Source organism: Bacillus paramycoides (assembly GCF_038971285.1).
Taxonomy (GTDB): domain Bacteria; phylum Bacillota; class Bacilli; order Bacillales; family Bacillaceae_G; genus Bacillus_A.
Genome location: NZ_CP152427.1, coordinates 4,707,501 through 4,938,186, shown reverse-complemented (window position 1 = coordinate 4,938,186; position 230,686 = coordinate 4,707,501). Strand labels below are relative to the sequence as shown.

Annotated in this window: 243 protein-coding genes, 1 tRNA gene, 1 other RNA gene, 1 pseudogene, 2 riboswitches and 3 other annotated features (2 of these 251 only partly in view); of the genes and pseudogenes, 172 read left to right on the top strand and 74 right to left on the bottom strand. The window is 36.3% G+C overall.

All coding sequences use genetic code 11. The features are described from left to right. The 17 genes from AAG068_RS25785 to AAG068_RS25705 all read left to right on the top strand — a co-directional run. Positions 1-75: the final stretch of a DUF4362 domain-containing protein gene (locus tag AAG068_RS25785; protein ID WP_342716321.1), read on the top strand. 357 nt of this gene lie to the left of the window's left edge; the window shows 75 of its 432 coding nt (coding positions 358-432); its start codon lies off the left edge, out of view; it ends in the stop codon at positions 73-75. A gap of 151 nt (positions 76-226) precedes the next feature. Next, entirely contained in the window at positions 227-2,203 is a 1,977-nt protein-coding gene (gene uvrB / locus AAG068_RS25780) for an excinuclease ABC subunit B (RefSeq protein WP_342716320.1), read from the top strand. Between the two features lie 11 nt (positions 2,204-2,214). Further along, a complete protein-coding gene (gene uvrA / locus AAG068_RS25775; protein ID WP_342719818.1) occupies positions 2,215-5,085 on the top strand; it encodes an excinuclease ABC subunit UvrA in 2,871 nt (956 codons plus the stop codon). 92 nt (positions 5,086-5,177) lie between these two features. Continuing rightward, entirely contained in the window at positions 5,178-5,594 is a 417-nt protein-coding gene (locus tag AAG068_RS25770; protein WP_342716319.1) for a DUF4275 family protein, read from the top strand. A gap of 114 nt (positions 5,595-5,708) precedes the next feature. Continuing rightward, positions 5,709-6,089: a phage holin family protein gene (locus tag AAG068_RS25765; protein ID WP_001267308.1), complete on the top strand. Its 381-nt coding sequence runs from the start codon at positions 5,709-5,711 to the stop codon at positions 6,087-6,089. A 156-nt stretch (positions 6,090-6,245) separates the two neighbouring features. Next, positions 6,246-7,175, top strand: a complete 930-nt coding sequence (gene hprK, locus AAG068_RS25760; protein ID WP_048528164.1) for an HPr(Ser) kinase/phosphatase — start codon at positions 6,246-6,248, stop codon at positions 7,173-7,175. Between the two features lie 24 nt (positions 7,176-7,199). Beyond that, entirely contained in the window at positions 7,200-8,012 is an 813-nt protein-coding gene (lgt, locus tag AAG068_RS25755) for a prolipoprotein diacylglyceryl transferase (protein ID WP_000924238.1), read from the top strand. A 67-nt stretch (positions 8,013-8,079) separates the two neighbouring features. Then, positions 8,080-8,730, top strand: coding sequence for a pyrophosphatase PpaX (ppaX, locus tag AAG068_RS25750; RefSeq protein ID WP_342716317.1), 651 nt, complete (start codon positions 8,080-8,082; stop codon positions 8,728-8,730). Between the two features lie 76 nt (positions 8,731-8,806). Continuing rightward, positions 8,807-9,313: an acyltransferase gene (locus AAG068_RS25745; protein ID WP_342716316.1), complete on the top strand. Its 507-nt coding sequence runs from the start codon at positions 8,807-8,809 to the stop codon at positions 9,311-9,313. Between the two features lie 145 nt (positions 9,314-9,458). Continuing rightward, entirely contained in the window at positions 9,459-10,970 is a 1,512-nt protein-coding gene (locus AAG068_RS25740) for a tetratricopeptide repeat protein (protein WP_342716315.1), read from the top strand. An 85-nt stretch (positions 10,971-11,055) separates the two neighbouring features. Continuing rightward, on the top strand, positions 11,056-12,012 hold the full coding sequence (trxB, locus tag AAG068_RS25735; protein WP_342716314.1) for a thioredoxin-disulfide reductase: 957 nt from the start codon (positions 11,056-11,058) through the stop codon (positions 12,010-12,012). A 164-nt stretch (positions 12,013-12,176) separates the two neighbouring features. Continuing rightward, positions 12,177-12,983 carry a DUF368 domain-containing protein gene (locus AAG068_RS25730; protein WP_342716313.1) on the top strand — a complete coding sequence of 269 codons (807 nt, stop codon included), beginning with the start codon at positions 12,177-12,179 and terminating at the stop codon, positions 12,981-12,983. A 228-nt stretch (positions 12,984-13,211) separates the two neighbouring features. Next, complete coding sequence (locus tag AAG068_RS25725) at positions 13,212-13,670, top strand: NUDIX hydrolase (protein WP_001190080.1); 459 nt, start codon at positions 13,212-13,214, stop codon at positions 13,668-13,670. Positions 13,671-13,690: 20 nt separating this feature from the next. Beyond that, positions 13,691-14,572 (top strand): RNase adapter RapZ, encoded by an 882-nt coding sequence (gene rapZ, locus AAG068_RS25720; protein ID WP_342716312.1) that lies wholly within the window; start codon positions 13,691-13,693, stop codon positions 14,570-14,572. Positions 14,573-14,575: 3 nt separating this feature from the next. Continuing rightward, positions 14,576-15,529: a gluconeogenesis factor YvcK family protein gene (locus AAG068_RS25715; RefSeq protein WP_342716311.1), complete on the top strand. Its 954-nt coding sequence runs from the start codon at positions 14,576-14,578 to the stop codon at positions 15,527-15,529. Between the two features lie 89 nt (positions 15,530-15,618). Further along, positions 15,619-16,569, top strand: coding sequence for a DNA-binding protein WhiA (whiA, locus tag AAG068_RS25710; protein ID WP_097840930.1), 951 nt, complete (start codon positions 15,619-15,621; stop codon positions 16,567-16,569). A gap of 23 nt (positions 16,570-16,592) precedes the next feature. Next, complete coding sequence (locus AAG068_RS25705) at positions 16,593-16,841, top strand: HPr family phosphocarrier protein (protein WP_000250307.1); 249 nt, start codon at positions 16,593-16,595, stop codon at positions 16,839-16,841. Positions 16,842-17,245: 404 nt separating this feature from the next. On the opposite strand, the gene clpP is transcribed toward AAG068_RS25705, so the two are convergent. The 8 genes from clpP to AAG068_RS25665 all read right to left on the bottom strand — a co-directional run bounded on the left by clpP (position 17,246) and on the right by AAG068_RS25665 (position 21,833). Beyond that, complete coding sequence (gene clpP / locus AAG068_RS25700) at positions 17,246-17,827, bottom strand: ATP-dependent Clp endopeptidase proteolytic subunit ClpP (RefSeq protein WP_001049162.1); 582 nt, start codon at positions 17,825-17,827, stop codon at positions 17,246-17,248. A 242-nt stretch (positions 17,828-18,069) separates the two neighbouring features. Then, positions 18,070-18,939, bottom strand: coding sequence for a DUF421 domain-containing protein (locus AAG068_RS25695; RefSeq protein WP_000018935.1), 870 nt, complete (start codon positions 18,937-18,939; stop codon positions 18,070-18,072). Between the two features lie 20 nt (positions 18,940-18,959). Continuing rightward, positions 18,960-19,166: a DUF1657 domain-containing protein gene (locus AAG068_RS25690; protein ID WP_000215916.1), complete on the bottom strand. Its 207-nt coding sequence runs from the start codon at positions 19,164-19,166 to the stop codon at positions 18,960-18,962. Positions 19,167-19,177: 11 nt separating this feature from the next. Next, positions 19,178-19,528: a stage V sporulation protein AE gene (gene spoVAE, locus AAG068_RS25685; protein WP_000575922.1), complete on the bottom strand. Its 351-nt coding sequence runs from the start codon at positions 19,526-19,528 to the stop codon at positions 19,178-19,180. Then, the gene (gene spoVAD, locus AAG068_RS25680; protein WP_342716308.1) at positions 19,525-20,541 is read right to left on the bottom strand and encodes a stage V sporulation protein AD; all 1,017 of its coding nucleotides are present in this window, start codon (positions 20,539-20,541) and stop codon (positions 19,525-19,527) included. Before spoVAD ends, spoVAE begins: the two co-directional genes overlap by 4 nt. Then, a complete protein-coding gene (spoVAC, locus tag AAG068_RS25675) occupies positions 20,542-21,018 on the bottom strand; it encodes a stage V sporulation protein AC (protein ID WP_000095399.1) in 477 nt (158 codons plus the stop codon). 29 nt (positions 21,019-21,047) lie between these two features. Next, a complete protein-coding gene (locus tag AAG068_RS25670) occupies positions 21,048-21,533 on the bottom strand; it encodes a YhcN/YlaJ family sporulation lipoprotein (protein ID WP_342716307.1) in 486 nt (161 codons plus the stop codon). A gap of 93 nt (positions 21,534-21,626) precedes the next feature. Next, positions 21,627-21,833 carry a DUF1657 domain-containing protein gene (locus AAG068_RS25665; RefSeq protein WP_000216166.1) on the bottom strand — a complete coding sequence of 69 codons (207 nt, stop codon included), beginning with the start codon at positions 21,831-21,833 and terminating at the stop codon, positions 21,627-21,629. A 205-nt stretch (positions 21,834-22,038) separates the two neighbouring features. On the opposite strand from AAG068_RS25665, the gene AAG068_RS25660 reads away from it, so the two are divergent. From AAG068_RS25660 to eno, 10 genes are all read left to right on the top strand, one after another. Next, the gene (locus tag AAG068_RS25660) at positions 22,039-22,392 is read left to right on the top strand and encodes a YxeA family protein (RefSeq protein WP_342716304.1); all 354 of its coding nucleotides are present in this window, start codon (positions 22,039-22,041) and stop codon (positions 22,390-22,392) included. Between the two features lie 155 nt (positions 22,393-22,547). Then, positions 22,548-22,623, top strand: a tRNA-Arg gene (locus AAG068_RS25655). 259 nt (positions 22,624-22,882) lie between these two features. Then, on the top strand, positions 22,883-24,190 hold the full coding sequence (gene rpoN, locus AAG068_RS25650; protein WP_342716303.1) for an RNA polymerase factor sigma-54: 1,308 nt from the start codon (positions 22,883-22,885) through the stop codon (positions 24,188-24,190). A gap of 9 nt (positions 24,191-24,199) precedes the next feature. After that, positions 24,200-24,445 (top strand): glutaredoxin family protein, encoded by a 246-nt coding sequence (locus AAG068_RS25645; RefSeq protein WP_000869729.1) that lies wholly within the window; start codon positions 24,200-24,202, stop codon positions 24,443-24,445. A 135-nt stretch (positions 24,446-24,580) separates the two neighbouring features. Beyond that, positions 24,581-25,609 (top strand): gapA transcriptional regulator CggR, encoded by a 1,029-nt coding sequence (gene cggR / locus AAG068_RS25640; RefSeq protein WP_342716302.1) that lies wholly within the window; start codon positions 24,581-24,583, stop codon positions 25,607-25,609. Between the two features lie 26 nt (positions 25,610-25,635). After that, entirely contained in the window at positions 25,636-26,640 is a 1,005-nt protein-coding gene (gap, locus tag AAG068_RS25635; RefSeq protein ID WP_000161236.1) for a type I glyceraldehyde-3-phosphate dehydrogenase, read from the top strand. A gap of 139 nt (positions 26,641-26,779) precedes the next feature. After that, entirely contained in the window at positions 26,780-27,964 is a 1,185-nt protein-coding gene (locus AAG068_RS25630; RefSeq protein ID WP_078417346.1) for a phosphoglycerate kinase, read from the top strand. A gap of 32 nt (positions 27,965-27,996) precedes the next feature. Then, the gene (gene tpiA / locus AAG068_RS25625; protein WP_001231037.1) at positions 27,997-28,752 is read left to right on the top strand and encodes a triose-phosphate isomerase; all 756 of its coding nucleotides are present in this window, start codon (positions 27,997-27,999) and stop codon (positions 28,750-28,752) included. Further along, positions 28,749-30,278: a 2,3-bisphosphoglycerate-independent phosphoglycerate mutase gene (gpmI, locus tag AAG068_RS25620; protein ID WP_342716298.1), complete on the top strand. Its 1,530-nt coding sequence runs from the start codon at positions 28,749-28,751 to the stop codon at positions 30,276-30,278. The genes tpiA and gpmI overlap by 4 nt, the downstream gene beginning before the upstream one ends. Positions 30,279-30,308: 30 nt before the next feature. Beyond that, positions 30,309-31,604: a phosphopyruvate hydratase gene (eno, locus tag AAG068_RS25615; RefSeq protein ID WP_000103949.1), complete on the top strand. Its 1,296-nt coding sequence runs from the start codon at positions 30,309-30,311 to the stop codon at positions 31,602-31,604. Positions 31,605-31,654: 50 nt separating this feature from the next. On the opposite strand, the gene AAG068_RS25610 is transcribed toward eno, so the two are convergent. Continuing rightward, complete coding sequence (locus AAG068_RS25610; protein WP_342716295.1) at positions 31,655-32,605, bottom strand: nucleoside hydrolase; 951 nt, start codon at positions 32,603-32,605, stop codon at positions 31,655-31,657. Between the two features lie 275 nt (positions 32,606-32,880). Between AAG068_RS25610 and AAG068_RS25605 the strand changes: the two genes are divergently transcribed. The 10 genes from AAG068_RS25605 to AAG068_RS25560 all read left to right on the top strand — a co-directional run bounded on the left by AAG068_RS25605 (position 32,881) and on the right by AAG068_RS25560 (position 41,676). Further along, positions 32,881-33,249: a CidA/LrgA family holin-like protein gene (locus AAG068_RS25605; protein WP_000673220.1), complete on the top strand. Its 369-nt coding sequence runs from the start codon at positions 32,881-32,883 to the stop codon at positions 33,247-33,249. Beyond that, positions 33,246-33,938, top strand: a complete 693-nt coding sequence (locus AAG068_RS25600; protein ID WP_342716294.1) for an LrgB family protein — start codon at positions 33,246-33,248, stop codon at positions 33,936-33,938. The genes AAG068_RS25605 and AAG068_RS25600 overlap by 4 nt, the downstream gene beginning before the upstream one ends. Positions 33,939-34,032: 94 nt before the next feature. Beyond that, positions 34,033-34,266, top strand: coding sequence for a preprotein translocase subunit SecG (gene secG / locus AAG068_RS25595; RefSeq protein ID WP_000557263.1), 234 nt, complete (start codon positions 34,033-34,035; stop codon positions 34,264-34,266). A gap of 161 nt (positions 34,267-34,427) precedes the next feature. Beyond that, positions 34,428-35,168: a carboxylesterase gene (gene estA / locus AAG068_RS25590; RefSeq protein WP_342716293.1), complete on the top strand. Its 741-nt coding sequence runs from the start codon at positions 34,428-34,430 to the stop codon at positions 35,166-35,168. A gap of 142 nt (positions 35,169-35,310) precedes the next feature. Then, the gene (rnr, locus tag AAG068_RS25585) at positions 35,311-37,755 is read left to right on the top strand and encodes a ribonuclease R (RefSeq protein WP_342716292.1); all 2,445 of its coding nucleotides are present in this window, start codon (positions 35,311-35,313) and stop codon (positions 37,753-37,755) included. Between the two features lie 400 nt (positions 37,756-38,155). Then, positions 38,156-38,623, top strand: coding sequence for an SsrA-binding protein (gene smpB, locus AAG068_RS25580; RefSeq protein ID WP_048528182.1), 468 nt, complete (start codon positions 38,156-38,158; stop codon positions 38,621-38,623). A 126-nt stretch (positions 38,624-38,749) separates the two neighbouring features. Continuing rightward, positions 38,750-39,104, top strand: a transfer-messenger RNA (tmRNA) gene (ssrA, locus tag AAG068_RS25575). A gap of 241 nt (positions 39,105-39,345) precedes the next feature. After that, on the top strand, positions 39,346-39,918 hold the full coding sequence (locus tag AAG068_RS25570) for a hypothetical protein (protein WP_342716291.1): 573 nt from the start codon (positions 39,346-39,348) through the stop codon (positions 39,916-39,918). Then, positions 39,911-40,636, top strand: coding sequence for a hypothetical protein (locus tag AAG068_RS25565; RefSeq protein ID WP_342716290.1), 726 nt, complete (start codon positions 39,911-39,913; stop codon positions 40,634-40,636). The genes AAG068_RS25570 and AAG068_RS25565 overlap by 8 nt, the downstream gene beginning before the upstream one ends. Positions 40,637-40,653: 17 nt before the next feature. Continuing rightward, entirely contained in the window at positions 40,654-41,676 is a 1,023-nt protein-coding gene (locus AAG068_RS25560; RefSeq protein ID WP_342716289.1) for a hypothetical protein, read from the top strand. Between the two features lie 77 nt (positions 41,677-41,753). Here AAG068_RS25560 and AAG068_RS25555 read toward each other — a convergent pair whose 3' ends face one another. The 3 genes from AAG068_RS25555 to AAG068_RS25545 are packed head-to-tail and all read right to left on the bottom strand — an operon-like array spanning position 41,754 to position 47,534. Continuing rightward, positions 41,754-44,804, bottom strand: a complete 3,051-nt coding sequence (locus AAG068_RS25555; RefSeq protein WP_342716288.1) for a type I restriction endonuclease subunit R — start codon at positions 44,802-44,804, stop codon at positions 41,754-41,756. Further along, positions 44,797-45,963 carry a restriction endonuclease subunit S gene (locus tag AAG068_RS25550; RefSeq protein WP_342716287.1) on the bottom strand — a complete coding sequence of 389 codons (1,167 nt, stop codon included), beginning with the start codon at positions 45,961-45,963 and terminating at the stop codon, positions 44,797-44,799. Before AAG068_RS25550 ends, AAG068_RS25555 begins: the two co-directional genes overlap by 8 nt. Next, positions 45,960-47,534: a type I restriction-modification system subunit M gene (locus tag AAG068_RS25545; protein ID WP_342716286.1), complete on the bottom strand. Its 1,575-nt coding sequence runs from the start codon at positions 47,532-47,534 to the stop codon at positions 45,960-45,962. Before AAG068_RS25545 ends, AAG068_RS25550 begins: the two co-directional genes overlap by 4 nt. 210 nt (positions 47,535-47,744) lie before the next feature. Here AAG068_RS25545 and AAG068_RS25540 point away from each other — a divergent pair, with 210 nt between their 5' ends. From AAG068_RS25540 to AAG068_RS25465, 16 genes are all read left to right on the top strand, one after another. Further along, positions 47,745-49,025, top strand: a complete 1,281-nt coding sequence (locus AAG068_RS25540; protein WP_342716285.1) for a TniQ family protein — start codon at positions 47,745-47,747, stop codon at positions 49,023-49,025. 3 nt (positions 49,026-49,028) lie between these two features. Beyond that, on the top strand, positions 49,029-51,692 hold the full coding sequence (locus AAG068_RS25535; protein ID WP_342716283.1) for a TnsA endonuclease N-terminal domain-containing protein: 2,664 nt from the start codon (positions 49,029-49,031) through the stop codon (positions 51,690-51,692). Positions 51,693-51,699: 7 nt separating this feature from the next. Then, positions 51,700-52,845 carry an AAA family ATPase gene (locus AAG068_RS25530; protein WP_342716281.1) on the top strand — a complete coding sequence of 382 codons (1,146 nt, stop codon included), beginning with the start codon at positions 51,700-51,702 and terminating at the stop codon, positions 52,843-52,845. Positions 52,846-52,849: 4 nt separating this feature from the next. Then, the gene (locus tag AAG068_RS25525; protein ID WP_342716280.1) at positions 52,850-53,755 is read left to right on the top strand and encodes a TniQ family protein; all 906 of its coding nucleotides are present in this window, start codon (positions 52,850-52,852) and stop codon (positions 53,753-53,755) included. A gap of 557 nt (positions 53,756-54,312) precedes the next feature. Continuing rightward, positions 54,313-54,990 (top strand): response regulator transcription factor, encoded by a 678-nt coding sequence (locus AAG068_RS25520; RefSeq protein WP_342716279.1) that lies wholly within the window; start codon positions 54,313-54,315, stop codon positions 54,988-54,990. 449 nt (positions 54,991-55,439) lie between these two features. Next, complete coding sequence (locus tag AAG068_RS25515) at positions 55,440-56,453, top strand: siderophore ABC transporter substrate-binding protein (protein WP_342716278.1); 1,014 nt, start codon at positions 55,440-55,442, stop codon at positions 56,451-56,453. Positions 56,454-56,472: 19 nt separating this feature from the next. Further along, positions 56,473-57,489 (top strand): ABC transporter permease, encoded by a 1,017-nt coding sequence (locus tag AAG068_RS25510; protein ID WP_042514534.1) that lies wholly within the window; start codon positions 56,473-56,475, stop codon positions 57,487-57,489. After that, positions 57,486-58,550 (top strand): iron chelate uptake ABC transporter family permease subunit, encoded by a 1,065-nt coding sequence (locus AAG068_RS25505; RefSeq protein WP_342716276.1) that lies wholly within the window; start codon positions 57,486-57,488, stop codon positions 58,548-58,550. The genes AAG068_RS25510 and AAG068_RS25505 overlap by 4 nt, the downstream gene beginning before the upstream one ends. Continuing rightward, on the top strand, positions 58,547-59,299 hold the full coding sequence (locus tag AAG068_RS25500; RefSeq protein ID WP_342716275.1) for an ABC transporter ATP-binding protein: 753 nt from the start codon (positions 58,547-58,549) through the stop codon (positions 59,297-59,299). The genes AAG068_RS25505 and AAG068_RS25500 overlap by 4 nt, the downstream gene beginning before the upstream one ends. 347 nt (positions 59,300-59,646) lie before the next feature. Further along, a complete protein-coding gene (locus AAG068_RS25495) occupies positions 59,647-60,606 on the top strand; it encodes a nuclease-related domain-containing protein (RefSeq protein WP_342716274.1) in 960 nt (319 codons plus the stop codon). A gap of 43 nt (positions 60,607-60,649) precedes the next feature. Then, positions 60,650-61,051, top strand: coding sequence for a phosphate-starvation-inducible protein PsiE (gene psiE, locus AAG068_RS25490; RefSeq protein ID WP_000671178.1), 402 nt, complete (start codon positions 60,650-60,652; stop codon positions 61,049-61,051). 142 nt (positions 61,052-61,193) lie between these two features. Next, the gene (gene speG, locus AAG068_RS25485; RefSeq protein ID WP_001071087.1) at positions 61,194-61,709 is read left to right on the top strand and encodes a spermidine N1-acetyltransferase; all 516 of its coding nucleotides are present in this window, start codon (positions 61,194-61,196) and stop codon (positions 61,707-61,709) included. A 437-nt stretch (positions 61,710-62,146) separates the two neighbouring features. Next, complete coding sequence (locus AAG068_RS25480) at positions 62,147-63,694, top strand: ABC-F family ATP-binding cassette domain-containing protein (RefSeq protein WP_342716273.1); 1,548 nt, start codon at positions 62,147-62,149, stop codon at positions 63,692-63,694. A 5-nt stretch (positions 63,695-63,699) separates the two neighbouring features. Then, positions 63,700-64,893 (top strand): MFS transporter, encoded by a 1,194-nt coding sequence (locus AAG068_RS25475; protein ID WP_342716272.1) that lies wholly within the window; start codon positions 63,700-63,702, stop codon positions 64,891-64,893. 157 nt (positions 64,894-65,050) lie between these two features. Next, a complete protein-coding gene (locus AAG068_RS25470; protein ID WP_342716271.1) occupies positions 65,051-65,284 on the top strand; it encodes a DUF3955 domain-containing protein in 234 nt (77 codons plus the stop codon). Between the two features lie 100 nt (positions 65,285-65,384). Then, positions 65,385-65,624: a DUF3947 family protein gene (locus AAG068_RS25465; protein WP_342716270.1), complete on the top strand. Its 240-nt coding sequence runs from the start codon at positions 65,385-65,387 to the stop codon at positions 65,622-65,624. 33 nt (positions 65,625-65,657) lie between these two features. On the opposite strand, the gene crcB (AAG068_RS25460) is transcribed toward AAG068_RS25465, so the two are convergent. Continuing rightward, on the bottom strand, positions 65,658-66,014 hold the full coding sequence (gene crcB / locus AAG068_RS25460) for a fluoride efflux transporter CrcB (protein ID WP_342716269.1): 357 nt from the start codon (positions 66,012-66,014) through the stop codon (positions 65,658-65,660). Next, entirely contained in the window at positions 66,011-66,415 is a 405-nt protein-coding gene (gene crcB / locus AAG068_RS25455) for a fluoride efflux transporter CrcB (RefSeq protein WP_342719817.1), read from the bottom strand. Before crcB (AAG068_RS25455) ends, crcB (AAG068_RS25460) begins: the two co-directional genes overlap by 4 nt. A 54-nt stretch (positions 66,416-66,469) precedes the next feature. Next, positions 66,470-66,529: riboswitch (Fluoride riboswitch) on the bottom strand. Between the two features lie 218 nt (positions 66,530-66,747). On the opposite strand from crcB (AAG068_RS25455), the gene AAG068_RS25450 reads away from it, so the two are divergent. The 5 genes from AAG068_RS25450 (at position 66,748) to tyrS (ending at position 72,833) form a co-directional block, all read left to right on the top strand. Then, the gene (locus tag AAG068_RS25450) at positions 66,748-67,806 is read left to right on the top strand and encodes an endonuclease/exonuclease/phosphatase family protein (RefSeq protein WP_342716268.1); all 1,059 of its coding nucleotides are present in this window, start codon (positions 66,748-66,750) and stop codon (positions 67,804-67,806) included. A gap of 27 nt (positions 67,807-67,833) precedes the next feature. Then, positions 67,834-69,336 carry a DUF4077 domain-containing protein gene (locus tag AAG068_RS25445; protein WP_342716267.1) on the top strand — a complete coding sequence of 501 codons (1,503 nt, stop codon included), beginning with the start codon at positions 67,834-67,836 and terminating at the stop codon, positions 69,334-69,336. 166 nt (positions 69,337-69,502) lie between these two features. Beyond that, complete coding sequence (locus AAG068_RS25440) at positions 69,503-69,898, top strand: SET domain-containing protein (protein WP_142337544.1); 396 nt, start codon at positions 69,503-69,505, stop codon at positions 69,896-69,898. A 390-nt stretch (positions 69,899-70,288) separates the two neighbouring features. Further along, positions 70,289-71,206 (top strand): UDP-N-acetylmuramate dehydrogenase, encoded by a 918-nt coding sequence (gene murB / locus AAG068_RS25435; protein WP_062921880.1) that lies wholly within the window; start codon positions 70,289-70,291, stop codon positions 71,204-71,206. A gap of 96 nt (positions 71,207-71,302) precedes the next feature. After that, positions 71,303-71,518 (top strand) — a binding site (T-box leader). A 52-nt stretch (positions 71,519-71,570) separates the two neighbouring features. Beyond that, positions 71,571-72,833, top strand: coding sequence for a tyrosine--tRNA ligase (gene tyrS / locus AAG068_RS25430; RefSeq protein ID WP_342716266.1), 1,263 nt, complete (start codon positions 71,571-71,573; stop codon positions 72,831-72,833). A 190-nt stretch (positions 72,834-73,023) separates the two neighbouring features. Here the strand turns inward: tyrS and AAG068_RS25425 are convergent, their stop codons facing one another. The 3 genes from AAG068_RS25425 to AAG068_RS25415 form a co-directional block, all read right to left on the bottom strand. After that, on the bottom strand, positions 73,024-74,202 hold the full coding sequence (locus AAG068_RS25425) for an NAD(P)/FAD-dependent oxidoreductase (RefSeq protein WP_342716265.1): 1,179 nt from the start codon (positions 74,200-74,202) through the stop codon (positions 73,024-73,026). Between the two features lie 44 nt (positions 74,203-74,246). Then, complete coding sequence (locus AAG068_RS25420) at positions 74,247-74,687, bottom strand: DUF1641 domain-containing protein (RefSeq protein WP_001115309.1); 441 nt, start codon at positions 74,685-74,687, stop codon at positions 74,247-74,249. A 428-nt stretch (positions 74,688-75,115) separates the two neighbouring features. Then, a complete protein-coding gene (locus tag AAG068_RS25415; protein WP_000760478.1) occupies positions 75,116-75,463 on the bottom strand; it encodes a winged helix-turn-helix transcriptional regulator in 348 nt (115 codons plus the stop codon). Positions 75,464-75,855: 392 nt separating this feature from the next. On the opposite strand from AAG068_RS25415, the gene AAG068_RS25410 reads away from it, so the two are divergent. The 4 genes and pseudogenes from AAG068_RS25410 to AAG068_RS25395 form a co-directional block, all read left to right on the top strand. Next, positions 75,856-77,019, top strand: coding sequence for an MFS transporter (locus AAG068_RS25410; protein ID WP_342719816.1), 1,164 nt, complete (start codon positions 75,856-75,858; stop codon positions 77,017-77,019). A 15-nt stretch (positions 77,020-77,034) separates the two neighbouring features. Then, complete coding sequence (locus tag AAG068_RS25405; protein WP_428845978.1) at positions 77,035-77,874, top strand: aldo/keto reductase; 840 nt, start codon at positions 77,035-77,037, stop codon at positions 77,872-77,874. 124 nt (positions 77,875-77,998) lie between these two features. Continuing rightward, positions 77,999-78,916, top strand: a complete 918-nt coding sequence (locus AAG068_RS25400; RefSeq protein ID WP_342716258.1) for a thioester domain-containing protein — start codon at positions 77,999-78,001, stop codon at positions 78,914-78,916. A gap of 725 nt (positions 78,917-79,641) precedes the next feature. Continuing rightward, positions 79,642-82,224: pseudogene (locus AAG068_RS25395) on the top strand (M60 family metallopeptidase); the annotation flags it as partial. A 55-nt stretch (positions 82,225-82,279) separates the two neighbouring features. Here AAG068_RS25395 and AAG068_RS25390 read toward each other — a convergent pair. Continuing rightward, positions 82,280-82,918: an NAD(P)-dependent oxidoreductase gene (locus AAG068_RS25390; protein ID WP_342716257.1), complete on the bottom strand. Its 639-nt coding sequence runs from the start codon at positions 82,916-82,918 to the stop codon at positions 82,280-82,282. Between the two features lie 300 nt (positions 82,919-83,218). Here AAG068_RS25390 and AAG068_RS25385 point away from each other — a divergent pair, with 300 nt between their 5' ends. The 4 genes from AAG068_RS25385 (at position 83,219) to AAG068_RS25370 (ending at position 89,576) form a co-directional block, all read left to right on the top strand. Then, complete coding sequence (locus AAG068_RS25385) at positions 83,219-84,649, top strand: alanine/glycine:cation symporter family protein (protein WP_342716256.1); 1,431 nt, start codon at positions 83,219-83,221, stop codon at positions 84,647-84,649. Between the two features lie 333 nt (positions 84,650-84,982). Then, on the top strand, positions 84,983-86,422 hold the full coding sequence (locus AAG068_RS25380; RefSeq protein WP_342716255.1) for an alanine/glycine:cation symporter family protein: 1,440 nt from the start codon (positions 84,983-84,985) through the stop codon (positions 86,420-86,422). 296 nt (positions 86,423-86,718) lie between these two features. Then, positions 86,719-87,900 (top strand): NupC/NupG family nucleoside CNT transporter, encoded by a 1,182-nt coding sequence (locus tag AAG068_RS25375; RefSeq protein WP_342716254.1) that lies wholly within the window; start codon positions 86,719-86,721, stop codon positions 87,898-87,900. Positions 87,901-88,394: 494 nt separating this feature from the next. Next, on the top strand, positions 88,395-89,576 hold the full coding sequence (locus AAG068_RS25370; RefSeq protein WP_000706846.1) for a NupC/NupG family nucleoside CNT transporter: 1,182 nt from the start codon (positions 88,395-88,397) through the stop codon (positions 89,574-89,576). Positions 89,577-89,619: 43 nt separating this feature from the next. Here the strand turns inward: AAG068_RS25370 and AAG068_RS25365 are convergent, their stop codons facing one another. From AAG068_RS25365 to AAG068_RS25355, 3 genes are all read right to left on the bottom strand, one after another. Further along, positions 89,620-90,789, bottom strand: a complete 1,170-nt coding sequence (locus AAG068_RS25365) for a DUF418 domain-containing protein (RefSeq protein WP_342716253.1) — start codon at positions 90,787-90,789, stop codon at positions 89,620-89,622. 148 nt (positions 90,790-90,937) lie between these two features. Beyond that, positions 90,938-91,444: a ferritin gene (locus AAG068_RS25360; RefSeq protein WP_342716252.1), complete on the bottom strand. Its 507-nt coding sequence runs from the start codon at positions 91,442-91,444 to the stop codon at positions 90,938-90,940. Positions 91,445-91,497: 53 nt separating this feature from the next. Further along, the gene (locus AAG068_RS25355) at positions 91,498-91,821 is read right to left on the bottom strand and encodes a MazG nucleotide pyrophosphohydrolase domain-containing protein (protein ID WP_000355762.1); all 324 of its coding nucleotides are present in this window, start codon (positions 91,819-91,821) and stop codon (positions 91,498-91,500) included. An 88-nt stretch (positions 91,822-91,909) separates the two neighbouring features. On the opposite strand from AAG068_RS25355, the gene AAG068_RS25350 reads away from it, so the two are divergent. Beyond that, on the top strand, positions 91,910-92,473 hold the full coding sequence (locus tag AAG068_RS25350) for a TIGR00730 family Rossman fold protein (protein ID WP_342719813.1): 564 nt from the start codon (positions 91,910-91,912) through the stop codon (positions 92,471-92,473). A 118-nt stretch (positions 92,474-92,591) separates the two neighbouring features. Further along, the gene (locus AAG068_RS25345) at positions 92,592-92,873 is read left to right on the top strand and encodes a hypothetical protein (RefSeq protein WP_306186697.1); all 282 of its coding nucleotides are present in this window, start codon (positions 92,592-92,594) and stop codon (positions 92,871-92,873) included. A gap of 17 nt (positions 92,874-92,890) precedes the next feature. On the opposite strand, the gene AAG068_RS25340 is transcribed toward AAG068_RS25345, so the two are convergent. The 3 genes from AAG068_RS25340 to AAG068_RS25330 all read right to left on the bottom strand — a co-directional run bounded on the left by AAG068_RS25340 (position 92,891) and on the right by AAG068_RS25330 (position 95,506). Beyond that, the gene (locus AAG068_RS25340; RefSeq protein ID WP_342719812.1) at positions 92,891-93,088 is read right to left on the bottom strand and encodes a hypothetical protein; all 198 of its coding nucleotides are present in this window, start codon (positions 93,086-93,088) and stop codon (positions 92,891-92,893) included. Positions 93,089-93,418: 330 nt separating this feature from the next. Next, positions 93,419-93,859, bottom strand: a complete 441-nt coding sequence (locus tag AAG068_RS25335) for a Dps family protein (RefSeq protein WP_048528223.1) — start codon at positions 93,857-93,859, stop codon at positions 93,419-93,421. Positions 93,860-94,072: 213 nt separating this feature from the next. Then, entirely contained in the window at positions 94,073-95,506 is a 1,434-nt protein-coding gene (locus AAG068_RS25330) for an alanine/glycine:cation symporter family protein (protein ID WP_342716251.1), read from the bottom strand. Between the two features lie 409 nt (positions 95,507-95,915). On the opposite strand from AAG068_RS25330, the gene AAG068_RS25325 reads away from it, so the two are divergent. From AAG068_RS25325 to nprB, 6 genes are all read left to right on the top strand, one after another. Beyond that, the gene (locus AAG068_RS25325; RefSeq protein ID WP_342716250.1) at positions 95,916-96,413 is read left to right on the top strand and encodes a cation:proton antiporter regulatory subunit; all 498 of its coding nucleotides are present in this window, start codon (positions 95,916-95,918) and stop codon (positions 96,411-96,413) included. Beyond that, the gene (locus tag AAG068_RS25320; protein WP_000380217.1) at positions 96,414-97,613 is read left to right on the top strand and encodes a cation:proton antiporter; all 1,200 of its coding nucleotides are present in this window, start codon (positions 96,414-96,416) and stop codon (positions 97,611-97,613) included. A 162-nt stretch (positions 97,614-97,775) separates the two neighbouring features. Next, positions 97,776-98,210: a DUF3920 family protein gene (locus tag AAG068_RS25315; protein ID WP_098671174.1), complete on the top strand. Its 435-nt coding sequence runs from the start codon at positions 97,776-97,778 to the stop codon at positions 98,208-98,210. A gap of 112 nt (positions 98,211-98,322) precedes the next feature. Further along, a complete protein-coding gene (locus AAG068_RS25310; RefSeq protein WP_342716249.1) occupies positions 98,323-98,733 on the top strand; it encodes a MarR family winged helix-turn-helix transcriptional regulator in 411 nt (136 codons plus the stop codon). Between the two features lie 51 nt (positions 98,734-98,784). Continuing rightward, complete coding sequence (locus AAG068_RS25305) at positions 98,785-99,483, top strand: pirin family protein (protein WP_342716248.1); 699 nt, start codon at positions 98,785-98,787, stop codon at positions 99,481-99,483. A gap of 156 nt (positions 99,484-99,639) precedes the next feature. Next, entirely contained in the window at positions 99,640-101,280 is a 1,641-nt protein-coding gene (nprB, locus tag AAG068_RS25300; RefSeq protein WP_342716247.1) for a neutral protease NprB, read from the top strand. 197 nt (positions 101,281-101,477) lie between these two features. On the opposite strand, the gene AAG068_RS25295 is transcribed toward nprB, so the two are convergent. The 4 genes from AAG068_RS25295 to AAG068_RS25280 form a co-directional block, all read right to left on the bottom strand. Continuing rightward, positions 101,478-101,795: a metal-sulfur cluster assembly factor gene (locus AAG068_RS25295; RefSeq protein ID WP_000082521.1), complete on the bottom strand. Its 318-nt coding sequence runs from the start codon at positions 101,793-101,795 to the stop codon at positions 101,478-101,480. A 119-nt stretch (positions 101,796-101,914) separates the two neighbouring features. Continuing rightward, positions 101,915-103,606, bottom strand: a complete 1,692-nt coding sequence (locus AAG068_RS25290; protein WP_342716246.1) for a methyl-accepting chemotaxis protein — start codon at positions 103,604-103,606, stop codon at positions 101,915-101,917. Positions 103,607-103,795: 189 nt separating this feature from the next. Then, positions 103,796-105,490 carry a methyl-accepting chemotaxis protein gene (locus tag AAG068_RS25285; protein WP_342716245.1) on the bottom strand — a complete coding sequence of 565 codons (1,695 nt, stop codon included), beginning with the start codon at positions 105,488-105,490 and terminating at the stop codon, positions 103,796-103,798. 413 nt (positions 105,491-105,903) lie between these two features. Further along, a complete protein-coding gene (locus AAG068_RS25280) occupies positions 105,904-106,722 on the bottom strand; it encodes a class I SAM-dependent methyltransferase (protein ID WP_342716244.1) in 819 nt (272 codons plus the stop codon). Positions 106,723-106,836: 114 nt separating this feature from the next. Then, positions 106,837-107,107, top strand: a binding site (T-box leader). Between the two features lie 50 nt (positions 107,108-107,157). Between AAG068_RS25280 and metG the strand changes: the two genes are divergently transcribed. Further along, the gene (gene metG / locus AAG068_RS25275) at positions 107,158-108,792 is read left to right on the top strand and encodes a methionine--tRNA ligase (RefSeq protein WP_342716243.1); all 1,635 of its coding nucleotides are present in this window, start codon (positions 107,158-107,160) and stop codon (positions 108,790-108,792) included. A 40-nt stretch (positions 108,793-108,832) separates the two neighbouring features. Here metG and AAG068_RS25270 read toward each other — a convergent pair whose 3' ends face one another. From AAG068_RS25270 to AAG068_RS25250, 5 genes are all read right to left on the bottom strand, one after another. Beyond that, entirely contained in the window at positions 108,833-109,735 is a 903-nt protein-coding gene (locus AAG068_RS25270) for an EamA family transporter (RefSeq protein WP_342716242.1), read from the bottom strand. Positions 109,736-109,874: 139 nt separating this feature from the next. Further along, the gene (locus tag AAG068_RS25265; RefSeq protein ID WP_342716241.1) at positions 109,875-111,317 is read right to left on the bottom strand and encodes a sensor histidine kinase; all 1,443 of its coding nucleotides are present in this window, start codon (positions 111,315-111,317) and stop codon (positions 109,875-109,877) included. After that, positions 111,295-111,960 carry a response regulator transcription factor gene (locus AAG068_RS25260; RefSeq protein ID WP_048528250.1) on the bottom strand — a complete coding sequence of 222 codons (666 nt, stop codon included), beginning with the start codon at positions 111,958-111,960 and terminating at the stop codon, positions 111,295-111,297. Before AAG068_RS25260 ends, AAG068_RS25265 begins: the two co-directional genes overlap by 23 nt. A 364-nt stretch (positions 111,961-112,324) precedes the next feature. Next, a complete protein-coding gene (locus AAG068_RS25255; protein ID WP_342716240.1) occupies positions 112,325-112,786 on the bottom strand; it encodes a L,D-transpeptidase in 462 nt (153 codons plus the stop codon). Positions 112,787-112,816: 30 nt separating this feature from the next. Then, positions 112,817-113,260 (bottom strand): DUF3978 domain-containing protein, encoded by a 444-nt coding sequence (locus AAG068_RS25250; protein WP_342716239.1) that lies wholly within the window; start codon positions 113,258-113,260, stop codon positions 112,817-112,819. 414 nt (positions 113,261-113,674) lie between these two features. On the opposite strand from AAG068_RS25250, the gene AAG068_RS25245 reads away from it, so the two are divergent. The 10 genes from AAG068_RS25245 to AAG068_RS25200 all read left to right on the top strand — a co-directional run bounded on the left by AAG068_RS25245 (position 113,675) and on the right by AAG068_RS25200 (position 121,459). Beyond that, entirely contained in the window at positions 113,675-114,289 is a 615-nt protein-coding gene (locus AAG068_RS25245; RefSeq protein ID WP_098671111.1) for a DedA family protein, read from the top strand. A gap of 210 nt (positions 114,290-114,499) precedes the next feature. Next, positions 114,500-114,721, top strand: a complete 222-nt coding sequence (locus tag AAG068_RS25240) for a helix-turn-helix transcriptional regulator (protein ID WP_342716238.1) — start codon at positions 114,500-114,502, stop codon at positions 114,719-114,721. After that, the gene (locus AAG068_RS25235; RefSeq protein WP_342716237.1) at positions 114,708-115,418 is read left to right on the top strand and encodes a DUF3169 family protein; all 711 of its coding nucleotides are present in this window, start codon (positions 114,708-114,710) and stop codon (positions 115,416-115,418) included. Before AAG068_RS25240 ends, AAG068_RS25235 begins: the two co-directional genes overlap by 14 nt. Positions 115,419-115,430: 12 nt before the next feature. Beyond that, positions 115,431-116,513, top strand: a complete 1,083-nt coding sequence (locus AAG068_RS25230; protein ID WP_342716236.1) for a site-2 protease family protein — start codon at positions 115,431-115,433, stop codon at positions 116,511-116,513. 96 nt (positions 116,514-116,609) lie between these two features. After that, positions 116,610-116,750 (top strand): DUF3985 family protein, encoded by a 141-nt coding sequence (locus AAG068_RS25225; RefSeq protein ID WP_098671115.1) that lies wholly within the window; start codon positions 116,610-116,612, stop codon positions 116,748-116,750. A 249-nt stretch (positions 116,751-116,999) separates the two neighbouring features. After that, entirely contained in the window at positions 117,000-117,728 is a 729-nt protein-coding gene (locus tag AAG068_RS25220; RefSeq protein WP_342716234.1) for an ABC transporter ATP-binding protein, read from the top strand. Further along, entirely contained in the window at positions 117,725-118,543 is an 819-nt protein-coding gene (locus AAG068_RS25215) for an ABC transporter permease subunit (protein ID WP_342716233.1), read from the top strand. Before AAG068_RS25220 ends, AAG068_RS25215 begins: the two co-directional genes overlap by 4 nt. 10 nt (positions 118,544-118,553) lie before the next feature. Then, the gene (locus tag AAG068_RS25210; RefSeq protein WP_342716232.1) at positions 118,554-119,324 is read left to right on the top strand and encodes an ABC transporter permease; all 771 of its coding nucleotides are present in this window, start codon (positions 118,554-118,556) and stop codon (positions 119,322-119,324) included. Positions 119,325-119,336: 12 nt separating this feature from the next. Then, the gene (locus AAG068_RS25205) at positions 119,337-120,026 is read left to right on the top strand and encodes a response regulator transcription factor (RefSeq protein ID WP_342716231.1); all 690 of its coding nucleotides are present in this window, start codon (positions 119,337-119,339) and stop codon (positions 120,024-120,026) included. After that, complete coding sequence (locus AAG068_RS25200) at positions 120,026-121,459, top strand: sensor histidine kinase (RefSeq protein ID WP_342719811.1); 1,434 nt, start codon at positions 120,026-120,028, stop codon at positions 121,457-121,459. The genes AAG068_RS25205 and AAG068_RS25200 overlap by 1 nt, the downstream gene beginning before the upstream one ends. Positions 121,460-121,548: 89 nt before the next feature. Here the strand turns inward: AAG068_RS25200 and AAG068_RS25195 are convergent, their stop codons facing one another. Continuing rightward, a complete protein-coding gene (locus AAG068_RS25195) occupies positions 121,549-121,935 on the bottom strand; it encodes a DUF3938 domain-containing protein (protein WP_048528260.1) in 387 nt (128 codons plus the stop codon). Positions 121,936-122,386: 451 nt separating this feature from the next. Between AAG068_RS25195 and AAG068_RS25190 the strand changes: the two genes are divergently transcribed. Continuing rightward, a complete protein-coding gene (locus tag AAG068_RS25190; RefSeq protein ID WP_342716230.1) occupies positions 122,387-122,908 on the top strand; it encodes a GNAT family N-acetyltransferase in 522 nt (173 codons plus the stop codon). A 110-nt stretch (positions 122,909-123,018) separates the two neighbouring features. On the opposite strand, the gene AAG068_RS25185 is transcribed toward AAG068_RS25190, so the two are convergent. Further along, complete coding sequence (locus AAG068_RS25185; RefSeq protein ID WP_000530036.1) at positions 123,019-123,912, bottom strand: YitT family protein; 894 nt, start codon at positions 123,910-123,912, stop codon at positions 123,019-123,021. Between the two features lie 277 nt (positions 123,913-124,189). On the opposite strand from AAG068_RS25185, the gene AAG068_RS25180 reads away from it, so the two are divergent. From AAG068_RS25180 to AAG068_RS25150, 7 genes are all read left to right on the top strand, one after another. Continuing rightward, on the top strand, positions 124,190-124,474 hold the full coding sequence (locus AAG068_RS25180) for a hypothetical protein (protein ID WP_086412857.1): 285 nt from the start codon (positions 124,190-124,192) through the stop codon (positions 124,472-124,474). 28 nt (positions 124,475-124,502) lie between these two features. Next, a complete protein-coding gene (yidC, locus tag AAG068_RS25175; protein ID WP_000920532.1) occupies positions 124,503-125,285 on the top strand; it encodes a membrane protein insertase YidC in 783 nt (260 codons plus the stop codon). Positions 125,286-125,414: 129 nt separating this feature from the next. After that, entirely contained in the window at positions 125,415-126,377 is a 963-nt protein-coding gene (locus AAG068_RS25170; RefSeq protein WP_342716229.1) for a hypothetical protein, read from the top strand. Positions 126,378-126,670: 293 nt separating this feature from the next. Beyond that, positions 126,671-126,907 (top strand) — a binding site (T-box leader). 65 nt (positions 126,908-126,972) lie between these two features. Continuing rightward, on the top strand, positions 126,973-128,289 hold the full coding sequence (locus tag AAG068_RS25165; protein WP_342716228.1) for an APC family permease: 1,317 nt from the start codon (positions 126,973-126,975) through the stop codon (positions 128,287-128,289). Positions 128,290-128,395: 106 nt separating this feature from the next. Further along, positions 128,396-129,580, top strand: coding sequence for an MFS transporter (locus AAG068_RS25160; protein WP_342716227.1), 1,185 nt, complete (start codon positions 128,396-128,398; stop codon positions 129,578-129,580). 77 nt (positions 129,581-129,657) lie between these two features. Next, complete coding sequence (locus tag AAG068_RS25155; RefSeq protein WP_342716226.1) at positions 129,658-129,828, top strand: hypothetical protein; 171 nt, start codon at positions 129,658-129,660, stop codon at positions 129,826-129,828. 269 nt (positions 129,829-130,097) lie between these two features. Then, positions 130,098-132,254 carry a SpaA isopeptide-forming pilin-related protein gene (locus AAG068_RS25150; RefSeq protein ID WP_342716225.1) on the top strand — a complete coding sequence of 719 codons (2,157 nt, stop codon included), beginning with the start codon at positions 130,098-130,100 and terminating at the stop codon, positions 132,252-132,254. 30 nt (positions 132,255-132,284) lie between these two features. On the opposite strand, the gene AAG068_RS25145 is transcribed toward AAG068_RS25150, so the two are convergent. Beyond that, positions 132,285-133,043 carry a TrmB family transcriptional regulator gene (locus AAG068_RS25145; RefSeq protein WP_342716224.1) on the bottom strand — a complete coding sequence of 253 codons (759 nt, stop codon included), beginning with the start codon at positions 133,041-133,043 and terminating at the stop codon, positions 132,285-132,287. Between the two features lie 186 nt (positions 133,044-133,229). Between AAG068_RS25145 and AAG068_RS25140 the strand changes: the two genes are divergently transcribed. The 4 genes from AAG068_RS25140 to AAG068_RS25125 all read left to right on the top strand — a co-directional run bounded on the left by AAG068_RS25140 (position 133,230) and on the right by AAG068_RS25125 (position 137,132). Then, positions 133,230-135,230, top strand: a complete 2,001-nt coding sequence (locus AAG068_RS25140) for a methyl-accepting chemotaxis protein (protein ID WP_342716223.1) — start codon at positions 133,230-133,232, stop codon at positions 135,228-135,230. 77 nt (positions 135,231-135,307) lie between these two features. Next, a complete protein-coding gene (locus AAG068_RS25135) occupies positions 135,308-135,610 on the top strand; it encodes an MTH1187 family thiamine-binding protein (RefSeq protein WP_342716222.1) in 303 nt (100 codons plus the stop codon). A gap of 48 nt (positions 135,611-135,658) precedes the next feature. Beyond that, the gene (locus tag AAG068_RS25130; protein WP_342716221.1) at positions 135,659-135,904 is read left to right on the top strand and encodes a YusU family protein; all 246 of its coding nucleotides are present in this window, start codon (positions 135,659-135,661) and stop codon (positions 135,902-135,904) included. A 310-nt stretch (positions 135,905-136,214) separates the two neighbouring features. After that, positions 136,215-137,132 carry a proline dehydrogenase family protein gene (locus AAG068_RS25125; protein WP_048528283.1) on the top strand — a complete coding sequence of 306 codons (918 nt, stop codon included), beginning with the start codon at positions 136,215-136,217 and terminating at the stop codon, positions 137,130-137,132. 22 nt (positions 137,133-137,154) lie between these two features. Here the strand turns inward: AAG068_RS25125 and AAG068_RS25120 are convergent, their stop codons facing one another. Beyond that, on the bottom strand, positions 137,155-137,994 hold the full coding sequence (locus AAG068_RS25120; RefSeq protein WP_342716220.1) for a D-alanyl-D-alanine carboxypeptidase family protein: 840 nt from the start codon (positions 137,992-137,994) through the stop codon (positions 137,155-137,157). Positions 137,995-138,091: 97 nt separating this feature from the next. Next, complete coding sequence (locus AAG068_RS25115; RefSeq protein WP_001096344.1) at positions 138,092-138,238, bottom strand: YuzL family protein; 147 nt, start codon at positions 138,236-138,238, stop codon at positions 138,092-138,094. A 235-nt stretch (positions 138,239-138,473) separates the two neighbouring features. Here AAG068_RS25115 and AAG068_RS25110 point away from each other — a divergent pair, with 235 nt between their 5' ends. The 10 genes from AAG068_RS25110 (at position 138,474) to AAG068_RS25065 (ending at position 149,569) form a co-directional block, all read left to right on the top strand. Continuing rightward, positions 138,474-140,855, top strand: a complete 2,382-nt coding sequence (locus AAG068_RS25110; protein ID WP_342716217.1) for a 3-hydroxyacyl-CoA dehydrogenase/enoyl-CoA hydratase family protein — start codon at positions 138,474-138,476, stop codon at positions 140,853-140,855. 21 nt (positions 140,856-140,876) lie between these two features. Then, positions 140,877-142,049 carry an acetyl-CoA C-acetyltransferase gene (locus tag AAG068_RS25105; protein ID WP_001206335.1) on the top strand — a complete coding sequence of 391 codons (1,173 nt, stop codon included), beginning with the start codon at positions 140,877-140,879 and terminating at the stop codon, positions 142,047-142,049. Positions 142,050-142,349: 300 nt separating this feature from the next. Next, a complete protein-coding gene (locus AAG068_RS25100; RefSeq protein ID WP_128975266.1) occupies positions 142,350-144,152 on the top strand; it encodes an acyl-CoA dehydrogenase family protein in 1,803 nt (600 codons plus the stop codon). A 138-nt stretch (positions 144,153-144,290) separates the two neighbouring features. Beyond that, the gene (locus tag AAG068_RS25095) at positions 144,291-145,013 is read left to right on the top strand and encodes an MBL fold metallo-hydrolase (protein WP_342716215.1); all 723 of its coding nucleotides are present in this window, start codon (positions 144,291-144,293) and stop codon (positions 145,011-145,013) included. 3 nt (positions 145,014-145,016) lie between these two features. Beyond that, a complete protein-coding gene (locus AAG068_RS25090; protein WP_342716214.1) occupies positions 145,017-145,565 on the top strand; it encodes a TetR/AcrR family transcriptional regulator in 549 nt (182 codons plus the stop codon). Positions 145,566-146,029: 464 nt separating this feature from the next. After that, positions 146,030-146,743 carry a CPBP family intramembrane glutamic endopeptidase gene (locus AAG068_RS25085; protein ID WP_342716213.1) on the top strand — a complete coding sequence of 238 codons (714 nt, stop codon included), beginning with the start codon at positions 146,030-146,032 and terminating at the stop codon, positions 146,741-146,743. 144 nt (positions 146,744-146,887) lie between these two features. Beyond that, on the top strand, positions 146,888-147,073 hold the full coding sequence (locus tag AAG068_RS25080; RefSeq protein ID WP_001180555.1) for a hypothetical protein: 186 nt from the start codon (positions 146,888-146,890) through the stop codon (positions 147,071-147,073). A 13-nt stretch (positions 147,074-147,086) separates the two neighbouring features. Beyond that, the gene (locus AAG068_RS25075) at positions 147,087-147,335 is read left to right on the top strand and encodes a spore coat protein (protein WP_001002987.1); all 249 of its coding nucleotides are present in this window, start codon (positions 147,087-147,089) and stop codon (positions 147,333-147,335) included. 247 nt (positions 147,336-147,582) lie between these two features. Further along, the gene (locus AAG068_RS25070; protein ID WP_428845977.1) at positions 147,583-148,533 is read left to right on the top strand and encodes an L-lactate dehydrogenase; all 951 of its coding nucleotides are present in this window, start codon (positions 147,583-147,585) and stop codon (positions 148,531-148,533) included. A gap of 22 nt (positions 148,534-148,555) precedes the next feature. Continuing rightward, a complete protein-coding gene (locus AAG068_RS25065; RefSeq protein ID WP_000666176.1) occupies positions 148,556-149,569 on the top strand; it encodes a PTS transporter subunit IIC in 1,014 nt (337 codons plus the stop codon). Positions 149,570-149,632: 63 nt separating this feature from the next. On the opposite strand, the gene AAG068_RS25060 is transcribed toward AAG068_RS25065, so the two are convergent. Beyond that, positions 149,633-150,280 (bottom strand): phosphatase PAP2 family protein, encoded by a 648-nt coding sequence (locus AAG068_RS25060; protein ID WP_046198706.1) that lies wholly within the window; start codon positions 150,278-150,280, stop codon positions 149,633-149,635. Positions 150,281-150,423: 143 nt separating this feature from the next. On the opposite strand from AAG068_RS25060, the gene AAG068_RS25055 reads away from it, so the two are divergent. From AAG068_RS25055 to gcvH, 9 genes are all read left to right on the top strand, one after another. After that, positions 150,424-150,951: a hypothetical protein gene (locus tag AAG068_RS25055; protein ID WP_342716210.1), complete on the top strand. Its 528-nt coding sequence runs from the start codon at positions 150,424-150,426 to the stop codon at positions 150,949-150,951. Between the two features lie 198 nt (positions 150,952-151,149). Continuing rightward, positions 151,150-151,311, top strand: a complete 162-nt coding sequence (locus AAG068_RS25050; RefSeq protein ID WP_342716209.1) for a hypothetical protein — start codon at positions 151,150-151,152, stop codon at positions 151,309-151,311. 165 nt (positions 151,312-151,476) lie between these two features. Then, on the top strand, positions 151,477-152,310 hold the full coding sequence (locus tag AAG068_RS25045) for a WXG100 family type VII secretion target (protein WP_342716208.1): 834 nt from the start codon (positions 151,477-151,479) through the stop codon (positions 152,308-152,310). Between the two features lie 15 nt (positions 152,311-152,325). After that, complete coding sequence (locus tag AAG068_RS25040) at positions 152,326-152,517, top strand: hypothetical protein (protein ID WP_342716207.1); 192 nt, start codon at positions 152,326-152,328, stop codon at positions 152,515-152,517. 14 nt (positions 152,518-152,531) lie between these two features. Then, positions 152,532-152,795, top strand: a complete 264-nt coding sequence (locus AAG068_RS25035; protein WP_342716206.1) for a DUF4176 domain-containing protein — start codon at positions 152,532-152,534, stop codon at positions 152,793-152,795. Positions 152,796-152,910: 115 nt separating this feature from the next. Continuing rightward, positions 152,911-153,300, top strand: a complete 390-nt coding sequence (locus tag AAG068_RS25030; RefSeq protein ID WP_137012389.1) for a hypothetical protein — start codon at positions 152,911-152,913, stop codon at positions 153,298-153,300. 569 nt (positions 153,301-153,869) lie between these two features. After that, complete coding sequence (locus AAG068_RS25025; RefSeq protein WP_342716205.1) at positions 153,870-154,133, top strand: DUF3937 family protein; 264 nt, start codon at positions 153,870-153,872, stop codon at positions 154,131-154,133. A 682-nt stretch (positions 154,134-154,815) separates the two neighbouring features. Then, on the top strand, positions 154,816-155,181 hold the full coding sequence (locus tag AAG068_RS25020; RefSeq protein WP_000218968.1) for an arsenate reductase family protein: 366 nt from the start codon (positions 154,816-154,818) through the stop codon (positions 155,179-155,181). 41 nt (positions 155,182-155,222) lie between these two features. Then, positions 155,223-155,606 (top strand): glycine cleavage system protein GcvH, encoded by a 384-nt coding sequence (gcvH, locus tag AAG068_RS25015; RefSeq protein WP_000026896.1) that lies wholly within the window; start codon positions 155,223-155,225, stop codon positions 155,604-155,606. Positions 155,607-155,766: 160 nt separating this feature from the next. On the opposite strand, the gene AAG068_RS25010 is transcribed toward gcvH, so the two are convergent. Next, the gene (locus AAG068_RS25010; RefSeq protein ID WP_342716204.1) at positions 155,767-155,916 is read right to left on the bottom strand and encodes a hypothetical protein; all 150 of its coding nucleotides are present in this window, start codon (positions 155,914-155,916) and stop codon (positions 155,767-155,769) included. A 67-nt stretch (positions 155,917-155,983) separates the two neighbouring features. On the opposite strand from AAG068_RS25010, the gene AAG068_RS25005 reads away from it, so the two are divergent. From AAG068_RS25005 to yunB, 14 genes are all read left to right on the top strand, one after another. After that, positions 155,984-156,328 (top strand): toprim domain-containing protein, encoded by a 345-nt coding sequence (locus AAG068_RS25005; protein ID WP_000640866.1) that lies wholly within the window; start codon positions 155,984-155,986, stop codon positions 156,326-156,328. A 3-nt stretch (positions 156,329-156,331) separates the two neighbouring features. Continuing rightward, the gene (locus AAG068_RS25000; protein WP_342716203.1) at positions 156,332-156,640 is read left to right on the top strand and encodes a thioredoxin family protein; all 309 of its coding nucleotides are present in this window, start codon (positions 156,332-156,334) and stop codon (positions 156,638-156,640) included. Positions 156,641-156,794: 154 nt separating this feature from the next. Further along, entirely contained in the window at positions 156,795-157,139 is a 345-nt protein-coding gene (locus AAG068_RS24995; protein WP_342716202.1) for a hypothetical protein, read from the top strand. Positions 157,140-157,264: 125 nt separating this feature from the next. Next, positions 157,265-157,372: riboswitch (SAM riboswitch) on the top strand. A gap of 299 nt (positions 157,373-157,671) precedes the next feature. Then, positions 157,672-158,697, top strand: coding sequence for a methionine ABC transporter ATP-binding protein (locus AAG068_RS24990; RefSeq protein WP_098668823.1), 1,026 nt, complete (start codon positions 157,672-157,674; stop codon positions 158,695-158,697). After that, on the top strand, positions 158,690-159,355 hold the full coding sequence (locus AAG068_RS24985; RefSeq protein ID WP_342716201.1) for a methionine ABC transporter permease: 666 nt from the start codon (positions 158,690-158,692) through the stop codon (positions 159,353-159,355). The genes AAG068_RS24990 and AAG068_RS24985 overlap by 8 nt, the downstream gene beginning before the upstream one ends. Before the next feature lie 23 nt (positions 159,356-159,378). Further along, positions 159,379-160,191 (top strand): methionine ABC transporter substrate-binding lipoprotein MetQ, encoded by an 813-nt coding sequence (metQ, locus tag AAG068_RS24980; RefSeq protein ID WP_000735086.1) that lies wholly within the window; start codon positions 159,379-159,381, stop codon positions 160,189-160,191. Positions 160,192-160,429: 238 nt separating this feature from the next. Then, entirely contained in the window at positions 160,430-161,215 is a 786-nt protein-coding gene (sufC, locus tag AAG068_RS24975) for a Fe-S cluster assembly ATPase SufC (RefSeq protein WP_000929160.1), read from the top strand. 15 nt (positions 161,216-161,230) lie between these two features. Next, on the top strand, positions 161,231-162,523 hold the full coding sequence (sufD, locus tag AAG068_RS24970) for a Fe-S cluster assembly protein SufD (protein WP_078418196.1): 1,293 nt from the start codon (positions 161,231-161,233) through the stop codon (positions 162,521-162,523). After that, a complete protein-coding gene (gene sufS / locus AAG068_RS24965) occupies positions 162,523-163,743 on the top strand; it encodes a cysteine desulfurase SufS (protein ID WP_001020769.1) in 1,221 nt (406 codons plus the stop codon). Before sufD ends, sufS begins: the two co-directional genes overlap by 1 nt. Then, a complete protein-coding gene (gene sufU / locus AAG068_RS24960) occupies positions 163,733-164,164 on the top strand; it encodes a Fe-S cluster assembly sulfur transfer protein SufU (protein ID WP_000009523.1) in 432 nt (143 codons plus the stop codon). The genes sufS and sufU overlap by 11 nt, the downstream gene beginning before the upstream one ends. Positions 164,165-164,212: 48 nt before the next feature. Then, complete coding sequence (gene sufB, locus AAG068_RS24955) at positions 164,213-165,610, top strand: Fe-S cluster assembly protein SufB (RefSeq protein ID WP_001118827.1); 1,398 nt, start codon at positions 164,213-164,215, stop codon at positions 165,608-165,610. Positions 165,611-166,168: 558 nt separating this feature from the next. Then, positions 166,169-167,584, top strand: coding sequence for a bifunctional metallophosphatase/5'-nucleotidase (locus AAG068_RS24950; protein ID WP_342719810.1), 1,416 nt, complete (start codon positions 166,169-166,171; stop codon positions 167,582-167,584). Between the two features lie 65 nt (positions 167,585-167,649). Beyond that, positions 167,650-167,952 carry a YunC family protein gene (locus AAG068_RS24945; protein WP_000248463.1) on the top strand — a complete coding sequence of 101 codons (303 nt, stop codon included), beginning with the start codon at positions 167,650-167,652 and terminating at the stop codon, positions 167,950-167,952. 54 nt (positions 167,953-168,006) lie between these two features. Next, positions 168,007-168,738 carry a sporulation protein YunB gene (yunB, locus tag AAG068_RS24940; RefSeq protein ID WP_342716198.1) on the top strand — a complete coding sequence of 244 codons (732 nt, stop codon included), beginning with the start codon at positions 168,007-168,009 and terminating at the stop codon, positions 168,736-168,738. A 36-nt stretch (positions 168,739-168,774) separates the two neighbouring features. Here yunB and AAG068_RS24935 read toward each other — a convergent pair whose 3' ends face one another. Then, positions 168,775-169,758, bottom strand: a complete 984-nt coding sequence (locus AAG068_RS24935) for a M23 family metallopeptidase (RefSeq protein ID WP_342716197.1) — start codon at positions 169,756-169,758, stop codon at positions 168,775-168,777. Positions 169,759-169,947: 189 nt separating this feature from the next. Here AAG068_RS24935 and lipA point away from each other — a divergent pair, with 189 nt between their 5' ends. After that, positions 169,948-170,844 (top strand): lipoyl synthase, encoded by an 897-nt coding sequence (lipA, locus tag AAG068_RS24930; RefSeq protein ID WP_000166375.1) that lies wholly within the window; start codon positions 169,948-169,950, stop codon positions 170,842-170,844. 17 nt (positions 170,845-170,861) lie between these two features. On the opposite strand, the gene AAG068_RS24925 is transcribed toward lipA, so the two are convergent. Both AAG068_RS24925 and AAG068_RS24920 read right to left on the bottom strand, forming a co-directional pair. Further along, complete coding sequence (locus AAG068_RS24925; RefSeq protein WP_342716195.1) at positions 170,862-171,344, bottom strand: YbaK/EbsC family protein; 483 nt, start codon at positions 171,342-171,344, stop codon at positions 170,862-170,864. 74 nt (positions 171,345-171,418) lie between these two features. Further along, positions 171,419-171,973, bottom strand: coding sequence for a histidine phosphatase family protein (locus AAG068_RS24920; RefSeq protein WP_342716194.1), 555 nt, complete (start codon positions 171,971-171,973; stop codon positions 171,419-171,421). A gap of 133 nt (positions 171,974-172,106) precedes the next feature. Here AAG068_RS24920 and AAG068_RS24915 point away from each other — a divergent pair, with 133 nt between their 5' ends. Next, a complete protein-coding gene (locus tag AAG068_RS24915; protein WP_342716193.1) occupies positions 172,107-172,550 on the top strand; it encodes a hypothetical protein in 444 nt (147 codons plus the stop codon). A gap of 22 nt (positions 172,551-172,572) precedes the next feature. Here the strand turns inward: AAG068_RS24915 and AAG068_RS24910 are convergent, their stop codons facing one another. Then, positions 172,573-173,388, bottom strand: a complete 816-nt coding sequence (locus AAG068_RS24910) for a YhfC family intramembrane metalloprotease (RefSeq protein ID WP_342716192.1) — start codon at positions 173,386-173,388, stop codon at positions 172,573-172,575. Between the two features lie 100 nt (positions 173,389-173,488). Between AAG068_RS24910 and AAG068_RS24905 the strand changes: the two genes are divergently transcribed. Continuing rightward, entirely contained in the window at positions 173,489-174,220 is a 732-nt protein-coding gene (locus AAG068_RS24905; RefSeq protein WP_342716191.1) for a MerR family transcriptional regulator, read from the top strand. A 37-nt stretch (positions 174,221-174,257) separates the two neighbouring features. Here AAG068_RS24905 and AAG068_RS24900 read toward each other — a convergent pair whose 3' ends face one another. After that, positions 174,258-174,836 carry a YhcN/YlaJ family sporulation lipoprotein gene (locus AAG068_RS24900; RefSeq protein WP_342716190.1) on the bottom strand — a complete coding sequence of 193 codons (579 nt, stop codon included), beginning with the start codon at positions 174,834-174,836 and terminating at the stop codon, positions 174,258-174,260. 118 nt (positions 174,837-174,954) lie between these two features. Here AAG068_RS24900 and AAG068_RS24895 point away from each other — a divergent pair, with 118 nt between their 5' ends. Continuing rightward, positions 174,955-175,257 (top strand): YutD family protein, encoded by a 303-nt coding sequence (locus AAG068_RS24895; RefSeq protein WP_000435943.1) that lies wholly within the window; start codon positions 174,955-174,957, stop codon positions 175,255-175,257. Between the two features lie 36 nt (positions 175,258-175,293). On the opposite strand, the gene AAG068_RS24890 is transcribed toward AAG068_RS24895, so the two are convergent. The 3 genes from AAG068_RS24890 to glpX all read right to left on the bottom strand — a co-directional run bounded on the left by AAG068_RS24890 (position 175,294) and on the right by glpX (position 177,416). Then, the gene (locus AAG068_RS24890; RefSeq protein WP_342716189.1) at positions 175,294-175,791 is read right to left on the bottom strand and encodes a cytoplasmic protein; all 498 of its coding nucleotides are present in this window, start codon (positions 175,789-175,791) and stop codon (positions 175,294-175,296) included. A 370-nt stretch (positions 175,792-176,161) separates the two neighbouring features. Continuing rightward, positions 176,162-176,428, bottom strand: a complete 267-nt coding sequence (locus AAG068_RS24885; RefSeq protein ID WP_000392610.1) for a DUF3055 domain-containing protein — start codon at positions 176,426-176,428, stop codon at positions 176,162-176,164. A gap of 16 nt (positions 176,429-176,444) precedes the next feature. After that, a complete protein-coding gene (gene glpX / locus AAG068_RS24880) occupies positions 176,445-177,416 on the bottom strand; it encodes a class II fructose-bisphosphatase (RefSeq protein WP_342716187.1) in 972 nt (323 codons plus the stop codon). Positions 177,417-177,563: 147 nt separating this feature from the next. On the opposite strand from glpX, the gene AAG068_RS24875 reads away from it, so the two are divergent. The 4 genes from AAG068_RS24875 (at position 177,564) to AAG068_RS24860 (ending at position 180,232) form a co-directional block, all read left to right on the top strand. Beyond that, positions 177,564-178,004: a DUF86 domain-containing protein gene (locus AAG068_RS24875; protein WP_342716186.1), complete on the top strand. Its 441-nt coding sequence runs from the start codon at positions 177,564-177,566 to the stop codon at positions 178,002-178,004. A 79-nt stretch (positions 178,005-178,083) separates the two neighbouring features. Then, a complete protein-coding gene (locus tag AAG068_RS24870) occupies positions 178,084-178,716 on the top strand; it encodes a helix-turn-helix transcriptional regulator (RefSeq protein WP_342716185.1) in 633 nt (210 codons plus the stop codon). A 109-nt stretch (positions 178,717-178,825) separates the two neighbouring features. After that, entirely contained in the window at positions 178,826-179,590 is a 765-nt protein-coding gene (locus AAG068_RS24865; protein WP_342716184.1) for a TIGR01457 family HAD-type hydrolase, read from the top strand. Between the two features lie 111 nt (positions 179,591-179,701). Continuing rightward, positions 179,702-180,232: an iron ABC transporter substrate-binding protein gene (locus AAG068_RS24860; RefSeq protein ID WP_342716183.1), complete on the top strand. Its 531-nt coding sequence runs from the start codon at positions 179,702-179,704 to the stop codon at positions 180,230-180,232. A 32-nt stretch (positions 180,233-180,264) separates the two neighbouring features. On the opposite strand, the gene AAG068_RS24855 is transcribed toward AAG068_RS24860, so the two are convergent. Further along, positions 180,265-180,846 carry an NAD(P)H-dependent oxidoreductase gene (locus tag AAG068_RS24855; RefSeq protein ID WP_088064721.1) on the bottom strand — a complete coding sequence of 194 codons (582 nt, stop codon included), beginning with the start codon at positions 180,844-180,846 and terminating at the stop codon, positions 180,265-180,267. 220 nt (positions 180,847-181,066) lie between these two features. Here AAG068_RS24855 and AAG068_RS24850 point away from each other — a divergent pair, with 220 nt between their 5' ends. The 3 genes from AAG068_RS24850 (at position 181,067) to AAG068_RS24840 (ending at position 185,394) form a co-directional block, all read left to right on the top strand. Beyond that, positions 181,067-181,855 (top strand): ABC transporter ATP-binding protein, encoded by a 789-nt coding sequence (locus tag AAG068_RS24850; protein WP_342716182.1) that lies wholly within the window; start codon positions 181,067-181,069, stop codon positions 181,853-181,855. After that, the gene (locus AAG068_RS24845; protein WP_342716181.1) at positions 181,839-184,412 is read left to right on the top strand and encodes an FtsX-like permease family protein; all 2,574 of its coding nucleotides are present in this window, start codon (positions 181,839-181,841) and stop codon (positions 184,410-184,412) included. The genes AAG068_RS24850 and AAG068_RS24845 overlap by 17 nt, the downstream gene beginning before the upstream one ends. A 502-nt stretch (positions 184,413-184,914) precedes the next feature. Then, positions 184,915-185,394, top strand: coding sequence for a GNAT family N-acetyltransferase (locus tag AAG068_RS24840; protein ID WP_342716180.1), 480 nt, complete (start codon positions 184,915-184,917; stop codon positions 185,392-185,394). Between the two features lie 23 nt (positions 185,395-185,417). Here the strand turns inward: AAG068_RS24840 and AAG068_RS24835 are convergent, their stop codons facing one another. Further along, entirely contained in the window at positions 185,418-185,909 is a 492-nt protein-coding gene (locus AAG068_RS24835; RefSeq protein WP_087959426.1) for a phosphatidylglycerophosphatase A family protein, read from the bottom strand. A gap of 120 nt (positions 185,910-186,029) precedes the next feature. Between AAG068_RS24835 and yutH the strand changes: the two genes are divergently transcribed. Then, positions 186,030-187,031, top strand: a complete 1,002-nt coding sequence (yutH, locus tag AAG068_RS24830) for a spore coat putative kinase YutH (protein ID WP_048528362.1) — start codon at positions 186,030-186,032, stop codon at positions 187,029-187,031. A gap of 58 nt (positions 187,032-187,089) precedes the next feature. On the opposite strand, the gene AAG068_RS24825 is transcribed toward yutH, so the two are convergent. Then, positions 187,090-187,305, bottom strand: coding sequence for a carbonic anhydrase (locus AAG068_RS24825; RefSeq protein ID WP_342716179.1), 216 nt, complete (start codon positions 187,303-187,305; stop codon positions 187,090-187,092). 194 nt (positions 187,306-187,499) lie between these two features. Further along, positions 187,500-187,736 carry a NifU family protein gene (locus tag AAG068_RS24820; protein WP_000431159.1) on the bottom strand — a complete coding sequence of 79 codons (237 nt, stop codon included), beginning with the start codon at positions 187,734-187,736 and terminating at the stop codon, positions 187,500-187,502. Between the two features lie 206 nt (positions 187,737-187,942). Between AAG068_RS24820 and AAG068_RS24815 the strand changes: the two genes are divergently transcribed. The 5 genes from AAG068_RS24815 to phnA all read left to right on the top strand — a co-directional run bounded on the left by AAG068_RS24815 (position 187,943) and on the right by phnA (position 191,539). Next, positions 187,943-188,251 (top strand): YuzD family protein, encoded by a 309-nt coding sequence (locus tag AAG068_RS24815; RefSeq protein ID WP_000248590.1) that lies wholly within the window; start codon positions 187,943-187,945, stop codon positions 188,249-188,251. Beyond that, complete coding sequence (locus AAG068_RS24810; RefSeq protein ID WP_342716177.1) at positions 188,220-189,098, top strand: nucleotidyltransferase domain-containing protein; 879 nt, start codon at positions 188,220-188,222, stop codon at positions 189,096-189,098. The genes AAG068_RS24815 and AAG068_RS24810 overlap by 32 nt, the downstream gene beginning before the upstream one ends. A gap of 94 nt (positions 189,099-189,192) precedes the next feature. Continuing rightward, positions 189,193-189,870 (top strand): CPBP family intramembrane glutamic endopeptidase, encoded by a 678-nt coding sequence (locus tag AAG068_RS24805; protein WP_342716176.1) that lies wholly within the window; start codon positions 189,193-189,195, stop codon positions 189,868-189,870. A gap of 297 nt (positions 189,871-190,167) precedes the next feature. Further along, entirely contained in the window at positions 190,168-190,962 is a 795-nt protein-coding gene (locus AAG068_RS24800) for a DUF2628 domain-containing protein (RefSeq protein ID WP_342716175.1), read from the top strand. 235 nt (positions 190,963-191,197) lie between these two features. Beyond that, the gene (phnA, locus tag AAG068_RS24795) at positions 191,198-191,539 is read left to right on the top strand and encodes an alkylphosphonate utilization operon protein PhnA (RefSeq protein ID WP_098381952.1); all 342 of its coding nucleotides are present in this window, start codon (positions 191,198-191,200) and stop codon (positions 191,537-191,539) included. A gap of 92 nt (positions 191,540-191,631) precedes the next feature. Here the strand turns inward: phnA and AAG068_RS24790 are convergent, their stop codons facing one another. From AAG068_RS24790 to AAG068_RS24775, 4 genes are all read right to left on the bottom strand, one after another. Beyond that, on the bottom strand, positions 191,632-192,429 hold the full coding sequence (locus tag AAG068_RS24790; RefSeq protein ID WP_342719809.1) for an ABC transporter permease: 798 nt from the start codon (positions 192,427-192,429) through the stop codon (positions 191,632-191,634). Further along, positions 192,413-193,072, bottom strand: a complete 660-nt coding sequence (locus AAG068_RS24785; RefSeq protein WP_342716174.1) for an ABC transporter ATP-binding protein — start codon at positions 193,070-193,072, stop codon at positions 192,413-192,415. Before AAG068_RS24785 ends, AAG068_RS24790 begins: the two co-directional genes overlap by 17 nt. Before the next feature lie 54 nt (positions 193,073-193,126). Further along, on the bottom strand, positions 193,127-193,300 hold the full coding sequence (locus AAG068_RS24780; RefSeq protein ID WP_342716173.1) for an aspartyl-phosphate phosphatase Spo0E family protein: 174 nt from the start codon (positions 193,298-193,300) through the stop codon (positions 193,127-193,129). Positions 193,301-193,529: 229 nt separating this feature from the next. Beyond that, positions 193,530-194,600: an NAD(P)/FAD-dependent oxidoreductase gene (locus tag AAG068_RS24775; protein WP_342716172.1), complete on the bottom strand. Its 1,071-nt coding sequence runs from the start codon at positions 194,598-194,600 to the stop codon at positions 193,530-193,532. A gap of 352 nt (positions 194,601-194,952) precedes the next feature. Here AAG068_RS24775 and AAG068_RS24770 point away from each other — a divergent pair, with 352 nt between their 5' ends. The 3 genes from AAG068_RS24770 to AAG068_RS24760 all read left to right on the top strand — a co-directional run bounded on the left by AAG068_RS24770 (position 194,953) and on the right by AAG068_RS24760 (position 196,698). Further along, entirely contained in the window at positions 194,953-195,192 is a 240-nt protein-coding gene (locus AAG068_RS24770; protein ID WP_000595026.1) for a YuzB family protein, read from the top strand. A gap of 244 nt (positions 195,193-195,436) precedes the next feature. After that, a complete protein-coding gene (gene dapF / locus AAG068_RS24765; protein ID WP_048528380.1) occupies positions 195,437-196,303 on the top strand; it encodes a diaminopimelate epimerase in 867 nt (288 codons plus the stop codon). Positions 196,304-196,344: 41 nt separating this feature from the next. Next, the gene (locus AAG068_RS24760) at positions 196,345-196,698 is read left to right on the top strand and encodes a HesB/IscA family protein (protein ID WP_000573822.1); all 354 of its coding nucleotides are present in this window, start codon (positions 196,345-196,347) and stop codon (positions 196,696-196,698) included. Between the two features lie 106 nt (positions 196,699-196,804). Here the strand turns inward: AAG068_RS24760 and AAG068_RS24755 are convergent, their stop codons facing one another. Continuing rightward, the gene (locus AAG068_RS24755; protein WP_342716170.1) at positions 196,805-197,368 is read right to left on the bottom strand and encodes a GNAT family N-acetyltransferase; all 564 of its coding nucleotides are present in this window, start codon (positions 197,366-197,368) and stop codon (positions 196,805-196,807) included. Positions 197,369-197,737: 369 nt separating this feature from the next. Between AAG068_RS24755 and AAG068_RS24750 the strand changes: the two genes are divergently transcribed. The 3 genes from AAG068_RS24750 to AAG068_RS24740 all read left to right on the top strand — a co-directional run bounded on the left by AAG068_RS24750 (position 197,738) and on the right by AAG068_RS24740 (position 198,556). Beyond that, on the top strand, positions 197,738-197,926 hold the full coding sequence (locus AAG068_RS24750; protein ID WP_342716169.1) for a hypothetical protein: 189 nt from the start codon (positions 197,738-197,740) through the stop codon (positions 197,924-197,926). 66 nt (positions 197,927-197,992) lie between these two features. Then, positions 197,993-198,097: a methyltransferase gene (locus AAG068_RS24745; protein ID WP_342719808.1), complete on the top strand. Its 105-nt coding sequence runs from the start codon at positions 197,993-197,995 to the stop codon at positions 198,095-198,097. Positions 198,098-198,202: 105 nt separating this feature from the next. Then, positions 198,203-198,556 (top strand): YxeA family protein, encoded by a 354-nt coding sequence (locus AAG068_RS24740; protein ID WP_342716168.1) that lies wholly within the window; start codon positions 198,203-198,205, stop codon positions 198,554-198,556. 29 nt (positions 198,557-198,585) lie between these two features. Here the strand turns inward: AAG068_RS24740 and AAG068_RS24735 are convergent, their stop codons facing one another. Beyond that, a complete protein-coding gene (locus AAG068_RS24735) occupies positions 198,586-199,047 on the bottom strand; it encodes a DUF523 domain-containing protein (protein ID WP_342716167.1) in 462 nt (153 codons plus the stop codon). 79 nt (positions 199,048-199,126) lie between these two features. Here AAG068_RS24735 and AAG068_RS24730 point away from each other — a divergent pair, with 79 nt between their 5' ends. Beyond that, a complete protein-coding gene (locus AAG068_RS24730) occupies positions 199,127-200,008 on the top strand; it encodes a helix-turn-helix domain-containing protein (protein WP_342716166.1) in 882 nt (293 codons plus the stop codon). A gap of 17 nt (positions 200,009-200,025) precedes the next feature. On the opposite strand, the gene AAG068_RS24725 is transcribed toward AAG068_RS24730, so the two are convergent. The 3 genes from AAG068_RS24725 to AAG068_RS24715 form a co-directional block, all read right to left on the bottom strand. Beyond that, positions 200,026-201,273: an MFS transporter gene (locus AAG068_RS24725; RefSeq protein WP_263697951.1), complete on the bottom strand. Its 1,248-nt coding sequence runs from the start codon at positions 201,271-201,273 to the stop codon at positions 200,026-200,028. A gap of 176 nt (positions 201,274-201,449) precedes the next feature. Continuing rightward, positions 201,450-201,926 (bottom strand): GyrI-like domain-containing protein, encoded by a 477-nt coding sequence (locus AAG068_RS24720; protein WP_342716165.1) that lies wholly within the window; start codon positions 201,924-201,926, stop codon positions 201,450-201,452. A gap of 125 nt (positions 201,927-202,051) precedes the next feature. After that, entirely contained in the window at positions 202,052-203,041 is a 990-nt protein-coding gene (locus AAG068_RS24715; protein ID WP_144615325.1) for an NAD(P)/FAD-dependent oxidoreductase, read from the bottom strand. A gap of 462 nt (positions 203,042-203,503) precedes the next feature. Here AAG068_RS24715 and AAG068_RS24710 point away from each other — a divergent pair, with 462 nt between their 5' ends. The 5 genes from AAG068_RS24710 to pepA all read left to right on the top strand — a co-directional run bounded on the left by AAG068_RS24710 (position 203,504) and on the right by pepA (position 207,983). Next, complete coding sequence (locus AAG068_RS24710; RefSeq protein ID WP_142337708.1) at positions 203,504-204,712, top strand: NAD(P)/FAD-dependent oxidoreductase; 1,209 nt, start codon at positions 203,504-203,506, stop codon at positions 204,710-204,712. Between the two features lie 124 nt (positions 204,713-204,836). Next, positions 204,837-205,343, top strand: coding sequence for an NUDIX hydrolase (locus tag AAG068_RS24705; RefSeq protein WP_342716164.1), 507 nt, complete (start codon positions 204,837-204,839; stop codon positions 205,341-205,343). After that, positions 205,340-205,657 carry a YuiB family protein gene (locus tag AAG068_RS24700; protein WP_000027015.1) on the top strand — a complete coding sequence of 106 codons (318 nt, stop codon included), beginning with the start codon at positions 205,340-205,342 and terminating at the stop codon, positions 205,655-205,657. Before AAG068_RS24705 ends, AAG068_RS24700 begins: the two co-directional genes overlap by 4 nt. A gap of 86 nt (positions 205,658-205,743) precedes the next feature. After that, a complete protein-coding gene (locus tag AAG068_RS24695; RefSeq protein WP_342719807.1) occupies positions 205,744-206,370 on the top strand; it encodes a 3D domain-containing protein in 627 nt (208 codons plus the stop codon). A gap of 128 nt (positions 206,371-206,498) precedes the next feature. Next, positions 206,499-207,983, top strand: a complete 1,485-nt coding sequence (gene pepA / locus AAG068_RS24690) for a cytosol aminopeptidase (protein ID WP_342716163.1) — start codon at positions 206,499-206,501, stop codon at positions 207,981-207,983. 84 nt (positions 207,984-208,067) lie between these two features. Here pepA and cdaS read toward each other — a convergent pair whose 3' ends face one another. Continuing rightward, on the bottom strand, positions 208,068-208,673 hold the full coding sequence (gene cdaS, locus AAG068_RS24685) for a sporulation-specific diadenylate cyclase CdaS (protein WP_342716162.1): 606 nt from the start codon (positions 208,671-208,673) through the stop codon (positions 208,068-208,070). A gap of 143 nt (positions 208,674-208,816) precedes the next feature. Here cdaS and AAG068_RS24680 point away from each other — a divergent pair, with 143 nt between their 5' ends. Both AAG068_RS24680 and galU read left to right on the top strand, forming a co-directional pair. Further along, positions 208,817-210,541 carry a phospho-sugar mutase gene (locus AAG068_RS24680; protein WP_306186888.1) on the top strand — a complete coding sequence of 575 codons (1,725 nt, stop codon included), beginning with the start codon at positions 208,817-208,819 and terminating at the stop codon, positions 210,539-210,541. Positions 210,542-210,648: 107 nt separating this feature from the next. Beyond that, positions 210,649-211,527 carry a UTP--glucose-1-phosphate uridylyltransferase GalU gene (galU, locus tag AAG068_RS24675; protein ID WP_097999599.1) on the top strand — a complete coding sequence of 293 codons (879 nt, stop codon included), beginning with the start codon at positions 210,649-210,651 and terminating at the stop codon, positions 211,525-211,527. 114 nt (positions 211,528-211,641) lie between these two features. On the opposite strand, the gene AAG068_RS24670 is transcribed toward galU, so the two are convergent. The 3 genes from AAG068_RS24670 to AAG068_RS24660 all read right to left on the bottom strand — a co-directional run bounded on the left by AAG068_RS24670 (position 211,642) and on the right by AAG068_RS24660 (position 214,013). Further along, complete coding sequence (locus AAG068_RS24670) at positions 211,642-212,478, bottom strand: hypothetical protein (RefSeq protein ID WP_342716161.1); 837 nt, start codon at positions 212,476-212,478, stop codon at positions 211,642-211,644. A gap of 147 nt (positions 212,479-212,625) precedes the next feature. Next, on the bottom strand, positions 212,626-213,219 hold the full coding sequence (locus AAG068_RS24665) for a biotin transporter BioY (protein WP_342716160.1): 594 nt from the start codon (positions 213,217-213,219) through the stop codon (positions 212,626-212,628). Positions 213,220-213,269: 50 nt separating this feature from the next. Then, positions 213,270-214,013, bottom strand: coding sequence for a DUF3298 and DUF4163 domain-containing protein (locus AAG068_RS24660; RefSeq protein ID WP_342716159.1), 744 nt, complete (start codon positions 214,011-214,013; stop codon positions 213,270-213,272). Between the two features lie 95 nt (positions 214,014-214,108). Between AAG068_RS24660 and AAG068_RS24655 the strand changes: the two genes are divergently transcribed. Then, a complete protein-coding gene (locus AAG068_RS24655) occupies positions 214,109-214,492 on the top strand; it encodes a hotdog fold thioesterase (RefSeq protein ID WP_001140606.1) in 384 nt (127 codons plus the stop codon). Positions 214,493-214,532: 40 nt separating this feature from the next. Here the strand turns inward: AAG068_RS24655 and AAG068_RS24650 are convergent, their stop codons facing one another. Both AAG068_RS24650 and AAG068_RS24645 read right to left on the bottom strand, forming a co-directional pair. Further along, entirely contained in the window at positions 214,533-215,909 is a 1,377-nt protein-coding gene (locus tag AAG068_RS24650; protein ID WP_000287154.1) for a glycine--tRNA ligase, read from the bottom strand. Between the two features lie 346 nt (positions 215,910-216,255). Further along, entirely contained in the window at positions 216,256-216,969 is a 714-nt protein-coding gene (locus AAG068_RS24645; protein ID WP_342716158.1) for a DNA alkylation repair protein, read from the bottom strand. Between the two features lie 117 nt (positions 216,970-217,086). On the opposite strand from AAG068_RS24645, the gene AAG068_RS24640 reads away from it, so the two are divergent. Further along, positions 217,087-217,554: a hypothetical protein gene (locus AAG068_RS24640; protein ID WP_166704701.1), complete on the top strand. Its 468-nt coding sequence runs from the start codon at positions 217,087-217,089 to the stop codon at positions 217,552-217,554. Positions 217,555-217,612: 58 nt separating this feature from the next. Here the strand turns inward: AAG068_RS24640 and AAG068_RS24635 are convergent, their stop codons facing one another. After that, complete coding sequence (locus tag AAG068_RS24635; RefSeq protein ID WP_342716157.1) at positions 217,613-218,938, bottom strand: ArsB/NhaD family transporter; 1,326 nt, start codon at positions 218,936-218,938, stop codon at positions 217,613-217,615. A gap of 289 nt (positions 218,939-219,227) precedes the next feature. On the opposite strand from AAG068_RS24635, the gene kapD reads away from it, so the two are divergent. After that, entirely contained in the window at positions 219,228-219,851 is a 624-nt protein-coding gene (kapD, locus tag AAG068_RS24630) for a 3'-5' exonuclease KapD (RefSeq protein ID WP_342716156.1), read from the top strand. Positions 219,852-219,892: 41 nt separating this feature from the next. Here kapD and AAG068_RS24625 read toward each other — a convergent pair whose 3' ends face one another. Beyond that, positions 219,893-220,276, bottom strand: a complete 384-nt coding sequence (locus AAG068_RS24625) for a kinase-associated lipoprotein B (protein WP_342716155.1) — start codon at positions 220,274-220,276, stop codon at positions 219,893-219,895. 171 nt (positions 220,277-220,447) lie between these two features. Here AAG068_RS24625 and AAG068_RS24620 point away from each other — a divergent pair, with 171 nt between their 5' ends. Together AAG068_RS24620 and sodC are read left to right on the top strand one after the other, a co-directional pair. Then, positions 220,448-220,624: a hypothetical protein gene (locus tag AAG068_RS24620; RefSeq protein WP_000982762.1), complete on the top strand. Its 177-nt coding sequence runs from the start codon at positions 220,448-220,450 to the stop codon at positions 220,622-220,624. 68 nt (positions 220,625-220,692) lie between these two features. After that, entirely contained in the window at positions 220,693-221,232 is a 540-nt protein-coding gene (gene sodC / locus AAG068_RS24615; protein ID WP_342716154.1) for a superoxide dismutase [Cu-Zn], read from the top strand. Positions 221,233-221,279: 47 nt separating this feature from the next. Here sodC and AAG068_RS24610 read toward each other — a convergent pair whose 3' ends face one another. Next, complete coding sequence (locus AAG068_RS24610) at positions 221,280-222,434, bottom strand: MalY/PatB family protein (protein ID WP_342716153.1); 1,155 nt, start codon at positions 222,432-222,434, stop codon at positions 221,280-221,282. Between the two features lie 117 nt (positions 222,435-222,551). On the opposite strand from AAG068_RS24610, the gene AAG068_RS24605 reads away from it, so the two are divergent. Next, positions 222,552-222,803 (top strand): YugE family protein, encoded by a 252-nt coding sequence (locus tag AAG068_RS24605; protein ID WP_342716152.1) that lies wholly within the window; start codon positions 222,552-222,554, stop codon positions 222,801-222,803. A gap of 30 nt (positions 222,804-222,833) precedes the next feature. Here AAG068_RS24605 and AAG068_RS24600 read toward each other — a convergent pair whose 3' ends face one another. Together AAG068_RS24600 and AAG068_RS24595 are read right to left on the bottom strand one after the other, a co-directional pair. Continuing rightward, on the bottom strand, positions 222,834-223,673 hold the full coding sequence (locus tag AAG068_RS24600; RefSeq protein ID WP_342716151.1) for an alpha/beta fold hydrolase: 840 nt from the start codon (positions 223,671-223,673) through the stop codon (positions 222,834-222,836). Between the two features lie 109 nt (positions 223,674-223,782). Continuing rightward, the gene (locus AAG068_RS24595; RefSeq protein ID WP_342716150.1) at positions 223,783-224,775 is read right to left on the bottom strand and encodes a 2-hydroxyacid dehydrogenase; all 993 of its coding nucleotides are present in this window, start codon (positions 224,773-224,775) and stop codon (positions 223,783-223,785) included. Positions 224,776-225,039: 264 nt separating this feature from the next. Here AAG068_RS24595 and AAG068_RS24590 point away from each other — a divergent pair, with 264 nt between their 5' ends. The 3 genes from AAG068_RS24590 (at position 225,040) to yugI (ending at position 227,323) form a co-directional block, all read left to right on the top strand. Further along, a complete protein-coding gene (locus AAG068_RS24590) occupies positions 225,040-225,537 on the top strand; it encodes an Lrp/AsnC family transcriptional regulator (RefSeq protein ID WP_000255706.1) in 498 nt (165 codons plus the stop codon). After that, positions 225,534-226,724 carry an aminotransferase gene (locus tag AAG068_RS24585; protein ID WP_342716149.1) on the top strand — a complete coding sequence of 397 codons (1,191 nt, stop codon included), beginning with the start codon at positions 225,534-225,536 and terminating at the stop codon, positions 226,722-226,724. Before AAG068_RS24590 ends, AAG068_RS24585 begins: the two co-directional genes overlap by 4 nt. Positions 226,725-226,978: 254 nt before the next feature. Beyond that, complete coding sequence (yugI, locus tag AAG068_RS24580; RefSeq protein ID WP_000003767.1) at positions 226,979-227,323, top strand: S1 domain-containing post-transcriptional regulator GSP13; 345 nt, start codon at positions 226,979-226,981, stop codon at positions 227,321-227,323. A gap of 112 nt (positions 227,324-227,435) precedes the next feature. Here the strand turns inward: yugI and AAG068_RS24575 are convergent, their stop codons facing one another. Next, positions 227,436-227,669: a DUF378 domain-containing protein gene (locus AAG068_RS24575; RefSeq protein WP_000105788.1), complete on the bottom strand. Its 234-nt coding sequence runs from the start codon at positions 227,667-227,669 to the stop codon at positions 227,436-227,438. A gap of 273 nt (positions 227,670-227,942) precedes the next feature. Between AAG068_RS24575 and AAG068_RS24570 the strand changes: the two genes are divergently transcribed. Both AAG068_RS24570 and AAG068_RS24565 read left to right on the top strand, forming a co-directional pair. Beyond that, positions 227,943-229,295 carry a glucose-6-phosphate isomerase gene (locus AAG068_RS24570; RefSeq protein ID WP_342716142.1) on the top strand — a complete coding sequence of 451 codons (1,353 nt, stop codon included), beginning with the start codon at positions 227,943-227,945 and terminating at the stop codon, positions 229,293-229,295. 106 nt (positions 229,296-229,401) lie between these two features. Next, positions 229,402-229,815, top strand: coding sequence for a YugN-like family protein (locus AAG068_RS24565; protein ID WP_342716141.1), 414 nt, complete (start codon positions 229,402-229,404; stop codon positions 229,813-229,815). On the opposite strand, the gene AAG068_RS24560 is transcribed toward AAG068_RS24565, so the two are convergent. Further along, a protein-coding gene (locus AAG068_RS24560) for a potassium channel family protein (protein WP_342716140.1) crosses the window boundary here: on the bottom strand, positions 229,802-230,686 show its 3' portion. Its footprint extends 111 nt past the window's final position; 885 of the gene's 996 nt are visible here — the last part of the coding sequence; its start codon lies beyond the right edge, outside the window — the gene reads right to left on this strand; its stop codon occupies positions 229,802-229,804. The genes AAG068_RS24565 and AAG068_RS24560 overlap by 14 nt on opposite strands.

Genomic DNA, 230,686 nt, shown 5'->3' with positions numbered 1-230,686 from the left:
ACTTATAGGCTAATAGGTTGTACGAATGAAGATGGGCGCAATGGATATGATTTATTATATGTACCTAAAAAATAGAGTTAGTAGAGGAAGGAAGTTTTGAATCCTTCCTTTTTCTATGTATATATTGTCGAAAACTTTACCGAATATCTGTTCGTTTTTTTAGGTTTTTTGGGGGTATTCGTGGTAAAATAATAATACAGATTTTTATGAGGAGGTCGGATTATACTTGGAACATCAATTTGAAATTATCTCAGCGTATTCCCCGCAAGGTGATCAGCCGGTAGCTATAGAGAAGCTTGTAGAGGGAATTAATAGTGGAAAGAAAAAGCAAGTGTTGCTTGGAGCGACAGGAACGGGTAAGACATTTACGATTTCAAATGTCATTAAAGAAGTGCAGAAGCCAACACTTGTCATGGCTCATAATAAAACGTTAGCAGGACAGTTATATAGTGAGTTGAAAGACTTTTTTCCGAATAATGCAGTTGAATATTTTGTTAGTTATTACGATTATTATCAGCCAGAAGCATATGTGCCGCAAACAGATACGTTTATTGAAAAAGATGCACAGATTAATGATGAAATTGATAAATTGCGTCACTCAGCAACGTCCGCATTATTTGAACGGGACGATGTAATTATCGTTGCGAGTGTTTCGTGTATATATGGTTTAGGTTCTCCAGAAGAATACCGCGAGTTAGTTGTTTCACTTCGAGTTGGTATGGAAAAAGACCGCAATCAATTGCTTCGTGAACTTGTTGATGTACAGTATGGACGTAATGATATTGATTTCAAGCGTGGTACATTCCGTGTGCGCGGAGATGTAGTTGAAATCTTCCCTGCATCACTTGACGAGCATTGTATTCGAATTGAGTTTTTCGGTGATGAAATCGATCGTATTCGTGAAGTAAATGCGTTAACAGGTGAAGTATTAGCAGAACGTGATCATGTAGCAATCTTCCCAGCATCTCACTTCGTTACACGAGAAGAAAAGATGAAGGTCGCTATTGAAAATATAGAAAAAGAATTAGAAGAACGTTTAAAGGAATTAAATGATAATGGCAAGTTGTTAGAAGCGCAGCGTATAGAACAGCGTACACGTTATGATTTAGAAATGATGCGTGAGATGGGCTTTTGTTCAGGGATTGAAAACTATTCCCGTCATTTAACACTTCGTCCAGCGGGTGCAACGCCGTATACGTTATTAGACTATTTCCCGAAAGATTTCTTAATCGTTATGGATGAGTCGCACGTATCAGTACCGCAAGTAAGAGCGATGTATAACGGGGACCAAGCACGTAAACAAGTGCTTGTAGATCATGGATTCCGTCTGCCATCAGCTTTAGATAATAGACCGCTCACATTTGATGAGTTTGAAGAGAAAATGAATCAAGTTATTTACGTTTCAGCAACGCCAGGACCGTACGAGTTGGAGCAGTCACCAGAAGTAATAGAACAAATTATTCGTCCAACAGGGCTTTTAGATCCACCTATTGATATACGACCAATTGAAGGGCAAATTGACGATTTATTAGGAGAGATTCAAGATCGCATTGCAAAAAATGAACGTGTATTAATTACGACTTTAACGAAGAAGATGTCAGAGGATTTAACGGATTACTTAAAAGATGTAGGAATTAAAGTGAACTATCTTCACTCTGAAGTTAAAACGTTAGAACGTATTGAAATTATCCGTGATCTTCGCCTCGGTAAGTTTGATGTTCTTGTCGGTATTAACTTATTGCGAGAAGGATTAGATATTCCAGAAGTATCACTAGTAGCTATTTTAGATGCTGATAAGGAAGGATTCTTACGTTCAGAGCGTTCATTAATTCAAACAATCGGTCGTGCAGCACGTAATGAAAACGGCCGCGTTATTATGTACGCAGATCGTATAACGAGATCGATGGGAATTGCGATCGAAGAAACGCAGCGTCGTCGCACTATACAAGAAGCTTACAATAAAGAGCATGGTATTACGCCGAAAACAATTCAAAAAGGCGTGCGTGATGTTATCCGTGCAACGACAGCTGCTGAAGAAACAGAAACGTATGAAGCGGCGCCAGCTAAGAAAATGACGAAAAAAGAGCGTGAAAAAACAATTGCGAAGATGGAAGCAGAGATGAAAGAAGCAGCAAAAGCGTTAGATTTCGAGCGTGCAGCTGAATTGAGAGATTTACTATTAGAATTAAAAGCGGAAGGGTGAACAGAGTGAGTATGAGCAAGGATTATATTGTTGTAAAAGGTGCTAGAGCACATAACTTAAAAAATATTGATGTAACCATTCCGAGAAATCAGCTTGTTGTTGTGACGGGATTGTCTGGTTCTGGGAAATCATCGTTAGCGTTTGATACGATTTATGCAGAAGGGCAGCGCAGATACGTAGAATCGTTATCTGCGTATGCGCGTCAGTTTTTAGGGCAAATGGATAAGCCGGATGTAGATACGATTGAAGGATTGTCACCAGCGATTTCAATTGATCAAAAAACGACGAGTCGTAATCCACGTTCAACTGTCGGAACGGTAACGGAGATTTATGATTACTTACGTTTATTATTTGCGCGAATTGGTACGCCGATTTGTCCGAATCATGGCATTGAAATTACATCACAAACAGTAGAACAGATGGTAGACCGTGTTCTTGAGTATCCTGAGCGTACGAAATTACAAGTGTTAGCCCCTATCGTTTCTGGGCGTAAAGGTGCACATGTGAAAGTGCTTGAAGATATTAAGAAGCAAGGATATGTTCGTGTACGTGTTGATGGTGAAATGCTGGATGTATCTGAAGAGATTACGTTAGATAAAAATAAGAAGCATTCTATTGAAGTTGTCATTGACCGTATTGTTGTAAAAGAAGGAATCGCAAGCCGCCTTGCGGATTCACTTGAAAGTGCATTAAAGCTTGGCGGAGGCCGTGTATTAATCGATGTAATGGGAGAAGAGGAACTTCTATTTAGTGAACATCATGCTTGTCCGCATTGTGGTTTTTCAATCGGAGAATTAGAGCCGCGTATGTTTTCATTCAACAGTCCATTCGGAGCATGTCCTTCTTGTGATGGACTTGGTTCAAAGTTAGAGGTAGATTTAGAACTTGTTATACCAAACTGGGATTTATCATTAAATGAACATGCGATCGCGCCTTGGGAGCCGACAAGCTCACAATATTACCCGCAACTTTTACAATCTGTATGTAATCATTACGGCGTTGATATGGATGTGCCTGTGAAAAATATACCGAGAGATTTATTTGATAAAGTGTTATACGGAAGCGGTGAAGAGAAGGTTTATTTCCGCTATGTAAATGAATTTGGTCAAGTAAAGGAAAATGAGATTTTATTTGAAGGTGTTATTCCAAATATTGAACGTCGTTATCGTGAAACGAGTTCTGATTATGTTCGTGAGCAAATGGAAAAATATATGGCAGAGCAAGCTTGTCCGAAGTGTAAAGGTGGACGCTTAAAGCCTGAGAGTTTAGCTGTTTTTGTTGGTGGGAAAACGATTGCTGACGTAACGAAGTATTCTGTTCAAGAAGTACAGGAATTCTTCTCAAATGTGGAGTTAACGGAGAAACAACAAAAAATTGCTCATTTAATTTTAAGAGAAATCCAGGAGCGCGTTGGGTTCTTAGTAAACGTCGGTTTAGATTATTTAACGTTAAGTCGTGCCGCAGGAACATTATCAGGTGGTGAGGCGCAGCGTATTCGTTTAGCGACGCAAATTGGTTCTCGTCTTACTGGCGTACTTTACATTCTTGATGAGCCTTCTATCGGTTTGCATCAGCGTGATAACGATCGTCTTATTCGTACATTGCAAGAAATGCGCGATTTAGGTAATACGTTAATTGTCGTTGAACATGATGAAGATACGATGATGGCAGCTGACTATTTACTTGATATTGGACCTGGTGCAGGTATTCACGGTGGACAAGTCGTATCAGCAGGTACACCAGCTGAAGTGATGCAAGATGAGAATTCGTTAACAGGGAAGTATTTAAGCGGTAAAGAGTTTATTCCGGTTCCACTTGAAAGACGTAAAGGTGACGGAAGAAAAGTAGAAATTGTCGGCGCAAAAGAGAATAACTTAAAGAATGCGAAGATGTCATTCCCGCTTGGTACGTTTGTAGCGGTAACAGGTGTATCTGGATCAGGTAAAAGTACGATGATTAATGAAGTACTATATAAATCGTTAGCGCAAAAGTTATATAAAGCGAAAGCGAAGCCAGGTACGCATAAAGAAATTAAAGGTCTTGAGCACTTAGATAAAGTAATCGATATTGATCAATCGCCAATCGGTCGTACACCACGTTCTAATCCAGCGACGTATACAGGTGTATTCGATGATATTCGTGATGTGTTTGCACAAACGAATGAAGCGAAAGTGCGCGGATATCAAAAAGGACGTTTCAGCTTTAATGTAAAAGGTGGACGTTGTGAAGCGTGCCGTGGTGATGGAATTATTAAAATCGAAATGCACTTCTTACCAGACGTATACGTTCCGTGTGAAGTTTGTCATGGTAAACGTTACAACCGTGAAACGTTAGAAGTGAAATATAAAGATAAAAACATTTCTGAAGTGTTAGGGATGACGATTGAAGATGGAGTAGAGTTCTTCGCTAATATCCCAAAAATTAAGCGTAAACTTCAAACGCTTGTAGACGTTGGGCTTGGTTATATGAAATTAGGGCAACCAGCTACGACGTTATCTGGAGGAGAAGCACAGCGTGTGAAATTAGCTTCTGAATTACATCGTCGTTCTACAGGACGTACGTTATACATTTTAGACGAGCCAACGACTGGTTTACATGCGCATGATATCGCACGTCTTCTAGAAGTGCTGCAACGTCTTGTTGAGAGCGGTGAAACCGTACTTGTAATTGAACATAATTTAGATGTAATTAAAACAGCTGATTATATCGTTGACCTTGGACCAGAGGGTGGAGATAAAGGTGGACAAATCGTTGCTTCTGGAACGCCAGAGCAAGTAGTGAAAGAAGAGCGCTCGTATACAGGTAAGTATTTAAAAGAGATTTTAAATCGTGATAAAGCAAGAATGAAAGAGAAAATAAAAGAAGTAGAGTTATCTCAATAAGTGTATTACGAAAAACCGAGTGGAAATGACACTCGGTTTTTATTTTATAGGGGGAGACGATGGGATTTTTAGATGTGTTGTGAAAGAAAAATATGAAGGTAAGAGAGTTTCAAAAGTGGGGTGTATATTTTGGGAAGCGCTGGGAGGATAACTTTGCAAATCATGTAAGTGACGAGGAAAAAGAAGACATTTTTCATTATGGAAATAAGTATGCATGCGGTTATCTTTGGCACATATTTAGTTATGAGAAAAAGAAATGTTTAGAAGAGGCGGAAGCAGAGAGTGCGTTTCATAATGAAGTGAAAAAGGATTGCTATATATTCTATCAACATTGTGAAGATGTACTGCTAATAAAAGATGCGAGTTTATTACATCTGAATGATATATTGTGTGAGACGGATGATATGTATAAAGGCGATATCTATATTGTAGATAAAGAGTTCACTTGGACTTTTGTAAAAACGCATGAACATAGATGGTGTGGTCCCTATTTCACAAAGAGATGTTGATAGGTATACAAGCAGGAAGAGTAGAATAAGTTGATATAAGTGTATGTATGATACTTGCGTTTCTTATCTATTAGCGTATGATGAAATATATATGTCAAAAGGATGTGTAAGAAAATGAGATGGATTGTATCACTTCTTGTAAATAGCGTTGTGTTAATCGCTGTATCGGGACTTTTAAAAGGGATTGCACCAGACGCGTTTTACGTAGCAAATATACAAACTGCAATTATTGCGAGTATTATTTTGGCTGTTTTAAATGTGTTTGTAAAACCGTTTTTAATTTTAATTACGCTACCAATTACTGTTGTAACTTTTGGTTTCTTCTTAATTGTAATTAATGCGATTACGTTAAAAATAGCAGATTCATTATTAGGAGATGCATTTAATATATCAGGATTTGGTGTAGCGATTGTTGCGGCAATTTGTATTTCAATCTTTAATATGATTATTGAAAAAGCAATCGTGGAACCTTTATATGAAAAAAAGAGAAAATGACAAAAAGAAAAACATTTCATGATATGTATGAAATGTTTTTTTCTATTTATTAGAAACCGTATTTCTTGTTTCCAGAAAAAAATGGTACAATATCCGGTAGAATGGAATTTTACATCAAATGAGACTGAACCCGCAGCGGAGTGGAGGTTTATACATATGCCGAAAGTAAGGACAAAAGATTTAATTGAACAATTTCAATTGGAGTTAATAAGTGGTGAGGAAGGAATTCATCGTCCGATTGATACAAGTGATTTATCACGACCTGGAATTGAAATGGCAGGATTTTTTACATATTATCCAGCTGATCGCGTGCAACTTCTTGGAAAGACGGAGCTTACGTTCTTTGACACGTTAACGACAGAGCAAAAACAAGAGAGAATGAAAGCGCTTTGTACTGAGGAGACGCCATGTATTATTGTAACTCGTAATCAAGATGTACCAGATGAGTTATTGCAAGCATCACGTGAATCAGGCATGCCTTTATTACGTTCTGCTCAAACGACAACAAGATTATCAAGTCGTTTAACAAATTATTTAGAAGGTAAGTTAGCGCCAACAACAGCTGTACATGGTGTGTTAGTGGATATTTACGGTGTTGGTGTTTTAATTACAGGCCAAAGTGGTGTCGGTAAAAGTGAGACAGCTCTTGAGCTTGTGAAGCGTGGTCACCGTCTTGTTGCGGATGATAGTGTAGAAATTCGCCAAGAAGATGAAGACACATTAGTAGGAAGCTCACCAGATTTAATTGAGCATTTATTAGAAATTCGTGGTCTAGGTATCATTAACGTTATGACGTTATTTGGTGCAGGGGCAGTGCGAAATTATAAGCGTATTACACTTGTTATTAATCTTGAAATTTGGGATCAAAAGAAAAATTACGATCGCTTAGGTCTTGATGAAGAGAAGATGAAGATTATTGATACAGAACTTACGAAGATTACACTTCCAGTTCGCCCTGGTCGAAACTTGGCTGTTATTATTGAAGTGGCAGCGATGAACTTCCGTTTAAAACGTATGGGAGTCAACGCAGCACAGCAGTTCTCTGAACGATTAATGAGTGCGATTGAGTTAGGAAATCAGGAGTAAACTTTGGAGAGGGAGGTCATACATATGCTGTTAGGTTCTGTACCACAGCTTGACCGCGTAGCTGTCCAACTTGGGCCGTTTCCTGTTTATTGGTACGGGATTATTATCGGTACAGGTGTGCTATTAGGTCTTTGGCTAGCAACTCGCGAGGGAGAAAGGCTAGGTATTCCAAAAGATACATTTGTTGACCTTGTATTAATTGCAGTACCGATCGCTATTCTATTTGCGAGAATGTACTATGTTATTTTTGAATGGGAATATTACGCGCAAAACCCGAGTCAAATTATTAATATTCGTCAAGGTGGATTGGCGATTCATGGTGGTTTAATCGGGGCTGTTATTACAGGGATTCTTTTTGCGAAACGCCGCGGGGTTTCATTCTGGAAGTTGGCTGATATTGCTGCGCCAAGTATTTTATTAGGACAAGCAATTGGCCGATGGGGAAACTTTATGAACCAAGAGGCACATGGTGATGAAGTAACGAGACAGTTTTTAGAAGGTCTTCATTTACCGGATTTCATTATTAATCAAATGTACATTGATGGTGTGTACTACCACCCGACGTTTTTATATGAATCATTATGGAATTTTGCGGGAGTAATTCTATTACTTGCATTACGCAAAGTGAACTTACGCCGCGGGGAACTATTCTTCACATATTTAATTTGGTATTCAATAGGACGCTTCTTTGTAGAAGGCTTACGTACAGATAGTTTAATGCTAGGACCACTTCGTATTGCACAAGTAATGTCAATTGGACTTGTTGTTATTTCTATTATTTTCATTATTGTGAGACGAAAAATGGGGCAAGCTGATAAAAGATATTCGGAAAATTAGAGAAAAGTAGCATCTTATTATGAGATGCTGCTTCTTTCATATTCAGGAAAGCGAAAGGACTAAGGCAATGAGAATAAATACAGTGTTATTTGATTTAGATGGAACTTTAATTAATACAAACGAACTTATTATTTCTTCTTTTTTACATGTGTTACATACATATTATCCAAATCAATATAAGCGTGAAGATGTATTGCCATTTATCGGTCCGTCTTTACATGACACTTTCAGCAAGATTGATGAAAACAAGGTTGAAGAGATGATCACGTCTTATCGTCAATTTAACCATGATCATCACGATGAACTAGTAGAAGAATATGAAACTGTATATGAAACAGTTCAAGAGTTGAAGAAGCAAGGTTATAAAGTTGGGATTGTTACAACGAAAGCGAGACAAACTGTTGAAATGGGATTAAAGTTTTCGAAGCTTGAGGAGTTTTTTGATGTTGTCGTGACAATTGATGATGTAGAGCATGTGAAACCACATCCAGAGCCACTTCAAAAAGCACTTCAGTTATTAGATGCGAAACCGGAAGAAGCATTGATGGTTGGGGATAACCATCATGATATTGTTGGTGGACAAAATGTGGGTACGAAAACAGCTGCGGTTTCATGGACACTGAAAGGTAGAGCGTATTTAGAGGCTTACAAGCCGAACTTTATGTTAGATAAAATGAGTGATTTACTACCGATTTTATCTAATATGAACCGTTCATAAAGGTCCAAGTAAGTTAGTAGGGGATATGTTTCTCTACTAACTTACAGTTTCACTTTTTAGTAGAGGAGCGAGCTAAGTGCGACGGACAACGCGCTATCCCGTTTCGGGAGAGAATTCATTATGGAATGTGTATAAAACAGTGTCTTTTTGGAAGGTAATGAAGAATTTTATTATTATCCAGATCGCTCGTTATACACCATTTTTATCCGTCAAGAATTGGCTGTACCGTACATTTTTACGGATGAAGGTAGGAAAGAAAACATCGTTCGCGCTTATGGTAATGCCGGACATTATGTTCCCAGAAAAGATAACTGTGGGAGAAAATTCAATTGTTGGCTATAATACAACGCTTTTAGCACATGAATATTTAATTCGAGAATATCGACTTGGAGAGATCGTCATTGGAAACGAAGTGATGATTGGAGCAAATACAACGATATTACCAGGTGTTAAGATTGGAGATGGCGCAATCGTTTCAGCTGGCACACTTGTTCATAGAGATGTACCAAGCGGCGCTTTCGTGGGTGGAAATCCAATGCGTGTTATTTATACAAAAGAAGAAATGGATGCTAGAGAAGGTTGATGCTAAAAATGTAACATTTCTCTTCTTTTTTAATGCATAAAAAGGAAATAATTGAGTATAATATACTGTTTTGTTTTTTACGGAATCGTTTATACTTATAGATAGAAGAATGTGTGAACGAAGAAAACAAAAAACTGGAGGATATATGGGGAAAAATCAAAGAATATATAAGGAGAACGGACAAGTTATCTCTTTTAATCAATTAGCGGACTTCTTTTATAAAAAAGGGATGAGGGCTTACAAAGGACAAAAATTGCAAGATGCAATTAAATATTTTCGAAGAGCGGCACAAAGTGAGAAGGAGCCGTTTATTTTATGCCAATTAGCAACAGTATTATCTGAGGCTGGTGAATATCAAGAATCGAATCAAACCTTCTTAAAGTTAGTTAGATCTAACCCTGAACTTGAACAATGCTATTATTTTATTGCAAATAACTATGCATATATGGGGCTATTTCAGCAGGCGAAAAAATATGCGGAGCGTTATTTAGAAGTGGCGGAAGAGAAGGAATTCGTTGAAGATACATTAGAATTACTTGAAATTATGGAAGAAGAAGCGATGGGTGCAGAAGAGATTGAGGATGAAGATGATTTAATTGTTATGCAGGAAGAAGCGAATCGTTATATTCGTAACGGACAATTGGAAGAAGCAATTACTACATTAGAAATTGTTACGAAAGATTATCCGGAATTTTGGTCGGGGCATAATAATTTAGCCATTGCGCATTTTCAATCTGGCAATGTAGATAAGGCACTAAAGTTAACGGAAATGATTTTAGAGAAAAATCCTGGTAATATACATGCACTCTGTAATACGCTTATTTTTCTATATTCAATTGGAGAGCATAAACAAGTAGAAGCGTTAGCTGCTCAGTTAGTTGCAGTATATCCAATTTCATTTGAACATCGTTTGAAACTAGGAACGACACTTGCAACAATTGGTCATTTCGAGTATGCGTATAAATGGTTCAAAGTATTAAAACGTCAAGGATACGAGGGAGACGTTAGTTTCTATTATTGGTTTGCATATTCTGCTTATATGGTGAAAGATCAGCAAGTAGCGGAAAAAATGTGGCAACATGTTGTAGAATTGCACCCTGATAAAAAGGGGAAAGAGCCGTGGAATGCGCTAAATTTAGCGGATGAAGGACAAAACGTGTTATTTGAAGAATTACGAAAATCATTTCAGCAAAGTGCGACGCTAGAGGAACAAATGCTAGCTTTATATTTAATGAATGAATTATCAACGCCGGAGAAGGTGGGATTCTTCTTTGATGTAACGCAAGCGAAGAATGGTGTTCCAATCGTATCGCAACTTGCAAAGTATTTCTTTTTACTTAATAGCCATAAGAGCATTCCAGCTGATTTACAGCAATTTGAACAGTGCGCGCGAATTGCGGATGCTTTATACAATTATACGAAAAAAGATGATGAATTAATCGAAGAGTGTTTACAATTTTGGTTCTGTACGTTCATACGTTTATATACATCTGGAGCAGTTTTTACAAATGTATACGGTTGGTCAGCTGCGGTTGAATATATCGTACGCAGCGAACAAGGAAATAAGATGACACAGTCGGAGCTTGGAGATGTATATAATGTATCTGTAGCGACTGTTCGAAAGTATGTGCAGGCTGTTAAACGTACGCACACATAAGATAAGCAAATCATTGGGAAAAAAATGATGCTAACAGTATAATGAGGGTAACTTAATTGTGTAGGAATGAATAGGAGTGAATGGTGTGTCAGAAGAAAAAATTTATGATGTCATTATTATTGGTGCAGGACCAGCTGGTATGACAGCTGCAGTATATACATCTCGTGCGAATTTAAGCACATTAATGCTTGAACGCGGTATTCCAGGTGGCCAAATGGCAAACACAGAAGATGTAGAAAACTACCCAGGTTATGAGTCTATTTTAGGACCAGACTTATCAAATAAAATGTTCGAGCATGCGAAGAAATTTGGTGCTGAATATGCATACGGTGATGTGAAAGCAGTCGTCGATGGTAAAGAATACAAAACAATTATTGCTGGTAAAAAAGAATATAAAGCACGTGCAATTATCGTTGCAAGCGGTGCAGAATATAAAAAAATTGGAGTGCCAGGTGAAGCTGAACTTGGCGGCCGCGGTGTATCATATTGTGCAGTATGTGACGGCGCATTCTTTAAAGGGAAAGAACTTGTAGTTATTGGCGGCGGAGATTCTGCTGTTGAAGAGGGTGTGTTCTTAACACGCTTCGCATCAAAAGTAACGATCGTTCACCGTCGTGACACGCTTCGTGCACAGAAAATTTTACAAGATCGTGCTTTCCAAAATGAGAAAGTAGATTTCATTTGGAACCACACGATTAAAGAAATTAACGAAGCAAGTGGTAAAGTAGGAAGTGTAACACTTGTAGACGTAAACAGTGGAGAAGAGAAAGAAGTCAAAACTGACGGCGTATTCGTATACATCGGTATGTTACCATTATCAAAACCATTTGTTGAACTAGGTATTACAAATGAAAATGGTTACCTTGAAACAAATGAGCGTATGGAAACGAAAATTCCTGGTATTTTCGCAGCTGGAGATGTTCGTGAAAAAATGCTACGTCAAATTGTAACTGCAACAGGTGACGGTAGTATCGCAGCACAAAGTGCACAGCATTACGTTGAAGAATTATTAGAAGAACTAAAAACCGTATCAGAAAAATAAGGAATAACATACCTTTTGAGAAGAAAGCTACAGATAGGAGCTTTCTTCTTTTTTTGTGTGAAAATGTCAAAGTTTTGTCAAAAAATATCGGTATTATAAGATTTCTTATTGATATACTGAACTTTACGGAAAAATCACTATAAGAAATGAGGAATTTATTCAGTATGGAATGGCGTAATATATATCGTGGATTTTGTATGGGCGTTAGTGATTTAATTCCTGGTGTGAGCGGCGGTACAATCGCTGTTGTGTTAGGGATTTATGAACAATTGCTTGCAGCAATTAGTGGGTTCTTTAGTCGTGAATGGAAAAAGCATTTAGGATTTTTAATTCCCCTTGCAGCTGGTGTGGCGGCAGCGTTTTTAACGTTAAGTCACGTTATTAAATATTTACTTGCAAATCATTATGAACCGACTCAATTTTTCTTCCTCGGTTTAATTATTAGTATATTACCGATGTTAATGAGGGAAGCTGATGCAAAGTCGTCGTTTAAAGGTAAGCACATTGTTTTATTAATAGTTGCAGCAATTCTTGTTGCAATCACAGCTTTTTTTAAACCAGATAAGACAGCAGATCCAATTACAACGTTAACAATTTTAAATGCAATTGGTTTGTTTTTTGCAGGGTGGATGGCTAGTATGGCTATGTTGCTTCCTGGAATTAGCGGATCATTTATTTTATTAATTATTGGTGTGTATCCGACAGCAATTAATGCTTTAACTACACTGAACTTACCTTTAATTCTAGTTATCGGTGCTGGTGTTATGGTAGGGTTCGTTGTAAGTAGTAAAGGAATTAGTTTCTTATTAGATCGTTATAAAAGTATGACATTTGCGGCAATTATTGGACTTGTTATCGGCTCGATTGTGATTGTGTTCCCCGGTATTCCGACTGGTGGATTCTCAATTATAAGTTCAATTATTACCTTTATTTTAGGACTTGCGATTGTTACTTATTTCGGTAAGAAGTAAGGGCTCTAATCCCCTTGGCGATAAAAGTCGTTAAGGGGATTTTTCATGCTATTCACTGAAAGTCCAGGCATTTACATTGCTTGTTATAAAAAGCTTTTTTAAAATTGTTGAGTAGCAGTGCTTAGCGAAAGGGAGACTGGCTCCTTCGTTGTAGCAAACTGTTTTTGATAGTATAATGAAATGAGTATGCAGTGAGAAATTTACTGCAAGTAGCTGAGGTGAAGAAACATGCAAAGAGTGACAAACTGTGTGTTAATTAGAGATAATGAAGTACTCTTACTTCAAAAACCTCGCCGGAATTGGTGGGTTGCACCAGGCGGGAAAATGGAGCGTGGGGAGACTGTAAGAGATTCCGTTGTTCGCGAGTATCGTGAAGAAACAGGTATTTATTTAAAGAACCCAGCGTTAAAGGGGGTCTTCACCTTTGTCATCCAAGAAGGTGATAAAGTTGTTTCTGAATGGATGATGTTCTCCTTTTTAGCGACAGATTTTGCAGGAGAAAACAAACTAGAGAGCGAAGAAGGCATCATTGGTTGGCATACATTTGATAAAATTGATGATTTAGCAATGGCACCAGGAGATTATCACATTATTGATTATTTAATTAAAGGAAATGGCATAATCTACGGTACATTTGTATATACCCCAGATTTTGAGTTGCTTTCATATCGATTAGATCCGAGTTAAACCGTCAAGGAGAGGATACGATGACAGAGAATAATGATATAAAAATGGTAATTATTACAGGAATGTCTGGAGCAGGAAAGACAGTAGCCTTGCAAAGTTTTGAAGATTTAGGATATTTCTGTGTAGATAATTTACCACCGATGTTATTGCCAAAGTTTATTGAGCTTATGGCGGATTCAAAAGGGAAAATGAATAAAGTAGCACTTGGCGTTGATTTACGTGGCCGAGAATTTTTCGAACATTTATGGGGAGCACTTGATGATTTATCAGAACGTACATGGATTATTCCTCATATTTTATTCTTAGATGCGAAAGATGGCACGCTTGTAACTCGTTATAAAGAAACGAGACGTTCGCATCCACTTGCACCAACTGGTTTGCCGTTAAAGGGAATCGAGATGGAGCGCAACTTATTAACTGATATGAAGGCACGAGCGAATATTGTGCTTGATACATCGGATTTAAAACCGAAAGAATTACGTGAAAAAATTGTTCACCTGTTTTCAACTGAAACGGAGCAAGCATTTCGTGTAAATGTTATGTCATTTGGATTTAAGTACGGCATTCCAATTGATGCAGATTTAGTGTTTGATGTTCGTTTTTTACCAAATCCATACTACATTCCACATATGAAGCCATTAACAGGACTAGATGAAGAAGTTTCATCGTATGTGCTGAAATTTAATGAGACGCATAAGTTTTTAGAGAAATTGACGGATCTTATCACTTTCATGCTGCCTCATTATAAAAGAGAAGGTAAGAGTCAACTTGTAATTGCAATTGGATGTACAGGTGGGCAGCATCGTTCTGTTACGCTTACAGAATACCTTGGGAAACATTTGAAACCAGAGTATAGCGTTCATGTATCTCATCGTGATGTGGAGAAGAGAAAGGGCCATTAAGGGATGAAAAAAGAGAGAAAACCTAAAATTGTTATCATGGGAGGCGGTACTGGACTCTCTGTATTATTGAGAGGATTAAAACAATATCCAGTTGATATTACAGCAGTTGTTACAATCGCTGATGATGGTGGCAGTTCAGGTAGATTACGTGATGAGCTAGAAATTCCACCTCCAGGTGACATTCGTAACGTACTTGTTGCGTTATCAGATGTAGAGCCACTGGTGGAAGCTTTATTTCAGCATCGTTTCACAACGGGAGATGGGCTGAAAGGTCATGCGTTAGGAAATTTATTGTTGGCAGGTATGACCTCGATTACAGGAGACTTTTTCCACGCGATTACGGAAACGAGCAAAGTGTTAAATGTTAGAGGACGTGTATTACCGGCAGCGAATCAAAGTGCAGTACTGCATGCGGAACTAGAAGATGGAGAAATTGTAACAGGTGAATCAAAGATTCCTTATTACGGGAAGAAGATTAACCGTGTCTTTTTAACTCCAGAAGATGTAGAGCCGTTACATGAAACGTTGACTGAGATTAAACGAGCTGATTTACTTGTTTTCGGCCCAGGAAGTTTGTATACGAGTATATTACCGAATTTAGTTGTTAACAAAATCGGGGACGCTGTTCTCGCTGCAAAAGCGAAGAAGGTATATGTGTGTAATGTTATGACGCAAGCTGGTGAAACGATGGGATATACTGCGTTTGACCATGTGCAGGCGTTACATGATCATTTAGGTAAACCATTTATCGATACTGCAATTGTAAATAACCGTGATATTCCTTGTGAATTACGTCAGTTATATGAGGAAGAAATGTCAGCACCAGTTGTAGTAGATGAAGAACGTTTTACTGAAAACAATATTGATGTTATTCAAGATAAATTAGCGAAGTATGATGACCGTGTTGTAAGACACGATACATTAAAACTAGCTTCTATTTTATATTCACTGTTGTAGATGTGCGTTGCCTCATTTGAGGTAACGCTCCTCGTTTCATATAGGACAAGATTTTTGTTCCACAATAATCGTATAAGGAGGTGTTGGCTGTGTCATTTGCATCAGAAACAAAGAAAGAGTTGACGAATCTAGAGGTGAAGGAATGCTGTGAGAAAGCAGAATTATCAGCGTTACTTCGCATGAACGGATCGCTTTCTTTTTCAAATCGTCGTCTATCTATCGATATTCAAACGGAAAATGCGGCAATTGCAAGAAGGATTTATACGCTTTTGAAAAAAGGATATGACGTGACGGTAGAATTGCTTGTTCGTAAAAAAATGCGATTGAAGAAAAATAACGTATATATCGTACGACTCGTTGAGAAATCTCGCGAAATATTAGCTGATCTTCATATCGTGCGAGATGACTTTTCATTTATTCGAAATATATCGCAAGAATTAATTGAGAAGAAATGTTGTAAACGATCGTATTTACGCGGTGCATTTTTAGCAGGTGGTTCAGTAAATAACCCAGAAACATCATCTTATCATTTAGAGATCTTTTCGTTATATAAGGAACATAATGATGCTATATGTGAATTGATGAACGGATTTGATTTAAATAGTAAGACGTTGGAAAGAAGAAAAGGGTACATTACGTATTTGAAAGAAGCAGAAAAAATTACAGAGTTTTTAAATATTATAGGTGCTCATAATGCACTTTTAAGATTTGAAGACATTCGAATCGTACGTGATATGCGTAATTCTGTAAATCGTTTAGTGAACTGCGAAACAGCTAATTTAAATAAAACAATTGGTGCAGCGCTAAGGCAGATTGAAAATATCCGCTACATTGATGAGACGGTTGGTCTTGATATATTGCCAGATAAACTACGAGAAATTGCGCAACTACGAAGAGATTATCAAGATGTAACATTGAAAGAGTTAGGTGAGATGGTATCCGGGGGGAAAATTAGTAAATCGGGTATTAATCATCGTTTGCGTAAAATCGATGATATTGCAGAGAAATTACGCGCGGGGGAAACGGTAGCAAAAAAATAAGAGGGTAAAGGGGAAATGGAGCTGTGGTTCAAAAAAGAGTTCAGGTTTCATTAAAAAACGGTTTACAAGCACGTCCGGCTGCGTTGTTTGTACAAGAGGCAAATCGCTTTCATGCGGATATCTTCATTGAGAAAGATGGAAAGACAGTAAATGCAAAGAGCATAATGGGGATTATGAGCTTAGCAATTGGAACTGGTAGCATGATAACAATTACAACAGAAGGTTCAGATGCAGAAGAAGCTTTAGAAGCATTAGCTGCATATGTACAATAAGAAGCTATCGCGCGTGTGCGATAGCTTTTTTGTTGTTTTGGGCTTGTTGTTTGTTGGTGGGGGTGAGGGTATGTAGGGGCGCGTGCTTGTCGAGAATTGTCGGTAAGTCGATAAGTTGTGTGGAATCGTCGATATATTGAAATAATCGCCGATATAATTGGAGTTACGGTCGATATATTTGAAAAATCGCCGATATATTTAAGGTGATACTAGGTGGGGTATGTGAGCGGAGAACAACATATAAAAAAAGCGCCCTGTTATAGGGCGCTTTCGCTTTTAGTGTATCTAGCTCCAGCGGCTAGAATCTTCGGTTGTTTCGCTTTTACATTCGAGGAAAAAAGCGCCTCGGATGTAAAAGCTCCAACACCCTGCGATTTTGAACGAGCCGCTTTCACTTTTAAGTATTAACGATTTGTAAAGATCTTATCGATTAAACCGTATTCTAAAGCTTTTTCTGCTGTCATGAAGTTGTCGCGGTCTGTGTCGCGTTGTAGTACTTCAAGTGGTTGACCTGTGCGGTCAGCAAGAATTTGGTTTAGTTTTTCACGTAAGAATAGGATACGTTTAGCAGCGATTTCGATTTCAGTCGCTTGACCTTGTGCTCCACCAAGTGGTTGGTGAATCATTACTTCACTGTTTGGAAGTGCATAACGTTTTCCTTTTTCACCTGCTGCAAGTAAGAATGCACCCATAGATGCAGCCATACCGATACAGATTGTTGATACTTGTGGTTTAATAAACTGCATTGTATCGTAAATTGCCATACCTGCTGTGATAGAACCACCAGGGCTGTTGATGTAGATGTGAATATCTTTTTCTGGATCTTGAGATTCCAAGAATAAAAGCTGGGAGACGATTGAGTTAGCTACGTTGTCATCAATTGCACTACCAAGCATAATGATGCGGTCTTTTAATAGTCGAGAGTAAATATCGTAAGCGCGTTCTCCACGATTTGTTTGTTCAATTACTGTAGGAATTAAATTCATCTGTTATTTCCTCCTTCTAAAGCTTTATTAGTCTTATAATACAATTATGGTCAATAAAGGTCAAACGAAACCACTTTAAATCAAAAAAAATATGTAGTTGTACCATGAAATATTCGCTATGTTTTTGAAATTCCCTGCTTATGTATCTTCAACATCATAACCGAATCACATAAATTTAAACGTTATAAAAACTGTAGAAAAAAAGAAAAGAACGCCTTTTTACTGAAGCGTTCTTTCGATATTTATTCTTTTAAAAGATAGGTTACTTTATTTAAAATCTTTTCGATTTGTTTCGCGTTTTTACTATACATTTCGCTCGCTGATTTCGACTTTGTTTCTAGGGAAAATAGTTCAAGATCAGCATGACATTTTTTTAAAGATGCTAATAATAAAGGTTTGTTTTGAGGAGAAGGCATTTGTAGTTTGTCATTATAAATGTCGATAGTAAGTTGTCCATATGAATCAACTTGACCGAGAAAGACGTTTTCGATGACAACACCGAGTTTTTCTAATTCAGAATGTAACCAAGCACGGTTATGCCCGCTTGCTGAAAGTGGTTCATCTAGTACATTTCCATCCATAATAACAGTTTGTGGTTCTTTTTCATTCGGCACTTTTAAACCGAGATCTTTTGCAGTAAGTGGCTGAGAATCTTTCTTTAATAATACATTTAATTCTCCACTCGGTTCTAAGACAGCAAATTCAACTTCAGCTATACTGAATGCACCATTCCCTCTAAGAAGTTCAAGTAACTCATCACTTGTATATTTTTCTTGTTTTAAATTATCCTCAAGTACTTTGCCATCCTTTATTAAAACTGTAGACTTCCCTTCAAAAAAATCTCTAGCAGTTTTGTTTTTTAGGGAGAGAATTCCGACAAAGAAGGGTACTGAGGCGAAAATAAGTATGGCAAAGACACCATGGAAAAACTTTTGATCAAGCCCTGTAGCTATTTGAGCAGCGATATCACCGATTGTCATTCCCGCTATGTATTCAAAAAAGGAAAGTTGAGAGATTTGCCTTTTTCCTAAGCACTTTGTAATAGTGAATAAAATAATTAATATGAATACAGAGCGAAGGATGACAAGTGTCCATTCCGGTAGGTGAGACATAGTCATTTCCTCCAGTCTACTTAAAACCCTTTATATTGAGGTTCTTCACGTTCCAATACTGAAACTCTATCCTGTAAATCAGCGATGACGCTGTCCATTTCTAACATACATTCATGAAATACGCGTTTAGCCTCATCGTCTGTAGAATTTAGCGAAAGGGAACTTAAGCTTGCTTGAGCTCCCCTTACACTAGCAAGGCAAGTTTTAACGCTAGCGATAACTGTCATACAAACACCTCTTATCCTTTCGGTTTGAATAGCAGAGCTCCAATGAAGCCGAAAATAATAGCTGCGGATACGCCAGCACTCGTTACTTTAAACATGCCGGTAATGACGCCGACGATGCCATGTTTTGCAGCTTCTTCCATTGCGCCGTGGACGAGGGCATTACCAAAGCTTGTAATGGGTACGGTTGCACCAGCACCTGCAAAGTCAATTAATGGTTCATATAGGTTGAATCCGTCCAGTATAGCGCCGACAACCACAAGTGTTGCCATTGTATGAGCAGGGGTTAGTTTGCCGACATCAAACATAAGTTGACCAATTACACATATGAGTCCGCCAATGACGAAAGCCCAGAAAAAAATCATTGCGTTGCACCTCCAAATTCAATCGAAACGGCGTGAGCGATACACGGAATCGTTTCTTCTTGTTGGAATGTAAGTGGAGATAGTAAAGCGCCTGTCGCAACGACGAGTATTTTTTTGAACTCTCCTCTTTTCATCCGGTTTAATAAATGACCGTACACGACTGTTGCGGAACATCCTGGTCCACTAGCACCAGCTATGACTGGTTGTCCCTCCCTATAAATGAGTAGTCCGCAATCTTGAAACTGTTCGCTCGTTACTTTCGCTCCGTGTTTATGTAGTAAGTCATAAGCAATTTCGCGTCCTACATGGCCAAGATCGCCTGTTACGATTAAATCGTAGTAAGAGGCATCAATTTGACGTTCACGTAAATGAGCTTCAATTGTATCGACGGCAGCTGGAGCCATTGCGCCTCCCATATTAAACGGATCTGTTAATCCCATATCAACTACTCTTCCGATTGTGGCGGATGTTACCTGAGGACCGTGTCCAGTATCGCTTAAAATAGCAGCTCCGGCTCCGGTTACTGTCCACTGTGCAGTAGGTGGCTTTTGTCCACCGTATTCGGTAGGATAGCGGAATTGTTTTTCTACAGCAGTGTTATGACTTGATGCCCCGGTTAATAAATATTTTGCGCCTTTTGCATTTACGATACTTGCCCCAAGTGCTAAACCTTCCATAGAAGTAGAACAAGCGCCGAATAGTCCGAGATAAGGAGTGCCCAGTGTACGGCAAGCAAAGCTTGTAGGAGTAATTTGATTAATTAAATCTCCTGCAAGTACGAATTGAATATCGTCTTTACGAAGTTCTGCTTTTTCAGTGGCGCGGCTACAAGCTTCTTCAAATAAAATTTTATGTGCTTTTTCATAGGAATCCTGTCCGAGCCATAAATCTTCATGAAGGATATCAAAGTCTTCTGGAATTTTTCCTTTTGCTTCAAACGGCCCGCCGACGACTCCTGTCGAAATAATAACCGGTTTGTTTTCAAATACCCACGTTCGGTGTCCTTGTAACATTTATAGCCCTCCCCATTGAACGAGAATCGTTTTAATAAGTGCGATGACGAAAGCTGAAAATACACCAAATAAAATAACAGAACCAGCTAATTTGAACATATTACCGCCAACGCCAAGGACAAATCCTTCCGTTCGGTGTTCGATACATGCGGCAATAACAGAGTTACCAAATCCAGTAACAGGTACAGCTGTGCCTGCCCCGGCAAACTGCCCAAACCGATCGTATATACCAAATCCAGTTAATAACATGGAAATGAAAATGAGAGTTGCGACTGTTGGATTTCCTGCTGAGCGTTCAGTGAAATCAAAATATGTGATATAAAATGTAGAAATGAGTTGTCCAATGAAGCAAATAAAACCACCGACGAAAAAGGCTTTAATACAATTTTTTAAGACAGGACGCTTCGGTTCGCGTTCTTGTTCAAATTTTTTGTACTCCTGTTGTACAGGGGTTAAGTTCTTATCTTTACTAGACATTGCGATCCTTCCTTTTCTATTAAAAAGCGTTAAGTGTTAGACTCCATTTTTTTACCAATGAATTTTAATTGCTTATTAATTTCATCTTTAGATACTTCTTTTTCCTTAATTTTTCTTTCAAGCTTTTCAAGTAACATAAAGATTTTTTTATCTGTACTTACACGAACATCGAAAGTAGGATGCTCGTCACTTAGCTGTTTTTGAAGCTTCTTACGGAGCGGTTTTAATCCAAACCTTTCGTGATGCTCAGGTGTAACTGCTATATAGAGATCTAAATTTGAATTCACTGCTGTGCTTTTTATAATTTCATCCATAGCAAGAGCCCTTTTCTTGGCTCCTTGTGATATAGATTGATTAAAGGATTCCGTACTCGTCTTTGTTAATTCGGGACCTTTTTCTTTCTCTGTTCGTTTTGCCTCTTCCTTCACTTTTTTATCTAAGGGACTATTATCACACCCGGTAAAAGAGCTAAATAAAAGGGCAAATAATGCGGTTATGAGGCCGAGTTTTTGCATGATTATCATTCCGTTTCTATTGCAATATGTAATGTGATAGAAAAAGGATGACTGCATATCATCCTTTTTCTATTTCACAGCATGACGAATCCGTTATTGCTGTGAGTATTGTGGTTCTTCTTGTTGGACTTCTTCAACACGTGGGTTTAAAGAATCGATAATCGTTTGTGTTTGCTGCGCAGCTGTTTGGAAAAGTTGCTTTGCTTGTTGGTTATCCGTATCAAGAGCGAATCCCTCTAAGCTAGCTTGTGCACTTTTTAATCCAGAAACAGTTTGCTTTAGTTTCGTAATTACAGTCATTGAATGAAGCCCCCTTTGGAATATCAATTCAAAGATTATAATTTGTGAGTTCGGGTGAATTTATGATTGGAAAATTTAGGGGTGCTACATATATGGATTACAATTTTATAATGAATATGTAAGGATAAGCGATAGTGGACAAAAACTTTTTCTCTTAGAATAAAGAGAGTAAAGCAAGTTAAAAGGATGTTTGAAGGAGAGAAAAATGAAGAAATTATTATTAGGTTTAATTGGACTTTTTATATTAGTTATTGGTGTGGCAAGTGTTTCTCATAATGAGATAACAGATAGATATAACCCGCTTGTGAAAGAGGATTGGTTATATGTAAAAGCGAAAGAATCTGGCCGACTATCCAAAATCGGAGAGGTAGCTGGGGATTATAAACTTACTGGTTGTTACGCTTCGGGCGAAGGAAGAGACGTTAAGTTTTACGCACCTCGTGGGCTTCGAGAAGGAGCATATGTAAAGGTTAAAACGAAAGGCGAATATATTGAAACATACCAAGAAGTACAACCGAATGAAATTCCAAAAGAGATTAAAGAGAAGCTAGATAAATAAAGTGGATAAAAATTGCCTCCTAAGTGTAGAAATTTGGGGGCGTTTTTATGCAAAAAATAGCGTATATATAACGTGCAATCAAAGAGTTTTTATTGATTTAAATGGTTTTTATTGCTATTATTATGAAGAGAAAATGAAGTATATTTTATAATCATGCGCCCATAGCTCAGTCGGATAGAGCGGTGGTTTCCGGTACCACGTCTGCCGGGGGTTCGAATCCCTCTGGGCGCGTCAAAAAGTCCTAACTTACGTTTTGTAGGTTAGGACTTTTTTTATTTCCCTCTTGTTATATCTGATAATAAGAATTACTATTAGTACTTGATAATAATTTTTATAACTTATTATTTTCTTTCAATATTATTCAAATTTCGGTTGTAAGTTGTAAATCTCATTAATACATATAAATTAATAATATTTTGGAATGGGTGTCTGCGTGAGGATTCTCCTTTTACCAAACTTATTGTACAATAGAAACAAGGGGGAGATTAGTTTGAAGGCAAGTCTTTTACAAGAACAAAGCTTACGTTTGGCAATGACACAAGAGTTAAGGCAAGCGATTACAATGCTCCAGTATAATGTACAAGAATTATCGGAGTTTTTGTATGAGCAATCGTTAGAGAATCCCCTTATTGAGTTAGGTGGTTTTGAGAGGGAGAAGAAAAAGAGCTCTAACAACAGTAAAAGTACCAGCAAACAAGTCGAGAATCAGATGGAAATCTACAGTGTGGATTCCACAACAATTCAGCAACATTTATTAAATCAAATACAGTATTATAAAATAGAGGAAGAAGAGCGAAAAGTAGCTTCTTTCATTATTATGAACATGGATGGAAATGGATATTTACAAGAAACGAATGAAGAGTTAGCAAATCTTCTTTCCGCACCACTTCATGTAGTCGACCGCTCTGTAGAGCTTGTACAATCACTCGAGCCAGCAGGGGTAGGGGCGCGTAATATTCAGGAATGTCTAACCTTACAATTGAAGCGCTTACAAAGACGGAATGGATTAGCAGAAGAGGTTATAGAGGATCACTTCGCTTATTTTGTGAAGAAAGATTGGCGAAAGCTCGTTCAAGTGTTGAAATGTAGTAATGAGGAATTGCAAGCAGCGGTGAACTGTATTACGGCATTGCAACCAAAACCAGGTCTTGCGTTTTCTTCAGATAAACCACTTTATATTGTGCCTGATATGGCTGTGAAAAAAGATGGCGATCGTCTCGTTCTACAAATGAATGAGAGAAATATGCCAAGAATCGAAATTCATTCTGAATATAGTGCGCTACTTAATAATAGTGAAAGTGAAGTAGCATCTTACGTATCAGAAAAGTATCAGCATGTGCAGTGGATTATGCGTAGTTTGAAACAGAGAAAACAAACACTTCTGCAAGTGATGACCATTATTATGGAAAAACAACGTGATTTCTTCTGGAAAGGTCCGGAGTATTTAAAGCCACTCGCTTTAAAAGAAGTAGCAGAAGAGTTAAGTGTGCATGAATCTACAATTAGCCGTGCAACGCGAAATAAATATGTGCAAACACCACACGGTTTATTTGAGATGAAATCGTTCTTTAGTAATGCCGTTTCAACTACTGAAGATGAAGCAGTTTCTACAAAACGTGTAAAACAATTTATTCAAATGCTTGTTGAGGCGGAGAATAAGAAAAAGCCACTTTCAGATCAAAAGATTTCAAAATTGTTAGAAGAAGAGCATGAAATCATTATTTCTCGAAGAACAGTAGCAAAGTATAGAGAACAAATGCATATTCCAGCGTCGTCATTACGAAAAACGATCGGATAGGTGAAGAAGATGAAAGTTGTACTGTATACAAAAAAAGATTGTGGCCTTTGCGTGAAGGCGAAACAAGTTTTACAGGAAGTACAATGTGAATATTCTTTTCAAATCGAGGAAATAGATATATATGAAGATAATGACCTTTTAGAAAAATACCACTTAATGATTCCGGTTGTAGAAATAGACGGAAAACAAGTAGAATATGGTAACATTCACAAAGGTGTCATAATAAACTATATAAAGAATGCAGTTAAGAGTTGAATAAGTTTCTATCTCCTGTTACAATAATACACGTAGCAGGGATTATTTTTTTAACCTATGTGGGACACAAAATGTCACTACGGGACGTAAAGTGACCACGAGGAAAAATGAACCAATGTAGTGAGGAGAAAAGATATGCGCTCATGGATTCAGAATACAAAAAAATTATTACCTGATCTGCTACCTGTTATGCAAACGAGAATGCAGATTCTTCAATACATTAGGCTCATGCAGCCGATTGGAAGAAGAAACTTATCAGCAAGTCTCGGTATGACAGAACGAGTATTGCGAAGTGAAGTTCAAGTTTTAAAAGAACAAAACTTAGTTCACGTCGCTTCTTCTGGAATGACTTTGACAGAAGAAGGAACAGCTTTAGTTCTTGCTTTGGAAGACTTTATGAAAGAAATTTCCGGGTTAAAGGTTTTAGAAAAGCAACTTAAGGAAACATTAGACTTGGATGAAGTTTTCGTTGTCCCTGGTGATAGTGATGAATCGCCGTGGGTCAAACTGGAGATGGGCCGTGCTTGTGTGACTTGTATAAAAGACCGTCTGACAGCGAATAATATCGTTGCTGTGGCTGGAGGAACTACGCTAGCTGCTGCTGCGGACATGATGCAGCTTGATTGCAAAGATTTACATATGCTATTTGTCCCAGCACGTGGTGGGATTGGAGAAGGCGTCGAATTAGAAGCCAACACCATTTGTGCCAAAATGGCGCAAAATACGATGAGTAATTATCGCTTATTGTATGTTCCAGACCATGTTAGTAGCGAAGCATATGCGTCTATTGTGACAGAGCCTTCCGTGAAAGAAGTTCTTGAGTTGATTCGATCTTCCAATATCGTCATTCATGGAATAGGTGATGCGTTAACAATGGCACGTCGCAGAAATACTTCAGAAGCAGATTGGTTAAAGATTCAAGCAAGCGAAGCAGTTGGCGAGGCTTTCGGTTACTACTTTAATGAACAAGGACATGTTGTTCATAAAGTAAGAACAGTTGGTATGCAACTTGAGGATTTACAAAATGTATCTCACGTTGTTGCAGTCGCTGGAGGTTCTTCAAAGGCAAAGGCAATACAGGCTGTAATTAAACAAGGGCACACTTCAATTCTAATTACAGATGAAGGTGCAGCAAAACAGTTAACAAAGGGTATTACCCTTTAATATAATCCCCCAAGGAGGAAATTCAAATGACTAAAATTGGTATTAATGGATTTGGACGTATCGGACGTAACGTATTCCGCGCAGCTCTTAACAACTCTGAGGTAGAAGTAGTAGCAATCAACGACTTAACAGATGCTAAAACATTAGCTCACCTTTTAAAATATGACACAGTTCACGGAACTTTAAATGCAGAAGTATCTGCTAACGAAAACAGCATCGTTGTTAACGGTAAAGAAATTAAAGTTATCGCTGAGCGTGACCCAGCTCAATTACCATGGAGCGACTACGGAGTAGAAGTAGTAGTAGAATCTACTGGCCGTTTCACTAAAAAATCAGACGCTGAAAAACACTTAGGTGGATCAGTTAAGAAAGTTATCATCTCAGCTCCAGCTTCTGACGAAGATATCACTGTAGTTATGGGTGTTAACCACGAACAATACGATGCAGCTAACCACAACGTAGTATCTAACGCTTCTTGTACTACAAACTGTCTAGCTCCATTCGCTAAAGTATTAAACGAAAAATTCGGCGTAAAACGCGGAATGATGACAACAATTCACTCTTACACTAACGACCAACAAATCTTAGACTTACCACACAAAGATTTACGTCGTGCTCGTGCAGCAGCTGAAAACATGATCCCAACATCTACTGGTGCAGCTAAAGCTGTAGCATTAGTATTACCAGAACTTAAAGGTAAATTAAACGGTGGCGCTGTACGTGTTCCAACTGCTAACGTTTCTCTAGTTGACCTAGTTGTTGAACTTGACAAAGAAGTAACAGTTGAAGAAGTAAATGCAGCATTCAAAGCAGCAGCTGAAGGCGAATTAAAAGGTATCCTTGGATACAGCGAAGAGCCATTAGTATCTATCGACTATAACGGATGTACAGCTTCTTCTACAATCGATGCATTATCTACAATGGTAATGGAAGGTAACATGGTTAAAGTACTTTCTTGGTACGATAACGAAACTGGTTACTCTAACCGTGTAGTAGACTTAGCAGCTTACATGACTTCTAAAGGTCTTTAATTCTTAATTATATAAGCTATCAATGACAAAACGAGGGAGAGGGTTTGTTCCCTCTCTCTCTTCTTTCGTTTTAAAAGCAAATGTGTTAAGCTTTTGAGTGGGTTTTGTCAATCCTAACTAGTAGTCGGAGGGAAATCCAATGAACAAAAAATCAATTCGTGACGTAGATTTAAAAGGTAAGCGTGTATTTTGCCGCGTTGACTTCAACGTACCTATGAAAGAAGGCAAAATTACTGATGAAACTCGTATCCGTGCAGCTCTTCCTACAATTCAATATTTAGTAGAGCAAGGTGCGAAAGTTATTTTAGCAAGTCACTTAGGCCGTCCAAAAGGTCAAGTAGTAGAAGAAATGCGTTTAACTCCAGTGGCAGCACGTTTAGGCGAGCTTCTTGGTAAAGACGTTAAAAAAGCAGACGAAGCATTCGGACCAGTTGCACAAGAAATGGTTGCAGCAATGAACGAAGGCGACGTATTAGTTCTTGAAAACGTACGTTTCTATGCGGGCGAAGAAAAGAACGATGCAGAACTTGCGAAAGAATTTGCAGCTCTTGCTGATATCTTCGTAAACGATGCATTCGGTGCAGCTCACCGTGCTCACGCTTCTACAGCAGGTATCGCAGACTACCTACCAGCAGTATCTGGCTTATTAATGGAAAAAGAGTTAGAGGTACTTGGAAAAGCACTTTCTAACCCAGAACGCCCATTCACAGCTATTATTGGTGGTGCGAAAGTAAAAGATAAAATCGGTGTAATTCGTCATCTACTAGACAAAGTAGATAACTTAATCATCGGTGGCGGACTTGCTTACACATTCGTTAAAGCTTTAGGTCATGAAATTGGTCTATCTCTATGTGAAGACGACAAGATTGAACTAGCTAAAGAATTTATGCAACTTGCAAAAGAAAAAGGCGTAAACTTCTACATGCCAGTTGATGTTGTAATCACTGAGGAATTCTCTGAAACTGCAACAACTCAAATCGTTAATATCGATTCTATCCCTTCTAACTGGGAAGGCGTGGACATCGGTCCTAAAACACGTGAAATTTATGCAGATGTAATTAAAAATTCTAAGCTTGTTGTATGGAATGGACCAATGGGTGTATTCGAAATGACTCCATTCTCACAAGGTACAAAAGCAGTAGGACAAGCATTAGCAGATGCAGAAGGTACATACTCTGTTATCGGCGGTGGTGACTCTGCAGCAGCTGTTGAAAAATTCGGTATGGCTGATAAAATGAGCCACATTTCTACTGGCGGCGGTGCGTCATTAGAATTCATGGAAGGCAAAGAGCTTCCAGGTGTAGTTTGTCTTAACGACAAATAAGTAGCAGCCAAAGAAAAAGGACGGTGCAAAGCATGCGTAAACCAATTATCGCAGGTAACTGGAAAATGAATAAAACTCTATCTGAAGCAGTTAGCTTCGTAGAGGAAGTTAAAGGTCAAATCCCAGCAGCTTCAGCTGTTGATGCAGTAGTTTGCTCTCCAGCTCTATTCTTAGAGCGCCTTGTAGCAGCGACTGAAGGAACAGATTTACAAGTAGGTGCACAAAACATGCACTTCGAAAAAAATGGTGCATTCACTGGCGAAATTAGCCCAGTAGCACTTAGCGACTTAAAAGTAGGCTACGTAGTACTTGGCCACTCTGAGCGTCGTGAAATGTTTGCTGAAACAGATGAGTCAGTAAACAAAAAGACTATCGCAGCATTTGAACATGGTTTAACACCAATCGTATGTTGTGGTGAGACTTTAGAAGAGCGCGAAAGCGGAAAAACATTTGATCTAGTAGCAGGTCAAGTGACAAAAGCACTTGCAGGTTTAACAGAAGAGCAAGTTAAAGCAACTGTTATCGCTTATGAGCCAATCTGGGCTATCGGTACAGGTAAATCTTCTTCTTCTGCAGATGCAAACGAAGTATGTGCGCACATCCGTAAAGTTGTTGCAGAAGCTGTTTCTCCAGCAGCTGCAGAAGCTGTTCGTATTCAATACGGCGGTAGCGTAAAACCAGAAAACATTAAAGAGTACATGGCACAATCTGACATCGACGGCGCTTTAGTTGGCGGTGCTAGCTTAGAGCCTGCTTCGTTCTTAGGTCTTCTGGGGGCGGTAAAATGAGAAAGCCAACAGCTTTAATCATTCTTGACGGTTTCGGACTTCGTGAAGAAACTTACGGGAATGCTGTAGCACAAGCTAAGAAACCTAATTTTGATGGTTACTGGAACAAATTCCCTCACACAACGCTTACAGCTTGTGGTGAGGCAGTAGGTCTTCCAGAAGGTCAAATGGGTAACTCTGAGGTTGGTCACTTAAATATCGGTGCTGGCCGCATTGTATATCAAAGCTTAACACGCGTTAACGTTGCAATTCGTGAAGGTGAGTTCGATAAGAACGAAACGTTCCAAAGTGCAATTAAAAGCGTAAAAGAAAAAGGTACTGCACTTCATTTATTTGGTTTACTTTCTGACGGTGGTGTGCACAGTCACATGAACCACATGTTTGCTCTTCTTCGCTTAGCAGCTAAAGAAGGCGTTGAGAAAGTATACATTCATGCATTCTTAGATGGCCGCGATGTTGGACCAAAAACAGCACAAAGCTATATCGATGCAACAAATGAAGTAATTAAAGAAACAGGAGTAGGACAATTCGCGACTATCTCTGGTCGTTATTACTCCATGGACCGTGACAAGCGTTGGGATCGCGTAGAAAAATGTTACCGTGCTATGGTGAATGGTGAAGGCCCTACTTATAAATCAGCAGAAGAGTGTGTAGAAGACTCTTATGCAAATGGTATCTACGATGAATTCGTATTGCCGTCTGTAATTGTTAACGAAGATGACACGCCAGTTGCAACAATCAATGATGATGATGCAGTTATCTTCTATAACTTCCGTCCAGACCGTGCAATTCAAATTGCTCGTGTATTTACAAACGAAGACTTCCGTGAGTTCGATCGTGGTGAAAAAGTACCTCACATTCCTGAATTCGTTTGTATGACACATTTCAGTGAAACTGTAGATGGTTACGTGGCATTTAAGCCAATGAACCTTGATAACACATTAGGTGAAGTTGTTGCGCAAGCGGGATTAAAGCAACTTCGCATCGCGGAAACTGAAAAGTATCCGCACGTTACATTCTTCTTTAGCGGTGGTCGTGAGGCTGAATTCCCAGGAGAAGAGCGTATCTTAATTAACTCACCGAAGGTTGCAACGTATGACTTGAAACCTGAAATGAGCATTTACGAAGTAACGGACGCTTTAGTAAATGAAATTGAAAATGATAAACATGATGTTATCATTCTTAACTTTGCGAACTGTGATATGGTTGGCCATTCTGGGATGATGGAACCAACAATTAAAGCAGTAGAAGCAACTGACGAATGTTTAGGAAAAGTTGTAGAAGCGATTCTTGCAAAAGATGGTGTAGCACTTATTACTGCTGACCATGGTAATGCGGATGAAGAATTAACTTCTGACGGAGAGCCAATGACAGCTCATACAACTAACCCGGTTCCTTTCATTGTTACTAAGAACGACGTAGAATTACGTGAAGATGGTATCTTAGGTGATATCGCTCCAACAATGCTTACACTTCTTGGTGTTGAGCAACCGAAAGAAATGACAGGTAAAACAATTATTAAATAATTTGCTTATATAAAAAGGAGAGAATTTATTATGTCAACAATTATTGATGTTTATGCTCGCGAAGTCCTTGACTCTCGTGGTAACCCAACTGTAGAAGTAGAAGTTTACACAGAAAGCGGCGCTTTCGGACGCGCTATCGTACCAAGTGGTGCATCTACTGGTGAACACGAAGCAGTAGAATTACGTGACGGTGACAAATCTCGTTACCTTGGTAAAGGTGTTATGAACGCAGTAAACAATGTTAACGAAGCAATCGCTCCAGAAATCGTTGGTTTCGACGTAACTGACCAAGCTGGTATCGACCGTGCTATGATCGAATTAGATGGCACTCCAAACAAAGGTAAACTAGGTGCTAACGCTATCCTTGGTGTATCTATGGCAGTAGCTCACGCAGCAGCTGACTTCGTAGGTCTTCCATTATACCGTTACCTTGGTGGATTCAATGCAAAACAATTACCAACTCCAATGATGAACATCATCAACGGTGGTTCTCACGCTGATAACAACGTAGACTTCCAAGAGTTCATGATCTTACCAGTTGGTGCTCCAACATTCAAAGAATCAATCCGTATGGGTGCTGAAGTATTCCATGCACTTAAAGCTGTATTACATGACAAAGGTCTTAACACTGCAGTAGGTGACGAAGGTGGATTCGCTCCAAACCTTGGTTCTAACCGTGAAGCATTAGAAGTAATCATCGAAGCTATCGAAAAAGCTGGTTACAAAGCTGGCGAGAACGTATTCTTAGGAATGGACGTTGCTTCTTCTGAGTTCTACAACAAAGAAACTGGTAAATATGACCTTGCAGGCGAAGGCCGTACTGGCTTAACTTCTGCAGAAATGGTTGATTTCTATGAAGAGCTTTGCAAAGACTTCCCAATCATCTCTATCGAAGATGGTTTAGACGAAAACGACTGGGATGGTCACAAATTATTAACTGAGCGTATCGGTGATAAAGTACAATTAGTTGGTGACGATTTATTCGTAACTAACACTCAAAAACTTGCTGAAGGTATCGAAAAAGGTATCTCTAACTCAATCTTAATTAAAGTTAACCAAATCGGTACTTTAACTGAGACTTTCGAAGCTATCGAAATGGCTAAACGTGCTGGTTACACAGCAGTTGTATCTCACCGTTCTGGTGAAACTGAAGATGCTACAATCGCTGACATCGCAGTTGCAACTAACGCTGGCCAAATCAAAACTGGTTCTATGAGCCGTACTGACCGTATTGCTAAGTACAACCAATTATTACGCATCGAAGATGAACTAGGCGAAATCGCTGTTTACGATGGTATCAAATCTTTCTACAACATCAAACGATAATTGTAGAAAATAACGACAGACCGTGAGAAATCACGGTCTGTTTTTTTATGTTAAAATTGCTCATCCGTCATAATTGACATGAAATGTTTAAAGAAGCGGTTATAATCAAAATCAATTGCGATTTGATGAATCGGCCGATCAATAAATGGTTTAGATTCTTCTAAAAAGCGGAATTCTCCAATGCTTGCTCCTTGTGCATAAGATTCTGTCATGACAACGATAGGTGATTTGTGATACGTAAACATAGAGTTATCAAGTAAAGCGAGTATTGGCATTGTGTCATGAAAGGGGCTTCCCTTTAAATGTGGTAGGGCGTCTTTATAATATCCGTAGTAATAATGATCAAATAACAGTTTGACGAGTGGGGCTTTTCCTTTTGCTTCAATATATTCAGCCATTTCTGGTGTAATGATGGAATACTGGGTGACGTTTAATGGATAGATGTACATGTTAGGTGAGGATTGAAGGACTATATTAGCGGCAGTAGAATCGCCATAAAAGTTTGCTTCAGAAATAGGTGTAACATTACCAGGGTGCAAAAAGGCACCGCCCATTACGTAGTAAGATTTAATTTGCTTCATTAGCTGTTTACATAGGATGAATAAGATTGCGAGGGAGGTAAGTCTTCCTAAACTTACAATGATTAATTCATCTTTATACTGTTCAATAAGAGGAATAACTTCGAAAAAATTCTCCATTTCTCCGTTAGTTACATTCCCCTTTGGAATAATTGGTCCGAGCCCTTGTTTCCCGTGTACATCTGTAAAAAAAGCAGGTGGGGCACCAGTAAGTGGACGCTCTGATCCACCAAATATCTTGATATTTCTATCCTTCGTTTCGTTCATAAAAAAATGAGCATTTTGTACGGCCATTTCCTTTGGAACATTGCCGTAATCAGCAACAATGCCGATGATTTCTATTTCATCGATGAAGAACGCTAAGAGGAGAGCCATCGTATCATCAATCCCAGGATCACAAAAAATAAGAACTTTTTTGGGCATATGTTCACCACCTATCTTCTTTATATATATGTAAGTTTAAGGATAAAAAGATTATTTTATTGAAATAACAATCGTATAAATTCAGAAAATAAAAACTTTTTACATTAGGTCAATGTTTTTGACTTAATTTCCGCGCGGAAATTAAGTCATATCAAGGTTGTAAGCGTGTAACATAGGCTGCTTTTGCTGTCAAGTTGATAAATTGCAGCTTTTTACAATTTATACTATGATAAAGATATTAACAGAAGATCGTATAAACATGAGGGATGATGAACATGAAATTTACAAAGATTCTTGTCCAAATTGCTGCTCTTTATGTTTTCTATATGGTTGGAACTTGGGTGCAAGAAATGTTAAATATTCCGATTCCAGGAAGTTTGATTGGGATGTTCCTCTTACTTGTTTTACTTAGCCTAAAAGTTCTTCCAGTGAAATGGTTCGATTTAGGAGCAGAAACACTCGTTGCTATTATGCCGTTTTTATTAATTCCGCCAACGCTTGGCCTAATGAATTACGGTGCTTTTTTTATGAGTAAAGGAATTTCTCTTTTCATTACAATTGTAGCGAGTACATTTTTAATTATTATTGTCGCAGGACATACAGGACAATATCTTGCGAATAGAAAGGAAAGAGAATCGAGATGAGCCAAATATTAATCGGAATCGGTTGGGTTCTTTTTACGGTGCTATTATACCAATTATCTAAAAAAATCTATAAAATATTTCCAACACCATTCACCATTCCAATGCTTGTAGCAACAGGATTAATGGCTTTCTTATTTATCATGCTTGATATACCATATCAACATTATATGGAAAGTGGTGGCGGCTGGATTGCAAAACTGCTCGGACCCGGTGTTGTAGCATTTGCAATTCCTCTTTATAAACAACGTCACGTTCTGCAAAAGTATGTTGTACCAATTGCTGGTGGCGTATTAGTAGGTACAACAGTTGCTATTGCGAGTGATTTTGCTATTGCGTCACTTATGGGAACGGATAAAAGCTTAATTTTATCTTCTTTACCAAAGTCGGTGACAATGCCAGTTGCAATGAGTGTTTCAGAGCAAGTAGGTGGTGTACCGTCATTAACAGCAGCATTCGTTGTTATCGCAGGTATTACTGGAACGATTACCGGCCCGCTTTTATTAAAATGGAGCCGTGTTACAAACTCTGTTGGTAAAGGTATCGGATTTGGGTGTGCTTCTCATATTATGGGTGTAATGAGAGCGATGAAAAATAATGAACATGAAGGTGTTATTGGATCGGTAACAATGACATTAACAGCAATTTTGACATGTTTGCTGGGACCTTTATTTGCAATGATGTTCATGTAATAGAAGAAAAGCGAGAGCAACCCTATAGCTCTCGCTTTTCTATAGAATTTATGCTACAGTTACAATAACTGAATCTTTGTAGGAGGTACGCCAAGTGCATACGTTATTATCCGTTTTACTTATTATTGTATCGATTTTAATGATTGTTATGGTACTTATGCAGTCTAGTAATAGCTCAGGCCTTTCAGGTGCAATTTCAGGCGGTGCAGAGCAATTATTTGGTAAGCAAAAAGCACGTGGAATTGAAGCAGTATTAAACCGTATTACGATTGTTTTAGCTGTTCTATTCTTCGTATTAACAATTGCTGTTACGTACTTAAATTTATAGAATTGAAAGAAGAAGCGTTAGTAAGTTGTACTAATGGTTCTTCTTTTTTTATTTTGCCATTTGAAAGATGTTTCTAATTAGATTATAGAAATATAAATATGGTACACTAGATATAGAAAGAATACGACTAGATTACAGAAGAGAAAGAGGAGAAGTACATGATGAAATTAGCATCTCCGAAACCATTTACATTTGAAGGTGGAGACCGCGCTGTTTTATTATTACATGGATTCACAGGAAACTCAGCTGATGTACGTATGTTAGGGCGTTTCTTAGAAAAGAAAGGCTACACTTGTCATGCGCCAATTTATAAAGGGCACGGTGTACCACCAGAAGAGCTTGTTCATACAGGTCCTGAAGATTGGTGGCAAGATGTAACGGAGGCGTATCAGCTTTTAAAAGATAAAGGCTTTGAGAAAATTGCTGTTGTTGGATTGTCACTTGGCGGCGTATTTTCTTTAAAATTAGGTTATACAGTACCAGTTTTAGGTGTAGTGCCAATGTGTGCACCAATGTATATTAAGAGTGAAGAAACAATGTACCAAGGTATATTGGCGTACGCCCGCGAATATAAAAAGCGTGAACAAAAATCACTAGAGCAAATCGAACAAGAAATGTTGGAATTCCAAAAGACACCGATGGATACATTAAAAGCATTACAACAATTAATTGCTGACGTACGTAACAATGTGGACATGATTTATGCGCCAACATTTGTTGTACAAGCGCGTCATGATGAAATGATTAATACAGATAGTGCTAACATTATTTATAACGGTGTAGAATCAACGTTAAAAGACATTAAATGGTATGAAGACTCTACGCATGTCATTACACTTGATAAACAGCGTGACGAGCTACATGAGGATGTATATAACTTCTTGGAGCAACTAGATTGGTAAGATCTAGTTGCCTCTTTTTTTCATAAGGAATTTTTTGTGAAAACTGTAAAAATCATAAGGGGAGTATTAAAGTTTCGCTTTATACATCCCCTATCTTTCGGATACACTAAATAATATAAGGTTTTAAAGGAGGTATTTTTGCTTGGAAGAAATCACACAAGAACATATTGATAAGTTGTTATTATTTATGAGAGAAGAAGCGTATAAACCGTTAACGATACAAGAGTTAGAAGAGGCATTTGGAATTGAAGGTTCTGAAGGCTTTAAAGATTTTGTAAAGGCACTTGTAATGATGGAAGAGAAGGGACTTGTTATTCGTACGCGTAGCAATCGTTACGGTCTTCCTGAAAAAATGAATTTAGTACGTGGTAAGTTAATTGGACATGCACGTGGCTTTGCATTCGTTGTACCAGACGAGAAGAAAACGGGAGACGATGATCTTTTCATCCCGCCTACAGAATTAAACGGTGCACTTCATGGCGATACAGTATTAGCACGCCTTAGTTCTCAATCGAGCGGTTCGCGTCAAGAAGGTTCAATTATACGCATTTTAGAACGTGGCACGAAAGAACTAGTTGGTACATATACAGAATCGAAAAACTTTGGATTTGTTATACCTGACAATAAGCGTTGGACGAGTGATATCTTTATCTTGAAAAGCGCATCAATGGGTGCTGTAGAAGGTCATAAAGTAGTTGTGAAAATTACGAGTTATCCAGAGAATCGTTTAAGTGCAGAAGGTGAAGTTATTCAAATTCTAGGTCATAAAAATGATCCAGGAGTAGATATTTTATCTGTTATTCATAAACATCATTTACCTTTAGCGTTCCCTGAAGAAGTGATGGAGCATGCAAACAGTGTACCAGAAACGATTTCAGAAGAAGATTTAAAAGATCGCCGTGACCTGCGTGACCAAATGATCGTAACAATTGACGGTGCAGACGCGAAAGATTTAGATGACGCTGTTACAGTAACGAAGCTTGAGAACGGTAACTATAAGCTTGGCGTTCATATTGCGGATGTAAGTCATTACGTGCAAGAAGGTTCTCCAATTGATGTAGAAGCAGCGGAGAGAGCGACGAGTGTATATCTTGTTGACCGTGTAATTCCGATGATTCCGCACCGTCTATCTAACGGTATTTGTTCATTAAATCCGAAAGTAGATCGTCTGACATTATCTTGTGAAATGGAAATCAACAACTTAGGTGACGTTGTAAAACACGAGATTTTCCAAAGTGTAATTAAAACGACAGAGCGTATGACGTATGCTGACGTAAGAAGCATTTTAGAAGATGAGGACGAAGAATTAATTAAGCGCTATGAGTCGCTTGTACCGATGTTTAAAGAGATGGGGCAATTGGCACAAATCCTACGTGGAAAACGTATGCGCCGCGGTGCAATCGACTTTGATTTTAAAGAAGCGAAAGTATTAGTAGATGAAGAAGGAAAACCGACAGACGTTGTTATGCGTGATCGTTCTGTATCAGAGAAGTTAATTGAAGAATTTATGCTTGTTGCGAACGAAACAGTAGCAGAACATTTCCACTGGATGAACGTACCATTCATGTACCGTGTCCATGAAGATCCGAAAGAAGATAAGTTAGAGCGTTTCTTCGAGTTTGTAACGAACTTCGGATATGCAGTAAAAGGACGCGCAAATGAAGTACATCCTCGTGCGCTGCAACAAATTCTTGAAATGGTGCAAGGACAGCCTGAAGAGGTAGTCATTTCAACAGTTATGCTTCGTTCCATGAAGCAAGCACGTTACGATGCGGATAGCTTAGGACATTTCGGTTTATCAACTGAGTTCTACACGCATTTCACATCGCCAATTCGTCGTTACCCAGATACGATTGTTCATAGATTAATTCGTGAATACATCATTAAAGGTAAAGTCGACAATGAAACACAAGCAAAATGGCGTGAAAAATTACCTGAGATTGCAGATCATTCTTCTAATATGGAACGCCGTGCTGTTGAAGCAGAACGTGAAACAGACGAAATGAAAAAGGCAGAGTATATGGTTGATAAGATCGGCGAAGAGTATGACGGTATGATTAGCTCTGTAACAAACTTCGGTTTATTCGTAGAGCTTCCAAATACAATTGAAGGTCTTGTACACGTTAGCTACTTAACGGATGATTACTACCGTTATGACGAGCAGCATTTCGCAATGATTGGAGAACGTACAGGTAACGTATTCCGCATCGGTGACGAAATTACCATTCGCGTTATTAACGTAAACAAAGACGAGCGTGCAATCGACTTTGAAATCGTTGGCATGAAAGGTACGCCTCGTCGTAAGTTCAAAGATCGTCCAGTCGTTATCGAACAGCCAAGAACAGGCAGAAAGAAACGCGGTGGACGTAGCGAGCGTAGTAATGAGCGCGGCGGAGAACGTGGCACAGGTAGAAAATTTGACCGTGGTGGCAAAGGTAAAGGCACAGGCAAAGGAAGAGGATCAGCGTCTGCTTCCGCGTCAGCATCAGCTAGCCAGCCAGGGAAAAAAGATGGTAACGGCAAGAAGAAAAAAGCATTCTTCGAAAACGTACCAGGATTCAAGAAGAAAAAGAAAAAGCGTAAGTAAGAAAAGGATGGCTTCGCTTTGATGAAAAGCGAGGCTTTTTCTTTTTTATCCCGCATTAACGGGCAGTAAGACTCCCACCTCAAAATTCAGCGAAAGCAAAGAATTTAGGTGGGGGATCAACTGCCCATAAAAGTCCGATTGGTGAGGGCTGATAATCAGTGGGGATGAAGAAAACCCCCACTGATTAAAGTTTCACTTTATTGGTGGCTTGAGAGCGAGCCACTTTCGCTTTTTAATGGAATCCAGCTACAGTGGCTAGAATGTTCGGCGGCTTCGCTTCTTCCCAAGAGGCAAAGAGCGCCTCAAGGTCAGAAGCTCCATCCACCTCACATTCTGAGCGAGCCACTTTCGCTTTTTAGTAACATTTGTTACAATAGTAAAAATAGAGGAGGGACGTTATATGCCAAAGGGTACAGGTAAGGTTATTGCACAAAATAAAAAAGCTTTTCATGATTATTTCATCGAAGAAACATACGAAGCAGGGCTTGTCCTTCAAGGAACGGAAATTAAGTCGATTCGCGCTGGACGCGTGAACTTGAAAGATGCATTTGCTCGTGTACATAATGGTGAAGTATGGGTTCATAATATGCATATTAGCACGTACGAACAAGGGAATCGTTTCAACCATGATCCGCTTCGTACGAGAAAGTTACTTCTTCATAAAAAAGAAATTGAGAAGTTAACAGGTGCTTCAAAAGAAACAGGTTATGCATTAGTTCCAGTTAGAATCTATTTAAAAAATGGATTTGCAAAAATGGCACTTGGTTTAGCAAAAGGTAAGAAACAATACGATAAGCGTCACGATTTAAAAGAGAAAGAAGCAAAACGTGAAATTGCACGCGCGTTCCGTGATCGTCAAAAGATGTAATACAGATATTTACATTTGTAAAACGGCGCGCGTATGTTATAATAACTTATGTAAGGTTGTTGCACATTGAAAAACAGCTCTTAGTAGCTATCACGAAATTTTCTTCGTATGCTCCATTTTTATCATGGGGACGTTACGGATTCGACAGGGATAGTTCGAGCTTAGGTTGCGAGTCGAGGGGATCGGCCTCGTTAAAACGTCAAAGCCTATAATTGGCAAACAAAACAATCTTTCTTTAGCTGCTTAATTGCACTAAAGGTTCCTCCCTCCATCGTCCATGTGGTAGGGTAAGGGACTCAAACTAAGTGGACTACGCCGGAGTTCGCCGTCTGAGGACAAAGGAAGAGAACAACCAGACTAGCAACTCGGAAGCCTGTCGATAGGCCGAAGAGTTCGCGAAATGCTAATATATCGACTACACTCGTAGAAGCTTAAGTGCCGATATTTTTGGACGTGGGTTCGACTCCCACCGTCTCCACCAATACATATTTGGTGGTTTTTTATTTTGTGTTGTGATATGAACCATAAGTTTGCCGGAACGGCAAGCTTATGGTTCTTTTTGTTTACGGCAAACTTATGCTTCTCTTATTATAATAATTGTGTTGTAAGGTGATAATATTAGGTAATAAATATTTTAGTGACATTGTTTTTCTGAGTGGACAATATTATAATTAATAAAGGAAGTTTTTGTTATTATTAATCGTATGGAGGGAGTGTATCAAATGCTGCAATTTAAGATTTTTGAACTTTTTAATTTTAGTGAAGAAGATTTAAAAAAGGTTCAAAATATATTTGTGGGTAATGATTTAATTCTTCTTGATGAGAATTACATAGCTATTACATACGATTATGCTACGAATAGTTATATTGAATTATTAAAGAAAGCCAAAAAGGTAGAGAACATCCGGCAGGTAATTTTAACGTCAAGGCATTTTTTTAATTTAATAAATTATGCTGTTAATACAAACTCTTCCATTAGTGACTTGAAGTTTGTTTCGCAAATTCCTGAAGAAAGTATAGAATTTGTACATGATTATATTGAATTGATAAATTCATCTATGACAGAAAAAAAAGGTGAATTTAAAAATCGGTTGTTTAATGAGCTAGACTGGTTGATTTATGATGAATGTATTGATATAGAAAAATTATCGATCTTAACAAAATTCAGTGATTCTCGACTGTATAAAAAGGTAGAGCTATATAGCAATGGAGTTGTTACAGTAAACAGCGATTATGTTTCAGCTGAGGTAAAAAAATTGGTTTTATCAATTATTAAGGGGATAGTTCATGCTTAGGTCATTAATAAATTTGCGAAATATCCTGGCGGAATGGATTATACTATTAAGCCCTGTCTTAGCAATTTTTATAATGTATATATTAAAGGTTGATGTAGCTACATTCATATCAAATTTTATTCCTGCTCTTCAAGAGGCGATTAGTGCTAAACCAGGTATAGGTTTTACTATCAATACTGCCCTTATTGCGTTATTAGTGAATTTATTTATTAAAATCTTTAAACATCCAGGGAAACTAGAAATTGAAATGAAAAGCTTAAAAACTAGAAAAGATAATTCTGTCTTAGAAGTAAATAATCCTCGTAAGCGAGTCAATATTGATTTAACGTGTAATGCAAATTTTAAATTCATGTGGTTAAAGAAAGTTATTCAAAAATGTGGGAGAATGAAGTTAGTTCTATATTTTCCTCATTGGGTAGACTATAATATCGAAAATGAAAGCGATTTTAAAAGAAACACAATAGAGAAGAAACGAAATGAAGATAAGTTAGAAATTGATTTAGGACATGCTCTACAGGAACATATGAAAACAGGGAAATTCTCTGTAATTGTAAAAGTTGGTCCTAATGTCGTTGATAAGAAGGAAGATTATATTATAAGCAAGTTTGTTGTTGAATCGAAAAGCAAGTTTAGCAAATGTTTAACTTATATTTTAATTATTTTATTTCTGGATTTTAACGAATCACAGCATTTGGTAGAAGCAAGAAATGATGATTAAAGAGGGAGAGGGACATTTTGAACAAATTTTGTATTTTACATTTACATCAGTTTGATAGCTTAGAAGAATTTCAGCGACTTTTACAAGAAAATCGAAATATTGAATATCCTCAAATAGGGTGTGTAGAGGATCAATTGTACTGTAGTATAATTGATGTACCAGATTTTCCTATTGCAGATGTAACAACTTTAGAATTTGATGATGAACTTGTAAATTATTTATATTTTACAGGATCTATAGAAACGCAAAAACGAGTAGGGCCCTATGATAATCATGGGCAATTAAAACCGAGAGAAGAACGCGTAAGTAAATTTTCTTCAGATATATTGGTTTTTGAAAATAGGAATCGATTATTTGCTATAGTTTTTTGTGGCGCTACAAACGGGAAAAAGGTAATGAAAAAGTTATTTCCTTCAGTAACATTTGGACTTATTGAGCCATTTAATGATGGATTAACTGAGGATGTACTATATTGGTTATTTAAGCATTATATAGATGTTCCCGATGAGTCTCTATCGGAAGAACAGGATATTTTTGTTACTGCATTAGAAAGCTATATGGGGACTACGAGAGATAATGTAAACGCTGTAAAAGGTGATGGAACAAGAATATCAACCATTTTAGGCACATTAGCTTTTTTATTTCAGAACGATAAATTAAAAGCACTAAGACCACAAATCCAATATATGGATGAAACGGTATTGGTAGAAATGAGATTAACTGGTACCCTTACGTTATGGCCAAACTCATATGTTGGTAATTATTTTAGAGCATTGACAGGTATTGAAAAACAAAATGCACTCGCTATATATGTTTTTCTCAAGATTTTACCTTCGGTAGTTGAGTGCTATAATAATAATATTGACAATCAAGCATGGTCACCACAATTAAAAATTGACTTTGTAAAACGTTTGGGATCAATGATTAGACAAAGAGTTGATGCTGAATTGATAAGGATTGAACAAGAATCGAGAGGCCTTGTAGATATTCCTCTTATGGAGAATGATGAAGATGAGGATATTGATGAATTTGATGAATAGGCATTAAAGAATTCCTTAAATATAAGGAGTAAATAAGAGGATGGTTTCTTCATTAGAAGAAACCATCTTTTTTGGTGTCAAGCATTAATTGGCCAATCTCTATATTTCTCCTTTGCTTCATCAACAATCGCGTTCATAATAAATTGTAGTTGTTGACCAGAAACTTTTTCTTTAATAAGAACTTTTGTAACGGCAATACGTACTTTTGCTAAAACATCGGTACGATGAACCTCTGTCCAGCCAGGACGAAATTCTCTCTTCATTTCTTTAATTACTTTGTGAACTAAATCGGCAATAAACTTATTTTCAAAGGAATGTTCCCCCATGTTAGCGATAATCTCATAGAAGGAAGCTTCTTCTTCGGTTAGCCCTAAATCTTTACGTTTTTGTTCCTCAGTCATCATTTCATTACGCATTTCTGTCATAATACGTACTACGTCTGCTGCATTAATAATGCGGTTATGATATTCATTTAATGTTTTCTCTAATAGCTCACTCATTTTTTGAGATTTTGCCTTGTTTTTAGAAAACGTTAATTTTACTTGGTCTTCTAATAGTTGTTTCAATAATTTTAAACGTAAATCTTCATGTTTTTTATCTTTTACGTCTAATATAAATGCTTCATCTAGAATAGATACATCTGGCTTTTCTATACCTGCAACGGCAAATATATCAATTGTTTGGCGGGTTACGAGACTATCATCTATTAATTTGTTTAATTTTTGTTTTAATTGTTCTTCTGCTTGAAAATCCTTCATACTAATTTTGCGTATTTGGGTTTTTACAATTTCATAAAGCAATATTTCATCTACTACAGGTCTTACAATCATTTCGTTAGAAACAAGTTTATAGGATTTAGATAATTTTAATTGAGCCTCTAAGAAATCTTTTTCTATATCCATACCTAAAAACTTTCCTAGTAGTGTTGCAAATAAATCTTCTTGCTCAATTTTATTCAATTTGCGCCAATCTTTCGGACGTAAATGTACTGGTACATATTGTCGTATAATCTCTAAATTCCCCCAAAATATCTCTAATGCTTCTTCCATATCAAAAAGTGCTTCTTTTGGTGGTTCGATACTATTTGTATATTGTTTTGTTGCCTGTTTTAATTGGTCTACAATACCGATGAAATCAATAATTTGACCGCCTTCTTTTTCTGGAAACACCCGGTTAACACGTGCGATTGCTTGAATTAAGTTATGACCTTTCATAGGTTTGTCGACATATAGAAATGTCATTGGTGGAAAATCTGAACCTGTTAAGAACATATCTACAACTAAGCATAGTTTTAATGGATCTTTTGGATCTGCTAATCTTTCTTTGATAACTTTCTTTTCTTCTTCATTTTTTATATGTGAGTATTGGCTACCTTGTTGTACGTCTTTCCATTCTATTGGATCGTCTGTTCTTCCTCCTGTCATAACAATTTCCATTTGTGGGCAATTAGGTATTTTCTTTAGTTGGTCATACAAAGCTACGCAAATATGCCGACTCATCGTTACTATTAAGCCTTTTGCAAAAGGTTGCTCAATGCTAGCCGTATTAAAGTGGTTTACAATTTCTTTTGCTAATTGCTCTAATCGTTTTGGTGTTCCAACGACCTTTTTTAATGCTGCATATTGACGCTTGTACTTTTCTAATGCATCATCATTTGAACCATAAGCAACGATGTCAGCTAATTCTTCATCAATATTTAGATTAGTTAAATCTAATGGAATTAAGCGAGAGTCATATGTTAATTTAACAGTTGCACCATCGTTTACCGATTGAACCATGTCATATGTATGAATTATAGGCCCGAATTGTTCTGTAGTATCTCTTCCAATCATAGAAATTGGTGTACCTGAAAAGGCAACATGAGAAGCATTTGGTAAAGCTTGTCTTAAGTTCCCCGCAAATCCTTTTACACCATATTGAGTGCGGTGTGCTTCATCGGCAATAACAATAATATTGGAACGATCAGATAATATAGGGTGTTCATTTTCATTATCTTTTAAGCGGAATTTTTCAATTGTAGATAATACAATTTGTCCACCTTCATTTTGTAATAAATCACGTAAATCATCTGCTGAACTTGCTTGAAATACCTTGCCTATAAAACTTTCCGCACTAACAAATGTTTTATATAATTGTTCATCTAAATCTGTGCGATCTACCTGCAAAACAATTGTTGGGTTTTTTAAACCTTTTGAACGGCGTAGTAAATTTGCTAAAAATAGCATAGTAAAAGATTTACCTGAACCGGTACTATGGAATACCGTTCCAATCTTTTTATTTCCATTTGGACCAGAAGCCCGTAACGCTTCCTCGTATGCAATCGTTGCTCCAAAATATTGATGGTACTTTGCCCCGATTTTAACACTAGCCTGTCCTTGTGCTTTAAAGAAGATAAATCGTTGAATGTACTCCAATAAACGTTCCTTTGAAAATAATCCTTCAATTAATGTTTTCATAGATAATATAGGATTATTTTCAATTGTACGTCCATCTTTTGACTTCCATTCGGAAAAATATTCAAATGAAGCAAAGGGCATCCCATGCATTGTTTGTACTCCATCTGATAGGACAACAAAAGCGTTGTAGTCAAATAGTTGTGGAATATCTTTTACATAATGTTGTAATTGTAAATGGGCACCTCGAACAGATGGGTCTTCACGGTAAGGGCTCTTTAATTCAAAAACAACTAATGGAATACCATTAATATAAATGATAATATCAGGCCTGCGAGAAAAACGGCCCTCAATTGCTAGCTGGTTCATAACAATGAAATCATTATTTTTTGGGGTACCCCAATCTATTAAATTAACATCTGTATATTTTGTTTTTCCGTTTTCTTCATAAGAAAAAGTATATCCTTTAACTAGGAGTTCATGAAAACGTTCATTTCTTTTTTCTACATCCAATCCATCTATTGTGGTTAATAATGAGACTAAGCGTGGAATCTCATTAGATGGAATCATTTTATATTTATCATAAAGGAACGTTGATAAACGTTCCTTTATTATTACTTCATGTAAATTATTGCGTGTCATCCATTGGTGCGCTGGTAAGTATGTGTAACCTTCTTGTTGTAGTCTCTCGATGGTTGTTTGTTCAAAATCTGATTCATACAACCGACTAGCCATTTATTAACACCTCTTTCGTTATTTGTGCGGCTTTTGTTACTTTAATCTCTCCCGAGAGTAGTCGGGGTAAAAGATAGTTACGTGTTTCTGTCAAAGTTCGATTTTGATAAATATTTAGCATTATTTGGTTTGTTAAATTTAATAGCATATCATTGAATTTTAATAATACTTCTTTAGGAGGAATTGCTACCTTAAATTCACCCATTTGTCTCCAATTTGTTCTTGGCATTCTCGTGCCAGAAGAAGAATTGCTGCAATAATCAATAAACACATCTTGACTAAGAATACAGACTAAAAAACCATAAAACACCTCTTCTTTAGCGTTAACAACTAATATATCTGTAGAACAAATACCATTAATGGGTGCAATTCCTACCTTTTTGAAATAAGGGCGTAATTTACCAAATAAGATATCCCCTTTAGAAAAAAATGTTTTTGAGCTAGTTACTTTTTCTGAGGTTTCCCAATCTAATAGCGCAATACTTCTTTTTGGCATATGCTCTAATCCAATATAAGGAACAATACTTTCAAGTTTAGCTACATTAACATTTTTTCCAACTACCTTAGCGAAATCTTTTAACTTCCCTACTTTCCATCCTTTTGGAATTAATCCTAACTCACTTTCTTCAAATTCTTCATCTTGAGATAATCCAAAATCAATAGCCAAATGTTTATATAATGTTTGTGCCATCTGTTCGAGAGTGTGATTGATATCAAAATTTATCTCTATTTTATCTTCAATAGACCCGATTAAATCTGCAATTTGGTTTTGTATTTTAATAGAAGGTAATTTAATGGGAAGAGGGTGCACATGATTCCTATTTAAGGTAGGGACACCGCTACCAAAATTGAATTTGTGAAAGTTAAAATTCTCAAGTAAATATGCCACAAATTTTGGATTGTTTCCCTTAAAATCTTGGACATATAAAGTGGTATTTAAAGGCCAAAAATCCTCTTTAATATAAAAAGATTTTCCTAAAGTACCACTTCGTCCAGTTACTACTCCAGGGCCTTTTACCTTACATTCATTGTGATTACCTACTAAACCATTTGAAGCATATATGGGGAAGGGACCATTGCTTCTTTTGCCAGTAGGTAAGTCGTAGCCACGTTTTAGAGTAATGGCATCACCTAAGGTGCAAGTTATCCAATCGCTCATAACATTCCCTCCAACTTCTTTAAAATTTGCTTTTGAAGTTGATCACTTTCTTCAAACTGGTTACGTAATGTTGTAATTAATTCACCCATTTTTTCTTCAAATGGTATACCATCATCTATTTCTGTTTCCGTGCCTACATAAATACCAGAAGTTAATTTATAGTCTTGCTTTCGTACCTCTTCTAATGAGGCTACTTTACAAAATCCTACTTTGTCGTCATATTTTCCATCTATATTACGATATTGGTGATATACATTGGCTATTTCATTAACTTCTTTTTCCGTTAATACTTTTTGGCGACGTGATACTAATTCTCCTAACTCCCGAGCATCAATAAATAAAATTTCTTTTTTGCGTTCTCGATAGCTATGATTTCCATCCCTGTTTTTACTTAAAAAGAATAGACAACAAGGTATACCTGTTGTAAAGAATAATTTTTCAGGTAATTGAACGATACAGTCGATATAGCCTTGTTCGATTAACGCTTGTCGTACTTCTTTTTCACCATTAATATTTGTTGTCATAGCACCATTCGCGATAACATATCCCGCTGTACCAACATCACTTAAGTGATGCAAGAAATGCTGCATCCAAGCATAGTTAGCATTACTATCCGTTATTTTTACTCCTTCTAATCCCAATACATTGAAACGTGGGTCATCATTAGGAATACGGTCTGCACCCCAATCTTTCATATTAAAAGGTGGATTTGCAATAACATAGTCTGCTTTTAAATCAGGGAATTGATCATTTAGTAAAGAATCACCTAAACGAATATCAGCATTGATACCATGTAACAATACGTTCATTTTGCCTAATCGTACGTTGTTTTCTTTGATTTCTTGTCCATAAAAAGACAAGTTACGATTATGTTGAGAATAGTCATCAGATTGAATAAACATCCCACCTGAACCGCATGCTGGATCAAAGACCTTTCCCTCTGTTGGCTCAAGCATAGCAACTAATAAGTTTACAATAGAGGACGGTGTAAAGAACTCTCCACCACGTTGTCCTTCTGTAGATGCAAAGTTTCCGATAAAGTATTCATACACTCGGCCTAATATATCAACACTATTTTCGTTGGAGGCACTAAAAGCATCACGTGAAAAAATAGTAATAAGTTGAGCGACATTCTCTATTGGTAAAGAAGTTGCACGTTGGAAGATTCGAGGTAAGGTTCCTTGTAATTCTGTGTTTGTTTCCTCAATCAACTTCATAGCGTTGTCAATTATTTCTTTAATGTTAGATTGATTTGCATTAGCACGGATATAGTCCCAATGAGCCTTTTCTGGAATTATAAAGACATTGTCGGATCTATATAAATCATCCATGCTAAGAAATGTTTCACGTATTAAGTTATCTCCGGCTGCATAAAAATCACTGTCCGGATTATCCGTCATAGCTTCAATTTGTGCTTTACGTTTGTCATAACGTAACGATAGATATCTCATGAAAATTAGTGGTAGTACATAATGCTTATAATCAGCCGGTGAAACCGGACCGCGTAATTGGTTCGCTGCATCGAATAAATCTGTTTGGAAATTTATATCTGCCTTAGGTTGAGTACTCATTATAATCCTCCTGCTAGTACATTCATTATATTTAATTATATCATTCATCGAGTTTTTAGAATAAGGATTCATAAATGTTTTATTTGGAAGAATTAGTAGTTTATATACGAACATATATGTCCATATTTGTAATAGGATATTTTACAAAGTGCGGTGTTGAAATTGCATTATGCATATTCAAAAAGAAGTCAATTATATGGAGTTAAATCTATGGGAGTAGGAAGTCCTTATATTGAATGCTTAACAAGTTACTTGATTAGGTTATCAGAAGTACATAAAGTTTATCCGTCCTCGTTACTTTCTTATATCGTTGCACCAATACTTGATAAAGAATTTTTTATCAACAGTGTTAAAAGGGGAGGGAATAGATTTTACGATGGTGCCCGAACAATTAATACTTTTGAAAAAAATGCTGTAGACATGGTAACTGTTTTAGAAGATCTAACAGGAGTAAAGCATTTAGATCAATTGACATTAATGGGATTGAAGGACGTAATTCCATCGCGGTATTTACTAAAGAATCATTTATCTTGGTGTCCATCATGTTATGAAGAACAAATGAATAATGAAGAAAGTTATTATAATCCATTATTGTGGCACCTTGAGGTAGTTAAGGTATGCCTTAAGCATAAATGCAGATTAGAAATATATTGTCCTTCTTGCAATAAAAATCTCCCTATTTTACACAGGAAAAGTCAAAACGGATACTGTGTATATTGCAATACATGGCTCGGTATAGAAAAAGATAGTGATCCAGATTTATATAACCTGGATAATAATCCTAAAATAACTTTAATGGCGGAACAATTTATAGAATATAAAGAAAAGATATCAGTTTTAGGAAATAGACAACAAATCATTAGAAATTTAAATTACCTTGTTGAAACTTATGAACGGGGGAATCTACAAAGGTTTGCGAAGAACTTAAACTTAGCAAAAACGACTCTTTGGGATTGGTGTAAAGGAAAAGTTTTACCACCCCTTCCTAGGGTACTTGAAATATGTAGCTTATTTGATATTTCACCGGTTTATTTCTACACCCAAGATATCAGTATAAATAAAAATCTAATTATCTTGAATGTAGAGTCTCTTTTAAGGAATCAGGATACAAGAGAAATTAGATTTGATCGCAATAGGGCGTTGTCGATACTTGGGGAATATGCCAACAATTCAGAACGCATTATATCTATGACTGAATTAGCTAAGTTGATAGGCTACCCCAAAAGAACACTTTATGAACATTTTCCAGACCTATGCAAGATTATTTCTGCAAAGAATAAAGAATTTATTAAAAGACGAACAATACAGGCTTATGAAGATAATTGCTTAATAATTGATAAATGTGTTGAAATTCTAGGAAAGCATGGCGTATATCCGAGTAGAAGAAAGATAGAAGAAATTGCACATAAGCCGGGATTACTTAAAGAAAAGAAGTTAAGGGAGTATTTAAATAGATTAATGCAAAATGAATTTTCTAATGACGGGAGGTAAGTTATGTTCAGTGAACAGGAGTTTCAAAGCTGGTGTATTTTATTAGATTTTACCAAAGAGACAGTTAGTACACTTCAAAAAATCCGGACATCACCGCCTTCTCGTAGTGTTAGGAGTTCAAAGAAAAACTTATCTGGGAAATACCCAAGTAAGAAAATGGGGATGTCTATTCAATACGAGAGTTATACAGTTGAACTAGTTGCTATGTACCTAATGGAATATGATGATGATGTACTCGAATATTATGATCAGCCTATTACCTTAAAGTTAGATTATTCTCGTGAAAATGGTAAGAGAATATCTTTTTATTACACCCCAGATTTTTTAGTATTAAGAAAAGATGGTGCACAGATTGAGGAATGGAAAACAGAAGAACAACTGGTTAAGCTCTCAGAAAAAGATCCAATAAGATATTTTAAAGATGAAGAGGGGAATTGGAGATGTCCACCTGCAGAAATTGCAGCCAGTCAATTAGGCTTGGACTTTGTTGTTCGATCATCGGCTGAAATAGATATAAAGGTGCATAGAAATCTTATATTTCTAGAGGCGTATCTCAAGAATGGACACTATACAGTATCAGAGGACAAGAAAAAAGAAATTATTAATATTCTTTCTTCGAATTTAGGAATGAAATTATCTGAACTGCTCGCTTCTTTAAAAACAACAAATGCTGATGATGTATATACATTGATTGTGAAGAATGAAATATATGTGGATCTGGTGAAATATATAATTGCCAATTCTAATGATGTACCAATTTTTTTGAGTGAACAGCATAGCAAGGCATTTGAAAGTATTAATTCAACAAAAACTGAAAATATTCATCCAATAACAGCTGTAACAATAGATGTTAATGCGACAGTTATGTGGGACGGAATTGTTTGGAGGATTGTAAATGTAGGTTTTCAATCCATCTCGCTTTATTCGGATGAAAATGGATTGTTAGAACTACCTAAAATACATTTTATAGAGTTGCTGAGTAACGGTAGGATAGATCTCAAAAATGAAAAAGAGGAGAGTAGAAAATATGTGCCCTTTATAGAAAATATATTAGAAATGGGACCAGAAGAGTTGGCAAAGGCTAATAGAAAAATAAATGTAGTTAAGCGAAAATTAAATGGTGAAAAAATACCTAGTAGTGAAGTTTCTGAAAGAACTTTGAGACAGTGGGTAAAAGATTACAAAGAGGCTCAACAGATATATGGAAATGGATATATAGGTTTATTAACTAAAAATCAAAGCAAGGGTAATCGAGAGAAAAAGCTTCCAGCTGAAACAATATCTCTAATAGAAGAAGTAATTGAAAGGGAATATGAGAATCTTAAACAGAAGAATAAAACGATCGTATACGGACAGCTAATCATTCTATGTGAAAGTAAAAATATTCCTGTTCCAAGCTTTAAAACATTTTGCACGGCTATTAAGCATAGAAATCGGTATGAACAAGTCAAGAAAAGACAAGGAGAACGGTCTGCTTATAAGCATGAGCCGTTTTACTGGAACTTAGAAAGAAGCGTTCCAAAGCACGGGGATAGGCCTTTTGAGATTACACATATAGATCATACACAGTTAGATATTCAGGTTGTATGTTCTAGGACAGGGAAAGTATTAGGAAAACCATGGTTAACATTATTAGTGGATGCTTACTCTAGAATGGTCCTTTCTCATTATATTACCTTCGAGCCACCTAGTTACAGATCAGTGATGGTAGCATTGAGAGAATGTGTGCGTAAATATCATCGACTTCCGCAATCTATTGTAGTGGACGGAGGAAAAGAATTTCACAGCATTTATTTTGAGACATTTACAGCTATGTACGAAATTAACAAAAAAGTAAGACCACCAGCAAAAGCTAGATTTGGAAGTGTAATTGAAAGATTGTTTGGTACTTCGAATTCTAATTTTCTTCATAATCTAAGGGGAAATACTCAAATTATGAAGAATGTTCGACAAGTTACCAAGGCTGTAAATCCTGTAAATCACGCGATATGGACTTTGGGAAATTTGGAAGATGTGCTTGATAAATGGCTAGTGGAGGTATACAGCAACAATGTACATCCATCATTAGAAGGGCTTACGCCTAATGAAGCACTTAATGAAGGCATATATAGAACAGGGGAGCGGAAACTTGATTTCATCACGTATGATGAAAACTTTATCGTTACTACTTTGCCGTCTACAAGGAATGGGGTAGCTAAAGTGAATTTACGTACAGGTATTAAAGTAAATTATATAAATTATTGGAGCCCTGCTTTAAATAATTCTATGCTTGAGGCGAAAAGTGTACCTGTGAGATATGATCCATTTAATATCGGAATTGCTTACGCGTATGTAAACAAAAAGTGGATAACGTGTACCTCTGAATATTATCATGAATTAAAAGGGAAAACGGAACGAGAGTTAAAATTAGCTATGGAGGAAATTAAGAAAAGAAAACAAAATTATGTCAAAGGATATAGCATCACAGCTAAGAAAATTGCTGAATTTATTAATAATATTGAGGAAAAAGAGAAATTAATGGCAGAGAATATGAAAAGACAATTGTCTTCTGAAGGGGATCAGAACGAATTTGAAGAACAATGTCCTTCTTCTATTTCATCAAAGGCTAAAGATTTATTGGAAAATATGGAATTTCAAGAGTTTGATATCTATAAGAAGGGAGGCTGAGATTAAGATGAATAAATATAAAGAGAATGAGAATAGACCTTTATTTGTTGAACAAGATAAGAAGTTAAAGCAATTTGAAAGTCTTGTGGTAGAACATACTATAATTAAACAAGTCAAAGAACAACTCATATCTTGTATCCTTAATCCGGCAGGAACCTTTATCTTTTTAGTTCTTGGACCAAGTGGGGTAGGAAAAACAACTTTAGCCCACGTGTTAGAAGAGTATTTCATTGAACAAATGAAGGAAGAATTAGTAAGGGATCGAGGGAGAATTCCTATAGTAAGAACTGAAGTTGTAGGATTCGATTCTGGAAAATTTACTTGGAAAGATTATTATTATCGAACTTTAGAGGCATTACAGGAACCACTTATAAATCATAAGGTTGTTATAGAAAACCAAAAGGATAAGGTGCAAAATTCTACAATTAACTATCATAGTAAATCTACCTGGTATGCGTTAAGAAGCTCCCTTGAGAACGCATTTAAGTTTCGAAGACCTGTAGCTTGTATATTGGATGAAGCACAACATTTGCTAAAAGTATCAGGCTCTAAAAGTTTACAAAATCAACTAGATACTATTAAGTCTTTAGCCAATCAAACAAAAGTACCTCACATATTAGTTGGTACATATGAATTAAAAGAATTTTTTAATTTAAGTGCTCAGCTTAGTCGTAGGACAATTAGTATACACTTTCCAAGATATAAAGCAAACAATGTAGATGAATACCGTACATTTTTATCAGTAATTCGTATGTTGCAAAAAAACATGCCTCTAGAAGAAGAACCGAATTTATTACAGCATGCAGATTTTATTTATGAGCGTACATTGGGTTGTGTGGGTATATTAAAGGATTGGTTAACTCGTTGTCTTGGAGATGCTCTTCATAATCAAAAAAGCACTATTACAAAAGAAATGCTACATAAATATGCTATGCCAATCCAGGCTTTAGAAATGTTGTATGGGGAAATTGAACAAGGTGAAGCTTTATTTGATGAAAATGAACAACATAGGATGAATTTCTTATATAAAATAGGATTAAAAGAGAGAGAGGAAAAGCAAGCGGAAAAAACAGTTGCGACTAGAGGGCGTAAGGTAGGAATGCGTAATCCCAAAAGAGATCCTGTAGGTAAACAAGATTATATGGAAGGCTGAAAATATGGATATATCTAAAAAGCCAACAGTTAGTTATTTCTATCCTATAAAACCTATAAATATTGGTAATCCAATGGTTGAATGCTTAAATAGTTATCTTAAAAGACTTGCTGATGCGCATAATGTTAAATTAAGAACCCTTGTTTCTCATATTATTTTTTTGCATCCAGAGAAGCGTAACTTACTTTCTAAAGAACCTCAACAGGGAAGTTTTATCAATCAGACTTCTTATTATAGTATGGCAAAAAGTACATCGATAATTGCTGAATCCTTAGAACTGTTAACGTTACAAAAAGGTTTTAAGTACATGACGATGCTAACTTGGAAGGAAGTTGTATATTCTCAGAATTTATATAATTTTCATAAGAAGTGGTGTCCCCACTGTCTTGATGAATGGAAGAAGGTTGATGAAGAAATATATGAACCATTTATTTGGTATTTTGATTGTGTCACTGTATGTTTGAAGCATAAAAGAAAATTAGAAGCTTTGTGTCCTAATCCAAAATGTAGGAGAGAACAAGTAGCTATTAGACAGTCTCGGGGTCATTGTTATGCATGTGGTAATTGGTTAGGACAAAGAGAATATGATTTTTCGGAAAAGCAATATGAGATAACTCAAAGAGATGAATGGATTAATAAAAGTATAGGAGAATTGTTACAAGTAGCTCCATACATTGTTCCTCCGACAATAGAAGAGATCTCTTTAATGATTGAACAGTATGTAACAGTTCTTTTTCAAAGTGACCATCGCCAGTTTTGTAAAGCGGCGGGAATACATCCTATGACTCTAAAAGCAATTATGCTTAGAAAGCAAAGAATATCACTACAAGCACTTTTATCATTAAGCCTGTATACTAAAATTCCATTGTTAAAGTTACTGAACTTGTCGTATAAAAGTTCTAATGAATAAAATAGTAAGATTAAATACCTCATACTGATAATAGGTATTTTTATTTGTCCTGTTGTAACATTCACGGCAAGCTTATGGGTTAATAATTAATTCACGGCAAAGATATGCTTCCTTTTTCCTCGAACAATCAACTAAATCTCCTCAAAAACATGTGATTTCCGGCAAAGATATGCTTCCTTTAGCGGCAATTTTATGGGTAAAGTCACATGTTATGATATGAACCATAACTTTGCCAGATTGGCTAGGTTATGGTTCTTTTTGTTTTGTAGTTTTATAAAATGCTTAAGTTGAGGACAGTCCCCTTGAAACAGAAACTGAATGAATAGATATTGATGATAAGCAGGTAGATACAATCTACATTTAATGATTACATAATATGTATTTAAATCTTCATATCTTTTGTGTTTTCATCCATATATATTGTAAGATTATATAGAGTTCTCCTAATAAGCTGTTATAATGGCTTTTTTTAGGGGATTTTTATTTAAAAATTCTAAATGTTTTTTCTGAATAATTTTTATCTAACTAAGTTATATTGAAGTAGAGGTGAACCATCGGTGAGGCAGGTGTTAGTAATTAAGAATGAACGGTCTTTAGCAAAGAAAATCGTAAGCGGTTTAACGCAAGAGGGCCATTTCATTTTAAAACTTCACAATGAAAACCAAGGTTTAAATATAGCATATGAGCAAGATTGGGATATTATCATATTGGATTGGGATTCATTAAGTATATCGGGACCAGAAATTTGTAGACAAATACGACTTGTTAAAACGACACCAATCATTATTGTGACCAACAATATTTCTAGCGAGGATTGCATAGCAGGGTTACAAGCAGGAGCAGATGATTATATTAGAAAACCATTTGTGAAGGAAGAATTAGTGGCAAGAGTTCAAGCTATTTTAAGAAGAAGTGACTATAACCAGCAAAATGAGACAAACTTTTTTCAGTTTAAAGATCTCTTTGTTGATGCATCTAGCAATATTGTGAAAAAAGGTGGCAAAAATCTCTCGCTTACGAAGCGAGAGTACGATTTACTTGTATTTTTAATTAAGAATAAAAATACAATATTAAGCCGTGAAATGCTTTTGAACCAGGTTTGGGGATATGACGTAGTAGTAAATCCGAATGTAGTAGACTTATATATTGGGTATGTAAGAAAAAAGCTAAAGTGCGAGAAAAAAGACAGATATATTCAAACGATACATGGCCGAGGTTATTCAATGATTGAATGATACAAATAAGATAATAAAATAGTTTCTGTGAAATATTGAAAGAAAATCGCTATCAGGCAATGAATTATGAAATAATTAGCTATTAATGGGCATTTTTTTGCAGTAGACATCATGGATTATAAGGTGTCAATCTATCGGTTAGTACATGTGAAGGATGACTCTGGTGCGCATTAGTTGAGACCGAAAGTGCCTACTCGAAAAGACAATCAATATTCTCTGAAAAATAAAGGTCAATTAACACGCCAGACTTCACATATTACTTTTTATGCTTGATTTTATGAATTCACACCATTCACAAGATTTTCACATAATTAATGACTATACTTATTAACAGGATGTTTAAATGAAAATGATTATCAATAGCAGTTTGGGTACATAAAAGTTATTATCTAATTTAATCTATCGATGTTGTCATTTTCGAACTAAATTACATTATAAGGAGTATACGTATGAAAAAAACTATGCTTTTAAAATTAGTAAGTATTCTAGCAATTTTCACTTTAATGTTAGTAGCTTGCTCAGATTCAAGTAAGGAAACTTCGAAAGCTAATAAAGGTGATAGTAGTGATAAGCCAAAAACGGTTGAAATCACTGATGCTCATGGAACTGTTAAAGTCCCTGTAAATCCAAAAAATGTAGTTGCTTTAGATAATAGAACGTTTGAAACTTTAGCTGATTGGGGAATTAAACTAGCGGCTGCTCCAAAGGATATCATGCCTGCGGATTCAGCATATAAAAAAGATGATTCAGTTAAAAATATCGGGAATCACCGCGAACCAAATCTTGAAATCATTGCAGCGGCAAACCCTGACCTTGTAATCGTTGGTCAAAGATTTGCTGATCATTACGAAGAAATCAAAAAATTAGTACCAAATGCAGCTGTTATTAATCTTAATTTTGATGTTTCTGAGAAGGCTACTAAGCCTGGAGAAAACTTAGTAAAAGGACTTAAAGATTCTACAACTACTTTAGGCAAAATCTTTGCTAAAGATAAAGAAGCTAAACAATTAATAGCTGATTTCGATAAATCTATTGAAAAAGCAAAATCTGCTTATAACGGAAAAGATAAAGTTATGAGTGTTATTGTTACTGGTGGAAATATTGGCTTTGCTGCTCCACATTCTGGTCGCGTTTGGGGACCTATGTATGAAATTTTCGGTTGGACTCCAGCATTAGAAGTTTCGAATTCTACTGCAGGTCATAAAGGTGATGACGTTTCTGTTGAAGCTATTGCACAAACAAATCCTGATTGGCTTTTCGTATTAGATCGTGATGCTGCAACATCTGATGCAGCTAAGTCAACACCTGCTAAGGATGTTATTTCTAAATCACCAGCTCTTCAAAACACAACTGCTGTTTCTAAAAAACAAGTTGTTTATGCACCAGAAGATACTTACACAAATGAATCAATTCAGACGTATGTAGAGTTATTTGGAAATCTTGCAAAAACTTTAGCTAAGTAGTGTAAAGGGGTACGAAACAGTGTCAAAAAATATGATTTCTAGGGTTGAGAATATTTCTCAACCCCAGTTTTATAATCACAATAAAATATGGACAAAACCTTTTATAATAGCGGTTATAGTTGTTATAATTTTAGGGATTATATCACTGTTTACTGGAGTTTATGATATACGTGGACAAGAGGACGGAATGGAGATGTTTTTCATCACTCGTGTTCCGAGAACAGTTGCATTAATGCTTACTGGAGCTGCAATGGCGATGGCAGGACTCGTAATGCAATTAATTACACAGAATCGCTTTGTTGAACCTACTACAACGGGGACGATTGAATGGTCAGGCTTAGGCCTGCTTTTTGTGTATTTATTATTTCCTGCCCCGACTTTAGTTCAAAGAATGACTGGTGCAATCATTTTTTCTTTTATAGGAACTATGATTTTCTTTCTATTTTTAAGAAGAGTTAAGCTTCGTTCGTCTTTAATTGTCCCAATTATTGGATTGATGCTTGGGGCAGTTATTTCTGCAGTGTCTACTTTTATGGGACTTCTTTTTCAAATGACGCAAAGCATTGAAACTTGGTTCGTAGGTTCATTTGCTAACATTCAGGTGGGAAGATATGAATATTTATGGCTGATTGTTATCATTACTTTGCTTATTTTTATGTATGCTAATAGATTGACTTTAGCTGGACTAGGAGAAGATGTCGCAACAAGCCTTGGCGTTAATTACAATAGAATTGTTCTTTTTGGGACTGCTCTTATCTCTGTGGCAGTTGGAATTGTTGCAGCTGTTATTGGACACTTACCTTTCTTGGGATTAATTGTGCCAAATATTGTTTCCATGTTTAGAGGTGATGATCTTAGAAGTAATTTACCTTGGGTATGTGTGATCGGAATGGGGGCAATCACTGCCTGTGACATCATTTCTCGAACAATTATAAAGCCGTTTGAATTACCTGTTTCTTTAATACTTGCAACAGTGGGAGCGGTCGTGTTTATTACTATTCTATTGAGACAAAGAAAACCAAGGAGGCTGCGATGATCACATTAGAATATAAAAATAAAGAAAATGTCGAAATCGATTCTAGCCTTCATAATGAAAGTAGATCAGCTAGTGCTTTTCGTTCTAAGAAGGAAGCAAGACGTTATTGGATTTTACTCATAGCATTGATTGGTTTAGGTCTCCTTTCTTCATATGGACTTTTAGTTTACAACAATCCAGTTCCGATAGATTCACCTTCTTTTATCCCAGTTGTTAAGAGGAGGATAGTAGCTATCGTTGCAATGATTATTGCTGCAGTTTGCCATAGCTTATCGACAGTTGCTTTCCAATCTATTACGAATAATAAGATTATTACTCCTTCACTTTTAGGTTTCGAATCACTTTATTCAGCAATTCAAACGAGTACAATATTCTTCTTTGGCGCTAGTGCATTAATAAACTTTAATGGAATTGGATCATTTTTATTTCAAGTTGTTGTGATGGTCTTCATGAGTTTGATACTTTATGGATGGTTACTTTCCGGTAAATACGGGAATTTACAACTTATGCTTTTAGTTGGAATTATTATTGGTACCGGGCTAAATTCTGTGTCAACTTTCATGAGAAAACTACTTGCGCCTTCAGAATTTGATATTTTACAAGCGAGATTATTTGGTTCTGTTAATCATGCAGACCCTGCATATTTTCCTGTTGTAATTCCAATGATCATAATTGTAGCGTTATTAATTTTTACTCATTCTAAGAAATTGAATGTTTTGTCACTAGGAAAGGATGTTGCTACTTCTTTTGGGGTTAAATATCAACCTAGTGTAATTTATACGCTTGTGTTAGTAGCTATTTTAATGTCTATCTCAACAGCTCTAATTGGACCACTTACGTTCTACGGCTTTTTAGTAGCAACTTTGAGTTATCAGGCGGCGTCAACTTATGATCATAGATATATTTTCCCAATGGCATTTGCTATAGGATTTTTAATAATGACGAGTGCATACTTTTTAATGTATCATGTATTCCATGCTCAAGGTGTAGTTTCAGTTATTATTGAATTATTTGGTGGAATTATATTCTTAACTATAGTTTTAAGGAAGAGGGCTTTATGATAAAAATTGATAATGTTAAAAAGTTCTATACTGATAAGGTAAAAATAGGACCTTTGGATATTGAAATACCAAAAGCGGGCTTTACTTCTTTAATTGGACCAAATGGTGCTGGAAAGTCTACGACACTTTTGATGATTGGAAGACTTTTGGATATGGATGAAGGTCAAATTCAAGTAGCGAATATGGATGTTTCTGAATCCAAATCAAAAGACTTAGCAAAAGTTTTGACTATATTGCGACAAGAGAATCATTTTGTAACGAGGCTTACTGTTAGACAATTAGTTGGATTTGGGCGCTTTCCGTATTCGAAGGGAAGATTAACGAAAGAAGATGAGGTTATCATTTCTAAATATATCGATTTCTTAGATTTAACTAATTTAGAGAATAGATATTTAGATGAGCTTTCTGGTGGTCAAAGACAAAGGGCATATGTAGCCATGGTATTGTGCCAAGAGACTGAATATGTGCTATTGGACGAGCCTCTGAACAATCTTGATGTTGCGCGTTCTGTTCAAATGATGGAGCATTTAAGACGTGCGGCTAATGAGTTTGGAAGAACAATTTTGACTGTTATGCATGACATAAATTTTGCAGCTAAATACTCTGATAAAATTTGTGCTATGAAAGATGGACAAATTGCTGCTTTTGGAACAGTAGAAGAGGTTATGGACCCAGAACTTTTGACACATATTTTTGAAACAAAAATAGAGATTATTAATGGTCCTTATGGGCCGATCGCTGTCTATTAACGAAAAAATGAGTATGCAAAAAAGCTGCTGTCTATATTTTATAGGCAGCAGCTTTTTTTTATGTGATTGCCCATGAGGTTGCATTTATAAAAAAGCTCTTTTACATACGGTGAATGTTATTCTCACATTTTGAAAATGTCGTAATCAAAAGGGGAGAAGTACCATTATGCTTACAGTGCGATTTTCAGTGTGGTGATATACTGTTTATGAGTGTTTGCTGTGTCAGCTTTTGTCGGTAAGTCGATATTCTCTGTCGAATCGTCGATATATTGAAAAAATCGTTGATATATTGTGAGTTATCGTCGATATATTTGAAAAATCGTTGATATATTCTGGGAGGGCTAAAAATGATTGTAAAAGAGCGACAAATGCCAATCTATTTACGGCAATTAGAAGCGTTATTTAGGAGATTACCCGTTCATCATCCGAAACGAGATATGATTGTAGAAAGTTTAGCGAAGCATAAGGCTGGTTATAAAGGTGAACAAGCTATTAATTATCCACTAAGTTTCCTGTCGGAGGAGAAATATCGTATTTTGCACGATATAAGGTTGTTCGACCAAAATTACCATTTCCAAATTGATACGATTATCATTTCCGCCTATTTTCTTCTTTTCCTCGAAATAAAAAATATAGCGGGTACATTATTATTTGATTCAAAGTTTAATCAGCTTATTAGAATATCAGAGGGGAATTCAGAAGGATTTCCAGACCCAATTTTACAAGTGAAAAGGCAAGAGGAACAGCTTAGGAAATGGTTAAGTCTAAATGGATTTTCTCGTTTTCCAATTGAATCACTTGTTGTGATTAGTAATCCCCGAACTATTATTAAAGCTTCAGATGATAATCTCCTTAATACAATTATCCACAGTGCAAATTTACCTAATAAAATCAAATGGTTTGAGAGTAAATATAAGAAAAAAGCTATAAAAAATGTAGATATTCTTATTCGTCAAATAGTAGCCAACCACGCTTCATTACGGCAAAATATTCTTGAACAATTTAAAATTAAAAAAGAAGAGTTGTTACACGGTGTACAATGTGAGGTATGTTCTGTACTACCAATGTTTAAATTGAAAAAAGGCTGGTATTGTTCGAACTGTAAAGCTATCTCTAAAGTGGCGCACGAATTTGCTTTAAAAGATTATGCACTTCTTATTGGTGACACTTGTACAAATATGCAGTTGAAGAAATTTCTTAACGTTCAATCGAGTGCGACTGTCAAAAGACTCCTCCAAACAATGAACATCCCCCACACCGGCACTAACAAAGGCCGGAAATATGATTTAACCCACCTCCAATTATAATTTTGCTATAATAAATAAGTATTTACGTGAAGGAGAGTGTGAAATGAAGTTTAATATCGATCATTACATAGCTAGCGTTTTACAGTGGATATTAAATATAGCGTTAATTATATTATCCATTGTCTTATCTATCTTTTTAATTAACGAGACTATCACATTTATTCAATACATATTTTCAACAAAGGAATATACATCGTATAAATTAGTTGAGAGTATCATCGTCTATTTCTTATACTTCGAGTTCATCGCATTGATTATTAAGTATTTTAAATCGAATTATCATTTCCCGTTACGCTATTTTATTTATATAGGAATTACGGCTTTGATTCGATTAATTATTGTGTCTCATGAGGAACCGATGGAGACGTTGTTATATGCGGGATCGATTCTTGTTTTAGTTATCGCTTTATACATATCAAATATGAGAGATTTGAGAAAAGAGTAGTAGTGCAGACATAAGTTTGCACTGCTTTTTTATATCTTGACCTTCAAGTTACTTGAAAGTTTACAATGAAATTAGGGCGTTTGAAATTGAAAAAAATTGAGAAATTAAGTGAAGAGGTTTCTTTTACTTGGAGGTTATAGAAATGAATCAGGAATTGAAGTTACGTCCATTAGAGCGAGAAGATTTAAAGTTCGTACATGAACTGAATAATAATGCACATATTATGTCGTATTGGTTTGAAGAGCCATATGAGGCATTTGTGGAGCTGCAGGATTTATATGATAAGCATATACATGATCAAAGTGAACGCCGATTTATCGTTGAGAAAGATAATGAGATGGTTGGATTGGTCGAGTTAGTAGAAATCGATTATATTCACCGTAGAACAGAATTCCAAATTATTATTGATCCAAATTATCAAGGATATGGTTATGCAGCGGAAGCGACGCGTTTAGCGATGGATTACGCTTTTTCTGTATTAAATATGCATAAGATTTATTTAGTGGTGGATAAGGAAAATGAAAAAGCGGTACATGTTTATAAAAAGGTTGGATTTATGGTGGAAGGTGAATTGCTAGACGAGTTTTTCGTTGATGGTAACTATCATAATGCGATAAGAATGTGTATGTTTCAGAAGCAATATTTTGAAAGCAAGTAGTTGAATGATTTGGAAGTAATGTTGACGCTTCCTAAAACCGTGTGCTAAAATCCCTTTTAAGTATTAAGGAAGGTGCAGAACATGCTTTATATAAAATTTGTAAAACTCATTAGAAAACTTTGCTCCGCACAAATGTATACGGTGAAGCGTTGTACGGAGCTTAATCAAGGGGTATAAATCCCCTATATTCATCGGCTGAATAACTTTTCGAAAAAAGTATAGTTTACCTATGCTTATTTCGTTATGGTTTTTCAGCTGGTGTATAAAATAGATTAAGGGGCCATAGAAAATGCTTTGTCTATGGCCCTTTGTGTATATTATTCTGATGAGTCTTTACTGTAAATTGGAGTAGTATAGGAAAAACCACGAAGCAGAGGGCTAGTGTCGAATGACGCTATCTCTCTGCTTTTTTTAATTTCAGGAAAAGAGGAATAAAAATGAGTTTACTTAAAGTTGAAAGTTTATCACATAGTTTTATAGATAAAGTATTATACGAAAATGCTTCTTTTGATTTGCATAAAGGGGAGCATATGGGAATTGTTGGACAGAATGGTGCAGGAAAAAGTACGTTAATGAAAATATTGGTGGGGGAAATTATTTCTGATAAGGGGAGCATTAAGTGGCAACCTAATATTCAAATTGGACATCTTGATCAATATGCAGAAATTGATGGTAACTATACTATTTCACAATATTTAAAGCGAGCCTTTAATGATTTGTATGAAATGGAAGATAGAATGAACAAGTTATATGAAGAAAGTGCGATGACTGGAGATGAGAATCAACTATTAAAAGCGGCAGAAATTCAAGAACTGCTCGAGGCTCGTGATTTTTATTCAGTAGACAGCGTAATAAATAAGGTAGCAGCCGGTTTAGGTATTGATGCGATTGGGATGGATCGTATTATTGGTGAATTAAGCGGAGGGCAGCGTGCAAAGGTAATTTTAGCAAAGCTTTTATTAGAAGAGCCTAATATTTTATTACTAGATGAACCGACAAACTTTCTTGATAAAGAGCATGTTGAATGGCTTGCTAATTATTTAATGAATTTTGAAGGGGCGTTTATTGTCGTGTCACATGATTTTAATTTTCTAGAAAAAGTGACTTCTTGTATATGTGATGTAGAGTTTGGAACGGTGAAGAAGTATTACGGAAAATACTCGGATTTTGTAAGACAAAAGGAGCATTTGCGAAAAGATTATATTCGTCAATATTATGCACAACAAAAGAAAATTGAAAAAACGGAAGAGTATATTCGTAGAAATATTGCTGGGGTCAATTCAAAAATAGCACAGGGACGTAGAAAGCAGTTGCAACGTATGGAAAGAATTGCGCCACCAAGTTTTACTCATAAACCGTCTATTCATTTTCGAGAACTTCCCATTTCAGTTCAGACAGTTCTTGAAGTAAACAATCTTGAAGTTGGTTACGATTTTGCTCTCTTACCAAAGTTGAATTTTTCAGTAATGGGTGGGCAAAAACTTGTTATTACAGGTTTCAATGGAGTAGGGAAATCTACTTTGTTAAAAACAATCGTTGGAAATATTGCTAGTATTTCTGGAGGGTTTCACTTTTCAGAGCAAATAAAGATTGGATATTATGAGCAAGATTTAAATTGGAGCAATGATTCTTTAACGCCGCTTCAAATTATTTCAGAACAGTTTCCTAAACTGAATATGAAGGAAATACGTCATCATTTAGCTGCGTGTGGTGTGAAGGATACTCATGTTTCACAAGAAATTCGTACGTTGAGTGGTGGTGAACAATCAAAGGTTAAATTAGGCGGATTATTATTATCACCTTGTAATTTCTTAATTTTAGATGAACCGACAAATCATTTAGATGCAGAAGCGAAAGAAGCTTTGCAAAAGGCGCTAATTAAGTTTAAGGGGAGCATTATGCTCGTATCTCACGAAGCAAGTTTTTATCTTGATTGGGCAGATGGCACCTTTGATATAGAGACAGGATTAGTTAAGGGGGTGTGAAACATATGAGTGAAAACAATTGGAAAACGAAAATTATATTATTTTTGGCCGCTCAAACGATTTCGTTGTTCGGTTCCTCTCTCGTGCAATACGCGATTATATGGTATATCACCCTTACAACATCATCAGGAGTGATGTTGACCATTTCAACTGTTTGCGGCTTTCTACCACAAATTGCGATATCTTTGTTTGCAGGTGTTTGGATTGATTGTTATGACCGTAAAAAGATGATTATGTTATCGGATGGGGTTATAGCGATTGCGACGTTAGTCTTAGCAGTTTTATTTTTAACTGGATATAAAAGTATTTGGTTACTTTTTATAGTACTACTCATTCGTTCGGCTGGGACAGGGGTACAAACGCCCGCTGTGAATGCGTTAATCCCACAAATCGTGCCAAAAGATCATCTTATGAAAGTAAATGGGATGAATAGCAGTATTACATCTTTAATTATGTTTCTTTCTCCAGCAGCAAGTGCTGCAATTCTTTCTATTGCTAGCATTGAAACGACATTTTTTATTGATGTTATTACGGCTATGATCGGAATTAGTATTATGTTTATCATTCAAGTGGAGAGACATGTGAATGCAGAGAGTAAGCAAAAATCTAATCTACAAGGCATAAAAGAAGGCTTTGCTTATTTAAAAGAAAATGTATTTATTAAAAGGCTACTTGTTTTATTAATCATTGTCATGATTTTAATAAGTCCAGCTGCCTTTTTAACACCTTTAATGGTGACTCGTTCTTTCGGTGCAGAAATGTGGAGACTTACTGCTAGCGAGATGACTTTTAGTGCGGGGGCAGTAGCTGGTGGCGTGCTGATTGCAGCGTGGGGTGGTTTCCGTAATCGTATGCATACAACAGCGCTAGCTTGTGCGTTGTATGGACTGCTTATGATTGGACTAGGGATAGCTCCGGTATTTATTATGTATTTAGTATTTAACTTTTTAATTGGTATAACAATGCCGTGCTTCAATACACCGGTTAACGTGTTATTGCAGGAAAAAGTAGAACCTTCCATGCACGGACGAATGTTTAGTCTTGTACAAATCGCTAATTCATGCGCGCTTCCTTTAGGAATGATAATATTTGGCCCATTGGCTGATATGTTTAGTGTAGAAATTTTGTTAATTTATGCTGGGATATTCGTGCTATTATGTGCGATATATGTTGTAGTAAGTAAGAGATTTGAAGTATAAATATGTATGTTTGAAAAGGTTTGTGAGGCAATGCAAGATGCTTCGCAAACCTTTTTGTTTTAAATTTAGACAATGTATTTATTGTAAAACAATAAAAAAATATTGATTTTTGATGTGTTTTTAGATAGTATGATGTTAACAATCTAAGGATAATTATATGAATGGAGGAGAATTTGAAATGATAAATAAATACGTAGTATCTATTTCTTTCATGATTTTAGCGATCATTTCTTTAACTATACATGCTTCAAATAGTAAAGTGGGGGCGAATGGATTTCTTGAAGAACCTTTCTTTTTCCTAGTACCGACAAGTTATGTATTATTTTTGAGTGGTATTGGTGTATTACTATTTGAATTTATTGCTTCAAAGCTGAAAAAAAGTAATAGATAAAATGAAGTTTAAGTAGTGAGGGATCCATTAATCGGGACAAAACACTCACTATGAAATAGAAACATACGATACGGAAGAAAAATAATAAGTGAGCTGAATCATGATGGATCATTATTTTTATAGTGGTAGACAAGTGGGAGCAGCTATTACACTGGCAGGAGCACAGGGGACAATTCATGCTGTGAATCAAGCGATTCAAATGCAGCAACAAGCATATTTTGCACAAATGATGCAAGGACCGTATATGTCGTACTCACAGCTTCCGATGCAAAGTGTACATTACGATGTGCAACCAATGGGTTTATTTTCTATTCCGTATGGCGGGACATACTTCTTATGAAAGAAAGCGACTGATTAGAGTCGCTTTCTTTCTTTATATTCCGCCTAGTTTCATTCCAAGGAATGCGAAGAGGATACCGATTATGTAAGTAGTGCTTACGTATAAAAGGAGTGTGCTACATTTTTTTAGATTGAGAAGCTGAACAGATTCTAATTTAAACGTCGAAAATGTAGTGAAGGCACCCATAAATCCAGTCCCTAATAATAATTGCCAACTTGTAGAGACCCCGTTGCCAATTATATATCCGAGTAAAAATGCACCTGTTATATTAATGAGAAATGTAGCAATTGGAAAGGAAGTTTTATTTCTTTTTTTAAACCAATTGCTAATTGCAAATCGTGTAATAGCACCGAAAAAACCGCCTATTGCTACTAATAAAGCTTCCATCATAAGTGATCACCATCCGTAAGATGTTTCTTAATTAAGAAATCACCTAGTGTATAGCCAAGAGCAGACATAATGAGGCCACCGATTATGCTGCATGATACATATAGCAAAGCCGTACTCCATTCAGAATGATGGATTAATTGCACAGTTTCTACACTGAATGTCGAAAATGTCGTAAAGGAACCGATAAATCCAGTTCCAATGCCTGTGATAATCTCTGAAGAAAAGATATTTCTCCGAGCGATATACGTAGTTAGCCAAGCTAATAAGAAGCAGCCAGCTAAGTTAATAAGTAATGTAGCTAATGGAAATGAATGATGCCATGAAGTATGAATGGTAAGGCCTAAATAATAACGAGAGAGGGCTCCTAATATACCGGCAATACCAACGATAATATAAATCAATTTTCTCACCTCTTTAAATAGCTTGCTCAAAAAAATAGACTCCTACCAGTATGTATACTGGTAGGAGTCATTAGCTAAGCAGCGATTATGGCGAACTCCATCGCCTATGATTATTACATATAGTGTACTAAAAATTTTATTGAATTTCCAGTGAAGAAGTGGAGTCGTTTTGTATGTGTGTAATGGTTTAAGGGAGATGAATATGCTTATAAACTAAATATAGTGATATGAGGTTTTCAATGTGATAAAATATTTCTTATGTCTGTCATTCAGTTTTAGTTAACTGAAAATAAAGACAATTAAGTTTTGTGTTTTAGAAAAGGGGCGTTTATTTGAAGAAGTTATTAAAAATAGTACTTATATGTATTTTGATAGGAGCTTGCATTTTAGGTGGTTTTTTAGCGTATATGACAATTACAAAAGAACAGCCTGCTGATGTTATAAGTTTGAAGGTGGAAAATAATAAGGAGCGTGTATTAGCGTCTGAAAATGAGTTTAAAGTTACAACGTTTAATATTGGATATGGTGGATTAGATAAGGATCAAGATTTCTTTATGGATGGTGGAAAAGGATCTGGTTCAAGTAGTAAAGAGCAAACGGAAACGAACTTAAAGAATATGCTTTCGTTTTTACAAAATGAGAATAGTGATTTTGCGTTATTACAAGAAGTCGATATAAAATCAATGCGATCATTTGATGTGAATGAGCATGAGTTTTTGAAAAAAGGATTACCTGATTATGCTTCGTCGTTCGGAAAGAACTATGATACAAAATGGGTTCCCGTTCCAATTACAAGTCCAATGGGATATGCGGAGGCTGGATTAAGTACATTTTCTAAATATACAGTTCAAACAGCGAAGAGATTCCAGCTTCCTGGAATGGAGCCTTGGCCGAAGCGCTTATTCGATTTAGATCGAGCGATTGTTGAACATACAATCCCTGTTAATAATGGAAAGCATGTTAGACTTGTAAACTTACATTTGTCTGCATATGATGAAGGCGGGAAAATTAGAAAACAGCAAGTAGAGTATTTAAAAGAATATATGAACAAGCATTATAAAAATGGTGATTACGTAATAATGGGCGGAGATTGGAATCAATTAGTTTCAAATGCTCAGTTAAGTGATCCGAAGTTTGTGAAAGAGCGTCCGGAATGGTTAGTAGAGTTACCAAAGGACTTTACTGATGGTGGCTTTAAGTGGGCTGTAGATCCGTCTGTTATGACTGTGAGAGATGATGTGAAGAAATATGTGGAGGGTGAAAACTTCGTCACGATTATTGATGGCTTCATCGTTTCACCGAATGTGGAGATTGTAAATGTGCAAGGGAAAAATTTAAAGTTTGAAAATAGCGATCATAACCCAGTGAGTGCGGTATTTAAGCTGGAGTAATGAAGTGCAGAAGGTGGGACTTTATATATGGAGTGGTTAAAGGAAACTTGTTTTTCTAGCCTTGAGAAAGAATCACAGAAAAATCATTTATTGCTGTTTATTACGATTTGTAGTTTCTTCCTTGGGATAATCCTGATTGGGTATTACGGATATATTTTTAGACCGAGCGTACTACCGTTTTGGATTTGTGGTATGTCTGTAGTTGTATTTGGAACAAGCTTTACATTTATAAAAAGTATGGAATCAGTGTATAAATATATCATGACATTTATGTTGCTTATAATGTCTTTCATTATGATACAAGCATTTAATGAAAGCCCGGCTGTATTTCAAATGGTCTACTTTACACTAGCGGTTTCACTTATTTATTTAAGTGAACGTCTCGTTATCATTCTTGGCGGAGTAGCGGTTGTGATCACATTTGTTCTTTGTAGTTATTGGCCGGAGCAATTTTTTGCTTATACAGCCGCATCTGAAGCTGCAAACTTTGCAAGCTTGTTAGCGATCGTAACGATTGCTATGTGGGGCGTAACGAAGATTGGCTCTAATCTGTTAGCCCGCTTAAGTGATGAGAAGCAAGAAGTAATGAGGAAAGCTCAGGAGTTAGAAGAAACGCAAAGACTTATTGAGGAAACGGTTGTAAAACTAGATAGTAATTTCAATCATTTAAGACAAAATATGAATATATCGATGGAGTCGATGGGTGAAATTAATTTCGCTTTTGAAGAGGTGGCAGTTGGTACTCAATCACAATCAGAGATGATGCATCGTTCGGTAGAAGTATTGAATGAGATGGAGGGGAATATTGAACAAATCATTTCTCAAGTAAGAAATGCATCGATTCGTGTTGATGAAAGTTTAGAAATTTCAAAGGGTAGTGTACATACTTTGCGAAATTTTGAAGCGAATATGAAAAGTTTAAATGATGTTGTTTCACAATCAGGAATTATATTTAGAGATTTAATGATACAGTCGAAGCAAATTAATGAAATTGTAGATGTAATAACGAATATTTCAAGTCAGACGAGTTTGCTAGCTTTAAATGCAAATATTGAAGCGGCAAGAGCAGGTGAGCATGGAAAAGGGTTTGCTATTGTGGCGAATGAAGTATTAAAGCTGGCCGAAGAATCGAATCGTTCTGCGGGGAGAATTCAAGGTATTTTGAAGGAGTTTAGTAATCAAGCAAGTAAGGTAGAAGTGCAGGTAGAGAAATCAGAAAGAGTACAAGAAGAATGTAACGAAATGTTAGCAAGCGTTTTAACAAACGTAACGGATTTAGGAAAGTTTATTGATACAATCAATGATGTAATGAGAGAAATCGTTGGTCATCAAGAAAGTTTCCAAGTTAAAACGACGAATATCGTAAAGGATGTTACACATGCTTCTAATGTAATTCAGCAAACTTCTGCGGCTACGGAAGAAGTGTTAGCAAGTGTGGAAGAAGAAAAACATCGAAATGATACATCAGTGAAGACATTACATACTGTTAGTGAGCAAGTGAAGTTGTTAGAAGATATTTTAGAAAAGTAATATCGTTTCAAAAGGGCACACTATGTGTGCTCTTTTTTCATTTAAACGAATACTTGAGCGGAATTTAATTGCTTTTCTGTGCGTTTTCTGCCAAGCTTAAGGAGATAAAATTCAGCTAATAGCGGAATTAAAATACTTCAAAGAAAGAATTATATAGGTGACGCATATGATCGAAGTTAAGACTTCTGAACTTAGTGATGGAGAATTTAATAGAGGTGTATTTGCAACTCGTGATATTAAAAAAGGTGAGTTGATACACGCAGCACCAGTTATCTCTTATCCGAATGAACAGCATGAACACATTGAGAAAACGTTGCTTGCTGATTACGCATTTGAGTATGGGGTAAATCATACGGCAATCCTTTTAGGATACGGTATGTTATTTAATCATTCATATACACCGAATGCAACGTATGATATTGTCTTCGAGAACCATACGTTTAACTTCTTCGCTTATAAGGATATAAAAGCGGGAGAAGAAATCTTAATCAATTATAATGGTGAAGTTGATAATGACGAGCTGTTATGGTTTGATAAGGAAAAAGAAGAGAACGAAAAGTAATTTATAATAAGTGATGAAAGGGAGGCTTTTACATAGGTAAAAGCCTCCCTTTTTAGTGATGAAAATAAAGTAAATATTACAAAAAAATACCACTTTATTTTCGTATGATATAGTAAGATACTGAAGGATAGTGTGTTGAAAAAGTAATATATTTTACAAATTGTTGTCTTTCTGATGACATGTCAAGTTTAGTAGCTCATTTGGGTTGCTTTATTATGCAATATATATTTTAATATGAGTGGCACCTCTTATAAATTAAGAGGTTTATAGGTGTCTCGAATTGATTTTGGGTACACTGTATCCACCACTTTAGGTTCATTTCATGTATGTGGGGATATTATGGGCCCGTATAACGGGATAAAAAGAATATAGAAATAGAGGAATCGTAAAATGAATATGCAAGAGGTTTATGAATATTTAAGTACGGTATTGCCTGAAGGTCATGTGAAACAAGATGAAATGTTAAAGAATCATACGCATATTAAAGTTGGTGGAAAAGCAGATGTGTTCGTTGCACCGACAAATTATGATGAAATTCAAAAAGTTATTAAATATGCTAACAAATATAATATTCCAGTTACGTTTTTAGGAAATGGATCGAATGTCATTATTAAAGATGGTGGAATTCGCGGAATTACAGTAAGTTTAATTCATATTACAGGTGTTACTGTAACAGGAACGACGATTGTAGCACAGTGCGGTGCGGCAATTATTGATGTATCACGTATTGCATTAGATCATAATTTAACGGGTCTTGAGTTTGCTTGTGGTATTCCAGGTTCAGTTGGCGGAGCATTATATATGAATGCTGGTGCTTACGGCGGTGAAATTTCGTTTGTATTAACAGAAGCTGTCGTAATGACAGGTGATGGAGAGCTACGTACTTTGACGAAAGAAGCATTTGAATTTGGATATCGTAAGAGTGTATTTGCGAACAACCATTACATTATTCTTGAAGCGAGATTTGAACTTGAAGAAGGTGTACATGAAGAAATTAAAGCAAAAATGGATGATTTAACGTTCAAACGTGAGTCAAAACAGCCTCTAGAATATCCTTCATGTGGTAGCGTATTTAAGCGCCCACCAAATAACTTTGCTGGTAAACTAATTCAAGAATCAGGGCTACAAGGTAAGCGAATTGGCGGAGTGGAAGTTTCTCTAAAACACGCTGGATTTATGGTGAATGTTGATAACGGAACAGCACAAGATTACATCGATTTAATTCACTTCGTACAAAAGACTGTTGAAGAGAAATTTGGCGTGAAGTTAGAGCGAGAAGTAAGAATTATTGGAGAAGATAAAGAATAAACTCTACGTATGAAACTGTGAATTATTTTAAAATAATATTTGGGTATTGTTGACAATTTGTTTGCGATTCAATATAATGGCTAATAATTTAACAAATAACATACGTTGAAAGAGCCCAGTAGCAGTTTGTCACTGTTAACGAGAGAGCTAGGGGTTGCTGGAACCTAGCACAAACAAACTTGCGAATTACACTCTGGAGTATCTTAGGTAATGCTAAGCGGATTGGCAATCGATATTATTGCTAAGAGTGGTATGAGTAGCTATGCTATTTATACAAACTGGGTGGTAACACGGTGAATAATCGTCCCTATGTCATAGACATAGGGATTTTTTGTTTTCAAAAAAATAGAGGGGATGACAAAAGATGAACATTATTGATGAATTAGAATGGCGCGGTGCCATTAATCAACAGACAGATGAAGAAGGTTTACGTAAGCTAGTAGAAGAGAAAAAGATTTCACTATACTGCGGAGTTGATCCGACTGGTGATAGTATGCATATCGGACATTTGATTCCGTTTATGATGATGAAGAGATTCCAGTTAGCTGGTCATCATCCAGTTATTTTAATCGGCGGGGCAACAGGAACAATTGGTGATCCGAGCGGACGTCAATCAGAACGTCAACTTCAAACGTTAGAAGTAGTGCAGCATAACGTGGATGCGTTAACAGCGCAAATGAAAAAGCTGTTTGATTTTGGCGGAAATAGCGAAGTGAAGATGGTAAATAACTACGACTGGACACATGAAATAAACATTATCGAATTTTTACGTGATTACGGAAAAAACTTTAGCATCAATAGCATGTTAGCGAAGGACATTGTAGCAAGTCGTTTAGATACAGGAATTTCTTTCACAGAATTTACGTACCAAATCTTGCAAGCGATGGACTTCCATCATTTATACACGAAAGAAGATGTTCAACTGCAAATTGGTGGTAGTGACCAATGGGGAAATATTACGAGTGGGTTAGACTTAATTCGTAAGTTAGAAGGACACGAAGCGAAGGTATTCGGATTAACGATTCCGTTATTGTTGAAATCAGATGGTACGAAGTTTGGTAAATCAGCAGGTGGTGCGGTTTGGCTTGATCCTGAAAAAACAACACCATTTGAATTTTACCAGTTCTGGGTAAATACAGATGACCGTGATGTCGTTAAATACTTGAAATACTTTACGTTCTTAACGAAAGAGCGCATCGATGAATTGGCAGTGAAGGTAGAAACGGAGCCTCATAAACGTGAAGCGCAAAAAGTATTAGCGGAAGAAATGACGAAATTTGTTCATGGAGAAGAGGCATTCCTGCAAGCTGTGAAAATTACCGCAGCATTATTTAGCGGAGATATTAAATCGTTAACAGCCGATGAAATTGAGCAAGGCTTTAAAGAAATGCCAACATTCCAGTCTTCAAAAGAGACGAAAAATATCGTAGAATGGCTAGTCGATTTAGGAATTGAACCATCTAGACGACAAGCACGTGAGGATATTAATAACGGAGCTATTTCTATGAATGGTGAAAAAGTAACGGATGTAGATACGGATGTGACTGTAGAAAATTCATTTGATGGACGATTTATTATTATTCGTAAAGGGAAGAAGAACTACAGCTTAGTGAAGTTAGGAGAATAATTTGTGTGAAAGGATGGGAGTAGAAAGAATACTTCCATCCTTTCATATACACAATTTAGACATAAAATAATCAGTAAATTTAGATAATTAAAAGGGTTATATTATTCTTCTGCCGAATAAATAAGTTAGAGGAAATTACGGACTAAAAAAGCCCGAACCATGCTGGGCATGATTCGGGCTTATAATCAGATTAGTAAGCTAAGCTGAATAGACCTTTAATGTGTGATAAGTAACGAACGTTACTTGCTTCTTTCATTAATGATGCTGGTAAGCCTTTAAGTGGAGTATTGCTTGCTCCGATTGTAGCAACAGCATCTTTACGTCCTAGACTAGCAAGTGTTCCAGAGTTTACAGGTGCGAACTCTTCGAATGCTTTGCCTTTTAGTGCAGCGTATAAGTTGTATCCAATTAACTCACCCATTTGCCAAGCGATTTGTGCAGTTGGTGGGTATGGACGTCCGTCTGGAGCGAAGACAACAGCGCTGTCTCCAGCAACGAATACGTTTTTGTGAGAAGTAGATTGTAGGTATGCATCAACTGTTGCACGACCACGGTTTACTTCAAGACCTGATTCACCGATTAGTGGGTTACCTTGAACGCCACCTGTCCAAACGAATGTGTTAGCAACAAGTTTTTGACCATCTTTTAAGTCGATTTCGTTGCCAGCAACGTTTGTTACAGGAAGACCTGTTAAGAATGTAACGCCGCGTGCTTCTAGGCTAGTAGTTGCACGTTCGATTAAGTGGTCTGGTAATACTGGAAGGATTTTTGGACCTGCTTCCACAAGAAGAAGTTTAACTTCTTTTGGATTTACGCCGTGGCTTTTTGCAAGTTTAGGCATAATGTCAGCAAGCTCACCAACTAGCTCAACGCCAGTTAATCCGCCACCACCGATTACGATTGTAGCATCAGCTTCGTTTTTCGTTTTCGCGTATTCACGAATACGGTCTTCAACGTGTTTGTAGATTTTGTTTGCATCAGCAGCAGATTTTAATACCATGCTGTTTTCTTCTAGTCCTGGAATACCGAAGTAAGCAGTTTTACTTCCTAAAGCAACTACAAGTGCATCGTAAGATAAAGTAGTGCCGCCAGCTAGTTTGATTTCTTTGCTATCAACTGAGAATGACTCAACTGTTGCAATTTTAAGATCGATATCTTTACCTTTGAAAAGCTTTGTAAGTGGCATTGCAATTGCTTGCTCAGACACGTTACCAGCTGCAAGGCGGTGTAATTCAGTGATGATTTGGTGTGTTGGGTATTGGTTAATCACTGTAACTTGTGCTTCTGATTTGCTGTAATATTTACGTACGTTTAAAGCGGCAAGAAGACCGCCATAACCAGCGCCTAAGATGACAATTTGTTTTGACATAGTATGATATCCCCCGTCTTTACTAATTGTTGTTATAAGTTAAATTATTTATTGTTACGTTCTGCACTAATTTGAAGATATGCGTTCACAAAGCGGAACATTTTTTGTGCTTGTGGATCTTTTAGTAATTTTAACAGACCGAATAGGCCGATAACTTCGTTGCTTTCGTCAGCACGATCTTTCGCTTCGATTGCAGTTGCAGCCATGCTTTTCACTGTATCTTTTACAGGTTCTACAAGCTCTGTAATTGCACCAACAGTGTCGCTTTTTAATACTTCATCAGTAGCAACAGTTTGAGCGAAGTCATAAGACTTAGTTAAAATGTTAACAAGCTCAGTTAATTTTGGAAGCTGTTCTACTAGTGTTGTTAATGATTCTTGTACCTCAGGTTTTAACAACTGATCAAGTACATCAAGTTGTCCTTGGCTAGCAGAAATTTGTACAGTTTCTTGTTCTGGCTTTGTTTGAGTCATAGTTTCTGGCATCTCCAATTCTCCTTTACGATAGCAATACTCTTATTTTTGATAGGTAAGATAGTAAACGCTTGCGAAACTTTATACAAAGTTTCACAAAACACAATAAAATGCCTTTAAATTTATGGCAGCAAACAAGCTAGCATAAATCTAAAACCATATTTTCTTACCTATTATTTATGAACTGTCCGATACATGGCTTGTCCGCATAATGGAAAAGCTCCGTTACCGGAAAGTGTATATAATATATATCCTATATTATATACTATATACACCTATGTTAACATAAAAATGATTCCTAATTATTTGATATTGAGTGTATAACGTAGTGCTGACAAGGTATGAAAGCGTATAAAATATTTTGTTCCAGTTAGAAATGTACATATATATAAAGAAAAAAAGGAAAAAATGAACAAATTCATGTTCGTTTTTTCCTTTTTTTATTGTTCACCTTCTGTTATTAGCATCGATGTGTTACCGCTTTTTTCAAGATGGCATTCGCCCCAAGTACAAAGGGAATCAAGAATGGATTCTAAAGACCAACCGTAGTCTGTAAGGGAATATTCTACTTTCGGTGGTACTTGATTGTATACCTTTCTTTGAATAACTCCATCTTCTTCTAGTTCGCGTAATTGCTGCGTTAACATTTTCTGTGTAATACCAGGCATGAGACGTTTTAATTCACTCGTTCTCTTTGTACCTTTCGTTAAGTGGCAAAGAATAACGACTTTCCATTTTCCACCGATAACCTCTAAAGTTGCTTCAACGGGAATGTTATATTTCTTCATATTAAAATCTCCTTTGATGAATGTAGATGTCAGTTCTCCAACAAAAGAAGCTAAATCATTTAAATGTTACTAAAAAGTACCTATAGCACTTTAAAGTACGTACTTTTTATCATGTTGAATATGTTCCATAATAGCATATGTAAGAGGGAAATGAGTAGTACGGTACTAAAAAGTACCTATGTTACTTTTAGGTACCTATCGTACTTTTAAGTGCGTTCTTCAAAAAAAGAGTGAAGCCATTCATAATAGCATATATGAGCAGTAAATTTATTTTTGTAGAAGAAAAAAGGCCTTTTTTCATACTATTATGATTGGATTTCTAGCATTAAGGAGGAGTTCAATTGAATTCATATACAGTATCTTCTTCGGCAGTACAGACGAATCGGAGAAGTATGTTTGCTTTATTAGCACTAGCCATTAGTGCGTTTGGAATTGGTACAACCGAATTTATTAGTGTCGGTTTATTACCATCTATTTCAGAGGATTTACATGTTTCTGTTACAACAGCGGGTTTAACCGTTTCTTTATATGCGTTAGGAGTAGCGTTCGGTGCCCCAGTATTAACGTCATTAACAGCTAGTATGTCGCGAAAGACGTTATTAATGTGGATTATGATTATTTTCATTATTGGTAATGGAATTGCGGCGGTGGCAACAAGTTTTACTGTGTTACTTATCGCGAGGGTTGTATCTGCGTTTGCGCACGGCGTTTTTATGTCGATAGGATCCACCATTGCGGCTGCGCTTGTACCAGAGAATAAACGTGCGAGTGCAATTGCATTTATGTTTACTGGTTTAACCGTTGCGACCATTACAGGTGTACCGATTGGAACGTTTATCGGTCAACAATTTGGCTGGAGAGCTTCATTTATGGTAATTGTGGCAATTGGGATCGTTGCTTTCATCGCCAACAGTATGCTAATTCCTTCTAACTTAAAAAAAGGTACGTCTGTATCATTTCGCGATCAATTTAAGTTGATTACGAATGGAAGACTATTACTTGTATTTATTATTACTGCATTAGGATACGGGGGAACATTCGTAACATTTACGTATTTATCCCCGCTATTACAAGAAGTAACAGGATTTAAAGCAAGTACCGTTACAATTATTTTGTTAGTGTACGGAATCGCCATTGCAATAGGGAATATGATCGGCGGAAAATTATCAAATCATAATCCGATTCGAGCATTATTTTACATGTTCTTTATTCAAGCAATTGTATTATTTGTTTTCACATTTACAGCGCCGTTTCAAGTCGCTGGACTCATCACAATTATTTTTATGGGACTATTCGCATTTATGAATGTTCCAGGGCTACAAGTGTATGTCGTTATATTGGCTGAAAGATTTGTACCTAGCGCTGTTGATGTGGCATCCGCGATTAACATTGCAGCGTTTAATGCGGGAATCGCTCTCGGTGCTTATTTAGGAGGCATTGTTACGAACTCGTTAGGATTAATTCATACAGCTTGGGTAGGCGGGATTATGGTAGTGGGCGCTGTTATTTTAACAGCGTGGAGTATGATGTTAGAAAAAAGAAATCAAGTAAAATAAGGGAGAGAAAATATAATGAAAAATTTACAAAGTACAGCAACATTGCATAACGGTGTAGAAATGCCTTGGTTCGGTTTAGGTGTTTTTAAAGTAGAAGATGGACCAGAACTTGTAGAAGCTGTGAAATCTGCGATTAAAGCAGGATACCGTAGTATCGATACAGCTGCGATTTATGGAAATGAGAAAGCTGTAGGAGAAGGAATTCGCGCAGGTATAAAAGAAGCAGGCATTTCTCGTGAAGATTTATTCATTACTTCAAAAGTGTGGAATTCGGATCAAGGATATGAAACGACACTTGCTGCATATGAAGAAAGCTTAAAAAAATTAGAGCTAGATTATTTGGATTTATATCTTGTTCATTGGCCTGTAGAAGGGAAATATAAAGATACGTGGAGAGCGTTAGAAACACTTTATAAAGAAAAACGCGTACGTGCAATTGGCGTAAGTAACTTCCAAATCCATCATCTGCAAGACGTGTTAGCAGATGCAGAAATGAAACCGATGATTAACCAAGTGGAATATCACCCTCGTTTAACGCAAAAAGAATTACAAGCGTTCTGTAAAGAGCAAGGTATTCAAATGGAAGCATGGTCACCACTTATGCAAGGTCAATTGTTAGATAACGAAACATTGCAAGAAATTGCTCATAAGTATGGTAAAACGACAGCTCAAATCATTTTACGCTGGGACCTTCAAAATGAAGTTGTAACAATTCCGAAGTCAACGAAAGAACACCGAATCATTGCAAATGCCGATATATTTAATTTCGAATTAACGAAAGAAGATATGGAGAAAATCGACGCGTTAAACGAAAATCACCGCGTTGGTCCAGACCCTGATAACTTCGATTTCTAAACATATAGTGGAGAAGAAGAGTGCAAACAGTTTGCACTCTTTTTTGTTTTGTTTATGCATAAAAATTTTTTCTAACTAAATACTACTTATTAGTAAATTTGTTATTTCATAAGGGGCTGTAAACATGAATATAAAGCAATCGTTCAAACTTTTGGCTGTTTTTTTAAGTGTTTTATTTGTGTTATTTCCGCTGCAAAAAGCATTCGCGGAAGTTATGGATCATACAAAGTATCAGATGGATTGGAGTTATAGTAAGTCAAAGAAGAAACCAATTCGAACAGAGCTTATTAAAACAGCAGATGGTAAAATTGCCTTTTGCTTAAATGTAGATTTGAAATCTCCGAGTGGTCAAGATTTACCAGAAATGGGAAAAGTGGATATTAATGTGTACCGTGTACTATTGAATGGATATCCACAAAAGAGTCCACAAGAATTAGGTGTTTCTGATTGGAGAGAAGCACATTATGCAACGCAGCTTGCAGTATGGAATGCATTAAAACAAATCGAGATTAATGATTTAGATTTTCGTAATAAAAATGTAGAAAAGCTAACGAAAGAGATTGTTGCAAAAGCAAATGCTAGTGAAGAATTACAAGAAATTACGATGAGTGTCATACCATCAGAAGAACAAGAAGCAGTATTGAAAAATGATTTCTTTGAAACAGGTTTATATACAGTAGAAACAAACGCAAAAAGCGGAACGTATAAAGTGCAAGCAACAGGTGCACCAGCGGGCGCGAAGTTTGTAAATGAAAAAGGCGAAGCAAAAACGGAATTTAATGTAGGAGAAAAATTCCGCATCTTAATTCCGAAACAAACACCAGCTGGTGGATTTAGCTTTAAAGTATTAGGGAATTTAACAAAGTTACAAGGGATTGCACATAAAGGTACACCAACAATTCAAAATGCAGTCGTATTACTTGAGCGCAGTGAAGAAAAAACAAGTCCGGAGTTATCGGTAAGTTGGAAAACAACAAATGGTCATGATAATAATAAACCACATACTCCAAATGAACCACATCAACCGAATCAAAAGAGATAACGAAAAAGCATTGGCTTGTGCCAGTGCTTTTTTATATGAATGGTAAAGTTATATTAGAAAATTTATCCCGCATTAATGGGCAGTAAGACCCTCACCTCAAAATTCAGCGGAAGCAAAGAAATTAGGTGGGGGGATCAACTGCCCGTAAAAGCCCGATTGGTTCAACTAATAATCAGTGGGGGATGAACAAAACCCCCACTGATTAAAGTTTCACTTTATATTCGGAATGAAAACACTGTTAATACAGTGTGAACTTTATTTCGAAATAATATAAATATACTAAAATCCAAACGTTACAATTAATAGATTGTATTCACAAAATTGTAACATGATTCTGATTGAAAAGGCTATCAAACGAAGTAGAAAGCGTGTAGAATTCAGTTGGAAAAACTACCTATAGATGGTTATATATGAAGAAAATGTAAGATTCTATTATTATTCGCAACTTTAGATGTATAGATGACAATACTGAAATATATCTTTTGCTATTCTCTTTTTATGTAGAGAGAACTCGTCACAAATAGAGAGAAGTGAGGAGAATACAGTACATAAAAATTTTTATTAATGTAGGAAAGCGAATACATGGAGAGAAATGTGGTAGTAAATGATACAGGTGCGCGAGGTGTTAGTCTATTCATTAAATGTCTTTATAAAAATAATAGGATTCCTTGTTAAATGAATATATAGGATGTCTTTTCTAAATAAAGGAACAGGGGACACAGATTATGTCGAAGAAAAAGAAGAGTAGGGTATTAGTGGCTGGAATATGTATATCTACATTATTATCGCCAGTAGCTTTCGAAGCATCGAAAGGATATGCAGCACCTTTGGAAGAAAATAAAGGTGGGAAATTAGAAGAGGTTAAAGAGAATAAATTTGAGCAGAGAGTATTTCAGTTGCCGGGGAAAGGTAGTGTGGAAGAAGAAAATAAACGCTTAAGAGTTACTTGGAAACTTGCTGCTAATGAGCCGACTGGAATTTATGCGGCACCAAATGAAGAGATTACAATTGACATAAAAGGAACGCAGAATATTCAAGCTTTCATAGGAACGAGATCTTATGATGAGAAGGATCCAGAAGAGTTTGATTTAAAACCAGGGAAAAATGTTATTTCATCTCCAAGAGGCGGTATTTTATATTTTTATAATATGAATAACGAAGGGGTAGTAACAGCTTCCGTTACGAATGGTGGTAGCCATTTTCCTTTATTTATTTTAGGTAAGCACACGAAAAAAGACTGGGATGAAATGTTAAAAAAATATGAGAATCCTTATGCAGTTGAATTAAAAGGTGAGAGAAGCTTAACTACTACTACTTACGATTCTGTGCAGAAATATATTAAGAATACAGATCCAACAGATTTAATGAATTTGCATGATAAGATTATCCGTTTAGAAAACACAGTGGCAGGTTTATCTGAGGACGGTGTTGGGGTTGCAAAATCTCCAACTCATTATGTTCAGTTTGTTGAAAAAAGGAAGCCTGCTAAAGGGAACTTTATGTTTGCGACAAATTATCATACAGGATATATCCCTACGGCAATGAATAGAGTTTTAGATATAGAAGTGCTTGAAAAGGATGGATGGGGACCATGGCATGAAGTTGGACATTTACATCAGCAAGAACCTTGGAAGTGGTCTAAAGTAAGGGAAGTCACAGTAAATATTTACTCATTAGCTGTTCAAAAGGCGTTAGGGAATCAATTAGAAATGGATGAACACTATAAAAATTCATTTGAGTATTTAGAGAAGCCTAAAGCAGAAAGATTCATTGATGACATTAATCCTCTTACAATGTTTTGGCAATTAAATGTAGTGTATGGAGAACATTTCTATCCTAGGTTACATCAAGCTTATCGTTTGTTACCACAGAGTGAAATGCCTCATTCTGATGAAGAGAAAAAGCAAATGTTTGTTTATATGACATCAAAAGTGGCAGGGCAAAATTTAATTCCTTTCTTTGAGGAATGGGGATTAACGCCAAATGATGATATTAGAGAGAAAATAGAAAAATTAAAGTTACCTAAATTAGAAAAGGAAATCTGGAAAGCTACAGGTAGTAATGATATTCGTGAGAAGCAAGTTGAACCGTATAAGGTTCCATATGGTGAACCTGCTAATGAGGTGCAAAACCTTTTAGTTGGTACAGATTCTGACGAGAATGAAGCAAGTAAACTTGTTCGAAATTTAGGTGAGAATGTAAAAGTAACAGGAAAGATTGTATGGCCTAAATTAGAGAATGGGAAACAGGAAGTGTTAGTAGAAATTGAGGATGAGAAAGGAAATAAAAATTCAATTCCTGTCCAAGTTAACGGAGTTTATGATGACAGTATAGTTTTTCAAGGATTTTCAGATGATGTAATGTCGACAGTGACACTTCACCACAATGAGAAGAAATTAAATGCAAACTTTACTAATAATGAAATACATTACCGTTTTGAAAAAGAAGAATATATGGGCTTAACGCTATACGATCGAAATGGGATTGAAAAGAAACGTGTATCAGCAGAAGGACAAGAAACGGGAAAAAGATTTGCGATGGAACTAAATGAATTGGATTTTGAATATGGTGATGTAGTAAAAGTATTCCATGCAGAACCAGGCCGTTTGAAGTGGTACAAAAATAACGCACTTGTAGATCAAGGGAAAGCTAAAAATAAAAAAGGAAAATTATTCCAAATTACTCAACAAGGGTTCGAATTAAAAGATAGTTTACAAGAAGTCACGGAGAAACCGCAAAAAGTAGTAGTAGGAACAGACGTTGAAAAGTTAGACGCGAAAAACTTTGTTGAAGTAAAAGGTGGAGAAGTAGTTGGATTTGTGGAAAAACCGAATACAACAAAAATCGGTGAACAAAAAGTAAAAGTAGAAACGAAAGATCGTTTTGGAAATAAGAAAGTGACGGAAGTACCAGTAGAAGTAACATATGGAGATAGCATTGTATACCAAGGGCTTAGTAATGTTGTTCGTTCTATTGTAACGTTAAATCATGATGATAAGAAACTACATGTAACGTCTACAGATGAACAAATTCATAGCTACTTTAAAAATGAATTATATATGGGAATTACGTTATACGATCAAAATGGAACTGAGAAAAAGCATGTAACGGCAGAAGGGCAAGAGACTTCAAAGAATTTCGCTGAGCAAGTAAATGGAACTCCATTTGAGTATGGAGATGTTATTAAAGTGTATCATGCGGAACCGAGTCGTCTAAAATGGTATAAAAAGAGTAAATTAGAAGAGCAGTTAGCTTCAACAGAAGTTTCATTTAAGGTTACTCAAAGTGGATTAGAACAAGTAAAGGGAACTTTATAATAAAAAACGCGCATAGATAGTGTATCTATGCGCGTTTTTCTTTTTATTATTCAGCCTCAGAAACAACTGTGAAGCGTTCGTTTACGTGTTTTGGATTTTCGATTTCATCAAGTGCTGCTACTGCGAAGTCTTCGTAACTTACGTAGCTATCACCTTTTGAGTTCACAAGAAGGTTGTCTTTACCAGCTGTATAAGAACCAGTGCGTTTTCCTAATGCGAATAGTGCAGAAGGGCTGATGAATGTCCAAGTGATGTCATTTGTTTGTTGTAAGATTTCTAAGTTTTTACCTTGGTTTTGAGCAGTTGCAAGGTATTCGCCCGGGAAACCTGGCGTCTCAAATACACGTGTTGTTTTCTCTTCGTCTACAAATAAGCTTCCAGCGCCGCCAACTACAAGTAATTTTGTATTTGGTGCACCTTTCATCGCTTCAATTAGTACGTTTCCTGCATCTACGTGAAGGTGTTCTTCGCCTGCTGGAGCGCCGAATGCATTTACAACTACGTCAAATGCCTGTAGGTCATTAGATGTAAGAGAGAATACATCTTTCTCTAAAACTTTTACGTTTTCTTCTGTAATTTTTGCAGCGTTTCTTACGATTGCAGTTACTTCATGTCCGCGATCTAATGCTTCTTTTAAAATACGACTTCCTGCTTTACCAGTTGCTCCGATGATTCCGATTTTCATAATAAATCCCTCCAAATTGTTTTCTTAAAGTGTATATCTGAAAGTAAATGAATTTGATGTAATTAGGTTTGTTACAACCTGATGTAATCATTATAGTTACAGGTTGATACTTTTGTCAATGGGGTAGTTTGTAGATTTATTTTTTGTTTTAGTATGCACAGTTAGAGGGAGGGGAGTCATAAAGATATTGTCGCTTCTTTCCAGTCTAATATTTGGAAAATAGAAATTGTCGAAAAATGTTGATTTTTAAATGTTTTTTAAATATAATTCGTTTTATGGAGAAAAGGAGGGGTTAATTGTATGAATATTTTGGAACAATTTGTTTCGTCAACGAATACAATTCTTTGGTCATATATTCTTATTGCAATGTTAATTGGTTTAGGTCTTTATTTTTCTATTAAATTGAAATTCGTACAAATTACTCATTTAGGGGAAATGGTTCGACTAATGAGTGATGGATTAACTGGAAAGACGCGTAAAAAAGGTAGTGTATCTTCTTTCCAAGCGTTCTGTATGAGTTCAGCAGCGCGTATTGGAATCGGTAACTTAGCTGGTGTAGCGTTAGCTATTTCTATGGGAGGACCTGGCGCGGTATTTTGGATGTGGGTGATTGCGATTATCGGAGCGTCTTCAAGCTTCGTAGAAAGTACGCTTGCGCAAATTTATAAAGTAAAAGATGGCAGTGGCTTCCGTGGTGGTCCTGCTTATTATATGGAAAAAGGTTTAAATAAACGTTGGATGGGAATTTGGTTCTCTATCCTTATTACAATTAGTTATGGTTTAATTTTTAACTCAGTACAAGCGAATACAGTAACATTAGCGTTTGAAAATGCATTTGGTTTAGAGCGTTATATTGTTGGTATTGCATTAGCTGCATTAGTTGCGGTTATTATTTTTGGTGGTGTAAAAAGCATTGCACGTATGTCTGAAATGATTGTTCCGCCAATGGCGCTTATTTATATTGCAGTAGCAATTTTCGTTGTTATTAAAAATTATTATTTAATACCGGATATGTTTACAGAAATCTTTAAAGGTGCATTTGGTTTAGATTCAGCTGTAGGTGGCGGTATCGGTGCTGCAATGAAATATGGTATTCAGCGTGGATTATTCGCGAACGAAGCAGGTATGGGTAGTGCGCCGAACGCGGCAGCGACAGCTGATGTAACGCATCCAGCAAAACAAGGTTTTATTCAAACAATTGGAGTGTTAGTGGATACATTCTTAGTATGTACATCAACAGCATTTATCGTACTATGTTCTGGTGCATATAAAGCAACAAATTTAGAAGGTATTGAATTAACACAAATGGCGCTAAGTTCACAAATTGGCTCTTGGGCAAGTAGCTTCTTAGCGATTATTATTTTCTTATTCGCTTTCAGTTCACTTCTAGGAAACTACTATTATGGTGAAACGAATATTGAATTCATTAAACAAAGTAAAACTTGGTTAACGATTTACCGTATTGCGGTAGTTGGAATGGTATTATTCGGTTCTGTTGCTACACTTCAAGTTGTATGGAACATGGCGGATTTATTTATGGGACTAATGGTAATCACAAACTTAATCGCGATTACACTTCTTGGCCGATTTGCATATGCTGCTTTGGCAGACTATGTAAGGCAAAAGAAACAAGGAAAAGATCCAGTGTTCAGTGCAGATTCTATTCCTGGTTTAACGAATACAGAGTGTTGGGATAAGCCAGTGGTAACAGATAAAGAAAAAGCAGTGTAATGAAAAGGCGAGCGTCGAGGTAAATTCGATGCTCGTCTTTTTTTGTTGTAGTAAATGATGAAAAGGGTGAGGGGAAATTATTAATATAATTTTGTTTGTTCATTATTCTCGTGATTTGTAGAGAATGCACTGTCTAAAAAGTAGGACTGATCGAATGGGATGAGTGATTGAGTGTTGGATACATGCGTGTACTGGTTATATTTTTATGTAAAAATACACGCGTGTTAAGAAGTTTGACGTGTTCGTGTCATAAAACCTAACATAAAATTCTTGATTACTAAAAGTTTTTAGAATATAATTTTCTTATTGTTAGGAAGAGGGGGCAATGCAATTATGGATTTTTTAGCTAAGGTAATTGGGGATATAAATAATGTCCTTTGGTCATATATCATTATTGCGATGTTAATTGGGTTAGGACTTTACTTTTCGTTTCGTGTGAAATTTGTCCAAGTTCGTTACTTCGGTGAAATGATTCGATTGCTTGGGGATGGGGCAAGTTCGAAAACGAGGAAAGCACAAAAAGAGAAGAGTGGTGTATCATCGTTCCAGGCTTTTTGTATGAGTACAGCTTCTCGTGTAGGTACTGGTAACTTAGCTGGTGTAGCTATCGCAATTTCAGCAGGTGGACCAGGAGCAGTATTTTGGATGTGGTTAATCGCGGTAATTGGGGGTGCTTCTGCATTTGTAGAGAGCACATTAGCGCAAATTTATAAAGTAAAAGATGGGAATACGTTCCGTGGTGGTCCAGCGTATTATATGGAAAAAGGTTTGAATAAGCGCTGGCTTGGAGCTATTTTCTCTGTATTAATAACAGTAAGTTTCGGATTAATTTTTAACGCTGTACAATCTAATACTGTAGCAGCTGCTTTTGATGGGGCATTCAAAACAGATAGTAGATTAGTCGGTCTTGTAATGGCTGGTTTACTTGCAGTTATTATTTTCGGCGGAGTAAAACGTATTGCTCGTGCGGTTGAAATGATCGTTCCGGTAATGGCGATTATTTATGTAGCAGTGGCATTATTCGTTGTTGTAACAAACATTACGGCAATTCCGTATGTATTTAAAGAAATTTTCTTACATGCTTTCGGAATTAAAGAAGTAGTAGGTGGGGGATTAGGAGCTGCGATTTTACTAGGAGTAAAACGCGGATTATTCTCAAATGAAGCAGGTATGGGTAGTGCGCCGAACGCAGCTGCGACTGCAAACGTAACGCACCCAGTTAAACAAGGTTTCATTCAAACTTTAGGGGTATTTACAGATACATTATTAATTTGTAGTTGTACAGCATTTATTATTCTTTTATCAGATGTGCATAATGCAGCTGATCTAAATGGTATTCAATTAACGCAGCAAGCATTAAGCCAACATATCGGACCGTGGGCGTCTATATTTGTAGCAGTTGCAATCTTCTTGTTTGCATTTAGTTCATTAGTAGGTAACTACTACTATGGTGAAACGAATATTGAATTCTTAAATGGAAGTAAAGTGTTATTAACGGCATACCGCATTGCTGTACTTGGTATGGTTATGTTAGGATCTGTAGCAACAATTCAAATCGTTTGGGATGTAGCTGATTTATTCATGGGTATTATGGCTGTTATTAACTTAGTTGCAATTGTATTCCTTTCTAAGTATGCTTTTGCGGCATTATCAGATTACGTAAAGCAAAAGAAACAAGGAAAAGATCCGGTATTCTATGCGAATTCTATTCCAGGCCTGAAAAATACAGAGTGCTGGGAAGAGAAAGTAGCTGATAAAGAAAAAGCAGTATAATGAGATGAGCATCAAGTGAAACTTGATGCTCATTTTTTTGTTTTATCTAGATATTTGTTGGTAGTAAAAGACGAACATTCATGAGTGTTTTATAAGAAAATGTAATTTTTTTAAGAAAAGTGCGGATATGAGTTGTGATTTGTGTTAGAATGGAAAATGCCTTTGAAACATGAGGTTTTATGATATTTCTTATCCGATTGAAGATTTTGGAGGAGAAATGGAAAGTTCGGATTATTTCTTGTTTTAAGTGGTCAGACGTTCAACGTTAATGAAGAGTTAAATGGAGGATTTTATTAATGAAGTTTGTTATGTTTCTTGTAGGATTACTCGTTGTATTTTCACTCGGTTTTCTTATAAGCTCCGATCGAAAGAAGATTAAGTATAAACCAATCGCAATCATGCTTGTTATTCAGTTAGCATTAACTTATTTCTTATTAAATACGCAAGTTGGTTATATTTTAGTAAAAGGAATTTCAGATGGATTTGGCGCGCTGCTTGGATACGCGGAAGCTGGAATCGTTTTTGTATTTGGTGGCCTTGTTAATAAAGGAGAGGTTTCATTCTTCTTAACAGCACTATTACCAATCGTATTCTTTGCCGTTTTAATTGGAATTCTGCAACACTTTAAAATTTTACCGATAATTATTCGTGCTATTGGTACGTTGTTAAGTAAAGTAAATGGTCTAGGAAAACTAGAATCATATAACGCAGTAGCAGCTGCCATTGTTGGGCAAGCGGAAGTATTTATTACAGTAAAAGATCAATTAAGTAAAATCCCAAAACATCGTTTATATACATTATGTGCATCTTCCATGTCTACAGTATCAATGTCAATCGTAGGTTCTTATATGAAAATGATCGAACCGAAATATGTAGTAACAGCACTTGTATTAAATTTATTTAGTGGTTTCATTATTATTCATATTATTAACCCGTACGATATTACAGAAGAAGAAGATACACTGAAATTAGAAAATAAGAAAAAACAATCATTCTTTGAAATGCTAAGTGAATATATTATGCTTGGCTTCACAATCGCAATTACAGTAGCAGCGATGTTACTTGGTTTCGTAGCATTAATTACAGCAATTAATAGCTTGTTTGATTCCATGTTCGGCATTACATTCCAAGCTATTTTAGGATATATTTTCTCACCATTAGCATTCGTAATGGGGATCCCGCAAGCAGAGATGGTAACAGCGGGACAAATTATGGCAACAAAATTAGTATCAAACGAGTTCGTTGCGATGCTTGATCTTGGAAAAGTAGCTGGTGATTTATCAACTCGTACAGTTGGCATTCTTTCTGTATTCCTTGTATCATTTGCGAACTTCTCATCAATCGGAATTATCGCAGGTGCAACAAAAGGTATCGATGAAAACCAATCAAATGTTGTATCATCATTCGGCCTACGCCTTGTATACGGTGCGACATTAGTAAGTATTCTATCAGCGATTATCGTTGGTGTTATGTTATAAAGTGAAACTTTAATCAGTGGGGGCTTTATCCCCCGCTGATTATCAGCCCTCACCAATCGGGCTTTTACGGGCAGTTAATCACCCACCTAATTTCTTTGTTTTCGCTGAATTTTGAGGTGGGGGTCTTACTGCCCGTTAAAGCGGGGTAAAAAAAAGATGGTCCTAGCTTATAGCTAGGGCTTTTTTTATGGTAAATTTGCATGAAAAATCCAATTTATTAGGAATATATTAACATATAAAAATCTTTTAAAATTTATATTGCATTTCAGTTAGATAACGCTTACAATTTGATTTGTAGGTGGTATCAATTTCAGACTTTCAAATATGGTAGGAGAGAAGAGGCTACCTTTTATAAATTGCAATTTATGTAAACGCTTACTGATTTTAGATGACAGTTCAATAGTATTTAGGGGTTTTAAATTTTTTTAACATCAATGGTCAGACGTCATTCGTTATACGACCGATAACTCGTGGGAGAAGTGGAGGATTCACATATGAAAATAGTAATGTTTCTAGTCGGTTTACTTGTAGTATTTGTACTAGGTTTCCTTATCAGTTCAGATCGTAAGAAAATTAAATATAAACCAATTGCACTTATGCTTGTCATTCAATTGGTACTTGCGTATTTCTTACTAAATACAAAGGTCGGATTTGTATTAGTAAAAGGGATTGCAGATGGGTTTGGCGCTATTTTAAAATTTGCGGAAGCAGGGGTTAATTTCGTATTTGGTGGTCTAGCAAATGATGGACAAGCACCATTCTTCTTAACAGTATTATTACCAATTATTTTCTTAGCAGTACTAATTGGGATTTTACAGCACATTAAAATTTTACCGATTATCATTCGTGCAGTCGGTTTCCTATTAAGTAAAGTTAACGGTTTAGGAAAACTAGAATCATATAATGCGGTAGCAGCTGCAATTGTTGGTCAAGGGGAAGTATTCATTACAGTAAAAGATCAATTAAGCAAATTACCGAAAAATCGTTTATACACACTTTGTGCATCTTCCATGTCAACAGTATCGATGTCAATCGTCGGTTCTTACATGAAAATGATTGATCCAAAATATGTAGTAACAGCACTAGTATTAAACTTATTTAGTGGATTCATTATCGTTCATATTATTAATCCATATGACGTAAAAGAAGAAGACGACATTCTGGAATTACAAGAAGATAAAAAACAAACATTCTTTGAAATGTTAGGCGAATATATTATGCTTGGTTTCTCTATCGCTGTAACAGTAGCGGCGATGTTAATCGGTTTCGTAGCATTAATTACAGCAATTAACGGTGTATTCGATTCAATTTTCGGAATCACATTCCAAAGCATTTTAGGATACATTTTCTCACCATTAGCATTCGTAATGGGTATCCCAACATCAGAGATGCTAACAGCAGGACAAATTATGGCAACGAAATTAGTAACGAACGAATTTGTTGCAATGCTTGACCTTGGAAAAGTAGCTGGTGATTTATCAGCTCGTACAGTAGGTATTTTATCTATCTTCCTTGTATCATTTGCGAACTTCTCATCTATCGGAATTATCGCAGGTGCAACGAAGAGTATCGATGGCAAACAAGCAAACGTTGTATCTTCATTCGGATTAAAACTTGTATATGGTGCAACGTTAGTAAGTATATTATCAGCGGTTATCGTTGGGGTTATGCTTTAATAAATTAAGAAAAGCAATGAGCGTAGGCTCATTGCTTTTTTATTTAACTTGCTTTATCCAAGTCTCTTTTAAATCGTGGTTTCTCCAAATAAGTTCCAAGCCTCCAGACATATTCAACAGGTCCCATTCGATATTTCTGCAGCCAATATGTGCTAACAAATAATTGAATTGTATAGATTATAATCGTTAAAAGAATACCGAAGAAATAGCCGATTTTACCGAATAAGCCAAAACCGTATGCATAAAAAATTGTTGTTGTGATAATGGACTGGGCCAAATAATTACTAACCGACATTTTTCCCATATTGGCCATGTATGTTAGTAGACGAGTTGCTTTTTTGTAATGGAATAATAAAATAATTGTGCTTCCGTAAAAGAAGGTCATGGTTACTGGTGTAAGGCCATTTTGTAACATAAGTAAAATAGGATGTTTTACGAACATAGCTGAAATTTTGATTGTAAAAGAAAAGATACCAGTAAGAAGCCAAATCTTTTTGACAGCAGAGATATGCTTATCAATCTCAAATAACCATCCTTTTTTTCCTATGTACATACCGATTAAGAAGAGTGGAGATAGGAAAATGAGTGTAAAAAGTGTTATAAAAGTTAATCCGAAGAAACCGTCAATACCTATATATTCGAAAGGATTTTCAGTTAACCTAAAGTTGACATGATCCATATAACTTCCAGTTTCATGAACTTTATGTTCTTTTTCAATATAAGGAGCAAAATCAGTAACATTTATATTTGGGTCAGTTGAATAATTCATAAGTGTAAGGAGTGCGAGTAGAATAGTTGCCCAAATTAATAATGTTTTTGGCTTTCTGTTTATAAACATTAGTAAGAAAATCCCAATGAGGCCATATGAGAATAAAATATCCCCGGACCAAATGAGCACGCCGTGAATAAAGCCTAATAGTAAAAGAATAAGAATACGACGTAAATATGTGGGGGAGAACTTTTTTCCTTTTGCGACAATGCTTTTTTGTAACAAAATAATGCTAAGACCAAATAAAAAAGAGAATAAAGAAATAAAATTTTGTGTGCCGAAAAATTGAATAAACCAATTAGCAACTTTATCGAGTTCGCCGAATATATAGGTTGGTTTTTCATTAGCAAAGAAACCGAATTGAATTAATGTCATATTAACAAGTAAAATACCAAATAATGCGAAACCACGTATGGCATCAACAACTTCTACACGTTGATTCATTTTTTCTCTCCTCATATATTATTTTATATTGAAAATAATACCATTTTATAGTTGGTACTATGTCAAATACGAGGAAATTTTAAGGTGATTTTAAGCTAGAGAGAAAATAAAAAATCACCTTAATACATTCATTAAGGTGATTGGAATACTATTCAGCTGGAGGCGTAAATGTACGTTTCTCTAATTCAGCATCTAGCATAAATAATGCGTTTGAATCGCTTGTAATACGTTTTAATTTTTGGATGATGCTATCGAATGAAGCTTCTTCTTCTACTTGCTCATCGACGAACCATTTTAAGAATGTAATTGTTGCGTGCTCACGCTCATCCCAAGCGATATCAGATAAGGTGTAAATACGCTTCGTTACTTCACGCTCGTGCTCAAGTGCCACTTCAAAAGCGTTCAGTACAGATTCATATTCGTTATTCGGATTATCAAATCCAGTAATAATAGCGCGCTCACCGCGGTCATTAATGTAGTTGTAGAGCTTCATTGCGTGGAAACGCTCTTCTTCAGCTTGTACAAGGAAAAAGTTAGCGAAGCCATCATAGCTCTCCGCTGTACAGTAAGCAGCCATTGCCATGTAAGCATGGGCAGAGTAAAATTCAAAGTTCATTTGATCATTTAGTGCGTCGTGCAATTTTTTAGATAACATAAAATCCCCCTTAGTATTGTGACAAGAATATTATACCATAATTGATAATATTCTCATTTAGATGTCTCGAACCTTTTCGAAAGCTTTGTGACGTGAGCTTCCATAATGTCTTGTAAGTCTAAATCATATTTTTGCGAAAGAATAATAAGGTTAGATAGTACATCACCAAGTTCTTCTTTTAGTTCTTGTTTTAGCTCTTCTTCTGTCTTAGCGTCTTCATCAGGGCGATCACGACCGATTTCAATAGCGCGAACAACGCGTGAAACTTCCCCAACTTCCTCTGTTAAGAAATTTAAGCGAATAAAGGAATTGTACTGTGACCAGCTTCGTTTTTCGTAAAATTCCTCCACCCATCTTTGAAATGCGACGATATCCATTTCTTCCTCATCCCTTCAATATGTTGTACAATATTCATTGTATCATAACAATATATAGTTTCGGGGTGTAGGAATGAGAAAGATTTGTGTGTTTGCAGGTTCTAATTTAGGGGAGAGACCAGAATTTAAAGAGCAGGCAATAGAGTTAGGGAAAATGTTTGTTGAGAACGATTATGAGCTTGTATACGGTGGTTCATGCGTTGGATTAATGGGAGAAGTAGCGAATGAGGTTCTTCGTTTAGGCGGGCGTGTAACAGGTGTTATGCCGCGCGGTCTATTCCGAGGAGAAATCGTGCATACAGGATTAACAGAATTAATTGAAGTAGAAACGATGCACGAGCGCAAGGCGAAAATGGCAGAGCTTGCGGATGCTTTTATCGCATTACCAGGCGGATACGGAACGTTTGAAGAACTATTTGAAGTAGTATGCTGGTCACAAATTGGTATACATAATAAGCCGGTTGGTTTATTGAATATAAAAGACTTTTACGGACCAATTTTGCAAATGGTTGAATGCGCAGCGGAAGAAGGATTTATGAATCCGTCAAATAAAGAGTTGATCGTTTCAGCTGAGACGGCAGATAAACTAATTCATGCAATCCAAAATTACGAGCGTCCTGTTTTAGGAACGAAGTGGAAGCAGTTATCATAATACAAAATTATAAAGTTTTTTGGAAACACATGTCATTTTATATTGAAAAGGCATGTGTTTTTAATTTGGTTAAATATGTTAATGTTGAGGTATTATGTTTTCGGAAAAGGAGAAATAGATGGAGGAGTTTGTGTATTTAAGGCCGGTTTTTAAATGTATTTTAGCAGCATCTATTCTTGTTATGCTAATTGTTTCAATGCAGAAGAAAAAGCTCATTAATGCGTTTTCGCTTTGGTTTATTTCGATACTATGTATCGGTGTTTCCGCAATCACGTTGTTTATGTCTGGGTTTATTGTTGATGAGTATAATTTAGGTGGAGATGCACAATCGTTTTGTATGTTTATTGCGATTGGCTGTATTAACGGTTTGAATTTTATTATTTATTATAGACGGAAATAAAAAGAAGGCATTCCGTATTACTTTGGAATGCCTTTATCACTTTGATTACTTTGTTTTTTGTACAGGTACCAGCCGCCCCAGCCGCCACCAATTGCTACAACAACGAGGAAAGCATAGTCTTTCACCTCGATACGTATATTGAAAATACTAGCTATAAGTAAGACAATCCCAACTGTTATTAACGCAAAAAACGCTCTAATTAAGTAGTCTTTCAACTGAACCACTCCCGCCATTTAAGTAGTAAATGATGAATATGGAAAAGCCTTTTGGATCTATTTTACTAAAGGGTGTTTCCTATATTTTAACATAAAAAGGATTGTAATATATTGATAAAAGCAGGGGGGAGGGGTGCTGATATTGTCGTGATTTGTCGGTAAGTCGATATCCTGTGTCAAATCGTCGATATAATGAAAAAATCGTTGATATATTGTGAGTTATCGTCGATATATTTGAAAAATCGTTGATATAAATTTCATGTACCAGCACGCGCGACAACCCCATAGCAAAAAGCGACTCTGAACGAGCCGCTTCCGCTTTTAAATCTATTATTGATTCAAGAACGCACGTAGCATCCAAGCGTGTTTTTCTAGTTCTGTGTAGATGCCTAGTAGTAGGTCAGATGTCATTTCATCGTCAGAGTCTTGAGCGATTTCCATGCCTTTTTTCAGTTCGACTAACATCATTTCGTAGTCTTTCATGATTGCTTCGACCATCCCTTCTGCAGTTTCTCCGTATGCTGCTTCTTGAATAGTAGATATTTCTAGGTATTCTTTCATTGTTGCTACTGGTTTACCACCAATTGCTAAAATACGTTCTGCAATTTCGTCGATGTGAGTAGCTGATTCTGTGTAAAGCTCTTCGAATTTCTCATGTAATGTGAAGAATTGAGGTCCTTTTACGTACCAATGGAAGTTGTGTAATTTTGTGAATAAAACGCTCCAGTCTGCTACTTGTTTGTTTAATACTTCGATTACTTGTTTGTTCATTATGATCAATCTCCTTTTGAGTTGTTATGTGATATCAATTACTAATTTATAATTATTATAATCTAGTAATTCGTATAAATCAACCCTTTTGCTGGAATTAATTTGAACAAATTATGAACTGTTGTAAATAAAAATCCCTATTACTGTGGAGTAATAGGGATTTTCTTTGATATATAGCTTTTGTTCTAAACGAGCCGCTTTCGCTTTTAATTATTACACAGCCTTCTGTTTTTCTTCTACATCCTGTCCATCCCAGCACTCTGTATTCTGTAAGCCAGGGATAGAACTTGCAACGAAAACAGGATTTTTTCCTTGTTTCTTTTGCTTAATATAGTCTACTAATGCTGCGTAGGCAAATTTGCTTAGGAATGAGATGGCAATTAAGTTTGTGAATACCATTAGTCCCATGAATAAATCAGCTAAACTCCAAACTGTTTTAAGGGCAGCAATTGATCCGAAGAATACCATTCCGACAACTGCAACACGATAAATCATTAACCATGCTTTGCTTTCTTTAATGAATGCGATATTTGTTTCACCATAATAGTAGTTTCCTAGTAAAGAACTGAAAGCGAATAGGAAAATAATAATCGCTAAGAAAGTGCTTGCCCACGGTCCAATTTGTGAGCTTAATGCATTTTGTGTCAATTCAATACCTTCTAAATTCGATCCTTTGTAAAGTCCAGAACATAATACGATAAACGCTGTTGATGTACATACTAAGAATGTGTCTACGAAAACTCCTAATGCTTGAACAAGTCCTTGTTTTACAGGATGAGATACATCTGATGTTGCTGCTGCGTTAGGAGAGCTACCCATACCTGCTTCTGTCGCGAATAGACCGCGCTGAATTCCGAACTTGATTGCTGCTCCAATACCACCAGCGATAGCTTGGTCTAAACCGAATGCACCATTAAATATTTCTATAAAAATGCTTGGTAACATAGTGAAGTTGTTAATAACGACGAAAATTGCCACACCAATATAAATAATTGCCATTGGCGGAACGATCATTTCTGTAATACGTGAAATGCTCTTAATACCACCAAAAATAATAACTGCCACTAATAAAGCTAATAGAGCTCCTACGAGAGTTCGCTCTAGTCCAAAAGCATTTTCAAATGCTATTGTTACTGTATTTGCTTGTACGGAATTGAAAATTAATCCGTACGCAACTGTAATAAGAAGTGAGAACCAAATACCCATCCAGCGTTTGTTTAATCCTTTTTCCATGTAATATGCTGGTCCACCACGGAATCTACTTCCATCTTTTACTTTATAAATTTGCGCGAGCGTACATTCTACGAAACTAGTAGCTGCTCCAAGGATGGCGATAAACCACATCCAAAATACTGCGCCAGGTCCCCCCATTGAAATGGCTAATGCTACACCAGCTAAATTTCCGATACCGATACGTGCTGCTGCACTTAAGCAAAATGCTTGGAATGGAGAGATGCTATCTTTCTTTTTTTCTTTTCGATTAAATCCTTTACTAATTAAACCGACCATCTCACCGAAATGAGTAATTTGGACGAATTTTAATTTAAATGAGAAATAAAGACCGAAGCCGATTAGCATTGCAATAAGAATATATGACCATAAAATATTATTCGTTACCTCAAGGAATCTGCTAAAGATATCAACCATATAATACACTTCCTTTTTTCCGTAATAAGAAAATTATATGCAAAAAATATACGAGAATCAATTTTTCTAAAAGATTATGTTACATAAACGTATTTTGTGTTATGATTATGTTACATCGTAATATTTTTAGAATTATTTACATTTTAAAAAACTAAATGTAAAGCGAGAAAGAGGGGATAATTTGAAAGAAGAAACTTTATTGAAAGTAAGCCTTAAGAGTTTGAAAATGAGAAGTAATATATTTTTTATCATTTCATCTTTAAGTATCTTTTTAGGAGCGACTTATTATTACAATAAAAGATTTCCAAATCACATGTATCCTGAATGGTTAGCATTTCTAAAGTTGATTGGATGAATAAAAGACAGAAAAACAGAAAATTCAAATAAAAAAGTTGTGGAGGAGCTAAATATGAATATTAGAGAAAGTGAACTTCCGGGTATTGGTTATAAGTTTCAAATCGTTACGAAAGGTAACGAAAAGATGGTGATTGTTATTCATGATGATGGGCGTAGAGAAATGTATCATTTTAATTCAGACCATGAAGAAAGTATCTCAAGTATTTCGTTACGTGACTCAGAGGCAAGACAAATCGCAGCAATATTAGGTGGAATGGTATATAAGCCTAGAGCGTTAGAAAATGTTGAAATGGTCTTTGAAGGTTTAGCGATTGAGTGGTTTAAAGTAGAGAATGCTGCTCCAGCGCTTGGAAAAACAATCGGTGATCTTGAAATAAGAAAAACATATAGCGTAACGATCATTGCAGTTATGAAAAAGAATATGAAAAAGCTATTTAATCCAGGGCCAGAAACGGTAATTGAAGAAGGCGATATGCTTGTAGTTTCAGGTGAGAGAGAAGAAATTAAAAAGATTATTAATGAGTTACTTTCGAATAGGGGGACTGACTAGATGGATACGTTAATTTTTGAAGTTGGTACAGCGTTAGTATTAGTTGCAATTGCGGCAGTAATTGCTGGAAAGTTTAAATTCTCAGTCATTCCGTTTCTAATTGTTCTTGGGATGTTAGTAGGGCCACACGCCCCGACAATAGGTGTGATCGATTTCAAGTTTATTGAAAGTGCAAGTGTCATTTCCTTCCTTGGACGGATTGGTGTTCTGTTCCTTCTGTTCTATCTAGGGTTAGAGTTTTCGATGAAAAAACTGATTAAATCTGGACGTTCTATTGCAATTGGCGGAACGATCTATATTTTAATTAACTTTTCACTTGGGTTATTATACGGATTTATAATGGGATTCCCTTTACTAGAAATCTTAATTATTGCGGGTATTATTACGATTTCTTCTAGCGCTATCGTTGCAAAGGTGTTAGTGGATCTAAGAAGAACTGGTAATAATGAGACCGAATTAATTTTAGGAATTATCATGTTCGAAGATATATTCCTTGCTGTATATTTATCAGTTGTTTCAGGCTTAGTTCTAGGGGATCATGCTTCCTTCCTAGGTGCTCTTACTTCAATTGGAATTGCTTTAGGATACATGCTTCTATTCTTTATTGTAGCTAGAAAGGCGACGCCGTTATTAAATAAATTGCTCAATATTAGTTCGGATGAAATTTTCATTATTGTAGTATTTGCTTCCTTATTCTTTATTGCAGGATTCTCGGAAACAATTCACGTTGCCGAAGCAATTGGGGCACTTCTTTTAGGGTTAGTTTTCTCTGAGACAGAGCATAGTGACAGAATTGAACATCTCGTTGTTCCATTTAGAGACTTCTTCGGAGCTATTTTCTTCTTCAGTTTCGGATTAAGTATCGATCCGTTCTCACTAGGAGGAGCGATATGGTTAACGTTAGGTGCTGTCCTTCTTACAATCATCGGAAACTTTGTAGCAGGGATGATTGCAGGACGACAAGCTGGATTATCTCATAAAGCGTCAACAAATATTGGATTAACAATCGTTTCAAGAGGAGAATTCTCTATCATTATGGCCAATATCGGTATCGCCGGTGGTTTAATGTCAGTCTTGAAGCCATTCTCAGCACTATACGTGCTTATACTATCCATCTTAGGTCCGCTCTTGACGAAAGAGTCAAAGAATGTATATAAATTTTTAAATAAAATCTTTAAGTGGGATACGAAGGCTAACTAAATTAAAAAATGATGAAAAAAAGTGATTACGAAAAAGGAATCTATGTCGGCATAGATTCCTTTTTTATTGGCATTTTTTCAAGGATGAAAGAATACGTTTAATATTTACCATATTGTGGCATACATATAGAAAAAGGGTGCTTGGAAAGGGGAATAAAGAGAAATGGAACTCCAGTTTCAAAATGTATATCAACAGGTGGAGAATTGGTATGTGTTGGATTCGGAGCTTCCTTGGGATGTCAAAAGGCTTAGAGACGATTTGTTTTCACTTATTGAAGTATGTAAAACGCCAGTTATTTTTTGTGATACGTGTGATGCGAATCATGTCCTTCTATCATTAGGAGAAGAAGAAGAGGAATTTTTATTCCCAGTAGGTGGTTTTTATCATAAAGAAAAACAATTAATTTTTGTTTGTATGTGGGAAGAGTATGAGCAAGTGCTCAAAACACTACTGCATGAATTTCGCCATGCAATGCAACATAAGAGAGACATATTGTATGTTGGAAGTGAATTGTACGAAGATAGATGGATTGAGAAAGATGCGAGGAAGTTCGCGGAGAGGAAGTTAGATGAATATAAAAATAGAAAGTTAATGTAAAGCATAGTGGAGAAATGGCACTGTGCTTTCTTTGGTGCTTACTAAAAATAAGTGATTGACTTTTATGAAGTTTAGTTCTAAACTAGTGGTATGAAACGAGCGAGGTGATGAAATGAAAACAGAAGATAGGCTCGGATTACTATTATGGTTTCGTTTATCACGTTTTTACAACAAAAGTATTCGTGAGACGAATCAGCATTTGAAAGAATGGAATGTATCTGCCGCTCAGTTTGATGTACTAGCTCAAGTTGGAGGGCATGGTCGTTTAACGCAGCAAGAGCTTGGGAATAAGCTATTTGTTACAAAGGGAAATATCACACAGCTTTTAAATAAAATGGAGCAGCTGGAGTGGATTCTTCGTGAACAAGAAGGTACTACAAAATATATTTCGTTAACAGAAAAGGGAAAAGCTTTATATGAAGAAATCGTCCCGCCTCAAGAAACATTCCAAGCGGAGCAGTTTCAAAATTTAAATGTAGAAGAACAGCAGCAATTATTACAATTACTAAAAAAATTACAGTGAGAAAAATTTTTAAAATAAATCTTGAATTCGAGATAATATGAGGTGAAGGGTATGTTTAGAAAAGTTGATCATAAAAATATGGGAAGAGCAAATCACGGTTGGCTAAATACACATTTTCATTTTTCATTTGCGAATTATTATAATCCTAATAACATGAACTTCGGTGCATTACGTGTAATTAATGATGACCTAGTAGCGGCACAAACTGGTTTTGATATGCATCCGCACCGAGATATGGAAATCATTTCGTACGTTGTAGATGGTGCTTTAACACATGAGGATAGCATGGGAAATCGTGGAACAATTGAGCGGGGGCATGTTCAATATATGAGTGCTGGCACAGGGGTATTTCATAGTGAGCATAATTTAGGAAATGAAACATTACGTTTACTACAAATTTGGATTTTACCAGACCGTGCGGATCATAAACCAAACTATGGTGAGTTTAAATTTGATTGGAGCAAACGTGAAAACGAATGGTTTCATATGGTATCTCCATTAGAAGGAGAGGCACCAATTCGAATTCACCAAGATGCGAATTTATATTCTTTATCGTTAGATGCTGGAAAAGAAATTCGTTTTCCTGTGAAAGAAGGCCGTCAATTGTACCTTGTACAAATTGAAGGAAGTAGTGTAATCAATGGTGAAAATCTTGTTATGCGTGATGCAGCAGAAGCGGTGGAAGAAGATATTCATATTGAAGCGAAAGAGCAATCTCATTATTTAGCAATTGAATTGAAAAAACAATAAAAGGTTTATAGAAAAGAGGACATCCGATAGATGTCCTCTTTTTTTGAGTGGAATTGTCAGAAAAAACTTTCTCAAATTTCCAGTAAAGGTATCACCTTGAAAAACAAGAATTGTATAAAAGTGTCAAAAATCTTTATGGGAATGGGGAATGTTATAGTGAAAAAGCAAGTCATTTCATCAGCATTAGCGTTAACTGTTATCGCCGGGGGATTTGGAGCAACGACAACGAAAGCGGAAGAACAAAAAATTCAATATCATCAAGAGTTTAAAACACCTGCATACATAGGTGAAGAATGGAAAGCACCAGAAGGACTAGGTAAAAAAGAAACGGTCTTTCAATATTTAGAGAGTAAGAAAGATATGTTCAAATTAGCAGGAAATATTGATAAACACTTTAATGTCGTTGGGGAAGAAAAAGACGCTGAATCTGGCACAACACACGTGAAGCTAGTTGAAAAACATAATAACATTCCTGTGTATGGTTCAGATCAAACTGTTACACTAGATAAAGAGAATAATGTAAAAGCATTCTTCGGACAAGTTATTCCGAATTTAGATGATAAAAATATTCCTGCATCTGCAAGTATTAGTGCGGAACAAGCAGAAACAATTGCAAAGGCAGATATTGAGAAAGAAGTTGGCCAAGTAAAGAATTATGATGGTGTGAAAAAAGATTTATTTGTGTATGAAAAAGATGGGAATTATTATCTGGCATACCTTGTTAAGGCATCGGTCTCAAAGCCAGCTCCAGGATATTGGCATTATTTTGTTGATGCAACGAATGGAAATGTAATTGAGAAATATAATGCTGTAGATCACATTACAGGATTCGGTTACGGAGTTTTAGGGGCTAGACAATCATTTGAAATTGCGCAAGATGAGAAAACAGGAGCGTTCAATTTATTTGACGGTAAACGTGGACAAGGTGTTCATACATTTAATGCAGATAATATGGATGAAAATTTATTTAACCTATTCTCGCAATGGTTTGGATATACAGGTCTAGAAGTAGAAAGTAAAAGTAAATTCTTTGATGACAAAGCAGCGGTTGATGCGCATGTAAATGCAGGAAAAGTATACGATTATTATAAAAAGACGTTTAATCGTAATTCTTTCGATGATAAAGGTGCGAAACTTATTTCCTCTGTTCACGTAGGTGAAAACTGGAATAACGCAGCTTGGAACGGTGTACAAATGATGTATGGTGATGGTGATGGTACAACATTTATTCCATTATCAGCCGGCCTAGATGTTATCGGTCACGAATTAACGCATGCTGTAACTGAACATACAGCAAATCTTGTTTATAAAAATGAGTCAGGTGCGTTAAATGAATCGTTATCTGATATTATGGGTGTCATGGTTGAGAAGAAGAGCTGGGATTTAGGTGCTGACATTTATACACCGGATAAACCTGGTGATGCACTTCGCTCTCTGAAAGATCCAGCATCTATTCCAAATCCATTAAAGCCAAGTGAAGGCTACCCAGATCACTACAATAAACGCTACACTGGAACAGCTGATAATGGCGGCGTTCATATTAACAGTAGTATTAACAATAAAGCTGCATATTTAGTATCTGAAGGCGGCGAGCATTACGACGTGAAAGTAACTGGAGTAGGCCGTGAAGCGACAGAAAAAATTTATTACCGTGCTCTTACGAAATATTTAACTGCAAACTCTGACTTTAAGATGATGCGTCAAGCGGCACTTCAGTCAGCTGAAGATTTATATGGTAAAGATTCTAAAGCTGTACAAGCTGTAACGAAAGCTTACGATGCAGTAGGCGTAAAATAATAAGAGAAAAAGACCTGACTAGGATGTCAGGTCTTTCTTTATCCCGCTATTTGCCGGGCAGTAAGACCCCCACCTCAAAATTCAGCGGAAGCAAAGAAGTTAGGTGGGGGTCGGGCTGCCCGTAAAAGCCCGATTGGTGAGGGCTGATAGTCAGTGGGGGATGAACAAAACCCCCACTGATTAAAGTTTCACTTTATTTAGTCGCGAATACCTAATGCGATTTTTGCCATACGTGACATACGTTCTTTAGACCAGGGCGGATTCCAAACGACATTTACTTCTATTTCATTGACTTCAGGTACGTTCGTTGATAATACTTTTTTAACGTCTGATACAATCTGCCCAGCCATTGGACAACCGATAGAAGTCATCGTCATCGTAATGACAGCATTATTATTTTCATCTGCCGTAACGTCATAAACTAATCCAAGATTGATAATATCAACACCGAGTTCAGGGTCAATAACAGCTTCTAAGTTTGCATATAACTTTTCTTCAAATGCTTGTTGTGACATGTGTAGCACCCCCTACATATTAATGATATCGATTCTCATTATAACGGATATATGTATAAAGTGCAGGAAATGAGCTCAAAAAAAATATCCCTCTTGGAAGAGGAATATTTTTGGAATGTCTATTCAGTTTTAAAATGAGACACAAGTTGATCTAATTCTTCAACTGTTTGTTTCATTTGTCTAGCAGTTTGTGTCATTTCATTCATCGTAATGACTTTTTTCTCAGCAGATTGTGCTGTTGCCGCTGTTTCACTAGATACTTCAGTCGAAATAGAAGCGATGTTATTCAGTGAAGCGTTCATTTCTTCAGCACTTGCAGCCATTTCTTCAGCAGTTGCTGAGATATCTTGCATTTGAGTAGATACTTTATTTACTTGTTCTACAATTGTTGTGAAAGAATTGCCAGCTTCACGAATAACATGGATGCCTTCAGATGCTTCCGAACGGCCTTGTGACATCATAGAGTTAGCAGTTTCAGTGTCTTGTTGAATTTGATGTAGTAGCTGGTTAATATCTGTTGCCGCTGTTTTTGATTGTTCAGCAAGTTTTCGAACTTCGTCAGCTACGACAGCGAAGCCTTTTCCTTGTTCGCCAGCACGAGCTGCTTCGATAGAGGCGTTTAAAGCAAGTAAGTTTGTTTGTTCTGCAATATTAGAAATAGATTGTACTGCTGTATCAATATATTTTGTATGAGTGATTAGACGTTCGACTACTTCTGACGTAGCATTTACCGCTTCGTGTATCGTTGTCATTTGTGAAACAGATTTTTGAATAACGGTACTTCCATCGTTAGCTTGTTCAGATGTAGCTACAGCAAGTTCAGTTACAGATGAAGCAGATTCAGCAATGCGCTGAACACTTACTGTCATATCGTCCATTGCAGTTGAGCTTTCTTCCATGCTAGCAGATTGCGATTGAATACTTGCATTTAAGCTAGACATCGAGCTTTGAACTTTTATTGTTGCCTCACGTGATACATTCGTCTTTTCTAACATATTTTCAGAAGCGTTTTGTACTTCCACAGATGTTTTTTGAACACGATTGATGATATGTTGTAGGTTTTCTAACATTTTATTAAATGATGTTGCGATCGTACCAATTTCATCATTACTATTTACTTGTAGGCGGGCTGTTAAGTCACCTTCATGAGATGATAATTCTTTTAGTTTACTATCAATTTGTTGAATTGGTTTTACAAGTTTACCAGAGAACCACCATGCAAGAGTGATAGCTACGATAATACAAATAACAAGTGATAGGAAGATCACATATTCAATTTGTAGTGAAGATTGATCAATTTTTGCGATAGATTGATCACGTAGCTTAGCTTGTTCATTACTATAATTTGTGAAGTCACCAATTACTTTATAAACAGTACCATTTTCTGCATAAGCTACTTGTAAAGCCTCTTCCCATTTTTGTTCTTTTGCAAGGGTGAAAACTTTTTCTTCAATAAATTTTCTCCAAGCCGATCCTGATTCCATTGTGTTTTTCACAGATTGAGAAAGGTTAGGATTTGAAAGAAGTTGCTCTTTCTTATCTTCAAGAAGTTTACTCATGGAGTTAAATTTGTCTAATTCGACTTGATCATGTTGTAATAAATAACCTCTTAAAGCAGAGAGCTGTACTTGATAAGCATCCCCGCGTTCTTTCAATTGTGTTGCCAAAGGGGAAATTTCTTTTTGTAATGCTTCAGCTTGACGAGATTGGTCAATAGCAAAAAATAAAATAAAAGCTAAGGCGATACCAAATAAAACGCAAATCGTTCCCATCATGAACATTAGTTTTTTTCGAATGCTAATAAAATTCATATAATAAAAAGCCTCCTTTGTGAAATCATAGTATTAGAATTAATTAATGTAAAAAATTGAAAGAAAGCTTTACTCCGTCTGGAATAAAGCTTTCTTCTTTCCTTTAGGAATTATAGCAGACGGAATGAGAGATAGAAAGAGATATTTTAAAGTGAAAAAAGAGAGATTGTAAATCTCTCTTTTTTCACTTTAAGCATTTGTTTTGAAATGAGAAACGAGAACTTCAAGTTCTTGTACAGTCGATTTCATTTCAGATGCCTTTTTAGCGACGACACTCATTTTGTTTACTTGGTCACCAGCTGAAGTTGCTGTTTGTGATGTTTCGGCGGCAACTTCATTTGAAATAGAAGCAATGTTATTTAAAGCTGCATTCATTTCTTCAGAACTTGCGGCCATTTCTTCAGCAGTTGCAGACATTTCTTGTATTTGTGTAGAGACTTTGTTAATGTGGTTAACAATTTCTGAGAATGAAGATCCAGCGGTACGAATGACTGTAATTCCTTCAGACGCCTCTGATTGACCTTGCTCCATCATTTCATTTGCTATTTTTGTATCTGCTTGAATTTGATGAAGTAAATGGTTAATATCAGTTGCTGCTAATTGAGATTGTTCAGCAAGTTTTCGCACTTCATCGGCAACAACAGCGAAACCTTTCCCATGTTCGCCAGCACGGGCTGCTTCAATTGAAGCATTTAAAGCAAGTAAATTCGTTTGTTCCGCTATATTAGAAATAGATTGAAGTGCAGTATCAATATGATTGGTGTGCGTAATGAGTCGCTCTACTACTTGTGATGTAGCATTAACAGCATCATTAATGGTATGCATTTGTGTAATAGATTTCTCAATGACTTTATTCCCACTATCTGCTTTTTCTGAAGTTGTAACAGCTAGGCTAGCAACAGAAGAGGCGGATTCTGCAATACGCTGAACACTCGTTGCCATATCGTCCATTGCAGTTGAACTTTCTTCGATGCTGGAGACTTGTGAACGAATATTATGCTCAAGAGCATTCATAGTTTCCTCGGTTTTTGCTGTATTTTCCATAGAAGCAGTTGTTTCAATAAACACATTTTCAGACGCTTCTTTTACACTTGTTGATGTTTGTTGCACTTGTTGTATGATACGTTGTAAGTTAGCGAGCATTTGATTAAAGGAATTGGCGATATCACCGATTTCATCTTTACTCGTTACGTGCAATCTAGCTGTTAAATCGCCATCTTGAGAAGCTAATTCTTTTAATTTCTTATCAATTTGTCGTATCGGTTTAACGAGTTTACCAGAGAACCACCATGCTAATAAAATAGCCGTTATTGTACATGTAATGAGTGAGAAGAAAATAATATATTGAATAAGAGATGAAGAAGACTCTACGTCAGCAATTAATGCGTCACGTTTATCATTTTCTTCATTTGCGTATTTAGTAAAACGACTTAAAAGGTCATTTACATAATCTGTTTGAGCTAAAGCGATTTTGGATGCTTCGTCCCATTTTCCTTCTCGAGCGAGAGGGAGGACTTCATTATCTACGACGCTCCGCCACTTTGCCCCCATTAAAATCGCTTCTTTCATTCCTTCAGGGAGCTTTTTATCACTTGTTACTTTTTCTCTAGTATCGGCTAGTTTTTTTCCTTCTCGGTTGAATTTATCCAATCCTTTTTGATCGTGTGAGAGTAAATATTCTTGTAAGCCAGCAACTTGTGCTTGGAACCAATCGCCACGTTCCTTTAAAATTGTTGCTCTTTTTGATACATCATTTTTCAAAGTTTCAACTTCATTTGCTTGATTCATAGCGAATGAAAGAATAACAATAAGAGCAATGCTAAATAAGGAACAAATACTTAAGAGTGTGAAGAGTAGTTTTTTTCGAATACTAACATATTTCATCGTTACCCCTACCTTTTGAAAACTGTTTATTATGATTTATAAATGTTAATACAGAATTAATAAAAACATTATTATGAAGTTATTAATCTGTTCAATGAAAATTATAGCAGATAATGGAAGATGGCAAGTCAGTATGAGTAAATGTTCTTAAAATGTATACATTTGCATATCAAAAAATTCATGAATAAAAATTAGAAATCCTATTGTAATTTGAAATAACATCATGTATACTTCTAATTAGTTGATAACGATTATCAGTATCAACTATAAACATTACTCTTCGTTATGTTGGTCATACCCCTTTTTGACGACGTAAGTCAGAGACGAAATGTTGAAATATCTTGTGTCCTATTCTACAGAATTATGGTAATCTCCAACCTCAACTTATATGCGTGAGCATGCAAAAAAGGATCCTATCCGTGAAGGGATCCTTTTTTGCATGCTGTCGCAATTAATGTATATAAACCAGGTACACGCTCTTCCATTCCTTCCGGTGCAGTAGGAGGGAAGACCCACCTTTGATGAGACCCGCGTTCTTCAACTAGTTTTTCAATTTTAAAATGTGCTTCTGCAAGTGTTGTAATAATTTCTCCTAGCGTCCAGCGACGGATGGTTGTTTTAGGTAACGATTCTTTCTGCGCTTCTGTAAGTAGAATGCTATAAGCAACATCATCTTCAATTAATTCTTCATCAAAATAATTTCCATTAGCCCGAAATGATGGGTGGTCGCTCCCTAATAATTTCGTGTAAACAGGATGATAGTCGCGAAGGATAAGTATTCCATTTTCTTTCAGTAAGGTAGCAATTTTTTGAAAGAGAGGTTTTAAATCTAGAAAGTAATGGAGTACACCAAGTTCCAGCAATACGATATCAAATGATTCGGAGAGCGGCGCATGTAGTACATCAGAAACGACATACTGGATAGAGACACCTGCTGCTTCCGCAAGTTCATTTGCATATTTTGCATTACTTGCTGAAATATCAACAACTGTTACGTGAGCTCCTAAAAGAGCGAGAGCAACGGCTTTATTGCCTTTTGAACCGAGTAAATTAATAATACGTTTTCCTTTTGGAGATTGTATGTAAGGTAAATAGTGATCTACTTCGCGCATGGGATCTTCCATAAGCTTTTTCGCATAATCAGCTGGCGCCCCGTGGCGATTCGTCCAAGCTTCATACGCAGCTGCATTCCAGCTTTTTTCATTACGTGCGCTTAGTTGTTTTTGATTCAATCGTATCACTCCTTTCGTGAACGTATAGTTATTCTATGAGAGGATGGGATTTCCTCTTCTTTCCGAATAAAAGTTTGATTTTTCTGTGATTAAGTCGTAAAATACGTGTTATATATATAAGCATTGAAAAGGAAAAGTAGGATGAAACCATTCTTTCCAGAGAGCTTCGGTAGCTGAGAAGAAGCAAGAATCTTCATTTGAACAATGGCCTTTGAGCTTCGTCCCGAACTTATCAAATGATAATAGTAGGCGGCGACGAGAGTTGGTACTCGTTATCAAAACCACAGTATAAGAGCATATAGCTCCGTACTTGTTAAGGCTAATTATGTGAGTAATTGGCGAAATAAGGTGGTACCGCGACTGTTTATACAGCCCCGCCCTTATCTTTTTTAGATAAGGGTGGGGCTTTTTTATATTTAAAAGGAGGGATGTAAGATGAGTATTTTTATTGGAGGCGCTTGGCCATATGCAAATGGTTCGTTACATCTTGGACATATTGCGAGTTTGTTACCTGGAGATATTTTAGCACGTTATTACCGAGCAAAAGGTGAGAATGTGTTGTATGTATCGGGAAGTGATTGTAATGGAACACCGATTGCAATTAGAGCAAAACAAGAAGGTGTGACGGCTAAGATAATTACTGATAAGTATCATGAAGAATTTGAGCGATGTTTTCGTAGCCTTGGTTTTACTTATGATTGTTATACACGTACAGATAGTGAGCACCATCATAAAACGGTTCAAAAAGTCTTTTTACATTTATTGGAGGAAGGCTATATTTATAAGAAAACAGTAGAACAAGCGTATTGTGAAACGTGTACGCAGTTTTTACCTGATCGTTATGTAGAAGGCATTTGTCCACATTGCCATGAAGCAGCAAGAGGAGATCAATGCGATGCGTGTTCAGCTATTTTAGATCCACTTGATTTGTTAGAAAAGAAATGTAAGTTATGTGGTAGTACGCCATCCGTACAGGAAACAGAGCATTTCTATTTCGCATTGCATACATTTCAGGAGCAAATTAAAAAGGCTGTAGAAACAGCAAAACAAACAGGAACATGGCGCGACAATGCGATTCAACTAACAGAGAGATATGTAAAGGAAGGATTACTAGATAGAGCTGTGTCACGTGATTTACCAATCGGGGTACCAATTCCAGTAGAAGGGTATGAAGATAAGAAAATTTACGTATGGATTGAAGCAGTGACAGGATATTATTCGGCGAGTAAACATTGGGCTGAAGAAACAGGGAAAGATGATCAAGAGTTTTGGGATAGGGAGGCGAAAACATATTATGTACACGGAAAGGATAATATTCCGTTTCATTCTATCATTTGGCCAGCGGTATTGCTTGGAATAGGAGAAGGAGCAATACCACATCATATCGTTTCGAATGAATATTTAACAGTTGAAAAAAGAAAATTATCTACAAGTAAAAACTGGGCAGTATGGGTGCCTGACATATTAGAACGCTACAACTCAGATTCTATTCGTTACTTTTTAACAGTGAACGCACCAGAAAATCGTGATACTGATTTTTCTTGGCGTGAATTCATTTACAGTCATAATAGTGAATTGTTAGGTGCATACGGAAACTTTGTGAATCGGACATTAAAGTTTGTTGAAAAATATTATGGTGGTACTGTACCGAAAGGGAGTATTGATGTAGAGCTGAAAGATAAAGTGGAAGGATTATATAAAAGTGTAGGAGAGGCGATTGAGCAAACTACATTTAAGGTGGCGCTAGAAACAATATTTGAGGCAGTGCGTTTTGCAAATAAATACTTTGATGAGAGGCAGCCTTGGAAACAACGAGAAGATGATCCAGTTTCATGCGAAGAAACGATTTATAACTGTGTGTATCTTATCGCTAATTTTGCAAATCTCCTTGAACCGTTTTTACCATTTTCAAGTGAAAGAGTTAGAAATACCTTATCGATTGTGAACCGAAATTGGGAACCTCAACATACATTGCCGAATAGAATCGATAGTGTGCAGCCGCTATTTGAACGAATTGATGTGAAACAAATTGAGCATGAGATAGAAAAGTTATATGGAGCGGTAAAGTGAGATAGAGAAAAAGACCTTTCAAATTATGAAAGGTCTTTTGTTACGCACTATGCACGCTTCTATGTTTCTTTTCTTTCCTAGCCGTAAGGAGCTGAGGGGTGAAAATCCCAAGTAGTATAAAGATGATTCCAATCCACTGCATGAAGGTTACGACTTCATGTACAAGTGTAATAGAAGCGATAATGGCCGTTGGTAATTCAGCTGCTCCTAGTATTGTACCAAGTCCTGTTCCAACTTTCGGTACGCCAATTGAAAAACAAATGACAGGTACGACAACGCCGAACAATCCGAGGAAGAAAGAGTATTTCCAAAGACCGGCTTGCAAGGCACCGTCTGTTAAAAAGGTTGGCGGGAAGAATAAGCATACGATAAGAGTAGCGCTTGTTGTCATAAGGAAGCTTTTCGTATAAGGTGGAACTTCTGTAGCAACGCGCCCACTTGCAAATACATAGAATGAAAAAGAGACAGCGGCCAATAGGCCAAAGATAATACCTTTCGTGGAAAAGTTTTGTCCGAGACCTTCAAAGACACCGCCTGCAAACAATGTTCCAACAAATAAAATAATAATAGATATAACTTTCTCACGGCTTGGAAATGTACGGTTTGCAATTGCCTCAATGACTACACCAATCCATGTGAACTGGAAAAGCAGGACGACAGCGATAGATGCTGGTAGTTCTTCTACAGAAATAGCATAGAAAATACCGGTCATACTCATTGTCGTGCCAACTGTTAGCAAGGAAAAGAATTGCTTTTTTGTTACTTTATGACGTGAAACGAAAAGAACGAGCAGAAGAAGTCCAATCCATCCGAAGACATATTGTCCTCCTAATAGTTGATGTGCTGAAAATCCATCAATGAATCCGAGTTTAAAAATAGTTGAAAGTACGCCGTAGCTACAAGCTCCGAATAAAACGAGTAATGAATACTTAAATTTCTCCATGAAAATCCTCCTTTTACATAATAAAAAACGCCCGCTATCCAAATAAGGATAACGGGCGAACGAAACAGAGTCATATACTCTACAAAATTCCGCCACTCATACGAAGTATGAATTTGGGGTATGAAATTGTAGTAGGTTTTTACATTGCTTTTGGGAATACAATAGAACATTTTACACCTTGAGGTGTGTTTTGTATACCATAAGGAAATTGATGTTTATCTAGTATTTGTTTTACAATGTATAACCCAAGACCACTACCTTGTACTAAGCCATGTTTGTCAGGGTTTGCGCGATAGAATGGTTCAAATAAATGGGCAAGTTTATCTTCATCTATTTGTGAACCTGTATTTAATACTTCTAATGCGTAACCGTTTGGCTTTTCATAAAGCTTTATATATACATGCTGATGGTCAATTGTATAATGAATTGCATTTGAAATAATGTTGAAAATGGCAGTTTGAATAAATTTAGGATCAGCTAAAACTTGTACATCTTGTTTAATGTTAGATTGAACATTTAATTGCTTTACAGATACGAAATAATCTACTTTCTTCATAACATCCTCAATAATATTAGTTAATGAGATAACTTTTAAATCTGGTTTAAATTGAGGATTTTGTATTTTGGATAATTCCGACATTTTTTCCGTTAATATGTTAATATCTTGCATCATTTCATAGGAACGTTTTAAATATTTATCTCTATCTTTATAAGCTCCAATTCCGTGAATCATGCCATCTAGTTGCCCCATAACGGCTGCGATTGGTGTTTTTAATTCATGGGAAACCATAGACATAAATTCTTTACGAGATTGTTCTAATTGTTGTTCCTTTTTGAGTTCATTTCTTAAATCTTGATTGCTCGCATGTAAATTCTTCACTATATTTGGTACTTGTGAAGCAGCTACTTGTAAATTAAAATCTGTTTGATCTGTATTTTTGTTAAGTAGCTTTTTATCTGAGAAATCAAGATTCATAATATCCTTTAAAGCATCACTCATATATTGGAAAGGTTTAGCAATTAGTTTTGCATAAATTAAAGAGCCGAGCAGAGATAATGCAAGCATTGTCGCGCCAATATGTGGAGCTAATTGCTGCAGTACATCTGTTAATTTTGGATTATCTTGTGCATCATTTGTTTTACTTGCTGCATTTTGTTTATGTAAGGCATCATTAGTAGCGACTTGCTTTTCCGTTTCTGTAAGTGGAGCAGAAGCGCTATTTTTCCCCGAAATATTTTGAGTATGTTCTTTTGCTTTTGCAGTTTGGCTAGGCTGCAAAAGGTGATTGATAGCTGTAGAGAGTGATTTATAATCTATAACCGAAGATTGGAAATTAAAAATGTCTCCCTGTGATCCAGCTTTATTTTGATTCGTTTTACTTTGGTCGTTTTGTTTATTTGAATCCGCTTGTTCTGTAGATAGCGCTCCATTTTCTTTTGCAAAACGTTCTTTATCATAGTTTGAAGCTAAGAAGTAAATAATTTGATAAAGGCAAAGTGATAAAAGAATACAAAATAATAAGGTTTTGATGAAAATATTTTTGGTGATGTTGTCTTTGCTACGATTCGATTTTGTAGCCAATGCCTTTCACCGTTTTAATATAAGGAATTCCTAATTTTTTTCGTAAGTTCTTAATATGTGTATCTATAACTCTTACATCACCATAATGTTCATAGCCCCATACCTTATTCAACAAATCACTTCTTGATAATACTTTTCCCCGATTTTGCAGTAAAGTATAAATAATTTCAAATTCTTTTGTTGTTAATTCAATTTGATTACCATGAACATAAGCGGCATATGCTGTAGAATTTAACATCAATTCATGGAATTGTAGTATCGTTGCAGCTTCGGCTTCCTTCGTTGCTGCCCTTCTTAATACAGCTTCTACACGTTTAATAAATACGGTGTAATGGAACGGTTTCGTAATATAGTCATCAATACCTAATTCAAATCCTTTAATTTCACTTTCTTCATTTTGTAAGCCTGTTAACATAATGATTGGTACATCGGATTGTCCTCGCATAATTTTACAAATACTATAGCCATCTATATCTGGTAACATCACATCAAGGAGGACAAGGTCGTATGAATTTTTTTGGAAGAGAAGAATGCCTTCTGTTCCAGCGCCAACAACATCAACGGTAAAATTTTGTGCCATTAGAAATTCACGAATTAGTTCTTGTATATCTGGGTTGTCTTCAATCACCAGTATATGCGTCATAGTAACACCTCCTAAATAACGCTTTTTACTGCAATATTCGAATTCATCATTTTTTTGATGACTCAGATTGTTTATACATATAATAAGCCCCCGCCATAAAATAATCATGAAAGTAGCAAGGGGAGTTGTTTAGTGAAACTGAATATTTAAGAATTACAGTAATTCTATTATAGTATGTATTGTAAAATTTATAAAATATTATAACTGTATAATTTTAATATCCATGTTTATCAATGTTTAGATGTTGCTTAACACAATCTATTCCTATTATATATGTAAATACAGTTGTTTTGCTACTGTAAATGAAGAAATAAAATAAGCCAAGACATAAAATTCTTGGCTACACGTAAATCGTGTTGATAGGTTATTTTACAGTGACAGTAGCCTTCTGGGGAATACGCTCAAATAACCAGTGTATATCATTGTTATACATACGAATACAACCTAGTGTTGTCCATTTGCCGATTGCCTGATTATTGTTCGTACCATGAATCGCATAAGTTGTTCCGTAAGTTCCTGCCATGTTTAGTCCGAGCCAACGGTCACCAAGTGGATTACGTGGATCTCCGCCTTTAATTTTGCCTGTATAATAAGGACGATTTTTAATTTTATTTACGATTTGGAAAGTGCCTTTAGGTGTAGGAGTAGTTGTTTTTCCAGTAGCAACAGTAAAGCTTTTTATGAACTTTCCATTTTGATAATAATCCATTTTATTTAACTGCGTGTTTACAATTAGTTGAGTGTTCGTTGTAGCTGCCTCAGCATTTGTGAATGGAATAGTTAAAAATCCTAATGATAATAGTACGCTTAATAATAGTTTTTTCATTATATTCTCCTTTTTACTATTGTAGTAGTCTTACATACAATGAATTTGTAAACCTCTTAATACTTTATTTACATTTTCATCTAATGTTTCAAAGAAGGTAGTAATTTTGGCATCGTGTTTGTTGTTTTTATCAATAAGTAATCTTTCATTTAGTAAAAGTTCACCATGTAGTCCAAAACTTTGAACTTGAATATTTAGTTCATCTTCAGTTTCAGAAATAATTGGTAAGAAGTAGTGAAAAGCTTTCGTTGGAATGATGTAGCTTTTGCCAATCATGCTTTCTTGATTTGAATTAATCCATTTTTTCGTAACGATTTTAATGTTCTTTTTTGAAACGATAAAAGACAGTGTTGTAGATTTTGTTAAACTTACGTCAAATTCATTTGTTTCACATATGTGTAAATTAAAAACGGTTTCATTTTGATGAGATTCAACATTTGTATTAATAAAATCGTGCATTTTATAAGCTTCCATTTCGTATTCACCCTTTTTTCAATTTCGAAAAATGACTTATATTTATTCAATTTAATGCTTAGTCATATATTGGTTAAATTTTTCAACAAATTCCGATATAATCTTACAATACGTATATGAAGCTAATATGAAGTTAGTATGAGTTTGTGGTGGTTTTTTATTGAGAACAAAATAAGATGGTTGTTAAGTGTTAAAAAATGGATAAAAAATGTATATTAAGTCTAAGTTTCTCGCGGTGTATATTTGTTAATTTGTTTTTAAATGAACGTACATAGAAGTAAATAAAGAACAGGAAATTTTAGTGTGATCCTTACAAAAATGTAATAAAAATGTAAGCTATTGTGATAGTTATTTCGACAATTTTTTTATACAATAATAGATAAGAAGTTGTACGTGATGGAAGGGAGAGATGACATGGAATGGATTCATGAATTATTTCAGCAATACGGGTACTATGTTGTACTTGTTGGTTTGCTGTTAGAATATATTGCACTTCCGTTTCCGGGAGAGCCAACGTTAGCATATGCGGGATTTTTAGCACATAAAGGTGATTTAAGTTTACCGATTTTAATTATCCTATCCTTTATTGGGACAAGTGTAGGAATGACAATCCAATACTTTTTAGGAAATAAATTAGGAATGCCCTTTGTTCAAAAGTATGGGAAATACGTATTTTTAACACAAAGAAAAATCGACTTAACAAGAACGTGGTTTGATAAGTATGGATACTTCCTAATTTTTATCGGTTTCTTTATTCCTGGTGTACGTCATTTTACAGGATATTTTGCAGGAATTATTAACTTACCGTTCCGCCGTTTTGCGATTACAATATACTCAGGTGCTCTATTTTGGGTATCATTCTTCTTAATTGGTGGTTACTGGTTAGGTGGGAACTTACATGATATTTTTGGAGCGCTAGAAGGTCACATCGGTAAAATCATTTTTGGAGTGATTGTGATTGTAGCAATTACGTTAGGAGTTCGTTTCCGCAAACAGTTAAAACGAGCATTATTACAAAACGCAAGTTAATATGGAATCCATTCTATGTCAAAATTTAGGAAGGCAGTGCAAATGCACTGCCTTTTTTATTTTCCAATCTATTTTAATAAGTTTTTGTTTACCTGTTTAAAACTTCATAGATTATCTTGTCAATTATTAACGTCAAAATGACAATTATAATTGACAAGAATAAGGATATTATTTACAATTTTAATTAAATAAATGAAAAAGAGGTAAGGTATGAAGCTGCAAAATCGAGTGAGAGAATTGCGAGCAAAGCATCGTTTATCACAAGGGGATTTAGGGAAAGCGATTGGATCATCACGGCAAACGATTAGTTTAATTGAGCGCGGGGATTATGCGCCATCTATTGTATTGTCGTTAAAAATCGCAAAAATTTTCAACGTACCGGTGGAGGAAATATTTGAGTTAGTGGAGGGGGAAGAAGATGGTGAAGAGTAAGCGAAAAAAACAATTTGATTCTGTGGGGAAAATAGCATTAAGTATGATGGGTGGCTTTTTAACATCTTATATAGCTTTAAATTTACTCTCGGATGGACCAAGAAAATTATCATCTAATACATTTATAGGTGTATGTACAATTTTTGGAATCTTAATGATGTACTACACATGGAAGAATACACGTATGTTAGCAGAGGCACGCGATGAAGAAGAGAGCGTACAAGGTAGAAAATTAGGCATTATAAGTATATATTTACGTGTAGGTGATATAGTTACGCAGGCATGGTTTGTATATGCAGTTATTACATGTAGACGTGCACTGTTGCAGGATACAAATGTTTCATTTGCGGTGTGGAATTTAGTGGCTTCTATCGCTTGTTTAACTACTGTAGTAATTATCGGACTCATAACAAAAAATCGTTATAACAAGCTATATCCTGAACAAGGTGTAACGTATATGGAATCTATGAAAATGTGGACAAAAAACGCAGATGAAGGATTAAAGCACATTGTGCATGAGGCTGGATATAAAGCGTATGAATTTACGAATACAATATTGGCATATGTATGGTGGGCTGCCGTTATATATACAGCGGCTAGTGATATAGATTTTGTATTAATTGGCTTAATCTCACTTATTTGGATATTACATATCGGAAAATTCATGTACGAAATGCATAGAAAAATGATTTATTAAGGGGAGAAAAAGGTGGATATTTTAAGAAGGCCAGCTGGTTCACTGACAGTGGCGCTAATTCTGTCCATTTTATACGGAGTAATTCGAACGGAGAAATTAGAAATAATGTTGGATGTATGGGCATTATTTGGAATCTTTTTATTAGTGCTAGCTATTCATGAGTTGGGACATGTAGTAGTTGGTTTAATAGGTGGTTTGAATTTTAAATTTATGACAGTAGGGCCGATTACTTTTCAAAAAGAGAAGAGGAAAGTACGCATTCGAGAAAATAAATTGTGGATGTACTTTGGAGGCGTCGTAATGTTAGTGCCACCCTCTATAGAGACACCGAACCTTTCAAAAAAATGGGCGTGGATGACTTTAGGTGGACCAATGACAAGTTTACTATTTGGTATTACTTTTGGTTACATATATATGGTGAGTTATTATCAATACCTTTTATACTTTGCTGTGTTACACTTTACAATTTTTGCAGCTACAATCGTACCGATAAAAGGAACGTTTTTGAGTGATGGTATGCAATTTCTCATTTTAATTAAAGATGATGAAAAGGCGAAGCAGCATTTATATAATATTCAAGTATCAAGTGAGTTATTTAGTTATAAGAGGCCGAAAGATTGGGATAAGAGATTAATAGAACTTAGTGAGGAAAAATTAAAAGGGGATAAAAGTATAAGAGATATAATGAGTGGACTTATGCTTGTTTTTAATGCTAGAGCCGATCAAGAAGGAATGGAAAGAGCAATACCATATATAGAAACAGTTGTTCAACTACCTGTAACGAAGGAAAATAAATATTTCGTTAGTAGTTTTCATAGTTGGTACCTTTTATATAAAGCCCTTTATGAGATGGATAGTCTTTCTTTGCAAGAAGCAAAGGAACATGCAAAAGCTATCACCAAGATGGATTTAAACGGATATTACCGTACACAAGGAATTATTAAATATTTAGAGGGCGATATGGAAGCATCTCGCACTTATATGAGGAAAGCTGATAAAGAATTGAAGAGCGCTGAGAAGAGTGAGATGGGATATTTACAATTAGAGAGAGAATGGTTTGAGCAGCTGAAAGAGAGGGTATCTTACGATGGGTGAGGTATCCTCTTTTTTCTATGTCGTTTTATGCCGTTCCATAAAAAGTCTGGGGCGAGTAAAATAAGATAAGAAGAGCAAAGCTTGGAGGAATTCTAGATGGAAATCTTAACGATTATTTTAATAATCTTGCTCATTTATGCTGTTTTTAAAGTAGCATATGTAGCATTAAAGATACTCGCGATCCTATTAGTTATCTTTTTAATCGTAGAGTTCGGCAGTAAATTGCTTGGGGGATAGGGTATGTTGTACGCTTTGAATGTCGAAGGATGTCGGTAAGTCGATATCCTATGTCGAATCGTCGATATAATGAAAAAATCGCTGATATAAGTGGAGAAATCGTCGATATATTTGAAAAATCGTTGATATATTTTAGTGAATACTAAGTGGGGTATGTGGAAAAGAAGTTGCCGTGAGGGTAGCTTCTTTTTATTTGTTTATAAATTGTTTATTTTTACCTTCTATTCTTATAGTAAGGAGGCGATAGGAATGAAGAAATCGGTTTTAGAAGTAAGAGATGTGACGAAAAGAGTGAAGGGAAGAACGTTGTTAAGCCACATGTCTTTTTCTGTTTATAAAAATGAAATTTGTGGTTTTGTTGGGCCAAATGGTTCAGGGAAGACAACCCTTATTCGAACAATTATGGGGTTAATTCGACCAAATGAAGGGGAAATTTTCATTAATGGAATTAGCGTACAAAAAAATCGAAAAGAGGCTCTTCAGCATGTCGGGGCAATTGTAGAAGCACCAATTTTCTTTCCTTATATGTCAGGACGAAAAAATTTGCAGAATCTAGGTAGGATTACGTTACGTACTGGTGGAGAAGTTCTTGAAAATAAAGTGCAGCAAGTATTAGAAATCGTGGGTTTAGAAAATCGTGCTGACGATAAAGTTGGTACCTATTCGTTAGGTATGAAGCAGCGTTTAGGGATTGCACAGGCCTTGCTTGGGGATCCAGATTTTATTATTTTGGATGAACCGTCTAATGGATTAGATCCAGTTGGAATTAAGCAACTTCGTAAAATTGTACTCGATTTACAGCGTGAGAAGGGAATAACTTTTTTCATTTCTAGTCATTTAATTCGTGAATTGGAGCTTATGTGTGATTCATGGGTCATGATTCGTGAAGGATCATTAATATGGCGGGGAACAACGGAAGAGTTACAAGGCAGGAATAAAGAATTAGAAGATATTTTCGTGGAGATGATGAGCTCATGATGATGTTAGTACGCTCGGAATGGGAGCGGCTGTGGGCGAAGAAAGTGACATGGCTTTGTTTTTTGATAATACCAGTGATGTTATTTGGGGCTGCGAAGTACTATTTGAAACATAATCAAGAAGTAGAAAGAGTAGCAGTTGATTATACATATGCGAATTCATTCCCAGTGCTTGCATTATCTGAAATGCTTATGAGTATATGTAACCTTGTTTTACTTGTTTTGATTGTCCTTGTATTTGCTCAAGAGTATCATAGTGGTCAAATTCGGATGGTAATCCAAAGATCATACACGTATTCGGAAGTTCTTATTGCAAAAATAATTACGATATTAACAGTAAGTTTGTTATTTATAGGTGCCTATTTTATTTGTAGTTATTGTATCGGTTATATTTTTTTTGAGCATGAACCGAACATTTTGTTGTTTTATCATACAGAAAAAATGAATGCACTTGGTGTTTTCTTATACTGTATTTCTTATTACGGAATTGCTTATCTTACTTTAATATCGATGGCTAGCATATTAATCATGCTGTCGGTTATAAGTAAATCGACAACAAGTGCAACCCTTCTTGGTATGGGATTCATTATATTTTCTTTTGGATACCCAGCGATGGCGTTACTGATAAGAAAATCACCGGCTTTTCTTTATATTAATTATTCTTCTTTAATTAAACTGCAACATGAAGGAATTGCTATATCTTTATCTGGTAGTTCATGGATGATACTTTTTGGATCTGTAATTTTACTTATATACACTGTTGTTTGTAATGCTGTAACAGTTTACTGGATAGGAAAAAAAGATAATTTTGTGTGAGGTGTGAAGAATGAAACAAATACTTATAAGTGAATTTGAACGGATGTTTGATAGAAAGAAGACGAAAGTATTAATTGTTATTTTTGGACTGCTACTTATTTTGCACAGTGTATGGGTGCATACTTTTGGAGTTGCTATTTACGATGCAAAGGGGACGGAAGCAATCTTAAGTAATTTGAACTTCCCTGTCGCAGTTACAAAAGAATGGTATTTTACGTTATACTTATTAATTTTTCCGATCTTATTTATTGATAGTTTTAATAGTGAAATTTCATCTGGCGCATATCGTCTTATCATGATCCGTCCAGTAGGCAGGTGGGAATTATTATTGGCAAAATGGATTACTCAAATGAGTATCGTAAGCTTATTTTTGTTAATAGCATGTATAGAGAGTTATATATATGGAACATTTTTTATAAGGCACGCAGAGGAGACATTCTTTTTGGATAAACAAGTTATTTATGGAACGGGTGCCTCTATTATATACACTGTAAAATATTATTTAATATTATGGTTTATCGCAAGTGCTTTAATCATGTTAAGTAGCTTTGTAAGTCTTTGGTTTCAAAACGCTATTATTACATATTTTGTGATAGTAGGTTTACTAGTAGCTTGTTTGTATGTGAGTGAAGAAATAAGTTATTTTGTAATTGGAAGTGAATCGATTCTAAGAATATTAAGTGAGGGGAAAGTAACATTCTACCTAATAAATGGTACAATTTTAGGAGGATGTGCAATAGCGGCTATGTTTAGTTGGTGTAAAAAAGATGTATTTAATTAGGAGGGGCTTACCGTGACGGACAAAATACTACTTGTAGACGATGAACTGGATATTCTTACATTTATTGAAGATAGTCTTGTCATGGAAGGATATGAAGTAAGAAGCGCATTAAACGGGGAAGAGGCTTTGAAAAAATTAGATAGTAGTGTGGATCTCATTATATTAGATGTTATGTTGCCAGATATAAATGGATTTAAAGTGTGCGAGAAGATTAGAGAGTCTTATGCATGTCCAATCTTATTTTTAAGTGCCGATAGTAGTGAACGATCTCGTATAGAAGGGCTATTGATTGGTGGAGACGATTATATTAGTAAGCCCTTTAGTTTAAAAGAGTTGAAAGCGAGAATTATTGCCAATTTGCGCCGGACAACAAATTTAAGCATGATGGATCAAAAGGAATTTCTACGCTATGGAAGTATATTAATAGACTTACAAAACTATGAAATAATGGCTGGAAAAGAAAAAATTCACTTTACAAAAAAGGAGTATGAAGTAGTGAAAATGTTAGCACTTCATGCCGGCCAAGTTTTGACGAAAGAGCAGCTGTTTGAAAAGATTTGGGGATATGATAGCGAAAGTGATGTTTCTACTGTAGTTGAGCATATAAAGAAAATTAGAACAAAACTTAGTGTATATGATAGAGAGTATACATATATTCAAACGGTGTGGGGAATTGGGTATAAGTGGAGTGTACAAAATTGATGCAAAGGTTACGGATTAAACAACAGCTAGTAATTGGCTTCTTAATAGTTTTAATTAGTAGTTTAATACTGACGGTGTTAACAGCTGGTATTGGTTGGTATTGGCTAACGAAGAATGGGAAAGTATTTCCTGCAAATTATTATGAGCAGAAAATTCCTGTGATCAAAGAATACGTAAAAGATAAAGGCGCGCTATTGTTAAATGAGAAAGAGCGAAGTGAATTAGAGAAAATAGTCCCTAAAGAGGGAATCCAATATCAAATTGTTAATAGGCAAGGAGATATTTCTTATGGTACATATCAAACAAAATTAATAACAAATGAGAGAACTATTTTGAGTGTTATTAATACGAATATTTATGGAGAAGAAGATAATAATGAAGTTACGACGTATTTGCCTTTAGTAGATAGGAATGGAGATTTACAAGGAGCGATAGGGTTTAATTATCATTTGACAATATCTACTGCTTCGGCAGTCGATTCCTTTTTTGTAATCTTATTTTTAGCTTCACCCTTTATATACATTACCATTTTATCCTACATCGTCTCAAACCGAATGGGAAAAAGAATAAAGAAACCACTCGCTGAATTGTCAGAGGCTTCAAAAAGAATTCAAGAGAAGGATCTAAATTTTCATTTAGAATACAATACGAAAAATGAAATTGGTGAATTAGTCGGTTCGTTTGAAAATATGCGTGCAGCATTAGCTACTAGCTTGTCACGACAATGGGAATTAGAAGAAGAGAGACGAGAGTACATTAGAGCTATTTCTCATGATTTGAAAACGCCATTAACGATTGTACAAGGTCATACAGAAGGTTTGCAAAGTGGCTTATGGAAAAATGAGGACTTGTTACATCGGTATTTACAAACGATTGAACGAAATACAAACAGAATGACAAAACTTCTTGAAGAGTTCCAAACAGTAAATGAGTTAGAAAGTTTCTCGTTTCAATTACGTTTAAATAAAGTACATATAAACCCATTCTTTCTTAAAAAACTAGAGGAATATGAATGCATAGCCAGGAAAAAAGAAATTGAGTGGGACGTCACCTTTGAAAATAATGAGGATGTACAGAGTTCAGTATTTGACCAAGAGCGAATTAGTCAAGTAATGGATAATATCGTAATGAATGCAGTTCGATTTACCCCGGTGTCAGGGAAGGTGCTCGTTAAAGTATGTACTTGGCACGACACAATAGAATTTCATGTATTTGATTCGGGACCTGGTTTCCAAGAAGGAGATTTGAAAAAAGTATTACAACGTTTTTATCAAGGAGATCAGTCACGCTCAGGAAGCAAGGAACATTTTGGACTCGGTTTATATATTGCTAAGAAAATTGTTGAGAAGCATGGTGGTAAAATTCAGGTAGAGAATAGCAAGGTGCGAGGTGGGGCACATGTTTCGTTTCGGATTCCGTGTGGAGATATGTAGAAAAGAAGTTGCCGTGAGGGTAGCTTCTTTTTATTGTGGTGACGAAGTATACAAAACAACATAAAAAAGCTGGAAGAATATCTTCCAGCTTACGAGTTACTTTCAATTTGGCGACCGCTATCTTCCTCATTGTCTTGTAATAGGTTGAATACGTCTGCTAAGCAGAATGCAATGAACCAAGTCCATAGACCATGGAAGAAAGCTGAGCTTAATTGAAGTGGTAATGTATAGTTAGTCATTGAGTAGGAAATACATCCGCCAACGATTCCGATCATTGTTAATAACATTGTTTTTTGCGCATTTTCTTCTGGATTGAAGAGGAAGAAAATGTATCCGCCTAAAATTGAAGCGCTTACAAGTGTTTCGATTCCATTAAAAATGATATTCTCTCCAAGCTGAGTGTTTGTCCAGAAGCAGATTGTTCCGCCGATAATAGCAAACAGGACAGCTATTGTATATCGTATATATTGATTCATATGTTCATCTCCTTATGTAATAAGATGATTTGGAAGTCAAAAAGGTAGGTATAGTATATTGAAGTGAGTTTTAGTTGTACGTATCTTTTTATAAAAAAGATCATTGAAGAGTGATCGGTTTTTTAAACCGTTACGTGTATGGTGTCTGAAATATACCCGACTGCTCGTTTCTTTTTGCTTGTAAAATAAGAGAAACTTCCAAGTCTATATACTCTTTTTTTGTGAGTCTGTTTTCATTATAACACATTTAGAGGCATAATAATAGAATTATCTGATTTTGTAATAAGTGTAAAAAATAAAAATCGCAAAGAAATACCATTAACGGCGCAGTTTAGTGGAAGAAGGATTTTCATTTACTATGATGAAATATGTAATCAAGGTGGGATATAAGAAGGGGACTTAAATACTATAAAAATGTTTTGTAGTATGAATGAAAGAGAGGAGAGCTAACTTGGAGATCACAACAGAAAGATTAATAATTAGACCTTTTAAGAGGACTGATTTACAGGATGTATTTACTATTTATAATAATGATGATACGTGTAAGTTTCTATTACATAATAAGTGGACTCATGAAGACATGCAGGAGAGATTTAGTAAGAAGCTAGCAAACAATGTACTTACTAAAGAATCAATATTAAGTTTGGCAGTTATATACAAGACTAAAGTAGTTGGTGATTTATCCGTATGGTACACAAATATGAAAGACACTGTTGAGATTGGTTATAGTTTTTCAAGTGAAGTAGCTGGGAGAGGTTTGGCAACAGAAGCAGTAAGGAGTTTGGTATTTAAATTATTTAATGAATGTAATGTACATCGTATACAAGCTAATCTTGATGCACGTAATACAGCTTCAAAAAAATTGTGTGAACGAATAGGCATGAGAAAGGAAGCCCATTTCATACAAGATTTTTGGAATAAAGATGAATGGACAGATAGTATCGTATATGGAATGCTATCCTCTGATTTGTAATAATAAACGTAGTAATTTTATTATGCTAAAGGGTGCGTTAGTTGAATAACAAAGGGCATAACATATTATATATAACTAATATGTTATGCCCTTTCATGTATTAAGCTTTTTTATATGCGTTTGAAACGGCCGACAATTTCAACTGTTTCAGTAATGTTCATAAATGCTTTGTTATCCACTTGACGGATAATACGTTTCATTTCGCCTAACTCATAGCGAGTCACGACAGTGTAAATCATTTTTTTCTTATGGTTTGTATAGCCGCCGACAGCATCTACCATTGTCACGCCACGTATGCCGTGATGTAGTAGGGCGCTTTTTATTTCCTCGCCTTTTTCTGTAATTGTCATTATCGTTAATTTAATATGTTTCGTATGCACAGCATCGATCACTTTGCTGACTACAAATCGACTAATTAACGTATAAAGTGTAATATCCCATCCGAAAATAAATCCTGCTACAACAAGTAAGATCAAGTTAAATCCGAATATGATTGCTCCAATTGAAACGTCGCGATATTTCGCTACAATTAATCCAACAACATCAAATCCACCTGTTGAAGAAGCAAATCGGAATATGATTCCTGAAGCTGCTCCGCAGATTACACCACCGAATACAGAAGATAGTAAAATATCGTCTGAGACTTGGTGTACAGGGATAATGTTCATCGCTAACGATGATACAGCTACAAAGTACGCTGTTAAAAAGGTTGTCTTCTTGCCTAAGTAAAAGTGACTTAAAATAAGAAGAGGAATGTTTAGTAAAAAGATAAGTGCACCGATATTGTAGTGCATTAAATAACCGATAATCATCCCTACTCCAGCGAATCCACCGCTAATCATGTTATGCGGGATAAAGAACATATTCATAGAAATTGCATACAAAATAGAAGCTACGAAAATAACAACCAACTGTATGATAAATTCTAAGTGAAATGTTTTAGCTGCTGGGAAGGATAAAAAGGCGGTGTCGGGAACGTAATCGGCGTCTCCTAGTTGACCCATAGTATGTTTCATCTCCATATTCATTTTTGATTACAAGAAGAGAATAAAGGTTTTTTCAAAAACTGGCAATAGTTTTATTATAATGCAAAAATTTTATAAATTTCTAACAAATCAAGCCTATTCATTGATGTGTGTGAATATACTAAAGAAAGCGAATACAATGTTTCTTAATTATCGTTTTCTTGAGAAAATATGCAAAATACTTTTTTTGACGATAAAAGGAAATAGAGAATGTTTGCCGAATGTGCTAAAATGACCTTATTAAGGATGTGAAGCGATGGAATTTTTATTGCAGGATGCAATTATATATATATCGTTTGTAACGACAGCACTTTGTTTATTAGAAGTTTTCTTCCTTGCTAACGTTTCTCGCTTTGTGCGTCAGCAAGCATCGAGCGGTAGACAAAGAGCTTTTGCGTTAGTTGATACATGTGAAGATAGTGCGGGGAATGTACCGCTATTTTCGATTTTTTATAAATATGGAATGATTCGTTCTGTACGCAGACAAGAATCAAGTGAAGAGAATGACGAGGTCGGTCCGTATACACCAATGTTTCGCTAAATAATTACGAAACATTGGAGGAATGAACATGTTAAAATCATACCGAGCTGTGCTCGTTAGTTTATCATTATTACTTGTTTTTGTTTTATCTGGTTGCAGTAATGCAGCCCCAATTGATGCACATAGTACGGGAATTTGGGATCATTATTTCGTATATCCAATCTCGTTTATGATTCAATTTGTTGCTCATCATATACCGGGAGCTAGCTTCGGGATTGCTATCATTATTATGACGCTCGTTATTCGTTCAGCAATGATTCCATTAGCTGTTTCGCAATATCGTAGCCAAGCGAAAATGAAAAAAATGCAACCTGAATTGCAGAAGCTAAAGAAAAAATACGGTGATGTAAGTAAAGATCTTGAAAAACAAAAGCAGTATCAAAAAGAAATGTCAGAACTAATGAAATCAGGCGGTTGGAATCCACTTGCTGGTTGCTGGCCACTATTAATACAAATGCCGATTTTCTCTGCTTTGTATTATGCGATTAGCCGAACAGAAGAGATTCGCACATCTTCGTTTTTATGGGTGAACTTAGGACATGCAGATCCTTATCATATATTACCGATTATCGCAGCATTAACGACATTTATTCAGATGAAAGTTTTCCAATCTAATATTACACCTGGAGAACAAGTACAGATGCTGAAAATGCAGCAAATTATGATGCCAGCAATGATTTTATTTATGGGATTTGCGGCGCCGTCAGGACTTGTGTTGTACTGGATAACAGGTAACTTATTTACAATGACACAAACAATTGTATTAAGAAGAATAATGGAACGTGAAGAATTACAATTACAAAAAGCATAGAACAACGCCGCTCATCACGAGCGGTGTTTTTTTGTTAAGTCGTTAAGGAAATTTTAAGAAACCGACATTACTATAGGCATTGTATACGAGAGTGTACATGCTTTAGAACTATGAAGGAGGAAATTTCCTATGAAGAAGAAAACAGTTGGGTATTTAGCGATTGCAGGTGCTTTATCATTCGGAATCATTGGAGGAGTCGGTATTCCGGCATTCGCGGCAACGAATACTCCAGCAGCTGAGCAAGCGACAAAAACGGCGAAAAAAGATTTAGATGACGCTACAAAACAAAAAGTAAAAACGATTATGGACGATACAAAGAAACAGTTAGAGGAGCTAGGTGTAAAGCTTCCAGAGAAAGAAAAACGTAAAGATATGTTTGCGGAATTAGATGATCAAACGAAAGAAAAAGCGAAATCAATTTTAGAGCAAGAGAAATCCGGTAAATTAACACGTGAACAAGCGCAAGAGGAATTAACGAAGTTAGGCGTGAAAATGCCAGAGAAGGGTAAGCATAAAGACATACTTGCTAACTTAGCTGAAGCAACAAAGGAAAAAGCAAAGTCTATTTTTGAACAGGAAAAGTCCGGTAAATTAACACGTGAACAAGCGCAAGAGGAATTAACGAAGTTAGGCGTGAAAATGCCAGAGAAGGGTAAGCATAAAGACATACTTGCTAACTTAGCTGAAGCAACAAAGGAAAAAGCAAAGTCTATTTTTGAACAGGAAAAGTCCGGTAAATTAACACGTGAACAAGCAAAAGAGGAATTAACGAAGTTAGGCGTGAAAATGCCAGAGAAGGGTAAGCATAAAGACATACTTGCTAACCTAGATGAAGCAACAAAGGAAAAAGCAAAGTCTATTTTTAAACAGGAAAAGTCAGGGGAATTAACACATAAGCAAGCAAAAGAAGAATTAACAAAACTAGGTGTGAAACTTCCAGAGAAAGAGAAGCATGAAGACATCTTTGCGGGATTAGATGAGGCAACAAAAACAAAAGCACAAGCGATTTTAGATAATGAAAAGAAACAATTAGAAGCATTGAATGTTGATTTGCCGCACAACAAATTTTTTATGAAAAAAGATGAGAAATAATTAAATGAAGTCGTATCTTTCGTGTGGGCAACCGAAAGGTATGTATGTGGGGAGACTTTCTTTTAGAAAGTCTCCTCTTACTTATTGTCGTTTTTTGTTGGTAAATCGATATATTTGAAAAGCTGCTGATATAATTTTTTACCGCTACACTGTTCCAAAGATACTAGGAAATTAGAGAAGTGTCGTAAATTCTGTTATAATATAAGAAGAGAAAAATTTCGTATGTTATATAAAAATATATTGATTTTTTCTAACAATTCAATATAATGAACAATAACTACAAAATTCGACATCAAGAAGTGATGATGAGGACACGATCAATTTTTTACGATTCTCAGAGAGGGAAGCCTTTGGCTGTGAGCTTCCTAATACGAAAAAATGGATTACCACCTCTGAACTGCAGCAGTGAACGAACATCTAGTAATTGCTTGCCGGCAAAAACCGTTATTTAGACTTGAGAAATTGGTGAAGTGTGTTACTTGACGAATTGAAACAAGGGTGGAACCACGAATATAACACTCGTCCCTTTTTTAGGGAGGAGTGTTTTTTTATTTCATTTTTGCATCACACTAGGATTGGAAGGAGGATACGCAGCATGCATCATGATGAGAAGAACAAAATTGGTTTAACGGTAGCACTTTCTATCGTAGTAGGAACGATTATTGGGTCTGGTGTATTTATGAAACCAGGGAGCGTATTAGATTACTCGGGGAGTTCTAATATGGCGATTCTTGCTTGGGTAATTGGTGGTCTGTTGACGCTAGCAAGCGGTTTAACAGTAGCTGAAATTGGAGCACAAATCCCGAAAAATGGTGGGTTGTATACGTATTTAGAGGAGATTTACGGAAGCTTTTGGGGATATTTATCAGGCTGGATGCAAACGATTGTTTATGGTCCAGCTATTATTGGAACATTAGGGTTATACTTTAGTTCTTTAATGATTAATTTTTTCTATTTAGATAAAGTATGGAATTTACCAATCGCAATTGGAACAGTTGTGTTCCTTGGCGTTGTAAATAGTATGGGAACAAAATATGGAGGTATTGTCCAAACAATCACGACAATCGGGAAAATGATTCCAATTGTATTAATTGTTGTGCTAGGTTTTTGGAAAGGAAATAGCGATATCTTTAACGTAGTTGTGCCGATATCAGAAAATCAAAGTATCGGGATGGCAATTTTAGCAACGTTATTTGCTTATGACGGCTGGATTCTACTTGCGTCAATTGGCGGAGAAATGAAGAATCCAACAAAGTTATTACCGAAAGCAATGACAGTTGGGATTTTAATTGTAACAGCTGCTTACGTATTAATTAATTTGGCATTATTAAATGTATTACCAGCAGTGGAAATTGTGGGCCTTGGAGAAAATGCAACAGCGACAGCTGCGGGCATGCTACTTGGTGAATATGGTGGGAAAATTATTAGTATCGGTATTATCGTGTCTATTTTCGGTTGTTTAAATGGAAAAATTTTAACGTTCCCACGTATCCCCATGTCGATGGCAGAACGTGGACAACTTCCATTTGCTAAGTTTATTGCAAAGGAAAGCCCAAGATTTAAAACACCAGCAAATGCAATTACTGTTGAAATCATTTTAGGAATTATTTTAATGATTATTAGTGATCCGAATAAGCTATCTGAGATTTCCGTATTCATTATTTATATTTTCTATGTAATGACGTTTATTGGTGTCTTCATTTTAAGAAAACGTAATAAGAATAAAGAGCGTGCATACAGTGTACCGTTATTCCCAATCGTACCAATCGTTGCGATTCTCGGTTCACTCTTTGTAATCGGTAGTGCAATTATCAATGATCCGATAAGTTGTTTCTTATCAATTGGAATTGTTTTTACTGGGCTTCCAGTATATTGGTATTTAAATAAGAAGAACAAAACTGAAGTATCATGATTGAAGGGTAGGCTATAATACGCCTACCTTTTTTACTGTAAAAAAATTGTACTTGTTTTCAATTTCTATTTTGGTTACTATAGTAGTAGTAACCAAAATAGAAAGCGTGGGGAAAGACTTGAATTTTCGTGTTTATATTTTAGCTATCGCGGCTTTCGTAGTCGGAACGGTTGAGCTAATTATAGGAGGAACGCTTGATTTAGTTGCCAATGATTTAGGAGTATCTATTAGTGCGGCTGGTCAGCTTATAACAATATTTTCAGTAGTATTTGCTTTGTCGGGTCCGTTTTTATTAGCGGTAACTGGAAAGTTCGAAAGAAAAAAATTATACATTGGAGCATTATCAATTTTCTTAATCGGAAATATTATTTCAGCAGTTAGTGTCAATTATGGGATGTTAATGTTCTCAAGGGTTATTTGTGCGGCGAGTGGTTCGCTTATTATTGCACTGTCAGTAACACTTGCTTCTAGCGTTGTAGAACCACATTTTCGTGCGCGTGCAATTGGAATCATCTTCATGGGGATTAGTGGTTCACTTGTACTTGGAGTACCGCTTGGCCTTGTACTTGGAAATGCATATGGATGGCGTGCACCATTTGTACTCATTTCGATCTTAACAGTAATGGCAATCGCATGTATTTCATTATTCTTAACGAAAGTGCCACCAACATCAGTACTATCGATAAGAGAGCAAATCGCTACGTTAAAAGATAAAAAAATTGTCAGTGCACAGTTAACGTCATTCTTATTTTTAACGGGTCATTTAACACTATATGCATATCTAACACCATTTTTAAAAGATGTGATGCATGTTGAGGCAAATTGGATTAGTGTATTTTACTTCATTTTCGGGATCGCAGCAGTAATTGGTGGTGGCTTCGGTGGCTGGCTTGCGGATAAATGGGGATCGAAGAAAAGTATTATCTCAATTATTATCGTATTTGCGTGTGCGATCTTCCTATTGCCAATGATGACATTTTCATTCCCGCTGTTCATTATTATGATGGGAATTTGGAGTATGCTTAGCTGGGCTATTTCACCAGCACAACAAAATTATTTAATTGAAATTGCACCAGAATCAGCTGGTATTCAGCAAAGTTTAAATAACTCTGCGCTTCACTTAGGGATTGCGCTCGGTTCAACAGTAGGCGGAGTTGTTATTGAAAAATCATCTGTTATATATAATGCTTGGGTAGGTGGCGGCTTTATTATATTAGCGCTGCTTTGTGCAATTTTCTCGATTACGAGAGGACGTTCTGCTCAGTTTGCAAAAGAAGAATCTATCGTTTGATAGGTTCTTTTTTATTTGTAAAAAATTGCAGGTTTTGGTAGGGAAGTGGAGAATTTGTATGTAGCGAGGTGATGCATATGTATACGAATTTTTCGATTATTGGCTTTCTAATTTCAATGCTTCCGTTGTTCCTTGTTGTTCTTGCACTTAGATGGGTTCGTTTCATTTATCAAAATTCAGAGAAACAAGTGGAGCAAAATGAGAAAATGATTGAGCTGTTGACGGAGATAAAGGAAAAAGATAAGTAATATATATTCGTTTAAAATTTGTTTCTCGTAAGTTATGAAGGCACTTATAAAGTGCTTTTTTATTATGTTTGAAAATTAAAAATATGTAATATTCATTTGTCAATAGCAGCATGAGAACAAACAATTTTAAAGTTGCTTATTACTTTGGAACTTTCTCAACAATTCGACAAGATACTACAAAAAAACCACCTATTCTCTTTTTTTTACTATAAGTACAATGAAACAGTAAGATTGCTTCATGTAGAAATTTATATATGGTGGTGGAGAGAATGAAACGAAAGATGGTAGGAAAATGGTTTAGTTTTTTAAGTGCTCTTATTATTTTATTAGGAATTGCAATGCCACAAGTAAAGGCAGAAGTAATGAACAGAGAAACATATAAGATGGATTGGAGCTATAGTAATTCGAAACAGCGTGAAATAAAGACAGAAATAATTAAAACGGCTTCGGGTAGTATTGCGTATTGTTTAACGCCTGATTTGCGTTCTCCAAATGGAGATGATTTGCCTGAGATGGGGAAAACATCTGATGCCGTATATCGTGTTTTATTAAATGGGTATCCTCAAAAAAGCCCATCTGAATTAGGGGTAGCGACAGTAGAAGAGGCGCATTATGCTACACAATTAGCGGTATGGATTGCAGCAAATGAATTAACGGAAGAAGATTTAGTTCCAAAAAATGAACAAGTACATAATCTTATGAAGCGTTTAGTAGAAGCTTCAAAAAAAGAAACTGGATCACAAGATATATTTTTTAAAGTTAATCCTGTAGATCCACAAACTGCTACACAAAAAGGTAATTATTTAGAAACAGGATTTTATGCAGTGCAAACAAATGCGGTTTCTGGCTCTTATACAATTCTTCCTGAAAATGCTCCTAAAGGGCTTCGAATTGTAAATGAAAATGGAGAAGAAAAAAGTACATTATCAATTAACGAAAAATTTAAAATATTAATCCCGAAAGATACGAGTAGTGGTAATTTTAAAATGAAAGTGAAGTCTACTTTAACAAATTTACAAGCAATAGCTTTTAAAGGATCAGAAAAAGTTCAAAATACAACGGTATTGTTACAAAGAAATAGTGAGAAAATCAGTACAGATTTAGTTGTAAATTGGGAATCAGTAGGCTCTTTAAAGATTATGAAATTAGGAGAAAAAAAGGAATTATTAAAAGGGGCTGTGTTTGAAGTTTCTAATGAAAACTTTAAACAAAATGTTACGACTAATGATAAGGGGATTGCGGAGTTAGGGAATCTTCCAATCGGTATATATAGCGTCAAAGAAATTCAAGCGCCAGCTGGATATGTGTTAGACGGAAGTGTTAAAAAAATTGAAGTGAAAACTGGTGAAACTGCTGTATTAGAGTTGAAAAATGAAAATGTAAAAGGTGAATTAGAAATAACGAAAGTAGATATAGCGGATGGGAATACAAAATTACCGAATGCAGAATTTACAATCTACAACGAACAAGGAAAAGAAGTAGTAAAAGGGAAAACAGATGAAAAAGGTATAGCGAAATTCAAATTACCATACGGAAAATACACGTATAAAGAAACAATAGCGCCGAATGGATATGTAATAAATGAAGAGACATTCACATTTGAAATAAAAGAGAATGGCGAAATTATTAAACATATCGTTCAAGATAAGAAAGTAGAAGGTGAATTAGAAATAACGAAAGTAGATGTAGCGGATGGAAATACGAAACTGCCGAACGCAGAATTTACAATCTACAATGAACAAGGAAAAGAAGTAGTAAAAGGAAAAACGGATGAAAAAGGTGTAGCGAAATTTAAACTACCATACGGAAAGTACACGTATAAAGAAACAATAGCACCAAATGGATATGTAATAAATGAAGAGACGTTCGCATTTGAAATAAAAGAGAATGGAGAAATTATTAAACATATCGTTCAAGATAAGAAGGTAGAAGGTGAGTTAGAAATAACGAAAGTAGATGTAGCGGATGGGAATACAAAATTACCAAATGCAGAGTTTACAATCTACAACGAGCAAGGAAAAGAGGTAGTAAAAGGGAAAACGGATGAAAAAGGTATAGCGAAATTCAAACTACCATACGGAAAGTACACGTATAAAGAAACAATAGCACCAAATGGATATGTAATAAATGAAGAGACATTCGCATTTGAAATAAAAGAGGATGGAGAAATTATTAAACATATTGTGAAAAATAAGAAAGAAGAAAAGGCATCGCTTCCTTCTAAGCCAAATAAGCCAACACCGAATGGAGAAGTGAAACCTTCCGCTGATGTGAAGCCGATGCAACAACCTAATACTCATAATGAAGTGCGTTTGCCAGCTACTGGCGGCGTTGGCAATGAATTTACGGTTTTATTCGTTTTAGGACTTGGTTTTATTATTGCAGGAGCTTATGTGTTAAAGATGAAAAATAGAAAAGAAATGTAGAAAAAAACGCCTTGTAATAGAGGCGTTTTTTTAGTATCTCAACTTCATCAACAAACTCTTAATTTCCTCATCTTCCATAAAGAGATCATGGTGTTTCTGAGTAATTTTCGCAAGTGCAACGTCATGATAGAAAAATTCTGTAAAGAACTTTACGAAAGGTTGTGACATTGTTTTCATTGCTTGCCATGACTCTTGCTCTACACCAGCAAATAAAATTTCGCGGTCGTCAACGATGAGTAGTAAATAGCGCTCTAATGCGTTAGGTTCTTCAGCTGGAATTAGAAAATGCATGTTTTCTAAATTCGTTTCTACTTCTCCAACTATAAGAGACTCAATTTGGACGCCTTGTTTTGCCTTTTCTTCTAATAAAGGAAGGTATTCAGAAAGAGTATCATTCCAAGCTGAAATAAGAATGGACTTTTTTGCACCTTCGATGAGTTCTTTACTTTGAACTCGAATAGAAGATTGCATTTTTAAGCTCCACACACGGTCATCTGTAAAGGATTTTTTTGATATATTCGTTTCCAATTCTTTAATATTTGATTGAAATTCTGTCGTTAATTTTTCAATTGCTAGCTTGAGTGGTAATGCTGTATACAGCTTTTTCTTTTCTGAAACAGAATCCATTACCATCCCTTTATCGATCAGTCGTGCTAGCACTTCATATATTTTTGCTTTTGGAACACCAGAATGCTTCACGATCGTTGTAGCATCTAATGGTTCGTTGCTCGATACGACAACTTCATAAGCTTGGCTTTCATATTGTGAGAAACCGAATTTTTGTAACATAGTTCCCTCCGAACGAATGAGATTATATTTTAAGGATAATGAACTATTTGTTTTTGCACAAGTGGTAGTAGGTTTTCTACTCAGATTGAGGTGAGAATTAGTTTCAATTTTTTAATTTTATCCATTATACTTAATATAGTGATTAATACGATTACAATACAACGAGAAAGGGATGCTTGGGGGAAGATGTTGAGAAGTTTACGTTTAAAAATTGCGGTAGTATTTTCGGTACTTATTTCTATGATGTTTGTAATATTAGGTACAGCTATGTATCAATTACAGAAAGAGAAGGAAGTGCGCTCCTTAGACCAGTATTCTCAAAATACGATGGATCTTGTGACAGAGCAACTTACGACATTTGTTCAAAGAACGGATGAAGATATGGGGTATTATGCGAACAGTGAGATGGTTCGTAATATGCTTCAAGATGGAGTTACTCCAGAAGAGGAAGCATTTTTGACGAAAGAGTTTTCGGAGTATAAAAAGAATCATCCTGGCATTTTAGACTTATATATTGGTACGAAAGATAAAAAAACATTAAGTGCCAATCTTGCTGAAGGTGGACAAGTGCCAGAAGGATATGACCCAACGACAAGACCTTGGTATAAAGACTCAGAAGCTGAGGTGAAAAAGGTTCACTGGGGACAACCTATGTATGAGATTGCAACAGGTAAATTAAGTGTAGGAGTTTCTAAAGCCATTACAGCTCAAGATGGATCTGTATTAGGTGTTGTGGCGATGGATGTATCGCTCGGAACAATCCAGAAATTACTTCATAATATTCAATACAATAACGGCGGAGAAATGTTTATTATAAATGATAAAAATATGGCTCTTGTTTACCCAGAGAAAGTCGGGAAAGATGTTTCGAAAGAGCAACTTGTGAAGAGTTTAAATAAAGATGTAACAAAATATGCTGTCACTACATTAAAAGGTGAAGATGTAGTTGCATATAGTCAGTCATTTGATTTGATGAAATGGAAGATAGGAATTTTTTATCCGAAAGAAACAATTGATGGGTTATTACATAGTACGAGAAATACAGTCATTATAATGGCATGTATTAGCTTATTAGTTGGAATTGCAGCTTCATACTTGTTCTCAAGAAGATTAGCAAGACCGCTGCAACTATTAACGAATCACGTTCAAAAAGTAGCAGAAGGTGATTTAACGTTGCAAATGAAAGTGACAAGTAAGGATGAGGTTGGAGAACTGACGAACCATTTTAATCATATGGTTGAGCAAATGAATGAAATGGTAAGCAAAATTAAAAATAGTGTATCAACCGTGCAACAATCAACGAATAATCTACATTATTTAACGAATGAAACTGTAGCAGCTAGTAAAGAAGTGTCAGGTGCAATGGATGATGTAAGCGGAGGAGCGTCTACTCTTGCTAATAGTGTCGATGAAGTTTCAGAGCAGCTCGAGAATATGGCACAGTCAGTGGAACAAATGAATAACTCTGTTGGGGAAATAAAAGGTGTGGCTGGCAAAGCTGAAGAGGCATCTAAGCAAGGATTAAATACGATGCGCAATTTAGTTCGTACGAGGAGCCAATCCTCTTCGATTGTTGTTCATACAGAGGAAGCATCCGGAAAGTTAGAGCAAAGGGTTGGATCGATTCAGAATGTTGTAGAGCTTATAAAAGGCATTTCGGATCAAACGAATTTACTTGCTTTAAATGCTTCAATCGAGGCGGCACGTGCGGGGGAACAAGGTAAAGGCTTCGCTGTTGTTGCGGAAGAAGTTAGGAAATTAGCGGAACAATCAAAGGATGCAACAGTAGAAATTGCGACGATGATCGGTGAAGTACAAGTAGAGGTAAGAAGAGTAGTAGAAGTTGTAAGCAAATTGAAAGACATTGCGGATATACAAAATAAAGTTACGACAGAGGCAGAAACGGAATTCCGCACAATTATGTCAGTTGTAAATACGATTAGTACTTCAGTGGAACAAATTGTAGAAGAGGTACACAACATCGGTTACGAGCAAGGAGAAATTACAGCGGTCATGCATACAATTGCTGGTACGAGTCAAGAAAGCGCAGCTGTTTCGGAAGAAGTAAATGCTGCAACTGAATCACAAGTGAATCATCTAGAAAAGGTAGCTCATACGATGGAAAGTTTGACCGAGCATATGAGAGACTTAGAAAGATTAGTTGAGCAGTTTAAAATAGAGGAATAACAAATTAGTAAAATGATGAGTATTTCGGTAAAATAGACAATGGATATATAAGAAGCAATTATAGGAGGAAGACTACTATGGCAATTGTTGACGTATCGATTATTCCAGTAGGAACAGGTAATCCAAGTGTGAGTGAATATGTAGCAGAAGTACAAAAGGTGCTAGAGAAAAATGCAGATCGCGTGAAGTATCAATTAACACCAATGAATACAATTATTGAAGGAGATCTTCCTGTCATTCTAGAAGTAATTCAACAAATGCATGAAGTTCCATATGCGAAAGGTGTGCAGCGCGTTGCGACAACAATTCGTATCGATGATCGTCGTGATAAAGTAAGCACAATGGAGAAGAAATTAAACTCTGTTCGATCAAAATTATAAAGAAAAGCAGCGATCTTCGCTGCTTTTTTCATATAGGAGGTAGATAAGATGAGTGAAAAGTTTAACGAACAATTTGACGGGTTGTTAGAGAAATACACGGAACTATTACTTGGAGAGAGCAATGAAGAGAGAAAAGAACAGGTGCAGAAGTGGGCACTGTATTCTTACATAGCGAAGACGATGCCGGCTTTAGTGAAGCATTGGAATGAAACATATCCTGATGCGAAAGAAGAGATGGTACAGTTAATTACAGATATTAAAAGGCTGAATGAAGAGAAGAAAAATGAGCAATAAAAAAACTTGAGGCAAATATAATCTCAAGTCTTCTGTATTAATATCCTTATATAATTTACATGGAATATAAAGGGTTTTATAGGCATGTCGAATATTTTCGACATGCTTATTTTGTGCCTAGTAAACTCCATTTTTCTAAATGTCGAAAAATATTTCAGGCATATTTATAAGCGAGAATATAGGGTTTTAAATGTTTTTATAGTATTTTATAAATTATCTAAATAATTATTTGTATCCAATAATTTTAAACAATGATATAATTTTGAAGAGGGGTAAAAAACAGATAAATTAAGTCATAGGGGTGAATTACATGGAACAATTAATGCGAAATTCGTTTCTTTTCTTATCTAAAAATAAAGCGCTAACAAAACTGGCTAAAAAGTACGGTTTACGCTTTGGTGCAGGTCGCTTTGTCGCAGGGGAGACGATTGAATTAGCGACAGCAGCTATTAAACAATTGAACAAGCAAGGACTTTGTGTAACAATCGATTATTTAGGGGAATTCGTTGATAATGAAGCGGAAGCAAATGAAATGGCTAACCAATCGATTGAAGCGATCCGTGCTATTGGAAGAGAAGGTCTTGATTCGCAACTTTCTTTAAAAATGACTTCTATGGGATTAGATATCTCTGATGAAATCGTAATGAACAATATGCGCCGTATTTTGGAAGCTGCAAAAGAAAATGGTGTGTTCGTTACCATTGATATGGAAGACTATACACGCTGCGGAAAGACAATTGATATCTTTAAACAGTTAAAATCTGAGTACGATAATATTGGTACAGTTATTCAAGCTTACCTATATCGTACAGAAAAAGATATGGAAGAATTAAATGCTTATAGTCCTAATTTACGTCTTGTAAAAGGAGCTTATAAAGAACCTGAAGAGGTAGCGTTCCCGGATAAGAAAGATGTAGATGATAACTATAAAAAAATTATTAAAATGCACTTATTAAATGGAAATTATACTGCAATTGCTTCACATGACGAAGCGATTATTGAATATACGAAAAAACTTGCCGAAGAACACAACATTCCAAGAGACCAATTTGAATTCCAGATGTTATATGGTATTCGTAATGAGCGTCAACTTGAGCTAGTAAAAGAAGGTTACAAAATGCGTGTTTACGTACCTTATGGAAACGACTGGTATGGCTACTTCATGCGTCGTCTAGCAGAGCGTCCAGCAAACGTTGCGTTCGTATTAAAAGGTATGGTTAAAAAATAACCAAGGAGAAAATACTCCTTGGTTATTTTAATTGCTGAAATGCGTAATGTGCCATTTTCTTCGTATCAGGATACAGTTGCTTGCGAGTAGAAGATAATACAACATTAATGACGCGTTTACCGTCTTTTTCATCCACTGTTACGACCGTATATTTTCCGAGTGCGGATAGACCGCTTTTACTTCCAATTGCATATGGATCGTCATATAGTTCTTCTCGTCCATAGTTTGCGATATTTGGAGAGCGTTCTGAAGTATGTAGAGTTGTACGTGTTGAATTCATATATTCTAAAACAACTGGGTACTTTAATGCTTCTTTCGTAATCATAGCAATGTCATATGGTGATACTTTATTTCCGAGTGCATCAGCACCACTTGCGTTTTTGAAAGTCGCATGCTTTGTACCAAGTTCCTTCGCTCTAGCATTCATCATTTTTACAAATTCATTTTTTGATCCTGCGATATGTTCTGCGATGGATTCAGCTATTGGATCTGCACTAATGATAAGCATCAGTTTTAATGCCTCATCACGCTTTAACTTTTCCCCAGCACGAAGTTTAATTTTCTTACTTTGACTTTCTGTTTTAATTGCGTTCTCTGTAACTGTAATTTCTTCGTCCTCTTTTACATTCTCTAGTAAAAGAAGGGTTGTCATCATTTTGGCTATACTAGCCGGATAAGAGCGTTCGTCCTCTCGTTTTCCATACAAAATTTCACCTGTGTCTGCATCGATTGTAATGGCGTATTGCCCAGTGATACTAGGTTGATCGGCTCTTACAGTTTGCTGTCTTTGTGCGTAAGAGAAGAAAATCATCCCTGTAAATAGTGTGGCAATCATTACAAGCATAACTATTGTTCGTTTCATCATCGTTCCCTCTTTTGTTTTCCATATGTACAAATAAATTGGGCAGAAAAAGCAGCCATTACCCATTATGCCACGTTCTCTGCCCAAAAATATAGCGTTATTTTTCGCCCATATTATGCTTCTTATATTGTTGGTTATTACCTTGACGGCCCTTTTCCACACCGTGATTATGCGGACCTGCATTTCCAGTTACGCTTGCTGCACTAATTCCAGCCTTTGAAGGGTTTTTCTTAAGTTTTGCCATATATATTCCTCCAGTTTCGTCAGATTATAAAAAGGGAAAGTGTATTTTAGTGAAGAAAATACATATATAGCATGGGCAAATAAAAGAAAAATATTTATTTCAGAAAATTTTATCAATAAATATATTGCGAAAATTTAAACAGTATCATATATTTATTAGTAGAGGCTCACTCATTGATTGCGACTTATGTCGAAAAATTGAATGAGCATTCATTCAAGAATAGGGGGAGAAATGGATGTTCCAAATTAAAAAGGCTGCTGTTCTAGGTTCAGGCGTAATGGGTTCAGGAATTGCGGCACACTTAGCTAATATTGGTATTCCGACATTATTGCTTGATATTGTACCACCTGCGCTTACGAAAGAAGAAGAAGCGAAGGGACTTACATTAGAACATAAAAGTGTGAGAAATCGTTTTAGTAATACGGCACTGCAAAAACTATTAAAGCAAAAACCAGCTCCTCTGACAGTGAAAGGAAACCTAGCACTGATTGAAGCAGGTAACTTAGAAGATGATCTTGAGCGTCTAGCTGATGTAGATTGGATTATTGAAGTAGTAGTTGAAAACTTAGATATTAAAAAGAAACTATTTGAAAAAGTAGATGCTGTTCGTAAACCGGGTTCTATTGTAAGCTCGAATACGTCAGGCATTTCAGTTGAAAAAATGGCAGAAGGTCGTTCAGACGACTTCCAGAAACACTTCTTAGGCACACACTTTTTTAACCCACCACGATATTTAAAACTTCTAGAGGTAATACCGACGAAAGAAACTGATCCACAAGTATTAAGCTTCATGAAATTATTTGGCGAAGACGTTCTTGGAAAAGGCGTTGTTATCGCAAAAGACACACCAAACTTTATTGGAAACCGCATCGGTACGTATGGTTTACTTGTAACTCTTCAAGAGATGGTAAAACGCGGCTATAGCATTGGGGAAGTTGATTCTGTAACAGGCCCTCTTATTGGTCGTCCGAAGAGCGCAACGTTCCGTACATTAGATGTTGTTGGTTTAGATACATTCGTACACGTTGCAAATAACGTATATGAAAATGTACAAGAAGAAGAGCGTGATGTATTTAAAGTACCAGCTTTCATGCATGACATGCTTGATAAAAAATGGCTTGGAAGCAAAACAGGTCAAGGCTTCTTCTTAAAACAAGGAAAAGAAATTTTAGAATTAAATCCAGAAACGATGGAATATGAAGCTCGCAAAAAATTAAAAGCTGCATCTATCGAGTTAAGTAAACAAGAAAAAGGTTTATCGAATAAATTGAAAGCGCTTGTATACGCGAAAGACCGCGCAGGAGAGTTGTTATGGAACATCATTACACCGACTCTTTTATACTCTGCAAAACTTCATAAAGAAATTGCTGACGATATCGTTGCAATTGACCAAGCGATGAAGTGGGGCTTCGGATGGGAGCAAGGACCGTTTGAAGTTTGGGATGCAATCGGCGTTGAAAAGTCCGTTCAAAAGATGGAAGAAAACGGCGTAGTTGTTCCGACTTGGGTGAAAGAAATGTTAGAGAAAGGTTTCACTACTTTCTACAAACATGATAACGGAGATAGCTACTATTACGATAATGGCGAATATAAGCTTATTGAGCGTAATAAAAAGGCAATTTCTCTTAAACAATTAAAAGCAAAAAATGGTGTATTAAAGAAAAATAGCGGAGCGAGCTTAATCGACTTAGGCGACGGTATCCTTTGCTTAGAATTCCATTCGAAGAGCAATGCAATCGGTATGGATATTACGCAAATGATTAACTACGCTGTTGATGAAGTAGAAAAGAATTACAAAGGTCTTGTTATCGGTAACCAATCGAAGAACTTCTGCGTTGGTGCAAACCTAGCAATGATCTTAATGGAAGCGCAAGATGACAACTACTTTGAAATTGAGTTAGTTGTGAAAAACTTCCAAGATGCAATGACGAAAATTAAGTACTCTTCTAAGCCAGTTGTAGCAGCACCATACGGTATGACGCTTGGCGGAGGTACAGAAGTTTGCTTACCAGCAGCGAGCATTCAAGCTTCTAGTGAAACGTATATGGGCTTAGTTGAAGTTGGTGTTGGCTTAATCCCTGGCGGAGGCGGTAATAAAGAGCTATACATTAAACACTTAAATAAAATGGCAAACGGCGTAGAGTTTGATCTGCAAAAAGTTGCAAATAAAGTGTTCGAAGCAGTCGCAATGGCGAAAGTTTCAACTTCAGGACAAGAAGCAATTTCTCATAACTTCTTAGGTGATAAAGACGGTATTAGTGTGAATGGTGATCACTTACTATACGATGCAAAACAGAAAGCACTTGCTTTATATGAAGCAGGTTATAAAGCACCAATCCGTAAAAAGATACCGGTTGTTGGTGAAACAGGATATGCAACTCTTGCACTTGGTGCGGAAGCAATGCATTTATCTGGTTACATTTCAGAGTACGATCTTCACATTGCGAAGAAACTTGCATATGTCATCGCGGGCGGAAAAGTGCCGTACGGAACAGAAGTTGATGAGCAGTATTTATTAGATGTAGAACGCGAAGCATTTATTAACTTAGTAAGTGAGATGAAATCACAAGCAAGAATGCAGCACATGCTTGTAAAAGGAAAGCCATTACGTAACTAATAACGAGGGGAGATATCGTTCATGAGAGAAGCTGTCATTGTTGCGGGAGCAAGAACACCAATTGGAAAAGCAAAGAGGGGTTCATTAAAAACAGTTCGTCCTGACGATTTAGGGGCGTTAGTAGTAAAAGAAACGTTAAAGCGTGCGAATTATGAAGGACCAATCGATGATTTAATTTTCGGTTGTGCGATGCCAGAAGCAGAGCAAGGTTTAAATATGGCTCGTAATATCGGTGGATTAGCAGGACTTTCTTACGATGTTCCAGCTATTACAATTAACCGTTACTGTTCTTCAGGTTTACAAAGTATCGCTTACGGAGCAGAGCGCATTATGCTTGGTCACTCGGAAGCGGTATTATCAGGCGGAGCGGAATCAATGAGTTTAGTTCCAATGATGGGACACGTTGTTCGTCCAAATAGTCGCCTTGTAGAAGCAGCTCCAGAATATTATATGGGTATGGGACATACAGCAGAGCAAGTTGCTGTGAAATATGGAATTTCTCGTGAAGAGCAAGATGCATTTGCAGTAAGAAGTCATCAACGCGCTGCGAAAGCATTAGCTGCAGGTAACTTTGCTGATGAAACAGTATCTGTAGATGTAACGTTACGTACTGTTGGAGCAAACAACAAATTACAAGAAGAAACAATCACTTTCGCACAAGACGAAGGTGTAAGAGCAGAAACGACATTAGACATTTTAGGTAAATTACGTCCAGCATTTAACGTTCGCGGTTCTGTAACAGCTGGTAACTCTTCACAAATGAGTGATGGTGCAGCATCTGTATTATTAATGGATCGTGAAAAAGCAGTAAGTGATGGTATGAAGCCACTTGCGAAATTCCGTTCATTTGCAGTAGCTGGTGTACCACCAGAAGTAATGGGAATCGGCCCAATCGCAGCAATTCCGAAAGCGTTAAAACTAGCTGGTTTAGAACTATCCGATATCGGCCTATTCGAACTAAATGAGGCATTCGCTTCTCAATCAATCCAAGTTATTCGTGAACTTGGTTTAGATGAAGAAAAGGTAAACGTAAACGGCGGTGCAATTGCACTTGGACATCCACTTGGCTGTACAGGAGCAAAACTAACATTATCTCTTATTCACGAAATGAAACGCCGCAACGAACAATTCGGTATCGTAACAATGTGTATCGGCGGCGGAATGGGAGCAGCAGGAGTGTTTGAATTACTATAAAAAAAGTGCAGGTGGCTCGTTCAGAACAGGAGGGCGTTGGAAGCCCTGACGAAGAGGCGCTTTTTGCCTCACAGGAAGGGGTGAAACGACCGACTGTTCTAGCCACTGGAACTGGATTATGAAAAAAAGTAGAAGCGAAGCCACCGAACATTCTAGCCGCTGGAACTAGATTAAAAAAGTGGAAGTGGCTTGCTCAGAACGAGACGTCGCCAATGCAAAGAATGGAAGCAACAAAGGTTTATAAAAAATAAAATTGAGAGCCAGTTTCTTTCAAAAAAGAAAGAAGCTGCTCATGAAAATATGAAGGAGGAAATTTTCATGGAAAAAACAGTAGGAAGTGCGGTTAAAGGCGGTAGCTTTTTAGTTGATGAGATTACGATTGATCAAGTGTTTACGCCAGAAGATTTTTCATCTGAGCATAAAATGATTGCAAAAACGACAGAGGACTTTATCGTAAATGAAGTTCTACCAGAGCTTGAATATTTAGAGCAACATGAGTTTGATCGTTCTGTTCGTCTTTTAAAAGAAGCTGGGGAACTTGGTTTATTAGGCGCTGACGTACCAGAAGAGTACGGCGGAATTGGTCTTGATAAAGTAAGCTCAGCGTTAATCGCAGAGAAATTCTCTCGCGCTGGTGGTTTTGCAATTACTCACGGTGCTCATGTAGGAATCGGATCTTTACCAATCGTATTATTCGGTAACGAAGAGCAAAAGAAAAAGTATTTACCATTACTTGCAACTGGTGAGAAATTAGCTGCATACGCATTAACAGAGCCAGGTTCAGGATCTGACGCATTAGGTGCAAAAACAACTGCACGTTTAAATGCAGAAGGTACACATTACGTATTAAACGGTGAAAAACAATGGATTACAAACTCTGCATTTGCTGACGTGTTTATCGTATACGCAAAAATTGATGGAGAGCACTTCTCAGCATTTATCGTAGAGAAAGAATATGCAGGCGTATCTACAAGCCCAGAAGAAAAGAAAATGGGTATTAAATGTTCTTCAACTCGTACGTTAATTTTAGAAGATGCATTAGTACCGAAAGAGAACTTACTTGGTGAAGTTGGTAAAGGTCATATTATCGCATTCAACATTTTAAATATCGGCCGTTATAAATTAGGTGTTGGTACAGTTGGATCTGCGAAACGTGCAGTAGAAATTTCAGCACAATATGCAAACCAACGTCAACAGTTCAAACAACCAATCGCTCGCTTCCCATTAATTCAAGAGAAACTTGCGAATATGGCAGCGAAAACATATGCAGCTGAAAGCTCTGTATATCGTACAGTAGGTTTATTCGAAAGCCGCATGAGCACATTATCTGAAGAAGAAGTGAAGGACGGTAAAGCAGTAGCAGCTTCTATCGCTGAATATGCAATCGAGTGCTCTTTAAATAAAGTATTCGGTTCTGAAGTACTAGACTATACAGTAGATGAAGGTGTTCAAATTCACGGTGGTTACGGATTTATGGCAGAGTACGAGATTGAAAGAATGTACCGCGATTCTCGTATTAACCGTATTTTCGAAGGAACGAACGAAATTAACCGCCTAATCGTACCAGGTACGTTCTTACGTAAAGCGATGAAAGGTGAATTACCACTTCTTCAAAAAGCACAAAAATTACAAGAAGAATTAATGATGATGATGCCAGAAGAAGTAGGCGATGAGCCATTAGCGCTTCAAAAATATTTAGTAAGTAACGCGAAGAAAATTGGCTTAATGGTAGCTGGATTAGCTGCTCAAAAATACGGTAAAGCATTAGATAAAGAGCAAGAAATTCTTGTGAATATCGCTGACATCGTAAGCAACCTATACGCAATGGAGTCAGCTGTTCTTCGTACAGAAAAAGCAATTAAAGCAACTGGTCTTGAAAAGAATAAACAAAAAGTGTTATACACTGAAGTATTTTGCCAAGAAGCATTTAACGAAATCGAAGCAGATGCGAAAGAAACACTTATCGCAGTTGAAAACGGCGACATGCTGCGCATGATGTTATCATCATTACGTAAATTAACTCGCCACACACCACTTAACGTAATTCCGAAGAAACGTGAAATCGCTGCGAAAATTTTAGAAGATGAGCGTTACACAGTTTAATACTTTTAAAGAACAGTAGTCGTTTATACGACTACTGTTCTTTTTTCTGAAAAAAATAAATTTTTAGTGACATAAAACTAATACCATTAGTATAATGAAACTAACGGTATTAGTTTTCGTGAAAAGGGAGATGGAAATATGAGAATGATACATGAAAAAACGGTATATCAATTGTCATTTTTGCCAAGAGTGTTTCCAGTGAATTGTTATTTTGTGGAGGAAGAAGATGGTTTAACTTTAATTGATGCGGCTTTGCCGTATAGCGCAAAAGGTATTTTACAGGCGGCTGAAAAAATAGGGAAACCAATTACTAAGATTGTATTAACACATGCGCATGATGATCACATCGGTGCATTAGACGCATTAAAGGAAGTACTCCCTAATGTTCCAGTCTATATTTCTAAGAGGGACGCAAAGCTGTTAGAAGGAGATACGACGTTACAAAAGGATGAACCGAATATACCGATAAAAGGCGGTGTACCTAAAAAGGTAAAAACGGTACCTGATGTTTTATTAGAAGATGGCGACCGAGTTGGGTCGCTTCTTGCGATTATGACACCGGGACATACGCCAGGATCCATGTCGTTTCTTGATGTACGAAATAAAGCTCTTATTGTCGGGGATGCATTTCAAACGAGAGGAGGTATGGCTGTTTCGGGACAAATGAAATTTTGGTTTCCGTTTCCTGCGATGGCAACGTGGAGTAAAGAAATATCATTACAAAGTGCAGAGAAGTTAAGCGAATATGAGCCTTCCTTACTTGCGGCAGGGCATGGGAAAATGATAAATAATCCAGGTACTGTCATAAAATTTGCTATTAAGGAAGCTAAGCGGAATATAAAAAGTAGAAAAGAGGGTTAATTTATGTCACCGAGAATCGGACTTACATTACAGAAAATTGTAGAAACAGCAGCAGAAATTGCAGATACAAATGGAATACAAGAAGTAACGTTAGCTTCATTAGCGCAAAGGTTAGGGATACGTTCACCCTCGCTATACAATCATGTAAAAGGGTTGCAAGATGTACGGAAAAATCTTGGTATTTACGGAATACAACAGCTGCATAACAAGCTGGAAGAAGCGGCCGAGGATAAATGTATGGATGAAGCAATTCATGCATTAGGAGAAGCATATGTAGCATTCGTACGCAAACATCCTGGACTATATGAAGCAACCTTTTTACGAGATGAAGAAGTAAGAAAAGCAGGTGACGGGATTGTAAAGCTTTGTCTTCAGGTGTTACAACAGTACGGCTTAGAAGGGGAAAATGCACTTCATGCGACGCGTGGATTCAGAAGTATTTGTCATGGATTTGCGTCGATTGAACAGCAAGGTGGATTTGGTCTACCGTTAGATTTGGATATAAGTTTACATGTATTATTGGAAACGTTTATTAAAGGATTACGTGAATAAGAAGCAAGGCAAACAAAAACCTTAGAAGTGATTCTAAGGTTTTTGAGTGCATATGATTCGAAAAGAATGGTAGGATTTTTCTTATGAAATGATATCATTTTGCAGGTTTTAAAAATGTATATATCGCTAAGAAAAAGCAAACGAAACTGAATACGATGGGATCTTGATATGGACTAGGCTCAGAGCCCTTCTGGATTTCTGTAAGGAAGTCGTGGGTTTTCATGTTTATTGCTCCTTTAACTAATAATTTTTATATGATGTGAGGGTTACGGTGGATAGGGATTGTTTTTTGAAATTTCATATAATAATTATTGCATAGCAATCCTATTCCTAAAACTATAAAATATAAAGTTTTCATAATATGTAAAATTGCATATTATTCTTTTTGAAATTTTTGTTATATTATCTTTATATTTAAATTAAAGGATTTTATTGAGATAAATGAGAATAACTGGAGGGATACTGTGAGTAAAACAGTGTTAGAAGCGTATAGTGCGGAAAGAAAAATAGAGAATATAACATATAAAAATCTATTTGTAATGATAGCAATGATTATAGGGACTTCACTCCTAGGAGGATTATTCCTTGGTTTAGCCTTTGAGATTTATGGAGAAGAAGCATTAAGTACTAAATTAGAAGGATATTATTTGCTCTTATTCGATGCATCTGTTGTTGCGATCGTTTTATTAGCTTATAAACCGGTTTTTCATTTTATTAAATCTATTTGGGATTTATCCGTTTTGAAGAGTGGGAAGACATATTTATATCTATTAATTGGTTTTATTATCATTGCAGTATCACAATATTTAATGTTACATGTGTTTAGTTTTGAAAGTGCAGCAGAACAAAAGGAACAATTAGGGAGTTTAGGGCTTCAAAATAGCATACAAAGTATTATATATGTGTTAAGTGTTGCTATCATTACACCGGTTAAAGAAGAAATTCTATTTCGAGGTATTTTATATCGATTTTTAGAAAAGAGATATAATTTTTTAGTTAGTATCATTATTTCTTCCTTCATTTTTGGAATTCTTCATGGAGGTCTTCTAATTACGGCAACGATTATGGGAATGGTATTTGCAATGTTATACAAAAAGACGCAATCTATTGTACCTAGTATTATGTTACACATTGTATGGAACTTACTTGTGAGTATAAGTATGATTGTATCTCTATAAAAATAAATACATACAAAATAAAAGATGAATGGCTCAGCTATTCATCTTTTATTTTGTATGCACGTGAAAAAGTTAATTCATGTATACAATCAAAAAATAGCTAAATACTAACAGTGAACGAATAAAGAAAGGTAGGAGTATTCTATGCAAAATTTAACAGAGCTTGAAGTAGAAAATTTACGTCATTTAATTGGTGGACACGCAACAATTATTAACAAGTTGGAGCAGTATGCACAGACGTGTACGGATCCACAACTGAAACAAATGCTACAAAAAGATGCGCAAGATGCACGAAATACGAAACAGCAATTAATGACTTTCCTAGGATAGGAGGAAGCGGAACATGAATGAAAAAGATATGGTAAATGATTATTTAGCAGGATTAAATGCAAGTTTAACAAGTTATGCAAATTATATTGCTCAGTCTGATAATGAACAATTACACCAAACGTTAATCCAAATTCGTAATCAAGATGAAATGCGCCAACGTAATATGTACGAGTACGCAAAGCAAAAGAGTTACTACAAGCCGGCAGCACCTGCGAATCCAATGATTGTCCAGCAATTAAAAAGCCAATTAAGTGCGGAATAATGGGATGACAAAAAACGGGCGAATGAAGTCGCTCGTTTTTTGTTTTGAATATGTCAATAAATATAAAATAAATATTTTTCCAGTTGTAACAAATATGACGAAAATGGAATATGACAATTCACAAAAAGGACAAAAACTTTGCTCAATATTTCACAAAGTATCCATGGTTTATATCGTGGGAATCTCTATAATTAGGAGTGTAAAGAACAAAAGAAATAGATTATATGATCAATTAGGAGAGATTGCTATGAGACGAAATACAAGAAAAATTGCAATTATCGGTACTGGATTAGTTGGATCAAGTTGTGCATATTCCATTGTGAATCAAGGCATTTGCGAAGAGCTATTATTAATTGATATAAATCATGAACGTGCAGTTGGGGAAGCGATGGATTTATCACACTGCATTAACTTTACAAATACAAGAACAAAAGTATATGCAGGAAGCTATGAAGACTGCAAAGATATGGATATCGTTATTATTACAGCAGGACCAGCACCAAAGCCTGGACAAAGTCGCTTAGATACTTTAGGAGCGAGTGCGAAGATTATGGAAAGTGTTGTTGGCGGCGTAATGGAAAGTGGATTTGATGGTATTTTCTTACTTGCATCGAACCCAGTTGATATTATTACATATCAAGTGTGGAAATTATCTGGATTACCTAGAAATCGTGTGATCGGTACTGGTACATCACTAGATTCTTCTCGCTTACGAACAATTTTATCTGAAATGTTACATGTAGACCCTCGTAGTATTCATGGGTATTCATTAGGAGAACATGGTGATTCTCAAATGGTTGCTTGGTCTCACGTAACTGTTGGTGGAAAGCCAATTCTACAAATTTTAGAAGAGAAAAAAGACAAATTTGGTGAAATAGATTTAGATGAAATTGTTGAGAAGACTGCAAAAGCTGGATGGGAAATTTATAAACGAAAAGGTACTACTTATTACGGAATCGGAAATTCTCTAGCATATATTGCGAGCTCAATCTTTAACGATGATCACCGTGTCATTGCTGTATCAGCCATTTTAGATGGGGAGTACGGCGAGTATGATATTTGTACAGGAGTGCCAGCTATTATTACTAGAGATGGTATAAAAGAAATTGTAGAACTAAACTTAACAGAGGATGAAGAATCTCGATTCGCAAAATCAAACGATATTTTACGTGATTATATGAAAACAATTGGTTACTAACTTATAGGAGAAGGTGAAACAAATGAAGGAATATATAATGTCTCGTGTATTTAAAGCATCTGCTGGAATCGCACAAGGTATTTTCGTATCCCTTGGAATTGGTTTACTAATCGAAAATATAGGAAGAATTGTTGATATTCCGTTACTTATTACAATCGGAGTTGTTGCAAAATCACTTATGGCACCAGCCATTGGTGCCGGAATTGCTTTTATGCTTGGTGCAAATGGCCTTGTAATCTTCTCGGCTATGGTAGCTGGAGCGATTGGTGCTGGATCCATTTCAATTACTGAAGCAGGTCTAATTATTAAAACAGGTGAGCCAATCGGTGCATTATTAACAGCAACTTTAGCTGTATATATTGGTAAACGTTTAAGTGGAAAAACTGCGTTAGATATGATGCTCGTTCCATTTGCGGCCATATTAGGTTCTGGTTTAGTTGGTATTTGGTTATCTCATAATATTACTCCTGTTTTAAATACAGTTGGAGCATTTATTAAAGATAGCTCAGCTGGTAGCCCGTTCATCGCTTCTATCGTCATTGCAGTCGTTTGGGGACTATTACTTATCTCTCCAGCTTCATCAGCTGCGTTAGCGATCGCACTTAGCTTAGACGGCGTTGCGGGTGGTGCTGCTCTTGCGGGCTGCGTTGCCCAGTTTATCGGATTCTCTGTTATCTCAGCGAAAGAAAATAATTTGGGCGGCATATTAGCTCAAGCACTTTGTACTCCGAAAGTACAGTTGCCAAATATCACTAAAAATCCAATGATTCTCGTCCCAACTGTTGTCGCCAGTGCGATAGTTGGTCCAGTATCCGCATTGATTTTCCAACTGGAAGCAGGAAAAGAAATTGCAGGTCTTGGATTAAGTTCTCTTATCGCACCAATTAATTTAATTTCCAGCGAAGGATGGGAAGTTGTCCCAGCGATGGTAATCACATATATCATCATTCCAGTAGCTGTTTCTTATATACTTTACATTGCTCTTAAAAAAGCAGGTCGTATTCATTCTGGTGATATGACTGTACCGCAATCTTAAATTGAAAATCTCCTTTTATATAGAGAAAAGCAGACTGGAAGCCACAGTCTGCTTTTTGTTATGTTACATTTTGTGATTTTGTTTTACTGGAACACGTACTGTTTCTTTTGCTAATAACAGCTGAACGCCGAAGTAAAGTATGCTTGCAAGCGTCATTCCAGAAATGGCGTCTACAAATGCATGTTGCTTCGTAAATAGCGTTGATAAAATAATAAGCGTACCGAAGAAGGTAAGAATGTAATATTCAAAAGCATGTTGTTCTCTACGTTTAAAGGCAGCTAGCATAATGACAAATGTAGTTAGAACATGAATGCTAGGGAAACAGTTTACCGGTTGGTCGATACTATAAATATAGCGGACTAGTTCGGAAAATACGTCGGATCCAACTACTGTTGGACGTGGTACAGTTGTCTGCCAAAAATAATAAATAGAAAAACAAGCAAGTTTTCCAAGAATGATACTACTTAAAGTGACATAATATTGTTTTCGATCGGCAAAGCAGTAATAAATAAGTGCGCCGTATAAGTAAGGAAACCAAAGTAAATAAGGAATAATAAATGCTTTTACAAATGGAATCCAATCATCTACTACAGTTGTGACATCTACTGCGTGAACAGCCGATTTATTTAATACATCGTAAAGGGGACTTACGAGTACAAGTAGAAGTATATAACTTAACGGAAGAAAAGATGAAAGTTTAAATTTCTTCATGATAATCTCCTATGTTTAGTAATGTAAGTAAATTCAATTGATTATAATATAGAAACGTAATTTGGGCTATCGATTTTACTTACATTTTCTTGAATGAACCTTACGTTTTTGTCACTTGACTGAAAAGAAGGGGAGGGTGCTATATGAAGCGTTTATCGTATTTCTTAGTTTTTATATTGATATGCCTAGTCGGTGCTGGGTGTGCAAAGGATAAAGAAGGAGAGAAATTAGAATATAACGGAAGAGCACTCGTAATTGGAGTTATTGGTGAAAAACCGAAAGATACGTTTAGGAATATAAAGTTTGAGGAAATAAAGTTAGAGGAACTGGAAAAGAAATCTAAGGAAATGGATGGTTTTCTAATAATGAAAGATCACTTTCAAGAAGCCTCAACAGGGCAGTATAAAGATGTATTTTCATCGCTAAAGAAACCAGTGTTTTTTATCGGTTTACAAGATAAGTCATATTCGATTTTTATTACAAAAGGGATAGAGTATAACAGTGCCCGAAAAGATGTAAATGCTATGTATACGCAAGGGTTTGCAAATATCGGAAGTGGTGAAGGACAACAATGGGCAGTTGGTTTATCGAATGGTGGAAATACTGAAGAAAGTATTCATAATATGTATATCGTCGTATTTCAAACAATTGCAGATTATTTGAATAGATGAGGAAGGAGCCTGTAAACGAGGCTTCTTATTTTTTTATGTAGAAGCATATAACAATGTGATTGAGAAGTTCACGCAAGCTTTACAACGTATGCGAGAGTAGTGATACCGATTTATAATTTTATATCAGCTATTGCGGATTTAATTATAAAGTTTTAATGCAGCGCAGCCAGTATTAGCTCGGTTTATTAAGGGGTGATAATGTTAGTTAGTTCCACATCTCCCTTTGGGATTGGTTTGTTGGCAGGTGCAAGCACCTTTGTAGAGCCAGGAACGAGGATTCTCATTTATTTCGCATGCAGGAATCAGTTATATAATGGTTCAAATGATTCCATTGTTTATGAAATTGCTAAAAATATATAGATTACTTTCTTACTTGGATGAATTTCCTAACTATCATAGAAAAAAACAAGTTAAAAATTCTGAACAATATAATTTTTAACTTGTTTTTTTTGGGAAAAACAGTAATTATATGAAGGTGGAATTCTAATGTTAAATTAGAAACCATAGAAATAAGGGGGGGTATAAATGGGAGAGATCAAGGTTACTCCAGAGGAATTAAGAAATAGGGCAAAAAATTTTAAATACGCTAGTGCTGAAGCAACTGATCGTCATAATAGGATTCTTTCGGAATTGTTGAATCTTCAAATGAGATGGGTAGGAGCTTCAAGTTTAGCTTTTTATAATGATTTGCCTACTTTAACCAAAGCTTATGAATCTTTTAATAGTCATTTGAAAAATATTGAAGAAGAATTAGTGCGTATTGCCCTTAAGTTTGAAACAACGGATAATAATGGAGTTAATATGACTAGTGGTGCTACTGGATTAAGTACTGCCGGATTAAGTGCTGCTGGATTAGGTGCTGGATTAGGAATTAATAATACAGTTAATTTACAATCAATAACTGATTTGTTAAGTACTAAGTCTAAAGATGGCTATTTATATACTGAAAGAAGTGGCCCGTTATATGCTAAAGCTATAGGTGGTGAATTGAAAGCTGGAGCAATTATCGGAGGCAGTGCCGCATATAACACTGTTAAAGTAGGTATTGAAGGTTCAGTAAATATTGATGGAAGAGATTTAAAAGGAGAAGCAAGTTTAAGCATGGCAAACGCAGAACTTTCTGCTAAGATAGATAAAAATGGATTTGAAATTGGAGCAGAGGCTTCTTTAGCAAAATATGAGGGGGGTATAGATATACCTATACCATTTACAGATCATGATTTACATATTGGTGGTTCAGCCTCACTTGGACAAGCCGGTGGTTCACTAAAGGTAAGTTCAAGTGGATTTAAAGTTAATTTCCCTTGGGGACCTGGAGCTAGTCCTGTGGGTACAGGTGTTGAAGTAGAGATAAAGTAAAAAGGAGTATCTTTTATGACTTTAGAAAGTTTGAAAAAAGTTTTAACAATTCTTTTTGTTATTTGTTTTTTTGGTACTATTATCTTTACACTGTTTGATGCTACATATAATTTAAAAGAAAAAATAATCTTTTCGTTGATATATTTAATTACAGTTCCTATTAGTTTTTTAATTTTGTATAAAATAGGTAAAATTTTTATTAAATAAAGAGGTGAATTAAGATGGGGAAAGTAGAGAAAGATACATTACTTCCGATTGGTTCAGTTGTTAGATTTAAAACATGGGAACAACCATTGATGATATACGGTAGAAAACAAGAAGATTCAAAAACTAAGGAAACTTGGGATTATGTAGCTTGTTATTATCCTATCGGAAATATTTCAACTGAATATAATATGTTTTTTAATCATGAACATATATCAGAAGTGATTTTTACTGGATATGTAAATGAAGATGAAATAAAGTTGCGTGAAGATTTGAAATAGAATTATTGATTTTACAACTATAATAACTATAATATATTCACTAGGGTATGTTATAGGTATTATAGTTTTTTTGAATGTAAATTGGAGATATTTATTGTGAGGATAAGGGGGAATGATGTTGAAAACTATTAAAAACACACTATTATTTGTTCTATGTTTGGTGGTTCTTAGTGGTTGTTTTACAAGAGAGGGAACGATTGTTGGTGGTAAAGTTTATGGAGGTTCAAATAGTATAGATGGGAAGTATAAAAAATTCACTGGTTTTGCAACTCAAGATATGAATGTAAAAAAAGGTGAAAGTTGGGCATTCTCTTTTGATGATAAAACTAAGCAAGGAACCATAAAGGCTTATGTTTTAGATTCAAATGATAATACAATACTGGAAGTTACTAGTGGAAACAGTAAAAATAATATTAAAGTGTCTAAAGATGATACATATAAAGTTAAAATTATAACAGAAGAACATGGTGGAGAATTTGAAATATCATGGAAAAAAGAAAAGTAGTTAAGTTAATAAGTAGAGGACTAGTATTATGTTCTTAGGATTTGAATGGCTTCCAAAGAGATGGGGGAAAAGAAAAGTTTCAGCAAGCAAAATTTGCTGGTGAAGGAAAAGGGATTTTGATTATTAATTATGCTATAGATTTATATGTTATATCTATTCCTTTAAAAGTAAAGAAATATAATTCACTTTAATTTCTATTGAATATAGAAGTGATTATGCTATGAAAGTCATGTGTATACATGGCTTTTTCTTGGCAACAATTTCTTACCTGTCGGTGCTATCGCATCCGTTGTAGCATTATGCGGCAGGTTATTCATTATGGTTGGTAACCAGGAACTGGAATTTCCCCTTATTACATAATGGTTCAACTAATTCCGTTATTTATGCGATTATTTGTTGGGATTGCTAAAGCGATTTTGCCCTACTCGAGTAGGGCTTTTTTATTAACAGTAATTCCTCAATATGCAAGAAATATGCAAAAATGCATATTGTATTTATTTGGATATTTCGTATGTTAAAATTAAATATAGGGATTTTTATATATAAAGAACTAAAATCAGAAATATCCAATGAATTTTGAGAGGTGTTACATGTTTACAAACAAGAAATTAATTCGATTTGGTCTAACATTACTAGTATGTTTGTATGGAATTGATTTTACAATCAGTTATTTTCAAACATATCTTGAATCAGCGGCAGGTATTAAATGGGTAATATCAGAAACTTGGAAAACTATTTTGTTAGATGCCCCTGAAAGTATATTGGTTATTTTAGGCGCAATTGCTTTATATGATTTCACAAAAGAAACATCGAAAAAAGACGCATCAATTTAGATGTGTCTTTTTTCGATGCAGTAATTTTTTTAACATCATGGAATACTCTCACTATTACGGCCAAAATCGTTATTTCCTTTTGTCCCGCTATTTGCCGGGCAGTAAGACCCCCACCTCAAAATTCAGCGTAAGCACAGAAGTTAGGTGGGGGTCGGGCTGCCCGTAAAAGCCCGTTTGGTGAGGGCTGATAATCAGTGGGGGATGAACAAAACCCTCACTGATTAAAGTTTCACTTTATCTGTACACCTTTGTTATTTAAAGTTTTCCAGGTTTTGTGACTACAGGCTGGAATGGTTAAATAAACGTTTGTTTAAGATATATGTTCGGTAGGAAGAAACTGATGCAGCTCAAGGGTTAACAAAGAAAAATAGAGAATTAATCAAACGTTTGTTTAAGGTGTATGTTCGGTAGGAAGAAACCGATGCAATTCAAGGGTTAACAAAGAAAAATGGGAGCTAATCAAACGTTTGTTTAAGGTGTATGTTCGGAGGGTGGATGAGAGAAGAATCAAAAAAAATTATATATTTATTTTTTCTTAACAAATGGCGGAAAAATAAGAAAAATTTGCAGGATTATTAAAAATTATCACGAAATAAGTAAAAGTTTAGCGAATAATCGTTTGAAATAATAAAACGTTTTCTATATGATAAAGGTAAAGGTTAGTAAAAAAGTAGGTGAATTTATGACAGTAACATTTTATTCATATCCAAAGTGTGGCACATGTCAAAAAGCAAAGAAATGGTTTGAGGCAAACGATGTAGCATATGAGATGATTCATATTGTTGAAAATCCACCATCAAAAGAAGATTTACGTAATTTACATGAAAAAAGTGAATTACCATTGAAAAAATTCTTTAATACAAGTGGAATGCGTTACCGTGAACTTGGTCTGAAAGATAAGTTAAAAGATGCAAGTGAAGACGAAATGTACGAGCTTTTAGCATCTGATGGCATGTTGATTAAACGTCCAATTGTAACAGATGGAACGAATGTAACACTTGGTTTTAACGAAGAGCAGTTTGAAAGTGTGTGGAAAAAGTACCAATAAGGTATTTTTACATAATTAATACATTCACTGGAGGTACAGTCATGAGCATTCCAAATAATTTACGTTACTCTGAAGAACACGAATGGGTAAAAACTGAAGGTAATGAAGTTGTTATCGGTATTACTCACTTTGCACAAGGTGAGCTAGGCGATATCGTATTCGTTGAACTTCCTGAAGTAGGTGCAACAATTGAAGCTGACGAGCCATTCGGAAGCGTAGAATCTGTTAAAACAGTTTCTGAGTTATACGCGCCTGTAAGCGGTAAAGTTGTAGCAGTAAACGAAGAATTAAGTGACCAACCAGAACTTGTTAACGAATCTCCATACGAGGGTGCATGGATGGTTAAAGTTGAACTTTCTGATGCAAGCCAAGTTGAGAAGTTATTAACTGCTGAAAAATATGCAGAAATGACAAACCAAGACTAATTATAGTCGACTAAAGGACAGCCTTTGTGCTGTCCTTTTTTATTTTGTGTTACATAATACATTTAAAATCGAGCGAAAATGAATAAGCTATTATGGGAATGAACGTTTTTTGGTAAGGTTTCATGGGCTTGGTAATCTGAACAGTCGGTTCCACTTTTCTTTATTGTCCAGCTCTAGCGGCTAGATTGTTCGGTGGCTTCGCTCCTTCCTGCAAGGCAAAAAGCGCCTTTACGTCAGAAGCTCCATCCCCCTCACAATCTGAACGAGCCGGTTCCGCTTTTCTTTTGCAAAAATAAACAGGAAACAACATGAAAATAACGAATATACTATATACTAAGTTAAAGGTTGTATAGTATATGGTGATCGGGTGATGACATATGATTTATGTGGAAAAAGTCATTATTGTAGAAGGTAAATCAGATAGAAGAAAGATTGAATCTATTATTCGTGAACCGGTGGAAATTGTTTGTACAAATGGTACAATTGGTTTGTCGAAAATGGATGAGCTCATTGATCAGTTTTTTGATAAGGAAGTGTATGTACTTGTGGATGCTGATGATGCTGGAGAAAAGTTAAGGAAACAATTTCGAAAAGAATTTCCGCAAGCAGAGCATATTTATATTGATCGCTCGTACCGAGAAGTGGCAACTGCGCCATCTTCACACTTAGCAAATGTACTATGGGGAGCTGACATTGACGTTTATACAGAATATTTACGGTAAGGAATGATAGAAGTGATTGACTGGACAGGAGCCGAAGCAACAGCCCTAATAGAGACTGAAGAAAAAACAGTGTTATATGTATATACTCCAATGTGTGGAACATGCCAATTAGCAAAAAAAATGTTAACTGTCGTTGAGATGACAATTGAAGACTTGAAAATTGGAATGTTAGATTTAAATTATGCTCCGCATTTAGCGAAAGAGTATGGGATCGAAAGTGTGCCGTGTTTACTTGTTTTTGAAAATGGGACACTCATGAAGAAGATATATGCATTTCATTCGGTTGAATATTTATATACGGAATTAAAGTAGGCGGCAAAGTTTTTGCCGCCTCGACATATTTCTTGGGAAATATGTCGAGATGCAGGGTGGTTACAGTATTTGTCGAGCGAAAGTAACAGGATTGCTCTTTAGTAAGAGGGAATGGTATGTGTAATAGAAAGTGATATGAAGGATGTGATTTAAGGTGAAATTATATTCTTTGCTGCAATCATTTGTAAATTACGCTAATGGTCAATATCATTTAGAGCCGCTTTTAAGACAAGGAGAAAAAACTGTTAATTTCCGCTTTGGAGATGAAAGTTATTCGTTACAAATTTCAAGAGATTATATAGAACTGCTACATGAGGAAATAGGGACGGAGCAAATTGTTTGTGTAGATGAAGAAGATGTAAAACAATTGGTAAACGGCAATGTACGATTGCAAATGTTAATGAACGATGGACGTGTACAATATTCGGGAACATATCGAACGATGCTATTAGTCGAATCGATGTTTCACATATGTAAACCGATGTCAGTAGGGGCTTAAAATTCTGAAGGTTCATTTTTTACGAAAATTTCTGTTGACATGGTGTGTGGATATTGATACAATTCAATTCATAAAATATAGACAATTTCATAAATTACAAATCAGACGAAAATGTAATCTGATTTCTCTTATCAAGAGAGGTGGAGGGACTGTGCCCTGTGAAGCCCGGCAACCGTCAACTTATGTTGAAATGGTGCCAATTCCTGCAAAGCAAATGCTTTGAGAGATGAGAGAGAGGGATAATGCTGTTATATACGCACATAAACCTTTCTGCTTCTCTAAAGCAGAAAGGTTTTTTTATTGTTTGAATGTGGAGGACATTCAAATAATAAAAGTAGTGATACCGGTGGACTACACGCATTAAACATAAAAAATTGCGGAGTCGACCCAAAATCTAGCTTCAGCGGCTAGAACAGTCGGTCGTTTCATCCCTTCCTATGAGGCAAAAAGCGCCTCTACGTCAGGGATTCGGGCGTCCTCTTGTTCTAAACGAGCCGCTTACGCTTTTTATTAAAAAAAGGGGTGATACACCATGATTCTATTAGAGAATGTAAAGAAAATATATAAAGCAAAAAGCGGTGATGTCACTGCTGTAGATAACGCCAATTTAAAAATAGACAAAGGTGAAATCTTTGGTGTTATCGGATATAGTGGCGCTGGGAAAAGTTCTTTAATCAGATTGTTCAATCAGTTGGAGAAACCAACTTCTGGCCAAATTACAATTGCAAATCGTGTGATTTCAGCAATTACAGGAAGTGAACTTCGTAAGGCAAGGCAAGAAATCGGAATGATTTTTCAGCATTTCAACTTACTTTGGTCACGAACTGTACGCGAAAATATCGAGTTCCCGCTTGAAATTGCAGGTGTTGACAAGGCGAAGAGAAGAAAACGCGTGGATGAGTTAATTCATCTTGTTGGATTAGAAGGAAGAGGAGATGCGTATCCATCTCAGCTGAGCGGAGGACAAAAGCAACGTGTTGGTATTGCGAGAGCGTTAGCTAACAATCCGCAAGTACTTTTATGTGATGAAGCAACGTCAGCTCTTGATCCAGAAACGACAGATCAAATTTTAGATTTATTATTAGATATTAATAAGCGTCTCGGTTTAACAATTGTACTCATTACACATGAGATGCACGTGATTCGAAAGATTTGTAATCGAGTGGCGGTAATGGAAAAAGGAAAGATTGTAGAAACGGGTCCAGTACTTGATGTATTCCGTAATCCACAGCAAGATATTACAAAACGATTTGTAAAGCAATTAACAGATTCTGAAGATACAAATGAAACGATTGAAAGTTTAATTGAAAAATATCCAGATGGTAAAGTAGTTCGTTTGCAGTTTATCGGTGAAGCTGTAGAAAGACCAGTACTTCAAAGATTAATGCAACGCAGTGATATAGAAGTTAGCATTTTGCAAGGAAATATCGCACAAACGAATGACGGTTCTTACGGTAGTTTAGTTGTTCATTTAAATGGTGAGGAAACAGCGATTCAGCAAGCAATAGAGGGAATACATCAAGATCAAGTAGAGCTGGAGGTGATTGCACATGGATAAGTTACTCACAAATGTTGATTGGAATCAAATGTTAGAAGCAACTGGTGAAACGTTATATATGACGGCAATCGCTGCTCTTGCCACATTTGTTTTAGGACTAATTTTAGGATTGTTACTCTTTATGACAGCGAAAGATAATTTATGGGAAAACAAGACGGTTAACACAGCGATTGGAGCGTTCGTAAATATATTCCGTTCGATACCGTTTATTATTTTAATCATTTTATTAATCCCATTCACAAAGATCTTGCTTGGAACAATTCTTGGAGCAAGTGCAGCGTTGCCAGCTTTAATTATTGGAGCGGCACCATTTTACGCAAGAATGGTTGAAATTGCACTTCGTGAAATTGATAAAGGTGTAATCGAAGCTTCAAAAGCAATGGGAGCAAAAACAAGCACAATTATTTTGAAAGTGTTAATTCCAGAATCGTTACCGGCATTAGTATCTGGTATTACGGTTACGACAATTGCTTTAGTAGGCTATACAGCAATGGCGGGAGTTGTTGGTGCTGGTGGTCTTGGAACACTTGCATATTTAGAAGGATTCCAACGAGGAAATAACGATGTAACAATCGTTGCGACAATTTGTGTATTACTAGTTGTATTTTTCATTCAGTGGATTGGTGATCGTGTAACGGTTCGAATAGATAAACGATAATAAAAAACGGGAGGATGTTACAAATGAAAAAATTATTACTTACAGCACTTATTTCAACTTCAATTTTTGGGTTAGCTGCTTGTGGCGGGAAAGATAAAGATGAAAAGAAATTAGTTGTGGGGGCTTCTAACGTACCGCACGCTGAAATTTTAGAAAAGGCAAAGCCGTTACTTGAGAAAAAAGGAATTGAATTAGAAGTGAAAAAGTTCCAAGATTACGTGTTGCCAAATAAATCGTTAGCGGATAAGGATCTAGATGCAAACTACTTCCAGCATATTCCGTATTTAGAAAAAGAAATTAAAGATAAAAAATATGATTTTGAAATAGCGGGGAAAATTCATATTGAACCAATTGGTGTATACTCTCAAAAATATAAGAGCTTAAAAGAACTTCCAGACGGGGCGACAATTATTATGAGTAATTCCGTTACTGACCATGGACGTGGTTTAGCAATTTTACAAAAAGAAGGCATTTTAAAAATTAAAGACGGAGTAGATCCAGTTAGTGCAACTCCAAAAGATATTGCAGATAATCCGAAAAACTTAAAGTTCAAAACGGATATTGAGCCTGGTTTGTTACCACAGGTGTATAACAATAAAGAAGGCGACGCTGTTTTAATTAACTCAAACTATGCAATTGATGCGAAATTAAACCCAGAAAAAGATGCAATTGCAATTGAAGGTGATGATTCTCCATATGCAAACGTAGTAGTGGTTCGTAAAGGTGATAAAGATAAAAAGGCGATTAAAGAGCTAGTAGAAGTATTGCATTCAAAAGAAATTCAAGACTTTATTACTAAAGAATATAAAGGTGCTGTACTTCCGATAAGTGAATAAATAGAAGGAAAGGACTGGTAATTTTCCAGTTCTTTTTTCTTTATATAAATAAGAAGAAAGGTGTATCATAGAAAGATGTAAATGAAATACTTATATACATTTGTGAAAAAATTGTTACTTTTTTTCGTCGTTTGCGATATCATTTTATTTGATATAAAATTAGAATGAGAATAAAATGAGAATATGAACGTTTTAGGAATTTTTAAAATGTATATATAGGATTAATGGAGGTATTGAGATGGCTGGTTCTACATTAACGGTTAAAGACTTACACGTATCAATTGATGGCAAAGAAATTTTAAAAGGTGTAAACCTTGAAGTAAAAGGTGGAGAAATCCACGCAATTATGGGACCTAACGGAACAGGTAAATCAACTTTATCTTCTGCAATTATGGGTCACCCAAAGTATGAAGTAACAGAAGGTAGCATCATCATCGACGGTGAAGATGTATTAGAAATGGAAGTAGACGAGCGCGCGCAAGCAGGTCTATTCCTAGCAATGCAATATCCAAGTGAAATTAGCGGAGTAACAAACGCTGACTTCTTACGTTCTGCAATTAACGCACGTCGTGAAGAAGGCGATGAAATTTCTCTTATGAAATTTATCCGTACATTAGATAAAAACATGGAATTCCTAGAAATGGATCCAGAAATGGCACAACGTTACTTAAACGAAGGTTTCTCTGGTGGAGAGAAAAAACGTAACGAAATTCTTCAATTAATGATGATTGAGCCAAAAATCGCAATCTTAGACGAAATCGACTCAGGTCTTGATATCGATGCATTAAAAGTTGTATCTAAAGGTATTAACGAAATGCGCGGTGAAGAGTTCGGTTGCCTAATGATTACGCATTACCAACGTTTATTAAACTACATCACTCCAGACTTCGTTCACGTTATGATGAACGGTCGTATCGTTAAATCTGGTGGCCCTGAGCTTGCACAACGTCTAGAAGCTGAAGGTTACGACTGGATTAAAAAAGAATTAGGTATTGAAGACGAAACAACAGAGCAAGAAGCGTAAGAGAGGAGCATAAACATGACAATCGGTACATTACCTTTCGATCAAGAAACAATCCGTCAACGCGCAAGCGAAGTAAACGAAGCTGCTTGGTTGACTGAGTTCCGCTTACAAGCTCTTGCACAAGCAACTGAACTTCCAATGCCAACGCCTGATAAAACGAAAATTGAAAAATGGGACTTTATCGGAAAAGGCGACGCTGCTAAGCAAGAGCCTGTAAGTTCTTTAACAGAGCTTCCAGAAGCAGTGAAAAACTTAATCGATGAAAACAACAGCGTATTAGTACAACGCACTGGTACAACTGCATTCGTTTCTTTAGCAGACGAAGCAAAAGAAAAAGGTGTTATTTTTACAGACATCGTAACAGCTGCAACTGAGCACGCTGAGCTAGTACAAAAGTACTTAATGAAAGACGGCGTGAAAGTAGACGAGCATCGTCTAACTGCACTTCATGCTGCATTAATCAACGGCGGTGCATTCGTATATGTTCCGAAAAACGTTGTTCTTGAAACCCCACTTCAAGCTGTATTCTTAGTAGACGGCGAAGAAGCTAACGTATATAACCACGTATTATTCGTAGCTGATGCGAACAGTACTGCAACTTATGTGGAAAACTACGTTGCAAATGAAAATGCTAAAGGTATTGCAAATATCGTAGCAGAAGTAATCGTGGAACAAGGCGCACAAGTGAAATTCGGTGCGGTTGATCTATTAGCAAAAGACGTAACAACTTACGTTAACCGCCGCGGCACAGTAGGACGCGACGGCCGCATTGATTGGGCTCTAGGCCTTATGAATGACGGAAACACAATCTCAGAGAACGTTACAAACTTAATGGGCGACGGTTCATATGCTGATACGAAAACAGTAACAATTGGTCGTGGTAACCAAACACAAAACTTTACAACTAAAGTTGTTCACTTCGGTAAACACTCTGAAGGTTGGATTTTAAAACACGGTGTACAAAAAGATAGTGCAACATCTATCTTTAACGGAATTGGTAAGATTGAACACGGTGCATCTAAATCAAATGCACAACAATCTTCTCGCGTTCTTATGTTAGATGAAAAAGCACGCGGTGATGCAAACCCAATTCTTCTAATCGACGAAGATGATGTAATGGCAGGTCACGCAGCTTCAGTAGGTCGCGTAGATCCAGTCCAACTATACTACTTGATGAGCCGTGGTATTCCAAAACGCGAAGCAGAACGTTTAGTCATCCATGGATTCTTAGCACCTGTAGTTAATGAGCTTCCAATTGAAGGAGTAAAGGCACAGCTTGTTGAGGTAATTGAAAGGAAAGTTCGCTAATGAATATTCATGAAATACGCAAACAGTTTCCAATTCTTGATCAAAAAGTGAACGGCAAACAACTTGTTTATTTCGATAGTGCAGCAACTTCTCAAAAACCAATTCAAGTCATTGAAACGTTAGAACGTTACTATAAAGAATATAATTCTAACGTGCATCGCGGTGTTCATACGCTCGGTACGAAAGCTACCGACGCGTATGAAGGTGCACGCGAGAAAGTTCGTAAGTTTATTAACGCGAAATCAATGGAAGAGATTATTTTCACGCGCGGAACGACAACTGCATTAAATACAGTAGCGGCTAGCTATGGTCTTGAGAATGTAAAAGAAGGCGATGAAATCGTTATTTCTTACATGGAGCACCATAGTAACATCATTCCGTGGCAGCAAGTTGCGAAGAAAACTGGTGCAACTTTAAAATACCTTCCGCTTCAACCAGACGGTACAATTTCTTTAGAAGATGTTCGTCAAACAGTTACACCGAATACAAAAATCGTTTCTATTATGCAAGTTTCAAACGTGCTTGGAACGATTAACCCTGTAAAAGAAATCGGAGCAATCGCACACGAAAATGGCGCAATTATGGTCGTTGACGGTGCACAAAGTACACCTCATATGAAAGTAGATGTACAAGATTTAAACTGTGATTTCTACGCATTATCTGCTCATAAGATGTGCGGACCTACAGGTATCGGCGTATTATATGGTAAGAAAGAATTGCTAAACAATATGGAGCCAATTGAATTTGGCGGTGAAATGATTGATTTCGTAGATTTACAAGAATCTACGTGGAAAGAGCTTCCGTGGAAGTTTGAAGCAGGTACGCCGATTATCGGTAATGCAATCGGACTTGGTGCGGCAATTGATTTCCTAGAAGAAATCGGTCTTCATAATATTGAAAAGCATGAGCATGAATTAGCGCAATACGCTTTAGAAAGACTATCAGAAGTAGATGGCGTTACAATTTATGGTCCAAAGCATCGCGCTGGTCTTGTTACATTTAATATTGAAGACGTACATCCTCACGATGTAGCGACAGTATTAGATGTAGAAGGTATTGCGGTTCGCGCAGGACACCACTGTGCACAACCGCTTATGAAGTGGCTGAAAGCTTCTTCAACAGCACGTGCGAGCTTCTATTTATATAATACAAAAGAAGAAATTGATACATTTGTTGAATCGCTAATCAAGACAAAGGAGTATTTCACAAATGTCATTTAATAATTTAGATACGTTATATCGTCAAGTTATTATGGATCATTATAAAAATCCTCGTAACCATGGCGTGTTAGAAGATAGTGTTACAGTTAACTTGAACAATCCAACTTGCGGTGATCGTATTCAACTTACGATGAAAGTAGAAGAAGGTATTGTGCAAGAAGCGAAGTTTGAAGGAGAAGGATGTTCTATCTCAATGTCTTCAGCTTCAATGATGACACAAGCAGTAAAAGGTAAGAAAATTGAAGAGGCACTTCAGCTTTCTAAAATTTTCTCTGACATGATGCTAGGAAAAGAGTACGATGACAGCATCGATTTAGGAGATATTGAAGCATTACAAGGCGTATGCAAGTTCCCTGCACGTATTAAATGTGCAACATTAGCGTGGAAAGCGTTAGAAAAGGGCTTAAACGAAGATAAGTAATGTTAAAGGTTCCTAAAAACGAGGTTATCTAAGGAGGGACACACCAACATGGCGAAGCAACTGCCAGATATCGGCGATTACAAATATGGTTTCAAAGACAAAGACGTTTCGATTTTCCGTGCTGGACGCGGTTTAACAAAAGAGATCGTTGAAGAGATTTCACGTATGAAAGAAGAACCACAGTGGATGTTAGATTTCCGTTTAAAATCACTGGATAAGTTCTATGAAATGCCAATGCCACAATGGGGCGGCGACTTAAACGACTTAGATTTCGATGAAATTACGTACTACGTAAAACCATCTGAGAAATCTGAGAAGTCTTGGGATGAAGTACCTGATGAAATTAAAGCAACATTTGATAAATTAGGTATTCCAGAAGCTGAGCAAAAGTATTTAGCTGGTGTATCTGCACAGTACGAATCTGAAGTTGTATACCACAACATGAAAGAAGACCTAGAAGCTCTAGGAATCGTCTTCAAAGATACAGATAGCGCATTAAAAGAGAACGAAGATATTTTCCGTGAGCATTTCGGAAAAGTAATCCCACCAACAGACAACAAATTCTCTGCATTAAACTCTGCAGTTTGGTCTGGTGGATCATTCATCTACGTTCCAAAAGGTGTTAAAGTTGATACACCACTTCAAGCGTATTTCCGTATTAATTCTGAAAATATGGGACAATTCGAGCGTACGCTTATTATCGTAGACGAAGGCGCACATGTACACTACGTAGAAGGTTGTACAGCACCTGTTTACACTACTAACTCACTTCACAGTGCGGTAGTAGAAATCATCATTAAGAAAGATGCATATTGCCGTTATACAACAATCCAAAACTGGGCGAACAACGTATACAACCTAGTTACAAAACGTGCGGTTTGTGAAGAAAACGCAACGATGGAATGGATTGACGGTAATATCGGATCTAAATTAACGATGAAATACCCAGCAGTTATCTTAAAAGGCGAAGGCGCTCGTGGTTTAACATTATCTATCGCGATTGCTGGTAAAGGCCAACACCAAGATGCTGGTGCGAAAATGATTCACTTAGCACCAAACACGTCTTCAACAATCGTTTCTAAATCGATTGCGAAGCATGGTGGTAAAGTAACTTACCGTGGTATCGTACACTTCGGACCAAAAGCGAAAAACTCTCGCTCTAACATCGAGTGTGACACGTTAATCATGGATAACCAATCTACATCTGATACAATTCCCTACAACGAAATCAAAAACGATTACGTTTCACTTGAGCACGAAGCGAAAGTGTCGAAAGTATCAGAAGAACAATTATTCTACCTAATGAGCCGCGGTATTTCTGAGCAAGAAGCTACAGAAATGATCGTAATGGGCTTCATCGAGCCATTCACTCGCGAACTTCCAATGGAATACGCAGTTGAAATGAACCGCCTGATCAAATTTGAGATGGAAGGTTCTATTGGTTAATAGATAAAGTAGAAGCGCCCTGCTGTGCAGGGCGCTTTTTTATGTTGTGTGAGCTGGGCTTGGGGTTAGGATTAGCTGAGATACCCAGGTAGGTTTTCAGCTAAATATATCGGCGATTTTTCAAATATATCGACCATAACTCGGAATATATCGGCGATTATTTCAATATATCGACGATTCGACAAGGGATATCGACTTATCAACAAATTACGACATAGCAGAACTGGGCATATACCCCTCAATATTTAGAGGAAAGAGGGGCACCTATTCATAAAGCGCCGAATTGAAGTAGTTGATGCTAAGATACTGACAAACCCATGGGGGGAATCCACCAAAATACTCGTAAAACCACTCAACAAACTTTCTGATAAATCCCCGCGTTACCAACTAATCCACAAACTAGAAAAATAAAGTTTTCATATCAAAAAGGGCAATCTTTTGCTTTTTCCCATAATGCGAGTACAATGTAAAATAGCAAGAAAAGACGAAAAGTATTTACAGGATTATTGCGTGCGCATAGCGTAAATGGCAGTAAGGAACTGAGAGGAGGTTTTTTCTCTGAATATAAATAAAGAAACAATCATCCACCTTTATCATACAAACGATATACATAGTCATTTTGAAAATTGGCCGCAAATTTCTCGGTTTGTACAAGGAGAGAAAAAGCGAAGACAGGAAGCGGGAGAGACCGTTTTGACGGTTGATATCGGTGATCATGTGGATCGTTTTCATAGTATTTCGGAAGCGACGAATGGACTGGGCAATACGAAGCTTTTGAATGAGGCATTATATGATTATGTAACGATTGGAAATAATGAAGGAATTACGTTAGCGAAGGAGCATTTGAATCGTCTATATGATGATGCTGGATTTGAGGTGCTCGTCGCGAATTTATTTGAAAAAGAAGGTGTACGTCCGGAGTGGGCAAAGCCTTATAAATTACATACAACGACAGATGGGATTACGATTGCTTTTATCGGATTAACGGTTGCTTATCCAGAGTTTTACCATATGCTCGATTGGCATATTGAAGATCCGCTTATCCATTTAGAGTCTATTTTAGAAGAAGTGCGAGATGAGGCTCATATTACAGTTGTCCTTTCTCATCTTGGAAAAAGCATGGATGAGTATATGGCGGAGCATTATGATGTAGATGTTATTTTAGGGGCACATACGCATCATTTATTTGAGCGAGGCGTTCTTATGAATAATACATTACTTTGTTGTTGTGAAAAGTGGGGACGTTACGTTGGGCACGTTCAGCTTACTGTGGATAAAGAGACGAAGAAGCTGTTGAAAAAGGACGGTAGGGCGATTAAGACAGAACGTTTAGGTGCTTATAGCAAACCGTTATCCACAATTGAATTGCTGCAGGAAGAAAGTAAACAAATTATGGCAGAGCCTGTCGTTCATTTAAAGGAATCATTACCAGTCGATTGGTTTCAGGAGACAGCATTTTCTCACATGTTAGCAAATGCGCTGAGAACGTGGTGCGGTGCAGAGATTGGCATGGTGAACGTTGGTGTACTTCTTGAAGGATTAGAAGAAGGTGTTGTGACGCGCGGAGATATTCACAGAATTTGTCCACATCCCATTAATCCATGTTTATTAAAAGTGCCGGGGAAAACGTTACGAGAAGTTATTTTGAAAGCTCGCCGTCCGAATATGGAGAACCTTGAGGTAAAAGGATTCGGATTTCGCGGGAAAGTGATGGGGAAAATGATTTACGCTGGTGTAGAAGTCATTCCAGATACGATTCCTGGAAATAAAATTTTACTCGAAGATGTATTGATTAACGGGGAATCGCTAGAATTAGATCGCATATATACAGTAGGAACGATTGATATGTTTACATTCGGCTACTTATACCCAGAGCTATCCACACTTTCTGACAAACAATATTATATGCCAGAACTACTTAGAGATGTGTTAACAGACATGTTAATAACTTATACATCTTCCGTCAAACTATAGGCTAGTTAACTTGTAACACTCATTTTTCTCTTGTCATACAGATAAGAAAGAGAGGAGTGTGAACTATGGTTAATGTGGAGCCAATTATAATCGATAATTATACGTTTATTGCGGTTAGCGTCAAACTACCAAAGACAAATTTGCTAGCTGTAATGAGCGATAAAGGATATATTATGTGCGGTGCATTAGATGTAGGTCTTTTAAATGAGAAGTTAGGGGATCGAGGAATTATTGCTGGTCGCGCGGTTGGTGTAAGAACGATTGAACAACTTCTTGAAGCACCGCTAGAATCAGTAACGATTGAAGCCGAAGCTTTAGGTATTACGGCTGGCACAATCGGAAAAGAAGCATTATTAAAAATGAGATAAGCATATATCGTCCCTCCTTCTTGCATAGAAATGATATAAGAAGGAGGGTTTTTTATGAGTATATTTCGTTCGAAAAATTCGCGGTTTCGAAGGGGACCTATTTCCTTTCGGCACATACTGCTTATGTCGTTTATTCTTTTTATCATATTACTCGTGCAAGGATTATGGATTGTGAATAGTAGTATTCAGCCGACATTAATTAAATATGGAGAAGTAGAGACGCATAAGATGGCGACAGCGGTTATGACGAAGGCGGTAAAGGACAGAATTAATGAAGGGTTCGATGTCGATTCATTAATGAAAGTACAAAATGATAAAAACGGGAAAGTATCCACAATTAATTTAAATACGAAGCAAGTAAATGAAATCGTAACGTCAACGACCACATACATAGAAAAATATTTACAGCAAGTAGAGCAAGGTGATTTGAAGGGGCTAGGTATTTCTGAAAAAAATGGGGCGACAATGGCAGTTCCTTTTGGTCGCATAACGGATAATGCGCTTCTTGGAAATATAGGACCCGATATTCCAATTGATTTCACGACGATTGGTCATGTGAATACGGATATTAAACAAAAAATTGAGCCGCACGGAATCAATACGACAGCGATTCAAATTATTATGGAGATGGAAGTAACGTTGCAAGTCATTATTCCATTTCATACGAAAGAAATAAAGGTAAAACAAGATGTTCCAATTGCAACGCGTATCGTTCAAGGGGAAGTGCCTACTTATTATGGAAGTGGGAGTGTTGTTGTACCTGATAAAAAGAAAACGGATAGTTAGCTATAAATAAAAAATAACCGTAGCAATGTGCTACGGTTATCGTTTTGTATTTGCGCGTTCTTTTCGCTCCCAAAGACTTAAATGCATATATGGATCGAAAGCCCATTCTGTATAGCCATTGTCTTTATACATGCCGAAATGTAGGTGGGGAGGGAATTTTCCAGCTGTGCCGGGAGGGCCGTAACCAGTGCTACCAACAAATCCGATTACTTTTCCAGGCTCGACAATTTGTCCGAGCTGTATTTCTTTTGAGAATCCGCCTAAATGAGCGTAATAATGATAATTATTATGAAGGTCGCGAATACCGATACGCCATCCGCCAAGGCGATTCCAGCCTTTTGTTTCAATGATGCCATAGCAAGTAGACCTTACTGGTACGCCATAGCCTGCAAAAATATCAGTTCCTTCATGAACTCTTCTTCCCCCAAAACTTCTTCCAGCGCCGAAAGTACTGCGGTAGCTATGATCACTACGAATCGGAAGAGGGAAAGCATTTCCTTCTAAATTAATACGTCCGTAATGTTTATAAATTTGGGCGTATTCGGTAATTAATTCAACTGTTTTCGCACGTCTATAATATTCCCAAAGCATAATGTGAATACGGTCTTCGGACGTTCCTTGTTTCTTTAAAATTGTTGCTGCTGTATGCAAAAGATCACGGTCGTTATTTGCATTTGCAAATCCATCTTTGTCACCATCTAAACCTAACCCGCCAAATAGAGCAATTGTATGGGGAAGAGTGTCGTTACCATTAACAGATCCAGCCCATATTTCTGGTTTGAAATAGAGGGAGATGATGGCATCTGGTTTTTTCGGAATATCTTTTCTTACGCTCCGTATATTTCTTTCATATTGATCCATTGCAGCTAAGTAATACCACGGAATGCCTGAAGATTGCTCGGTTTCTTTATATAGTGCCATGCGCTTTTCGTATATGCTTTGCTGATTATCTTCACCGTAAGCGATGTTTTGGTGGAGAAGAAAGCAAATCGAAAGCAAAAGAGAAATTTTTCGAAGCATGAAATAGACTCCTTTCACATCATCACTCTTTTTAGTGTGGGATATACGGAGTATTTCATTATAGGGAACGATTGGAAAAAATCTTAGAATCTTCATTTGAGCAAATCGCTTTCATACGTTAGAATAGATATGTTACATTGAAAGAAGCGAACACGGTAAACTATTTCATATTGTGCGGAGTTGATAACCATGACAAAACAAACAGAATATAAGCGCAAGCCCGAATGGTTGAAAATTAAGTTAAACACGAATGAAAACTATACAGGCTTAAAGAAAATGATGCGTTCTAAAAATCTTCATACAGTTTGTGAAGAAGCGAAATGTCCGAATATTCATGAATGCTGGGCTGTAAGAAAAACAGCAACATTTATGATTTTAGGTGCGGTTTGTACACGTGCTTGTCGTTTTTGTGCGGTTAAAACAGGCTTACCAACTGAGCTTGATTTACAAGAACCAGAACGCGTAGCAGATTCTGTAGTACAAATGGGCTTAAAGCACGTTGTTATAACAGCGGTTGCACGTGATGATTTAAAAGATGGTGGAGCAGCTGTTTTTGCTGAAACAGTACGCGCTGTACGCCGTAAAAATCCATTTACGTCAATCGAAGTATTACCATCTGATATGGGTGGAGTAGAAGAAAACTTAAAAATGTTAATGGATGCAAAACCAGATATTTTAAACCATAACATTGAAACAGTACGTCGATTATCTAACCGAGTTCGCGCTAGAGCAAAATATGACCGTTCATTAGAGTTTTTACGTCGAGCGAAAGAAATGCAGCCTGATATTCCAACTAAATCGAGCATTATGGTGGGGTTAGGTGAAACGAGAGAAGATTTAATTGAAGCAATGGATGACTTACGTGCAAACAATGTGGATATTTTAACTCTTGGACAATACCTACAACCATCTAAGAAGCATTTACCAGTTCTTAAATATTACCCACCAGCAGAATTTGCAGAGCTTAAAGAAATTGCACTTAGCAAAGGCTTTAGCCACTGTGAAGCTGGTCCACTTGTACGTTCTTCTTACCATGCGGACGAGCAAGTTCGTTCTGCAAAAGAAAAAACAGCAGAAGCAAAATAATGAAAAAAAGAGAGCTATTATAAGCTCTCTTTTTGTTTATATTCTAAAACAGTATTTGAGCATGTTAATAAGATTTTCTTTAATTCCTCTGTGGATAATTCAATTGTAAATTCAGGTACACCAGGTGTAATTAAAATTTTGTCGTACGTATAAATAGCACAATCCACAATAATTGTTACATGTTGTGAATAACCGAAAGGAGCGACACATCCTGGCGTACAGCCAGTTTTGTCTCGCATTTCATCAGGAGAACAGAGAGATAAGCGTTCCCCCGTTATTTCTTTCATCTCTCCCCGGTTGAGTCTTGTACCCTCTAACGTGAAAAATACGTAATAATCTCCAGACCTTGATTTTAAAAATAAGCTTTTACTTGGAGTACCTTGTAAGCCAAGCCTTTCACGTACGATACGATCTGTTTCATAATCGAGTACCGGTTCGTGCTCAAACTTTTCGTAAGAAGCATTTGTTTTATGTAGTAAAGCAAGTACATCTTCGTACATATGGAGTGATACCCCTTTCTATTGTTCGTACAGTTTCTTCTCGTGGCGTCAACTGAATGTGTTGGAAAGAGATATTACTTGGATGGTGCTTCCCATAATCGTTTTATAGTACATTGTTCATCGATTATAATTTCATAAACATCAGGATTCGTTAAAGCTCTCCATTCATTAAAGCCGATCGTATGATCAAAGTGCTTTAAAATGAGCGTAAGTAAGTTTCCATGTGTAACGAGTAGTGTTGTAGTATGGTTTAATTTTAAAACGTCTTGGATAAGCGATATAGCACGGTTCATTGCTTGTTTTGTCGACTCTCCGCCTGAAAAGGCAATATCTATATTTGTAAAAGTAGATTCTAGTTTTTGCATCCAATCGTCCATTGGAACGTCGCTTAATATGCGTTCAGCTAATCGTTCATCTTCTTCGATAGACAAGTTAGCTTGGAGCGCATAGGGCCGAATAGAATCGATAGCTCGCACAAATGGGCTTGAAATAATATGATCTATTTGTGGTTGGTTTTCTAAGAGGAATGTAGCAAGAATGTTTGCTTGATTTTTTCCTGCAATCGTTAATTCGGCACCACGTTCTTGGCCAGTTGCTGAACAATGTCGTATTACAATCAATTTCTTCATAATTTATCCCCATCTTTCAAGTTGACGCTATATACTTCGACAAATGTGGAAATAATTCCTTTTTATTGGAAACGGCATATTGATTTTAATATGTGGAAAAGTAATGTGGACAACGAACATTTGAGGTACACTTATGAAAAAAATGATATGTATTATATTCAGTCTTTATTTCTTTCTGCACTTGTCCACAACATATGCGGAATCGAAGGCAAAATTAAATTATCCAAGCAATCGAAATAAATCGTTTGAGAGTGAGGATATGTTTTACGAACAGTTAGATAAAAAGATGTATAAAGAATATAAAAATGCAGCATATAGCGTTCGAAAGAAAATCTTATTTAAAGAAGTACCCGATGAAAAATTTTCTTTTAGGCAAAAAACAGCCGTGGGTTGTAGGAGTAGAGTGGTGCTTCAAGATTCTTTTATTCATCCTGATCGCCAAGTTTATTTTTTTGCTTCCTTTTCTCAAACTGAAGTAGAAGAGCTTCAGAAGTACATCGTTATAGATGCAGAAACGAAGAGGGAGCTGCAAGAAGGAAAAAGCTATCATCATTGCGATAATCTATATAAAAAATAACCCACCAACAGGCGGGTTATTTTTATTCCGGCACACTCATTAATTTTTCTTTCATTTTACGAATAAGAATGACAGCACCAATTGTGAAGAGAAGGGTAATTCCTTCTGCAACAAAGATGTTGATTGTTTTTGTTTGGTAAAGTGCTGCGAAAAAGTCTACAAATGCGTGGAATAATATAGCGTAAACAAGGAAGATATATTTCTTCTGTTTTACTGCGTATAAGACAAGCATCGTAAAGGCAATTTGCAACACAAGAGCCATAATTCTTTCCAAGCTGCCAAGGAAGTATAAATAAGCAGGTTGTTCTATTAACATATCCTTTACAACATTTAATTGTGGTAGTTTTTCTGCCATTTGAGCGAAGCTACCGTTGTTAATAGCATTTGCGAATATAAGTGTCTGTAATGCCGAGAATCCGCCGACTAAAATAGATTCAATCCCGCCGTGACCTATTCCGTAAGCAAAACCATCTTTATATTCTTGATATTTTTTTAATAGGAAGAAGAAGGCAACGAAACGTCCTAATTCTTCAAAAATACCAGCGGTTAGACCGCCATAAAGTGCGAAGACAAATGAATTTTCTAAAATTGGAGCGATTGATGGATTACCGCGCATAAATAGGTGGAATGGTGTTTCGAGAATTTGAGTAAACCCAATAAAAATAAGAACACCGACGCCGACTACTTTCCAATTAATATGATATTTTTTACGAAAATAAACAAACGCAATAATAGGTACCAGAATCGAAAGCACAAGTTGAATTGTGATACTGGCAATTACTGTACTTGAAACCATACTTTCACCGCTTTCTAATATATGTACATATCTATTATGCATGAAATATAGTGGAGATGAAACTTTTAACAAAAAAATGAATTTACTTATTGACTCTAACGTTGCGTCATACTTTATCGTATGTGTTAAGGGGGAGATACACATGACAATGAAGGTAAAAGAAGTAGCTAATTTAGTTGGAATTAGTGTGCGCACACTGCATCATTACGATGAAATTGGGTTGTTAACCCCAGACGAGACGACAGAGTCTGGATATCGTCTGTATTCCAATGAAAATTTAGAGACATTGCAGCAAATTTTATTTTTTAAAGAACTAGGCTTCCCTTTGAAGAAAATTAAAGAAATTATCATGAGTCCATCATTTGACCGAGAAGAAGCGCTACAGCTTCATAAGAAAATGCTTATTGAAAAGCGTGCTCGGTTAGATAAAGTGATTGCGACGATTGATAAGACAATTCAGCATACAAAAGGAGAGATTGAAATGACGAATAAAGAGAAATTTGAAGGCTTCGATTTCAGCCATAATCCGTACGAAGAAGAAGCGCGTGAAAGATGGGGAGACGCAGCTGTAGATAAAGCGAATGAATATGCGAAAGGTATGTCAAAAGACAATCAAGAAGAGTTCAATGCGATTTACAGAAACTTAGCGGCGCTTAGACATGGCGCACCAGATTCTAAAGAGGCACAGGAAGCAATCGGAGTATGGTACGATTACTTGCAAAACTTCGGTGAATATTCATTAGATGCTTTTAAAGGACTCGGTCAAATGTACGTTGCTGATGGGCGCTTCACGAAAAATATCGATAAGTTTGGCGAAGGATTAGCGCAGTTTATGTGTGATGCGATGGCGGTTTATGCGGATCGAAAGAAATAGTCAAAAATAAAGAAGGCGGAGATTTTCTCCACCTTCTTTATTTTTTTATCATATTATTTAAAGTTTGATTCTCTGTATTGTTCAAATGAGGATTTTTACTCATTTCACGCTTTAACATATCAATGCTCTGTGTATATTCTGTATCATTTAAGGCGCCAGATTGCAGGCCTTGAATTTGAGAAATCAACTTTTGGTCTGTTGAGACATATGCTTTATAATAGCGAGGGACGATGGACAAAGCAGCTCTATATACTTGATCTGCTACGAGTTTTGGATCCGTTGTGTTTGCACGGTATACAACAAATACTTCATCATCGGTAACGAGCGTAGCAGCGTTTGTAACGTCAGGAAGTTTGACTGTCATGCTTGTGATCATTTCAGCGACTTTCTCACGGTTAATGGCCCCTACTTGTTTGTTAGACACTTCATGCTTTTGTTTAGATGAATAACCGACTCTCGTTAATCGTGTATTTGTATTTTCCGTATGATACATGTCGTTTTTGTTGGAAACAAGAACACGGCTTCCTTCTTCACGTTCCATTTCGGCTTTATTAGCTGGCTGGCAGCCTGCTAATAAGGAAAGAGTGAGGAGAGAGAGTATAATTTGTTTTTTCACGATGTATCACCTCCTTCTCCATAGCATGCACTAATTTTCAATTTTTTGTATTTGAAATTGTTGGTTGGTATGCTTTGTGATACGATAAAAAGAAGAATGCTTAGAGAGGAAGTTAATGATGGAGCAAAAGCAAGAGATTCATGCTACGGTGAGCATTAATAATGTGCAGTACGAAGTAATTAAAAACTTTCGTGACGGTTTTAGTGAAGAAGCATTTAAAGAGCGCTATGCAGAAATTTTAAATAAATATGATTACATCGTTGGAGACTGGGGTTATGAGCAACTTAGATTGCGTGGATTCTTTGATGATAGTAACCAGCGTGCGACATATGATACGAAAATTAGTACGTTAACGGAGTATTTATACGAGTACTGTAACTTCGGTTGTGCACACTTCGTATTACGAAAAGTGAAGAAATAAAAAAATCCTCTTACGATTGTAAGAGGATTTTTTGCATTATAAACAAATCGAGATATGATCGCCTTCAGAAAGTATTGTATTTGGCTTCATTTGTTGTCCGTTCAATTGAATATCACCATTTTTAATTTTATCCACAATGCGTGTACGGCTCCAGTCAGAAATATATGTGGATAAAGCTTTATCGATTCGGTGGGAACCGAAAACGATATCTAATACAATTGTAATTTCAGCTACGCCGCTTTCCTTATGTTGTGTAATGGAAATGGTAGTAGTTGTTTCTGTTTGATCGTGTTGCGTCATATCGACTGTTTCCACATGATCAGTAAATGATTTATAAATACGAAGCTTTTGGTTCCACGTATGATCTTTCGGACATTTATAAATGGCAAAACGATATATATTTTTTCCGTTGGCGTTATGCCTACGAATATTCGTGTCAGTAAATAAGGTAGTGCGTCTGCAATTTTTACAATACTTTTCGATTGTGTTTTGTTCATTTTCATATAAACTCCAAGAAAGTTGTACTTTCTGCATTTTTCTTCACCTCTTATAGTAGTGGCAAAGAAACGTAATACAGCTATTTGGATGTCTTGTAGTATGAAGACATGAGAAATAGACAAAAATAAAAGGAGGTTCCCTTAGGAACCTCCGTAAACATCATACTACAGATGCAATACGTTCCTTTGTAATGGGAATGGGCAGACTACTCCCTTGAAAAAGCACAGAGCTTTTTTGAGAGTAATGCTATCCAATTGCTGGTCCATTACAAAGTAGTTGTTGGCATACGTAGATAACGTCCTTTCTATCCAAATAGATTTATTCTTAATTATAACATAGTAGTTTGAAAATTAAAAATATCTAAAACGAAAAAACACCAGCTAAAATAGCTGGTGCCCAAGATAAATTATATAAGTTCAAATAAAAATGAGCGTAGTTCTTCTGCAATTTCTTCAGTCATAGAAAATGCGTGCTCTAAGTAGCCTGGTTCGTTTAAATCGTCAGTGCCGATGATTGCAAATTTATTGCGCTGCATATCAAGGACAATTGTTTTACCGTAATGACGATCAGAGTATAAAAGCGCTAAATCATGACGCTCATTTTCTCCCATAAAGCTAACGAAACGCGTTTTTGTAGCGACAGTATCGTCGTACAGAAAGAAACGTTCTTCCATACACATGGCTCCTTTATTAAATATCTAAGTTTAAGTGTGGCTTATGATCTAAATGGTGATGCGTTTTAATGAATCGTACTGTTCTTGTTTTGTAACGCATTACGATAGAATATGTTTCAGCTAAATCTCCGCCAAGGAATTTCACGCCGTCTAATAATTCACCAGCAGATACACCAGTTGCTGAGAAGATTGCATCATCACCAGATACTAAATCATCTAACATAAGAAGTTGACGAGGATCTTCTAATCCCATTTCACGACAACGAGCTTCTTCTTCTTCGTTAATTGGAACTAAGCGAGCTTGCATTTCACCTTCAAGGCATTTTAATGCTGCTGCAGAAATAACACCTTCTGGAGCTCCGCCAATACCTACGAATAAGTCGATACCTGTCCCAGGTAGTGCTGTTGCGATTGACGCACCAACATCACCATCACCAAATAATTTTACGCGTGCACCTTTTGCACGAACACGATCAATAATATCTTGATGACGTTCACGTTCTTGAACGATAACCGTTAGATCGCGAATCTTTTTATTGTTAGCTTCTGCTACAATTTCAATTGTTTTTTCAATTGGATCATCTAAGCTAATTTTACCAGCTGCTTTTGGACCAACCGCGATTTTTTCCATGTACATATCAGGAGCATGAAGAAGGTTTCCTTTATCTGCGATTGCGATAACTGCCATTGCATTTGCAAGACCTTTTGCAACGATGTTCGTACCTTCTAATGGGTCAACGGCGATGTCTACTTCTGGACCGTTACCTGTTCCTAGTTCTTCACCAATATACAGCATCGGTGCTTCATCAAGTTCTCCTTCACCAATTACAACTGTACCTGCCATGTTTACTGAATCAAACATATCACGCATTGCTGTAGTTGCTGCATCATCTGCTTCGTTCTTCTTTCCGCGGCCCATCCACTGTGCGGATGCTAATGCTGCTGCTTCTGTTACACGGACAATTTCTAGTGCGAGTTCACGTTCCAAGATTTCATTCCTCCAATTTCAAAAATCATACAAATATAACTATAACAAATAACGGAGAAAAGGTGAATTCGAAAAATTGTCGATTTTTTCAGAAGAAAGCGTTACAATTAAAATGTAAATGCTTTAATTTCCAGGTAGGTGACATTCATGTATTTTGTAGACAGAAAGAAAATAGAACAAATGCTAGTATGTTTAGAACGAGCAACAAATACATTTCAAGAGAAAAAGATATATGAAACCGAGTTTGAATTTTATGCATTAGAACGCATAGCTCATCTAATGATTGATTGTGTATTAGATGTAGGGAATGCAATGATTGATGGATTTATTATGCGCGATCCAGGAAGCTATGAAGATATTATCGATATTTTGATGGACGAGCGAGTAATAAGTACAGAAGAAGGACAAAGCATGAAAGAAGTAATTCTTCTTCGAAAAATGCTTACGCAAGATTATATTCAAATGAATCATGATGAATTATATAAGACGATTCAAAAACATATTGCAGTGGTAGAGAAATACCCAGCAAATATTCGCAGTTATTTAGAGAAGGAATTAGGACCTGTATCTGCATTTGTACCAGAATAATTATGCTTATAAGATCCCCAAGGTACCTTTTTGGGGATCTTATATTGTATGTGAGAAAGAAAAGGGAGAAGGTTGAAACATGGGGGAAGCACGTACGACGAAAGATGAAATTGTACAATTGTTGAAAGTAAAGGGAGAGCACACAGTAGCGGAACTAGCAGACGTTTTAGAGATTACAGAAATGGCAATCCGAAGACATTTAAGTAATCTTGAGAAAGATGGTTTCATCTATTCCAAGATGGTAAGGCAACATGTCGGAAGACCAACTTATTTGTATGGATTAAGTGAAAAGGGAGAAGATACATTCCCGAAAGAGTATAAGCAATTTGCGATTGATATGCTAGAAGATTTAGCTCGAATGGGTGATGAAAAAATACTTCGCTACGTTTTAAAAGAGAGAACGAAGCGAATGGAAGAACAGTTGCAAAAACGAGTGAGTAATCAAAAGAATTTAGCATTTAAAGTGCAAGAGATAGCGGCTATGCAAGAGAAAAATGGTTATATGGTCCAAATAAAGAGAGATGGAGAGAACTCTTTCGTAATTGAAAAACAAAACTGTCCGTTAAAAGAAATTGCAGAGAGATTCCCGCAAGTATGCGAAGATGAAAAAGAGATGTATAAGCGTTTATTTGCAGGAGCAGATGTAAAGACGTTAGCAAACATGTGTGAGGGCGATTGTAGTTGTTCTTACCAAGTAAAAGAGAAAAAATGAACGTTATGGGGCGCTTTTAGGTAAAGCGTTTTTTTCTTTGGAAAAAGCGGGTAATATAAGAGTGGTATGATAAGGTAAGAACGTTAGCATAGAAGGAGAGACATAATCGATGTATAAAGGTTACTTAATTGACTTAGACGGTACGATGTATCGCGGAGAAGAACAAATTGAAGAAGCGAGCGACTTTGTAAAAGCATTAGGAGAGCTCGGCATTCCTTATTTATTCGTTACGAATAACTCAACGCGTAAACCAGAACAAGTGGCAGAAAAACTTGTTCGTTTCGATATTCCAGCCGAAGCAGATCAAGTATTCACAACGAGTATGGCGACAGCGAACTTTATTTATGAACGTAAACAAGACGCAACTGTATATATGATTGGTGAAGAAGGCTTGCATGATGCACTTGTGGAAAAAGGATTTGAACTTGTGGATGAAAATCCTGATTTCGTTGTTGTTGGTTTAGATCGTGACATCACATATGAAAAATTAGCAAAAGCTTGTCTTGCTGTGCGTAACGGCGCAACGTTTATTTCTACAAATGGTGACATTGCTATTCCGACTGAGCGCGGTTTATTACCAGGTAACGGTTCATTAACATCAGTTGTAGCAGTATCAACAGGTGTGGATCCAATCTTTATCGGAAAACCAGAATCAATCATTATGGAACAAGCTTTAAAAGTGCTTGGCATAGAAAAAAATAAAGCATTAATGGTTGGGGATAACTACGATACAGACATTTTAGCAGGAATAAATGCTGGTATGCATACCCTTCTTGTCCACACAGGAGTCACAACTGTGGAGAAGTTAACAGAATATGAAGTACAACCAACGCAAGTTGTGCATAACTTGACGGAGTGGATTGAGAAGATGTAATGAAATGCAGGTAACCGGAATAGGTTACCTGTTTTTTTATGCATAATTGCATATTCGCTGTTGTTATATAAAATGTAAAATTTATATGTAATGATAAAAGGGGGAATCAGCGTGTACTGGATGTCATGTATTATGTTTGTTTTTACATTATGTGTTTTGTTTTTTGTTCTATGGAAGATATATAAAATAAATGAAATGAAAAAAGGCGCAGGAAAACTCATTGCAATGTATCCTCGGGTGAAAAGACGTTGGATTGCATTACTTGGACCAGCATATTTCATTGGACAATGTATGTATATATATGCTCAGTACGTAAGTGGCGATATTGATACAGTTGAACAGTTTCTCATTCAGCTAGGTATTCATGCTGTAGCAAGTTGTTTTATGACTTTAATAGCTATCCATCTTATTAAAAGTGTACAAATATATGAAAAAGGCGTAGTAGACGGATTAAACTTTTATTCATACGAAGAATTAAAAGGCTATAAAACATCAACATGGGAAAATCCAAAAGAAAATATATTTTTATATCGCGGGCGAGAAAAAATGAATGACAATGTAAATTTACTTATTAGACAGGAAGATATGAATGAATTAGAAAGCATTCTTCAAAGATATATTCCGAAATTAATGATGAAATAAAAAACTCCGGTTTTAACAACCGGAGTTTTTTATTAGAATGCACGATTCACAACATCTTTTACTTCTTCAAGATATTGCTTACGCACACTATTATCCACAGAAGGAACACTCGTATAGAATGTATGCTCAATTGTTTCAATGCCTGTAAATTCAAAGATACCAACATCTGCTGTTTTCTTCATTGCTTCAAACATACCGCCTGCTGTGTATGCTTCTTTCGTATTTCCCATTGTAGATAATAATAAGCCTTTTTTACCACTTAATAACTTCTCAATCCCATTTTCACCGTAAGCATAAGCGAAGCCGTGGCTAAATACACGGTCAACGTATCCTTTTAAAATAGCAGGAAGTCCCGCCCACCAAACTGGATAAATGAATGTAATGCTATCAGCCCAAGAGATATGCTCTTGCTCTTCTTTAATATCTTCTGGTGTGTTTCCTTGAGAAAATGAGATGAAATCGGAAGCACCTAATACTGGATTGAAGTTTAACTCGTATAGATCACGAACGCGTACTTCATGACCTTTTTCTTCTAATTCACTTTTTACCGTTTCTAAAATCGCATGGTTGAAGCTTTCTGTATTTGGGTGTGCATAAACGATTACATGTTTCATGGTTCTTCCTCCTATTTGTGGATAGTTTTTTATTTATGTAACTATTATGGTTACTTCTGTTGTGAGAGTCAACTTTTTTGACGTGAGAAATAAAGCGGAAATGTAATTAGATAATATGGGATACATGTTAGTATGTGACAGAAAAATACAAAAAAGTAGGGATTTTGCATTCTGAATAGAATATATAGATTGGTAAATAGAGAGAGAAGGGGATATGGGGATGAATATTATTGAAATTGAAAGGTTAGAAAAATCGTTTGATATTGGGGATAGTAAAGTGAAAATATTAAAAGGCATTAATCTTCAAATTCAAAAAGGAGATTTCGTCTGTATTATGGGGGCTAGTGGATCGGGTAAAACGACCTTACTTCAGTTGTTAGGTGGATTAGATATTCCATCAGTAGGTAGTGTTCGAGTTGACGGTACAGAGATATCAACATTAAAAGAAAAAGAGCTAGCTTTATTTAGAAGGCATAAAATCGGTTTTATTTTTCAGCAGTTTAATTTGATTCCAGTGTTTAGTGCAGAAGAGAATGTAGGGTTACCGTTACTGTTAGATAATGTCTCGCAAAAGAAGGCAACGGTGACAGCAACTCGTTTATTAGAACTTGTTGGATTGAAGGGAAAAGAAAAGCATTTACCAGCACAGTTATCAGGCGGGCAACAGCAAAGGGTTGCGATCGCAAGAGCTTTTGCAAATGAGCCGGCTATTATATTAGCTGATGAACCAACAGGGGCATTAGATTCGGAAAATAGCAAAAACATAATTGCGGCACTTCGCAATGCGTGTGATGAGTTAGGGCAAACAGCTGTCATTGTAACGCACGACCCGTTCGTAGCCGCTCATGCGGATAAAGTTGTTTTCTTATTAGATGGTGAAGTGATTTATGAACATGCTGAAAGTAAAGGGTGGAAGTTTCGAAATATCCCGCAACAAGTTACTCACATTCAAGAGATTATGAATCGCCACTTTAAAGTAGGGGGTAAAGGTGATGCGATGGGTAATTAAGTATGCAGTAAAATCGATGAAACAAAATTGGCTGCGAAATATGTTGATTGCTCTCGGTGCAGCTTTAGGTGTTATGTTAGCGACGATGTTATTGCTAGGCAATCAATCAGTAGAGAAAAGCGTAAAGGAACAAGTAGTAAGTCGGTATGGAGATTATAATTTACAATTTGGCTATATAAAAAACGATATGTATTTAAATAATGAAAGTTTAAAAGGAATAGATAGCTTAGAAAATGCTGAAAAAATTTCAAAAGTACTTATACCATATCCTTTTCCAAATTATAAAGAGTTATCGGGAAAACCGTCCTATTGGGGTGTTGAGCAAGATTCTCCAGAAATGAATTCTTATAAAATAGTAGAAGGTCGATATCCGAAAGAAGGGGCGGAAGTAGCACTGACAAAAGGGTATACAGATCGTGAAAATATAAGAGTAGGAGATACGATTAAGTTGCCATTCCCGCAGCATGGAGAAAAGAATGTGAAAGTCGTCGGCATTTTAAATCCGCCGTTAATGGCAGCAATGGGGCACAGTGCTTATTTTCCAATCTATTGGCTTCAAAAAGAATTAAATCTATCAAATCAATTCAATCTTGTTCAAGTGAAAACAGCCGATGTAAATGTGAAAAGAGCAATTGCTCTTGATGTAAATAAGAAGATAGAAAATATAAAGGTAGATCAACGTACTTATGTTGATAAGACATTTGAAAGACTAAATGTAATGAAACCGTTAATTTTTAGTTTAGGTGGTATTGCCTTATTTGTTGTAGCTCTTTTAATAATGGGAAGTTTCTTCTTATCTGTTAGAAGTCGATTTAAGCAGTGGGCATTATTACGTGCGCTCGGTAGTAACCCAAATCAAATTATATTAGTCGTTTTATTAGAGGCTTTATGCATCGGAGCAATTGGATCGCTAGCAGGAGTTATTCTTGGGGCAGGTACGCAAACAATCGCCGCATCTTTTATTAACAAATGGGTGAATATTGAGGGGGCAGGGAAAGCATCATTCTCGATTTCAAGTGAGGTTCTACTCATTACGTTTTTACTAGGGATTGTTATGTCTGTCATAGGAGCTATTATACCGGCTTTCATGGTTAGAAAGATTCCACCAGTTCAAGCACTTCGGCCAGGTCTTCCTAGTAATGAGAAAAAAGAAAAAAGATGGAGTGCTTTTAGCCTTAGCATTTTAATCATTGGTACCGTTATTGGACTCACGGGTAGCATATTAGAGCAGTATATCGGTTTCAATCCAAGTGCGATAGGAGCGCTGTTATTTGCAGTTGGTTTGTTATTGGCGATTCCGTTATTTATTCGCGTAATAGCACCAGTGATTGCAAAACCGTTTCAAATGATATTACGAATTGAAACGACGATTAGTAGCCGGAATGTAATTCGTTATCGGAATAAGGCAGCTGTGTCGGTTGCTATACTAGCATTTGGTTTTATGTTAGCACTTGTTGGAACGATGTATGTAAATTCTATGTATGAAGGTATGAAAAAAGGGTTACAAAAGCATTTACCAGCGGACTTAGTAGTAAGAATTCCAGTAGAGTCGCAAGGAATAGAAACATTACCGTTTAGTTGGATGGAGAAGGTTAGAAAAATTGATGGTGTGGAATCGAGTGTTGGGAATGCTACTGACTTTACAGCAAAGCTTGTGAATTATGACTTTAAAAAAGCGAATCAAGAGTGGTATGAATTTATGAAAAAAAACAATTTGAACTATGATTCAATGGAAGTTGTAGGTAACGATATTGTAGCGTACCAGAAAGTAACAAAGGCGAAAGTGATTGCAGGACAAGCTTTAAATAAGCCATTACAAGATGGTGAGGGAGTCATTACGAAAGAAGTGGCTAAAAATTTAGGGCTTCAGTTGCATGATACGGTTGACGTACAAGGAAAAGGGAAAGAAAAACAAACAATTAAAGTCGTTTCGATTATTGAGCAAGGATTAAGGTTAAGGAGTTTGGATATTTTTGTGAATGAACAATGGGCTCGCGATAAGTTTCACGTACAAGGATATGAAGCAATTCAAATTATGACTAATTCTAATCAATCATTTGAAGGGATTAAGAAGCAAGTAAAAGAAATTACAAAGAATAAAGAGAATGTAGAAGTTATAAACAGTTATGATTTATTGAAAGAACAAGAGCAGTTATTATCGCAAATGATGATGTTAATTCGCTTGTTAGTTGTAATTGTTTTCATTATTTCTGGCATAGGATTAATGAATGCAATTGTCGCAAGTTTGCATGAAAGACGTGCTGAAATTAGTATGATTCGTGCGGTAGGAGCTATTCCGAAGCAAATGAGAAGGATCGTTTTATTAGAGGGAACTTTACTTGGAGCGATCGCTGGTTGTATCGGAATTTTTGGTGGGATTCTGTTTAGTTATATCGTGTTATCAAGCTTAGAGTTAACGGTTATTATTATTCCGTATAATCAAGTTGTCATACTGGCTCTAGCTAGCGTGGTGCTTGGAGCAGGGGCAGCATTGATTGCGTCATTACAATTAAGAAAGTTTAAATTAAGTGATACTTTAAAGGAGTTATCAGCATAAAAGATTGCTATACCCCGCTCATACAAAGAACAAAGAAAACAAATAAAATGATAACAATACCAATGCCGAAGTTAAATACGAGGGTACTATCCATATATGTAGCCTCCTTATTTGAAAGTAAAAAGCACTCTAGTTAAGAGTGCTTTTTTATTTTGAATCTACTTTATAACTTTTCGAAAGTGATTCATGCGTGTAATGGTTTAAATTATTTTATGTATTTATGCTTTGAAATGAGTAAGTCCTTGTGAGATATAGAAAAAAAGACACTCGTTCGAGTGTCTTTTAAGATGACAAAATGTGCCAATTGCTTGAGGTTGATAAGACGCTAATTTCCGTGTTAACGCCTTTTCTCTAATCAAGAAGTGTAGCAACAGCGATTCAAATAAATTGTACCACTTGTTTAATGGCTGTGCGTATGTAATTCTGCATATTGCAATTAGAGGGAAATGAGGCACGAAAAATGAATGAGTATATATAGAATATTCGATTAGGAGAGATAAGGATGGATATACATAAGTTAACGGTAGAAGAAGCAAATGAGATAAATACGTGGACGTACGAAGAACCTTATAATTTATATAGTTTTTCAGGCGAGGAAGAAGTAATAGAAGAATTATTAGATGGGACGTATTATGGTTGGTGTGACGATAAGGGAGAGTTTATCGGCTATTTTTGTTTTGGGGAAAATGCACAAGTGCCAGGGGGAAGAGATGCTCATTTATATGGTGGAGAAGATGTAATTGATATCGGACTTGGCATGAAGCCGGCGTTAACAGGGAAAGGGCTGGGAAAAATATTTTTTCAAGCTGGGATAGCCTTTGCTGTTAAAGAATTTAAGCCGAAAACGTTTCGACTTAGTGTAGCGACATTTAATACAAGAGCGATTACGCTTTATAAAAACATAGGTTTTCAGCAAGGTCCTATTTTTTTGAGCCGTGGAAGAGAATTTATGCTTATGGAATACGAAAGACCGTCAGTATGAAACTGACGGTCTTTCGTATTTTATTATTCCGAATGCTCAGCTCTATGCGCTAAGCGGCTTGAAGCAGCGGCAGCAATTCCGCCAACGATATCATCAAGGAATGTATGCACTTTTCCAGATGATTTATCATTTAAGTATTCTAAAATACCAGGTTTTAATTTATCGATATATCCAAAGTTTGTGAAACCGATAGAGCCGTACACATTAACGATAGAAAGTGCGATTACTTCATCAATTCCGTATAAGCCTTCATCACGTTTTACGATATCTTGTAATGGCTCACTTAACATTCCTTTTTCAGCAAGAACATCGAGTTCGATACCTGTAATCAATGCATTTTGTACTTCACGTTTTGATAATACACGTTCAACGTTATAACGGCATTCTGACATCTCTAAATTTGGATGATATTTTTTTTGAAGAAAATGAACAAGCTCAGCAATATCGTCAATTGTTACACCGCGCTCTTGTAATAGTTGTAATGCTCTTTCTTGTAGTTGATTTGATTCTTTCATGTTTATCACCTTTTTTTCTTTTTAGTATTTGTATACGTTTCGTTGCTTTATCACGTGCATAGGAATGAAAGGCGAGCACAAGCTCATATATATAAAGAAAAACCATAGGTGGCGAATGCGATGATTCATCATATTTATGAGCATTATCATATGCATGTTAAAGAATTAATCCCCCTTGGCCCCTATAAAAGCTTTTGGATTCGCAACAAAATTTATGTACTTGTTCCAATTGGAGAAATGGAGGAAGAAGTACTTGTAGAGATGAAAAAGCTCAGTGACTATATGAACCAGCAAGGGGATATAACTGTAGCGACTTTCGTTCCGACTATACACGGCTACTATGTAAGTGAGATAGAAGAACAAAATTACTGCTTATTAAAAGGTATGCGTGCGTTAGAACGACATGCTACATCATTAGGAAGTGAGCTTTCTATATTCCATAAACGAGGTGCTTTTTTTCCGGAAGAGATCGAACAATTAAGCCGCATTGGTGAATGGAAAGCGTTATGGGAAAAAAGGCTCGACCAATTAGAAAAGTTTTGGCAATCACAAGTGATGAACCACCCTACAGACGTATTCGATCAATTGTTTATTGAATCCTTCCCGTATTACTTAGGAGTTGCAGAAAATGCAATTCAATATGTTGTCGATACAGAGATGGATGATACACCGCAACTGACTGATGCAGCAACCATTTGCCAAGAACGATTCACACCCTTATTATGGCATCAAACGAAGCGTCTCAAACTTCCTTTTGATTGGGTGTATGATCACCCAACTCGAGATATGGCAGAATTAATCCGCTATATGATGATAGAAAAAAAGAAAGATTGGGAGCAAACAATCGTTCAATTTGTTACAGATTACGAACGAAATTATTCGCTATCCTCATTTGGTTGGCGCTTATTATTTGCAAGGCTCCTGTTCCCACTTCACTATTTTGAAACAGTCGAACGATATTACCAAACGGGAAACGAAGAACAAAAAAGCATATATAGAGATCGCTTAGAAGCCATTTTACACGATGTGAACCGCTCAGAGCAATTTATGAAGCACTTTTATGGATCACTTCGTTTACCAGTTGATAAGTTAGGCATTAGGAAATTAGATTGGCTGTCTTAAAATGAAAAAAGAGACCGGGTGAGGTCTCTTTTTTCATACTACAATTGTATGTAATACATTATGCCCCTACTTGTTGATCTGCACATATATTTAAAATGAATTGATGTTGTTCGATTTTTTTATTTACTTTACTCAATAATTCTTGCTGGATTTCTTTAAATAAAAATTGGTAGCTCGCATTCCACGTTGGTATAACGGATGAAAGGTCTAATAAATACTCTTTTTTCTTTTCTAGTTCTTGAATTGTTAAAAAAGTGTTCCCCATTCTTGGCATGTGTCGTCCCCCTATGTTTTTTACTTTATATGTGTGAACGATTCACTATATAGTATCAATTATCGCATTTTTTGAGAAGGATTTCCAATTTTGTTTTATGATGTTAACGGATGGTTGTTATTTGAATAAAAAAAGGAGACCAAATTTGGTCTCCTTTTAGCAAGTGACTTTGAACGAGCCGCTTCCGCTTTTAATTAAAATACTTGTTCTACTTCAATAACGCCTGGTACTTCTTCAAGTAATGCGCGTTCGATACCAGCTTTTAGTGTGATTGTAGAACTTGGGCAGCTTCCGCATGCACCCATAAGGCGTAATTTTACGATACCTTCTTCAATGTCTACTAATTCAACGTCTCCGCCATCGCGAAGTAAGAATGGACGTAATTTATCTAATACTTCTAGTACTTGTTCTTGCATATGTGGGTTTTCCATTTTTATCGACTCCTTTCATCAGTTTTATTATAATCAAGATAGAGGGGAAAATCTATTTTTTCTGTTCTTGTTTTAATGTCGAAATTTTTTATCATGTTTACAACGTGTTTTTTCAGTATAGGGGTATGGAATAAGTTTGTAAAATGATGTGCTTATGTACTAAGACATCTGAATATACTGTTGAAACAAGAAGTGGGGGAGAAGAAATGGTTAATGTGCAAGTGTATGGGACGAAAGTAATTTGTGCGAGCTGCGTTGGAATGCCATCTTCAACAGAAACGTTTGAGTGGTTACAAGCGGCGATTGGTCGTAAATATGAAGGACAAGAAAATAAATTTAATTTTGAGTATATTGATTTTCAAGAAGAACAAGAAGATGAAGATAAAAAAGCATTCGCAGAGCGCGTAGTGGAAGAAGATTTATTTTATCCAGTCGTTCTTGTAAATGGAGAAATTGTTGGAGAAGGAAATCCTCGTTTGAAGGATGTTTACGAAGAAATCGAGAAATATTTATAAAGCAGGAAGCCTTTGCGAATTTGCAAAGGCTTTTTTTATTGGAGGGATAGATGTGAAAAATGGAGTGAAGCATGCGTTACCAACGGAAGTACAACAGTTAATGGAGCGGTACACAATAGAATTAAAAGAAATTTTTTTAGATGAAAAAATAGTCGGGGTATATATTTACGGGTCCATCGCACTCGGTGCATTTCATGTAGAAACGAGCGATGTTGATTTTGTTACGGTAATAAATGATTCTGTGAATGAAGCTGAAAAACAGCAACTTGTAGAACTTCATAAGAAACTTAGTGGTAGTACGTTAGGCAAAAGAATGGACGGTATGTATATTCCGCTTGCTGATTTAGGGAAATACAATGATGAAATGAATGAGTACGTGTATTGTGCAGATGGTAAAGCGAATATAGGACATTGGGATATTAATGCAGTAACATGGTGGACATTGAAAAATCAAGGTATTACAGTAATTGGGAAAGAAGCGGAAGATCTTTCGTTTCAAATAAGGTGGGATGATGTAGTCAATACGATGAAATACAACGTAGAACAGTACTGGAGTGGAAAGGCGAAGCAGCCGTATTTATTTTTTATAGAAGAGTGGGTAGAATCAGCTGTCGTTACGATGGGACGTATTTTATATACATTGGATCATAAAACAATCATTTCAAAAGATAGAGGATTGCAATACTTGTCAGAACGTTCAGGGGAAGAATGGGAGATTTTATTAAAAGAAGTAGCGAGAATACGGCAAAATCCAAAAGAAAAGCGAATGCTCTCAAGGTGGAGAAGGGCAGATATGACGAGGAAGTACTTACTGTATTTAATTGAAACGTGTAGAGAGAAATGGTAGGGGAAAAGACGATACAGTAGATTGTATCGTCTTTTTTTTAATCAAAATTGGTATATAATGGTTTGAAAGGTTTAATTATACTGGAGGGGATAGGATGAATACAGAATTAGCTACTTATGAAGAAAAGAATGTAGTAATGAGTATGCGCGAAGTAATTAGCATGATAATAATTATTTTTGGGGTAATGTATGGAATCGTTTTTTTGAACCTTATATATGACTCTTCCTTATATCCATGGTATGTAGATCATCTTATTCCGCCTGTAACATTTCTCGCTATTATTTTAATATACTCACCAGCAAGAAATTACTGTGTGTATTTATTAAAATCAATGCAATTTAACAATTTTAAACATTATGTAACGATAGTAATGACGATGATCGTGCTGCTTATATATCTTGCGGTATTAAATTTAGTTTTACCACATGGGCTTCGTGTGGATGAATCTAATCTAGTAATAGATCCTACTAAAAGTGAAATCCTTTTATACGTAGTTGTACTCACTGTTTTTGCACCAATTTGGGAAGAGCTTGTATTCCGAGGTATGTTTTTTATGAAATTATCTCAGCGCTTCTCTATACTTAGCAGTGCCGTTATAAGTGCTTCTATATTTACTTTAGGTCATCCCCTTACAGTAGGTAGTGTTTTATATATTTTTGGTATAGGTGTATGTTTAGGCTACGCATATAAGAGGACAAATAATTTACTCGTTCCAATTGGAATTCATGTATTAAACAATGCATTTTATTTATTATTGAAATTTCAACTATAAAAAGACGCCTTTTTGAAAAGGGCGTCTTTCGTATTTTGTAGAGGAAAGATAATACGAAATATGGATAGTTTCATGTGAAACATTTTTATTATCAAATATATAAAGTGATTAACTTAGTGTATTAAACGTATCATTCATAAGTATTCTAATATATTTAATAGAAAAATGGAATAATAAACAGATAATTGTTGGAATATATTCAATTTCTGTTCATTTTTATGAAATATATGTACTTTTTGTTAGATTCCTTCTTTTTATTTCTATAAAATACACGTATGTAGATATGAGAAAAGGATGATGTACGTGAAGGACACTGTTTTACAAGAAACAATTTCTCCGCAACAGTTACATACAGTCGTTCAAAAGAATACGGCGTATTATGACTTTAAGTGGGGGAAAGTAGAAAATCCAGCGCAAAGGAATACGTGGAATTGGGTAGCCTTTTTCTTCCCAACTTTTTGGTTAGCTTATCGTAAAATGTATAAGTTGTTTATTATACTTACGTTATTGGCGGTACCTAGTATCGTTGTAACAACTTTTATAGATATTCCAGATGGGATTTATTTAATATGTAGTTTAGCTCTTCAGTTAGGAACGATGATATTTACTGGATGGCAAGGAAACCGTTTATATTATAAGCATGCTGTTCGTGTATTACATAAGGGAGAAGATATGCCTGATCATGAGAAGGCGTATTACTTACAATCAAAGGGTGGCGCTAGTTTTGCTGGTATGGTTGGTTTCCAGGTTATAATTGGAATAGTGTTTGGTGGAGCTATGTTCGGACTCTCACTTTTACCAACTGAGCCGAATATTAAAAATGTTGTTCGTTCAAGTGGTGAAGGTGTTACTTTAGAGATTATGACAGATAACCCAACTTGGAAGTTTGTGAAGAAAGAAAAAGATTATGACGTAGTAGAATTTACTGGTCATGATTATACAGAGAAGAAAACTGTAAAAATTAAATTTGCTGTTTATTTTAATGAAGACTATTTTGAATGGCAAGAAGTATATGAGAATAATAAGAAGTTAAGTGAAGATGAGCTAGAAGAGTATCAATTTTACATTGAAGAAAATGGTTGGGGGTTCTAGTGAGAACTCGTTTATTTTGAAAAGAAGAATCTTGTGAAGGTTCTTCTTTTTTATTGTAAAACATCATACGAATTGAAATTTTGTAAAATACAATAAAAAATGAGAATTTGAGGTAGGCTTGTCAATAACGTGAGACTATGGCACTATAAAGAAATGCTGTACAAATTTTATTTATCGAGATGTAAACATCAATTTTGATTTTTACGTATAAATAATGAACGGAGGAAATGAATTTATGGCTACTTTACCAAATTGTCCAAAATGTAATTCAGAATATACGTATGAGGATGGCGTTCTTTTTGTATGTCCAGAATGTGCTCATGAGTGGGACCAAGAAGCAGAAGCTGAAAATAATGATGGTGCGAAAGTTGTAAAAGATGCGAACGGAAACGTTCTTCAAGACGGCGATGCTGTTACTGTTATTAAAGATTTAAAAGTAAAAGGAACTTCTTCAGTTGTGAAGATCGGTACGAAAGTAAAGAGTATCCGTCTAGTTGATGGCGATCACGATATTGATTGCAAAATCGATGGTTTCGGCGCTATGAAGTTAAAATCACAATTTGTTAAGAAGGCGTAAGTAAAAAGAGGAGGCGAGTAGCCTCCTCTTTTTTATTGTCATTTTTTGTCGGTGAGTCGATATAATTTCATTTACCATGAAAAGTGAAACATTTACCGCGCGCCATAGTCGATCTCTTTCAACTGACACCGTTTATTAAAGAATGTTTTATATCCAAGTTGTAAGAAGATAATGACAGCGAAAGCGGTACTGCCTGAGATACCAAGTATGATGGCAATTTGATATTGAATAGCTGTGAACGGTGATACACCAGATAAGATTTGTCCTGTCATCATGCCTGGTAAGCTTATAATCCCCATTCCGACCATAGAATTGATTGTTGGTAAAATAGCAGAGTCAAAAGCGTCGCGTATGATCGGAGCAGCGGCTTCTTTCGGTGTTGCGCCGAGCATAAGTGCTCCTTCAATTTGACCTCTTTGTGATTTCATATTGTTTAAGAACGTATTTGCACCGAGAGAAACACCTGTCATCGCATTGCCAACTAACATTCCGGTAATGGGAACGATATATTGCGGTGCATACCACGGGTCATGCCCGATAATAACAAAGATAAATAGTAGAAGTGGTCCAATTGATCCCGCAACCATGGAAAGCGCGGCTACTCGTTTTAAATCTTTTGACATTGGGATGTTGACTCGTTTATAAATATTAAAAATTGCAAAGGTAGTAATAGAAGTAATAAGAGCAATGGTATAAAATGGATTGCTATTTTCAAATACGTATGTAAGGACATATGCAACAAGTACGAGCTGAATCGTCATACGGAATGTTGCGAGCGCAATTTGTTTTTCGCGCGGTATTCCTTTTAATTTTACAAGTCCAATTAAAATAAGAATGAAAATATATGCAGCGGCAAGTTGCCAAATTTGGAGTTCAATAACGCCCTTCAACTGAGAGCACTTCCTTTCTAGTTGCACCGTTTGCTTTGCTAATCTCAATAATATCGTCTGCAATTTCTTCTGGAAGCTGTTGTGAGTGTGTGATGAAGATAACTGTTTTGTTCTTTTCTCTTGCTAGCATAGTAAATTGTTTCATAACACGGCGTTCTGTATCGCTATCTAGCGCCGATGTTGGTTCATCTAATAAATAAACAGGTGGATCCATAAGTACGATACGTGCAAAAGCAAGTCGTTGTTTTTCCCCGCCTGATAATGAATCAGCGTTGTCTTCTAAATTTTTTTCTAAGCTAACAGTCGTTAATGCACTTCGCAGGGCATCATCATTTGGAAATGGTTTTTCAGAAAAACGAAGTCCCATTAATAGATTGTCTTTAATCGTTCCATCAAAAATAGGTGGCGTTTGCCCAAGCATGACTACGTCACGTCGTAATTGAATAGGAGGATAATTAGAAATCAGTTTTCCGTTATATTCAATTGTACCGGATGTTGGAGATTGCAAATCATTTAGCATGCGAAGCAATGTACTTTTTCCGCTCCCACTCTCACCGATAATACATGTGATTTTTTCTTTTTGAATCTGTAAATAAGGAATGTGTAGTATATCTTTATATGTAACGTTTTTTAATATAAACATAAATGTCTCCTTTCTGATTCTATTTATATCGTATCAAAAAAGAGAAGGTAACGGTTATAAAGAGCAACGTTTTTTCTTCGTTTTGAGTTCTATTAATAAGTTAAGTAAACGATCTAATTCTTGGCTGAAAGAAATTACTTTATCATGAGTGAATCCATATTGTTCAACGAGATGGATCAATTCTTTCTTCTTCGCTTCTATTCGATCGTTTAGTTTCATTGAGTTCATAAGTGAAATGGAATGCCTCCTGTAAAAGTATTTACAACACAAAAAATAAGACCGAATGACTTCGGTCTTAAAGGAAATAAAACAACTTATAAATAGCATACACTCTTTATCGATAGTTTTTAATATAAAAATGAAAAATAAATCATTATTTATATTGAGAAAGATGTGTCTGATAATTATATTTTAACGAATAAAAGAGGCTGCCTACTTAGAGACAGCCTATAAAGTATTAACCGTTATGATATTTGTACATCCAGAGGATACCGGACTTTAATAATCTCGGTACACGTCCCATTAATGGTTGGTTTGCTAGTAAACCGAAGCCGTGCTTCTTACCAAGGGAGCCAAGAACACCTTTTAATTTAATTACAGGTAGTTCGTCAGGAAGTGTTTCATTATTCCAACGCTTCAATAATATTTGGACAATTTGTTCTCCTTGACCTTCAGCAAGTTGTGCAGATGGTGCGTGTGGAAGTGCTGCGCAATCTCCTACAACATAAACGTGCTCATTATTTGGAATATTGTGATATTTCGTTAAAACAACCCGTCCGCTACCATCTTGTTCAACTGGAAGGTTTCGAACAACTTCATTTGCTTGAATACCAGCTGTCCAGACGATTGCATCACATTCAAGTGGCTCATCGTGGTTGTACACAATATTTGGCTCTACTTTTGTAATGTTAGAGTTTCGTATAATAGTAACTTTATGTTTTACGAACCATTCTTCTACATATCTACTTAACTTCTCTGGATATGGGAATAGAATTCTATCTTTTCGATCAAATAAGTAGATTTTTAAATCAGAACGACTCTCGCGAAGCTCACTTGCAACTTCAACACCGCTTAATCCAGCACCAACAACAGCTACTGTTGCATTTGGTTCTAGACTATTTAATTTTTCATATGTCTTACGTGTTTGTTCAATCGATTGTAGGCTATGCGTATATTCCTTCGCCCCAGGAACGTTATGATATTTATCCTCACAGCCAAGACCGATAATTAAATCATCATATTGGATTGCTTCGCCGTCATCGAGATGAACAGCTTTTTCTTCGAGATCAATATTTGTTACTGTGCCGTATTGAATATTGAGGCGTGGGTGTTCAGGAAACGGTATACGAATATGCGTTTCTGAAATAGTACCCGCAACTAATGCATAATATTCAGTTTTGAAACAATGATATGGTACTTTGTCGATTAATGTCACTTGTACATCATCTGGAAGTTGGTTGCTTGGAAGTAGCCGCTGCAGAATTCTCATTCCACCGTAGCCGCCACCTAATATTACGAGGTGTTTCATGATGGATTACCCCTTTTCTGTTGAAATATCCCCTAATCATAAAATTTTATATTAATAAAATATTTTGACTTTACTCAATCAAATTATATCGAATTTGTGAACAAATAACAATGCATGAATGAATACTCTGTTGTACAATAAGAAGAAAAGTAGAGTAAACTGTCTTCCTTATTTAGTTACCATTTCATCGCAAATAGCATGTTATATAGAAGGAATCATCTATTTTGAAGTGAAATAATGAAGTAACTAAATAGTTTAGAAGGTGTAATGAAAACAACAAGAAACAGCTTAGTTTTTTTCTTATAGATGAAGTCAGAAAGTAATTTGTTTTGTAGTACAGGGGGGGAGAATTTTGATTAAACCATTAATTGAATTTTGTGTAGGTAACCTTGCAAGTGGTTCACAAGCAGCTTTAGAGAAATTAGAAAAAGATCCGAATTTAGATGTAATGGAGTATGGTTGTTTAGGATATTGTGGCATTTGTTTTGAAGGACCGTTTGCACTTGTAAATGGTGAAGTAGTACAAGGTGCTACAGTAGAAGAACTTGTTAATAATGTATATGAGTATTTAGATGAAAATCCAATGTTTTAAGGTGTTGCAATCGGCAGCACCTTTTTCTTTCTTTATTAGATAAAACCTTCTTTCGCAGGAGAGGATAACATTGTATATAAATAAAAAAAGGCCCTTTTAGAAGGGCTTTTTTCTTACACAATTTGCGCAAGAATGGCTCATCGCCAAATGTTGTCAAATATGAGAAACGGGGGACATTCATATTGTGTTCTAAAAGCGTGCATTTTATACTTAAAAAAACAAATTATTTTTGGAGTGAATACAAATGAGCCAATTTTCTTTTACAAAAATGCATGGTCTTGGCAATAGTTATATATATGTAAATATGTTTGAAGAACAAATCCCTGAAGAAGATTTAGCTCTTGTGGCGGAAAAGGTTTCAAATATTAATACTGGTATTGGAGCAGATGGAATGATTTTAATTTGTCCATCTGACGTAGCGCCGGTGAAAATGCGCATGTTTAATAACGACGGTTCAGAAGGAAAGAGCTGTGGTAACGGTTTACGCTGCGTAGCGAAATATGCGTATGAGCATAAACTAGTAGAAGATACAGTTTTCACAATTGAAACGTTAGCTGGCATTGTAACGGCGGAAGTAACGGTAGAAGAAGGGAAAGTTACATTAGCGAAAATCGATATGGGAGCACCGCGTTTAACGCGTGAAGAAATACCGATGCTTGGTGAAGGAGAAACACCATTTATTCGTGAAAACTTCTTATACAATAATCATCGTTATGCATTTACAGCTGTTTCAATGGGAAATCCGCATGCGGTTATTTTTGTGGATGATGTAGAACAAGCACCTCTTACAACACTTGGGCCAGTCCTTGAGACACATGAAATGTTCCCAGAGCGAGTAAATGTTGAATTCATCGAAATTTTGAATGAGGAAGAGATGAACTTCCGCGTTTGGGAACGTGGATCTGGTGTAACACAAGCTTGCGGAACAGGGGCGTGTGCTGCAGTTGTAGCCTCTATTTTAAATGGAAAAATGGAACGTGGTAAGGAAATTACAGTTCATTTAGCAGGCGGCGATTTGATGATTGCATGGACAGAAGAAGGCAATGTGTTAATGAAAGGACCAGCGGAAGTAATTTGCCGCGGAGTATATGAGTACAAGATAGAAGCGTAAAGATGTATAATAGAATGAGAACAGAAAGGATGGTGTATTTCATGATTGAAGTTACAGAACAAGCAGCTTTTCAAATTAAAGATATGTTAAAAGATGCTGAAGATGGAGAGAAGTACGTGCGCCTTGCTGTACATGGCGGCGGATGTAGTGGTCTTTCTTACGGCTTAGGATTTGAAGTAGAACCAAAAGAAGACGACACAGTTCTTGAGTTTTTCGGTGTCGAATTTGTTATCGATAAAGAAAGTGCTCCAATTGTTAAAGGAGTAAAAATTGATTATAAACAATCTATGCTTGGCGGCGGATTCACAATTGATAATCCGAACGCAATCGCATCATGCGGATGTGGATCATCTTTCCGTACGGCGACGAATGCTGGTAAGCCAGAAGAGTGCTAAGCTTTTAGCAGAAATAGAGAAAGACCTTTTTAGCGATGAAATAAAATCGTTAAGGAGGTCTTTTCTTTTGCCGTGAAAGTCCAATTAGTAAGGGCTCATTAAAGTTTTACTTTATCTTTGCATAGATGCAAGTATCAGTTAGTTGTTTGCCGTCAGCTGAAAGATCTTCATTACGTAATATCCCTTCAAGCTCAAAACCTAATTTTTCAGGAATTGCATGACTTTTCGTGTTATTACGTTCACATCGTATTTCAATCCTTCTAAATTTGAATAACTGAAATCCAAGGTTTATTAACGCACTTACTACTTCTGTCATATATCCATTGCCACTAAATTGCGTGTTAATCCAGTATCCAACTTCACATTTAGCAACCTTCCAATCAATTCTGTGAAGGCTAGCAGTTCCGATAAAATCCTTCGTCTCCTTATGGTAGATAAGATAGCGAAAGCTTTCTCTTTTCAAAAAATCTATATGTGCATTTCTCAGGAGAATTTCCGTTTCTTCAACAGTAGGAGTTGACTGGAATAAAAGCAACCATTGCTTTAATTCATTAATGGAATCTTTAATAGCTGCGTGTACTACATCCCCTTCACCAGCTTGAAGTGGTGCTCGAAGGATGAGTCTGTCTGTTTCTATTTGTAACGGAACATCTAATAAAATAGGATTCATATTATTTCTCCCCTCAAAAGCTAGAAAACAATAAATATATATTCAATTCATCATTTAGAAATCCCTTTTCACGTATTGAAGACGAAACTACCAGTTGGTACAAAAATAGCTGCTGAAGTAGCTTTAAGTTGCTCAACTCATGCATTGTTATTTATCCCGCGTTAACGGACAGTAAAACTCCCACCTCAAAATGCAGTTGGAGCAAAGAAGTTAGGTGGGAGATCAACTGTCCGTAAACGTCCGATTGGTGAGGGCTGATAATCAGTGGGGATGAACAAAACCCCCACTGATTAAAGTTTCACTTTATTTGAGCTTCTTTTAAAGTTCTCTTTTTTCGAGTTATAATTGAGGGGCAGAAAGAGGGGATATATGCTGGAAAATATTTTTGAATTTATATTGAAGTACATTATAGGTCCTATTCTTAGATTTATAAGATACCTTGTGATAGATATTATAATAGAATGCATAATAGAAGGTGTAATAAACGGTATAAGGAAATTACGTGATAAAATCCATGATAAGTGGCAAAACTGGCGTGAAAGACGTTATTGGCGGTAATAGGTACATAAAAAAGTAGCAGTAAAGAGATGGAGGATAAAAAGCCTTAAGGGGGATGATTAATTCATTTCCCTTAAGGCTTTTTATAACGAAGTAATAGCAACGCATTTAAGTTTAGAAACCGTCATTCCAATTGGTGACGGAATGACGATTTCTAAAGTGAAGAAATAATTATTATCTTACAAAAGTGTAATGTTCATGTCATGTTTTTGAATTTCTTCTTTAAAGCTTAAGCTTTAAGATAACAATATAAGAAAAACACATGAGGTGAAGGAAATGAAAAGATATATTGCACTTTTTAGTATTTTAGTTGTATTTGCAAGCCTTTTAGTTGGCTGTGATTTAAATCGTATGGGTAAGGACGAGTATTACGTTCAAATTACAGTAGATGGAAAAGAATATAATGGTAAAGCTGATAATGGTGAGCCGTATAAAGATTACGAATATAAACTAACTGGTTTTGATAAAGAAGGTAAAGAGAAAGAATTAGAATTCACAGCTCAAAAAAATCTGCGTAAAGATGCATTCTTACGCGTATATCACTCAGATAAAAAAGGTGTAACAGCTTGGGAAGAAGTAAAGAAAGATGAGCTTCCTGCGAAAGTGAAAGAAAAATTAAATGTGAAATAAGACAGATAAAAAGGAATTGACGAACAGGGTCAATTCCTTTTTATATTCTCAAAATCCTCTTCTGAAATGACTTTCAATCCATGTCTTTTGAATAAAGCGGTTGTTACCCCGTAACCAGTCTGTTTATTTCCGTTAAATTCTCCAGTGTAAATTGTAGAACTACCACAAGATGGGCTACGTTCTTTTAAAATAATATATTCTGGGTGTAAGCCTTTCAGTTGTTCCAATGCTTTATAAGCACCATTTACGAAAGCTTCTGTAACATCTTCACCGTCTTTTGTCATTACCTTTGCTTTTCCATCCAAAACGTCATCGCCATTCCCGCCAATAATTTCAGCTGAGGGACGAGGCGTCGGCAATCCTCCTAATACTTCAGGACAAACAAGTAAGGTATCTTCTCTTTGTAATAACTCCTCTATTTTTGAAACGAGATTGTCATTTCCATCATACCGACAAGCGATGCCACCTAAACAAGCACTGATTACAATCATATTTTCATCTCCAATAAAAAATATTAACTATCACGCCAATTTCTCTTCCTGCCTCTTATTTATAAGTGAGGTGATAAAAATGGGAAGCTTATATAATTTAATGAAACCATATAGTGAATTTCGAAGTAAAGAAGAGTTTAATACATACCAAAAACAAGTTTTGAAGTGCTATCGATTTCAATTAAATAAAACGGATACTACTATTATTCATTTTTTAGGAAAGTATGCAGTGAATGAGAAACAAAAAACAGTAGGAGTTGCTTGTCCGTTAATGGAGACGATTGCGATGAATGTTGGAAAAAGTATTCGTACAGTACGTCGCTCCATTGCAAAGTTAGAGGAACTAGGAATTATAAAGCGTGTTGCGACAAAAGAAAGACATAAGCGCGGCGGATATAGTGCGAACTTATATGTATTTCTTATATCTGCAATTGACCGCATGGATGACCGTATGAAAATGTCCGCATGTGAAAGTGAGAATCATGCAGCTGGCTGTAGTAAAAATGAGCAAAAACATGAGGGGGAAACAATTTTTTCTAAAAACATTCCACAAATAAAAGAGAATAGAAAAGAAACGTACGATCTTGATGAGACGTATTGCCGTCACGATATACCGAAGCCTTTTATATACGCACTTGTGCCGATGACGCGTAATCCGAAAAAGATTAATATATTTTGGAGTAAGGTGGAACTTGCGTATAAAAAGAGCGGGTTACTAGAGCAAGGTGTGTTACTGGAGCAAATATTAGCTGATGAAGAAGTGTATGGAAACTTCATTTGGCGAGTGAAGAGTGTTGTGAGAGCGTATAAGTACGGGGAAATCCGTAAAAATGTGAAGGCTCTTTTATATAGTACAGTGCGGGATCTATTTTTAGAAGTTGGATTAGAATGGGGAGCAGCTATGAGAAGAAGTAAGGGAGTATCGTTATTTGATCCGTTTAAAAAGGAGTCATGCGTATAACACATGACTCCAAGTAGTTAATCAAACTTTCTTACAACTGGAACACGAATCGCTACAAATAGTACGAAGACGATAACGGCGATTGCACCGCTTTTCATAACGGTTACGATTGGAATTCCTATTGCAAGCGCGATTGATGTGAATGCATAAGAAAGCGGAATAAAGCCCATGGATGATAGCATAAGTAAACTCATTACGCGTCCCATCATTTCTTCTTTTACTGTCGATTGAATCATCGCCATAAGCGGAACGATTGCCATTGCGATTGTAATACCGTAAAACATGCCAGCTAATAATGCTTGCCAAAGTACGGTGCTAAAGTTGATGGATAAGAAGAATACACCAGACAGTAGCATCATGATAATGCAAAATAGACCGCGTCTACGATTAATATTTTTTAAACCGACAATGACAGCGCCTATCGCCATTCCGCCTCCTACAGATGCTTCTAAGTAACTAAACTGAAGCGAGTCACCGTGCAGAACATTTTTAACGAAGAGCGGGAAACCGACTTGCATCGGACCGATTAAAAATAAGTTTAAAAAGGCACTACAAATAAGGAAAGTTGAAAGGAATGGTGATTCCTTTACATATAAGATTCCTTCTTTAATAGAAGTGAACATGCTTTTGTCTGTATTTTGCTGCTCTGGCATCGTAAATTGTATTTTTTGAACGAGTATGGCTGCGACGATCAGTAATAAAATCGTGATCGAAAAGATCGTTTCATAGTTCGTAAATTTGATAAGAATACCGCCAAGTACAGGGCCTAAAATAACCGATGCTTGGTTCGTCATTTGTGTAAGTGAGTTTGCTTGTGTTAAACGGCTTTTTTCTACAAGTTCAGGTAAGATAGATCCATCAGCTGACCAGAAAAAAGCATCAGCAAGTCCAAAGAATAAAGCGAATAAAGCAAATGTATATAGTGTTACATCACCTACGATGAACCATGTAAGAATAGTCGCGACGAGAATCGCACGAATAATATTAGAATAAAACATAATGTTTTTTTTCGGGAATTTATCAGCTACAGCGCCGCCGATAATCATAAAAATAAGCCTTGGAACACTAAGAGCTACGAAAACAACACCGAGTGAAGCCTCAAGGTTTAATGTTTTTGCTATGTACCACGTTTGTGAAAAAGTAAAAAAGGCTAAAGCAAAACTTGAAAAGAGTGTAGCTGCCCAAAGAAAAAGGAAATTCGTATTTTTTAATAACGGTTTTCCGCTTCCCTCTAAAGCAGATTTATTTTGTTGTAGTTCCTCCATATTGCTTCCTTTCTATGTGACAAATTTAAACTAAAAAAACTTGTTAACAATCACTTTATACAGTTTCTAATATTTCTATACTGCACTTTCTCATTGTAGACAATAATGTGGAATTTGCACAGTGGCTATTTAACGACAAAAAAGAAGATACCATTTGGTATCTTCTTTTTTGTCGTTCAGGCTAATGCAATATAAATATCCAATTGTGCGTTAGCTGGATCTGTTGCTTTTTCATCATAAAGCTCAAAGTCTGTTGTAAAAGCACGTTTGTTTTCTTTTGACCATTTCCAAATATATTCCCAAGCTTCGCAAACGACTTCAGCAACCGGTCCCTTTCTCGTTGTAAATACCGCATATGTAGCAGCAGGTATTGTTAAAGTTGTCATATTTTCAGGTACGTCTTCTAATGAAGAAACGGGCATACCGATTGTAAATTGATATGTACCAGTTTCATCTGATTCGTAATTTGAGTAGAAAGCGAATGTTTCTTTCGTTTGTTGATTTGGGATGTGATACATGATTTGTTCTTGGAAGTATTGGTTCCAAAGCCCGGGAATTTTTCCTTCAGTAGATGCCTCTATTTCATTTGTCGTCGTAATCGAAACACCGATTGCTTGGAAAGCTTCTTTTTTTACGATAATAGGTTCTTTCATCTTAAAATATCCCCCTTATTAAATAGAACATTTGTTCTTATTTATTGTAACATATTTTGGAAGGATACGGTAGCAAAATAAGAAAAGAACTCCTTTGCGTAAAAGGAGTTCTTTTCATTTCTATATTAAAACATACTAGAGCTGTGCATCGGTTGAAGTTTTGCGTTTGGATCAAAGTAAGCTTTTGCATTGTTTACTGCTGTTGGTGCTTCACCGAAGCCGCAAGCAATGAGTTTTACTTTTCCTTCATATGTACAAATGTCACCAGCAGCGTAAATGCCAGGAATATTTGTTTCCATTTTCGAGTTCACGAGAATGCTGTTTTTTTGTATATCTAAGCCCCAGTTTTTAATTGGACCAAGGGAAGAAACGAAGCCGTAGTTTACGATTACATCATCAACATCGATGATAATTTTTTCTTCCGTTTTTACATGCTGAAGAACAACTTGTTCAATTTTGTCATCACCAATGAGTTCTACTGGAACGTACGGTGTACTTACTTCTGCACGAGAATTTATTAAGCTTTCTACGCTATGTTCATGCGCACGGAATTTATCACGGCGATGAACGATTGTAACTTTGTCAGCGATTGGCTCTAACATCATTGTCCAATCAACAGCTGAATCGCCACCGCCAAATACTACTACGCGCTTACCAGCAAATTTATTCATATCATCAACGAAATAATGTAAGTTTTTCTTTTCATACTTTGCTGTACCTTCTAATTCTAAGCGGCGTGGTTGGAAAGCACCATTGCCAGCAGTAATAATAACTGATTTAGAATAGTGAGTTTGCTTATTCGTAACAAGTTTAAATATACCGTCAGCTTGTTTTTCAAGTGTATCAACAGCTTCTTCTAAACAAACGGTTGGATCAAATTTCTTCATTTGCTCTTTTAAGTTATCAACTAATTCTTGTGCGCGCACTTTTGGAAATCCAGCTACATCATAAATGTATTTTTCAGGGTATAGTGCGGATAATTGTCCTCCAAGTTGAGGTAAGCTTTCAATGATTTTTACACTTGCTTGTCTCATACCGCCATAAAATGCTGTGAACAGCCCTGTTGGACCACCACCAATAATTGTTATGTCGTAAACTTTTTGATTTTCTGCCACTTTCATTCCCCCTATAGATGGAATTTTGATATTGATTTCATATATTGTTCATATGTACACGAAAATCCTGCAAATGATGACACTTTCAAATAAATGATAGCATATTTGAGTTCATAATACTTCTGGAAACGACTGAATTGTGTGTAAGTTTTCGCATAGCTGCTTTTTCAATTGTATAAAATATGGTGAAAGGAAAATACATGAAAAAAAGGCTGAAAAACCCTTGAAAACGCTATGTTATTTTAAAATATTGATAATTCTCCAGACGCTTGAATTCTGGAATAAAACCGACTAATATAGGGAAGTATTATGTTAAATTTCTATGACAAAATTCGTACGATTTTTTGACTGCGTTTTGTTATGATATAGAATGTGATAAATTCCACATTCTTGACAAATAGAGTTTTTAGTACTTGGTATTATTTTTTATTACTATTATATAAAGAAAAGGGTTGTGATTTGGTGAAGACTCCAAAAATCGTAGTTTTAGGTGCAGGTTATGGCGGGATGATTACGACTGTTCGTCTGCAAAAAGCATTATCTGTAAATGAAGCTGAAATTACGTTAGTAAACAACAACAGCTATCACTACCAAGCGACTTGGTTACATGAGAGCGCAGCTGGTACATTACAAGATGAAAAAATCTGTCTAGATATTCAAGACGTTATTGATACAAATAAAGTGAACTTTGTACAAGATACGGTAGTAGAAATTAAAGCTGCTGAAAAACGCATCATCTTAAAAGATGGCGAGTTAGAGTATGATTACTTAGTAATCGGTCTTGGGTTCGAATCAGAAACATTCGGAATTACAGGATTAAAAGAGCATGCATTCTCAATCGCTAACATTAATGCAACTCGTGAAATTCGTGAGCATATGGAAGCTAGTTTCGCTAAATATGCAACTGAAAAGCGCGATGAGTTAGTAACAATCGTTGTTGGTGGTGCTGGATTTACTGGTATCGAGTACGTAGGTGAGCTTGCAAATCGTGTTCCTGAACTTTGCAAAGAATACAATGTACCACGTGAAAAAGCACGCATCATCTGTGTAGAAGCTGCTCCAACAGCACTTCCAGGTTTCGATCCAGCGTTAGTAGAATACGCTGTGAAACAACTTGAGAAAAAAGGTGTAGAATTCCGCATCGGTACAGCAATTAAAGAAGCAACTGAAGAAGGTATTATCGTTGCGAATGGCGATGACACTGAATTAATTAAGTCTGAAACAGTAGTTTGGGCTGCAGGTGTTCGTGGTAACGGTATTGTGGAAGAGTCTGGCTTTGAAGCAATGCGCGGACGTGTAAAAGTTGATGAGTACATGCACGCTCCAGGATACGAAGATGTATTCATGGTTGGTGACGCAGCGTTAATCATTAACGAAGAAATTAACCGTCCATACCCACCAACAGCACAAATCGCAATTCAACAAGGTTACAACATTGCGCACAACTTAACTGTGTTAGTTCGTGGTAAAGGTGAAATGAAAAAATTCGTATTCGACAATAAAGGATCTGTATGTTCTTTAGGACATGACGATGCAATGGGCGTTGTTATGGGCAAAAAGTTAACAGGTTGGAAAGCTTCCTTCATGAAGAAAGTTATCGATAACCGTTACCTATTCTTATTAGGTGGACCTTTATTAGTTCTTAAAAAAGGTAAATTAAAGTTCTTTTAATATATAGTAGAAAAAGCAGAAACGGCTAAGAGCTGTTTCTGCTTTTTTCATTTAAAAAATATAGTATAATATATAAAAAAAGAAAGAATATTCTGTCCGTTCTAGTAGAGGAGGGTATTACATCATGGAGAAACGAGGGAAAGTATGGCTAGCTGTTAGTGGCTTAGTAGTTACAAAAGATGGCAGGTGGCTGTTCGTTAAGAAAAAATACAGTGGATTAAAGGGGAAATGGTCTTTGCCGGCTGGTTTTGTAAATGAAGGTGAGACGGTTGATGAAGCTGTGAAACGAGAAGTGTTAGAAGAGACAGGTATTGTGGCTCATGTGAAGGGGATCATTGGTGTTCGAACGGGCGTGATTCGCAATGAGATTAGTGATAATATGATTATTTTCCTCTTGGAGCCTGAAGGGGAAGATATTATTGTACAGGAGAAGGAATTGTCTGAAGTAGCATTTCTACATCCAGATACGATTGCGGACGATCCAAATACGTCTGTACTTATTACATATTTGTTAGAAAGACAATCAAAATTACATCTTGAAATGGACAAAACATTAAATCCAGGAGAGCAATTTGGTTATACAGCCTATCACGTATTTACGGCGCATACGAAGGAGAGGGAGAAAGAGTGAGTATACCGGTACTACTTATTTCAATGATGTTATTTTTCATTTTGTTTTTTGGAATTGGATTTTTACTCAACATGATATTGCGAGCGACATGGGTAATGGTTATTGTATATCCAATTGTTTGTATGCTTATTATTAATAAGGCGAGTATGTGGGATTACTTTTCAAAGCCAAAAGAAACATTCTCTTCATTTGGGACAAGTGTATCGCATTTAGGACAAGCGGATGTGTTTATTTTATCTACTGGATTAGTAGGTGCTGCTCTAGCAGGAATCGTCATTAAAAAACTTCGGAAAAGCGGATATCAAATGTTTTAATCTCCAATTCATTTGGGGATTATTTTTTTGCATATTCCTTCATCGTATAGGGAATGATTAACGATGAAGGAGTGTGGAATATAAAAATGTTAAAACGATATTGTATTCGCATTATGATGACTTGTTTACTTGCAATCGCATTATGCGTAACATGGAATGCTTTCACAGGAGTTTCTTTATTAGAGATTGTAAAGACATATGAGGGAATGAATGCAAAAGAAGTACATGCAGCAGAAGTTAAAAGAAACGTTGCTCCGAGTAAAGAAGTGATAAATGCTTTAGAGCAGGCAAACGACTGGTCTAAATATCGTTCAATTGAAATGACTGCAACAGGTTATACATCAGGAATTGAGTCAACTGGTAAGAGGCCGGGACATCCGGAGTATGGTATTACATATTCAGGTGTTAAGGCGAAAAGGGATTTATATTCCACAATCGCAGCGGACTTACGTGTATTCCCAATTGGGACAATTTTATTCGTACCAGGCTATGGGTATGGTGTAGTAGCTGATAAGGGCGGTGCGATAAAAGGAAACCGTCTTGATCTGTATTATGATACGGTGAAAGATGTTTATAGCCAATGGGGTAAGAAAAAAGTAAATGTGTATGTAGTGAAAGTTGGAAATGGTAAGTTTTCAGAAGAAGAGTTAACGATGTTAAATCAAGACGAAACGATGCAAGTGTTCCGCGGTCAATATTTAAAACAAAGATAGTCTAGTGGTAAGTACGCTAGACTTTTTTTATTTTATAATACAGATAAGAGTAGAAGTTAGAATTGTCGCATTTTATCGAAAATAAAGTTATAATAAAGGCAGAGTAGAGAAATTTAGGGGGTCTGAACATGTTTCAAGTACAAAAAGAATTAGGAAGCCATGAAGCGGTAATCGTTGCCTTATTTGAAGAAGAGAAAACGAGTAGTTTTGTACAAGAACTGGACAAAGCGTTTGAAGGACAATTACAAGCTTTATTAGAAGAGAAAGAACTTTCTACGAAGAAGAAAGCTATTTCAAAAGTACATAGTTTAGGAAAAACAGATGTGAAACGTTATTATTTCGTTGGTTTAGGTAAGAAGGAATCTTATACGACGGAAACGTTACGTGCGGCTCTTGGTAAGGCGTTTAAAACGTTACAAGCAGCAAAAGTACAAGATGCAGCAATCTTACTTGATTCTTTCGTAACAGAAAAACTAGATGCGATTGATGTAGCTCACATTGCAGCAGAAGTACAAAATCTTGGTACATATGAGTTAGAAACGTATAAATCAGATAAAAAGGATCGTGTGGAGTTAGAGAAGTTCACGGCTATTACAGCGGAAGATGCACAAGAAATTGAAGCTGCATTAACAGTTGGCTACGTACATGGACATGCAACAAATTCAGCTCGTACACTTGTAAATATGCCGCCAAACGTATTAACAGCGACGAAGCTTGCTGAGTATGCTGTTGAGTTAGCGGAGAAGTATGATATGGATTATAAAGTTCTTGAGAAAGAAGAGATGGAAGAGCTTGGTATGGGTGCGTTACTTGCAGTAAACCAAGGTAGTGTAGAACCACCAAAAATGATCGCTCTTATTTATAAAGGAAAAGAAGAGTGGACAGATGTCATTGGATTCGTTGGAAAAGGAATCACATACGATACAGGCGGTTATTCTTTAAAACCACGTGAAGGTATGGTTGGTATGAAAGGTGATATGGGCGGTGCAGCTGCTGTATTAGGTGCGATGGAAATTATCGGTGAACTTCGCCCAGAGCAAAATGTGATCGCTGTTATTCCATCAACGGATAACGTTGTAAGTGGTACAGCATTTAAGCCAGACGATGTAATCACATCTATGAGCGGAAAAACAATTGAAGTATTAAATACAGATGCAGAAGGTCGCCTAGCGTTAGCTGACGGTATTACGTATGCGAAAAAATTAGGTGCAAACTATCTTATTGATGTTGCGACATTAACAGGTGGTGTAATTGTTGCACTTGGAAATCATACAACAGGCGCAATGACAAACAATGAAGAGTTGTTTGAGCAAGTACTAGAGGCATCTATGGAAACAGATGAATCAATTTGGCAATTACCGATTTTTGATCGTGATAAAGAACGCGTGAGAAACAGTAAATTTGCTGATTTAAATAACTCACCAGGCCGCGAAGGACATGCGGTTATGGCAGGTACATTCCTAGGTGAATTCGCTGAAGATACACCGTGGGTACACTTAGACATCGCTGGAACATCTGAATCATCAGGAGCGCATGATTTAGGGCCAGCTGGTGCAACAGGTGCAATGGTGCGTACACTTGCAACACTTGTTGAACGTTTCGGAGAAGAATAAGATAATAAGAGAAGGCTGTTCCAATATTTTGGAACAGCCTTCTCTTATTGATATATGTGGTGTTCCGGCCGATGTAATTTCACTTTATAAAGAAATCGTATATAACGTCCCATTTAAAGCGAATGAAGTGCGACCTGTTTCTTCAGAGACAACTAAAATAAGGGCATCGCTTTTTTCTGATAATCCAATTGCAGCTCTGTGACGTGTTCCTAGTTCAGGATCAACTTCTGTGCTTTTCGTGAGCGGAAGAATATTGGCAGCTGAGACAATGTGATTATTTTTAACGAGAACGGCTCCATCATGAAGAGGGTTACCTGGATAAAAAATCGATTCGAGCAGTGGTGCGGTTAAATGAGCGTTTAACGTTGTTCCAGTTTGAATACAAGATTCAAGTGTCTCATTTCGTTCCACAACAATAAGAGCACCATGTTTTCGGGCGCTTAAATGTTGGATAGCTGTTGTAATGAACTGTGAACTTTCCGTATAAGGTGATAAATACGCTTGAATATAGTATGTAGCTGCCAATGTTTGTACATTTGCTAACATATGATGAATATCTTCCATTTTGCATAAAATACATTCGTCTTCTTTATCGATTGCGTTCCTCATAATCGATAGTTCTTTTTCAGCAATTTCAATCATTTGTTTTGTTTGTATTTTGAGCTCTTCTGACAAGCCCCATTCGCGCATAATCCTCATTCCCTTTAGTGGAGTATTTAACAATAGTGTATACAAATATTCCTAGTAAAATCCTGCTAGATTTTATAAAATATTGAGATACAGCATGTTTTTTTCATATAATAAAGGTATGACGAGCGAGAGGAGAGAGAAGAATGAATTGGAAACAAGAATTTAGTCGCTGGCTTTCTTACGCACAATTAGATGCAGAATTAAAAGAACAGCTAGAAAATATGAAGCAAGATGAGAAGAAAATTGAGGACAGCTTTTATAAAAACCTAGAATTCGGCACAGGTGGTATGCGTGGTGAACTTGGTGCTGGTACGAACCGTTTAAACGTATATACAGTTCGTAAAGCAACAAAAGGATTAGCAAGCTTTATCGAAAAGTTAGGTGAGGAAGCGAAAAAACGCGGTGTTGTTGTAGCCTATGATTCTCGTCATAAATCACCTGAGTTCGCAATGGAAGTCGCTGCTACACTTGGTGCACATGGTATCACAACATATGTGTTTGAAAGCTTACGTCCAACGCCAGTGCTTTCTTTCGCAGTTCGTCATTTACATACAGTGAGTGGAATCGTTCTTACGGCAAGCCATAATCCACCAGAATATAACGGTTACAAAGTATATGGTGAAGATGGTGGGCAGTTGCCTCCAAAAGAAGCTGATGAGTTAATTAGCTACGTAAACGCAGTAGAAGACGAGTTAACAGTTGAGGTTGCTAATGTGGAGCAATTAAAAGCTGACGGTTTATTACATATTATTGGACAAGAAGTAGATGATGCATATGCTGCAGAATTGAACAATGTCATCATTAATAAAGAAATGGTGGAAAAGGCCGGCAAAGACTTAAAAATAGTCTTTACACCATTACACGGAACATCAAATATTTCTGTACGCCGTGGTTTAAAAGAAGTTGGATTTACAGATGTAACAGTTGTAAAAGAGCAAGAGTTACCAGATCCAAACTTCTCTACAGTAAAATCACCGAACCCAGAAGAGCACGCAGCGTTTGAGTATGCAATTCGTGACGGAGAAAAGGTAGGAGCGGATGTATTAATCGCAACAGATCCTGACGCAGACCGCCTTGGTGTAGCAGTGCGTAATCATAATGGTGAGTTCCAAGTATTAACAGGAAACCAAACAGGTGCATTAATGCTTGATTATTTACTATCACAAAAGAAAGAAAACGGAACGCTTCCAGAGAACGGTGTCGTATTAAAAACAATCGTAACGTCTGAAATCGGCCGTACAATTGCGAAAGCATACGGTTTAGATACAATTGATACGTTAACTGGGTTTAAATTTATCGGTGAGAAAATTAGACAGTATGAAGAAAGCGGACAATATGAATTCCAATTCGGTTATGAGGAAAGCTATGGTTATTTAATCCGCCCATTCTGCCGTGATAAAGATGCAGTACAATCTGTCCTATTCGCATGTGAAGTAGCTGCATACTACAAATCACAAGGGAAAACGTTATATGACGGTCTATTAGAAGTATTTGAGAAGTACGGCTTCTTCCGTGAAGACCTTGTATCGTTAACGTTAAAAGGAAAAGATGGAGCGGAAAAAATCCAAGAGATGATGGCAACGTTCCGTGAAAATCCTCCGAAAGAAGTAGCGGGCTTAACAGTCGTGGCAGTTGAAGACTATAAAGCAAGCATCGTTACATCTTTACAAGATGGACATAAAGAAGAGATTCACTTACCGAAATCAAATGTGTTAAAATATCAATTAGAGGATGGTTCATGGTTCTGCCTACGTCCATCTGGAACTGAACCGAAGATTAAGTTCTACTTTGGTGTAAAAGATAGTTCTTTACAAAATAGTGAACAAAAGTTACTTACTATTAAAGAAGACATTATGAATCGTTTATAATACAAAGTAATTTTAAGTAGTAAGGAACAAAAGGGAGCGAAATCTCCCTTTTGTTTTATGTAGGAAATGATTGCTATTGATTCCGACAGGAGAGAGGGTATTTTGTGATGAAAAAAGTAAGAAAAGCGATAATCCCAGCAGCTGGATTAGGAACACGTTTTTTACCAGCAACAAAAGCAATGCCGAAAGAAATGTTACCGATAGTAGATAAACCAACGATCCAATACATTGTAGAAGAAGCAGTGAAATCGGGTATCGAAGATATTATTATCGTTACTGGTAAAACAAAGCGTTCTATCGAAGATCATTTTGATAACGCATTTGAACTAGAACAAAACTTATTGGAGAAGAAAAAATATGAGTTGCTTGAAAAAGTACAAGCTTCTTCAAAAATGGTAGATATTCATTACATCCGTCAAAAAGAACCGAAAGGGCTAGGACATGCTGTTTGGTGTGCACGTAAATTCATTGGCGATGAGCCGTTTGCAGTGTTACTAGGTGATGATATTGTCCAAGCTGAGAAACCATGTTTACGTCAATTAATGGATGAGTATGAAAAAACACTTTCTTCTGTTATTGGTGTACAAACTGTTCCAGAGTCGGAAACACATCGCTATGGAATTATCGATCCATTAGAACAAGAAGGTCGTCGTTACCAAGTTCGCAATTTCGTTGAGAAGCCAGCGCAAGGTACAGCACCTTCAAACTTAGCGATTATGGGACGTTACATTTTAACGCCTGAAATCTTTATGTTCTTAGAACAGCAACATGTCGGTGCTGGTGGTGAAATTCAGTTAACAGATGCGATCCAAAGCTTAAATGAAATCCAACGTGTATTTGCTTACGATTTCGAAGGAAAGCGCTACGATGTAGGTGAAAAGCTAGGATTCGTTCAAACGACAATCGAAATGGCCCTGCAACACCCAGAATTACGTGATGACATGGTTGCAATGATGAAGAAAATTTTAGAAGAACAAGCGAATTAAGAGTCTTAATATAGTGATATAATCCCCTTTTGGATGAACAGTAAGGAACGTATTTACTGCTTCCTCTAAAGGGGATTTTTTTTGAGAAAAAAAGACACTCTAGAGAGAGTGTCTTTACTTTTGATCAATAGGCTTTAGCTCATCAGCTTTAGATTTAATTTCATCAGTAATAGCGATATTAATATTTCCAGCTGCTTTTTTGTATTCTTGAATCAATGCATTAACGTTTTGATTAAATGAAATTAAGCTACCACTTGGAGATTGGGCTTGTTCGTTAAGCGCAGTGATAATCCCATATATTTTTTTATATTCTTCGTAGGTTTCTTTATACTTATTAGGCTGTTCTTTTGCAGCTTCAGAGACTAACTTTAAATCATTTCCCATATTGCTATAAAATGTATCAACGGTTGTAATCATTTCGTCAATTTCTGTTCTCTTAGAACTTAGTGCATTATTGAAGTCCTGTCTTTTATCTATTGCACTTGACCATGTAGTTGAATACTCGGATAATACGTAAGATGCTGTGTATTTAAAGGTGTTTATATTATTATAAAAGGATGCTGCTGCAACTAAGTAATTAGCTTCTTTTTTCTTTTGGGCTTGAAGAGCTTGATACTCCTCTTCCATATTTGTTACTTTTGTTATCGTAAAGAGAAGAACGATGACGGATATAACTGTTGTTAGAAATAGTATTAAAGATGTTATTAAAGATTTTTTTGCTGGTAATTTTCGTACTTTCTTAATTAACCCAATAACAATAAAGATTAAAGCCGCGCATAAACTAACTATAGTAAGAATTAAAAAGAAAAATGCTAGGCCGTTTCCAAGGGTATAAGACATCCCTAACTCACTATTTCCGTATAATTTGTAACTAATGCTCATACCTAGTATGAAAAATAAAAATAATACTCCGGCACTTACTTTAATAAGTGTATTTTTTGATAGATTCACTGATTTTCCTCCAAAACATTGTTCTGATTAGATGTGCAAAATATATGATTTGCTGAATTAGCATAACAAAAATCATTTTTAATATGTGTCGTATATTGTCGAAAAAACAAAAAGAGTTATCTTAACATAGTAAGATAACTCTTTTTTTTATGAAATTGTCGAATGAGAATGCTGATAAGCGGAACGACGTACAGCATAATATATACGAGGTGCGATAATAGCACCGATAATTGTAAATACAATATCTTTTACTGCGAACCACATCATAATCATCCAAGCAGCTTTATAGCTCATATTACCACCCATGAAGAAATTAACTGCCCCGTACATATAAGTAGTACCGATAATATAAGTTAAAATGATTCCTGTGAACGAAGCAATTGCAAATGTACGAAATGTTGGTTTTTCCTTTTGTTCTACGAGTTTTCCTGAGACGTAAGCAACGATAATAAATGCGATAATAAAACCACCAGTAGGATCTAAGAGTACTCCAAATCCAGCTTTGAAGTTAGCGAAGATTGGCGCACCTGCTAATCCAACAAGCATATAAACCGTCATTGATAATGCGCCAAGTCTACTTCCAAGAAGAAGCCCTGCTAAAATTGCGAAAAATGGTTGCATAGATAATGGGATGCCCGCTACTTGTAAGAATGGTGCCCAAGATACAATATTTGCACCAATGGCCATAAGAGCAACGAACATGGCAGCTAATGCTAAATCTAAAACATGAAATCTCCTCACAATGTTAACCTCCTGCTGTTTTTAGGTTAACATTATCGTAGCGAAACTATTTACTTGTTGTCAATTAAAATATTTTGATAAGAAGGCTTCAAATAGTCTCTTAACAACGTATACGGAATACGAAATTGTGGAATGCCGCTTGAATACGGCGCAATTTCATATAAAGGGAAATAAATGACGAGATTGTTCGGCTCTAAAAAGAAGTGGAACTTTTTTGTGCTCATGACCTTTTCAGTCGCATCGGGAAAATAAATACTTTCATTTTGTTTAATTTGTCTTACAATCTCAGCGCGTATTACTTCTTTATATTTATCTTTTTGTTGAAATAAATCATCTAAGCGTAGTAACTTTTTTTCATTTAAATCAAATGTGTTTGCCTTCCACGTATAAAGACCGTGCGCACCACCTGTATATTGATAGTAATTCAAATATAGGCTGAGAAAAGGGGGGTTATTTAAAGAGACTTTATAATCAACATTCGCCACGTATGGATGAAATGGTGTACTAGATCCTTCGGTTTCTTTATAATATTTTTTTGCGTCTTTTTCTAATCTGGTTTTAAATTTGTCAGTAGATTTTTTGTAATAGAAATTGAGCTTATTTTGAAATTTAGAATCAGAAAAGTTATGAAATGAAGGTCTATTAATTTGATATTCTATATAAGGTTTCTTACCTTTTTGCGTTACAGTCTGAACATCGATTGTCAGGTTAGATGCTTTGGCTGCTAGTGCACAATTTGGTACAATAGTCAGCAAGGAGAACATAAACAGTAATATACAAAATTTCTGTTTCATTTAGGTGAAACCTCCTTATTTAAGTGTTATAAGTAGTTTGAAAACAAATAGGTAAAATTATACATTTAATTAAAGTAAGAGAAGGGGGAAACGATATGGCAAAAACTTTAATGGATTCACTTGGAATTGAGTTGTTAGAGATGACAGAAGATAAGGTGGTTGCTACGATGCCTGTTGATGAGCGTACGCATCAGCCGTTTGGTTTTTTACACGGTGGTGCATCTCTTGCATTAGCAGAAACAGTAGCAAGCGTCGGTTCATACAATTTAATTGATCAAGAAAAATGCATCTGTTTCGGTCTAGAAATTAACGCAAATCACATTCGCTCAAAGAAAGATGGAATTGTAACAGCGATCGGAACACCGATACATAGAGGACATTCAACGATGGTTTGGGATGTGCGTATCATCGATGAGAATGACGATTTATTATGTATTTCAAGATGTACAGTAGCAATTAAAGAAAAACGTGAAAAGTAAAAAAGAGGCGGCTCTCATGAGCTGCCTCTTTTTCTTATAATTAGAACTGGATTTTCTTCTCTAAGAAACCTTTTAATTCGCTAATTGGCATACGAACTTGTTCCATTGTGTCACGGTCACGTACTGTAACAGCTTTGTCTTCAACTGAGTCGAAGTCGTAAGTGATACAGAAAGGTGTACCGATTTCGTCTTGACGACGGTAACGTTTACCGATAGAACCAGTTTCATCAAAGTCTACCATGAAGTCTTTAGCTAATTCTGCGAATACTTCAGTAGCACCTTCAGATAGCTTTTTAGATAATGGTAAGATCGCTGCTTTGTATGGTGCTAAAGCAGGGTGGAAACGAAGAACTGTACGAGAATCGTTTTCTAATTGCTCTTCTTCATATGCATCACATAAGAATGCTAATGTTACGCGGTCAGCACCTAAAGATGGCTCGATGCAGTACGGTACATAACGCTCATTCGTTTGTGGATCAATATAGTTAAAGTCTTCGTTAGAGTGTTCCATGTGACGTTTTAAATCGAAGTCTGTACGAGATGCAACGCCCCATAGTTCGCCCCAACCGAATGGGAATTTGAATTCAATATCAGTTGTTGCGTTACTGTAGTGAGATAACTCTTCTTCACCGTGGTCACGAAGACGCATGCTTTCTTCAGTCATACCAAGTGAAAGTAACCAGTTCTTACAAGTTTCACGCCAGAATGCGAACCACTCTAAATCTTCACCAGGCTTACAGAAGAATTCAAGTTCCATTTGTTCGAATTCACGTGTACGGAATGTGAAGTTACCAGGCGTGATTTCGTTACGGAAGCTCTTACCGATTTGGCCAATACCAAATGGAAGTTTTTTACGCATAGAGCGTTGTACGTTTTTAAAGTTTACGAAAATACCTTGTGCTGTTTCAGGACGAAGGAAGATTTCGTTTGTGCTAGACTCTGTAACACCTTGGAATGTTTTGAACATTAAGTTGAACTGACGGATTTCAGTGAATTCTTCACTACCGCAATCAGGACATTTTACTTCATGCTCTTTCATTAAGTCAGCCATTTGGTCGAAAGTAAGACCGTCAACAACCATTTCGATGCCTTTTGCATCTAATGCATCTTCAATTAATTTGTCAGCACGGTGACGCGCTTTACATTTTTTACAGTCGATCATTGGATCGTTGAAGTTACCAACGTGACCAGAAGCAATCCAAGTTTTTGGGTTCATTAAAATAGCTGCGTCTAAACCAACGTTGTATGGAGATTCTTGAATGAATTTTTTCCACCAAGCTTTTTTAACGTTATTTTTTAATTCGATTCCAAGTGGACCGTAATCCCAAGTGTTTGCAAGACCACCGTAAATTTCAGAACCAGGGAAAACAAAACCGCGATGTTTCGCTAAGTTTACAACTTGTTCCATTGAATACATAATAAAATCCTCCTTTTGAAAGTTAACGTATTGGCGATGATGTGCTCAGATGCTAGTGAAACGAGCGGTATATGCTTTGAAAAACATAAAAAAACGCTCATCCCAAGGCTTAATTGCCTAGGGACGAGCGTTTGCCCGCGGTTCCACCCTAGTTGATACACAAAAGGTGCATCCACTTTATCACGTATTGCTCGAGACTGCCGTTTCCTTGCATCTTCAGGCTTTCACTATCCCTGAATCGCTTTTTGTGCAAGTACTTATAAGTCCGTCATCGCTACTTATATTAATAATAATGAACATATTCTAACACGTTCTTTTTTAAATCTCAATAGAGGAACGCGTCTATCTATGATAGAGTCTCGCCTATTTTTTCGTTATTTATTCCGTAATTTTCTTTAATGTGCTTAATTGCTTCACGTTTACTAAGCGGGGCAAGCTCGTTATTTTGCACGTATTCCCATACTACATCGGGCTTTGTTTTGGCATATTCACGAAGGACCCAGCCAATCGCTTTTTGAATGAAAAATTCTTTTGAAGAATGTAGTTGTCCAATAATCCAGAAAAGAAGTTCTTCATCCGTCTTTTGTTTGTATTTTAGCTGGAACAAAATAGCGGCACGTTGTAACCATATGTTGTCGGATGCGATCCATTTTGGAATATAGGCAGAAATTAATTCCGGGCGTTGTAAAAAGATATTGCCTAAAAAGGTAGGGACGATGCTATCAACAGTATCCCACCAAGACTTTGTGACAATGAGTTCTTCTAAGAAGGGGATATGAGTTTCGTTTATATGCTTTTTATATTTTTGCATAATATCAAGTGCGGCCGCTTGAAATTCACGTTCTGGTAAATCCCAAAGCTCACGTATGATAACTTGGAAGTCCTTTGAATCTGGGAGAGTATGTATTTGAATAACGTCTTTTAATAACTGTCTTCTCTCGGGAGTTTGAATACCGAGAAACGGGAAGTGATTTTTCATATAACGTGCCATCGGTTCTGCTTTTTCCGGATTTTTGTGAGCTATGAAATGTTCTTGTAGTGCTTTTACAAATGGATGCATCAGTTGTTCTCCTTTCTAATTATCTTACTCCTATTATTATACAGAGAGTTTGGTTGAATTTTAAAACATAACTTGTAAAGTAATGAAATATGTTGAGAGTAGAGAGGAGAGGATAAGATGGAAGATCAAGGTTTACTAGCAGGTTTCTTTGCTCTTAGTTTTGCGTTTATTCTTGTTGTATTGATTTGGGCAGTTATTGCGTATTTGTTAACGGCTTTTGCACTATATACGATGGCGAAAAATGATGGTGCAACGGATGGTGCTCTTGCATTTATTCCTTTTTTAAATAGTAAGATATGGGGTGATTTAGCGAAAGACAAATTACCAGATTTCTTGAAAGAAGAAGCAGGATGGAAAGTATTCGGCATATATGTCGCATGTTTCATCTTTAATTTCGTACCAATTCTATATTTAATAGCAACAGCTGTATCGATTGTGCTGTCTATTTATCTTATCTACGCAATTTTAGATAGGTACGGAACGAACTCTATATTATTTACAATTATTCATACAATCACGTTTTCGGTTTTCTTACCGATTCACTTATTTATTATCCGGAATGAGCCGGTAAGGTATAACGAGTAAGTTTATTTTAAATATGTGTAATGAAAAAAGCGCTCTGATTATTAGAGCGCTTTTTCTACTACATAAGGTAGCGTACATAAATATAAATATGAGAAATGATTAATGAAACGATCATAATTGGGAAACCGACTTTTAGGAAGTCCATGTAGCTAAACTTATGTCCTTCGCGGCTTGCGATACCTGCAACGATTACGTTAGCAGAAGCTCCGATTAATGTTCCGTTTCCACCTAGACAAGCACCTAATGCTAATGCCCACCATAATACGTCGATTTGTGCGTCAGAAGGTGATAATCCTAGCCCAACTGCCATATCGTTAATAAGTGGGATCATTGTTGCAACGAATGGAATGTTATCAATTGTTGCCGAGGCGATACCAGATACCCATAAAATAAGGATAGATGCGTAAGAAATGTCTCCGCCCGTTATGCCAATTACTTTTTGAGCTAACATTTTAATAAGACCGATATCGATAAGTCCTCCAACGAGTACGAATAGTCCTGCGAAGAAGAAGATTGTTACCCACTCAACACTTGCAAATACCTCTTCAATTTCATGTTCTTTCACACCAATTAACATAAGTACAGTAGCACCAGTTAAAGCGATGATAGCTGCATCAACATGGAAAATCGAATGAGTCATGAAACCTACAATTGTAAGTCCAAGTACTGTTAAAGATTTTTTCATTAATACTGGATCTTTAATATACTTCTTTTCATCTAAACTCATTAATTTCTTAACTTGTACAGGATCAGCAATTAATTGTTTACGATACATGAAGTAAAGGATTGTCGCTATCACACCAATAATAATAATTACGATAGGTGCTAAGTTGAATAAGAATGCATTGAAATCTAAATGCTTATTTGCAGAACCAATCATAATATTAGGTGGATCACCAATTAATGTTGCTGTTCCTCCAATGTTTGAAAAAATAATTTCAGAAAGTAAATAAGGAACAGGATTTACTTGCAGTATGCGCGTAATAGATAAAGTAACTGGAACAACAAGAAGTACAGTTGTAACGTTATCTAAAAATGCGGAACCAAGCGCAGTAAGTAAGGAAAGGGAAATTAAAATTTTAATTGGATTTCCTTGCGCTCCTTTTGCTGCTTTAATGGCAACGTATTGGAAGACACCCGATTTACTCGTAATGTTCACCAAAATCATCATACCGATGAGTAGCGTAATCGTCCCCCATTCAATATGTTTCGTAAAGGCGTTGTGTAAATCAACGACCCCCATAATTACCATGAGTGCTGCACCAAGAAGTGCGATGACAGCGCGATTAATTTTTTCAGAAATAATAATGGCATATGTAATTAAAAAGACTGCGATAGCAAAATAATACTGCCAGTTTGCGAGCTCTTGCGTTGTTTCGTGCAAAACTCTCATCTCCTTTCATTCACCTTTCTTAGTGTGTCAAAAATTAACTAGATGAAACACACATAAAGTCATTATAAATTAGAAAAATGTCGGATGTAAATGAAAGGGCATATTTTGTTATATTTTCTGCAACTGTTACTTTTTCGTATTTTTAAAAATATTTGCGGGTATTTGACATATATATAAGATACATCCAATCTGAATATTTAAAATGGAATTAGCATTCGAGCTTGTTCGTGTAGGAGTGTCAAATAGAAAGGAATGACAAAGATGATAAGGAAGGGATCGTATGGATGAACAACAATTTTTATTTTTAGATTTTGAGTTTACGATGCCCCAGCACAGAAAAAAACCAAAAGGATTTTTCCCGGAAATTATTGAGGTAGGACTCGTTTCGGTTGTCGGCTGTAAAGTAGAAGACACATATTCAGCTCATGTTAGGCCGAAAACGTTTCCTTCATTAACGGATCGATGTAAGAAATTTTTAGGGATTAAACAAGAAGCCGTAGATAAAGGAATTTCGTTTCCAGAACTCGTTGAAAAACTTGCAGAATATGAAAAGAGATGTAAACCAACCATTGTTACGTGGGGAAATATGGATATGAAAGTGTTGAAGCATAATTGTGAAATGGCAGGAGTCGACTTTCCGTTCTTAGGGCAGTGTCGTGATTTATCAATGGAGTATAAGAAGTTTTTTGGGGAGAGAAATCAAACAGGATTGTGGAAAGCAATTGAGGCGTATGGAAAAGTAGGGACAGGTAAGCATCATTGTGCGCTAGATGATGCAATGACGACGTATAATATTTTTAAATTAGTAGAAAAAGATAAAGAGTATTTAGTGAAACCGGCACCTCCAACATTAGGAGAACTCGTTGATTTTTCAAAAGTATTAAAGAAAGTGAGTACACAGTAACGACCAAATTGCACAGTATGTAATTTGGTCGTTTTGTTTTTTTAAAGTTTGTAGTCTTTTTTTAACTGCTCTAATGTTTCTAGACTACGAACCGCAAAAGGTGAATCATCTTCAGAAAATGAATTCATTTGATTTTCTAATGCTAATTTGAGTGACTCTGTATACTCTGGAATTTCTCCCTCATATTTCTTCACCATTTGCTCTGGAATGTTCGTCTGTTCACGGAAAGCTAAAGCACGTCTTTCATGGAAAAATGGTACGTCTGCTTGTTTTACGTTATGTAAGTCACCTTGCACTGGATGTTTTAAAACAGCTAATACTTTTACGACGTAACTGCCAGGACGGCTATTTGTAACTTCGCCGATGTATTTTCCAGTTTTATAAATACCAGTAACGATTTCGCCAATTTCAAATGTTTCTCTCATATTTTTCACCTCAAGTTTATAGTAAGGAAAGTAGAAGAAGGAGTCAAAGAAATCATTCGCTTTCGGAACGCCCCCTTGAGAATATGAATCGGTTCAACTATAATTTAAAGTAACATAACAGAAAATTCTGATGTTTTATAAATCCTCTAATGAAGGAGTGTTCTATCTTATATGATGCCTTTATATTTTCCAGAAGATAAAACAGAATATATTATTCCAGGGATTGTTTGTGTTCTATTCATCATTGGTGCGGTTGCTACGTGGCGTATGTTCATTCGTGTATCAAAACGAGAAGCAGATCGATTACAGAAAGTTGAAGAAAAGCTGTTAGCTGAGAAGAAACAGTAACTCATTTTTGTATGTTTCCCTCTATGCTCGGACAATCTAAGGGCAGAATGTATTTTGGAGGGAATAGAATGAAAAAACGGCTTTTTTTCAGTTGTTGTTTAATATTTCTGATGGCAGGTTGTGACCAAGGAAAGCCGAAAGAAATTGACGTGAAATTACATAATGCTTCAGGCGATGAGGTTGGGACTGCGAAAGTAGTGCAGCAAACAAGCGGAGTGAAAATTACGATTAAAGGGGAAGGGTTCACACCTGGCCCGCACGGTATACATGTACACGAAATCGGTGAGTGTAAAGCACCACGATTTGAATCATCTGGGAATCATTTTAATCCTGATAATAAAAAGCATGGACTCCTTAATCCGAAGGGTACAGAAAACGGTGATTTACCAAACGTAATTGCAGACGGTTCTGGGAAAATTAAAGCAGAAATCGATGCGCCGCACATAACGCTTGAAGAAGGAAAAACGACGATTCATAGAAAAGATGGAGCGTCTATTATTATTACAGAAAATGCTGACGATGGTATGACACAACCGACAGGTAAATCAGGTGATCGAATTGCTTGTGGTGTTATTGTAAAAAAAGCGTCGGATATGAAGAAAAAGTAAAAGCTACCGTGCGCGGTAGCCTTTTTGTTAAACGCCGATAGTGGCAACTATAAAGAAAACGTATGGCGCAGTCTATTTAAAATTTCTTCTAAAACAGATCTTGGACAGCCGATGTTAATTCGAATATGTTCTTCGCCGCCTAATCCGTATTTTTCACCAGGCTCAACGATGATTTTCCCTTTTTCCTCAAGCAATGTGGTACGTTCGTTTTGAGAAAGTTGTAGGCGAGAGCAATCAATCCATAACAAAAAGCTACCTTCTGGCTTTGTTACAGAAAGAGCAGGTATGTGATCTTTAATATATTTACAAGCAAATTGAGCATTATCTTCTATATATAATCGAATTTCATTTAGCCAATCGTTACATTCTGTATAAGCACTTTGCATCGCTGTATAGGCGAATGTATTTAATCCGTGAAAACCTTGTCTATATTGGATAGAGGTAAAGGTTTGACGGAGTTTTTCGTTTGGAATGATAATAATCGATGCTTGTAATCCAGCAATATTAAATGTTTTACTCGGAGCCATACAAGTAATGGTACGCGCTGCTAATTCTTCTGATAAGGAAGCGAAGGGTGTATGTGTATGATTTGCGTAAATAATATCGGAATGAATTTCATCCGCTACAACGATTACATTATATTTCGTACATAACGCGCCAAGCTGTGTGAGTTCCTCTTTTGACCAAACACGCCCGATTGGATTATGAGGACTACAAAGAAGCATAAGTTTGACGCCTTGTTGGAATTGCTTTTCTAAATGCTCGAAGTTTATTGCATATGTATCATTTTGTTTCTGTAATGGACTCACGCATAATTGTCTATTGTTTGTTGTAACCATTTCGAAAAATGGGGGATAAATAGGCGGTTGTACGAGAACGGATTCATTTTCCTTTGTGAAGGCCTGTATGCTCGTACTAAGAGCCGGAACGATTCCTGCGCTAAAGACAATCCATTCTTTTTGAATATCCCAGTTGTACTGTTTTTTTGTCCAGTTACAAATAATATCTCCAATATTTTCAGGTGGAAGTGTATAGCCGAAAATAGGATGTTCGATACGTTTCTTTAAAGCAGTTTGAATTGGTTGTGGTACTTCAAAGTCCATATCAGCAATCCAAGCATGGATAAGTTCTTCGTTTTTATATGTATCCCATTTTATACTATGAGTTCCACGGCGATTGATTGTTTTATGAAATAGTTGCATAAGTTTGCCCCCTTCTTCTGTAAAACCGTTAAGTTATGAAAGTTCTCTCTCTTCTTATAGAATAGCTGATGTGATAGGATAAAGAAAAGTATTAAAAAGTGAAAAGGCGGGAAGCGAATGGGTGCATATGAAAAGATGATAGAGGTTGTGAAGAATTGGGATCCGTTTCAAATGGGACCGGAGTTTTATGAAACAGAAGCGAGTGATGTTGTGAACGTCGTAAGTGTGTTTGATGATCCAAAATACATCGCAAAGAAGATTCAACATATATACTTTATGTCTTTTGAGGAAGTACCTGCGCTTGAAAAATGTGAGAAGTTAGCTGTGGAATTACTTGTAATAAAAGAAGGCGGAAGTTGTTCATTGTAGGCTGTCGGGATTTCCGACAGCCCTTTATAATTATTGCGCAGAAAAAGCGATAATTTCTTCATAAACATGTTCAGGTTTTTCTTCAGGTAGTAAATGCCCTGTATTTTCGTAAGAAATAAATTTCGAATTCGGTAAATCTTTGTGTAGACGATGACCTACATGTACAGGGACGACGCGATCTTTTTCACCCCAAATGAGTAGCGTAGGTGTTTCGATTTTTTGTAATTCAGTTGAAGATAAGTCACCTTCACGATCGCGTATCATACGAGTTAAAGCGGGGAATATACGATTGTCGTAAAAAGGAGCGGAGTAACCCTCCTTCATTTCATCATCAATTAATGAGTGATCATGAACGACATTCATTAAGTTATGAACGATGCCGCGTCGGATAATCCAGTTTTTTACATATAAATGAAAGAACGGTAAATAAGAAGAATATAGCAAAGGCAAAGCTGCACGTGCTAAATAGCTAGAGCTACATAGTAAAATTGTCTTTGAGATTAATTCAGGACGTATACGGTTTACATAAAGAGAAATTTGCCCACCCATAGAATGCCCAACTAATACAATCTTGGAGAGAGATAAGTGTTCAATTAAATCGATAATAACCGTTGCTAAGTTGTGATAAGAATACTTAAATAGATGCGACTTATCACTTTTACCGAACGGTGGTAAATCAAGAGCTAGTACTGTTCCTTCCTTCGATAGTAAAGGGATAAGACGGCGGTAGCTGAATGAGGAAGATAAAAAGCCGTGAACGAGTACGAAAGTAGGACGTTCTGTTTTATTGTCATGTTCATACAATTCGTAATGAACAGTAGTGCCGCGAGTGGAAAAAGTGAAATAAGGACAAGCATATTCGTGATTCATTTTTTGTCACTCCATTGATTTTTGTTCATATCATCTCCAAGGCAGAAAAAAATATGTTAACAAAAAAAGGCAAGATGACGATGTCATCTTGCCTTTCACTTATTCATTATTATGCGCGAACAATATTAGGCGGTGTTTTTCCTTGTAATCCAGCGACTAAATTTTCAGCGGCTGTCATAGCCATTTGCTGCCTAGTTTTTAATGTTGCAGATCCGATGTGTGGTAAAGTAACAACATTTTGTAAGGATAAGAGCGGATTGTCTTGTTGAATCGGCTCTTGTGTAAAAGTATCGATGCCTGCTGCAAAGATTTTCTTTTCTGTTAAGGCATGAATTAACGCTTCTTCATCGACTGTTTTCCCGCGAGAAGCATTAATGAAGATTGCTGTTTCTTTCATTAATGAAAATTCTTTTTCTCCGATAAGATGATACGTTTCATCTGTTAATGGAGTAAGAAGAACAATAAAGTCAGATTGCTTTAGTAGCGTCTGTAAATCACAATATGTAGCATCGAATTTTTGCTCCGCTTCTTCTTTACGGCGACGGTTATAATAAAGAACATCCATATCAAATCCGAATTTTGCTCGTTTTGCAACGGCTTCACCAATTCGGCCCATTCCGATAATGCCGATTGTACTATGGTGTACATCCAGCCCGAAGTGCTCTTTTCCAATTTCGGCATTCCATTCACCATTTTTTACGTAGGAGTCAAGTTCGCAAACACGGCGACCAGCAGATAACATAAGAGCAAAAACAAGGTCAGCTACTGTATCATCTAATACATATGGTGTATTCGTTCCGATTACATTTCGCTTTTCCATCGCTTGTAAATTAAAATTATCGTAACCGACAGAAATGTTGCTCACTACTTTTAAGTTAGGAGCTGCCTCTAATAATTCTTCATTAATAGCAGATCCAAAATTTAATAAACCATCTTTATCTTGTATTTTCTCTAATAGGACATCACGAGGTACCTTCTCATTTTTCTCCCATTTTTCATAATCACAGTGTTCTGATAAATATTTTTCTACAAATGTTGGAACTGGCTCAGCAATATAAACTTTTGGTTTCACGGTTCCATCCCCTTTCGCTTTATCATGCATTTTTCCGCTGATTAAAGTTTCACTTTGCCCCGCTTTAACGAGCAGTAAGACTCCCACCTAAAAGACGATTGAGATAAAGAAGTGAGGTGGGAGATCAACTGCTCGTAAAAGCCCGATTGGTTCAACTAATAACCCATGGGGTGAACCTTTCCATGGATTAAAGTTTCACTTTATTTTGACATAATTCACTAAAAAAATCTTCTTTTCAAACTGGAAAGGGTATTTGTATAATTTAGACACAAACGAAAAGGAAGGGTGATTTATATGGTGACAGAAAAGGAATTAGAATTATTAGCTTGTCTTGAAAAAAGTAGTCGATTAACTGTAGATACATTAGCGAAGCTGTTAAATATAGAAGTAGAAGAAGTAAAGAAAATGGTTGAAAAATTAGAAGCGGAAAAGATTATCGTGGATTATGTAACACATATCGATTGGACGAAGGTGAAAGAACATACTGGTTTAACGGCGATGATCGATGTGAAAGTTACGCCAAAGCACGGCGTTGGGTTCGATGCGGTTGCTGAACAAATTTATCGCTACTCAGAAGTAAAGTCTGTGTATTTAATGTCAGGGACATACGATCTTTCTATTACGTTAGAAGGAAAGACAATGGGAGAAGTAGCTATGTTTGTTTCTGAGAAATTAGCAACAATTGAGTCCGTCGTTTCTACGACAACGCATTTCATTTTGAAGAAGTATAAGCATGAGGGAATTATTTATGAAAAAAACGATGATGATAAGCGAATTGTGGTGACACCATGAAGCAATTTGAACTATCTAGAGCAGCAGAATCGTTACAACCATCAGGTATTCGAAAGTTTTTCGATTTAGCAGCAAATATGAAAGGTGTTATTTCTCTTGGAGTAGGAGAGCCTGACTTCGTTACACCTTGGAATGTGAGGCAAGCGTGTATCCGCTCTTTAGAACAAGGATATACGTCATATACAGCAAATGCAGGATTATTGGAGCTCCGTCAAGAAATAGCAAAGTATCTAAAAAAACAATTTGCAGTATCTTATGATCCAAACGATGAAATCATTGTTACAGTTGGAGCGAGTCAGGCGTTAGATGTAGCGATGCGCGCCATTATAAATCCTGATGATGAAGTACTCATTATTGAACCAAGTTTCGTTTCTTATGCACCGCTTGTAACATTAGCTGGAGGAGTTCCGGTTCCGGTGGCGACTACTTTAGGAAATGAGTTTAAAGTACAACCAGAACAAATTGAAGCAGCTATTACAGCAAAAACAAAGGCGATTTTACTTTGTTCACCAAATAATCCAACAGGTGCGATGTTAAATAAATCCGAGCTGGAAGAAATAGCGTTGATTGTTGAGAAGTACAATTTAATCGTATTATCTGATGAAATTTATGCAGAGCTTGTATACGACGAAGTATATAAAAGTTTTGCGAATATTAAAAATATGCGCGAGCATACGATTTTAATTTCAGGATTTTCAAAAGGATTTGCGATGACAGGATGGCGCCTCGGCATGATTGCAGCTCCTGTTCACTTTTCAGAACTAATGCTCAAGATTCACCAATATTCTATGATGTGTGCCCCGACAATGTCTCAGTTTGCAGCACTTGAAGCGTTACGTGCGGGAAATGATGAAGTAATTCGAATGAGAGACAGTTATAAGAAACGACGTAATTTTATGACGACATCTTTCAATGAAATGGGATTAACATGTCATGTGCCGGGCGGAGCATTTTATGTCTTTCCTTCCATTTCTTCAACTGGACTATCTTCGGCGGAATTTGCAGAACAGTTATTACTAGAAGAAAAAGTGGCTGTTGTACCTGGAAGTGTATTTGGCGAAAGTGGTGAAGGATTTATTCGTTGTTCATATGCAACATCACTTGAACAGCTTATGGAAGCAATGAAGAGAATGGAACGGTTTATAGAGAATAAAAAAAGGACAAAACACAATACGTTTTGTCCATAAAAGGGGGGGGAATACTAGAAAGCCATGTGTTAGTATTCTATCCTAATATTGGATAATTATACTTACTTAAGGAAATTTTTTCATGAATTTTGAATGAGCTCTGTCATAGTGGTATAATTTACTAATATAAGGTATACGTATCTTTTGTAGCTTTACTTAGGGTACGTATTAACTAATCGGATATTTAACAATAAATCATCTGCTTTGCTATCTACAATTGTAGAGAAAATGGTAAACGTATGGGAGTGTTTCATATGTCAGAACAATATACAACAGGAGTGGTTGTAACAGGGAAAGTGACTGGGATTCAAGATTACGGTGCATTTGTAGCGTTAGATGCAGAAACACAAGGACTTGTGCATATATCTGAAATTACAAATGGATATGTAAAGGATATTCATGATTTTTTAAAAGTCGGCGATACAGTAGAAGTAAAAGTACTTTCAATTGATGAAGAACACAGAAAAATGAGTTTATCGTTAAAAGCGGCGAAAAGAAAACAAGGACGGATTCTTATACCGAATCCATCTAAGGACGGATTTAATACGCTGCGAGAAAAGCTAACAGAATGGATTGAAGAGTCCGAGTTAACAAAGTAAAAGAGGAGCGCATATGAGCGTTCCTCTTTTACTTTGTCTTATGATATATATTTGCAAATATGATTGCATGGAATCATATTCGTATGTCGGAGGTGAAGTAAAGACATACTGACTAGCGAATTTCGTTCGTTTCTGGGTGAGTGCCAAGATTTTCTGATGGTTTAAAGAGTAAACCAAGATTGATAAGCCCAGAAATACCGACGATGCCGTAAATAATACGTGCAAGAGCTGAATTTTGTCCACCGAAGATGGCTGCCACTAAGTCAAACTGGAAGAACCCGATTAGTCCCCAGTTCACAGCGCCAATTACAGTAAAGACTAATGCGATACGTTGTAGTGTACTCATGAAAAAGCCCCCTTAATTGTGAAGCATGAGCAAGCGATGAGTTAATTAACTCTTTTATAGAATGGTGTAGTTATGTTGTTTTTATACATAAAAAATATAAGAAAAAGGATGTATATACATCTATACCGAAAAATGCGAATTTTTATGCAAAAAATGAACTTTTTCTAAAAAATATATTTTGGTTACGTTTACAATGGTTGAATCGCTTGATTTACAACTTCAGTTTCGCTAAAGTGAATACAGAAATACATATCCATAATTGGAGGGAAAAAGATGAGTACACATGTAACGTTCGACTATTCTAAAGCGTTATCCTTCATCGGTGAACATGAAATCACTTATTTACGTGATGCAGTGAAAGTAACACATCATGCAATCCACGAAAAAACTGGAGCTGGGAACGATTTCCTTGGGTGGGTAGACCTTCCGCTTCAATATGAAAAAGAAGAATTTGCTCGCATTCAAAAATGCGCAGAAAAAATTAAAAACGACTCTGACATTTTACTTGTTGTAGGTATCGGTGGTTCTTACTTAGGAGCACGTGCAGCAATCGAAATGTTAAACCATTCTTTCTACAACACACTTTCTAAAGAACAACGTAAAACTCCACAAGTGCTATTTGTTGGACAAAACATTAGCTCCACTTATATGAAAGATTTAATGGACGTATTAGAAGGTAAAGACTTCTCTATTAACGTTATTTCCAAATCAGGTACAACAACAGAGCCTGCACTAGCATTCCGTATTTTCCGTAAGTTATTAGAAGAGAAATATGGAAAAGAAGAAGCTCGCAAACGTATTTATGCAACTACAGATAAAGCACGTGGTGCATTAAAAACATTAGCTGATAACGAAGGTTACGAAACATTCGTTATTCCAGATGATGTTGGAGGACGTTTCTCTGTATTAACGCCGGTTGGTTTATTACCAATCGCAGTAAGTGGATTAAATATTGAAGAGATGATGCAAGGTGCAGCTGCTGGTCATGGTGACTTCAGTGCATCAGAACTAGAAGAAAACCCAGCTTACCAATATGCAGTAGTCCGTAATGCTTTATATAATAAAGGAAAAACAATTGAAATGCTTGTTAACTATGAGCCCGCACTTCAATACTTCGCTGAATGGTGGAAACAGTTATTTGGTGAAAGTGAAGGAAAAGATCAAAAAGGTATTTTCCCATCTTCAGCTAACTTCTCAACTGACTTACACTCATTAGGTCAATACGTTCAAGAAGGTCGTCGTGACTTATTTGAAACAGTTCTGAAAGTAGGAAAATCTACACATGAACTAACAATCGAATCAGAAGAAAACGATTTAGATGGATTAAACTACCTTGCTGGTGAAACTGTAGACTTCGTAAACACAAAAGCATACGAAGGTACATTACTTGCACATAGCGATGGTGGAGTACCGAACTTAATCGTAAATATCCCTGAATTGAATGAGTACACATTCGGTTACCTTGTATACTTCTTCGAAAAAGCATGTGCGATGAGCGGCTACTTATTAGGAGTAAATCCATTTGACCAACCAGGAGTAGAAGCATACAAGAAAAACATGTTTGCTTTACTTGGTAAACCAGGGTTTGAAGAGTTAAAAGCAGAATTAGAAGAACGTTTGAAATAATAAAAAGCGACCGGATTCGGTCGCTTTTTATTATTTCATCGAAAAGTCCATCAGTATATTCAAACTAGAGTGGGTATGCTAAAGAAAAAGTCTAGGAGGGATGGGCTTGATTCCAATTCAATCAAATTTAGAAGGACGTACATATGCGTTATATAAGTTAGAAGAGATAATGAAGCCACTTGGATATAGCATTGGTGGTAATTGGGATTATGATAAAGGATGCTTTGATTATAAGATCGATGAAGAAGATGGCTATCAATTTCTGCGAGTGCCATTTACAGCAGTAGATGGAGAGTTAGATGTACCTGGTGTAATAGTTCGTCTTGGAACACCGTATATTCTTTCGCACGTATATCAAGACGAACTAGATGATCATGTAAATACGTTAACAGCCGGAACGAGCGGAATAGATCAATTTGCGGAGCCGAAAGATCCAGATGGAGAAGTGAAAAGAAAATATATCAATATTGGGAAAGTGCTCATGCAGGAACTAGAAAAACATTTTCTTAATGGTGAATAACAATGAGTATGTCGCTTTCAATGAGAACAAAGGAATGGACCGGATTAATCATATATTGTTCGTCGCGCTTTATACCTAGTAAGAGAATGTTTTGCTTTAAGAGAGTATAGCTGCAATTTGCAAAAGTTTGTCCAGCGCAGGACGGAGGAAGCTCCATCAGTTGTAATTTATTATCAGAGATTTCATTGTAAAGTGAGAATAGTACGCCTGAAATGGAAGGGAATAAAAGTGAAGCGGTAATTACATAGCTCGTTAATTTATTTCCTTCTATAATTTCTGATGCACCAGCTCTCGTTGCATTTTGTATTTGTTCAGAAGTAAGTAGTTCAGCGATGCAGTGAATGTTTGGGTTGAGCCCCTTTGCAGTTAAAATGTTTAAAATGGATTGTGTATCTGCTAAGCTTTCATTTTTTTCTTTATCGGCTGTTATTAATATAGTGTGAGCTGTTGTAATATTAGCCTTTAATAACGTTTGATCATGATGAGGGCAACCCTTTATAAATTCTAAATGATGAAATGGTTTTGGAAGCAAAGAAAGTGTTTCATCAATTAAAACGATATCAAGGTTTGGTTGTAAAACGTGCATTTGTTTTACAACATGTTTTGCCCGTTCGTTCCAGCCAACAATAATCATATGACCGTTAGAAGTTGCAGCTTCTTCTCCTTTAATCTTCATATATTGTTTATTAATCATTTCAGTAGCGAACAATACCATATAATAAGAACAAAACCCTGTTCCTAATAAAATAATACCCATACCGATAAGTTTGCCCATCGTTGTATGTGGGGCAAAGTCACCGTAGCCAACAGTAAAGATAGTAACGATTGACCACCAAACTCCATCAAACCATGTAGTGAAGTGGGATGGTTC

Excerpts from the sequence above, each read along its gene's own strand:
- AAG068_RS24585 (WP_342716149.1), top strand. The coding sequence starts at position 225,534 with ATGAAGCAATTTGAACTATCTAGAGCAGCAGAATCGTTACAACCATCA.
- AAG068_RS25740 (WP_342716315.1), top strand. The coding sequence starts at position 9,459 with ATGGGGAAAAATCAAAGAATATATAAGGAGAACGGACAAGTTATCTCT.
- sodC (WP_342716154.1), top strand. The coding sequence starts at position 220,693 with ATGAAAAAACGGCTTTTTTTCAGTTGTTGTTTAATATTTCTGATGGCA.
- AAG068_RS25140 (WP_342716223.1), top strand. The coding sequence starts at position 133,230 with ATGTTGAGAAGTTTACGTTTAAAAATTGCGGTAGTATTTTCGGTACTT.
- AAG068_RS24725 (WP_263697951.1), bottom strand. The coding sequence starts at position 201,273 with ATGGAGGAACTACAACAAAATAAATCTGCTTTAGAGGGAAGCGGAAAA.
- metG (WP_342716243.1), top strand. The coding sequence starts at position 107,158 with ATGAGTATTTTTATTGGAGGCGCTTGGCCATATGCAAATGGTTCGTTA.
- AAG068_RS25730 (WP_342716313.1), top strand. The coding sequence starts at position 12,177 with ATGGAATGGCGTAATATATATCGTGGATTTTGTATGGGCGTTAGTGAT.
- tyrS (WP_342716266.1), top strand. The coding sequence starts at position 71,571 with ATGAACATTATTGATGAATTAGAATGGCGCGGTGCCATTAATCAACAG.
- AAG068_RS25370 (WP_000706846.1), top strand. The coding sequence starts at position 88,395 with ATGAAAATAGTAATGTTTCTAGTCGGTTTACTTGTAGTATTTGTACTA.
- AAG068_RS25505 (WP_342716276.1), top strand. The coding sequence starts at position 57,486 with ATGATCACATTAGAATATAAAAATAAAGAAAATGTCGAAATCGATTCT.
- AAG068_RS25290 (WP_342716246.1), bottom strand. The coding sequence starts at position 103,606 with ATGAATTTTATTAGCATTCGAAAAAAACTAATGTTCATGATGGGAACG.
- AAG068_RS25645 (WP_000869729.1), top strand. The coding sequence starts at position 24,200 with ATGAAAGTTGTACTGTATACAAAAAAAGATTGTGGCCTTTGCGTGAAG.
- AAG068_RS25605 (WP_000673220.1), top strand. The coding sequence starts at position 32,881 with ATGAAATTTACAAAGATTCTTGTCCAAATTGCTGCTCTTTATGTTTTC.
- uvrA (WP_342719818.1), top strand. The coding sequence starts at position 2,215 with ATGAGCAAGGATTATATTGTTGTAAAAGGTGCTAGAGCACATAACTTA.
- AAG068_RS24575 (WP_000105788.1), bottom strand. The coding sequence starts at position 227,669 with ATGAGTACACTACAACGTATCGCATTAGTCTTTACTGTAATTGGCGCT.
- metQ (WP_000735086.1), top strand. The coding sequence starts at position 159,379 with ATGAAAAAATTATTACTTACAGCACTTATTTCAACTTCAATTTTTGGG.
- AAG068_RS25335 (WP_048528223.1), bottom strand. The coding sequence starts at position 93,859 with ATGAACAAACAAGTAATCGAAGTATTAAACAAACAAGTAGCAGACTGG.
- AAG068_RS25100 (WP_128975266.1), top strand. The coding sequence starts at position 142,350 with ATGAAGGAGGAAATTTTCATGGAAAAAACAGTAGGAAGTGCGGTTAAA.
- AAG068_RS25000 (WP_342716203.1), top strand. The coding sequence starts at position 156,332 with ATGATAGAAGTGATTGACTGGACAGGAGCCGAAGCAACAGCCCTAATA.
- AAG068_RS25080 (WP_001180555.1), top strand. The coding sequence starts at position 146,888 with ATGCAAAATTTAACAGAGCTTGAAGTAGAAAATTTACGTCATTTAATT.
- gpmI (WP_342716298.1), top strand. The coding sequence starts at position 28,749 with ATGAGAAAGCCAACAGCTTTAATCATTCTTGACGGTTTCGGACTTCGT.
- AAG068_RS24985 (WP_342716201.1), top strand. The coding sequence starts at position 158,690 with ATGGATAAGTTACTCACAAATGTTGATTGGAATCAAATGTTAGAAGCA.
- AAG068_RS25610 (WP_342716295.1), bottom strand. The coding sequence starts at position 32,605 with ATGCCCAAAAAAGTTCTTATTTTTTGTGATCCTGGGATTGATGATACG.
- AAG068_RS24590 (WP_000255706.1), top strand. The coding sequence starts at position 225,040 with ATGGTGACAGAAAAGGAATTAGAATTATTAGCTTGTCTTGAAAAAAGT.
- AAG068_RS25415 (WP_000760478.1), bottom strand. The coding sequence starts at position 75,463 with ATGAAGAAATATAACATTCCCGTTGAAGCAACTTTAGAGGTTATCGGT.
- AAG068_RS25220 (WP_342716234.1), top strand. The coding sequence starts at position 117,000 with ATGAAGAAATCGGTTTTAGAAGTAAGAGATGTGACGAAAAGAGTGAAG.
- AAG068_RS25345 (WP_306186697.1), top strand. The coding sequence starts at position 92,592 with ATGGAGGAGTTTGTGTATTTAAGGCCGGTTTTTAAATGTATTTTAGCA.
- estA (WP_342716293.1), top strand. The coding sequence starts at position 34,428 with ATGAAATTAGCATCTCCGAAACCATTTACATTTGAAGGTGGAGACCGC.
- AAG068_RS25070 (WP_428845977.1), top strand. The coding sequence starts at position 147,583 with ATGAGACGAAATACAAGAAAAATTGCAATTATCGGTACTGGATTAGTT.
- speG (WP_001071087.1), top strand. The coding sequence starts at position 61,194 with ATGAATCAGGAATTGAAGTTACGTCCATTAGAGCGAGAAGATTTAAAG.
- AAG068_RS25250 (WP_342716239.1), bottom strand. The coding sequence starts at position 113,260 with ATGGAAGCTTATAAAATGCACGATTTTATTAATACAAATGTTGAATCT.
- AAG068_RS24905 (WP_342716191.1), top strand. The coding sequence starts at position 173,489 with ATGACAATGAAGGTAAAAGAAGTAGCTAATTTAGTTGGAATTAGTGTG.
- galU (WP_097999599.1), top strand. The coding sequence starts at position 210,649 with ATGAAAAAAGTAAGAAAAGCGATAATCCCAGCAGCTGGATTAGGAACA.
- AAG068_RS25535 (WP_342716283.1), top strand. The coding sequence starts at position 49,029 with ATGTTCAGTGAACAGGAGTTTCAAAGCTGGTGTATTTTATTAGATTTT.
- yunB (WP_342716198.1), top strand. The coding sequence starts at position 168,007 with ATGAGTATATTTCGTTCGAAAAATTCGCGGTTTCGAAGGGGACCTATT.
- crcB (WP_342716269.1), bottom strand. The coding sequence starts at position 66,014 with ATGATGGAAGCTTTATTAGTAGCAATAGGCGGTTTTTTCGGTGCTATT.
- AAG068_RS24680 (WP_306186888.1), top strand. The coding sequence starts at position 208,817 with ATGAATTGGAAACAAGAATTTAGTCGCTGGCTTTCTTACGCACAATTA.
- AAG068_RS25410 (WP_342719816.1), top strand. The coding sequence starts at position 75,856 with ATGTTTGCTTTATTAGCACTAGCCATTAGTGCGTTTGGAATTGGTACA.
- AAG068_RS24720 (WP_342716165.1), bottom strand. The coding sequence starts at position 201,926 with ATGAAAGAACCTATTATCGTAAAAAAAGAAGCTTTCCAAGCAATCGGT.
- sufS (WP_001020769.1), top strand. The coding sequence starts at position 162,523 with ATGAATATTCATGAAATACGCAAACAGTTTCCAATTCTTGATCAAAAA.
- AAG068_RS25660 (WP_342716304.1), top strand. The coding sequence starts at position 22,039 with ATGAAGAAATTATTATTAGGTTTAATTGGACTTTTTATATTAGTTATT.
- AAG068_RS25445 (WP_342716267.1), top strand. The coding sequence starts at position 67,834 with ATGGAGTGGTTAAAGGAAACTTGTTTTTCTAGCCTTGAGAAAGAATCA.
- murB (WP_062921880.1), top strand. The coding sequence starts at position 70,289 with ATGAATATGCAAGAGGTTTATGAATATTTAAGTACGGTATTGCCTGAA.
- AAG068_RS24625 (WP_342716155.1), bottom strand. The coding sequence starts at position 220,276 with ATGAGAGAAACATTTGAAATTGGCGAAATCGTTACTGGTATTTATAAA.
- AAG068_RS25495 (WP_342716274.1), top strand. The coding sequence starts at position 59,647 with ATGATTGTAAAAGAGCGACAAATGCCAATCTATTTACGGCAATTAGAA.
- AAG068_RS25120 (WP_342716220.1), bottom strand. The coding sequence starts at position 137,994 with ATGAAACGAACAATAGTTATGCTTGTAATGATTGCCACACTATTTACA.
- AAG068_RS24650 (WP_000287154.1), bottom strand. The coding sequence starts at position 215,909 with ATGTATTCAATGGAACAAGTTGTAAACTTAGCGAAACATCGCGGTTTT.
- AAG068_RS25010 (WP_342716204.1), bottom strand. The coding sequence starts at position 155,916 with ATGTTGTTTCCTGTTTATTTTTGCAAAAGAAAAGCGGAACCGGCTCGT.
- AAG068_RS24810 (WP_342716177.1), top strand. The coding sequence starts at position 188,220 with ATGTTTACGAAGAAATCGAGAAATATTTATAAAGCAGGAAGCCTTTGC.
- AAG068_RS25390 (WP_342716257.1), bottom strand. The coding sequence starts at position 82,918 with ATGAAAATCGGAATCATCGGAGCAACTGGTAAAGCAGGAAGTCGTATT.
- AAG068_RS25270 (WP_342716242.1), bottom strand. The coding sequence starts at position 109,735 with ATGGAGAAATTTAAGTATTCATTACTCGTTTTATTCGGAGCTTGTAGC.
- AAG068_RS24735 (WP_342716167.1), bottom strand. The coding sequence starts at position 199,047 with ATGATTGTAATCAGTGCTTGTTTAGGTGGCATCGCTTGTCGGTATGAT.
- AAG068_RS25465 (WP_342716270.1), top strand. The coding sequence starts at position 65,385 with ATGATGGATCATTATTTTTATAGTGGTAGACAAGTGGGAGCAGCTATT.
- AAG068_RS24610 (WP_342716153.1), bottom strand. The coding sequence starts at position 222,434 with ATGCAACTATTTCATAAAACAATCAATCGCCGTGGAACTCATAGTATA.
- AAG068_RS25295 (WP_000082521.1), bottom strand. The coding sequence starts at position 101,795 with ATGTCACAACAAGCATTTGAAGAAAAGTTATATGCAAACTTAGAAGCT.
- AAG068_RS25130 (WP_342716221.1), top strand. The coding sequence starts at position 135,659 with ATGAGTGAAAAGTTTAACGAACAATTTGACGGGTTGTTAGAGAAATAC.
- AAG068_RS24915 (WP_342716193.1), top strand. The coding sequence starts at position 172,107 with ATGAAAAAAATGATATGTATTATATTCAGTCTTTATTTCTTTCTGCAC.
- AAG068_RS25365 (WP_342716253.1), bottom strand. The coding sequence starts at position 90,789 with ATGAATCAACGTGTAGAAGTTGTTGATGCCATACGTGGTTTCGCATTA.
- AAG068_RS24605 (WP_342716152.1), top strand. The coding sequence starts at position 222,552 with ATGGGTGCATATGAAAAGATGATAGAGGTTGTGAAGAATTGGGATCCG.
- sufU (WP_000009523.1), top strand. The coding sequence starts at position 163,733 with ATGTCATTTAATAATTTAGATACGTTATATCGTCAAGTTATTATGGAT.
- AAG068_RS25155 (WP_342716226.1), top strand. The coding sequence starts at position 129,658 with ATGTATACGAATTTTTCGATTATTGGCTTTCTAATTTCAATGCTTCCG.
- AAG068_RS25255 (WP_342716240.1), bottom strand. The coding sequence starts at position 112,786 with ATGAAAAAACTATTATTAAGCGTACTATTATCATTAGGATTTTTAACT.
- AAG068_RS25285 (WP_342716245.1), bottom strand. The coding sequence starts at position 105,490 with ATGAAATATGTTAGTATTCGAAAAAAACTACTCTTCACACTCTTAAGT.
- AAG068_RS24850 (WP_342716182.1), top strand. The coding sequence starts at position 181,067 with ATGAATATTATTGAAATTGAAAGGTTAGAAAAATCGTTTGATATTGGG.
- spoVAE (WP_000575922.1), bottom strand. The coding sequence starts at position 19,528 with ATGATTTTTTTCTGGGCTTTCGTCATTGGCGGACTCATATGTGTAATT.
- gcvH (WP_000026896.1), top strand. The coding sequence starts at position 155,223 with ATGAGCATTCCAAATAATTTACGTTACTCTGAAGAACACGAATGGGTA.
- AAG068_RS25115 (WP_001096344.1), bottom strand. The coding sequence starts at position 138,238 with ATGGCAAAACTTAAGAAAAACCCTTCAAAGGCTGGAATTAGTGCAGCA.
- dapF (WP_048528380.1), top strand. The coding sequence starts at position 195,437 with ATGAGCCAATTTTCTTTTACAAAAATGCATGGTCTTGGCAATAGTTAT.
- AAG068_RS25095 (WP_342716215.1), top strand. The coding sequence starts at position 144,291 with ATGAGAATGATACATGAAAAAACGGTATATCAATTGTCATTTTTGCCA.
- AAG068_RS25420 (WP_001115309.1), bottom strand. The coding sequence starts at position 74,687 with ATGCCAGAAACTATGACTCAAACAAAGCCAGAACAAGAAACTGTACAA.
- AAG068_RS25215 (WP_342716233.1), top strand. The coding sequence starts at position 117,725 with ATGATGATGTTAGTACGCTCGGAATGGGAGCGGCTGTGGGCGAAGAAA.
- AAG068_RS25135 (WP_342716222.1), top strand. The coding sequence starts at position 135,308 with ATGGCAATTGTTGACGTATCGATTATTCCAGTAGGAACAGGTAATCCA.
- pepA (WP_342716163.1), top strand. The coding sequence starts at position 206,499 with ATGTTTCAAGTACAAAAAGAATTAGGAAGCCATGAAGCGGTAATCGTT.
- AAG068_RS25330 (WP_342716251.1), bottom strand. The coding sequence starts at position 95,506 with ATGGTTGATATCTTTAGCAGATTCCTTGAGGTAACGAATAATATTTTA.
- AAG068_RS25180 (WP_086412857.1), top strand. The coding sequence starts at position 124,190 with ATGGAATTTTTATTGCAGGATGCAATTATATATATATCGTTTGTAACG.
- hprK (WP_048528164.1), top strand. The coding sequence starts at position 6,246 with ATGCCGAAAGTAAGGACAAAAGATTTAATTGAACAATTTCAATTGGAG.
- AAG068_RS24835 (WP_087959426.1), bottom strand. The coding sequence starts at position 185,909 with ATGAAAGAATCAAATCAACTACAAGAAAGAGCATTACAACTATTACAA.
- AAG068_RS25405 (WP_428845978.1), top strand. The coding sequence starts at position 77,035 with ATGAAAAATTTACAAAGTACAGCAACATTGCATAACGGTGTAGAAATG.
- AAG068_RS25045 (WP_342716208.1), top strand. The coding sequence starts at position 151,477 with ATGGGAGAGATCAAGGTTACTCCAGAGGAATTAAGAAATAGGGCAAAA.
- AAG068_RS24620 (WP_000982762.1), top strand. The coding sequence starts at position 220,448 with ATGATGCCTTTATATTTTCCAGAAGATAAAACAGAATATATTATTCCA.
- AAG068_RS25570 (WP_342716291.1), top strand. The coding sequence starts at position 39,346 with ATGCTGCAATTTAAGATTTTTGAACTTTTTAATTTTAGTGAAGAAGAT.
- AAG068_RS24640 (WP_166704701.1), top strand. The coding sequence starts at position 217,087 with ATGGAAGATCAAGGTTTACTAGCAGGTTTCTTTGCTCTTAGTTTTGCG.
- AAG068_RS25470 (WP_342716271.1), top strand. The coding sequence starts at position 65,051 with ATGAATGGAGGAGAATTTGAAATGATAAATAAATACGTAGTATCTATT.
- yugI (WP_000003767.1), top strand. The coding sequence starts at position 226,979 with ATGTCAGAACAATATACAACAGGAGTGGTTGTAACAGGGAAAGTGACT.
- AAG068_RS24785 (WP_342716174.1), bottom strand. The coding sequence starts at position 193,072 with ATGTTTATATTAAAAAACGTTACATATAAAGATATACTACACATTCCT.
- AAG068_RS24780 (WP_342716173.1), bottom strand. The coding sequence starts at position 193,300 with ATGAACTCAATGAAACTAAACGATCGAATAGAAGCGAAGAAGAAAGAA.
- AAG068_RS24885 (WP_000392610.1), bottom strand. The coding sequence starts at position 176,428 with ATGGAAGAACGTTTCTTTCTGTACGACGATACTGTCGCTACAAAAACG.
- AAG068_RS25020 (WP_000218968.1), top strand. The coding sequence starts at position 154,816 with ATGACAGTAACATTTTATTCATATCCAAAGTGTGGCACATGTCAAAAA.
- AAG068_RS24945 (WP_000248463.1), top strand. The coding sequence starts at position 167,650 with ATGGTTAATGTGGAGCCAATTATAATCGATAATTATACGTTTATTGCG.
- AAG068_RS25600 (WP_342716294.1), top strand. The coding sequence starts at position 33,246 with ATGAGCCAAATATTAATCGGAATCGGTTGGGTTCTTTTTACGGTGCTA.
- AAG068_RS24805 (WP_342716176.1), top strand. The coding sequence starts at position 189,193 with ATGAATACAGAATTAGCTACTTATGAAGAAAAGAATGTAGTAATGAGT.
- yutH (WP_048528362.1), top strand. The coding sequence starts at position 186,030 with ATGATTCATCATATTTATGAGCATTATCATATGCATGTTAAAGAATTA.
- AAG068_RS24660 (WP_342716159.1), bottom strand. The coding sequence starts at position 214,013 with ATGAAACAGAAATTTTGTATATTACTGTTTATGTTCTCCTTGCTGACT.
- AAG068_RS25170 (WP_342716229.1), top strand. The coding sequence starts at position 125,415 with ATGAAGAAGAAAACAGTTGGGTATTTAGCGATTGCAGGTGCTTTATCA.
- AAG068_RS25310 (WP_342716249.1), top strand. The coding sequence starts at position 98,323 with ATGAAAACAGAAGATAGGCTCGGATTACTATTATGGTTTCGTTTATCA.
- AAG068_RS24870 (WP_342716185.1), top strand. The coding sequence starts at position 178,084 with ATGGGGGAAGCACGTACGACGAAAGATGAAATTGTACAATTGTTGAAA.
- AAG068_RS24845 (WP_342716181.1), top strand. The coding sequence starts at position 181,839 with ATGCGATGGGTAATTAAGTATGCAGTAAAATCGATGAAACAAAATTGG.
- AAG068_RS24600 (WP_342716151.1), bottom strand. The coding sequence starts at position 223,673 with ATGAATCACGAATATGCTTGTCCTTATTTCACTTTTTCCACTCGCGGC.
- AAG068_RS25480 (WP_342716273.1), top strand. The coding sequence starts at position 62,147 with ATGAGTTTACTTAAAGTTGAAAGTTTATCACATAGTTTTATAGATAAA.
- AAG068_RS24875 (WP_342716186.1), top strand. The coding sequence starts at position 177,564 with ATGTATTTTGTAGACAGAAAGAAAATAGAACAAATGCTAGTATGTTTA.
- AAG068_RS25515 (WP_342716278.1), top strand. The coding sequence starts at position 55,440 with ATGAAAAAAACTATGCTTTTAAAATTAGTAAGTATTCTAGCAATTTTC.
- AAG068_RS25025 (WP_342716205.1), top strand. The coding sequence starts at position 153,870 with ATGAATTTTGAGAGGTGTTACATGTTTACAAACAAGAAATTAATTCGA.
- AAG068_RS25385 (WP_342716256.1), top strand. The coding sequence starts at position 83,219 with ATGAATATTTTGGAACAATTTGTTTCGTCAACGAATACAATTCTTTGG.
- AAG068_RS25400 (WP_342716258.1), top strand. The coding sequence starts at position 77,999 with ATGAATATAAAGCAATCGTTCAAACTTTTGGCTGTTTTTTTAAGTGTT.
- AAG068_RS25670 (WP_342716307.1), bottom strand. The coding sequence starts at position 21,533 with ATGCAAAAACTCGGCCTCATAACCGCATTATTTGCCCTTTTATTTAGC.
- AAG068_RS25145 (WP_342716224.1), bottom strand. The coding sequence starts at position 133,043 with ATGTTACAAAAATTCGGTTTCTCACAATATGAAAGCCAAGCTTATGAA.
- AAG068_RS25555 (WP_342716288.1), bottom strand. The coding sequence starts at position 44,804 with ATGGCTAGTCGGTTGTATGAATCAGATTTTGAACAAACAACCATCGAG.
- AAG068_RS25530 (WP_342716281.1), top strand. The coding sequence starts at position 51,700 with ATGAATAAATATAAAGAGAATGAGAATAGACCTTTATTTGTTGAACAA.
- AAG068_RS24820 (WP_000431159.1), bottom strand. The coding sequence starts at position 187,736 with ATGGAAAACCCACATATGCAAGAACAAGTACTAGAAGTATTAGATAAA.
- lgt (WP_000924238.1), top strand. The coding sequence starts at position 7,200 with ATGCTGTTAGGTTCTGTACCACAGCTTGACCGCGTAGCTGTCCAACTT.
- clpP (WP_001049162.1), bottom strand. The coding sequence starts at position 17,827 with ATGAATTTAATTCCTACAGTAATTGAACAAACAAATCGTGGAGAACGC.
- AAG068_RS24815 (WP_000248590.1), top strand. The coding sequence starts at position 187,943 with ATGGTTAATGTGCAAGTGTATGGGACGAAAGTAATTTGTGCGAGCTGC.
- AAG068_RS24775 (WP_342716172.1), bottom strand. The coding sequence starts at position 194,600 with ATGAAACACCTCGTAATATTAGGTGGCGGCTACGGTGGAATGAGAATT.
- AAG068_RS25050 (WP_342716209.1), top strand. The coding sequence starts at position 151,150 with ATGTTAGTTAGTTCCACATCTCCCTTTGGGATTGGTTTGTTGGCAGGT.
- sufC (WP_000929160.1), top strand. The coding sequence starts at position 160,430 with ATGGCTGGTTCTACATTAACGGTTAAAGACTTACACGTATCAATTGAT.
- AAG068_RS25035 (WP_342716206.1), top strand. The coding sequence starts at position 152,532 with ATGGGGAAAGTAGAGAAAGATACATTACTTCCGATTGGTTCAGTTGTT.
- AAG068_RS24990 (WP_098668823.1), top strand. The coding sequence starts at position 157,672 with ATGATTCTATTAGAGAATGTAAAGAAAATATATAAAGCAAAAAGCGGT.
- AAG068_RS25550 (WP_342716287.1), bottom strand. The coding sequence starts at position 45,963 with ATGAGCGATTGGATAACTTGCACCTTAGGTGATGCCATTACTCTAAAA.
- AAG068_RS24645 (WP_342716158.1), bottom strand. The coding sequence starts at position 216,969 with ATGCATCCATTTGTAAAAGCACTACAAGAACATTTCATAGCTCACAAA.
- AAG068_RS25715 (WP_342716311.1), top strand. The coding sequence starts at position 14,576 with ATGAAAAAAGAGAGAAAACCTAAAATTGTTATCATGGGAGGCGGTACT.
- lipA (WP_000166375.1), top strand. The coding sequence starts at position 169,948 with ATGACAAAACAAACAGAATATAAGCGCAAGCCCGAATGGTTGAAAATT.
- AAG068_RS25325 (WP_342716250.1), top strand. The coding sequence starts at position 95,916 with ATGAATATTAGAGAAAGTGAACTTCCGGGTATTGGTTATAAGTTTCAA.
- AAG068_RS24910 (WP_342716192.1), bottom strand. The coding sequence starts at position 173,388 with ATGCATAATAGATATGTACATATATTAGAAAGCGGTGAAAGTATGGTT.
- AAG068_RS24705 (WP_342716164.1), top strand. The coding sequence starts at position 204,837 with ATGGAGAAACGAGGGAAAGTATGGCTAGCTGTTAGTGGCTTAGTAGTT.
- AAG068_RS25090 (WP_342716214.1), top strand. The coding sequence starts at position 145,017 with ATGTCACCGAGAATCGGACTTACATTACAGAAAATTGTAGAAACAGCA.
- AAG068_RS24760 (WP_000573822.1), top strand. The coding sequence starts at position 196,345 with ATGATTGAAGTTACAGAACAAGCAGCTTTTCAAATTAAAGATATGTTA.
- kapD (WP_342716156.1), top strand. The coding sequence starts at position 219,228 with ATGGATGAACAACAATTTTTATTTTTAGATTTTGAGTTTACGATGCCC.
- AAG068_RS25150 (WP_342716225.1), top strand. The coding sequence starts at position 130,098 with ATGAAACGAAAGATGGTAGGAAAATGGTTTAGTTTTTTAAGTGCTCTT.
- AAG068_RS25540 (WP_342716285.1), top strand. The coding sequence starts at position 47,745 with ATGGGAGTAGGAAGTCCTTATATTGAATGCTTAACAAGTTACTTGATT.
- AAG068_RS25260 (WP_048528250.1), bottom strand. The coding sequence starts at position 111,960 with ATGACGCATATACTGGTGATTGAAGACAACCCAGATATACAAGAACTA.
- AAG068_RS24825 (WP_342716179.1), bottom strand. The coding sequence starts at position 187,305 with ATGCCAAGAATGGGGAACACTTTTTTAACAATTCAAGAACTAGAAAAG.
- rapZ (WP_342716312.1), top strand. The coding sequence starts at position 13,691 with ATGACAGAGAATAATGATATAAAAATGGTAATTATTACAGGAATGTCT.
- AAG068_RS25245 (WP_098671111.1), top strand. The coding sequence starts at position 113,675 with ATGGAATGGATTCATGAATTATTTCAGCAATACGGGTACTATGTTGTA.
- AAG068_RS25240 (WP_342716238.1), top strand. The coding sequence starts at position 114,500 with ATGAAGCTGCAAAATCGAGTGAGAGAATTGCGAGCAAAGCATCGTTTA.
- AAG068_RS24570 (WP_342716142.1), top strand. The coding sequence starts at position 227,943 with ATGAGTACACATGTAACGTTCGACTATTCTAAAGCGTTATCCTTCATC.
- smpB (WP_048528182.1), top strand. The coding sequence starts at position 38,156 with ATGCCAAAGGGTACAGGTAAGGTTATTGCACAAAATAAAAAAGCTTTT.
- AAG068_RS25320 (WP_000380217.1), top strand. The coding sequence starts at position 96,414 with ATGGATACGTTAATTTTTGAAGTTGGTACAGCGTTAGTATTAGTTGCA.
- AAG068_RS24740 (WP_342716168.1), top strand. The coding sequence starts at position 198,203 with ATGAAAAGATATATTGCACTTTTTAGTATTTTAGTTGTATTTGCAAGC.
- AAG068_RS24920 (WP_342716194.1), bottom strand. The coding sequence starts at position 171,973 with ATGAAGAAATTGATTGTAATACGACATTGTTCAGCAACTGGCCAAGAA.
- AAG068_RS24655 (WP_001140606.1), top strand. The coding sequence starts at position 214,109 with ATGGCAAAAACTTTAATGGATTCACTTGGAATTGAGTTGTTAGAGATG.
- yidC (WP_000920532.1), top strand. The coding sequence starts at position 124,503 with ATGTTAAAATCATACCGAGCTGTGCTCGTTAGTTTATCATTATTACTT.
- AAG068_RS25355 (WP_000355762.1), bottom strand. The coding sequence starts at position 91,821 with ATGGATATCGTCGCATTTCAAAGATGGGTGGAGGAATTTTACGAAAAA.
- AAG068_RS24595 (WP_342716150.1), bottom strand. The coding sequence starts at position 224,775 with ATGCATGATAAAGCGAAAGGGGATGGAACCGTGAAACCAAAAGTTTAT.
- AAG068_RS25315 (WP_098671174.1), top strand. The coding sequence starts at position 97,776 with ATGGAACTCCAGTTTCAAAATGTATATCAACAGGTGGAGAATTGGTAT.
- cggR (WP_342716302.1), top strand. The coding sequence starts at position 24,581 with ATGCGCTCATGGATTCAGAATACAAAAAAATTATTACCTGATCTGCTA.
- AAG068_RS25060 (WP_046198706.1), bottom strand. The coding sequence starts at position 150,280 with ATGAAGAAATTTAAACTTTCATCTTTTCTTCCGTTAAGTTATATACTT.
- AAG068_RS25380 (WP_342716255.1), top strand. The coding sequence starts at position 84,983 with ATGGATTTTTTAGCTAAGGTAATTGGGGATATAAATAATGTCCTTTGG.
- AAG068_RS25500 (WP_342716275.1), top strand. The coding sequence starts at position 58,547 with ATGATAAAAATTGATAATGTTAAAAAGTTCTATACTGATAAGGTAAAA.
- AAG068_RS25065 (WP_000666176.1), top strand. The coding sequence starts at position 148,556 with ATGAAGGAATATATAATGTCTCGTGTATTTAAAGCATCTGCTGGAATC.
- sufD (WP_078418196.1), top strand. The coding sequence starts at position 161,231 with ATGACAATCGGTACATTACCTTTCGATCAAGAAACAATCCGTCAACGC.
- AAG068_RS25545 (WP_342716286.1), bottom strand. The coding sequence starts at position 47,534 with ATGAGTACTCAACCTAAGGCAGATATAAATTTCCAAACAGATTTATTC.
- AAG068_RS25105 (WP_001206335.1), top strand. The coding sequence starts at position 140,877 with ATGAGAGAAGCTGTCATTGTTGCGGGAGCAAGAACACCAATTGGAAAA.
- AAG068_RS24730 (WP_342716166.1), top strand. The coding sequence starts at position 199,127 with ATGGGAAGCTTATATAATTTAATGAAACCATATAGTGAATTTCGAAGT.
- AAG068_RS25125 (WP_048528283.1), top strand. The coding sequence starts at position 136,215 with ATGGAACAATTAATGCGAAATTCGTTTCTTTTCTTATCTAAAAATAAA.
- AAG068_RS25770 (WP_342716319.1), top strand. The coding sequence starts at position 5,178 with ATGAAGGTAAGAGAGTTTCAAAAGTGGGGTGTATATTTTGGGAAGCGC.
- AAG068_RS25360 (WP_342716252.1), bottom strand. The coding sequence starts at position 91,444 with ATGTTATCTAAAAAATTGCACGACGCACTAAATGATCAAATGAACTTT.
- AAG068_RS25005 (WP_000640866.1), top strand. The coding sequence starts at position 155,984 with ATGATTTATGTGGAAAAAGTCATTATTGTAGAAGGTAAATCAGATAGA.
- AAG068_RS24865 (WP_342716184.1), top strand. The coding sequence starts at position 178,826 with ATGTATAAAGGTTACTTAATTGACTTAGACGGTACGATGTATCGCGGA.
- AAG068_RS25440 (WP_142337544.1), top strand. The coding sequence starts at position 69,503 with ATGATCGAAGTTAAGACTTCTGAACTTAGTGATGGAGAATTTAATAGA.
- AAG068_RS24695 (WP_342719807.1), top strand. The coding sequence starts at position 205,744 with ATGTTAAAACGATATTGTATTCGCATTATGATGACTTGTTTACTTGCA.
- AAG068_RS25110 (WP_342716217.1), top strand. The coding sequence starts at position 138,474 with ATGTTCCAAATTAAAAAGGCTGCTGTTCTAGGTTCAGGCGTAATGGGT.
- AAG068_RS25525 (WP_342716280.1), top strand. The coding sequence starts at position 52,850 with ATGGATATATCTAAAAAGCCAACAGTTAGTTATTTCTATCCTATAAAA.
- ppaX (WP_342716317.1), top strand. The coding sequence starts at position 8,080 with ATGAGAATAAATACAGTGTTATTTGATTTAGATGGAACTTTAATTAAT.
- AAG068_RS24890 (WP_342716189.1), bottom strand. The coding sequence starts at position 175,791 with ATGCAGAAAGTACAACTTTCTTGGAGTTTATATGAAAATGAACAAAAC.
- cdaS (WP_342716162.1), bottom strand. The coding sequence starts at position 208,673 with ATGCGCGAATGGGGCTTGTCAGAAGAGCTCAAAATACAAACAAAACAA.
- AAG068_RS25305 (WP_342716248.1), top strand. The coding sequence starts at position 98,785 with ATGTTTAGAAAAGTTGATCATAAAAATATGGGAAGAGCAAATCACGGT.
- AAG068_RS25075 (WP_001002987.1), top strand. The coding sequence starts at position 147,087 with ATGAATGAAAAAGATATGGTAAATGATTATTTAGCAGGATTAAATGCA.
- AAG068_RS25695 (WP_000018935.1), bottom strand. The coding sequence starts at position 18,939 with ATGTCTCACCTACCGGAATGGACACTTGTCATCCTTCGCTCTGTATTC.
- sufB (WP_001118827.1), top strand. The coding sequence starts at position 164,213 with ATGGCGAAGCAACTGCCAGATATCGGCGATTACAAATATGGTTTCAAA.
- AAG068_RS25630 (WP_078417346.1), top strand. The coding sequence starts at position 26,780 with ATGAACAAAAAATCAATTCGTGACGTAGATTTAAAAGGTAAGCGTGTA.
- AAG068_RS24840 (WP_342716180.1), top strand. The coding sequence starts at position 184,915 with ATGGATATACATAAGTTAACGGTAGAAGAAGCAAATGAGATAAATACG.
- spoVAC (WP_000095399.1), bottom strand. The coding sequence starts at position 21,018 with ATGTCTAGTAAAGATAAGAACTTAACCCCTGTACAACAGGAGTACAAA.
- AAG068_RS25210 (WP_342716232.1), top strand. The coding sequence starts at position 118,554 with ATGAAACAAATACTTATAAGTGAATTTGAACGGATGTTTGATAGAAAG.
- AAG068_RS25565 (WP_342716290.1), top strand. The coding sequence starts at position 39,911 with ATGCTTAGGTCATTAATAAATTTGCGAAATATCCTGGCGGAATGGATT.
- AAG068_RS25235 (WP_342716237.1), top strand. The coding sequence starts at position 114,708 with ATGGTGAAGAGTAAGCGAAAAAAACAATTTGATTCTGTGGGGAAAATA.
- AAG068_RS24855 (WP_088064721.1), bottom strand. The coding sequence starts at position 180,846 with ATGAAACATGTAATCGTTTATGCACACCCAAATACAGAAAGCTTCAAC.
- AAG068_RS25425 (WP_342716265.1), bottom strand. The coding sequence starts at position 74,202 with ATGTCAAAACAAATTGTCATCTTAGGCGCTGGTTATGGCGGTCTTCTT.
- AAG068_RS25185 (WP_000530036.1), bottom strand. The coding sequence starts at position 123,912 with ATGGGTCAACTAGGAGACGCCGATTACGTTCCCGACACCGCCTTTTTA.
- AAG068_RS25165 (WP_342716228.1), top strand. The coding sequence starts at position 126,973 with ATGCATCATGATGAGAAGAACAAAATTGGTTTAACGGTAGCACTTTCT.
- AAG068_RS24895 (WP_000435943.1), top strand. The coding sequence starts at position 174,955 with ATGGAGCAAAAGCAAGAGATTCATGCTACGGTGAGCATTAATAATGTG.
- eno (WP_000103949.1), top strand. The coding sequence starts at position 30,309 with ATGTCAACAATTATTGATGTTTATGCTCGCGAAGTCCTTGACTCTCGT.
- AAG068_RS24925 (WP_342716195.1), bottom strand. The coding sequence starts at position 171,344 with ATGTACGAAGATGTACTTGCTTTACTACATAAAACAAATGCTTCTTAC.
- AAG068_RS25725 (WP_001190080.1), top strand. The coding sequence starts at position 13,212 with ATGCAAAGAGTGACAAACTGTGTGTTAATTAGAGATAATGAAGTACTC.
- spoVAD (WP_342716308.1), bottom strand. The coding sequence starts at position 20,541 with ATGTTACAAGGACACCGAACGTGGGTATTTGAAAACAAACCGGTTATT.
- AAG068_RS24750 (WP_342716169.1), top strand. The coding sequence starts at position 197,738 with ATGCTGGAAAATATTTTTGAATTTATATTGAAGTACATTATAGGTCCT.
- AAG068_RS25375 (WP_342716254.1), top strand. The coding sequence starts at position 86,719 with ATGAAGTTTGTTATGTTTCTTGTAGGATTACTCGTTGTATTTTCACTC.
- AAG068_RS24800 (WP_342716175.1), top strand. The coding sequence starts at position 190,168 with ATGTACGTGAAGGACACTGTTTTACAAGAAACAATTTCTCCGCAACAG.
- AAG068_RS25055 (WP_342716210.1), top strand. The coding sequence starts at position 150,424 with ATGAAGCGTTTATCGTATTTCTTAGTTTTTATATTGATATGCCTAGTC.
- gap (WP_000161236.1), top strand. The coding sequence starts at position 25,636 with ATGACTAAAATTGGTATTAATGGATTTGGACGTATCGGACGTAACGTA.
- psiE (WP_000671178.1), top strand. The coding sequence starts at position 60,650 with ATGAAGTTTAATATCGATCATTACATAGCTAGCGTTTTACAGTGGATA.
- tpiA (WP_001231037.1), top strand. The coding sequence starts at position 27,997 with ATGCGTAAACCAATTATCGCAGGTAACTGGAAAATGAATAAAACTCTA.
- AAG068_RS25040 (WP_342716207.1), top strand. The coding sequence starts at position 152,326 with ATGACTTTAGAAAGTTTGAAAAAAGTTTTAACAATTCTTTTTGTTATT.
- AAG068_RS25195 (WP_048528260.1), bottom strand. The coding sequence starts at position 121,935 with ATGAATCAATATATACGATATACAATAGCTGTCCTGTTTGCTATTATC.
- phnA (WP_098381952.1), top strand. The coding sequence starts at position 191,198 with ATGGCTACTTTACCAAATTGTCCAAAATGTAATTCAGAATATACGTAT.
- AAG068_RS24935 (WP_342716197.1), bottom strand. The coding sequence starts at position 169,758 with ATGCTTCGAAAAATTTCTCTTTTGCTTTCGATTTGCTTTCTTCTCCAC.
- AAG068_RS25225 (WP_098671115.1), top strand. The coding sequence starts at position 116,610 with ATGGAAATCTTAACGATTATTTTAATAATCTTGCTCATTTATGCTGTT.
- AAG068_RS25475 (WP_342716272.1), top strand. The coding sequence starts at position 63,700 with ATGAGTGAAAACAATTGGAAAACGAAAATTATATTATTTTTGGCCGCT.
- AAG068_RS25030 (WP_137012389.1), top strand. The coding sequence starts at position 152,911 with ATGTTGAAAACTATTAAAAACACACTATTATTTGTTCTATGTTTGGTG.
- AAG068_RS24755 (WP_342716170.1), bottom strand. The coding sequence starts at position 197,368 with ATGAATCCTATTTTATTAGATGTTCCGTTACAAATAGAAACAGACAGA.
- AAG068_RS25690 (WP_000215916.1), bottom strand. The coding sequence starts at position 19,166 with ATGACAGTTATCGCTAGCGTTAAAACTTGCCTTGCTAGTGTAAGGGGA.
- AAG068_RS25200 (WP_342719811.1), top strand. The coding sequence starts at position 120,026 with ATGCAAAGGTTACGGATTAAACAACAGCTAGTAATTGGCTTCTTAATA.
- AAG068_RS25765 (WP_001267308.1), top strand. The coding sequence starts at position 5,709 with ATGAGATGGATTGTATCACTTCTTGTAAATAGCGTTGTGTTAATCGCT.
- AAG068_RS25665 (WP_000216166.1), bottom strand. The coding sequence starts at position 21,833 with ATGACTGTAATTACGAAACTAAAGCAAACTGTTTCTGGATTAAAAAGT.